Below are 230686 nucleotides of genomic sequence, written 5' to 3' on the forward strand. Positions count from 1 at the left end.
CCCGGAGGTGCTCATCGAGGAAGTCCGCGGGGGCGAAGGCCGCCTGGGAGTCCCGGACGCAAGGCTCGCGGGAGTCCGAGCAGGCGCCGAGCAGCGGCAGCAGCGCGAAGAAGGTGAGACGCAAGCGCACGCGATGATTCCGGGACATGACGACACTCCTCCTGGAGGACCAGGAGCCTCGAGAGGGAAGCAGGCCACCCGCCGGCCCGGGTGACGAGGGCACGGACTCTAGCTCAGGGGACGGAGTGCCCGCGCGCCCAGGTCACGAGCGCCGCGAGCCCTTCGTCCACGGACACGCGGGGGCGAAAGCCCGTCTCGCGCTCCAGGGCCGCGGGGTCCGCCCAGGTCGAGTCCATCTCCCCGGCCTGCGCGGGCAGGAGCCGCAGCACGGCCCGGGTCTCCAGGAGCCGCTCCAGCACGGCGACGAAGTCCCGCACGGAGACGGGCTCCCCGCGTCCCACGTTGAGCAGTCGATACGGAGGGCTCCCCACGGGAGGACGGTCCAGGACGCGCAGCACCGCCTCCGCCACGTCCTCCACGAAGGTGAAGTCGCGCAGCATGCGTCCCTCGCCGTACAGGTCGATGGGGCGCCCTGCTCCCAAGGCGCGCAGGAAGCGCAGCGGCGCCATGTCCGGGCGTCCCCAGGGTCCGTACACGGTGAAGAAGCGCAGGCCCGTGGTGGGCAGGCCGTGGAGGTGGCTGTACGTGTGGGCCAGCAGCTCTCCGGCGCGCTTGGTCGCGGAGTAGACATTGAGGGGATGGTCGGCGGAGGCGCTCTCGTGGAAGGGCGGCGGCGTGTCCGCGCCGTACACGGAGCTGGAGGACGCGTAGACCAGGTGCGAGACGCCCGCGGCGCGGCCCTGCTCCAGGAGCTGGAGCCAGCCCACGATGTTCGCGTCCACGTAGGACGAAGCGGAGGCTCCGGCCTCTCGCACGCCGACCCGCGCGGCCAGATGGACGATTCGCTCGGGGTGCTCCCGTTGGAAGATTCCCGCGAGCGCGGGAGCGTCGGTGATGTCCGCCTCGTGACAGGTGAAGTGCTCCGCGCCGGGAAGCGAGCGGAGTCGGGCCAGTCGGGCGCGCTTGAGGGCGACGTCTCCGGACGGGTCCAGGTTGTCCACGCCGATGACGGTGTCACCTCGGGCGAGCAGCTTCGCGCTGACGTGGTGACCGATGAAGCCCGCTGCGCCCGTGACGAGGACCCGCATGAAGCGTGAGGGTTTCATGCCCTCGGGTCGGAAGCCATGCTGGTGATGTGGCGATGAGGGGGCCTGGCGGGCACTGTCACACGACTTCCCGTGGCCCCCGCTTGGACGTAGGGTGGGAGGCATGGTGTCCGTGAACCAGCTCCGTCCCTTCGCCTCGGCCTCGCTGGAGGCCTTCCGCGCCGCGTCCGGTCCGGTGGCGCTCATCCAGCAGCCCGTGGATCCCGTCTTCCGGAACGTCGCCCAGCAGCTGACGGGCGCTCGCACGGTGGGCATGGCGCACCGCTCGCGCATGACGGAGCGGCTGCTCGCGATGCTCCGCGACTTCGACAACCTGGAGGTGCACTTCCTGAACCCCAAGGTGGATGGGGAGGAGCTCACCGTGGGGCGCTCGGACTGCGACCTGGTGGTGCCAGACCCGTCCGTGTCGCAGCACCACGCGACGCTGCGCTGGAACGCGACCACGGGTGGCTTCCAGGTGCGGGACGCGCAGTCGATGAACGGCACGTGGATCAACGGCGCGCCGCTGGGCTTCCGCGCGCAGGTGACGCTCAACGACGGGGACACGCTGGCGTTCGGCGACGCGCAGTTCCTCTACCTGCGCGCGGAGACGGTGCACGAGCACCTTCGGCTGGCGAGCCCCCAGCCGAAGCCCTGAGGGGGCTCAGGGCACTTCCTTGACGGCGTCGATGACGGCCTTGCGCAGGTAGGAGCTGTAGTCCGTCTGCGACTGGTACATGCTGATGGACGAGACGGTGCGGGAGTCCTTGCGCCACAGCAGGTCGCCGTTCGGCGACACGAGGCCCGCCTCCAGGAAGACCTCGGCGCGGCCCATGGCGCGGATGGAGGACACGTCCACCCAGTTGAGCACGACGATGACGGCGGCCTCGGCCTTGTTCTCGCGGATGAGGGCGACGACCTCGCCGGTGGAGGGGGATGGTGCGTCGGAGATGCGCGAGCCGACCACCTCGAAGCCGCGCTCACGCAGCACCGCTTGCGTCTGGCCGATGAGGACGGAGCGCGGGTTGCCCTCCCCCAGCATGTCCTCGCGATAGGTCGCCACGGGCAGCGAGTCCACGCGCGTGCCGATCACGACGACCACCTTGCGGATGGCCCCCGGAGGCCGGACCTGCGGCGCGGAACACGCGGTGGCGAGCAGCGACAGCAGGAGGAGTGAGAGGGCGCGCATGGTCACCATGCATAGCTCAGTCGAACAACCCCTGCAGGTAGAAGCGGCCGTCGCGCATGTCCTGGAACACCCAGGCGGGCCCCAGTCCCTCGAAGTGCACCCGGTAGTAATCGCGCTGGAAGGGCGTCTCGGCCCACCACTCGCCGCCCAATCGCTCGGGGCCCGTCACCGCTGTCACCCGGTGACGCCGTCCGCCGACTCGCGCGGCGAGCAACCGACCCGTGTCTCCCAGCTCCGCGTCCAGCCACGCGGGCTCCGCCAACAAACGTGACGGCCGCTCCCGCAGCCCACCGTCCCTCCGCTCCACCGGCGTCAGCGCCTCCCCCCACCCCTTGCGAGCCTCGGGGGGGCGGAACGCCCGTGTCCCCTGCGCGCCCTCCGGCCGATGCACCGACTCCAACCCCGCCGAGCACAGCGACTCCTCTCCCAACGTCGTCGCCAGCCGCGACAACACCACCTCCAGCGCCGCGTCCCCCTCCGGCGCGTCCCCCAACGAGAGCTGCTGCCCCCGGTCCTCGGAGAACTCGTCCACCCGCGCGGACACCTCCGCCACCGGGTTCTCCAACCGCAGCTCCTCCAGCCGGTGCCGCGCCAGGTCCAACAACAACTTCGCCGCCGCCGTGGGCCTCGCCAGCGACAACGTCACCCGCTGCTGCCCCGTGGGGTCCAGCTTCAACGTGAAGGTGATGCGCACCGCCGCCCGCCCCCGCCCCACCAGCCGCGCCCCCAACCGGTCCAGCAACGTCTTCAGCGCGAAGCCCAACGGCTCGAACGACTCCGCCGGCCACTCCAACACCCGCCGCTCCTCCAGCACCTCGTCCAGCACCTCCGCCACGAAGGGCGTCTCATCCCTCCCGCCGCACCACGCATGCGCCCGAGCCCCCATCACCCCACCCCGCGCCGCCACCGCCCCCGGCGGCAGCTGGGCCACCTCTCCCAACGTGCGCAGCCCCAACGCGGAGAACGGCGCGGACTCCCGCCCCTCCAGCGCCGCCAACGGCAACGGCGCCAGCGCCTGGGCCGACGCCCCCGGCGCCACCACCTCCACCCGCCGCGCTCCGAAGCGCGCCAGCGCTCGCGAGGTGAACGCCTCTGAGGCCACCACCACGTGCGCCCGGTACCCCAACCCCTCGCACAACGCCAACGCCCGAGAGCACAGCCCCGCTTCACCTCCCGACAGGTGCGCGGCCCCCGCGTCGAGCCACAGTCCATCTGGGGCGGAGAGCTGGAAGCCCGGCCCCAGGCTCAGCAGCGCCTCCCCCAGCGCCACCAGTGCCCGCTTCTCCTCCTCCAACCGGTAGGGGAAGTGCCGCAGCCCCGGCTCCAGCGCCGTCGCCGCGGTGAGCGTCACCCCGGGCCGCACGCCCGCCTTCAGCGCGGACGTGGACGCCGCCACCACCCGTCGCTGGCCGCGAGCCTCCTCCACCAGCACGAAGGGCCGGCCCGCCAGCTCCGGACACTCGATGACCTTGCGCTGCACCGGGAAGCGCGTGAAATGCAGATAGGCCCTGCGCATGGCTCCCTCAGTTGTGCGCCGCCGAGGCCACGTCCGACGCCACCCGCAACGAGGGCATCACCCCATCCCGCCCGGACCGCTGCCCCTGGTGCCCCAGCCCGTTGCGCGCCACCCACGGCGTCTCCCGCAGGAAGTCCGGCGTCGCGTCCGCGTCCACCGGCCCCACGTCCAGCACCCGCCCCCCCTCCTCGAGCCCCAGCTCCGGGTACAGCGCGCTCCACGGCAGCACCGCCCGCGTCCCCGTGCCGCCGCGCCTGCTGCGCACCACCTCCACCGCCCAGCCCTCCGCCCCCTGGGACTCCGTGCGCAGCCGCGTCACCCCATCCGCCGGAGCCTCCGGCGAGGTGAGCAGCAGCAGCAGCCCGCCGCCACGCTCCGCCGCGTCCGCCAGCTTCCGCGCCTCGGCCAGCCCCACCCGCGGCGGCCTCCCCGTCGCGCCCACCCCTCGCGTCAGGTCGAGCACCACGCACGCGAAGGCCCCACTCCGGGCCAGCTGAACCGCTGCCCACACCCGCTGCTCGGGCGCCTTGGGCCGCACGAGCAGCAGCCGCTCCAGGTCCACGCCCTGCGCCGCCGCCGCCGGGGCATACAGCTCGCGCGGTCCATCCACCCACGCGCACAGCCGCGCCTCCCTATGCGCGGACGCCACCGCGCTCAGCGCCAGGCTCGTCCTGCCGGAGGCCGCCTCACCACACAGCTCCACCGCCTGCCCCAGCGGGAAGCCGCCCGAGGGCAGCAGCGCGTCCACCGCCTCCATCCCCGTGCGCAGCACCGCCAGGTAGCTGCGCGGCGCCGCCTGCAACTGGCGGATGCGCTCGCGAAGCTGCTCGACCACCGCGCCGCCACTGCGCTGCTCCGCCACCGCGCTCATCTCGCCTCCTCGCCAGGACCCGACACACACCGAACGCACGCCTGCACGACGGTTCAGTATGCTCAAGGGTCTGACGTGCGCCCGCATAGGACGCACGGCGACGGGCCCGGCGATACGACGTGGTGGCTTGGATCCACCGGGGCGACGCCAGGGTTTTCGAGCCCCTGGGCGTCACCCCTCCGGCGGACCTAACCGGCGCAGATGACCTTCACCTCGACCTTCTGATCATCCGCGCGGCGCAGGCAGCTGCCGCCGAAGTAGATCCGCGCGGGGCGGTCCTCCCCGGACGGCTCGTAGCTCAGGTCCCCTGCCGCCACCGAGCAGCGCTCCACCGTGCCCCCGGCGCGGGTGATCTCCACCTGCGCCAGGCGCGGATCCGGCAGGTTCACCACGTCCAGGCTCTGCGCCACCGCCGCCAGCTCCGCGATGTGCAGCAGCGTGTCGCGGTAGCTCTCCCGACAGATGGAGTCCAGGTTGTCGAGCGCCGAGTCAAACTTCTCCGACATCGCCCGGTGCCGGTAGCCCGGCCCGTAGGACGTGGGGCAGTCCGCGTTGCGCACATACGTGCCCTGCGGCGTCGCGTCGGTGATCAGCTCCGCCCGCTTGTCGCTCAGCGCCACCGGACCCACCGTGGCCCACAGCACCTCCCGACGTCCGCCCTTGGAGTCGCGCAGGCTCTTGAAGGCCTCCGCGTACTCGTCCACCGACGTCAGCAGCGCCGCGCCCTCGTGGCACTTGTCCTCCGCGGTGTTGTCCGTGACGGTGACTGGCGGCGGCCGCGCGGTGGAGCTGCAGTCCTCCTCGTCCGTCACCACCACGACGAGCAGCCGCGCGCCGTCCCGCAGGAAGCCTCCGTTCCCTCCCTCGGCGATGGAGGTGGTGGTCAGGGGCTCGGAGACCGCCAGCCGGGCGGCCTCGAAGGGGGACTCCTGCCCGCTGCCACTCGTCCCCTGCTTCACCAGCAAGCGGAAGCGCTCCAGCAGGTCCGGATCCGAGCTCTCGACGAAGCGGTCCTCCGACGCGCTCCCGTCCTTCGTCGGCACCTGCTGCAGGAGGCCGGATTCCCTCGGATACTCCGAGTAGAACTCCCGGCCCTGGGTGAAGACGCGGCGGTACACGGAGGTGGTGATCACCCCCACGCGGAAGTCCTGGGTGACGCCGCCGCCCTCCCGCAGGCCCTGGATGAAGGCGGGCAACTCGGTGGCGATTCCGGCCTGCTCCTCGGCCATGGAGCCGGAGTTGTCGATGACGAAGAGGATGTCCGTCTTCTGCGGGGCCACCACCGGGGATTCGCTCTGACACTTGCCCGGCAGGGTGGATCCGGCCTCGTCGACGGGCGACGTGCAGGACGCCACCCAGAGGGCCGGCAACAGGAGCAGGGGGGCTCGGGTTCTGGATTTCATGGCGTCCTCCTGAGGGGGGAAGGCGGCGCACCCAGGCGGTGCGTCGCAGCGAGGCTGGGGGGGCGAGCATGCCCCACCCCCGGCCCGGACGCGAGACAAGGACGCAGCGTCTGGCATCCGACTTGAGCGTGGAAAATCGCACACGGCGTTTGCCACGGGCGTTTTGGTTGTTACGTTGGTTCATCTGCCGCAGAAAACCGACAGATGTTCACCGGTCCGGTCGCAGGGAGGGCCGGGCTTGAAGAAGGAAGAGGCCGAACTTCATGTCCGATGAGAAGAAGAAGGGCACCGCCGCGAGCGCAATGCCCACCGCGATGGCCCCTCCAGGGCTCATCAACAAGGAAGACATTCCCCAGGTGCTGCCGATCCTGCCCCTGCGGAACAGCGTCTTCTTTCCCGGCGGCGTGCTCCCGCTGGCCGTCGGCCGTCAGAAGACCATTGCCCTGATCAAGGACGCGGTGCGCGACGACCAGGTCATCGGTGTCGTCACGCAGCGCCGCGCCGAGGAAGAGGATCCGGGCGCCGCCGACCTCTACACCATGGGGACGGTGGCCCGTATCGTGAAGCTTCTGAAGATGGGCGAGGACAACTACTCGCTCGTCGTCCAGGGACTCGCCCGCTTCCGCGTCGTGGAGCTGGTGCAGGAGGCCCCGTACCTCAAGGCCCGCGTCGACGCGGTGGAGGACAAGACCTCCGCGGAGAACGTCGAGGTGGAGGCCCTGGGCATCAACCTCAAGAAGCTGGCGCGCGAGGTCATCGAGCTGATGCCCGAGCTGCCGGCCGCCGCCACGGAGCTGGTGGAGAGCATCACCCACCCCGGTCACCTGGCCGACCTGATCGCCGCCAACGTGGACGTGCCGATCGAGGAGAAGCAGGCCGTCCTGGAGACGGTGGACCTCAAGGCGCGGATGAAGCTCGTGCTCGAGCTGCTCAACCGCAAGCGTGAGATCCTCAAGCTCTCCAACAAGATCGACTCCGCCGTGAAGGGCGAGATGTCGAAGACCCAGCGCGAGTACTACCTGCGCCAGCAGCTCAAGGCGATCAAGGAAGAGCTCGGCGAGATGGGCGAGGAGGAGGAGGAGCTCGACGAGCTCCAGGAGCGCCTGAAGAAGGCCGCCCTGCCTCCCGAGGTGGAGAAGGTCGCGAACAAGGAGCTCAACCGCCTGAAGACGATTCCGGCGGCGTCGAGCGAGTACACCGTCGCGCGCACCTACCTGGATTGGATCGCCGACCTGCCGTGGTCGAAGCTGTCTGAGGACAACCTCGACATCGAGAACGCGCGCCAGCAACTCGACAAGGATCACTTCGGCATCAAGAAGGTGAAGAAGCGCATCCTGGAGTACCTGGCCGTCCGCAAGCTGAAGAACGACATGCGCGGGCCCATCCTGTGCCTCGTCGGTCCTCCGGGCGTCGGCAAGACGTCGCTGGGTCAGAGCGTGGCCAAGGCCACGGGCCGCAAGTTCGTGCGCCTGTCGCTGGGCGGCGTGCGTGACGAGGCGGAGATCCGCGGCCACCGGCGCACCTACGTCGGCGCGCTGCCCGGCCGCTTCATCCAGAGCATGAAGAAGGCCGGCACGAAGAACCCGGTCATGATGCTCGACGAGATCGACAAGCTCGGCGCCGACTTCCGTGGCGACCCGAGCGCGGCGCTCCTCGAGGTGCTGGACCCGGAGCAGAACAACACGTTCAGCGACCACTACCTCGACGTGCCGTTCGACCTGTCGAAGGTGATGTTCGTCGCCACGGCGAACCAGTTGGATCCCATCCCCGGGCCGCTCCGCGACCGCATGGAGATCATCGAGCTGTCGGGCTACACCTTCGAGGAGAAGCAGAGCATCGCGCGCATCCACCTGGTGCCCAAGCAGCTCAAGGAGCACGGGCTCAACCCGGACCACATCGAGATCACCGATGAGGCGCTGCTCACGCTGACCACCTCGTACACCCGCGAGGCGGGCGTGCGTAACCTGGAGCGGCGCATCGCGGACATCTGCCGCGCGGTGGCGGTGGAGGTCGCGGGTGGGAAGCTGGAGAAGCAGACCATCAACGCCGAGCGCGTGAAGGAGATCCTCGGGCCCGAGATGTTCTACTCGGAGGTCGCGGAGCGCACGGAGGTTCCGGGCGTGGCCACGGGTCTGGCCTGGACGGCGGCCGGCGGCGATCTGCTCTTCATCGAGGCGACGAAGATGGCGGGCAAGGGCGGCATGACGCTCACCGGCCAGCTCGGCGACGTGATGAAGGAGAGCGCGACGGCGGCGCTGAGCTACCTGCGCAGCAAGTCCGAGCAGCTGGGCATCAGCTCCAACTTCCTGGAGAAGACGGACATCCACCTGCACTTCCCGGCGGGCTCCATCCCCAAGGATGGTCCTTCCGCGGGCGTCACCATCCTGACGGCGCTCACCAGCCTGCTCACGGGCATCCGGGTGCGGCACGACACGGCGATGACGGGCGAGGCCACGCTGCGTGGCCTGGTGCTGCCGGTTGGCGGCATCAAGGAGAAGGTGCTGGCGGCCCACCGCGCGGGCATCAAGCGGGTCATCCTGCCCGAGCGTTGCCGCAAGGACCTGGTGGACGTGCCGGACCAGGCGAAGAACGAGCTGGAGTTCATCTTCGTCAGCCAGATGGACGAGGTCCTGAAGGCCGCGCTGGAGACGTCGCCGTTCAAGTCGTCGGCGGGGACTCCGGGTGGCGAGCCGGGCAAGGAGGCCTCGCTGCCTCCTGCGTCCACCGAGCCCGGGTCGCCCGAGGTCCGCGCGTAAAGCGCGGGCTTCAGCGACTCGAAGCCTGACGCGGGCAGGTTCCTCACCGAGGGACCTGCCCGTTGTCTTTGCGGGGCTCCCCTGCCCCGCTTCAGTGCCGCGTCCGGGGGACTTCCTCCTCGTCGGGGCCCCCAAGGCGCTGGGACAAGAGGCCAAGCAGCTCCTTCGTGGAGAGCCGCCCGGCGCCGTCCTTGCCCTCGAGCACGTCCGCGACGAGCGCGCGCTTGTGCTCGTGGAGCGACAGCATCTGCTCCTCGATGGTGCCTCGCGCCACCAGCCGGTAGACGGTGACGGGGCGCTCCTGGCCGATGCGATGCGCGCGGTCCGACGCCTGATCCTCCACGGCGGGGTTCCACCACGGGTCCAGGTGGATGACGGTGTTGGCGGCGGTGAGGTTGAGGCCGAAGCCGCCGGCCTTGAGCGAGATGAGGAACAGGGGCGCGCTGCCCTCCTGGAAGGAGCGCACGGCCTGCTCTCGGGCCTTGGGTGTGGAGGAGCCGTCCAGGTAGTCGTAGCGGATGCCCCGCGCGTCCAGCACCTCGCGCACCAGGGCCAGGTGCGAGGTGAACTGGCTGAAGACGAGCGCGCGGTGGCCCTCGGCGCGAAGCTCCTCGACCAGCTCCATGAAGCGCTCCAGCTTGGAGGACTCCACGCGGGACTCGGCGTCATAGAGGCGCGGGTGCGAGGCCAACAGGCGCAGCCGGGTGAGCGCGGCGAGCACCTCGAAGCGGCGCTCCAGCTCACGTGACTGCCGCTCGCGCATCACCTCCGGCGCGGACTCCAGCGCGGAGAGGGCCGCCAGCCGCGCGTCCTCGTACATGGTCCACTCCTGGGTGGAGAGGACGACGGGCACGCGGATGTCCGTGCGCGGCGGCAGCTGCGCCTCCACCTGGGCCTTGGTGCGGCGCAGGAGGAAAGGTTGCAGCACCCTGGCCAGGGCGGGCGCCGCGGTGGGGTCCACCCTGCGCTCGATGGGAATCGCGAAGCGGGTGCGGAAGGCGTCGTGGCTGCCGAGCAGCCCGGGGAAGACGAGCGAGAAGACGCTCCACAGCTCGCCCAGGTGGTTCTCCAAGGGTGTGCCGGAGAGGGCGAACTTGAAGTCCGCCTGCAGCGCGCGCGCGGCGCGGAAGCGGTGGGTGCCCGCGTTCTTCAGGGCCTGGGCCTCGTCGAAGACCAACGTGGCGAAGCGCAGCTCGGACAGCCGGCCGATGTCGCGCGTCAGGAGGCCATAGCTCAGCACGAGCACGTCGCGGGGACCCAGCCGTTCGAGCAGCCCGCCCCGGTCCGCGGCCTCGGAGAACAGCCGCATCTTCAGCGACGGCGCGAAGCGCTTCGCCTCGTCCATCCAGTTGAAGGCCACGGAGGTGGGCGCGAGCACCAGCGCGGGCCCCAGCTTCGAGCGCTCCAGCAACACGGCCAGCGCCTGCACCGTCTTGCCCAGCCCCATGTCGTCCGCGAGCACCGCGCCCGCGCCCCACGAGGCCAGCCGGGTGAGCCAGCGGAAGCCCTCGACCTGGTAGTCACGCAGGTCCGTCTTCAGCGTGGCGGGGACCTTCGGCTTCAGCTCCCGTGCGGCGAAGATGCGCTCGACGAGCCCCTTCCACGTCGCGTCCGCGTCCAGGGTCGCGCCCGCGCTGCCCAGGGCGGACAGCGACTCCGCCGCGGCCGGGCCCACCTCCAAGCCGTGGCGCGAAAGGTGGGCGTGGTCCGCCAGTCGCTCCAGGTGCTGGCGCAGCGCCTCCTCGACCTCCACGTAGGTCTGGTCCTTCACCTGGACGAAGCGCTCCTTGCGACGCGCGGCGTCCAACAGCCGCGCCATCTCCACGCGCTCGCCCTGCACCGCCAGCCCTCCGAGCACGCCGAACCAGTCGCGCTTGCGCTCCACCGTGATTCGCAGCGCGCTCGCCCCGCGAGAGCCCACGAGGCGAAGTGGAGAGCCACCCCACTCCAGCTCCGGCGGCGATTCCAGCGACTGACACGCGGACAAGAGACCGAGCGCGCCCTGGACGTTGGGGAACGAGAAGCTGAACGGCAGCGCCTGCGCCTCCGCGGTGGCCAGGGGCAGGCTCGCCTGGAGCGCGTGGACCACGGCGAGCTCCTTCACGAAGTCGCGCACCGTGTGCACGGGCTCCAGACCCCGACGCAGGTACACGTCCCGAGGACCCTCACCGGGGATGAAGCTGATGCTGTCCGGGAGCGCCCGCACGCGCAGCTCCACGCGCACCGCGCTGCCGGGCTCCAGCTCGAAGCGCAGCACCGGGAGCTGGAGCGAGGGCAGCTTCTCGCCCATGACACCGCGAGGCATGGCCACGGGCAGGCGCACCGAGAGCTTCGCCAGCTTCTCCAACAACGCGCCGTGGCTCTCGGGTGGGAAGACGTTGCCGTGGCGCTGGAGGACGGACACGAGCGCGCGGACCTCCGGGCCCGCGTCCAGCACGGTGAGCCTGCGCGAGCCCTCGTCCCAGAGGAAGAGGGCCTCCTCCGGCTTCGCGCGGCGCACGCGGTCCACCATGGACGCGGGCAGGCTCGCGCCGTCCACGCCCGCGGAGACGACGACAGCGCCGCCCCGCTCAGAGGCGACGATGCCCACCTTGGCGCGATCCACCTGGACCAGCAGGTCCTGCGTCCCCTCCTGATAGAGCCGGGGATGGTCCACCAGCTCCAGCAGCAGCGCGCGCGAGGCGGGTGCGTCGCCATCCGGCAGCAGCGACGCGAGGCGCGCGTCGAGCGAGGAGAGCTGCGAGCCATGCTCCTGGAGCAGCTTGCGGCGACTCACCTTGGCTCCGGTGGAGCGCTGGCCCTTCTTGTTGCGCCGGTGCACGTACGGGTGGACTTCCACGCCGTAGCCCTCGATGACGTCGACGCGCCAGGAGACCTCCACCGCCGCGCCGCTGCCCGTGCCCTCATCGAGCGCGCGCTCCAGCGCCCTCAACGTGCGGTCCCACCCCGGTCGCACCAGCTCGTCGAGCGTCTCGCCGAAGCGCTCCGTCCACGGCTGGTTCAGCCACAACAGCACCGTGTCGATGGCGGCGACCAGGTGGACACACGGCGGCGCGCCACAGGTGCAGTCGCCCTGCACCACGGAGGGCGTGAAGGTCAGCCGGGCCTCGGGGAGGATGAAGCCCATCTGCGCGCCGTAGGGCAGCTCCGAGCAGCGCGTCTCGCGGAAGCGGAAGCCAGGGAGCTCGGCGTCGTGCTGGAGCGACTCCAGCTGCAGCGCGTGCAAGGGCCGCGTGGCCACGGTGGCGGGCGCGCGGGAGCGCAGGTCCAGCAACAGGCCATGGACACGGTGGGTGCGCGGGTCCTCGGGCGGCGCCAGTCGCGCGGCGAGCGTGGCGCGGGTCTCCTCCGCCTGCTTGCGCTCCTCCTCGACGAAGCGCCACGCGAGCCGGGGCAGGAGGTCCTTCATCTTCGGCGACGGCAGGGACTCCTGCGTCCAGCGCGTACGGCCCTCCTCGCTGAGCATCTCCACCAGCCTGCGGCGGGCCATCGCGGGGCGGGACTGAGGCAGCAGCGCGGGGTCCACGAAGGGCGACAGCACCGTGAGGCTCAGGCGGGACAGGTGCTCGACGCCGTGCTCGCGCAGCCAGGCGCGCAGGGCTCCTTCCGTGGCGAAGAGTGGGACAGCGGAGGAATCGGGCTGCGGGCGCTCCACGGACATGGCTCCCCGCTTCTTCGCGATGCGCGACGGAAACGCAAGCGCGACGACAGGGCGTCCGGGCAGGCGGGCTCCCCGGGCCGGCTTCCGCTTCCCCGTCATTCCGGGCCACACTGCGGAACGACGCCCGCTCGACAGGCGTCGAACCTGACATGCCGACATCCGCCGCTGGAGTGTGGGGACTGGGAGTCTTGCTGCTCACGGGCACCGCCTGCGTGCGCGCCTCGAGCGAGGTGTCTCCTGATGCCTCGACACACCTGTCCCAGGCGGCGCGGCCGGGCTCGCTCCCCGTCGACCCGAGCGCCGTCCGTGGGTCCGTGGAAGGCACACGGGGCTCCCTTCCCCACAGGCCGATGCGCGCGGCGGAGACGGTCGTCGAGCCGCCTGTCGTGGCCAGGTGGCCCGCGCCGGGAGCCACGCTGACGCACGTCCCCGCGAACGTGCCCGAGGGCTTCGCGCGACGTCGGGTGTACCTGGACGCGGGACACGGCGCCGAGGGGAACACGGGCAACCGCTCCGTCACGTGCGAGGACGAGGAGGTCTTCACGTTGCGCGTGGCGCAGGACCTGGCGCGGCGGTTGGTGGCCACGGGGCACTTCGAGGTGCGCATCAGCCGTGAGCCGGGACAGCGGGTGCCGTATACGAGTCGGCTCGCCGATGCGGAGCGCTGGGGCGCGCACGTGTTCGTGAGCCTGCACTCGGACTCGCGAGGCACGTCGCAGCCGTGGGCGCCCGCGGAGGGACAGTCGTGCAACCGCCAGGACACGACGCCCGGCTTCAGCGTGCTCTGGTCCGAGGATGCGCCCGCCCCCCTCCAGGGTCGCCGCGCGGAGCTGGCGCGAGCGCTGGCGCGGAACCTGTCGCGCGGCGGGTTCCTCCACTACGACGGCGTGGACTACGTGGGCCTCTACGCCACCGACACCGCGCAGCCCGGCGTCTTCGTGTCCCGCGAGCCGTCACACCGGCAGATCTTCGTCCTGCGCAAGCCGACGATGCCCTCGGTCATCGTGGAGACGCACCACGCGCTCGACTTCGAGGAGGCCGCGCGCTGGCGCGAGGAGCGCACGCTGGAGGTCTTCGCCACCGCGATGACCCAGGGACTCGTGGAGGCCTTCGCGCCGCCTCCGCCCCCGCGCGTTTCGACGCAGCAGCCCTGAACCGCACAGCGAACGCTCGACGCGATTCGCGCTTGCCTTTCATTTAACCAGTTGGTTATTTTAACAAAAGGTTAATCAAGCCATGCCGAGCGACCCACTCAGCGCCACCTTTGCCGCACTCGCCGACCCGACCCGGCGCGCGATCCTCGCGCGGCTCTCGAAGGGGGAGACCTCCGTCACGGAGCTCGCCCAACCCTTCGACATGAGCCTCCCCGCCGTGACGAAGCACCTCAAGGTGCTCGAGCGCGCGGGGCTGATCACGCGGAGCCGCGAAGCCCAGTGGCGCCCATGCCGGCTGGCGCCGGAGCCGCTGAAGGACGCGACCGACTGGCTCGAGGACTATCGCGAGTTCTGGGAGGCCAGCCTCGACCGGCTCGAGGACTATCTCGCCGACGTCCAGGGGCAGAAGCGCCCGGCGCGCGGCCGCAAGATTCCAACCCCGAAGAAGAAGGACCGAGGAGCCCCCCCATGAACGCAGCGCTCGACCTCAACGAACTCGCGAAGCGTCAGCTGGAACTGTCGCGGCTCATCAGCGCCCCACGCGCGCTGGTCTTCCAGGCGTTCACCGACGCGGAGATGATCTCCCACTGGTGGGGGCCGAACGGCTTCCGCACGACCACGGTGAGCAAGGACGTGCGGCCGGGGGGCGCGTGGAAGTTCACCATGCACGGGCCCGATGGCACCGACTACGCGAACCACATCGTCTACACGAAGGTCGTCCCCAACGAGCGGCTCGAGTGGGATCACGGCACGAAGGAAGGCGAGGTGCTGTTCAAGGCCGTCGTCACCTTCCAGGACGAGGCGGGAAAGACGCGCGTCACGATGCAGCACACGCTGCCCACCGTCGAAGCGCGCGAGCAGGCGGCGAAGTACGCCATCGAAGGTGGCCAGCAGACGCTCGCGCGGCTCGACCAGCACCTCGCGACGCGGCAGTAGGCACTCGTCGCGCGAGTGCCCACGTCGGGGCGAGGCGCCGGGGAATCCTCAGGCGCCCTCGTTCCGTTCGTCGTCCTGCCGCAGGAAGGGCTCGGAGACGTGCTTCACGATTCGCGCGGCCAGGGCCTGGACGTGCGGAGCGTGCAGCAGGGTGTAGTGGGTGCCCGGGACGTCCTCGACCTCGAGTTGCTCCGGGTCCACGTAGCGAGACCATCCGTGGGTCGGCTCCACGGAGCGCTCCCGCTTCGCGTCCTTCGCGCGCAGCAGCAACACGGGGCCTCCGTAGGCACCTGGACGGAACGTGGACAGGACCCGCAGGTTCGCGCGGGTCACGTCGCGCCAGGCCCGGAGGTCCGAGTCCTGGACCTCGGGGGGAAGCCACCCGGACTCCCGTGCATACGCGATGACCCGAGCGAGCTGCTCATCTTCGGAGAGCCCCGCGAGAGACTCGGGCCGGAGCGTCGACTCGACTCCCGCGGTCCGCGCGAGGTCCATCGCCATCCCCGCGAGGAGCAGCGCGTCGTCGGGTCCTTGCGTGAGCAGCTCGTCCGTGGACGCGAAGCTGTCGAGGAGGATGAGCTGTTCGACGCGCTGTCCCTGACGCTCCAGCTCGCGAGCCATCTCGAAGGCCACGACGCCGCCCATGGACCAGCCCCCGAGCACATACGGGCCTTCGGGTCGTACGGCGCGCAGCGCGGCCACGTAACGCCGCACGAGCGCGTCCATGTGTTCGAGTGGAGGCTCCGCGCCGTCGAGCCCTGGCGACTGGAAGGCGTAGACCGGTCGGTCCGCTCCCATCCACCGTGAGAGCAGCCGATAGGGTCCCACCGCTCCGCCAACCGCGTGAACGAAGAACACCGGCGTGCCCGTGCCCTCGGCCTGCAACGTCACGCAGTCTCGGGCCGGGCTGTCACCACGGGACACTTCGAGCCACGACGCGAGCTGTTCGACCGAAGGGGCCTCGAAGAGGGCACGCAGTGGGAGGTCGATGCCGGTGAGTGCACGCACTCGCGCCACCACCTGCGTCGCCAGCAGCGAGTGCCCTCCGAGTTCGAAGAAGTCGTCCTTCCTCCCGACTCGCTTCGCTCCCAGCACCTCGCTGAACACCTCCGCCAGCTTCGCTTCCAGTCCCTCTCGCGGTGCTTCGTAGACGTCTTCCGGTGACGTCACCGCCTCCGGCTCCGGCAGCGCCCTGCGGTCCACCTTCCCGTTCGCCGTCAGCGGCAGCGCCTCCAGCACCACCACCACCGTCGGCACCAGGTACTCCGGCAGCCTCCTCCTCATCCCCTCCTTCACCGCCGCCCCCTCCACCTCTCCCACCACGTACCCCACCAGCCTCTTGTCCCCTCTCTCCTCCCTCACCACCGCCACTGCTTCCTTCACTCCTGCCTGCTGCTTCAGCCCCTCCTCCACCTCCCCCAACTCAATCCGGTACCCCCTCACCTTCACCTGCCCGTCACGCCGCCCCAGGAACTCCAGCGCTCCGTCGTCCCTCCAGCGGACCACGTCCCCTGTCCGGTACAGCCGCTCCCCGTCCCCAAACGGACTCGGCACGAAGCGCTCCGCCGTCAGCTCCGGCTTCCCCACGTACCCCCGCGCCAGCCCCTCGCCTCCCGCGTACAGCTCTCCCGGCACTCCCACCGCCACAGGACGCAGTCCCTCGTCCAGCACGTACACTTCCGTGCCTTCCACCGGACGCCCAATCGGCGCTCCTCTCTCTCCAACGTCCGACTCCTTCTGCATCCTCCACGTCGTCGTGAACGTCGTGTTCTCCGTCGGGCCGTACCCGTTGATGAGCGTGCCTCCCGCGCGCAGCCGCTCCTTCACCCGCTGCACCGGCAGCACGTCTCCTCCCGCCAGCACCTGCTTCACTCCCGCCAGTGCCTCCGGCTGGTACGCCTGCATCTGCTCGAAGAGCGCCGCTGTCAGCCACAGCGACGTCACCTGGTGCGCCTTCAGCGTGGCAGCCACTTCCTCCAGCGCCAGTTCCTTCGCCGGGTACACCACCAGCTTCGCTCCGTTCAGCAGCGCACCCCATACCTCCAGCGTCGATGCGTCGAAGCCCACGGGCGCCAACTGCAGCCACACCTCCTCCGCGCTGAAGCTCGCGTACGTGGCTCCCTTCACCAGTCTCGCCACTGCCTTCTGCGGCACCCCCACGCCCTTCGGCGTCCCCGTGCTTCCCGACGTGTACATGACGTACGCCAGACTGCTTCCATCTCCTCGGAGCGGCGGGTTGCTCTTTGGCTGACGTCCAATCAACGCCGCGTCCGCGTCGAGGCTCACCACCACGTCCGTGCTCTCCGCCACCTCCTCCACCAACTCCTCGCGGCCCACCACCACCGCCACCCCCGCCTCCCTCTTCATCCACCTCATTCGCTCCGCCGGGTTGCTCCCCTCCAGCGGCACGTACGCTCCTCCCGCCTTCACCACCCCCAGCACCGCCACCACCCACTCCAACGAGCGCTCCACTCTCAGCCCCACCCGCACTTCGGGGCCCACTCCCACGCTCCTCAAGTGGTGCGCCAGCTGGTTCGCTCTCTCGTTGAGCTGCCCGTACGTCAGTGACTCCCCGGCACTGTCGACCACCGCGACCGCGTCAGGTCCAGCGGCCACCGTCGCTTCGAACAGCGCAGCCAGGGTCTGCTCATGCAACGACCGCGGGCTCTGTCCGTGCTGGCGTCGCGCCTCCTGCTGTTCATTCTCACCAGGCTCTGCGCCAAGCCTCTCCGCGCGCGATGAGCCTCGGCCGCTCCACGCCACCACCCGCCGCCGCTCCTCCTCCGTCTCCAGCGGCAACTCCCTCACACGCTTCCCCCACCCCTCCACGCCTCCTTCCAGCACTCGCCTCACGTGCCTCATCAACCGCTCCGCTGTCCCTTCCTCGAACAGGTCGCTGTTGTAGTTCAGCACCACGGCCACACCGTCCGGGCCATCTCCCACGAGCAACGAGAAGTCGAACTTCGACGTCTTCGTGTCCGTCTCCAAGCCTCTCAGCACCAGCCCCTTCCCCAGCTTCACCTCCACCCCGGGCGTGTTCTGCAACGTCAGGCTCACCTGGAACAGCGGACTGCGGCTCAAATCCCGTTCCGGCAGCAGCTCCTCCACCAGCTTCTCGAACGGCACGTCCTGGTGCGCGTACGCACCCAACGTCACCTCCTTCGCCCTCCCCACCAGCTCCCCGAACGTCTCCCCCTCCTCCACTCGCCCCCTCAGCACCAGCGTGTTCGCGAAGTATCCGATCAGCCCTTCCGTCTCCGCGTGCGTTCGCCCTGCAATCGGGAAACCCACCACCACTTCCCGCTGCCCCGCGTGCCTCGACAGCACCACCTGGTACGCGCTCAGCAGCACCATGAAGGGTGTCACCCCTTCACGACGACTCACCTCCTCCACCTTCCTCCACAGCTCTTTCGGCCACTGCGTCTGGACGAAGCCACCCCGGAAGCTCTGCGCCGCCGGCCTCGGCCTGTCCGTCACCAGCTCCAACGCCCTCGGCGCCCCTTCCAACTGCTTGCGCCAGTACTCCACCTGCTGCTCCAGCACTTCCCCCTGCAACCACCCTCGCTGCCACTCCGCGTAGTCCCCGTATTGCACCGGCAGCTCGCCCAGCGGCGACGGCTTCCCCTCCGCATACGCCCCATAGAGCGCCGCCACTTCCCTCACCAACAGCCCCGTCGACCAGCCGTCCGACACGATGTGGTGCATCACCACCACCAACACGTGCTCCTCCTCGGAGAGCCTCACCAACGTCGCCCGCAGCAGCGGCCCTCGCGACAGATTGAACGGCCGCGCGACCTCCTCGCCGACGAGACGCAGCAACGTCGACTCTCGCTCCGTCTCCTCGTGCAGCTCGACTCGACGGAACTGGAACCGCGATGGTGGGGAGATCACCTGCACGGGCACACCGCCCTCATCAGGGAAGCTGGTGCGCAGGTTCTCGTGACGACGAATCACCTCGGAGAACGCTCGCTCCAGCGCCTCCACATCGAGAGCCCCCTCCAACCGGAGCGCCGACGGGACGTTGTACGTGACACTCCCAGGTTCGAGCTTGTCGAGGAACCACAGGCGCTGCTGCGCGAAGGACAACGGCAGTGCCCCCGGCCGCGCGGAGGGCCGCAACGCCGGTACCGAGACGGCTCGCGCGACCTGCTCCACCTTGCGCGCAAGTCCCTCCAGCGTGGGCGCCTCGAATAGCGCCCTCAGCGGCACCTCCACGCCCAGCGAGCCACGCAGCCGCGCCACCACCTGCGTCGCGATGAGCGAATGCCCACCCAGCGCGAAGAAGTCATCGTGACGACTCACGCGCTCGACTCGCAGGACCTCCTTCCAGATGGAGGCCAGCGACTCCTCCATCGGCGTCGCGGGCGGCACATGCACCGTGTCTGAAGCCAGAGCCCCCGCCTCCGGTTCGGGCAACGCCCGGCGATCCAGCTTGCCATTCGGCGTCAGCGGCAACGCCTCCAGCACCATGAAACCCGAGGGCACCATGTGCGCCGGCAAGCGCTCCTGGAGGAAGCCTCGCAACATCCCCAGGTCCACGACTCCCGAGGCGCTCGCGATGACATACGCGACCAGCCGCTTGTCACCAGCCGCGTCCTCGCGAGCCACCACCACCGCGTCACCCACCGAGGGATGCTCGCGCAGGACCGCCGCCACCTCTCCAGGCTCCACGCGGAAGCCTCGCACCTTCACCTGGAAGTCCGCGCGGCCCAGGAACTCCACCCTGCCATCCTCGAGCCACCGCACCCTGTCCCCCGTGCGGTACATCCGAGCTCCCGACACTGGGCTGAACGGGTCCGGACCGAAACGCTCCGCCGTCAGGTCAGGGCGCCCCAGATACCCACGCGCCACCTGCTCGCCGCCGATGAACAGCTCGCCGGGCACTCCGGTCGGCACCGGACGCAGCTCGGCATCCAGCACGTACACGCGCGCCTTCGCCAACGGCCGCCCCAGCGGCACGGCCGCCGCCCGGACCACCGCATCCACCGGTCCCGCGAGCACACCCACGGTCGTCTCCGTGGGGCCGTAGTGGTTGAACACCTCCAGCGTCGGAGCCAGGGCACGCACCTGCTCCACCAGCGCCCACGTCGAGGATTCACCACCCAGGACCAGTCGCTTGCGAGGCAGCACTCGCGCCGGCTCCGGCGCCGTCAACCAGGCGGAGAGGTGCGCGGGCACCATCTTCACGCAGTCCACCGGGTGACGCTGGAAGTACTCCGCCACGCCCATGGGATTGCCCAGGCGCTCAGACGAGAGGACATGCAGCACGCCTCCCGTGCACAGCGCCGGGAACAGCACCGTGTTGCCCAGGTCCGCGCCGAAGGTGGACACCAACGCGAAGCTCGCGCACTCACGCAGCCCGAGCCGCTCGGTCGCGGCCTGGACGTAGTTGACCAGCGCCCCGTGTGACACGGCCACGCCCTTGGGACGCCCCGTGCTGCCCGAGGTGAACAACACGTATGCGGTGTTCTCCGGCGCGACCAGCACGGCCGGCGCGGCTGCTGAATGCTCCGCTAGCAGCGCGGCGTCCCAGTCCATCAACACCCGACGCGCGGCGCAGGTCTCGAACGAAGCAGCGTGACGAGACTCCGTCACCACGACGGGCGCGGCGACCTCCTCCACGAGCACGCGCAGACGCGTCGCGGGCTGTGCTGGCTCCAGCGGCACGTAGGCGCCTCCGGCCTTCAGGACACCCAGCAGCGCCACCACCAACTCCACGCTCCGCTCCAGGCACAGCGCCACCGGGACATCCGGCCCGACGCCGAGCTCCCGCAGATGCATCGCGAGCTGATTGGCTCGTGCGTCGAGCTGCGCGTACGACAGCAGCACGTCCTCGTAGCGCACGGCGGGCGCCATGGGGGTTCGGGCCGCCTGTTGCTCGATGAGCACATGCAACGGCGCCGCGTTCGAGAAGTCCGCAGGGGTCGTGGACCACGAGCCCAGGACCTGTTGCCGCTCGGCTGGCGTCATCAGCGGCAGCGCGGAGAGGCGCTGGCCAGGGTTCGCGGTGATCGCCTCCAGCAGCACCTGAAGGTGCGCCACCATGCGCGCCGCCGTGGACTCGGAGAACAGGTCGGAGTTGAACAGCAGTGTCCCCGTGATTCCCTCCGAGGTCTCGCTCAGGTTCAGGGACAGCTCGAAGCGCGCGGCCTCCGTGCCCTCCGTCTCCAACGGCACGAGGGACAACGCGGGGAGCTCGAGCGCCTCCACCGGAGCGTTCTGCAGGACGAACAGGACCTGGAACAGCGCGGTGCGGCTCAAGTCGCGGGCGGGACGCAGCGCCTCCACCAGCTTCTCGAAGGGGAGGTCCTGGTGCTCGTAGGCCCCGAGCGTGGTCTCACGAACCTGGGCCAGCAGTTGGAGGAACGTCTCCGCGGGCTGCACCCGCGCGCGCAGGACCAACGTGTTGACGAAGAAGCCGATGAGGCCCTCCGTCTCCGCATACCGGCGGCCCGCGATGGGCGAGCCCACGCTGATGTCGTCCTGCCCCGAGTAGCGGGACAGCAACACCTGGAACGCCGAGAGCAACACCATGAAGGGGGTGGTTCCCGTCTCGCGGGCCAGCGCGCCCACCGCGTCTCGCAGCGCGCCCGGGAGCCGTACGGGGACGGTGGAGCCTCGCTGCGATTGGACCGCGGGGCGAGGCCCCTTGATGGGCAACTCCAGATGCGGGGGCGATCCGGCGAGCCGCTCCCTCCACCAGTCGAGCTGCGTCTCCAGTCGCGTTCCGCTCAGCCACTCGCGTTGCCAGAGCGCGTAGTCCGCGTACTGCACAGGGAGCGCGGGCAGCGGTGCCTGTTGTCCCTCGGAGAAGGCCACGTAGAGCGCGCCGAGTTCTCGCACCAGCACGCCCAGGGACCAGCCGTCCGAGACGATGTGGTGCATCACCAGCGACAGCACATGTTGCTCGGGAGCGAGTCGGAGCAGCGTGGCGCGCAGGAGCCTGGGCTGTCCGAGGTCGAACGGGCGCAGCGACTCCTCGACGGCACGGCGCCGCACCGCGCTCCGGCGGTCTACTTCGGACAACGCGCTCAGGTCCTCGAAGGGGAGCTGGAAGTCGTCGGGGGCGTGGATGACCTGGACTGGCTCCCCCTCGTGCAGGGCGAAGCTGGTGCGCAGGGATTCGTGACGCGCCACCAGTGCGGAGAACGCGCGCTCGAGCGCGTCGATTCGCAGCGCCCCATTCACCTGGAGGTGGATCGGTACGTTGTAGGCGGCGCTGCCAGGAGAGAGCTGTTCGAAGAACCACAGGCGCTGCTGCGCGAACGACAGCGGCGGTGGGCCAGAGCGAGGCCGAGGGACCAGCGGGAAGACGTCGGGCGTCGTGCTGTCCCCACGCGAGGAATCGAGACGTCTCGCGAGCGCTTCGAGGGTCGGTGCTTCGAAGAGAGTCCGCAGCGGGAGGTCGATGCCAGTGAGTGCGCGCACTCGCGCCACCACCTGCGTCGCCAGCAGCGAGTGTCCTCCGAGTTCGAAGAAGTCGTCCTTCCTCCCGACTCGCTTCGCTCCCAGCACTTCGCTGAACACCTCCGCCAGCTTCGCTTCCAACCCCTCTCGCGGCGCTTCGTAGGCGTCTTCCGGTGACGTCACCGCCTCCGGCGCCGGCAGCGCCCTGCGGTCCACCTTCCCGTTCGCCGTAAGCGGCAGCGCCTCCAGCACCACCACCACCGTCGGCACCAGGTACTCCGGCAGCCTCCTCCTCATCCCCTCCTTCACCGCCGCCCCCTCCACCTCTCCCACCACGTACCCCACCAGCCTCTTGTCCCCTCTCTCCTCCCTCACCACCGCCACTGCTTCCTTCACTCCTGCCTGCTGCTTCAGCCCCTCCTCCACCTCCCCCAACTCAATCCGGTACCCCCTCACCTTCACCTGCCCGTCTCGCCTCCCCAAAAACTCCAGCGCTCCGTCGTCCCTCCAGCGGACCACGTCTCCTGTCCGGTACAGCCTCTCGCCCTCTCCAAACGGGCTCGGCACGAAGCGCTCCGCCGTCAGCTCCGGCCTCCCCACGTACCCTCGCGCCAGCCCCTCGCCTCCGGCGTACAGCTCTCCCGGCACTCCCACCGCCACAGGACGCAGTCCCTCGTCCAGCACGTACACTTCCGTGCCTTCCACCGGGCGACCAATCGGCGCTCCTCTCTCTCCGACGTCCGACTCCTTCTGCATCCTCCACGTCGTCGTGAACGTCGTGTTCTCCGTCGGGCCGTACCCGTTGATGAGCGTGCCTCCCGCGCGCAGCCGCTCCTTCACCCGCTGCACCGGCAGCACGTCTCCTCCCGCCAGCACCTGCTTCACTCCCGCCAGTGCCTCCGGCTGGTACGCCTGCATCTGCTCGAAGAGCGCCGCCGTCAGCCACAGCGACGTCACTTCGTGCGCCTTCAGCGTCGCCGCCACTTCCTCCAGCGCAAGCTCCTTCGCCGGGTACACCACCAGCTTCGCTCCGTTCAGCAGCGCGCCCCATACCTCCAGCGTCGACGCGTCGAAGCCCACCGGCGCCAACTGCAACCACACCTCCTCCGCGCTGAAGCTCGCGTACGTGGCTCCCTTCACCAGTCTCGCCACTGCCTTCTGCGGCACCCCCACGCCCTTCGGCGTCCCCGTGCTTCCCGACGTGTACATGACGTACGCCAGACTGCTTCCATCTCCTCGGAGCGGCGGGTTGCTCTTTGGCTGACGTCCAATCAACGCCGCGTCCGCGTCGAGGCTCACCACCACGTCCGTACTCTCCGCCACCTCCTCCACCAACTCCTCGCGGCCCACCACCACCGCCACCCCCGCCTCCCTCTTCATCCACCTCATTCGCTCCGCCGGGTTGCTCCCCTCCAGCGGCACGTACGCTCCTCCCGCCTTCACCACCCCCAGCACCGCCACCACCCACTCCAACGAGCGCTCCACTCTCAGCCCCACCCGCACTTCGGGGCCCACTCCCACTCCCCTCAAGTGGTGCGCCAGCTGGTTCGCTCTCTCGTTGAGCTGCCCGTACGTCAGTGACTCCCCGGCACTGTCGACCACCGCGACCGCGTCAGGTCCAGCGGCCACCGTCGCTTCGAACAGCGCAGCCAGGGTCTGTTCACCTGTTGAAGGAGGACTTCCTCCTCGGTCGTTCCACGCCGCCATCGATTGGACATCAGACAGCGCAGCGCTCGTCACCGAGTGCGGAAGCTGGCCGTGCTCGCGGGACTTCGTCCCGGACACATGCTTACGCCCGCTCCACTCCACCACCACTCGCTGCCGCTCTGCCGCTGTCTCCAGCGACAGCTCCCGCACCTTCTTCCCCCACCCCTCCACGCCTCCTTCCAGCACTCGCCTCACGTGCCTCACCAACCGCTCCGCTGTCCCTTCCTCGAACAGGTCGCTGTTGTAGTTCAGCGCCACCACCACCCCGTCCGCGTCCTCGCCCACGGACAGCGAGAGGTCGAACTTCGACGTCTTCGTGTCCGTCTCCAGCCCCTTCAGCACCAGCCCCTTCCCCAGCTTCACCTCCACCCCGGGCGTGTTCTGCAACGTCAGGCTCACCTGGAACAGCGGACTGCGGCTCATGTCCCTCTGCGGTAGCAGCTCCTCCACCAGCTTCTCAAAAGGCACGTCCTGGTGCGCGTACGCCCCCAACGTCACCTCCTTCGCCCTCCCCACCAACTCTCCGAACGTCTCCCCCTCCTCCACTCGCCCCCTCAGCACCAGCGTGTTCGCGAAGTACCCGATCAGCCCTTCGGTCTCCGCGTGCGTGCGTCCTGCAATCGGGAAACCCACCACCACTTCCCGCTGCCCCGCGTGCCTCGCCAGCACCACCTGGTATGCGCTCAGCAACACCATGAAGGGTGTCACCCCTTCACGACGACTCACCTCCTCCACCTTCCTCCACAGTCCCTTCTCCCACCGCCGCTCCAACACCGCCCCACGGAAGCTCTGCGCCGCGGGCCTCGGCTTGTCCGTCACCAACTCCAGAGCCTTTGGCGCTCCCTCCAACTGCTTGCGCCAGTATTCCACCTGCTGCTCCAGCACTTCCCCCCGCAGCCACCCTCGCTGCCACTCCGCGTAGTCTCCGTACTGCACCGGCAGCTCGCCCAACGGCGACGGCTTCCCCTCCGCATACGCCCCATAGAGCGCCGCCACCTCCCTCACCAACAGCCCCGTCGACCAGCCGTCCGACACGATGTGGTGCAGCACCACCACCAACACGTGCTCCTCTTCAGACAGCCTCACCAACGTCGCCCGCAGCAGCGGCCCGCGCGACAGGTCGAACGGGAGCAACACCGCCTGCTCCACATGACGACGCGCCGCTGCCTCACGCGCGGACTCCGGGAGTCCATCCAACTGGACCACGCGCAGAGGCACCTCGACTTCGGCCGAGACCCTCTGCACGGCCACGCCGTTCTCACTCCGGAACGTGGTGCGCAGGGCTTCATGACGGCGGACAAGCTCCTGGAACGTCCTCGCCAAGGCCTCGGTGTCCAGCGGACCGCTCATCCGCACGGCACCCGGCATGTTGTACGAAGCGCTGCCGGGCTCCAGCTGGTCCAGGAACCACAGTCGCTGCTGCGCGAAGGAGAGCCGCGCCGGCTGCCCCTTGTCCTCGCGAGGCTTCAACGGCGGCACCGCCAACGACGCCCCCGCTCGAATCAACCGGTCCACGCGCACCGCGAGCGACGCCACGGTGGGCGAGACGAACAGCTCCCGCAGCGGGACCTCCAGGTTGAACGCGCTCCGAATCCGCGAGATGGCTCGCGTCGCCAGCAGCGAGTGTCCGCCCAGCTCGAAGAAGTGGCTGTGAATCCCCACCCTGTCGAGCCCCAGCACCTCCGCGAAGATCCCCGCCAGCAACTGCTCCGTCGCGGTCCCCGGCGCGACGAAGTCGCCTCCCGCCGCCGCCCCCAGCTCCACCGCAGGCAGGGCCCTGCGATTCACCTTGCCACTCGGCGTCAGTGGCAATGACTCCAACACCGTCAGCGCGGAGGGAACCATGTACTCAGGCAGCCGGCCCACCAGATGCGCACGGAGCTCCGTGGGGTCGGGCCGCTCGGGATGCTCACGCGAGAGCACCACGTACGCCACCAGCTTCGCGCCCGCGGAGCCCTCGTCACGCACCACCGCCACCGCATCCCCCACCGAGGGATGCGCGCGCAGCACGGACTCGATTTCCCCCAGCTCGATGCGGAAGCCACGCAGCTTCACCTGGAAGTCGAGGCGGCCGAGGAACGCGAGCTCACCGTCGGGGAGCCAGCGCGCCTTGTCTCCCGTGCGGTACATGCGCGCGCCTGGGACGGTGCTGAAGGGATTGGGAACGAACCGCTCCGCTGTCAGCGCTGGACGTTCCAGATAGCCACGCCCCACACCCTCGCCTGCCAGGAACAGCTCCCCGGGCACACCCACGGCGACAGGTTGGAGGTTCGCGTCCAGGACGTACGCCCGGACATTCGCCAGCGGGGCTCCAAGCGAAGGCCGCGCTGCTCCACGCACGGCACGCACCGTGGAGTCCACCGTGCACTCGGTGGGCCCATAGACGTTGAACGCGGTGATGCGCGGGTGGAGGGAGAGCTGCTCCCAGAGCGCCTCATCCACCGCTTCGCCGCCCACGAGGACTCGCAGCTCGCGACGAGACGCCAGCCCCTCACCGAGAAGCAGGCGCAGGTGGGACGGCGCACAGTCGAGCACGTCGACGCCGTGTCGCTCGACCCACGCCACCAACAAGGCCGCATCCTGGCGAGCAGCCTGAGGCACCACGCACAAGGTGTGTCCATCCGAGATTTGAACGAGCTGCTGGACGGACGCGTCGAAGGCCAGCGGCGCGCTGACACTGAAGCGCAGCGGACCGTTCAAACCCACGAGGGCCGTGGACGCGAGCGCCGCGCGCAGGTTCATCACCGACGCGTGCTGAATCATCACGCCCTTCGGTTGGCCCGTGCTCCCCGACGTGTAGATGACGTAGGCCAGGTGCTCCGGAAGCGAGACACGCGGCGGCGCGCTTTCCGACTCCGAGGCGAGCGCCTCCACCATGTCCGGCTCATCCAGAGGGATGACCTCGACGCCCTGTGCCTCCACTCGCTCGGACAGCGCACGCTGCGTGAGGACGAACGCGGCGCGCGCGTCCTGGAGCACGAAGGCCAGTCGCTCGCGAGGATGCGCCGGGTCCAGGGGGACGTACGCACCGCCCGACTTGAGGACACCCAGCACGGCGACGACCATGTCGACGCCGCGCTCCAGGCAGAGGGCCACGCGGGACTCGGGCCCGACGCCGCGAGCGCGCAGCCACCGGGCGAGCCTGTTCGCCCGATGGTCGAGCTGGCTGAACGTGAGCGACGTCTCGTCATCCAGGACCGCCAACGCCTCGGGCGTGCGCGCGACCTGCGCCTCGAAGCGCTCGTGCAGCGTCTGACCGGGTGACGAGAGCCCGCTCCGCCCGCTCCACTCCTCCAGCAGCCGCCGCCGCTCGTCCGCGCCCATCAGGTCGAGCGTCGACAAGGGCTGTTCGACCTTGCCGCGCAGCTCGGACAACAGGTGGCGCACCTGCTCGAGCATCCGCCGCACCGCGAGCGCGTCGAAGCGCGCGGCGTCATGGTTCAGCTTGAGCACCCACTCGTTCCCCGGCATGACCACCAGGGAGATGGGGTGGTGGTCCGCCTCCACCGCCATGGGGTTGCGCACCACGAGGTCCTCCGACGGCGTGGAGAGCCCTGCCTCCATCGGATAGTTCTCATAGGTGAACAGCGTCTCGAACAACGGCTCGCCCGAGGGCACCTCGCTCCAGCGACGCACGTCGACCAGCGGCGTCGACTCGTACTGACGGGCCTCCTGCATCCATCCCTGGAGCTCCCGCAGCCACGTGCCCACCCTCGCCTCGGAGGGCATGCGCACGCGCACGGGGATGGAGTTGATGAACAAGCCCACCATGCTCTCGAAGTCCGTCAGCTCCGCGGGACGTCCGGCGACGGTGGCGCCGAAGACCACGTCATCCCGACCGCTGTAGCGCCCCAGCACCACGGCCCACGCGCCCTGGACCAGGGTGCTCTGGGTGATGCCCTGCTGCCTCGCGAAGGCCACGAGGGCCGCGGTCTCCTCCGCTCCGAGCCGCAGCTCCTGTCCGCCTCGACCCGACAGGCCCCGCGCCGCCGCCGCGACGTCCACGCGCGTGGGCTCCGAGTACCCCACGAGCGCCTTGATCCAGAACTCCTTCGCGGCGCGCGGGTCCTGTCGCTCCAGCCAGGCGATGAAGTCTCGATACGGCCGGACCTCTCGTCGCGGCGGCGTCACACCGCGTCGAAGCGCCTCGTACCGGGTGAACACATCTTGCGTCACCAACTGCGTGGACCAGCCATCCAGCAAGAGGTGCGAGAAGCTGAACACCACGCGCCAGACCCGCTCGTCCGTCCGCAGCAGCCCCAGCCGGAACAGCGGCGCGACGGAGAGCTCCACGCCGCGGCGACGGTCCTCCTCCAGGAACGCCGACACCCGCGCCTCCACCTCGTCCCGAGGCACCGCGCGCCAGTCCTCGACCTGGACCGGGGGCTCCACGTCACGCATCACCGCTTGCAGCGGCGCGTCCAGCCCGTCCCAGTAGAACGCCGTCCGGAGGATGGAGAAGCGACGTGCCGCCTGTCGCCACGCCTCCGTCAGCGCCTTCACGTCGAGCGCGCCCTCCAGCTCGAACGCCATCTGGTTGAAGTAGGGCTGGGACGCTTCGTCCTGGAGGATGTGGAACAGGATGCCCTGCTGCAACGGAGACAGCGGATACAGGTCCTCCACGTCGCGCAGGCGCAGGCCCTTCGAGGCCATCCGGTCCGCGAGCCCCTCCAGCGCGCCCTGGCCCAGCTTCGCCAGCGGAAAGTCCGACGGTGACAGTCCGCGCGGGTCCTCCGACGTCGCATGCGCGATGAGCTCACGCAGCGCCGAGATCAACCCGCGAGCCAGCGTCTCCACCGTCCCGGTCCGATGAATCCCCGGGCCGTGGGTGAACATCAGCCGCATCCTGCCGCCGCTGACGATGCAGTCCACGTCGAGCAGGTGCTCGCGCATGCCCTCGGGCGCACGCGTGGGCCCCACCGAGCCTTCGGACATCCGCAGCGGCGCCGTGGCCGGCAGCACGTTGTCGAACTGTCCCAGGTAGTTGAACCCCACCTCCGGCGCGGGCAGCGCACGCAGGCGCTCACGCAGCGCCGGGTCCGGTGACAGGTAGCGCAGCACGCCGAAGCCCACGCCCTTGGACGGGATGCGCCGCATCGCCTCCTTCGCGGCGCGCACCCACGCTCCGGGCCCCTCCCCCGTCGCCTCCACCAACACCGGGAACATGCTGGTGAACCACCCCACCGTGCGCGAGAGGTCCACCTCGCCGAAGACGTTCTCGCGCCCGTGGCCCTCCATGTCCACCCGCACGCACGACGCCCCCGTCCACCGACGCAGCACGTGGGCGAGCGCCGCCAGCAACAGCTCGTCCGGCTTCGCGCGCAACGCCTTCGCCACGTCCTGGAGGAGCAACTGCGTCTCCGCGGGCTCCAGCGCCACCTCCACCACCTTCGACGCGCCCTCCGTGTTCGCGGGGCCGCCCTCCACCTCACGCGGCAACGCGCCCACCCGCTCCCATGGCAGCCCGAGCCAGAAGGTCGCCTCCGCCTGTGCGGCGGGGGTCCGCGCGTGCTCCACCAGACGTGACGCCCAGGACTGATAGGACACCGTCTTCGCGGGGAGCTTCACGGGCTCGTCCGCGCGGAGCCGCTGGTAGCTCGACAGCAGGTCCTCCACCAACACGCGCCAGGAGACGGCATCCACCGCGAGGTGATGGATGACGATCAACAATTCCTGCGGCACGTCCGGTCCCGACTCGAACAGCACCGCTCGCGCGACCTCTCCCGTGGAGAGCGTCAGGCTCGCCTGGACCCGCGCGGCGTGGGCCACCAACTCGGCCTCGCGCGCCTGGGACTTGCTGAGGTCCACCGTCTCCAGGGGCAGGACGCCGTCCAGGCCCAACAGCTCCTGCTGCCAGCGTCCCTCCGCGTCCTTCGTGAAGCGCAGCCGCAGGGCATCGTGGTGCTCGCGCACGAGCTGGAGGGCGCGGCCCAGGTGCTCCGGCACCATCCGCTCGCGCAGCGTGAGGCGCAAGGCCTGATTGAAGTGGTGCACTCCCGACCGCTCGTGCTCGAAGAACCCGTGCTGGATGGGCGTCAGCGCCACCGGCCCCGTCACGGGTCCCTGGGCGATGACCTCCCGGGGCGCCTCGGAGACCACCGCCGCGAGCCGCGCCACGGTCGGATTCTCGAAGAGCTGCTTCGCGCGCAGGTGCAACCCCGCCTGCGCGGCGCGGGAGATGACCTGGATGCCGAGGATGGAGTCTCCCCCCAGCTCGAAGAAGTCATCGTGCACGCTCACCCGGGGGCGTCCGAGCACCTGGGCCCAGATGGCGGCGAGCGTCTCCTCCTTCGCGTCGCGCGGCGCGACCTCGTCGGTGCGCTCCACCACCGATATCTCGGGCGCCGGCAGGTTGCGGCGATCCACCTTGCCGCTGCTCGTCCTGGGGAGTTCATCCATCGCGACGAAGGCCGCGGGCACCATGTACTCGGGCAACTGCTCCAGCAGGAACTCGCGCAGCACGGCGGGCTCGCGTCCCCGCTCGCCGGAGGACACCACGTACGCCACCAGCCTCGGCGCCGACCCCGCGTCCTCGCGCAGGAGGACCAGGGCGTCGCGAACCTCGGGGTGTCGGCAGAGCGTGGCTTCGATCTCCCCCAGCTCGATGCGGAAGCCACGCAGCTTCACCTGGAAGTCGATGCGCCCGAGGAACCGGAGCTCGCCATTCGGGAGCCAGTGCACCTTGTCTCCCGTGCGGTACATGCGGTCGCCCGGGACGGTGCTGAAGGGATTCGGGAGGAAGCGCTCCGCGGTCAGCGCGGGGCGGCCCAGATAGCCACGCCCCACGCCCTCGCCCGCGATGAACAGCTCGCCGGCGACACCCACGGGGGCGAGCTGGAGGTTCGCGTCCAGGACATACGCCCGCACGTTCGCCAGCGGTGGGCCGAGCGAGGGTCCCGACGTGCCGCGCACGAAGCGCACCGTCGCCTCCACCGTGCACTCGGTGGGCCCGTAGACGTTGACGGCGGTGATGTGCGGGTGCGCGGCGATGCGAGCCCAGAGCGTCTCGTCCGTCGCCTCGCCTCCGAAGAGGATGCGCAGCGGGCGATGCGCGCCCAGCCCCTCATCGAGCAGCACGCGCAGATGGGACGGCGTGCCGTCGAACACGTCGACGCGGTGTCGCTCCACCCACTCCACCAGGAGGGCCGCGTCCTGGCGGACGGTCTGCGACACCACGCACAAGGCATGGCCATCCGAGATGTGGACGAGCTGCTGGACGGACATGTCGAACGCCAGCGGCGAGTTGAGGCTGAAGCGCAGCGGGCCGCTCAGTCCGGCGAAGACCTTGGACGCGAGCGCCGCGCGCAGGTTCATCACCGACGCGTGCTGAATCATCACGCCCTTCGGCTGGCCCGTGCTGCCCGACGTGTAGATGATGTAGGCCAGGTGCGCCGGGAGCGAGACCCGCGGCGGCGCGGTGTCCGGCTCCGCGGCGAGCGCCTCCACCATGCCCGGGTCATCCAGGCAGATGACCTCGGTGCCCTGGCTCCGCGGTCGCTCGGCCAGCGAGCGCTGCGAGAGGACGAACGTGGCGCCCGCGTCCTGGACCACGAAGCCCAGTCGCTCCGGTGGATGGGCCGGGTCCAGGGGGACGTACGCACCGCCCGACTTGAGGACGCCGAAGAGGGCCACCACCATGTCGACGCCGCGCTCCAGGCAGAGCGCGACGCGGGACTCGGGCCCGACGCCGCGAGCACGCAGCCAATGGGCGAGCCTGTTGGCCCGACGGTCCAGCTGCCTGAACGAGAGTGACGTCTCGTCGTCGAGGACGGCCAGGGCCTCGGGCGTGCGCGCGGCCTGATCCTCCAAGCGCTCGTGCAGCGCGCCTTCCCACGGAAGCTCCCGGTCCGTGTCGTTCCAGCGCACCAGGAGCAGCTCCCGCTCCGCGGCGGACACCAGGGACAGCTCGCCCAGGCGACTCTCCGGCCGCGTCGCGAGGGTCTCCATCACGAGGACCATGCGGTCCAGCTGCGCCTGCGCGAACTCCCGCGTGAAGCGGCTCCGGTCGTAGCGGAAGTGCAGCGGGAGCCGCGCCTCCGGGGACGACGTCAGCGTGAGGCCGAAGTGGTCCTCCTCCTTCGACTGGACGCGGTGGACCTCCAGCGCTCGCGAGGCCGACGTGAGCGCGGAGTCCAGGGGGTAGTTCTCGAAGACGACCAGCGTGTCGAACAGCGCCGTCCCCGCGGGGACTTCGCTCCAGCGCTGCACCTTCACCAGGGGCGCGTGCTCGTGCTGGCGCGCGTCCACCTGCTGCTCCTGGATGCGGCGGAGCCAGGTGGCCCACGTGAGGTCCCCCGACCAGCGCACGCGCACCGGCTGGGTGTTGATGAACAGGCCGACCATCTCCTCCACGCCCGCCAGGTCCGGAGGACGACCGGAGACGGTGGTGCCGAACACGACGTCCTCAGAGCCCGACAGGCGCCCGAGCACCAGGGCCCATGCGGCCTGCACCACGGTGCTCAGGGTGACGCCGTGGCGACGCGTGAAGGCGTTGAGCGCGGCCGTGGTCTGCTCGGACAGGTGGCGGATGAGCGTGGCCCGGCCCTCGCCTTCGCCAACGCCCGCGCCCGTCGGAGTGGGCTCGTGGAACCCCGCCAGCTCCCGGCGCCAGAAGTCCTCCGAGGTCTTCAGGTCATGCTCGGCCAGCCACCCCAGGTAGTCACCGAAGGGACGCGGAGGCGCGAGCCTCGGAGCGCGGCCCGCGACCGTCCCCTCGTACAGCGTGAAGAAGTCCTTCACCACCAACGGCACGGACCAGCCATCCAGCACCAGGTGCGAGTGGCTGAAGACGAAGCGATACACCCGGTCCGCGGCGCGCAGGAGCGTCAGGCGGATCAGCGGCGCCTGCGACAAATCGAAGCCCTCCTGCCGGTCCTTTGCCAGGAAGGTCTCCAGCCGCGCCTCGAAGCCCTCCGGGGACAGGTCCCGCCAGTCCTCCTCGCGCAGGGGCAGGTCCACCTCGCGCAGCACGACCTGGACCGGCTCGTCCACGTCGTCCCAGACGAGCGCGGTGCGCAGCACGGGATGCGCCGCCACCACGCCACGCCACGCGGCGGCGAAGGCCTCCACGTCCAGCGCGCCTCGCAGCTCACAGACGAGCTGGTTGAAGTAGAGGCCCTTGCCGGGCTCGGAGATGGCGTGGAAGAGCATGCCGCCCTGGAGGGGCGACAGCGGGTACAGGTCCTCGATGTTGTCGCTCATCGCGTCTTCTTTCCGAACCGGGCCGCCAGCTTGTCGAGTTGCGACTGCTTCACCTTCGCGAGAGGGAAGTCGGACGGAGAATGCCCGCCCGCGTCCGGAGCGCTCGAGGCCTGGATCAAGGCCAGCAGCCGCGCCACGAAGTCCTCCGCCACTCGCACCACCGTCTCACGACGGTGCACCGCCTCACTGAAGGTCCACGTCACCTCCAGCCGGCCCTCTCGCACCACGCTCGTCACATCCAACAGGTACGGCCGACGCGAGCTCGCCGCGCGCTGCCGCAAGCCCTCGCTCTCCGGCGCGAGCGTGAAGGGCCCCTCCGCTCCGACGAGGCCGTCCACCTGTCCCAGGTGATTGAAGCCGACCTCCGCCCGGGGCAACTCCGCCAGCGCGGCGTCCCGCGCCACGTAGCGAAGGAGGCCCCAGCCCATGCCCTGCGTCGGCACCGCGCGCAGCGACTCCTTCACGCCGCGCAGCGCCTCACCGGGCCCGCGTGCCTCACGCACATCCAGCAGCGCCGGGAAGACGCGCGTGAACCAGCCCACCGTGCGCGACACGTCCACGCCCGGGAGCACCTCCTCGCGACCATGGCCCTCCACGTCGACCAGCGCGATGCCCCGCTCCGTCCACGCGGACAGCGCCTGCGCCAGGGCCGTCAGCAACGGGTCCTGGGGCTGCGTGTGCCAGGCCTTCGGCACGTCGTGCAGCAGCGCCTTCGTCCGCTCCGCATCCAGCGCCACTTGCACCGTGCGCGCCGTGGACTCGGTGTTGCCGCCCTCCTGGAAGTCCCGCGGCAGCCGCGCCACCTCGGACCATGGACGCTCGCGCCACCACGTGCGCTCGGCGCCCAGCTTCTCCGAGCCCGCCAGCGTCTCCAGTCCCCGCGCCCAGGCCTGGTACGAGGTCGTCTTCGGCGGCAGCCGCACCGGCGCACCCTCGGCGAGTCGCGCATACGCGGTGGACAGGTCCTCCACCAGGATGCGCCACGACACCGCGTCCACCGCGAGGTGGTGGACCGCCAGCACCAGTCGCACGGGCTCGCCATCCCCGGGCTCCAGCAGCGCGGCCCGAATCATGGCGCCGTCCAACGACAGCGACTGCTGCAGCGCCATCGCCCGCTGCTCCAGCGTGCTTGCCAGGGCCTCGCGCGGCACGTCGGACAGGTCCACGCGCTCCAGCGGGATGGGCGCCCCGGGAGCCTCGGACGTCTGATGCCAGCCGTCCGCCGTCCTGGCGTAGCGCAGGCGGAGCGAGTCGTGGTGCTCCACCACGTGCGCCAGGGCGCGCTCCAGCAGCGCCGCGTCCAACGGCGTGCGGGACTGGAACATCAGCGACATGTTCCAGTGGTCGGGGTCCTCCAGCTCCAGCTCGAAGAACCAGCGCTGGATGGGCGTGAGGGATACGGGGCCCACCACGGGCCCCTGCTCGGCCTGCACCGTGAGCCGCGTCCCCGCCACCGCGGCGAGCCTGGCCACCGTGGGGTTCTGGAAGAGCTGCTTCGGTGACAGCTCCAGCCCGGCGGCGCGCGCCCGCGTGACGATCTGCAAGCCGAGGATGGAGTCGCCTCCCAGCTCGAAGAAGTCATCGTGGATGCCGACGCGGTCCACGTTGAGCACCTCCTTCCACAGCGCCGCGAGCCGCTCCTCCACCTCGGTGCGCGGCCCCGTGCTCGACGCGCTCGTCGACTTCGTCACCTGGGACTCGGGCACGGGCAGCGCGCGCGTGTCCACCTTGCCGTGCCGCGTACGAGGCAGCGACGCGAGCGTCACGTACGTCGACGGCACCATGTAGGGCGGCAGCCGCGAGAGCAGCCAGGACTTCAGCGCGCCCGAGGACACGGCCTCCCCCGGCTCGACGGCCGAGGCCACCACGTAGGCCACCAGTCGCTTGGGCCCACCGTCCGCTCGCGCGACCACCGAGGCCTCGCGGACCTCCGGATTCGCGAGCAGCGCCGCTTCGACCTCACCGGGCTCGATGCGGAAGCCACGCACCTTCACCTGCGAGTCCGCGCGCCCCAGGAACTCCAGCGTCCCGTCCCGACGCCAGCGCGCCACGTCGCCGGTGCGGTACATGCGCGCTCCGGGACGCGCGTCGAACGGGTCCACGCCGAAGCGCTCGGCGGTGAGCTCGGGCTGACCGAGGTAGCCTCGCGCGACACCGCCGCCGCCGACGTACACCTCGCCCGGTGCACCGGGCAGCGCGAGCCCTCGCCGCGAGTCGAGCAGGTACACCCTCGCGCCCGGCACCGCGCGGCCGATGGGCACACTGCCCTGCTCGTCCTTCTGGACACGGTGCACCGTGCTCCAGATGGTCGCCTCGGTGGGACCATACTCATTGAACAGCGGAACCGTGGGCAGGGCCTCATGGTGCGCCTGCGCCAGCTCCACCGCGCACGCCTCGCCGCCCACGCTCACCGCGCGCAGGCCCGACAGTCCACCCGCGGGCGCCGCCGCGAGCACCTGCGCATAGAGCGCCGGCACGGAGATGAGGTGCGTGACGCGCGCCCTCGCCACCAGCTCCGCCAGCCTCCTGGGGTCCTCGCGCTCCTCCACGTCGGGATAGCGCAGCGTTCCGCCCTCGAAGAGCGACCAGAACAGGCCCGCCAGGGAGGCATCGAAGGTGAACGGCGCCAGGGACAACACGACGCCCGGAGCCCCGTAGACCGCCTGTCGGGCCCGCGTGGCGGACACCAGCTGGCGATGCTCGATGACCACGCCGCGCGGACGTCCCGTCGAACCCGACGTGTAGACGACGCACGCCGCGTGATGCGGCTCGGGCATCGGCGGCAGCGCTCCGACAGTCGTCGGCAGCGACTCCACCGTCACCACCGACAGGCCCTCACGCTCGGGCACCCGTGCACGCCAGGCGCCCGACGTCACCACCACGGAGGCCTTCGTGTCCTCGAGGATGCGCGCGAGCCGCTCCGCCGGGTGCTCCAGGTCCAGCACCACCACCGCCGCTCCGGCGCGCAGCACGCCGAGCATCGCGGCCACGACGTCCGTGGGCTGGGCCAACGCGAGCGCCACCACCGCGCCCTGCCCCGCCCCCAGCGCGCTCACCGCCGAGGCCAGTCGCGAGGAGAGCGACTCCACCTCCCGGTACGTGAGGCGGCGCGAGTCGTCCTCCACCGCCACGGCGTCCGGCACACTCGCGGCCCGCGCCGCGAAGCGCGACGACACCGTCTCCGCCGCCGTGGGCTCCGGCAGGGGCGTCGGTCCCCACTCCACGAGGAGCTGATGACGCTCCGCCTCGGACAGGAGGCTGAGCTGGGAGACCCGCTGTTCGGGACGCGCGGCCAGCTGCTCCAGCAGTCCCACCAGATGACCGGAGAGGCGGCGGATGGTCTCGGCGTCGAAGAGGTCGGTGTTGTACTCGATGCCTCCGGAGAGGCCGTCCTTGGACTCCACCAGCTCCAGCGTGAGGTCCAGCTTGGTGAAGCCGGTGTGGACCACCTGGCTCCCCAGACGCAGGCCCGCCATGGACAGCTCGATGGGCGGCGTGTTGTGCAGCACCAGCATCGTCTGGAAGATGGGCGTGTGGCTCAGGTCGCGCGCCACGTGCAGCGCGTCCACCAGCTTCTCGAACGGCACCTCCTGGTGCCCGAAGCCACCGAGCGCCGCGCGGCGCACCCGCCCGATGACCTCCGTCAGCGTGGGGTCCCCCGACAGGTCGGCGCGCAGGGCGATGGAGTTGATGAAGCAGCCGATGAGCGGCTCCACCTCCGGCCGGTTGCGGCCCGCCACCGGCGTGCCCACCGCGAAGTCGTCCTGCCCCGAGTACGCATGGAGCAGCGTCTGCCACGCGGCCATCAACACCATGAACGGCGTGGCGCCCTCACGTCGGCCCATGGACGTCAGGGACTCGGTGAGCGCGCGCGGGATGCGGATGGCGTGACGCGCCCCCGGGTACGTCTGCACGGGAGGACGGGGACGGTCCGTCGGCAGTCGCAGCACGGGCACGTCCGCGAGGACGTCACGCCACCAGGCCTGCTCGGCCGCGAGCTCGGGGCCCCGCATCCATTCGAGCTGCCAGGCCGCGTAGTCCGCGTACTGCACCGGCAGCGTGGGCAACGTGGCCTGCCGGCCCTCGATGTTCGCCGCGTACAGCGTGGCCAGCTCGTGGAACAACACGCCCGAGGACCAGCCGTCCGAGACGATGTGGTGCATCACGATGAGCAGCACGTGCTCCTGCTCGTGGACGCGCAGCAGCGACGTGCGGAACAGCGGTCCCTGCTCCAGGTCGAACGGCTTGCGCGCCTCGGCCCTGGCCCAGGCCTCCACCGACACATCCTCCTCGAGGGTGGAGAGCGGGAGTGGCAGCGGGCCCGGCGCGGTGATGTGCTGCACCGCGCCCGAGTCGGACATGGAGAAGGTGGTCCGGAGCGCCTCGTGGCGCCGCACGACCTCCTCCAGGGCCCGCTGGAGCGCGGCCGCGTCGACCGGGCCGCTCAGCGACAGCATCACCGAGTTGTTGTACGCGACGTTCCCCGGCTCCAGCCGGTCCAGGTACCAGAGGCGCTGCTGCGCGAACGAGAGCGCCAACGGCTGCTCGCGCGAGATGCGCGGGATGGGCGGAGGGCCCTCGCGCTTCGTCGGTGCCGAGGACTGCGGGGCGACGCGGGGTGGCTTCGGTCGACGTGAAGGCCCCCGGACGGGTGCCAACAATTCCACCGTTCCATCCAGGCGACGGCGCGCCCTGCGTCCCAGGGAGAAGCCCGTGACGGCGCCGGAGAGCGCGCGCAGCGCGGAGGTCGCGGGTGCATTCCAGAGCCCCCGAGGCGCGCGCTCCCCCGTGACGGCCAGCTCACCCACGACGCCCACCGGCACCGGGCGGCCCTGCGCATCGACCACCTCCCAGCCGGAGTCCTCCATCGCGCCCGCGCGAATCCAGGCGCCCACGCCGAGCAGCGGGTCACGCCGGGACACCTGGGCGGAGAGCACGTGCGCCAGCGCGGCGGTGACGTCCTCCTTCGCCTCCTCGACCAGGACATGACGGACCGGGCTCAGGGCCTCGGAGGCGTCCGGCAGCTCCGCCAGCGCTCGCGCCAGCGACGCCGTCACATGCAGGTGCGTCGCCTGCGTCTGCCGCACCAGCGACAGCAGCGACGCCGCGGCCCCAGGCCCCTCCTGGATGGCCATGCCCGGAATCGCGGCGGAGGGCCTCGGTGAATACCGACGCCGCAGCGTGTTCAGGTGCACGAGTCCTTCGAGCGTCGCCTCCACCTCGACGCCGAAGTCCACGAGGCACGCGAGCTCGTCCACGTCGAGCTTCCGCACCCGCTCCACCACCGGCCCGCACGTGTCCGGCGTACCGAACAGGCCGCCCTCCTCCACGTAGCGCGTGAGCCCGTGCTCCAGCAGGGCATCCACGTCCGCGTTCGTCAGCGTGCGCAGGTCCCCCTTCAAACCGAGGCTGGACGCGAAGGCCTGGAGGATGTCCACCGAGCTGCGGAAGTAATCGAGCAACGGCTTGCGCACGCGCCGACGGACCTCGGCCTCGTCCGTCCCCAGGTACGCATGCATCATGAGGCTCACATGGCCCCGGCCCGGGTGGCCGTGCTGCCGCCACGCCTCGCGGTAGAGCGCGACCTTCGAGGCCAGGTCCTCCAGGTTCTGCCCCATCAGGTTCGTGAGGACGTAGGCCCCCAGCTCGCCCGCCATGCGGAACGTGTCCGGGCTCCCCGCCGCCGTGAGCCAGAAGGGCAGCGCCTTCTGCACCGGCCGCGGGCGCAGGAACACCTCCACCTCGTCCCCCGCGCCGTTGCGTCGGAGCACCGAGCCGCCACGCCACAGCGTGCGCACCTCCTCGATGCCCTTGAACATGACCTCCTTGCGCTTCGCGTAGCGGTCCGGCGCGAAGACGAAGTCGTTCGCGTGCCAGCCCGAGGCGAAGGACACACCCACGCGGCCGTTGGACAGGTTGTCCAGGACGGACCACTCCTCGGCGACGAGGACGGGGTCATGCAGCGGCAACACCACGCTGCCCGCGCGGATGCCCAGCCGCTCCGTCACCGTGGCCACGCCCGCGCCCACCACCGCGGGTCTCGGGTACAGGCCGCCGAAGGAGTGGAAGTGCCGCTCCGGCGTCCACATCGCGGAGAAGCCGTGCGTGTCCGCGTACTTCGCGCCCTCCAGCAGCAGCCGGTACTTGCGCCCCCCCAGCGAGTCCTCGTCGTTCGCGAAGAAGGACAGGCTGAAGTCCGGACCGGGCCGCTCTCCCGCGGAGCGCGCCGAGGAGAACACCAGGCGCGCCCGCTCCGATGGCAGCACCACGCGCAGGCCCCGCGTCAGCGCCCACAACAACTCCAGGCCCGTCCCCGGTGAGCCCGTCTCCTCCGCGGCCAGCCATGTCCCCTCCCCGGCCACGCCGTCCCCATCGAGACGTCGGAACAGCGCGTCCACCGTCCGCACCGTGTGCACGGCGCGCAGCCGCTCACCCGAGGGCGCGACGAGCGTCTCCAGGCAGACCATCGTCTCCGGCGGCATCCGCGACGGCAGCACCGGGAAGAGCTTGAAGGCTCGCGGCATGTCGAGCTGCGAGGACAGCCGGACCCGGATGACGCGGTCCGGGTCCAACGGGACGCTCGTCTGCAACCGCTCGTGCGTCAGCAACACCGGCGGCAGGCTCCCCTCGGGCGCCAGCGCGGACAGCTCCTTGAGCTGCGGCGCGCCGAGGAGCACGTACGCGCCTCCCGCCTCCATCACCGCCCAGAGCGCCACCACGCGCTCCACCGACGGCTCCAGGCAGAGGGCCACCAGCACCTCGGGCTTCACGCCCTTCGCACGCAGCTCCGACGCCAGTCGCTTCGCCTCCGAGCGCAGCTCCCGCCACGTGACGTCCGCGCCACCTTCCACCGACAGGGCCACGCGGTCGAGCGCCTCCGAGGACCGGGCATCCAAGAGCGCCGCGAGCGTGCGCGGCTCCTCCCGCGCGGGCACGAGGGGCTTCGGGGCCACGTGCTCCAGCGGGAGCGAGGAGAGCCGCTGCTCGGGGTCCTCCACCGCCGCCGTCAGCAGCGACGTCCAGTGCGCGACGAGCCGCGCCATCGTCTCCGGCGCGAAGCGCTCCGACGCGTAGTCGAGCGTGCCGGTGAAGCCGCCCGCGTCCTCGCCCATCGACACCGACAGCGGCGACAGCACGTTGCCGAACTGCGCCGGCCCGTCCTCCACCTCGACGATGCGCATTCGCAGCCCGGGCAGCTCCAGGTTCGCATCGAAGCGGGGATGCAGGATGAAGAGCGTGTCGAAGACGCGCTCGCGTCCCGGGTTTCGCGTGGGCTCCACCTCGCGGATGAGGTGCTCGTAGGGCACGTCCGGCTGGGAGTACGCCTCCACCACCACGTCCCGCACCCGGCCGATGAGCTCACGGAACGTCGGGTCTCCCGACAGGTCCGTGCGCAGCGGCACCGCGTGCGCCACGTAGCCGATGAGCGGCTCGAGCTCCGGGCGACTCCGGTTGCCGATGGGTGTCCCCACCACGATGTCGTCACGCCCCGCCCAACGGGCCAGCAACACCTTCCACGAGGCGAGCAGCACCATGAACGAGGTGACGCCCTCACGCTTCGCCAGCGCATGCACCGCGCCCGTCAGCGCCTCGGGGAAGCCGACGTTCCTGCGCCGACCACTCAGCGCGGGCCCGTCGGTGGGAGGCAGGTCCACGGGCAGCTCCAGCGGCCCGGGCAGCTCCACCAGTCGCTCCCGCCACGCCTGCGTCTGCTCCGCGAACGCGCCCGACAGCAGCGCCTTCTGCTGCCAGGCCGCGTAGTCGATGTACTGGATGGACAGCGCGGGCAGCGGCGCGGGCTCACCCCGCTGGAACGCGCCGTAGAAGGCCCCCAGCTCGCCGCCAATCACCACCAGGGACCACGTGTCACACACCACGTGGTGGACCGAGACGACCAGGACGTACTCGCGCTCCTCCAGCTCGAGCAACAGGGCGCGCACCACCGGCCCCTGGGCCAGGTCGAACGGCCGGGCCATCTCCTCGTACACCCGCTCACGCCACTGCGTCTCGCGCGCCTCCGGGGAGAGCGCCTTCAACGAGTCCACGACGAGGGGGACGCGAGGCTCGGCGGAGACGCGCTGCACGGTGCGACCACCGATGATGGGATACGTCGTGCGCAGGGCCTCGTGCCGCTGCGCGATGGCCTCCAGGGAGCGCTTCAACAGCGCCACGTCGAGCACACCGGACAGTCGCAACGTCGCCGACATGTTCAGCGCGGGGTTGCCGGGGAGCGCCTGCTCCAGCGCGCAGACGCGCTCCTGCACCACCGACAGCGGCAGCTCGCCATCGCGAGGAATGGGGACGAGCGGAGGGAGCACGCCCGCCTTCCCCGCCGCGCTCTGCGTCCCCATCCGCGCCTGGATGCGCGCGGCCACGCCCGCGACGGTGGGCGCCTCGAACAAGTCACTCAGCGGGAGCTGGACCGGGAACGCCTCGCGCAGCCGCGTGAGCATCTGCGCCGCCATCAGCGAGTTGCCACCCAGCTCCAGGAAGTCGTCGTGGATGCCGAAGTCGGCGCGGCCCAGCCGCTCGCGCCAGATGGCGAGCACGCCTCGCTCCACCTCGGTGCGCGGCGCGGCCTTGTCGCCTGGCACCGCGACGTCCTCCCGAGGGGGCTCGACACGGACGGGCTCGGCGACGGGAACGGGCGCGACGGGCTGCGTGGCGACAGCGGCCACGGGCAGCCTGGGCGCCTCCAGGGCGAAGCGCTGCCGCTGGAAGGGGTACGTCGGCAGGGACACGCGGCGTCGCCGCTCGTGCGCGTAGAACTGCTTCCAGTCCAGCGCCAGCCCGGACTCCCACAGCGCGCCCACGGCCGCCATGAGCACGCCGTGCTCGGACACCTTCATGTTCAAGCGCGGCAACGAAGACACCACGCGTCCCGAGGGGCCCGTGAGCGCCAGTCTCGCCAGCGCGGTGAGCGCCTGGTCCGGTCCCACTTCGAGGAACACGGCCACGCCGTCCTGCTTCAGCGTCTCCATGCCATCGGCGAAGCGCACCGGCGCGCGCATCTGGCGGGCCCAGTAGGCAGGGTCCGTCGCCTCCTCCGGACGAATCCACGTGCCGGTCACGCTGGACACGTACGGCACCCGAGGCGCCGAGAGCCGCAGGCCCGACACGACCTTCTTCAGCTCGTCCATCAGCGGCTCGACGGCCACGGAGTGGAACGCGTGGCCCGCGGGCAGCCGCATCACGGCGATGCCGCGCACGAGCAACTCCTGCTCCAGGGCCTCCACCTCCGACGTCGGGCCCGAGACGACGCAGCGCTCCGCCGCGTTCACGGCCGCCAGGGACAGCGTCCCCGTGATGAGCGGACGGATGACCTCCTCCGCGCACCCCACCGCCGTCATGCTGCCCGGAGGCATGCGGGCCATCAGCCTCCCGCGCGTCACCACCAGCGTCAGCGCGTCCTCCAGCGGCAGGACACCCGCGAGGCACGCCGCCGTGTACTCACCGAAGCTGTGTCCCAACAGCGCGTGCGCCTGGACGCCCCACGACTCCCAGAGCTTCGCCAGCGCGTACTCCACGCAGAACAACGCGGGCAGCGACAGGCGGGGGTCCTTCAAGGCCTCTCGCGCGGCGGCCTCCTCGCCCGCGCCCGGCAGCAGGACGCCCCGCAGCTCCTTCTCCAGCGCGGGTCCCAGCTGCGTCAGGCACGCCTCCACCGTCTCGCGGAAGCGCGGCTCCGCGCCGTACAGCTCCCGCCCCATGCCGAGCGACTGCGCGCCCTGCCCCGGCAACAGGAAGGCCACGCGACGCTCGCGGGCCGCGGCCACGTCCTCCAGGACCCGCGGGGTGTTCTTGCCGCGCAGCTTCTTGATGAGCTCCGCGCGGTCCGTCGCCGTCACCGAGAGCCGGTGCTCGAAGGCGCCGCGCCCCCGGTTGCGCGTGAAGGCCACGTCCGCGAGGGACACGTCCGGCGACGCGGTCTCCAACCAGTCCGCCAGCTCGCGCAGGGACGCGGAGAGCGCCTGCTCGCTCCGGGCGGACAGGGTGACGACCTGTGAGGGCCGGGTGCTCGCGGCCGAGGGCTCGCGTCGAGGCGCCTCCTCCAGCACCGCGTGCGCGTTGGTGCCGCCGATGCCGAACGAGCTCACGCCCGCGCGCCGAGGCACCTCGCCCCGGGGCCAGGGCTTGCGCTCGGCGACGACGGTGAACGGGCTGTTCGCGAAGTCGATGGAGGGGTTGGGCGTCGTGAAGTGGAGCGTGGGCGGCAGCTCCTCCTCCGACAACACGAGGGCCGTCTTGATGAGGCCCACGAGCCCGGCCGCCGTGTCCAGGTGACCGACGTTCGTCTTCACCGAGCCCAGGCCACAGTAGCCCTTTCGGTCCGTGTCGCGACGGAACGCGCGGGTGAGCGCCGCCACCTCGATGGGGTCACCCAGCGCCGTGCCGGTGCCGTGCGCCTCGACGTAGCCGATGTCGTCCGCGGTGAGCCCCGCGTAGGCGAGCGCCTCGCCAATCGCATCCGCCTGGCCCTCGACGCTGGGCGCCGTGTAGCCGACCTTCAGGCCACCGTCGTTGTTCAGCGCGGAGCCTCGGATGACGGCATAGACGTGGTCCCCATCCCGGAGCGCGTCTTCCAGCGGCTTGAGCACCACCGCCGCCGCGCCATTGCCCGGAACCGTGCCGGCGGCCTTCGCGTCGAACGCGCGGCAGTGCCCGTCCGGGGAGAGGATCATCCCCTCCTGGAAGAGGTAGCCCGTGCGCTGCGGAAGCGAGACCCGCACCGCGCCCGCGAGCGCGATGTCGGACTGGCGCAGGAGCAGGCTCTGGCAGGCCATGTGGACGGCCACGAGGCCCGTGGAGCACGCCGTGTAGACCGCGAGGCTCTCGCCGCGCAGCCGCAGCTTGAACGAGGCCTTGGTGGCCAGGTTCTCGCCCGAGGTGCCCATCACCTCGTAGAGCGAGGCCGGGTCCAGCTGCCCCTGCCCCAACATGCCCATCGTGTGCAGCGACGGCCCCGCGCCCGCGTACAGGGAGATCTTCCCGGTGTAGCGCGCGGGGTCATAGGCCGCGTCCTCCAGGGCCGCGTGGGCGCACTCGAGGAACACGCGCTGCTGGGGATCCATCCACAGCGCCTCGCGAGGAGGCACATCGAAGAAGCCCGCGTCGAACGCGTCCGCGTCCTCCAGCACGCTGGCCATCGGCACGAAGTCCGGGTGACGCCGCAGGGACTCCGGCACCAACGGCGAGACCTCCAGCTCCTCGGGTTTCAGCAGGGAGATGGACTCCACGCCGTCGAGGAGGTTGCGCCAGAAGTCCCGCACGTTCGCGGCGCCGGGGAAGCGGCCCGCCATGCCGATGATCGCGATGTCGTTGCCGCTACCGCCCGTCTGGTCCTGGTCAGCCATGATCTCGGTTGTTCCTTCCGCCGCGACGCTGGAGGGCCTGACGACGGGCCTCCGCGCGCTCCTGGTGCTTCACGGCCTGCGTCCCGGGCTCCGACTCGGAGGACAGCCTCCGAGCCAAGTCCTGGACCGTGGGGTGTTCGAAGAAGTGGGTGATGGGGACATCACGACCGAGCGCCTCGCGCAGGCGGGCGCACGCGCGCACCGCCGACAGCGAGCTGCCGCCCAGGTCGTCGAAGAAGTGCGCGTGGATGCTGACCGCCGGGAAGCCGAGCGTCTCCGCCCAGGCCTTGGCCAGCGTCTCCTCCAGCGGCGTGCGCGGCGCGCCCTCCTGCGGCGTCGCGCGCGTCGGCGGTGGCAGGGCCCGCGTGTCCACCTTGCCGCTGGACAACACGGGCAGCGCCTCCAGGACGACGAAGTCCGCGGGGACCAGGTACTCCGGCAGGCGCGCCCGCAAGCTCGCGCGCACTTCGCCCGGCGGCGGCATCCCCGCCTCCGGAGGAACCACGTACGCCACCAGTCGAGGCTCACCACCCGACGGCGGGCTCCACACGCGCACGTGTGACTGGCGCATGCCAGCGAGCTCACGCAGGGCGCACTCCACTTCGCCCGGCTCGATGCGGAACCCACGCAGCTTCACCTGCGCGTCCACGCGGCCGAGCAGCTCCAGGTGACCGGAGGCGCGCCAGCGCGCCACGTCTCCCGTGCGATACAGCCGCGCCCCCGGCTCGTCGGCATAGGGGTCCGGAACGAAGCGCTCGGCCGTCAGCTCCGGGCGCCCCAGGTAGCCGCGGGCCACCAGGGGACCGCCCACGTACAGCTCGCCCGCGACGCCCGAGGGGACGGGCCGCAGGGCTTCGTCGAGGACATAGGCGTCGACATGAGGCAGCGGCCGACCGATGTCCGGCGCCCCCTCCCCGGCCCGACACGTGGCGCAGGTGGAGCACACCGTGGCCTCGGTGGGGCCGTACGCATTGACCATCTCCCGACCCGGCGCGAAGCGCGTCACCAGGTCCTCGGGACAGGGTTCTCCCGCGGAGATGAGCATCCGCAAATCGGGCAACGGAGTATCGGGCAACAGCGCGCAGGCCGACGGGGGCAGCGTCGCGTGGGTGATGCGTTGCTCACGGAGGATTCGGTGCAGGGCCTCTCCCGCGAGCACCTCACCAGATGGGGGCAGGTGCAGCGTCGAGCCCGTCGTGAGCGCCTGGAGGTACTCCGACACGGAGGCGTCGAAGACCGGCGAGGCGAACTGGAGCACCCGCGCGCCAGGCCCCAGGTTGAAGCGCTGGCCCATCGCCTCCGCGAGGTGCAGGGCCCCGCGATGCGGCACCAGCACCCCCTTGGGACGCCCCGTGCTCCCGGAGGTGTAGATGAGGTACGCCGCGCCCTCCAGCGTCGGCACGGAGGGGGTCCGCTCGGCGGAGGGTTCGGCCTGCGCGTCACGAGCGCCGTACTCCTCCCAACGCAGCGACATCACCCCCGCGGGGACCTCGAGCCTCCGCGCGAGTCGGTCCTGCGAGAGCAACCAACGTGCCCCCGAGTCCTGCAACAACCAGGAGATGCGCTCGGGAGGATGCGAGGGCTCGCACGGCATCACCACGCCGCCCGCCTTGAGCACCGCGAGGAACGCGATGACCGCCTCGGGTCCACCGCGCTCGAACAACGTCGCGACGCGCCCCTCCGGCCCGACACCCTGATGACGCAACCTGCTCGCGATCCGGTCCGCCCATTCGTTGACCTCGCGGTACGTCCAGTTCGTGGCGCCCGCGACCAGCGCCACGGCGTCGGGCGTCTTCACCGCCCAGGACTCGAAGGCCTCGTGCAGCCCTCGCGGCTCGGGGGGCCGGGGCGCCGCGGGCCTCCGCCCCAGCGCGAGCGTGGCGCGTCGCTCCTCCTCATCGAGCAACGGCAGGTCCAGCACCGGCGTCTCAGGCGCTCGCGACACCGCGTCCAACAGCCCGCGAAGGTGCCGGGCCATGCGCTCCGCGAGCTCGGTGTCGAAGAGGTCCGAGCAGTACTCCAGGCTGGCCTCGAAGCCGCCAGACGACTCGGCCATCGACAGCGTGAGGTCGAAGGCCGAGGCCTGGTTGCGCAGCGGCACCGACTCCAGCTCCAGCTCGCCGAGCCTCACGCGGGCCCCCGCGCCGCCGAGCGCGAACGGCGCGAGCGCCTCGCGCCCCGGACGTCCCGAGTGCAGCACGAACATCGTCTGGAAGACGGGTGGACGGGACGCATCACGTCTCGGCTGGAGCCGCTCGACGAGGCGCGCGAAGGGCAGCTCCTGGTGCTCCAGTGCCTCCAGCACCGTGCCTCGCACCTCCGCGAGCAAGCCGGAGAAGGACACCCCGCGTGCCACCCGCGCGCGCAGGGGCACCGGGTTGACGAAGTACCCCGCCTGTCGCGCCAGGTCCGCGCGCGACCTGCCCGCCGTGGGCGTGCCCACCACCAGGTCCTCCTGTCCCGTGTAGCGACGCAGGAACGCGAGGTAGCCCGCGAGCAGCACCATGAATGGCGTGGCGCCTTTCGCCTGTCCCAATGACACGAGCCGCGACGCCGTCTCCGCCTCCACACGGAAGGACACCGTCCCGCCACGGAACGACTGGAGCCGGGGCCGGGGACGCGAGGTGGGCAGCTCCAACACGGGCAGCTCGCCGCTCAGCCGCTCACGCCACCAGGACTGGAGCGCCTCGCCCCGGGCCCCCGTGTATCGGGCCTCCTCCGCCCGGAGGATGGGCCCCACCGCGGGAGCAGGCGCGGGGAGCAGAGGGGGCACCCCGCGTCTCCCCGCCGTGTAGAGCACGCCCAGCTCCTCGGCCAACACCTCCAGCGACCAGAAGTCGGTGACCAGGTGGTGGAGGACCATCAACAACACCGGCCCCCCTTCCACGTCCGTGAAGACACGCAGCCGCAGCAGCGGCCCACGCTCCAGGTCGAACGGCCGATGTGACTCCGACACCAGTCGCTCGTGGAGCACCTGCTCCGTCCAGCCTCGCGCGGACTCCTGCTCCAACACCGGCGCCGTCGCGGCGCGCCACACGGGCTCGCCCTTCTCCTCGGGGAACGCGCACGCGAGCACCGGGTGACGGGCGACGAGCGCGTTGAACGAACGCTCCAGGACGGCCAGGTCCACCCGCGGCGAGAGCCGCACGGCCCTCGTGATGTGGTACGCGGTGGCACCGGGCGCGAGTCGCTGGAGGAACCACAGCGCTCGCTGCCCGTCCGAGACGTGGGGCGTCGAGTCCTCGGCACCCGCGGTCGCGGACGACGCCTCCGCCGTGCCCCGCATGCGCTCCACCCACGCGGACACCTCGCGCAGGCTGGGCCCCTGCAGCAACAACGTGGGCGGCAGCGACACCTTCCACGCCTGCTGCACGGCGTGCATCACATCCAGCCCGCGCAACGAGTCGAGGCCGTAGCGTGTGAGCGGCTCGTCGGCATCCAGCCCACCCGGCGCGACACCGAGGCTGCGCGACAGCTCCTCCCGGAGCCACGCGAGCACGTCTCCATCCTGCGTCGTCGACACGGGCTCGCGCGGACCGGCGTCCGGCGCGTGCGCATCCACCCTCCCCTCCCGCCAGGCGTGCACCACCTCCAGCCCGTCCTCCAGGAACGTCTGCCGGGTGACGCGCCGCTGCACCTTGCCGCTCGAGGTCTTCGGCAGGCTGCCCGCGGCGATGAGCACCACCGCGAGCGCCGCCACGCCATGCTCCTCCGCCACCGAGGCCTGGATGCGCGCCACCGCCTCCTCGACGGCCCCGGCCTCCACCGCCTTGCCGGAGACCTCCTGGACGACGACGAGCCGCTCCTCGCCCTTCACGTCCACCGAGAACGCGACGCCACAGCCCGGGCGCAGGCCCGGGTGGCTGCGCTCCACCGTCAGCTCCACGTCCTGCGGGTAGAGGTTGCGGCCGCGCAGGATGAGCACGTCCTTCAGGCGCCCCGTGACGAAGACCTCGCCACCGTCGACGACGCCCAGGTCTCCGGTGCGCAGGAAGGGTCCTTCACCCGTGCCCGCGATGCGCGCGTGGAAGGTCCGCTCCGTCTCCTCGGGGCGCTGCCAGTAGCCCTCCGCCACGCTCGGCCCCTGCAACCACAGCTCGCCCACCTGCCCCGGGGCCTTCTGCTCCCCCGTCACCGGGTCCACCACGCGCAGCACCTGCGTGCCCAGCACCTCGCCGCTGCCCACCAGCGTCACACCCTCGGCGCCCGGCTCCGGACGGCGCGCCTCGCCGCGCTCCAGCGCCTCGCGCGAGAAGTCTCGCACCACCAGGTCCACGGGACGGGCCGCGACGCGCTTGCGCCCCGTGACGATGAGCGTCCCCTCCGCCAGGCCATAGCAGGCATAGAGCGCCTCACGCCGGAAGCCCGAGGGCGCGAAGGCCTGGACGAAGCGCTCCATCGTCTCCGCGCGCACCGGCTCCGCGCCGCAGAACGCCACCTCCCAACGGCTCAGGTCCAGGGCGGCCCGCTCCTCGGGTGTGCTCTTGCGCACGCAGAGGTCGAACGCGAAGTTGGGCCCGCCGCTCACCGTCCCTCCATGGCGGGAGAGGGTCTCCAGCCAGCGCATGGGGCGCTGGAGGAAGAACATCGGCGACATCAGCGACACATGCATGTCCCGGTACAGCGGCTGGAGGATGCCGCCGATGAGCCCCATGTCGTGATACGGCGGCAGCCACGAGACGACTCGCGGGTACGGGCTCGCGTCGAAGCCGTGCGCGATGAGCTCGCTGTTGTGCATCAACTGGCGATGCGCCAGCACCACGCCCTTCGGCGTGCCCGTGGAGCCGGACGTGTACTGGAGGAAGGCCACCGTCGCGTCGCTCAGCGCCGGCGCGCGCCAGCCGTCCGCCTCCGACAGCGGCACCGCGTCCGTCGACAACCAGCGCAGCGCGCGCAGGTCGTCCAGGCCCTCGGTGAGCGGCCCCACCAGCTCCGAGATGCCGGAGGTGGTGAGCGCCAGCTTCGCGCCGCAATCCGCCACCAGCGCCTGCAAGCGCGGCAGCGTGCGGCCCAGCCGCATCACGTCCGGCGGATACGCGGGCACCGCCACCACGCCCGCATACAGGCACGCGAGGAACCCCACCACGTACTCACGCCCCGGCGGATACATGAGGAGAGCGCGCTCTCCCGGAGCCAGCTCCCGTTGGAGCCGGGCCGCCACGGCCCGCACCTGCGCATCCAGCTGCGCGTAGGTGACGGTGTGCTCCCCCTCCTCATCGACGAATGTGTAGATGGGGTCCGTGGGCTGATCGAACGCTCGCATGCGACAGACATCCACGAGCGTGGCGGAACCTGGACGGACGAACGCGGAGGCGGGGGCAGCGCGAGTCGGCAGATACATGTCGATGTCCCGAGGGGGGATTTTTTCAGCAGGACACCAGCCGTTTCAGCTCGGCACACACGCGTCCCAGCGACCCGGGGGCGTTGTCTTGGCTGCACCGACTGGCGTCCCCTGGATGCGCCTATCTTTTAATGGATTCGGGGCATCCAGAAAAGGCGTGTCATCACGAATGACCCAGCACATCGGCGCTCGCAGGCTGCATATTCACGGCCCGCGTCACCGACGAGAGGAGCACTTCATGAAGTTCACACAGCTGGGCCGCACCGGCCTGCGTGTCTCCCGCCTCTGCCTGGGCTGCATGAGCTACGGCACGCCTTCCTGGCGACCCTGGGTCCTGAACGAGGAAGCCTCCCAGCCCTTCTTCCGCCGCGCGGTGGAGCTGGGCATCAACTTCTTCGACACCGCGGACATGTACTCGCTGGGAGTCAGTGAGGAAGTGACGGGTCGTGCGCTGCGACGGTATGCGCGCATGGAGGAGGTGGTGCTCGCCACCAAGGTGTACTTCCCCATGGGGGACGGGCCCAACATGCGGGGCCTGTCTCGCAAGCACATCGTCCAGGCGTGCGAGGCGAGCCTCAAGCGCCTGGGGGTGGAGACCATCGACCTGTATCAAATCCACCGGATGGACCCGCACACGCCGCTGGAGGAGACGCTGGCGGCGTTGGATCAGCTCGTGAACCAGGGCAAGGTGCGCTACCTGGGCGCGTCGTCCACGTTCGCGTGGCAGTTCGCCCGCGCGCTGGGCGTGGCGGACCTGCACGGCTGGTCGCGCTTCGTGTCCATGCAGGACCACTACAACCTGGTCTACCGCGAGGAGGAGCGGGAGATGCTGCCCCTGTGCGAGGCGGAGGGCATCGGCGTCATCCCGTGGTCTCCCCTGGCGCGCGGGCTGCTCGCGGGCTCCCGCAAGTCGCTCACGGACCGCAGCTCCACGACGCGCGCGAAGACGGATGCGTACGCGCCCGTGCTGTATGACCAGCCGGGTGACTGGGAGGTGGCGGAGGCCAACCGGAAGGTGGCCGAGGCGCGCAACGTGCCGCCCGCGCAGGTGGCCCTGGCGTGGCTCTTGTCACGGCCGGTGGTGACGGCGCCCATCATCGGCGCCACGAAGCCGGAGCACCTGGAGGACGCCGTGCGCGCCGTGGACCTCAAGCTCACGGCGGAGGAGCTTCAGCAGCTCGAGGCGCCCTACCAGCCCCACGCGCTGCGCGGCATGTGAGCCGCGCGAGGGCACCTCAGAGGTCCATCTGAGGTGCGGACCTGGGCGCCTCCATCGGGGTCATGGGGCCGTCCAGGAACGCGGCGCGCGGTCCGGCGCCGCCATAGGCCATCGCCTCGATGCGGTTGACGCCGGGAGAGGCCGGGTCCCTCGGGTAGCACTCCGCCTCCGTCTCCTGGAGCTTCAGCTCCGGGCGGTGCTCGCCCATCCGCTCGATGCGCGGGGGCACGTAGCTGACGGCGTCCTCGAAGGCGTAGCGCGTGAGCAGGCGCAGGGTCGCCACCGGCCCGCAGCGCACCTCCGGACGGCGCACCATGTTGCCGCCGATGGTGAGCTCTCCCGGGTGCGCGCCACCCACGTTGGACACGCGGACGGCCTGGGGAACCATGGTGACGGCCCACGTCTCCTGGCAGCTCACCACCACGTCCGGCACGGGACGGCTGACGAGCTTCAGCGGCGCGTACTCGCCCGCGGCCATCGCGGTGCGGATCAGCGGCCTCCACGGGGGGATGGTGCCCTCCGGCATCAGCTTCGTCCGGCACTCCATGGACGTGCCCGCGTCGTCCGCGACGAACACCACCTGCACGTTGCTGAGGTAGCGCGCGCCGGACGCCTCGGCCCGCTCCAGGAAGCGCAGCACCAGCGCGCTGCCATCCTGCGCGAGGCCGAAGGGCATGGAGATGGCCCAGGGCGAGTCACCGGACTCGAGCGCCAGCTCCGGTGGGACGACGGTGACGGGGGGGCCGCGGCGCGGCACCACCGACGAGGTCCGCGCGCACGCGGCGCACAACAGCAACAACAGGGTCAGGGCTGAACGACGCATGGCGTCCCCTCCGAGAAGCGCACCTGGGTCCGGTCGAGGCTATCACCGCGCTCACGCGCCCCTCTCCAGTGCCGTCCTGAGCGCAATCATCCAGGGGCCCCGTCGATATGGAGGGCGGCCTCGCGCGTTGTCGATGCCGCCCGCGTGCGTCCGCTCAGGAGCCCAGGGCCTCCGGGCTCTTCAGCCACTGCGCCGCGGCGCGCACGTCCGCCTCGAAGTGGATGCGGGCCTCCGCGCGCTCGCGAGGGTCCTGCCGACGCAGCACGTCCCACGGCGCGAAGGTGGCCAGCGCGCCGGGAGCCCATTCGGAGGGCACCAGCCGCCCCCGCCCCACGTCCAGCCGGAAGCCCGGCCCCAGCAGCACCTGCCCCGCGGCGCCGCCCAACGCGAGCAGCAGCCGGGGACGCACCCGCGCCGCCTCCGAGGCCAGCTCCTCCCGCAGGGCCCGGGTCTCCGGCCAGCTGAGCGCGCCCGAGCGACGCCCCGGCCAGCGGGCCCGGGACACCCGCAGGTCCGAGCTCCGCAGCCCCGCGCGCGCGAGGACCAGCTCCAGCAGCCTGCCCGAGGGCCCCACGAAGCACGCCGCGTCTCCCTCCTCCCGGGTGCCGGGCACGTCCCCCAGCAGCAACACCCGCGGCCGCGCGTGGACCGGGTCCGGCGACGCGGCGCGGGCCGGGGAGGGCCCAGGCTCCGGGAACACGAGCCCCGCGCCGAAGGACAGCCTCGCCCGGTCCCAATGCGCGCTGGCGTCCGGCGTGAAGAGGCTCCAGTGGAGCGAGGGGAAGCGCCCCACGAGGAAGGGCGCGGCCAGCCGGACGACGAGGTGCTCCGGCCGGTACCACGCGACATGGCGCGCCTCTCCATCCGAGGCGGCGCGATGGAACCGGACGCGAATCACCAGCTCCCGCAGGTCCCGCCGCACCGCGCGCTCCATGCGCCGCAGCCGCTGGACGTCCCGGTCCGCGTCCTTCTCCAGGAGGCGCCGCTCACCGTGCGTCAGCCGCCACAGCACGCGGTACAGCAGCGCGAAGCGCTCCGGATCCCGGTGACACACCACCTTCTCCGCCAGGGACAGGAAGTCCGCGGGCAGCGCCGGGACGGCCCGGGCGCCACCACCGGACAGGAGCGGGTCCACCCACTGCGTCCACGCCCCCTGCCCCTGTTCGAACTCCACCCGGTCCGGAGGCATGCCGCGCACCAACAACCCACGCGCCACCTCCCGGAACGACGACAGCTCCGGCGCCACGCTCACTCGCACCTGGACCTCCTGGTCGCTCGACCACCCGAGCGACGCAGGCTACCTTCCAGGTCTGACACCGCCAGCCCACCCAGGGCGTCGTCGCGCGCTACTCCTCCTTGGCGAGCGCGTCCACCTGCTCCTGGAGCCCGTCCAGGTCCTCGAAGAAGGACTCCACGGGCTGGGCCCGGGCCACCCGGAAGACGGGCGGCAGCAGCGTGCGGGAGAAGTCCAGCGACGTGCTGAAGGGCTCGTTGCCCAGCAAATCGTTCGCCCGCGACACGGCGCCGAAGGCCAGCGTCACCACGACGAGCACCCGCACCAGCCGCGCCGGCTCCCACCGCGCCACGTAGCGCAGGTGCCAGAAGAGCCCCCAGCCCATGAGGAGCAGGAACGTCGCGTGGTACACCCAAGAGAGGCTCGCGCCCAGGCCCAGGCTGAAGCCCAGCGCGGCCACCAGCAGCGGCAGCGCGACGGCGCCCAGCAGCACCAGCGCGCCGATGGTCGCGTGCGCGCGGTAGTGGAAGTGGCGACGGGAGATGCGGCTGGCCACCGCCCAGCCTCCGGCCCACAGGAGCGTGAGCGTCAGGGGCATCACCAGGGCCACCGTGAGCTCGCCCCAGTCCGTGCGCGCGTAGTTGCCCAGGTAGGACGCCAGCGCGCTGAACAGCAGCAGGGACAGCATCGCCACGGGGAAGGCGCGCGGGTGCTCGAACACGCGCTCGCGGGGCTCGCCGGACACGGTGCTCACCACCGTGGGCGGCACCGCGTGGTTGCGGGCCCGGAAGCGCAGCACCGTGTCCCCCACCGCCACGCGGGTGTCGGGCGCCAGCTCCAGCTCCGCCAGCTGCGTCCAGGGCTGCACGCGCCAGGTGCCGTTGTCGCTGCCGACGTCGCGCAGCACGAGCGCGCCGTCCTCGCGGCGGTCGATGCGCAGGTGCTCGGCGGAGACCTTCGGGTCATCCAGGATGACGTCGTTCGAGTACGCGCGGCCCACCGTGGCCGGGAAGCGATCCAGCCGGTGACGCGTGTGGACGGAGTCACCCTCCAACACCTCCAGGAAGATCACTTCGTCCACGACAGCCCCTCCAGGTAGCGGCGCGCCAGCTTGCGCGCGTTGTCCGCCGTGAAGCCGCCCAGCGTGAGGCTGGTGTCCACCCCGCTGGTGCTGGCGTTGAGCGCGGCGGCGCGCAGCACCAGGTCATAGAGCCCCGGGAAGCGCTTGTACGCGCGCAGGCACATGGCCGCGCGCACGGGCAGCCCGCCCACGTCCACGAACTCGGAGGTGCACCGGAAGTTGGTGACGTCCTCGCGCGAGGCCTCCACCGTGTCCGGGTCCTGCGAGAACAGCGCGGTGTAGAGCGCGGAGAAGCGCAGCGCGCCCAGCTCCTGGCTGGAGGCCTGCTGATGCAGGAAGGCCACCACGCCGGTGCGGTGCCGCGAGGACAGGTAGATGTCCTCCTCGGACGAGCACTGGTAGTTCGTCACGGTGTACGGCACCTCCGGGTCATGCGGCGTGTCGCCCCAGCACTTGAGGAAGGGGATCCAGCGGCCCGGGACGTGGTAGCTGCCCAGGGTCTGCTTCGGCAGCGAGGCCGCGAGCATCTGCTCGGTGAGCCGCTGCTGGTTCTCGATGAGCTGCGCGCGCACCGTCTCCAGCAGCGCGGGCGTCGCGTCCGGCGCCATCTTCAGCGCCCGGCCGAGCAGCGTCCTCGCGCGGTGCACCGGCACCAGGAAGCCCAGCTGGTTGCCCATGGTGGCCACGTTGACGCCCACCACGGTGCCCTGCCCCGTCAGCGTCGGGCCGCCGCTCATGCCCGGGTTGATGGCGCCGCTGAAGTGCAGGCGCTCGTAGAGCGAGTCCTGGATGAAGCCGTTGTACGTGCCCTCGACGATGGTGGTGCCCAGGTCATGGGGGTTGCCCATGGCGAACAGGCGCGCGCCCTGGGGCGGCTCGCGGTCCTCCAGGACGAAGTAGTCCTTCACCGGTTCATCCATGCGGATGACGGCCAGGTCGTGCACCACGTCCACGTCCACCAGGCGCGCGGGCACGGGCTCCCCGCCGGTGCGCAGCACGAGCTGCGCGGTGTAGTCCTCCGGGTGGAGCACCACGTCGGAGACCACGTGGTAGTTGGTGATGGCGTACCCGTCGGCCGAGACGAAGAAGGCGGAGCCGATGGAGGAGCGCGTGCCCGAGCGGCGCTCGATGATGCGCACCTGGGCGACGCGGTTCTGGATGCGCTGGAAGAGCTCGTGGGTGGCCGGGGGCAACACGGCCGGAGGCGGCTCGGGCGCGGGAGCGGGCACGACGTCGGGTTGGCTTCGGACGGCGGAGGGCGCGCCCGGTTCGGATGGGGCGACGGCCGGCGCCTGCCCCAGCACGGCGACGAGGAGGAAGACGAACATGGATGCGGCGCACGCTATCCCAGCGCCGCGCGCGCGGGGGTACCGAGTGGCGGGGCATGAGGCCTCCGGTGCGCTCGTCGACCCACCTGCCCTGTTGGCGACGCGCCGGGCAGCGGGTAGGGTCCGCCCCGCCCGAGGTGCCTCGTGGGGGTCCACGAGGTTTAGCAAGGGAATCCGGTGTGAATCCGGAGCTGCCCCGCAGCGGTCAGTGGGAACGAACGCCGTCGAACGCACTGGTCCTCGGCAGACGAGGGCTGGGAAGGGACGGCGCCTAGGACGCCAGCACGCGCCGCGATGAGGGGCGGGTGGTGGGAGGCCCACGGAGCCCGAAAACCTGCCTCGAGCCCATCTGGGACGCGGACAGCGCCCCGGGTGGCGCTTCGCCCCCGGCCTTCGCGGGAAGGTCAGGCCATCCCTCGCGGCCCACCGCCGCCCTCGGAGGTCTTCATGTCCGGGGAGGCCCGTGGGCCAGGAGTCCGTCCATGAGTCACATGCAGCCGTCCCTCCCCTCCTCCGCCACCGAGACGCGGATGGTGGACATGGTGTTCCCCGATCAGACCAACCACTACGGCACCCTCTTCGGAGGTCAGGCCCTGAGGTGGATGGACATGTCCGCGTTCATCACCGCCAGCCGCTACACGCGCCGCACCGTGGTCACCGCGTCCAGCGAGCGCGTGGACTTCCACATGCCCGTGCAGCAGGGGCAGCTCGTGGAGCTGGTCAGCCGCGTGACGGCGACGGGCCGCACCTCCGTCACCGTGGACGTGGAGATGTTCGCCGAGGACCTGCTCACGGGCGCGCGGGAGCTGTGCACGCGCGGGCGCTTCGTGCTCGTGGCGCTGGATGAGCACCGCAAGCCCACCGCCGTGCCCCCGCTCTTGCCCGAGCCGGGTGCGCAGTGACGTGAAGCCCTGAAACGCAATGCGCGCCGGGGCCGGCTCCTCGGGCTCCGGCGCGCACTCCAGCAGATGGCATCACGCGGGGACCCGCCCGCCTCCGAGGCGGCCCGCTCGCGGCGCCGCCCAGGGCGCCACCGGGGATTCATTCGTGCGCGAGCCGCGCGGTCGTCACGACTCGGAGGCCATCCGCCCCGCGCGCCCCCGGCGCCACGCCGCGTATGACGCCACCAGCGCACCGGCCAGCGCCCCCGCGAGCGCGCCCAACAAGCGCCGGGGAACCACGCCAGGCGTCGTCGTCGGCTCCAGGCGGAACGTCTCCAGCGAGGCTCGGACGCTCGGCGCCAGCACCTCCCAGCGCACCGCGGGCGCGCTGACGACGACCACCGCGTGCCGCCCCTCGGACGCGAGCCCCGCCACCAGCACCGTGCGCGTCTGCCCCGCGTCCCGCAGCGTCCCCAGCACCTCCACGCGCGGCGCATCGCCTCCAATCCGGTCCACGCGCTCCGGCGACAGCACCACCCCCAGCTCCCGCTGGAAGTGCTGCATCACCGCCGACGCGAAGTCGTCACGCTCGGACGGGCTCGCGGAGAAGCCGCGCTCCACCACCGACACCAACATCGTCGCGGCCTCCGGGCCCTCGCCATCCGCGAGCGCCGCGGACAAGGCCCTCGGCGTCTCCGCGTCCAACGTCACCGCCCCCGCCACCGAGCCCGTGTACGGCTCCCACCGCACCATGTGGAAGCCCTCGGGCGGACGCAGCACGTAGCCGTCGCGCCGCAGCTCGGTCCCGAGCGCGCCCGACAGCAACAACCACCCGCCTGCCACCCACGAGAGGCTCACACCGCGCAGCATAGGCCCCCCGAGCCCCGGACGCGGCCACTCACGCGCCAGGCCGCATGAACCCATGGATACCCAGAAGACACGGCTTCACGGGCATGAGGCCCACCGGCCCGGCTCACCGCGAAGTCAGGCCCGCGCGCCTTCGTTGTGACATCCCCGTCGGGCACGGGTAACCTCGCGCCGAGATGAATCCTGCAGCCCGGGTGGAGATGGAGGCTCGCGCCGACCGAGCGCTGCGCCGTGGAGAGCTGGTCGAGGCGCTCGACCTCTATGAGGCGCTCCTCCTGGCCTTCCCGGACGACGGCGCGCTCGCCGACAAGCTCGCCAACCTCCGCGAGTCCCTCCAGCCCCTGGAGCTCCAGAAGCTGGAGGCCTCCCGACCGCCCGAGGAGCCTGAGCTCCCGCTCGGCCCCTCCTCACCCGCCCAGGAGGGTGAGCGCCTGTTCGCCCTCGGGGACTACGTGGGAGCGGCCGCCGCCTACCGCCGCGCCGTCCAGGAGCGCCCCGACAACGAGCTCTTCAAGGAGCGGTTGATCGAGGTCTACCGGATGGCGAAGGAGATGCCCCTACAATCTCCGACAGACAAGGCGCTGCCCAAGGCGCCCCAGCCCCGTCTGCAGGCCCTGCTGGACCGCGTCGCCTCTCGTCGCCGCCTCAAGCGGGACTGATGGAAGCTCGCGTTTCCACTCGGAAATCCGATCCGTGAGGTGATTCGCGCGTTGCACCCCGGCGCGGGGGCCTCCTATCATCAGGTCCGACGTCGCTGTCATGGTGGGCACTCCTGCCTCTGACACCCGCGTCCGACCCCTATGGCCCGTTCACTGAGACTCGGAGTCCTCACCGGTGGCGGAGACTGCCCCGGGCTCAACGCGCTCATCCGCGGCCTCGTCAAGCGGGGCACGCACGAGTTCGGCCACGAGTTCGTCGGCATCGAGAACGGCTACATGGGCCTGGTGGAGCCCGACCTCACGCGTCCCCTCACCGAGGAGGACACGCGCGGCATCCTCCCCAAGGGCGGCACCATCCTGGGCACGTCCAACCGCGCCAACCCGTTCATCTACGCCTTCAGGGAGGGTGAACGTTGGGTGGAGCGCGATGTGTCCGACGCCGTGCTGCGCCGCTGCGAGGCGCTGAAGCTCGACGGAGTCATCGCGGTGGGCGGCGACGGCACGCTGTCCATCGGCCACCGGCTCAGTGAGAAGGGCCTCAAGGTGGTGGGCTGTCCGAAGACCATCGACAACGACCTGAGCGGGACGGACCAGACGTTCGGCTTCGACACCGCGCGGCTCATCGTGACGGAGGCGTTGGATCGGCTGCACTCCACGGCGGAGGCGCACGACCGGGTGATGCTGGTGGAGATCATGGGCCGGCACGCGGGCTTCCTCACGCTCGAGAGCGGGCTTGCTGGCGGAGCGGACGTCATCCTCATCCCGGAGATTCCCTACCGGGTGGAGTCCATCGTGGAGAAGCTGCGCCGCAGGGCCACGCGCCGCCGCAGCTTCTCCATCATCGCCATCTCCGAGGGCGCCTTCCCCGTGGGCGGCACGCTGGCCGTGCTGGACAAGGCCGAGGACGTGCCCGGACGCGGCGTGGTGCGGCTGGGCGGCTCCGGCAAGGTGTGCGCGGACCTGCTGGCGCAGCACGTGGAAGCGGAGATCCGCGTCAACGTGCTGGGCCACCTGCAGCGTGGCGGGAGCCCGAGCGCGGCGGACCGCGTGCTCGCCACGCGCTATGGTTGCAAGGTGCTGGACCTGGTGCGCGATGGACAGTGGGACCACATGGTGGCCCTGCGCGCCGGAGAGATTGTCGCGGTACCGCTGAGCGAGTCGCGCAAGGAGCGCCGGGTGGACCCTTCCGGCGAGCTGGTGCGCTTCGCGAAGAGCATGGGCATCAGCTTCGGGGACTGAGGGAGGGGGAAGGCACTTTCGCCGCACACGTCATGACGCTCGTCGGCCGCCATATCGGTCGCTATCGCATCCTCGAGCAGCTCGGCTCGGGGGGCATGAGCGTCGTGTACAAGGGGCTCGACACCGCCCTGGACCGTGAAGTGGCCGTGAAGGTGCTGCACCCCCACCTGGCGGGCAAGGACGAGTCGCGGCGGAGGCTCGCGCGCGAGGCCCGCGCGGTGGCCAAGCTGCACCACCCCAACATCCTCGAGGTGTTCGACTTCTCCGCCGCGGACGCGCAGGACGCGTTCATCGTCACCGAGTACATCCGCGGCCAGACGCTCAAGACGGTGCTCGACGAGGGGCCCATGGATCCGCCGGAGCTGGCGGCCATGGTCATCCACGAGCTGGCCGCGGCGCTCGCGCATGCGCATGAGGCGGGCGTCATCCATCGCGACCTGAAGCCCGAGAACGTCATGGTGCGCGAGGACGGCATCCTCAAGCTCATGGACTTCGGCATCGCGCGGCTGCTCGACATCGAGGAGCGGATGACGGTGACGGGCACGCTCGTGGGCTCGCCCGCGCACATGTCCCCCGAGATCATCGAGGGCCTGGAGGCCGGCCCCGAGGCGGACGTCTTCAGCGTGGGCATCATGTTCTACGCGGCCATGACGGGCCGGCTGCCCTTCTCCGCGCCCAACACCACGGCCACGCTCAAGCGCATCCTCGACGGCGACTACGAGGACCCGCGCCGCCGCGTCCCGTGTCTGTCGGATGAGCTGGCGGACATCTGCGCGCGCTGTCTCCAGAGGGACCCGAACCAGCGCTACCCTGACGCCGGCAAGCTGCGCGACGCGCTCGCGGACTACCTGGCGGGCCTGGGCTTCGCCCGCGTGGGCGAGGAGCTGGTGTCGTTCTTCGCCGACCCGCCGTCGTACCGGAAGCTCGCGCGCCAGCGCATCGTCGCGTCGCTGCTGGAGCGCGGTGAGCGACTGCTCGCGGAGAAGCGCACGCCGCGCGCGCTCGGCTGCCTCAACCAGGTGCTGGCGCTGGACGCGCAGAACGCGCGGGCGCTGGGGCTGCTCAAGGGCATCCAGCGGGCGCAGCGCGCGCGGAAGTGGCGACGGCGCGGCATCCGGCTCGCGGTGGGGCTCGCGTCCCTCACGGCCGTGAGCCTCGGCGGCTACAAGCTGTACCACGCGCCCGCCGACGCCGCGTTCCATCCGCCCGAGGCGAGCACGCCCTCCACGCCCCCGTCCATGACGTCCGGAGGCCGCGAGCCGAGCGGCCCCGAGGCGACGGCGCCCTCCTCCACCGACCCGACCGGGGCTGGGCCCGCCGCGCCCACGGGCACCGGCGTGGCCCCCGGCGCGCTGCCGCGAGCCCCCGAGGGTCCAGGCACACGCACGCCGTCGCCCCGGAGCGAGGGCTCGCGCGGCATGGCGTCGAAGAACTCGCCCACCGAGGCGCCGGGCCCCCGCGCCGACGCGCTGTCCCTGGTCCCGGGCGGGCCCTCCCCGCGCACGGGCGGTCCGCGCGCGGTGGGCAGCACACCTCGCGCCGCGGACGATGCGCGCGCGGCGGGAGGCCCTGGTGAGGAGCGCGTCGCCGGACGGCAGCCGGGGTCGAAGAAGGTCTTCGCCACCATCCTCGTGCGGCCCTTCGGGGTCATCCGCGTGGGCGACGGCGCGCCGAGCGCCCAGGCCCTGTCGAAGCACGACGTGGAGCTGTCCCCGGGGCGCCACACCGTCACCATCTCCTGCGACTACTGCCTGGACGTGAAGGAGGACATCGAGGTCCAGTCCGACGGCGAGAACCGCTTCCACCTGGGGGCCCAGCCCAAGCCGTCACCGCTCTCGCTCGAGTACACGCCCGCCGAGGCCACCGTGCGCGTGGGCGACCAGGTGCGCACCGCGCGCGACAGCGTCCAGCACCCGTTCGAGATTCGCGCGCCGCGCGGCCCCGCGGGCTTCCTCCACACCGTCGCGGTGGAGATCTCCCACCCCGGCTACAAGACGGAGCGCCGCGTGGTGCAGCTGCGCCCGGGAGAGCCGACGCTCGTGGCCGGGAGCCTGTCCCCCGAATGAACCGTGGGCTCGCGCTCATCTCGCTCTGGCTCGTGCTGTGGACGCCAGCCGCCTCGCTCGCGCAGGAGGACACCGGGGACCCGGAGGTGACGGCCCTGCGCGCCAGCTTCGAGTACGGCAAGTACGCCGAGGTCCTGGACCGCGCCGGCGCGCGCATCGACCGGGGCGGGCTGGGCGAGGACGAGCTGGTGGAGCTGCACAAGCTGGCGGGCCTGGCCGCGTTCAACCTGGGCCGCACCGAGGAGGCCTCGCGCCACCTGCGCGCCCTGCTCCGGTTGGACCCCGACTTCAGCCTGGACCCGTTCGTCGTCCCGCCCCCCGCGGTGGCCTTCCTGGAGGGCATCAAGGACGACATGACCAACGAGCTGGAGTTCCTGCGTCAGGAGCGCCGGCTGCGCCAGGAGCGCGAGAAGGCGGAGACCGAGCGCCGCGAGCGCGAGCGCGTGGAGGCGGAGGTGCTGCGCCGCCGCGCCGAGGAGCTGGCCAGCCAGGTCAACGTGCGCACCGTGGAGAAGCGCAACTTCCTGGTCAACTTCGTCCCCTTCGGCGCGGGCCAGTTCCAGCAGGGCCGCAACAGCCTGGGCATCGTCTTCGCCGCCACCGAGGGTGTGCTCGCGGTGACGAGCGTCATCTCCTACTTCGCCTACGAGTCGCTCTTCGAGGAGCGCACGCTCGAGCTGGACAACGTGCTCGATGACGACGGCAAGGCCTCCATCACCATCCGCTTCATCCCCACCAGCCGCGAGCGCCAGCGAGACACCTGGCAGTTGCTCAAGCTGGCCTCGGCCGCGGGCTTCTACACCATCTACGCCCTGGGCGTGGTGGACGCGCTGTACCACCATGAGGACCAGGTGGTGCGCACCACCGTGGAGACGCGCGAGCCTCCGGCGCGAACCACGCCGCGCACCGAGGTCCTGACTCCCCGCGCCACCCCGCCGCGCACCACCGCGCGCGTGGGCGTGTACCCCACCTCCGGCGGCGGCGGCGTCGCCCTGTCCCTCACCTTCTGAGCCCCTCAACCTCCAGGTATGTGAAGCCCTATGGCCAGCCTCACCGTCCGCAGTCCTGATGGCAAGGTCCGCGAGATCGCCCTGCACAAGCGCATCACCAGCATCGGCCGCAGCGCGGACAACGACATCGCGCTCGACGACCCCGGTGTCCCCGACAGCGCCCTGCACGTCACCTTCGACGGCACGCGCTACGAGGTGGGCACCCTGGGCGCCACCGTGCAGGTCAACGGCAAGAAGCGCGACACCCACGCGCTCGCCACCGGCGACGTGCTGCGCGTGGGCAACACGGAGCTGAAGTTCTCCCGCGAGGACGCCCCGCGCGCGCCCCCGCCCTCCACGCTCGCCCCGGCGCAGCGCGAGGCGCCGGCGACCAGGGACACGTCGGACTCACACACCACGGAGCTGCCCGGGGTACCCGGCCGCGAGCTGGCCATGCTGCGCCGGCTCACCGCCTTCAGCGAGCGGCTGCTGGCGCTCTACGACGTGGAGCGCATCCTCGAGAGCCTGATGGACGAGGCCATCGAGGTGACGCGCGCCGACAAGGGCTTCCTCATCCTGATGGAGAGCGGAGACCCGCGCGTGAAGGTGGCGCGCAACGTGGCGCGCGAGAACATCGAGGACGCGGTGGAGAAGCTGTCCGACTCCATCATCGCCAAGGTGGTCAAGGAGCAGCGGCCCCTCATCGTCGCGGACGCGGTGGACGCCCCCGAGTTCAAGGCCAGCGAGTCCGTGGTCAACCTGCGCGTGCACTCGGTCATGTGCGTTCCGCTGATGCACAAGGGCGACCTGTTCGGCGTCATCTACGTGGGCAACGACCGGCTGGTGAACCGGTTCGAGCCCAAGAGCGCGGACATGCTCACCATCTTCGCGGCGCAGGCGTCGCTCGTCCTGCAGAACGCGATGCTGGTCAACGACCTCAAGCTGGACAACACGGAGCTGCGCCGCAAGCTGGAGGACCAGCGCTACGGCGACATCGTGGGCGCCTGTCAGGGCATGCGCGACGTCTACAAGCGCATCGACAAGATCGCGCCCACGGACATCTCCGTGCTCATCACCGGCGAGACGGGCACGGGCAAGGAGCTCATCGCCCGGGAGATCCACCGCCGCTCGCCGCGCCTGAAGGGCCCGTTCATCACCATCAACTGCGGCGCCATCCCGGAGAACCTCCTGGAGAGCGAGCTGTTCGGCCACGTGAAGGGCGCCTTCACCGGCGCGGTGGCCACCAAGGCGGGCAAGTTCCAGGCGGCCATCGGCGGCACGCTCTTCCTGGACGAGATTGGCGAGATGCCGCTGCAGCTCCAGGTGAAGCTCTTGCGCGCGCTCCAGGAGAAGATCGTCTACAAGGTCGGCGACAACCGGGGCGAGCCGGTGGACATCCGCGTCGTCGCCGCGACCAATAAAATCCTCGAGGACGAGGTGAAGCGGAACACCTTCCGCGAGGACCTCTACTACCGCCTCAACGTCGTCACGCTGAAGCTGCCCCCGCTGCGCGAGCGCGGCGAGGACGTGGTGGTGCTGGGCCGGTTCTTCCTCCAGAAGTACTCGCGTGAGTTCAGCTCCCGGGCCAAGGGCTTCACCCCGTCCGCCGCGGTGGCCATGAAGAAGTACGGCTGGCCGGGCAACATCCGGGAGCTGGAGAACCGCATCAAGAAGGCCGTCGTGCTGTCCGACAAGCCGCTGCTGGGCCCGGACGACCTGGACCTCAAGCCGGAGAACCTGGACCCCATCATGCCGCTGCTCCAGGCCAAGGAAGAGTTCCAGAAGCGTTACATCAACGAAGTGCTGGCGCGAAACAACGGCAACCGGACCAAGACGGCCAAGGACCTGGGCGTGGACCCTCGCACCATCTTCCGGCACCTGGAGAAGCTGGAGGCGGAGAAGACCGGCCGGCCGCTGCCCCCCGAGGAGGGCGAGGAGCTGCTCTGACGGCGGCGCCCGACACACCGCGGATGGATTCGACGACGGCGCGAGCCCCCAGGGACAGGCCACCCGGCCAGGGACGGGCGATGTGTGTCCTGGCCTCGGCCCTGGGCCTGCTGCTCGTCGGCTGTCTGTTGCCCCAGGACGACACCCTGCTCGACGACGTGCCCCGGTTCATGAACCGCTCGCCGCGCATCATCGAGTCGCTGGTGCTGCCCGAGGAGCGCATCATCCGGGACTTCGGCGCCACGCGGTGCGAGCTGACGTTCGAGGTCGCCGTGGAGGACCCGGACGTCGATGACCGCATCAAGGTGCACTGGTTCATCGACTACAACCCGCAGGACCCGCGCGGGCCCTACCGGGAGATCGCCCTCACCAACAACGGCGAGGCGCGCCGGCCGGACCGGGGCACGCTGCGCATCAACCTGGCCTCCGCGAACTCGGAGCTGAGCGCGCCGGGCCAGCACCTGGTGGAGGCCCTGGTGAGCGACGCGGAGCTGACGGACCGGCAGCCCGAGTCGCGCGTGGTGAACCTGCCCGACGGCGGCACCATCATCGACCCGGGCTTCGTCATCAGCTACACCTGGGTGGTGAACACGGTGCAGGGAGACTGCCGATGACCCGCGCTCCCGCCCGGCTCCTGGCCGCGCTGGTGCTGCTGTCCGGCAACACCCGCTGCGCCCTGTTGGACGAGCCCCCGGCGGACTCGCTCCTCGTCTGCACCTCCGACGCGGACTGCTCCGCCAACGAGACCTGCTTCGTCGACGGCTGCGGAGACCCGGGCCAGGACATCGTGGTGGAGGTGACGCCCAACCCGGCGCTGGGCCTGTACGCCCAGGACTTCCCGGTGGGGCGCCTGCGCGCCGAGCAGAACCTGCAGCTCTTCGGCGAGGCGTCCGTGCGGGGCCTGGTGACGCGCGCCACGGTGACGCGCGCCACGGTGACGCCGCCCACGCCGTCGAGCAGCGCCACCCGCCCCTATTCGGATCCGCTCTTCGTGCGCGCCGTCGGCACCAGCGCCCTCATCCCGGGCGTGGCCCGCTACCACCAGGCGTTGCTCGTGCCCGACAACGGGCAGTGGACGCTCCCCGTCGCCAGCGGCCAGTACGCGGTGACGCTGCTGGCCGAGGACCCGGACGTGCCGCCCGTGACGAACACCGGCACCGTGTCCCCGGGCGAGACGCTCGCGATGCAGTGGCTGCTGCCCGCCTCCAACGCCGTCGTGCGGGTGCAGGGCCAGGTGGCGCTCCATGATGGCGCCCCCGTCCCCGCGGGGCTCGCGGTGGAGGCCCTGGACGCCCAGCTGCGTCCGCTGTCCCAGCGCATCCCGGTGACGGCCTCCACCGGGGCCTTCTCGCTGGCGCTGGCCCCGGAGGCCGCCAGCGCCAGCACCGTGCTCCTCCGGGTGACGGCGCTGCACGACGACGCGCTCATCCCCCAGCAGACCTTCCCCGTGGACCTCACGGCTCCGGTGGAGCTGGAGCTGGGAGACTTCGGCGCGCCGGTGCGCGTGACGGGCCGCGTGGTGGCGCTGGATGGCCGCCCCGTCGCCTCCGCCACCGTGTCGCTCCAGGGGCGCGTGAGCGGAGGCGGCACCTTCGCGAGCCCCCTGGCCACCACGGACCCGGAGGGCCGCTTCGAGCTGCGCTCACTGCCCAGCCCCGCCGAGGCGCCCCTGGAGCTGGTGGTGGTGCCGCCGCCCGGCGCCGCCTCCGGGCTCACCATCACCAACGCGGTGGTGCCGCGCACGGACACGGTGCTGCCGGACGTGGTCTGCGCCGAGCGACGCCTGGTGCGCGGCCTGCTGCGGCTGCCGGATGACACGACGCCCGCGGCCGGCGTGCGCCTGGTGGTGGAGCCCGTGGACACCGTCTCGGGGCGACGGCTGCCACCCGACCTGGCCACGGAGACGATCACGGACGGCAACGGCGAATACACGCTGCGGTTGGACCCCGCGCTGTACCGGCTGGACGCCGTGCCCGGGGAGAACCTGCCGCGCATCGCCCGCTTCGTCTCGGTGGTGCCCGGCAGCGACGGCGTCGAGCAGGCGGTGTCCACCTTCTCCCTCCAGCGCGGGCGCACGCTGCGCGGACGCGCGCTGTCCTTCGCTCGCGAGCCGGGCGTGCCCCCGGGCCTGGCCTTCGCGTCCATCCGCTTCTACCGGGTGGTGAACGTGGAGGGCCGTCCCACCTCGGTGCTGCTGGCCCAGTCCGTGACGGACACGCTGGGCCGCTACACGGCGCTGCTGCCCATCCGCTGAAGGCCGCTCAGGGCGCCGAGGACTTCGCCGCGGGGCTCGCGCTCGCCGCCTTGAAGGCCGCGTGGAACGAGTCCACCGTGCCGCCCACCTCGTCCGCGTACTGCACCGCGTGCGTGGTGTAGAGGTCCAGCACCGCCTCCAGCCGGCGGTACACGGTGCGCAGCGGGGCGCGCTCGCGCGTCTGCAGGTCACACTGGGACTCGCGCTCACGCAGCCGCGTCAGCCACTCGGTGCGAAAGCGCATCCATTCCTGGTCCACGTCGCGAGCGGGCGACACGCGCACCAGCTTCTCGCGGCCCAGCTCCAGCTCGTCCCACAGCGCGCGGGCGCCGGCCAGACACTCCGGGAAGCCGAGCGCCACGGAGGCGGGCGGCAGCTTCTCCGGCGTCATGGCCGCCACCGAGCGGCTCACGTTCACGATGATCCACACCGAGAACAGCGAGGTGAGCGCGATGTAGAGCCCATACGCGGCACCACGGTAGCGGCGGAAGCGAGGGTCTTTGCGGGGGTCGGGAGCGGACACGGGGTCCAGGTCTTACGACCGTGGACCCCGCGTGGCAACGCTTCCGTGGTCTCCCCACCCGGCTGAGCGGGCGGGGGTGCGGCCGGGACTACTGACCGGCGGGGCTCGCCACCTGCTGGGCGGGCGCCGCGGCGGGGGCCACCGGGGCGGGCCCCGCGGCCTCCGTGTTGCCGCTCATGGCGCGCTTCACCATGGCGATGCGGCTGCGGAACTGCTGCTGGTACTGGCTGTTGAGGTAGCTGCCCGCGGCGTCACGCGCCGTCTCCAGCGCCTTCTCCATCTGCCCGACCTCCTGGTACGACTGGGCCAGCAGCAGCATGGCGTAGTCGCGCGTCTTGGAGGTGCGGTCGCCCTCGACGAAGCGCGCCAGCAGCGGCACGGCCTTGTCGTGCTTGCGCAGCTGGTTGTAGGCGGTGCCCAGGAAGAAGGACGCGTCCAGCGCCTGCTCGTTCGGGGGATTCATGGCCAGGAAGCGCTCCATCTCCGCGACGACCTGGTCCATCTCGTTCTTGCGGAAGGCGATCTTCCCGCGCTCGAAGGCGACGTCGCCCGTCTCACGACGCAGGGACGAGGCCCGGTCGTTGAGCGCCTGACGCTCCAGCGAGCTGAGCCGGGAGGTGTCCAGCTTCATCAGCGCGTCGATGCCCTTGAGCCGCTCGTCGCCGGGCAGCGAGGTCATCATCTTGTAGACCTCCGCGGCGCCCCGCTGGGCCGTCTGGTGCGCGGACGTGTCCGCGCGCTGCTTCTCCAGCTGGCCCGTCAGGTCCGCCACCATCTTCTCCAGCCGCTCGCGCTCGTTCGTGGCACTGGAGGAGCGGGCGCTGGTGATCATCACCGCCGCGCCCACCGCGATGACGGCGAACAGCACATACGCCGCCGCGGAAGAAATCCACTGACGCTTCTGGAAGTCCTCGTGACGCTTGCCTACCGCCTTGACCTCCGCGTGGAGGTTCTTCAGCAGGTTGTCACTCTTGATGACGAGGTTGCGGGCCTCGACGACTTCGCGGCGGAGGTCCGCCAGTTCCTTATCAATCTCGGTCTTCGCCTGCTCTGGCATGGACATCTTCCTGGGCCCGGTAACGATCTCGGCCGACTCACGCATCGTAAGGAGTTCTCCCGGTCATACGGCGACAATTTCCGCAGCGGAACACCGCAATCGTTCCACCGCATTTCCGGAAGCGTTCAACCTGCTCGGCGCATGCCTGCTCGGGCTACAGGCCGCCCGTCAACGAGCGGGATGGCTCGGGCGGAAAAGTGTACGTCACGCCCAGGGACATCCAGCTGCCTCCGAGGCTGAACGAGGCGATGCGCTTGTCCTGGTCGTTCAGCGCCGGGCCCACGGGCCCGCGAAGGAACATGAATCGGTACTCGGCGGAAAGGCCCCAGCGGGGGGACAGCCGCCAGGTGGCCCCCAGCGAGCCCGCCCAGGCCTGGGTGGTCTTGTCCTCCAGCTTCTCTCCGGACAGCTTGGAGCTGGCGATGGCCGGCCCCGTGGCGAGCCCCGCGAAGGGCACCAGGCCATACGGGCCGATCTCCGGGAGCACCGTCTGGAAGCGCACGCCCACCAACGCGCCGTAGCCCAGCGTCTCCAGGCTGCGCTCGACGGGCGCGGCGCCCTCCAGGCCGGGGCTGTTGAGGTACAGCTTGGAGCCGGTGAAGAAGAGGTCGATGCCCAGCTCCACCAGGTCGGAGATGGAGTAGGCGAAGGTCGCCACGCCGAGCGGACCACCGTCCGTCTCGCGCGCCCGAGGCAGGCCCCTGTTCGCCTCGACGTCGTACCAGGTCTTGTAGAGCGTCTCGTTGGAGGTGACGCGCCAGCCCCCCTGCACGGTGATGCGCCCCACTCCCGCCAGCGACGTGGGGATGGGCTCCTCCTCGTCCTGGGCGACGGCGGGAGTGGCGAAGAGCAGGACGAGGGGCGGCAGGAGGCGACGGAGCATCGGACTCGGAGGCGAAGGTCAGGTGCGCTTGGAGCAGCGCACGGCGATTTCCAGGAAGGTCGTCCGCTGACGACACAGCGACGCGACCACGCAGCGGACGACACACAAGGCCCCGAACTCGCGGAGCACCACGCCCAGGTTGGACACCACGTCTCGCAGGGTGATGACACCGCGCATGTGGCCGCTCCCGTGTGCGTTGCCGTGAGGGGTGCTCGTCCTGGACGTCCGTGCCGGGGAACGCCCGGTGCTACAGGCGTGTGGCCCACCGTAGCAGTGACCTCCCACGGGTCAACTTTCCGGCCAGGTCAACGGGCGCGGCGCTCCAGCTCCAGCAGCGGCATCTCCAGCACCACCACCGTGCCGTGGCTGCACGGGGGATGGAAGTCGGCCCGGTCCAGCTCGCCCAGCAGCGCGCGCAGCTGCGCGTCCGTGAGCGGCACGGTGTTCGCCTTGCGCGCGGCGTGACAGGCCAGCACCCGCACCGCCTCCGCCAGCGTGACGGCGTCCAGCGTGGCGCCCCGAGGCGGCAGCGCGCGCGCCAGGGCCTCCAGCAGCGAGCGCGCATCGGCGCCCTCGAGTCCCGGCGGCACCGTCTTGAGCGCCACGGTGGTGCCACCGAAGGGCTCCACGTCGACGCCCAGCCGGCAGAGCGCCTCGCGGCCCTCGACGAGCGCCTTGGCCACCGCGACGGGGAACTCCAGCGTGGTGCCGAACAGCGACGGCGCCGGAGGGCCCTTCTCGTCCTCGAGCGCGCGCAGGTATGTCGTCAGCCGGGCCCGCTCCAGCGCCGCGTGCGGGTCCAGGACCACCAGCGTGCCGCCCGGTCCCTCGCAGATGTGGAAGCGGCCGCCCAGCATGCCCATGGGCCTGAGCGCGGCGAAGTAGCCCGGCGGCGGGGCCTCGTTGAGCTGGGGCTGGGCCTCGCCGAACGCGGGCGGGCGCATGCCGGTGTGGGCGAAGGGCAGCGGCGCGGGAATCCCGGCCATGGGGCCGGGGGCGCCGGACAGGGGCGCGGGGCCCGGACCGGGCGAGGCGGCGTCCAGCGTGGTGGGCAGCGGGCCGCCCCACGACGCCTCCTGCGCGCGGGTGAGGAAGCGCTCCACGGCGTGCGCGTAGTGCGCGGCGTCTCGCGGCGTGTTGCCCAGGGCGGCCTGGGCGTCGGCGCCGGTGCCCAGCCAGGGGGCCGCGCGCAGCATGCGGTTGAGCGCGGCGCTGATGGCCTCGTACACGCCGCGCGCATCGGAGAAGCGGACCTCCAGCTTCTGCGGGTGGACGTTGACGTCCACGGCGACGGGGTCCACGTCGATGTTCAGCACCACCACCGGCTGGCGTCCGGCGGCGAGGAAGTCCTGGTACGCGCGCTGGATGGTGCCGATGAGGCCGCGGTCCCTCACGAAGCGGCGGTTGACGAAGGTGTAGAGGCCGCGCGCGTTGGGGAAGGTGAACTCGGGCGAGGCCGCGTACCCGGTGACGCTGACGCCCAGCCGCCGCTCCTCGACGGGGAACAGGTGCGGGTGACAGGCGGGCCCCAGGGCCGCGGCGATGCGCTCGCGCGGGTCCTCGGGACAGGCCGCGCTGGAGAACAGCTCGTTGCCCTCGTGGGTGGCGAAGAAGCCCACGTCCGGGTTGGCCAGGGCCAGCCGGACGACGGCCTCCTCGGCGTGCTTGAGCTCGGTGTCGCCCCGGCGCAGGAACTTGCGGCGCGCGGGCACGTTGAAGAACAGGTCCTCCACGGTGATGATCGTGCCGGTGCGCGGCGGGGCGTCCTCCACCACCACGTCCACCCCACCCTCCAGCGTCACCCGCGTGCCCACGTCCGCGCCGACCTCCGCGGTGTGCAGGCTGAAGCGGGACACGGAGGCGATGGCGGGCACCGCCTCACCGCGGAACCCCATGGAGTCGATGTGGAACAGGTCGTCCAGCTCGCGCAGCTTGCTGGTGGCGTGGCGGTCCAGACAGAGCGTGGCGTCCTGGCGGCCCATGCCGTGTCCATCGTCGGACACGATGATGCGGTCCACGCCCCCACCCGACAGGTCCACGCGCACGGTGCTCGCCCCGGCATCGAGCGAGTTCTCCACCAGCTCCTTCACGACGGACGCGGGCCGCTCCACCACCTCGCCGGCGGCGATCTTGTTGATGAGGACGTCACTGAGACGGGCGATGCGTGCCATGGCAATCGTCCACCCTCCGCCACCCGGACGACGTTGTCCAGCAAGACAGAGCCGTGCAGGCTGACATTCGAGAGCGGCTGGGCTAACAGGAGACCTCGCGTATGGACGAGTCACGACCAGGCAAGGGACGGCTGCGTGTCGCGGTGACGGGAGCCAGCGGCGAGTACGGGAAGCTGTTGCTGCCCCGGCTCGAGCGCGATCCGGAGGTGGAGAGCATCGTCGTGCTGGACGTGAACCGTCCCGAGGGCGCCAAGGTGGAGTTCCACCGGGTGGACCTCACGCGGCACGACGCCGAGAGCGAGCTCACCGACGCGCTGACCGAGCGCCCCGTGGACGCGCTCTACCACCTGGCGTTCCTGTTCGGCCCCATCCGCAACGGCTCGCTGGCGCACGAGCTGGAGGTCATCGGCACGATGAACGTGCTGACCGCGGCGGGCCGCGCGCGCATCCCCCGGCTGGTGGTGCCGTCGATGACGGCCGTCTATGGAGCGCGGGGGAACAACCCGGCGCTCCTGCGCGAGGACTCGCCGCTGCAGGGCTGTCCGCACAGCCGCTTCGTCACCGACAAGGTGGAGGTGGAGGGACAGGTCCGCGCGTTCCGTGAGCGGCACCCCGAGATGAAGGTGCTCGTGCTGCGCTTCGCGCCGGTGCTGGGGGCCGCGTTCGAGAGCCCCGTCACGCGGCTGCTGACGCGCACCTCCGTGGTTCCCACCCTGCTGGGGTTCGACCCGCTGTGGCAGGGGCTGCACGAGGAGGACGCGGGGCGGGCGCTGCACCTGGCGCTGCGGGCGGAGGCGTCCGGGGAGTTCAACATCGTTGGCCAAGGCGTACTCCCGCTGTCCGGCCTCATCCGACAGGCGGGTGCCCGGCCGCTCCCCCTGCCCGGCCCATTGTTCCGTGGCGCACTCCACGCGCTGGATGTGGTTGGAGCGGACACGTTGCCCGTAGCCCTTCTCGACTACATCCATTACTCGTGGGTGGCCGACGGCGAGCGCGCGGAGACTGCCCTCGGCTTCATCCCCTTCCACCACGTCAGGGACGCCGCGGCGGCGCTCAAGAGGAGCTAGAGATGGCCAAGGGTGTCCTCGGGAACGATCCTTTCCAGCGCGGAGCCGCCTCCCGCGAGGGTGAGCGCACGAAACCCGGCACCCCTCCGCGGGACCGCCCGCCCTCCGAGCGCGAGGGCACGGCGACGCAGAAGGCCCACTCGAAGAACGGGGCCGATGCGAAGAAGCAGCCCGCTCGTGGAAAGCCCGCATCCGGGAAGGCGAAGTCCCGTGGTCCCGAGGCCCGGGGCTCGGAGCAGAACGGGCGCGTCCAGCCGAAGGACGCGAAGAAGTCCGCGCCTTCTTCCGCGCGCGACGCCGACAGCCGGAACGGCACGGCCGCGCGGAGTGCGGCTCGGAACAACAAGGGCGCGAAAGGTGAGTCGAATGGAGAGCAGCGCCCCGCCAACACGAGGCCTGCCTCGACGTCGCGAAACAACAAGGCCGCGCGCGGCGCCCCGGCCGGGGGGAAGCCGCCGTCCACCTCCACGCAGGGCTCGCCTTCACGAGGCTCCGCTGGCGAAAGGGATGGCCTGAAGCGGCCCCTCACCACCACAGCACGTGGCACGCCCTCTGAAACCAACAAGGGCGACTCCGATACGAGCGAGCGCGCGCTCCACGCGGGCGCCACAACGGGTGCGAGCAGGCCCCGTGGAGAAGCCACCACCGCTGCGGGCGACTCCCGTGGAACATCGACGCCTCCGCTCGACCCATCTCACGCGGCCAGCGCTCAGGCTCCGGTCGCCGCCAGCCACTCCTCGCGTGGTACCGGCACGTCCGCCAGCAGCCCGCCCGCCGCGACGGAGAACGAGGTGGAGCCGCTGCGCGAGCCCGCGGCGCCGGTGACGCCGCGAGCAGCCCCACCGTCTCGGCCCCCCGCGGTGCTCGAGGAGCGCGCCGCGGAGCGGACGCCCCAGCAGCGCAACGTGGACCACGCGCTCGCGGAGGCCCTGGCCGCCGAGGTGGCCGAGGTCACCGCGAAGCACGCCGTGGACGAAGCCATGGACCGACGCGCCGGCCGCGAGGAGGCCACGGACCGGCTGCTCGCCACGGAGATGGCCACCGGACTGGCGGAGGCCGCCGTGGAGGAGGTCCTCGACCACAGCCCCGTCACTCGCAAGCCGGAGCACGAGCGCGAGCTCGCCGCCACCGTCGCCGCGCAGGTCGCCGAGAGCGCCGCCGAGCTCGCCGTCGCCGAGGTGATGGTCCACCGCTCCGCCGAGCCGCCCTTCACCGACTCCTTCGAGGAGCGCGCCACGGTGGGCTTCCTCGACGAGCTGGCCGAGGACGAAGAGGTCTCCACGCTGGAGCTGCGCGAGGACCTGGCCATGGCCGGCGCCGTGCTGGAGCTCGAGGACCTCGACGAGACCCCCGAGGAGGTCGAGGACGGCTGGGAGCGGACCATCTCCAGGCCCGTGGTGGACAGCACCTTCCAGGCGCCCGAGGTGGAAATGCCAGACACGACGCGCGACGAGTTCCCCCCGGGTCGCCGAGGCCCGCTGTCCCTGGTGCCCCCCTCGCGAGACGACGCCTTTCACGGCGCCTCCTCCGAGCCCGCGCACGACGCCGGGTCCCCCCGTCCCCTCGCCCAGCGCGCCAGCGGCATGTTCGCCCTGGCCCGGGAGATCGCCGGACAGGCGCTGGCCAGCGAGGGACTGGGACGCGCGTGGGGCGCGATGAACGGCATGCTGGACGCGGTGCGCGCGGGCCTGGGAACGGGCGGCGGCGCGCACCTGGACGAGTACGGCAAGGACCCGTCCCTCGTCGAACGGCTGGAGCCGGTGCTCGAGTTCCTCTACGGCCAGTACTGGCGGGTCTCCGCGCAGGGGACGGACCACATCCCCGGCGGCGCCGTCATCCTGGTGGCGAACCACTCGGGTGCCCTGCCCTACGACGGCCTCGTGATGTCGCTCACGCTCGGTCGTGAGCGGCCGGACCTGCGCGAGTCACGCTGGCTCGTGGAGGACCAGGTCTTCCACGCGCCCATGCTGGGCACGCTCTTCAACCGCCTGGGCGCGGTGCGCGCGTGCCCGGAGAACGCGCTGCGGCTGCTCGACGAGCAGCGCCCCCTCGTCGTCTTCCCCGAGGGCTACCAGGGCCTCAGCAAGCCCTTCGGTGAGCGCTATCGCCTCAAGCGCTTCGGGCGCGGCGGCTTCGTGAAGCTCGCGCTGCGCACGGGCGCGCCCATCGTCCCGGTGGCCATCGTCGGCGCGGAGGAGACATCGCCGATGCTCGGCCGCATCCCCGCGAGCTTCCTCGGCCTGCCCTACCTGCCGCTGATGCCGGGTCCCCTGCCCCTGCCCGCCAAGTGGAGCATCCGCTTCGGCGAGCCCATCGCCATGGACGGGCTGCCCCCCGAGGCCGCGGACGACCTGGGCGAGGTGGGACGACTCACCGAGCGCACCCGCGAGGCCATCCAGGGCATGCTCCACTCCCTGCTGCGCGAGCGGCGCTCCGTCTTCGCGGGCTGAAGCGGGGGACCCCACCGGTTCGCGCGAAGCCTCCGCGCGGAGCCCTCAGCCGACGACGCGGTTGCGGCCCGTCGTCTTCGCCTCGAAGAGCTTCTCGTCCGCCGCGCGCACCAGGTCTCCGGGCTCGCGGTGGCGAGGCTCCAGCACCGCCACGCCCAGGGAGATGGTGACGGGGATGGCCTGACGGTCGAACTCGAAGCGCTGCTTCTCCACCAGCCGGCGCACCTTCTCCGCGAGCTGACGCGCGCCCGTCAGCGCGACTTCGGGCAACAGGACGGCGAACTCCTCACCGCCGTAGCGGGCGAAGACGTCCTCGCGGCGGATGCGCGTGCGCACCGTGGACGCCAGCTGCTTGAGCACCGAGTCCCCCGCGAGGTGGCCGAACTTGTCGTTCACCTTCTTGAAGTGGTCGATGTCGATCAACACCAGCGACAGCCCGCGCTCGTACCGGCGGCTGCGGGACAGCTCCCGGTCCAGCTGCTCGTCGAAATAGCGCCGGTTGTAGATCTGCGTCAGGCCGTCCATCGTGGTCAGCCGGTAGATCTCATCGTGGTACGCCGCCTCGATGTTGCCGCCGGCGATGTACTTGAAGATGGTGCGGCCGATCTTCACCAGGTCGCCGTTGCGCAGCTCGCGAACCCCCTCCACCAGCTCGTCGTTGATGAACGTGCCGTTGGTGGAGCCCGCGTCGCGGATCCGCACGCCCTCCCGGGTATTGGAGATGGCCGCGTGGTTGCGACTCACCGACTCCTGGTCGATCTGGATGTCCGACTTCGACGAGCGACCAATCAGGGTCTCCTCGCGCGTCAAATCGTGCTTCCGACCCAGGTCCAATCCGTAGATCACGACCAGCGCCGCGTCGAGGTTGACCGGCCGGTCGGAAATCTTGGAGATGACCGTGACGACCGTCTCGTTCTGCACCACTCCTCCAGCGAACGACCCTCGGGACGCTACCACCCTGCAAAACAAGAAAGCGAGTCAGAGCACGCGACTCCGGGTAGGGAATCCGCGCCTGACCTAGGGAATATCCACGCCTCGCAGGGCCGAGACCGCGGGCCGGAGCAGGCGACCTTCGGGGTCCTCCAGTGACGCGATGAGTGACACCCCCAGGCCGGAGCAGCTCGCCGGCAGCCGGAGCTCCACCTCGCCCGAGGTGGGAGATGAGGCCGTGTCACTCACGAGGACCTCCTCGCACCCCTTGGCGCCGCCCCTTACCACGATGCGCACGCGGCCGTCCGCCTCCGCGCTGGTCCCCAGGCGGAAACCGGTGACCCGCACCCGCACGGCGCTCCCCCGGGTGAGCCGCTGTCCCTCCAGCTCCGGATAGAGCCAGGCCACCTCGGGACGTCCCACGTCCAGGGACGACGCGGCCTGGGTCAGGTCCCCCACATGGTCGAGCCCGGGCCCATCGGCCGCGGCCAGTCGCGAGGGCCCCAGCTCATCCCGCGAGTCCCGCCCCGTCACCTGCAACACCTCCGTGCGCAAGAGCGAGCGCGAGCCCTGGTGGTCCCCGAAGAAGGTCCGGTCCTCGATGCCCATGGGCGCCCGGGGAACCCGGACCCCGTCCTCCAGGTCATCGGGAGAGACGAGCACCGTCCACCTGCGCCCGAGGCGGTTGGTGAAGACGACGCGGATCAACGTCGCGGGCCCGTCCACCTCGCCGCGCAGCTCACGCGGCCCCAGCCCCCGGGCCTCCGCCGCGCCATCGAAGTTGTAGCGGACGTCCTCGGGGATGGGCAGGAAGCCCGACCAGGTCTGCACCGGGTGCTCCCCCGACGGGTCGAACAGCGGCCCCGCCAGGTCCGCCACCACCAGGCTCGTCGCCACGCCGGCCGAGGCATCATCCCGCGCCGCCCGGGACGAGGCGCCCATGAGCAGGCGGTAGGGCTGCCCCTCCAGCCCGTGGTGCGCGGGGGCCATGCGCACGAACATCACGCCGGGCTGTCCCAGCCGCGAGTCCGCGTCCGTGTTCGGATCCGCCGGCGCGACATTGGCGGCGGCGCCCAGGCCCAGCGGCACGAGCCCTCGACCCGGCGCGGCCACGGTGCTCAGCACATAGGCCCGGTCCAGATACGCACCCCGGTAGCGAGGCAGCGCCGGGACGCGCACGGCGAACGGGAACGCCAGCCGCACGCCCTCGAAGTCGAGCGACACCCCCTCCGGATATGTCACCGCGTCCGGTCGGGGCCCGCCCTCGACGAGGCCCGGCGTGGGGACCAGGCGGAAGGACGCGTCGCGCACCACCGACGAGTGGAAGTCGGGCGACAGCACCAGCAGCCGACCCAGCATCAGCAGCGGATCCATGCCCAGGTCGAACGCGTTGAGGGGCAGCTCCGCCACCGGCAGGCCTCCCGTCACGGCCCACGCCGAGCGCGTGCCGCACGTGCCCATCGCGATGGACAGCTCCGGCTCCAACACGCCCGACAGCGACAAGTCACACACCCCCGCCACGCCCGGCGCGGACACCCGCGGCGCGACCCCTCCTTCCACCCACAACGCCGTGCCCGACGGCAGCGACAGCCTGCGCGTGCCGCCCGCATCCACCTCCACCTCGCGCTCGAACCCCAGCAACGTCTCCGTCGAGACCTCGGAGAAGAGTCCCGGCACCGACAGGCCCGTCAATCCCAGCCGCAGCCGCGACCGCGTCGTCAACGGAGGCGGCGTGACGACGCGCGGCTCGACGAAGTCGACCTGGAGTCCACCCGAGAGGTCCAACGGATTGCGCCGCAGCGCGAGTCGCAGGTCGCGCCCCTCCTCGACCTCATGGCGGGCCAGGGTGAGGTAGCCGAAGTCCGGGTGGAAGGCCGTCACGCCCACCGTCCCCGACGCGGGCACCCAGGTGGCGCCGTCCAGCCCCGTCAGCGCCGTGTCGAGCACCTCGCCCTTCTCATTGGAGATGGCGATGGTGGTGAGCGGCAGGGAGCGTCCCGTCAGCTCATCCACCACCAGCACGCGGAGCCCGCCGTCGGGGACCTCGGGGCTCAGCACGGTGACATTCGCGGAGCAGACCGCCGAGCCGACGCGGACGGTGACGGCCTCGCGATCCACACCGGGTTCGCCCAGCACGAGCGCGACCCGGGGCCCGGAGCCGCCCCCCTTCACCCTCGGCGCGCGCGCCTCCCACGCGATTCCGTCAAGGGGGACCACGGGCCTGCCCGCGGCGTCACGCACCCACACGTTGAAGACGACGGAGGTGCCTGGGCGCCCGATGACGACGTCCGGCGTCACCTGACACGAGGCCGCGAGCACGGGCGCTGGCGGCGCCACGCAGGCGCCATCGCGACAGACCTCGTCCACCTCGCAGTCCGCGTCCGCCGCGCACAGCGCCGCCATGCACCGGTTCATGTCGCACTCGCACCCCATTGGAGCGTCGCACATGGGCAGCGCGTACTCCTGACGCCGGGCCGAGCCACAGTCCGCGCGCGTGCGACACGCGGGCTCACAGCGGGACTGCGCGGTGTTGCAGAAGAAGAGCGCGGGGTCCGGGCAGTCCTGGTCCACCGCGCACGCCGTCGGCTTGGGCTTGGGCTCCGCGGGGATGCCAGGGGTCGAGTCGAACGCGTCACCACAGCCCGCCAGCATCCCCAGCACACACACGAGGGCCGACAGCAGGTAGGGACGAAGCGAGCGACTCATGCGATGCGGCTCCCGGGGGGCGGAACACCCTCGACCTTACAGGGACGACGACCGACGCGCGACGTCGTGGAGGCTCGACCTGCCTCCACTGGACTTCGTCGGACCCGGCCGCCCGCTCGCCCTTCCACCACGCAATGGAAGGTTGGCTTTCAGGGTCTCACGAATCATCATCGCGCGCGATGGCCCGCGGCGAGCCGAAGTCACTTGAAAGCCTTCTCCCCCGAGTCCTGGGTCGCCTCGCCGGTGAGTCCGGGCGCGGACATCCCCTGGCGCCGGTGTGGGCCTCGGTGGTGGGTGCGCACATTGCCCGCCATGCGACCCCTCGTGCCCTCGAGGGTGGCACCCTGCTCGTGTCGGTGACGAGCCCCGAGTGGGCGCGCACGCTGGAGCCCGAGGCCGCGTCGCTCTGCGCCCGCTTGAACGAGCGGCTGGGCGCGGACACGGTGAAGGCGCTCGCCTTCCGTTGGGAGGGGCGATGATCGCCGCGCTCGCCCTCTCCCTGTTGCTCACCGCCGCGCCCGCGCCACGTGGCCCGGCCGCGCCGCCCGCACAACAACAGGCGCCCCCGCCCAAGCCGAAGGTGCCGCTGACGCCCACCGAGGCCATGGAGCAGCAAGCCGCGCAGCACGTGGTGCGCGAGTTCGAGCGCGTGGGCCGCCGCGCCCCCGCCGAGGACGCCTCGCTCGTCGAAGCGGCCCGACGGCTGGCGCGCGAGGCGCTCAGCGGGGCCTTCACCGGCGCGCCGGACCTCTTCACGCTCACCGAGGCCATCAGCGACGCGGGCGCCGCGGACCCCGCGCCCCGGGCGCTCGTCATCCGAGCGTGGGCCCACCAGCACGCGCTCGAGTCCCTGCGCGCCCGGCCGGACCTGAACACGGAGCGGGCCACCCACTTCGGCGTGGGCGTCGCGTTCGTCGACAAGCGCGCCGCGCTGGTGACGCTGCTGTCGGACCGCAAGGCGGAGCTGCGCCCCTTCCCGCGCGTCATGCCCGGTGAGCGCGCGGTCCAGACGCTCTGCGGACGGCTGGGCCCCTCGCTGAGCCAGCCGGAGATCTACGTCACCCGTCCCGATGGCGAGGTCATCATCGTCCCGCTCACGCGGCGAGGCACCCAGGGCTCCGACTTCTGCTCGCGCCTGGACTTCCTCACCCCCGGCACCTACACGGTGGAGGTGGTGGCGCGAGGCGAAGCGGGACCGGAGGTCACCTCGCTGTTCCTCACGCAGATTGGCGAGGTGCGCCGACGCGGCCTGCGCGAGAGCAACGTGGAGCCCACCACCGTGGAGACCGCGCGCGTGGCGCTCCATGAGCGCATCAACGCCCTGCGCCGCGCGCATGGCCTGGTGGAGCTGACGCCGGACCCGCTGCTCGAGCGCGTGGCCCAGGCGTACAGCCAGCGCATGTCCGCCGAGGGCTTCTTCGCGCACGTGGCCCCGGATGGCAGCACCCTCACCCGTCGACTCCCGCCAGGGACCCGCTACGTGCGGGCGGGTGAGAACCTGGGTCAGGCCGCCGGGCCGCTTGCGGCGCACTTCGGCATCGAGCACAGCCCCGGCCACCGCCGCAACCTGCTGGACCCGGGCTTCCGGTTCATGGGCGTGGGCGTCACCTTCCAGAAGGTCGGCGGACGCAACGAGGCCATCGTCACCGAGGTCTTCACCGCCGCGTCCCCCGCGTCCGCGGACCCGGAGAATCCCAGGCAGGACGCCTACGACGCGCTGGCCCGCCACCGCACGGCGAAGAAGCTGCCGCCCATGGCGCGCAGCGAGGTGCTGGAGTCGCTCGCGCAGGCGCACGCCCGGCACGCGCTGGAGATGGACCAACCGGCCGCGCAGCCGGGCGAGGCCCCGCTGCACGAGCGCGTGTTCCAGGTGCTGCCCGACGCGGGCACGGCGTCGGTGGACTTCTTCGTGGTGTCGGACCCGGCCTCGCTCCCCGAGTCCCGCAGCGTCGCCGAGGCCACCAACAACCGGGTGGGCGTCGGGGTGGTGCGCGGGGATTCGAAGCGCTTCGGCGCGAAGCAATACTGGGTCGCCGTCATCTACGCCGCCGTGCAGTGACGACGGGCGGAACCTCCGTGTGGGGCGCCCCTCTCCATAACGGGGCATCCCCTCACACGGTGAAGCGACTCCGGTGCGGCATCAGACGGGGCGACGCTGGGTGGCGTACGCCTCGAGCCCCATCTGCGGGGGCGCGACGTGCTGGTACATCGGGCACTTCATGCAGGTGAAGGACTGCCACCCACGACGCACCGCCTCATCCAGGCAGTTGTCGTACTGATGGCAATTCAGATTGCGATGCGTCTCGACGCCGGCACGCTTCGGCCCGGCCTCGGGATTGATGGTTTGCGGCAGATCGGCTGGACACGGCTTCATGGAGCCCTCCCTCTGTGCTGTTTCCCCCCCGAGCGCTGTGAACGAGCAGTGTTACCGGACGACAGGTCCCGCCAGGCTTCGACGGACCGGGGTAGCGCGCAACGGCCGCGCAACGTAGTGATGCACCCCGGGTGACGCAATGGGTCCACTCGGCGGACCCAAGAGCACGTAATCGCCTGAACGCTTTCAGCGAATGCTGCGGATGAAGAACAGTTCGGACCGGCCCGATGGCGCGCGGATTTAGGACTTGTCGGGCCGGCTGTCAAACCACCCCCCTGGTGTGAGAGGGGAATGCCTGACGGATGCATCTCGTTGGCTGGTCGCAAAGCCGCGTCGTGAAAGGAAGAACCACATGAGCTGGATGGGGATGGTCGCGGGGTGTGCACTGGGGGTTTCCCTCGGACAATCCCCGACAACCCTGGAGGCCGTACGGCTTCACCAGGCGGACGCGACCTCCCTGGCCGAGCGGGAGTGGACCGAGTGCGCGGCGAAGCGCTGCGCGGATGCGGGACGGCTGGGCCTCCTGGCGGGCACGCTGGCCCTCTCCGAGGGACGCGCGGCCGAGGCCCGGGACATGCTGGCGGCCAACCCCGCCCCCGCCCTGCTGGAGCCCTACCGCGCCTTCTACCTGGGCCAGGCCCGCTTCTACGCCGGGGACGCACCGGACGCCGCGCTCGACTTCGCGCGCGTGCTGGAGTTCCCGGGGGCGCCGCTGGACTTGGTGACCCGCGCGCGGGCCCGGCTGGGGGAAGCCCTGCTCAAGGCGGGCAAGGCGAAGCAGGCGGTGGGGGTGCTCGAGTCGGCGGTGAAGGCCACGCCCACGCCGGAGCTGCTGTTCCAGCGGGCGCAGGCGCGGGGCGAGTCGGGCAACCGCGCGGGTCAGCAGGCGGACCTGCTGGAGGTCGCGCTGCGCTTTCCCACACACCCGTATGCCGATGACGCGTTGAAGGCGCTCTCCGAGCGTCGCCCCGCGGTGCGCCTGGGTTTCGCCGAGCGCACGCGACGGGCCGAGGGCTTCCTGTCGGGTGGCGCGTCACAGCGCGCGCTGGCGGAGCTGGACGCGCTCGCGGGTGAGAAGCTCAGCAAGGAACAGTCGGCGAAGGTGTCGCTCCTGAGGGCCAAGGGCCTGTTCGCGCAGAAGCGGGACGAGGAGGCGCACAAGGCGCTGGCGCTGGCGCGCAAGGGCTCTGCGGAAACGGCCGCGGAGGCGGAGCTGGTCGTCGCGCGGCGGGCCCTGCGGGCGGATGACAACGACAGGGCCCGGGAGCTGATGGCGGGCCTGGCCAAGAAGTACGCGGCGCAGTCAGCGGGTGAGGAAGGCGCCTTCTTCGCGGGCTGGTTGGATCTACAGGCGGGCCGTTTCGAGGAGGCCGCGAAGTCCTTCACCTCGCACGCGGACCGCTACACGCGCTCGCGCCGTCGGGACGAGGGCATGTGGTTCCGCGCGCTCGCGTATCTGCGGCTCGCGGACTACGCCAAGGCGCGCGAGGCGCTGGACGCGCTGGTGACGGCCTATCCCCGAGGAAGCCTCGCGCCCCAGGCCCGCTACTGGATGACGCGCAGCCAGGAACTGGGCGGCGCCACGGCGGACGTGGTGGGGCCGGAGTACGAGCGGCTCATCGCCTCGTCTCCGGCGTCGTTCTACGCGCTGCTCGCCTCGGAGCGGCTCCAGGAGTTGGGACGGCCGGCTCCGGCGCGCTTCCCCAAGCCGCCCCTGGCGCTGGAGCTGCCACGGCCTCCCGAGCTGGCGCTCGCGGTGGAGCTGACGCGCGCGGGGCTCTTCCGGGACGCGGCGGACGAGGTGGAGACCCACGTGGCGAGGCTGCGCTCGGCGGACCAGGCGCTGCCGTTCGCGCACGCGCTCTTGAGCCTGGGCGAGTTCGGCCACGCGCACACCGTGGCGGCGCGACACCTGTGGGGCCGGGCCTTCGGCTCGCGCGAGCCGGACGCGCTGGCGGCGTTCTACCCCCGCGCGTTCTCCAACGCCGTGGAGCAGGCGGCGACCACGCACAAGGTCGACCCGTTCCTCGTCTGGGCCATCATGCGCCGCGAGAGCGCGTTCAAGCCCGAGGTGATGAGCGCGGCGGACGCGCGCGGGCTGATGCAGATCATTCCGAAGACGGCGACGGAGATCGCGCAGAAGCTCGCCGAGCCGGCTCCCGCGCCGGCGGACCTCTTCTCGCCCGAACGCAACATCCGCTACGGGGCCTGGTATCTGTCACGGCTGATGGAGCGCTTCGCGCATCCGGTGCTCGCGGCCGCCGCCTACAACGCGGGCCCCACCGCCGCGGCGAAGTGGGCCCAGGAGCGCGGTGACCTGCCGTTGGACCTCTTCGTGGAGTCCATCCCGTTCCGCGAGACGCGCGGCTACGTGAAGCAGGTGGTGGCGGACCTGTTCCTCTACCACGGCTTCTACGGCGCCCAGGGAACCCAGCAGCCCCGGCTGTCGCTCGTGGTGCCCGCCCCCTCGAAGGAGGGCGTCACCTTCTAGAAGTCGAGCGGCGGCGGGCCCGTCGCTTTGGGCCCGTCCCCTACCCTCGCGCGGCCATGCGGCGGAGGATCTCCGCCTCCATGTTGTGGACGACCTCCGACAGCGGGAGGCTGCTGGAGTCCACGCGGACGGCGTCGTCCGCGGCCTTCAGCGGGGCCACCGCGCGCGCGGAGTCGTCCTTGTCGCGCTTGGTCTGGTCCGCGAGCACGTCGCCCAGGCTGCTCTCCACGCCCTTCTGGAACAGCTCCTCGAAGCGACGACGCGCGCGCACCTCGGGGCTGGCCTCCAGGAAGAACTTGGCGTCCGCGTCCGGGAACACCACCGTGCCGATGTCGCGCCCCTCCAGGATGGAGCCCTTGCTCGACTCGAGCGCGAGCCGCCGCTGCAGTTGAAGCAGCCCCGCGCGCACCACCGGGCGGCCCGACACCTGCGAGGCGGCCATGGAGATCTCCGGCGAGCGGATCTCCCCCGACACATCCTCGTCGCCGAGGAACACGCGGTTCTCCTCACCCACCACCTGGAAGTGGATGTGCACGCGGCCGAGCAGCTCGCCCAGGCGGGCATCGTCGTCGTAGGCGATGCGCTCACGCCGCGCGAGCAGCGCCACGCAGCGATAGATGGCGCCCGTGTCCACCAGGCTGAACCCGAGCCGGCGCGCCAGCAGCTTGGACACCGTGGACTTGCCCGCGCCCGCGGGACCATCGATGGCGACGATGAAGCAGCGAGCGCCCGTCACGCGAGCACCTCCTTCAGCGCGCGCACACAGCGCTCGTTCTCCGACGCGGTGCCCACCGAGATGCGCAGGCAGGTCGGGAAGCCGCCGCCCGCGAACGGCCGGACGATGACCCCCTTGCGCAACAGCAGCTCATACAGCTCCGTGGATGAGCGGCGGAAGTCGGCGAACACGAAGTTGGCGTGGCTCTTCGTGAGCGTGATTCCCAGCCTGGGCAGCTCCGCCTCGAAGTAGCGCAACCCTTCCCGGTTGTTCTCGCGCGTGCGCTTCACGTGCTCGGTGTCCTCGAGCGCCGCGAGCCCCGCCGCCTGCGCCACCACCGTGAGGTTGAAGGGCATGCGCGTGCGCTGCACGTACGTCGCCAGCTTCGCGTCCATCACCCCGTAGCCCAGCCGGATGCCGGCGAGCCCGTGGATCTTGCTGAACGTGCGCAGCGCGACCAGGTTCGGGTGGCGCCGGAACAGCTCCACCCCGCTGACGTACTCGGGCCAGTCGACGAACTCGAAGTAGGCCTCGTCGTAGGCCACCAGCACCTCGGACGGCACCGCCGCCAGGAACTTCTCCAGCGCCTCGCGGCCGAACGCCGTGCCCGTAGGGTTGTCCGGGTTGGCCAGGAAGATGAGCCGCGTGCGCGGCGTCACCGCGCGCGCCATGGCCTCCAAGTCGTACTGGTAGCCCTCGCGCATCGGCACCTCCACGAAGGGCCGCCCGTGGGCCTGCGCGGAGATGCGGTACGCGGCGAACGAGTTCTTGCACAGGAGGATCTCATCCTCCGGCGTGGTGAAGGTGCGGATGAGCAGCTCGATGAGCTCGTTGGAGCCGCTGCCCAGCACCACTTCCTGAGGCTGCACGCCCAGGGACGCGGCCAGCCGGCGCACCAGGTGGAACGACGTGGCATCCGGATACAGGTGCACCTGGGCGGACGCGTGCCGCATCGCCTCGAGCGCCCGCGGGGAGGGCCCCAGCGGGTTCTCGTTGGAGGCCAGCTTGATGACGCCGGAGAGCCCGAACTCGCGCTCGGTCTCCTCGATGGGCTTGCCCGGGACGTACGGCTTGAGCGTCTCGACGTAGGAAGGAACGAGAGGTCGCATGGGAGACGGGGCCCTGGAAGTGGTGGCTCGAATGAGCGGTGGCTGGCTCAGCGCCCGGAGAACACACCGAGCGCGCGGAACTTCGCGTAGCGGTCCTTGACCAGGCCGTCGGGCGTCAGCTCGGCCAGCTGGGTCAGGTGCTTGCGCAGCGTCTTGCCCAAGGCCTCCGCCATCTTCGCCGGATCGCGGTGGGCGCCACCCGCGGGCTCCTGCACGACCTCGTCGACGATCTTCATCTGGAGCAGGTCGCTCGCCGTCAGCTTCATCGCGTCCGCCGCCTTGTCCGCCTTGCTGGCGTCGCGGAAGAGGATGGAGGCGCAGCCCTCCGGCGAGATGACCGAGTAGACGCTGTTCTGGAGCATCAGCACGCGGTTGCCCACGCCGACCGCCAGCGCACCACCCGAGCCGCCCTCACCCACCACCGTGGAGATGATGGGCACGCGCAGTCGGCTCATCACCTCCAGGTTGACGGCGATGGCCTCGGCCTGTCCGCGCTCCTCCGCGCCGATGCCCGGGTACGCGCCCGGCGTGTCCACGAAGGTGAGGATGGGCTTCTCGAAGCGCTCCGCCAGCTCCATCAGCCGGCGCGCCTTGCGGTAGCCCTCCGGGCGCGGCATGCCGAAGTTGCGCGCCATGTTCTCCTTGGTGTTGCGGCCCTTCTGGTGCCCCATCACCATCACCGGCTTGCCGTCGAAGCGCGCGAAACCGCCGACGATGGACGGGTCCTCGCCGAAGTGCCGGTCTCCGCACAGCTCCACGAAGTCCGTGAAGAGGAAGCGGACGTAATCCAGGAAGTAGGGCCGCGCGGGGTGGCGGGACATCTGCACCACCTGCCACCGCGTCAGGTCGCTGAAGATCTCCGTCTGGAGCTTCTTCGCCTTCTTCTCGAGCTTCGAAATCTCCGAGGTGAAGTCCGCGGATCCACCCGTGGACAACGCCTTGAGCTCATCGATCTTCTTCTCCAGTTCGATGAGCGGGCGCTCGAAGTCGAGCGCGTAACTGATGCCGGTTGCCATGGCGCGGAACTAGCACCAGGGTATGGCACCTTTCAACGCGCAAGCACTTACGCACCGCACCGTGTCACGGTGCCGGACACCCCACGCCCCTCCGGACGCCATGCTTCATGCCCTGCCGCTGCTCGTCCTCGCGCTGAGCGCCGCCCCCGTCCCGGCCCCCGCAAGGGCCCTCAACACCGAGGGCTTCCGCCTGTACCAGGCCGGCCGCTATCCAGAGGCCCTGGAGAAGTTCCAGGCCGCCGTCCGAGCGGCCCCGGACTACGCCCTGCCCCGCTACAACACCGCCGCCACCCTGGGCGTGCTCCGCAAGCAGGGCCAGGTCTGCGAGTACGGTGCCCACCGGGACGTCATCGTCGAGCACCTCACCCAGGCCGTGAAGCGGGACGCCCGCCGGCTGACGCGCGCCCGCCAGGACGCGGACTTCGACGGCATCCGGGACACCCTCGGCTGGCAGCGCCTGCAGGGCCGCGTCCCGGAGAAGGAGGCCGACGTCCCCTTCCTCCTGCGCAACGTGAGCTGGTACGGCCCGGGCGTGGGTGTCCACGGCACCACCCGGGGCCTGCGCTTCCGCACCCAGGGCCGCGTGACGCTCTGGAATCGCGACGTGGACGCGGAGGGAAAGCCCCACCGCTCGGAGCTCTCCGGCACGTACTCCGTGAAGGGGCGCCAGGTGGAGTTGCGGCTGCGCGGCGAGGCGCCCGTGACGGGCACGCTGACCGAGACCGGTGCGCTGACGTTCCCCCAGTGGGGAACCTTCACCGACGCGCCGTCCGAGTGTGACGCCTGAGGCGGCCAGAGCCGCCCCAGTGGGACCTCAGGCGGCCTTGATCTTCGCGGCCGGCGGCGACAGCGCGTACCACGCCGTGCGGAACGCCTTCAGCTCGCGCAGGCCGGCCGGGTGACGACCGAGCGCCGGGGCCATGGTGACGGGCAGGCCCAGCTTCTTCTCGATGGCCTTCGCCGCGTTGAGCTCCAGCTTGCGGCGGTTCTCGCACTTCTCACACGTGGACTTGGGGCCCACGCGGTTGACGAGGATGCGCTCCACCGGGAGCTTCTTCTCCTTCAGGTACTCCACCACGCGCTCGGTGCGCGCCGCGGCCAGGTCCTCGCCGCGCGTCACCACCACGAAGCGCGCCTCCGACGGGGACGCCAGGGCCTCCTCGAAGCGCTTGGCGTGCTTGATCATCCCGGCGATGTCGTCCGCCAGCTCGCCCAGGCCCTTGGCGCGGTGCTTGTTGAGCACGGTGTGCAGCGCGCCCAGCCACGTCTTGGCCGTCTCCGCCAGCTCCACCACCCGCACCGAGTTCACCACCGGCGACGAGTCCACCACGATGCGCTTGAACCGCTCCTGCACCAGCGCGTCCGTCAGCACGCTCATCGCCGCCAGCTCGTCGATGCCCGGGGGCGCGCACTCCAGGAGATTTCGCAGGTACAGCAGATCCGCCGGGACCTCGCTGCCCGCCTTGGGCGCGCCCTCGAAGGCCTTCTCCGCCTTCTCCTTGAGCCGCTTGCGCAGGGCGTTGAACCAGCCCGCCATGTCCAGCTCGCGCGCGTACAGGCCCTTGGTGCCCTTCACCTGCGTCTCGGTGTCCGTCAGCCGGCTCTGCAGCACGTCCGACAGCGAGTGCGCGGGGTCCGTGGAGATGAGGAGCACCGGCCCCTCCTTCTCCGTCAGCGTCACGGCAGCCGCGGCCGCGCAGGAGCTCTTGCCCACGCCGCCCTGGCCCACGAAGAAGATGAGCCGCGTGGGAGGCAGCGGCGGCGCGGCGATGGGCGGCATGGACGGCGCGCGCACCAGGGCCGGAGGGCCCTCCGCGGCGGCGAACTCCAGCGCCTTCGTCTCCTTGCCACCCGCCCACGCCTTGGCGAACAGACCCACGCCGTCCAGCCCGCGCGGCGCCACCTCGCGGCGACCCAGCAGGTGGACCGGCACCGTCTTGTCCATCGCCTGGAACTTGCGCACGTGCGGCGCCTGCAGTCCCCGGCGGCCCTGACACGCGGGGCAACCCTCGCGGTCCTCCACCTGGTTGACGACGATCTCCGTCACCGGCAGCCCGCGCTCGCGCAGCTGCGTGAAGAGCATGCGCGTCTGCGCCTCGGGGACCGGCTCCGCCAGCGCCGTCAGGTGGAAGGCCGTGCGCGCGGGATCCTTCAAGAGCGCCAGCAGCTTCTCCGCCTTCTGTCCCAGCGCCTCCAGGTAACCCGGCTCCGCGGCCGCGGCCTCCTGCGCCTTCTTGCCCTTGCCCGTCGTCGCGGCTGGCTTCTCACCGGCGCGCACCAGGCCCAGGAACTTGCGCAGCCCCACCGGCAGATCGAACAGCCGCAGGGTGTGCGACGTGGGCGAGGCGTCCACGATGATCCGGTCGAAATCCTTGTCGTCGATCAGCGCCACGACATGGAAGAGCGCCACCAGCTCCTCCAGCCCGGGGATGGCCTGCTGGTACAGCGAGCCCAGCTCCTCCTCGGTGAAGTGCGTGCCCTTGACCGCGGCCTTCTTCAGCGCGGGCAGGTACTCCGCGAGGAAGGGCTTGAGCAGCGCGGCGGGCTCCAGCTCCAGGCCCCAGATGCCGCCCTCGCCCTTGCCGGCGACGAGCTTCGTCGGCTTCGCGCCGAGCTTCTTCTTGAGCAGATCCGACAGGGAGCGCACGGGGTCCAGCGAGACGAGCAACACCCGTTCCTTCGGGGCCTCCTCCGACAATCGCAACGCGTACGCCGCCGCGAGCGTGGTCTTGCCGACCCCGCCCTTGCCGCCGAAGAAGTGAAGAACTCGCGCGTCGCTCATTGCGTTGTGGCCTTCCTTGTGCCCCCCCGGCGGCACCCTGATGCACACTCCTGATTTGCCGAGTTGAAGGCTTCGGAGTCGCCCGGAGCGTCGACCTGTACGGCCGGGCCCTCCCTGTGGGTGGGAGGCGACCGCAGAATCCCTTGTCCAGAGGTCAAAAGTCAAGAATTGACGCGGGGTTTCGCGGAGGGTCGGCCCCTGCCGACCCCTCCTGCCGAGGCCCCCGTCGCACCGTCTCCGAGCCGCTCCAACAGCGCGGAATCCGGAGCGGATTTCCTACCCGTCAGGTCAGCGCGCCAGCAGGTTGCTGGCGCTCAGCGGACCATCGCTCCCCTGCCCGCCCAACGGCCCTCCAGGACCGGACTGCTGGGTGCGAGCCTCCGCCGCGTAGCGGTTGAGCTTGTTGTAGAGCGTCTTCTCGCTCACCCCGAGCACCTCCGCCGTGCGCGCCTTGTTGTTGCCATTGCGCTGGAGGCTGCCGAGGATGTACTCACGCTCCACCGCGTCCAGGCTCAACCCGAATGGCAACCGGAAGGTATGCCGCTCCGGGCCCTTGCCAGCCATGTCCGGCGGCAGGTGCTCGCGGGTGATGAGCTCCCCGTCGCACAGGATCACCGCGCGCTCCACCGCGTTGCGCAGCTCGCGGATGTTGCCCGGCCACTCGTAGTTCTTCAGGACCTCCATGGCCTCCGGGTGCACGCCGGACACGCGCTTGGCCGAGTCCCCCCGGAACTTGTCCACGAAGTGCTGGACCAGGATGGGCACGTCCTCGCGCCGCTCGCGCAGGGGCGGCAGGTGGATCTGGAACACGTTGAGGCGGAAGTAGAGGTCCTCGCGGAAGCGCTGGTTCTTGATCTCCTGCTTCAGGTCGCGGTTCGTGGCGCACAAGACGCGCACGTCCACCTCGATCTCCACCTTGCCACCCAGCCGGCGCAGGCGCCCCTCCTCCAGGACGCGCAAGAGCTTCGCCTGCAGGTCGATGGGGATCTCACCCAGCTCGTCCAGGAACAGCGTGCCGCCGTGGGCCAGCTCGAACACGCCCGGGCGGCGCTGATCCGCGCCGGTGAAGGCGCCGCGCTCGTGGCCGAAGATCTCCGACTCGATCAGCGTGGCGGGGATCGACGCGCAGTTGATGGCGATGAAGGGCTTGTCGCGGCGCAGGGACAGGTTGTGGACGGCGCGCGCCACCACCTCCTTGCCCGTGCCGGACTCACCGCTGATGGACACGCTGGCCTTGGACGGGGCCACCTTCTCCACCAGCTCGATGACCTTGCGCATGCCCGCCGACTGGGCGATGAGATCCGAGGAGCCCAGCTGCTTGAGCCGCCGGCGCAGCGTCTGCACCTCGCGCAGGGTCTCCTTCTTCTCCAGCGCCCGGTCGATGCAGACCTTCAGGCGGGCGGTGTCGAGCGGCTTGACGATGAAGTCATACGCGCCCTCGCGGATGGCCTCCACCGCCGCGTCGATGGTGCCGCGCCCCGTGAGGAACACCACCGGGCAGTCCGGCAGCTCCTCCTTGAGGTTGCGCAGCAACCACAGTCCATCCGTCTCGGGCATCGCCAGGTCCGACAGGACGACGTCCGGGCGGAACTCGCCGGCCTTGCGCAGGGCATCGTGCCCGTCGAAGGCCGTCTCGACCTTGTGCCCCCAGGTGCCGAGCATTTCTGCCAGCGCCTCGCACGTGTCGCGTTCGTCGTCCACGGCCAGGATTCGTGCGCTACCCAAGATGAAGACCTCCGGTACTGCGTCGTGACGCGGATTGGGGATGACTCTGAATGAGAAGCCCGCTGCTCGGTACAGCCCTCAAGCGCGAGGAAAGATGAGACGGCAGGAGCCGCCGCGGACATGGAGGTCCACACCCAGCTGCGAACAGCGCAGCCCCAGCGCGGCCACGGCGTCCGCCAGCTCCGGCGCGCCATCCCCTCCCGTGTCCTCGACCTCCAGCACCGCCACCGGGCCGTCCGCGCGCACCGTCACGCGCACCGAACCCCCACCTTCCGCCCGCCGGACTCCCCGCAGCAGCGCCTGGATGACGAAGAAACCGAGCTCCGAGGTGTCCGAGAGGCGCACCCGCACCCCTGCCTCCACGGCCACCTGCATCGTGGCGCGACGCTTGCGGCCCTCGTGCGCCACCACGCTCATCGCCCGCGTCGTCGCGTCCGACAGGTCCACCTCGCCCGCCGCGCCGCCCTTGGACACGATGAAGTCGGAGAACTGCCGCAGGATGCCGTCCACGCGCTGGATCTGCTCGCGCAGCGCCTTGAGGTTCTTCTCCTGCGACGGGGGCACCTGCCCCGTCTCCGCCTTCAGCTTCTCCGACAGCACCTCCAGATGGATGGCCATCGCGTTGAGCGGGTTGCGGACGTCGTGCAGCAGGCTGTCCATCAGCGTCTGCACGGCGCCGTAGCGGGCAGCGCCCACCACCGGATCCGTCGACTCCTGGACACGCACCATGCTGCTGGACACAGCCGTCGAGCTAACCAACGGAAACTCCTCGGGTTTTTCGTCTCCCTCCCCCGCCGCCACCCAACCGCGGGCAAGAGTTAGGGACCGTGTTCCACAACGTCAACCCTGGGTCGGTAATTCTTGCCGGAACCGGCAAATTCCCGTGTAGCGACGCCTACTTGCGCAGGCTCCCGAGTGTTCTCCGGGCGACGTTTCCCGTGGCGCTTCCGTCCGCGTGAGTCGGGGGCTTCCCGCTCAGGTCGACGACGCGGGCGGGCGCGAGGCCTCGCCCAGACCCACCAGCTCCAGGTTGAGCCGGGTGGCGACCTCGAAGATGCGGGGGTCCCGGTAGAACTCCCCGAAGACGATGCGCACCAGCCCCGCGTTGGCGATCAGCTTGAAGCACGGCCAGCAGGGACTGGCGGTGGTGTAGATGGTCGCCCCGTCGATGCCCACGCCGTTGGTGGCCGCCTGGATGATGGCGTTGGCCTCCGCGTGCACCGTGGCCACGCAGTGTCCGTTCTCCATCATGTGCCCCACGTCGTCGCAGTGGGGCAGCCCGCGGATGGAACCGTTGTAACCGGTGGACAGGATGGTGCGGCCCCGGACGATGACGGCGCCCACGTGCTTGCGATCACACGTGGCCCGGGTGGCCACCTGCTTCGCGATGTCCATGAAGTACTGATCCCACGAAACCCGTCCGGACATGCGCTCGCCTCCTGGTGACGCGAAAAAGAGCGGGACGGATGTAGCGCGGACGGGGCGCCTGTCGACAAAAAGGCGGGTCAGCGACCCGCGGCGTGAGCGACGCCTCCCTCACCAGGCAGGCTGCGCTCGAGCAGCCGGCCAAAGCCCTGGGCCTTGAGGAACTGGCGCACCTTGGTGCTCGGCGCGGCGAACGTCTCTCCGGGCATGGGCACATCGAAGCTGAAGCTCTCCTGCTGCACCTCGAAGCCCACCTGCGCGGTGCGGTAGCCCTCCACGATGGCGAGCAGCCGGCCCGTCTCCAGGCTGAAGATGCCACCGCCCGACGCCCCGTAGCCGATGGGCGCGTCGGTCTTCACCAGCTTCGGCCGCCGCGACTCCCGGTCCCACTCCACCTGGGACAACATGCCGCCGGACAGCGACAGCGCGCGGCCGAACGGAGACGCCGCCACGACGACGTCCTCGCCGAGCTCCAGCTCGGCCTCCTCCGCCAGCTCCACCGCGGGCAGCCCCAGCCCCGGCACGCGAAGCAGCGCCAGGTCCATCTCCGGCACCTTGCCGCGCGCCACCACCTGCCCCACGTGCGTCTCCACGTCCCCGCGCCGGTCCACCAGCACGCGCAGCTCCGGGGCCTTCAGGTCCTCCATCACCACCGCGTGCGCGTTGGTCACCACCCACGCCACCACGCCGTCCTCGCCCCGCTCCGAGCCCACCACCACGCCGGACGCCGTGCGACGCACGCTGTCCCCCTCGGCGATCTGCAGCCGCACGTTGTGCGGGAGGATGCGGCGCACCATCTCCTTGCGCGTCGGCCGCGCGGGCTCGGGCATCGCCACCACGCGCACGAACTCGGCAGGGGCCTTGGGCGCGGGGGCGCTCGCGTGGGGCGACGAGGCGCCGGCACACGACGCGAGGGCGAGCAGGGCGACGGGGGCGCCCAGGAGGAAGCGGGTCATCGACTCTCCGGGAGGAAGGAAGCGCGTAGGACTGCGAACTCGCTCGACGCCCCCATCTTCCCGAGCCCGCTTACCAATGGAAAGCAGGCGCCCGAGCAGGCCCCGTCAGCCCGCTCGCCCGCTTCTCATGCGTAGCGCTTCTTCATCAGGAACAGGATGGCGTCCTTCGCGCAGTGCTCGCAGTAGCCGTAGCGCTCCGCCATCGTCTTGAGCGTGCTCTGCACCTGCGTCTGCTCGCGCGACGTCAGCTGCGCCCGGTCCTCGGAGAGGTACTTGAGGACGTTCTCCTTGTTCTTGCGCAGGACGCGCTTGCGCTCCTCGAAGTAGTGATCTCTCAGGCGCTTGAACATGTCCGGGAACACGCGCGCGTAGTCCATCACCACGTCCGGGTTGTCCAGCCGGTGGGCGCCGATGGAGGCGATGAGCCCGCGACGGAAGTCCGCCACCTCCTCGCCCCGGGGCATGACGATGGCCTCCACCTCCTGCATGCGCTGCTCGTCCGGCTTCTCCATCTCGCCCGTGACGCGGTTGCGCATCTTCTCGCCGCGCACCCAGTGGCTCACGCTCTGGATGTAGCGCTCCACCAGCTCCCGGTATTGGCCCTCGGACACCAGGCCCATGGACTCGCGCACCTCGGTGTCCACGCGGTCCAGGTACTCGGCCTCCGCCACGCGCACGAAGGCCTCGTGGTCGTGGTAGCCGTCCACCACCTCCTGGAGCAGGAACTCGTAGACGCTCTTGTCCTTGCAGATGGCCTCCAGCTCCTCCAGCACCGCGAGCGCGTTGAGGCACTTGTAGTCGGGGTTCTGCGCGGCGTTGAACAGCGCCGTCTTGATCTCCCGCGCGCTCGCGCCCATGCGCCCCTCGTAGTTGGGGTACGCGTCCGACTCGGTGAAGAGCTCCTCGCGCAGCTTGCGCAGCTCCTTGGTGTTGGCCAGGCTGAGCCGGTCCGGCGGCGCGCCCTCCTCGTACAGGTGCAGCTTCTCCACCGGCGTGACGTGGTCGATGAGCTCCTTCACGTCGCCGGGGTAGCGGTCCGGGATCGGCTTCTTGAGCCGCGTGAGCACCGCCCACATCGCGGCCACCGCCGTCGCGTGCGGCGCCACGTGCTTGCCCACCGTCGTCGCGGACACCTGCGCGTCGTAGATCTGCTGCTCGGTACGGTAGCGGCGCAGGTACGGCACGCGCACCAGCTCGATGCGGCCCTTGAACGACGCGAAGTCCGGCAGCTCCTTGAACGCGCCCAGGTGCTTCTCGTTCGAGGACGCGATGAGCACCTCGTCCAACTGGAGGACGAACGGCTCGAGCGGCACCTCGCTCGTCTCGCTGAAGCCCAGGAGGTACTTGAAGGCCTCCAGCGGCCGCTTGAGCAGGTCCGCGTACTCGATGAGCCCGCGGTTGGCGTGCACCAGCGGGCCGTGCGGCTCGAAGAGCACCGTGCTGTGCAGGGGCGCGGGCACGTTGAGCTGGGTGCGGTCCGCGGTGAGCTGCTGCACCACCGCGTCCACGCTCATCTGCGGCTCCACCGTCACCGTGGCCACCTGGTAGCGCCGCGACACGTAGAAGCGCTCCACCTGGACGTGGCGCATCACCTTCAGCCAGTCGCCGTTGTACGAGTTGAGCAGCGCCGTGTAGATGCGCCGGCACTTGGAGCACAGCTCGCCGTCGCGCACGTAGTCGGAGAGGATGAAGTCCCCCGTCTCCCCGTCCCCGTTGCCCAGCCCCTTCTTCTTGAGCGCCGTCTCCAGCACCTTGCGCCGGTCCACCGCGGGCATGGCGAAGAGCGGATGGTCCCTGAGCTCGCAGGGCATGCGCAGGTCGATGGACTCCGCGTCCAGGTGCGCGAAGGTCGTCAGCTCCCCGTCCCCGGTGCTCGCCCGCTCCCCGAAGCCGATGGAGCCCTTGATGAGCTTCTCCGAGGGGAACACCCAGGCGATGCGGTACAGCGCCCCCTGCGGCAGCCGCGAGTACGTCTCCATCCCGGACTTGAGCGCGTTGACCAGCGAGGACTTGGCGCTGCCGTTGGGGCCGTGCAGGAAGATGAGCTTGTTGATGCGGCCGGCGCGCACGAAGTTGCCGAGCACCCGGTAGATGGCGTTCTGCACCTCCTCCTGCCCCGCCACCCGCCCGTCGCGCTCGTTGTGCTGCGCATCGAACACCTTGAAGCGCCGGATGCTCCCCGTCGGGTGCGGCACCGTCTCCGTCCCGAAGTGGTCCATCACGTCCCGCAGGTACTGCGCCGCGTTGCGCGCCTGGGCCTTGGGGTCGTTCAGGAAGAGCGACAGGTACTCCTCGAAGGACAGGATCGAACGGTTCTTGACGAAGTCGGCGTTCACCTGCGAGCCCACTTCCTGCAGATACCCCTTCGCGTCCACGTGGCTCTCCTCGTCGTCGTCCAGGTCCGTTGATCTAGCCACGCCACCGGCGGGCCGCAGGCCGTCCCCTGCGCTCCTCGACCTTTCCCGCCCACCCTCCGGAATGTCCAGGGCCCTTTGGCGCCGTGTCGTCCACCCCACGTGCTCGGGCCGTCGGCTGTCCTCCAGGGGGGAGAGTAGCCCAGGTGCACTTTTCGCCCGACATGGTGCGGGGTTGCAGGGCTTTGTCGCAGGTGGGTGTCAGCTTACTCGCGTGGTGGGCCGGGGTGCGCTACGGTCCAGCCTTTCTCTTCGGTGGCCACCCGGAGCCCAGACACGATGCACAAGGAGCCCATCATCGGCATCGACCTCGGCACGACCAACTCGTGCGCGGCGATTGTCGAGGACAGCGGGAACGTCAAGCTCATCCCCTACAAGGGCGGTGAGTACACCATCCCCTCCATCTTCGCGATTGATGACAAGGGGAACGAGCTCATCGGCTACGAGGCCAAGCGCCAGTGGCAGCTCAACCCGCGCAACACCGTCTACGGCGCCAAGCGTCTGGTGGGCCGTCCTTTCGGCAGCGACGTCGTCGAGACGATGAAGAAGGTCGTGGCGTACAACATGCGCCCCGGCAAGAAGAACGACGTCACGCTGGACGTCGGCAAGCGTGAGTTCACGCTCCAGGAAGTGAGCGCGAAGATCCTCGGCAAGATTCGCGAGGTCGCGTCCAACTACCTGAAGATGCCCATCAAGCGGGCGGTGGTGACGGTGCCCGCCTACTTCAACGACCGGCAGCGCCAGTCGGTGAAGGACGCGGGCAAGCTCATCGACCTGGAGGTCGTGCGCATCATCAACGAGCCCACCGCGGCGGCGCTCGCGTACGGCGTGGGCAAGGGCCTCAAGGAGAAGGTCGTCATCTACGACCTGGGCGGCGGCACCTTCGACGTCTCCATCATCGAGATCCGCGAGCGCGTCTTCGAGGTGAAGTCCACCGGCGGCGACGTGTTCCTGGGCGGCATCGACTTCGACAACGCCATCATCCACCACGTCCTCAAGGACTTCGCGGCCAAGACGGGCATCGACCTGGCCACGGACCCGGTGGCCATGCAGCGCATCAAGGACCTGGCCGAGCGCACCAAGATCGACTTGTCCGCGCGCGACGAGGTGCCCTTCAACATCCCCTTCATCACGATGACGTCCCAGGGCCAGCCCCTGAACATCGAGATGAAGTTCACGCGCAAGATGCTGGAGCAGCTCACCAACCACCTCGTCGACCGCACCCTGCAGATGGTGGCGCGCGTGCTGGTGGACTCGGGCCTGTCCACCAAGGACGTGGACCAGGTGATGCTGGTCGGCGGCCAGACGCGCATGCCCATCGTCCAGGACCGCCTGACGAAGTTCTTCGGCAAGGCGCCCAGCAAGGCCGTGCACCCGGACGAGGCGGTCGCCATCGGCGCGGCGCTCTACGCACACTCGCTCCAGGACGACACCAACCTGCGCATCCAGCTCTTGGACGTGATTCCCATGGCCATCGGCCTGGAGAAGGCCGGCGGCGCGTTCCACGTCGTCTTCCCGCGCAACGCGCCCATCCCCAACGCCAAGCAGCTGCTCGCCACCACCAGCATGGACAACCAGACCGAGCTGGCCATGCGCATCTTCCAGGGCGACCACGAGATGGTGGCGCGCAACGACATGCTCGGTGAGTTCACCTTCTCCGGCATCCAGCAGGCCCGCGCCGGCGGAGTGCAGGTGGAGATCACCTTCGACGTGAACATCGAAGGCATCCTCACCATGCGCGCCCGGGATCCGGCCACCGGCCGGGAGATGAACACCACGGTGCGCGTCACCCAGAGCAGCTGAAGCGCCGCGCGCCGTCCCCGCTCATCGGGACGGCTGCGCCACCAGCCCCGCCGCCTCGTGCGAGCCCTCCCCGGGCTCCTCGTGGCCCCCCGAAGAGGGCATGTACGGCGTCGAGTCCTCCGACACCGGCGTGCGTGCCCCCTCCGCCCGGAGCAGCTCGTACACCAGCAGCTCCACCGAGGCCCCTGGAGGCACCTGGGGTCCCAGCGCCGCGTAGTCGAAGGGCTCCTGCGCGCGCTCCTTGGTCCGCTCGCTGAGCAGCACCTGCCCGCGCCGCGCCAGGGTGGACAGCCGGGCCGCGGTGTTCACCACGTCCCCCAGCACCGTGTAGTCGAGCCGCCCGGACGCCTTCGCGCCGATGCTGCCGGACACCACGTCCCCGGAGTCCAGCCCCATGCAGACCCCATGGGCATACGGGGCGCCCTCGCCTCCCCTCGTGGCCAGCACCTCGAGCTGCTGTCGGATGGACAGACACGCCTCCAGCGCATGGTCCACGTGGCCGGGGCCGCGGAAGACGGCCATCACCGCGTCGCCCACGAACTTGTCCACCGTGCCGCCGCGCGAGAGCACCTCCGGGACGATGGCCTCGAAGATGGCGTTGAGCCGCCGCAGCGACTCCGGGGGCGCCTCGTCCTTGAGCACCGGGGTGAAGCCGTGCACGTCGACGAAGACGACGGTGCCCTCCACCCACTCGCCCGCCATGGCCTCCGTGCCTTGCATCATCGGCGGCAGCCGCTCCAGCACGCCGCCCGGGACGAACATGCGCAAGAGGCCGTTCTCCTCGGTGTAGCGCACCGTGCGCCGCAGCTCGCGCACGTGCTTGAGCGTCTTGACGAGCGTGGCCTCCAGGTCCGGGAAGTCGATGGGCTTGGTGATGAAGTCGAACGCGCCGCGGTTCATCGCCGTGCGCAGGTTGCTCATGTCCCCGTACGCCGAGACGATGACCACGCGCGTGAGCGTCGTCACCTCGCCGATGCGCGACAGGAACGTGAGCCCGTCCATCCTCGGCATGTTGATGTCGCAGAGGACCACCTCGGTGTCCGGGTGCTGGCGCAGCTCCTCCAGCGCCTCCTCGCCATCCGCCGCGAACAGGAACTGGTAGACGTTGCGGCGGACCTGCTTGCGGAACACCTGCTCCATCAGCACCGCGACATCCGGCTCGTCGTCCACCACCAGCACCTTGGCCGGACGCGCGGGCCGCCCCGCCTCCACCCTCGCGCTGAAGGCCGAGGACAGCTCGTGCGCGGACTGGAAGCGCTTCGAGGGGTCCACGTCCAGCGCCCGCGCGAAGAACGCGTCCACCTCCGTGCCCAGCTCGGGCGCCAGCGACGACGGCGCCACCGGCGGCGGCGGCACGTTGCCCAGGCGGAACTGGCGCAGCGACTCCAACGGGAACGGGTGCTGTCCGGTGAGCGCCCGGTACGCCACCACCGACAGCGCCCACAGGTCGCAGCGGTGGTCCAACCTCGGCGACAGCCCCCGGAGCTGCTCGGGGCTCATGTAGCGCGGCGTCCCCGCCATCTCCTCCTCGGGGTGCGGATGCGCCGTGCCACCCTGGGTCAACAGGGCAAGCCCGAAGTCCAGCACCTTCACGACCTCTCCGGACGCGCTCCGGGAAAGGAAGATGTTCGCGGGCTTCAGGTCTCTGTGGATGACACCGGCGGCGTGGGCGGCCGTGAGGGCGCGGGAGGTCTGGGTGAGCAGCCGCTCCACCATGGCGAGCGACAGGCGGCCGCGCCGGTTGAGCAGGGCCTCCAGGTCCTCGCCCTCGAGCAGCTCCATGACGATGTAGGGGGTGTCTCCCTCCAGATGGCAGTCGTGGATCTGGATGACGTGCGGGCTCTGGAAGCGGGCGATGGCCTGGGCTTCCCACTCGAACTGGCGCAAGGCGTGCGGGGTGGGCGCGCAGTGGGTGGCCATGAGCTTGAGGGCCACGCGGCGTTGGAGCTTGGGATCCGTCGCCACCCACACCGTGCCCATCCCACCGCCCGCGAGCACCCGCTCGAGGACGTATCGCCCGCCGATGATGCGCGGCTCAGACATGTCGTGTTGGTTCATGGTTGGTCGCACCGGGCGTCGCGATGATGGCACATCGGGTCCACACGCCGGAACACCATCCCGCCCCCTCCCTCCCCTGGCGGACGTGCCACCTCGTGCGAGTCGCGGACGTCGCACGTGTTACCGTGCTGGCCCCGTTCCCCGACCTGTTCCGCAGCTCCCTACCCGTGGAGGAGTCATGCCTGATGTGACTCGAAGCGCCGTGTCTCCCCTTCCTTCCCCCTCGGCGGAGGATGTGCCGCCGCCCGCGCCGCCCCATCTGCCGGATGGGACGACGTACCCTGGTGTCGCCGTCCCGCCGGGTCTCAGACCCGGGATGCCGCGCAACGCGATGACATCCAACCGGGAGCGCTTCACGCGCGAGCCGCTGCACGTGCTCGCCGGCAAGCTTCCCCCGGACCTGCACGGCCACGTCTTCGTCGCCGGCCCCAGCGTGTCCGAGGGCTCACCGGCGCTGGCCTCCGACGGGCTCGTGCTGCGGCTCGACTTCGACGGGGCCCACGCGACGTTCAGCTCCTCCATCATGGAGACGCCGTCGTACGTGGCGCGCGAGCCGGTCAACGCGGGCAAGACGTCGCGCGGGCCGCTCACGCGCTACCTCAACGAATTCCGGGAGACGACGCTGTCGGACGTGTCCATCGCCCTGGGCGCGCAGGAGGCCCCCAACACGGCGCCCTTCCTGGTGCAGGGCGAGAACATGATGCTGGTGACGACGGACGCGGGCCGTCCGTGGGCCATCCATCCGATGACGCTGGAGGCGTACACGCCGCTGGGCTACCTGCGCGAGTGGAAGCCGGCCATCGGCACGCCGTGGACGTTCCCGCTGCTGCAGAGCACCGCGCACCCCGCCTTCGCGTTCGAGCACCCGGTGGCCATCTCCGAGGCGCCGGGCGCCGGGCAGAAGCCGCGCCTGTTCCTGACGAATCACGCGCCCAAGTGGCCGCTCGGGGAGGGCTGGACGCACCTGGTGAGCTGGGACACGTGGGAGAACCGGCTGCACCACTGGTCGCTCATCGACGCGGCCACGGGCAAGCCGGTGGTGACGCAGTCGCTGCATCAGATCGCCGTCACGCGCGACTACGTCGTCCTGCTGGACAGCAACTTCCCGGTCAACTTCTGGAGCATCGCGGTGCAGTCCGCGCTGCCGGGCATGACGCGGCTGCAGCGGCTGGTGAGCCGGTTGACCTCCGAGCCCTCCTATCCCCAGGCGGTGTTCTGGGTCGTGAAGCGCTCGGACCTGCGTCCCTCGCCCGGCACGCTGTTGCCCGATGACCCGCCGAGGATCCCCGCGTACCGCTTCCAGTCCGGCGGTGGCGGTCTGCACTTCGCGGCGCGCTACGAGAACCCGGACGACGTCATCACGATTGTCGTGGGGCACTCTCCCACCGAGGACCTCTCCCACACCATCCAGGAGGGAGATTTGCTCATCAACGGCAACCGGGCCCAGGCGTACCAGCAGGGCATGCCCACGGCGGTGCCGGTGACGCGCAGCTCGCTGGGCGTGCACCACATCGACATGCGCCGGCGGACCATCGAGTCGAAGCTGCACTCGCACGATGACTACACGTGGGGGCTCACCGTCTTCTCGAACACGGGCCTCATCAACGGCGAGCTCGAGACCAATCTGAAGCTGTACCTCGACGAGGTCCCCCGCGAGCCGCCTCCTGGCGGTGAGCCCCCCGGCGGCATCAACTGGGGCATTCCGGAGGACGAGCTGGCCATCTACTTCAACTCGGATGGCTTCACGGCGGACATGGTCCCCGAGTTCATCTACCAGATGTACAAGCCCATCGTCGGAGACCGGGAGGGCATGCCCATCCGCGAGGGCCGGGCCGCGAGCTTCTTCAAGTTCTTCGTCAACTCCGGCCGCTTCGAGGGCTACGTGCTGCCCACCGGCTGGTTCGGCTTCGCGCCGCAGTTCGTGCCGAGCATCAAGCTGCCGATGGTCCCGTACTGGAAGGGCTACGTCGTGGCGCTGGTGGTGTCGGACCCCACGCCGAACCTGCCGCCGGACTCGACGGGGGACGAGGTGTGGATCTTCGACTCGGAGGACATCGCCAAGGGACCCATCTGCCGGCTGGGCAGCAAGAACTTCGACATCGGGATGACGCTGCACACGACGTATCTGCCGCCGGGCCTGGGGGACATCCTCGATGGCCACGTGCCGAACGACCCGCCCTACTGCGTGGACGTTCGCGAGGACTACGACGTGAGCGCGATGCAGAAGGCCTACGAGAACTGGCTGCCGGGCCTGTTCCCCCGCGTGCCGCGCGCGCTCTTCGCTCCGTGGCGGATGGGCGTGCGCTGGGTGCTCAACTTCCCGAAGCTGCGCGAGGTGTTCGAGAACGACGTGTACCCGCGCTTCACGATGAGAGCGCCTCGGAAGAAGTAGCGGCATGACGGCGGTGGTGCCTCGGAGGATGAATGGGTTCTCCGAGGCATGGGCTCGCGCGACTCAGTCACCCGCCATGACCGCGCGGGTCGCCTCCTCGAAGCAGGCATCCGGCACGGAGGCTAGGACCTCGTCCTTCCCTCCTTGAATCCAGGTCCACCTCGCGCCCAGCTTCGTCACCAGTCCGAGCTTCCCGCCGCGAAGCCTCGCGATGAAGTGCCTCGCGGTCCCCTTGCCGCCGTCAGCGCGCCACAGGACAGCCTCGAGGTCCGGAGGCGCGCTCCCCGCGAGCAGCGGTGCGATGGCTGCGTGGCACTCCAGTCGGAGGATGCGCGCATCCAGCTCCGTGAGGAGCCCTTGCACGCTCAGCCCCGCGCGGCCGGGCTCCTCGTCGAGGTACTTCACGACACGGGCCACCGCGGCGGTGAGGTGCACGAAGGTGTCCTTGCCGCGACACAGCGCCGCCGCAGCACCTGCCGTCCGCCGGACCACCGCGAGCGCCTCCGACTCGTCAGCCTCGGAGCGCGAGTCCGCGATGAGCGCGTGATAGGCGCGGCCCGCCTTGCTCGTCAGCTTCTTGTCGTGCCCCAGCGAGAGTGACTCCTGGGGCGTGAGGCGCAGGGGCTTCGACAGGAAGTCCCGCACGCGCTCGACGATGCGGTGCGCGACGGCCTCCTCGAAGCGGTCCGCGAGGAACGGCGACACGAGCGAGGAGAACCACAACCCCAGCTCCACCTGCCCCGCCGCCGGGCACACGGGACGCGGGCCGCCCAGCGCCCAACGAATCGCGGGCCGGTCCTCGGGCTTCGCCGCGAGTATCGCGGCCTTGAGGATGACGTGACAGCGCTCAAGTCCCGTGACCTCAGCCATGTCCATTCACCTCCGCGCGGCATGAGCAATGTCACACCTCGCCCCGGCGCTCATGCAGCCCACGCTCGCCATGCACGACAGAGCGTGACACCTCCGGCGTTCTGGCGCGCGCCGTTCTTCGTCGCGAGCCCGCGCCCGAGGCCCCCCTTCACGCCCCCGCCATCACCGTGTCGACGATCTTCGCCGAGCACAGCACCGCGGGCAGGCCCGCGCCGGGATGGGTCCCCGCGCCCACCAGATACAACCGGTCCACGTCCTCGCTCTTCGCCTGCGCCCTCAAGAACGTCGTCTGCAACAGCGTGGGCGCGAAGCTGAACGCCGCGCCCCGGAACGAGCGCAAATCATCCCGGAAGTCCTCGGGCGTGAACACCCTCGACGTCATCAACTCCGACTCCAGCCCGGGCAATACCGTGCGCGACAGTCGCTCCGCCAGCATGCGACGGAACGTCTCCGCCCTCGCCTTCCAGTTCGAGCCCTCGCTCAGATGCGGCACCGGCGCGAGGACATAGAACGCGTCATGTCCCGGCGGCGCCAGGCCCGAGTCCGTCGCGGTGGGACGGTGCAGGTACAGCAGCGGGTCCTGCGACGGCTGACCCGAGCCCGACAGGCCCGAGAACATGCCTCGGAAATCCCGACCGAACAGCAGCGTGTGGTGCGCGACCTCGGGGTACTGGCGCCGTGTGCCGAAGTACCAGAGGAACACGCTCATCGAGTATCGCGCCTGCTGGATGCGGTCATCCGTCCAGTGGCTGCGCACGTGACGCGGCAGCAGGTACCGGTACGTCCACGCCGCGTCCGCGTTGGACACCACCGCCTCCGCGGGGAGCCACTCCCCGGAGCCCAAACGGACCCCCGTGGCCTTGCGCCCCTCCACGGTGATCTCCGACACCTCGCTGTCGTAGCGGACCTGACCGCCCAGCGACTCCAGCAGCGACACGAGGCCCCGCACCAGCGCGCCCGTCCCTCCCACGGGAAAGAACCCGCCCCAGCGCCGCTCGACGAACTGGATGGACGTGTACACGGCGCTCGCGGCTGAGAACGGACTGCCGCCGATGAGCAGCGGATGGAAGCTCAGCGCCTGCCGGAGCCGCTCGTCCTTCACGTGACGCGACACCAGGCCATACATCGTCCGGAAGGCCTCGTCGCGAACCAGCGCCGCGGTGAAGGGCGCAAGACTCAGCACGTGCGGCACGGGCGCGCTCATCAAGGGGCCGATTCCCGCCTCGTACATCCGCTCCACCCGGGCGGACAGCGCCAGGTAGCCCGCCTCGTCCCCGGGGGAGACGCGGCGCACGGCCTCGAGCATCCGCTCCCGGTCCGTGTGGTAGTCGAACGTGAAGCCATCCGGGAAACGCATCCGGTAGAGCGGCGTCACCGGCCGCAGCTCGACGTGCTCCGAGAGCTTCCGCCCCGCCAGGGCCCAGAGCTCCTCGAGCAGGTGCGGACAGGTGATGACCGTGGGTCCCGCGTCGAACGTGAAGCCGTCCTGCTGGAAGGCATGGGCACGTCCCCCCGGGACGGCGCGACGCTCCAGGACGGTGACTCGCCAGCCTCGCGCGGCCAGACGCACCGCCGCCGCGAGCCCTCCGAAACCACTGCCGATGACGAGGACGCGCCTGCCGTCCCGCCGTGTGTCCTGTTCCACCCTGGCCGTCGCTCTCATCACCGTGGAGGTTGCATGGCACACCCGGCCCCAGACCACCACTCCGGTGAGCAGGCAGCCGCCCCGTGAAGCGGGCCCGGTTCGGTTGCGAGTCGCGGGCGGGCACAGCTAGCCTGCCGGCCCCAAGGGGGGTGCCGCGCCCCTGCGCGCACGGGTCGAGCAATGATTGATGTCCCTGGCTACCGAAGCGACAGAGCGCTCTGCAGCTCCGGCTCCTTCCAACTCGTTCGCGCCACCCGCGCCAACGATGGAGCCACCGTCAACCTCAAGCTCGCGGAGCCCTCGCGCACCGGAGCCCTCACGCAGCGGCTCCGTCACGAATTCGAGCTGACCCATCCCCTGCGCCTCGACGGCGTCCTCCACCCGCTGGCCCTGGAGGAGTCCCGTCCCGGCATGTCCGTGCTCGTGCTCGAGGGCTTCGGCGAGACGACGCTCGCCCAGCGCCTGGCCGTGGGCCGGATGGAGGTCCTCGCCGGCTGCCGGCTCGCCGTCTCGCTCGCGCGCGCCGTGGGCCAGCTCCACGCCGCCGGCATCCTGCACCGGGACCTGCAGCCCGCGTCCGTGCTCGTGGGAGCGGACGGCGTGTCCGTGAAGCTGACCGGGCTCACCCTCGCCACGCGGCGCGCCCGCGCGGAGGTGGCCCCCGTCGCTCCGGACCGGCTCGAGGGCACGCTCGAATACCTGTCCCCCGAGGCCACCGGCCGCACGCATCGCAGCGTCGACTCCCGCAGCGACTTCTATTCGCTGGGCGTCATGCTGTTCGAGCTGTTCACCGGCCGCCGTCCCTTCGCGGACACCGATGCGCTGGGGCTCGTCCACGCGCACGTCGCGCTGCCGCCGCCGCCCCCCCAGTCGCTGGTGCCCGAGCTGCCGCGCACGCTGTCGGCGCTCATCCTCAAGCTGCTCGCCAAGTCCCCCGAGGACCGCTACCAGAGCGCCTACGGGCTGGTGGCCGACCTGCAGCGCTGCCTCGATGGCCTGGAGACGGGCAATGGCGTGCCCGACTTCGAGCTGGGCACCAAGGACGTCCCCGAGCGCTTCGCCGTCCCCGAGCGGCTCTATGGTCGGGCCCCCCAGCAGGCCGCGCTGCGCGACGCCTTCGAGCGGGCCGCCACCGGTCGCTCCGGCTTCGTGCTCGTCACCGGCGCGGCCGGCATGGGCAAGTCCGCGCTCACCGGCACGCTCAAGCGTCCCGTGTCGGAGAAGCACGGCCTGTTCGTGCGCGGCAAGTACGACCAGCTCCTGCGCGACACGCCCTACTCCGGCATCTTCGAGGCGTTCCGCGAGGTCGCCCGAAGCCTGCTCGGCGAAGAGCGCCTGGACCTGTGGCGGCAGCGCCTGCTGGAGGCGCTGGGCGGGATGGGCCAGCTCGTCGTGGACGCGGTGCCGCGCCTGGGGCTGGTGCTGGGAGAGCAGCCGCCCGTGGCCGAGCTGGACCCGGCGGAGTCGGAGCTGCGCTTCCAGTTGGTGCTGCGCAAGCTGGTGGGCGTCCTCGCCACGCCCGAGCATCCGCTCGTCATCGTGCTGGATGACCTGCAGTGGGCGGACAGCGCGAGCCTCCAGCTCCTGCGCCAGCTCCTGACGGACCGGGAGCTGGGCAACCTGCTCGTGGTCGCCGCGTGCCGCACCGAAGTCCTCGACGCCGAGCACCCCGTCGAGGGGCTCACCCAGGCCCTGCGCGAGGCGGGCACCCCCGTGCAGCGCATCGACCTGGAGCCCCTGTCCCTCGAGCAGCTGTCACGCCTGGTCGCGGATGTCTTCCCCGCGGCGGCGGGACAGCCCGACACGCAGCTCGACGCGGTGGTCCTGTCGCTGACGGAGGGCAACCCCTTCTTCGCGGTGCAGTTGCTGCGCGCCTTCTATGAACGCGGGCTCGTGCGCTTCGACGCGGAGGGTGGAGGCTTCCGCTGGGACGGCGGCGCCCTGCGAGGTCAGGACTTCAGCGACGGCGTGGTGGCGCTGCTCACCGCGCGAATCCGGGAGCTGAGCCCGGGCGCCCAGGCGCTGCTGCCCGTGGCCGCCGCGCTCGGTCATGCCTTCACCCTGCGCAACCTCTCCACGGTGCTGGAGCAGACGCCCGAGCAGACGGCGGAGGTGCTGGACGAGGTGCTCCACGCGGCCCTGGTCGCGCCCGTGGGCGAGCGGCTCACGGACACCGAGCCCTCCGACAGCTTCCAGTTCGCGCATGACCGCGTCCAGCAGGCCGCGTTGGAGCTGACGCCCCCGGAGAAACGCCCGGAGGTCCATGCGCGCATCGGCCGCTTGCTGCTGCGGCACACGCCGCCCGAGCTGATGGACGAGCAGCTCGCGGACATCGTCAGCCACTTCCACCTGGCCCTTCCCGTGCTGAAGGACGCGCAGGAGCGGCACCGGGTGGCGGCCCTGGACCTGCGCGCGGGTCGCGGCGCCAAGTCACGCGGCGCGTGGTCCGCGGCGCTGCGCCTGTTGACGACAGGCCGTCAGTTGCTCGGGGACGACGGCTGGAGCGCCAACCGCGCCCTCGCGTTCGACCTGCACGTCGAGGCCGCCGAGGCCGCGTATCTCGCGGCGGACTTCGAGCAGATGGAGCGGCTGGCCACCGCGGCCCTGGACCACGCCCAGGACCGGCTGGAGCAGGTGCGCGTGCACCTGGTGCGCATCCAGTGCCACTCCCACCGCGGCGAGCACGAGCGCGCCGTGGACCTGGGCCTGGAGGTGCTCGGAATGCTGGGCCAGCACCTACCCGCGCGCCCCATCCAGGCGCACGTGCTGGCGGGCGTCGCGAAGACGAAGGTGCTGCTGGGCCTGCGCAAGCCGGAGGACCTGGAGTCGCTCCCCGAGCTGAGGGACCCGCTGCTCGTCGCGACGCTGCGGGTGATGATGAAGCTGGCCACGGCCGCGTTCATGGCCCGCCCCCTGCTCTTCCCGCTCGTGGTGCTGCGCAACCTCCAGCTCACCATCCGCCACGGCGCCACGGGCACGGCCGCCTTCGGCTACGTGGGCTACGGGTTGATGCTCAGCGTCCACCTGGGCAACCCCGAGGAGGGCTATCGCTACGGGCGGCTCGCGCTGAAGACGTTGGACCGCTTCGGCGCGGAGAGCCTGCGCTCGATGGTGCACTTCGTCTTCAACCTCTTCATCCGCCACTGGAAGGAGCCGCTGGGCACGTGCCTGGACGACTTCTTCGCCGGCGCGAGCAAGGGCCAGGAGACGGGCGACATCGAGTACTTCGCCTACAACGCGAGCGCCGGCTGCGCCGTGTCCCTCATCGGCCGGGACGGGCTCCTGGAGCACGGCCCCCGCGTCGACCGCTTCCGCGACGCGCTCGCGAGCCACCGGCACACGAACGTGCCGTTCCTCCAGTACACGCGGCACACCCTCGACGTGCTCACCGGCGCGTTCACCGGCGACGTGGAGGCCCGGGAGCGGGACATCGTCGCGCCGTACCACCAGGCCGGCTACTCCAACGGCATCGCCACCTGCGAGGTCATGCGCACCATGCGCCGCTGGCTGTGGCGCGACGCGAAGGGCGCCCTGGAGAGCGCGGCCGCGGTGGATGCCCGCGCGGAGCTCATCACCGGGCAGATCTACCTGCCCTGGTACAAGTTCTTCCAGGGCCTGGCCCTGCTCGAGCTGCACACGTCGCGAGGGCCGCTGGAGCGCCTGCGCGCGTCCCGCACCATCGACGCGCTCCGCAAGCAGATGCGCGGCTGGGCCCGCATCGCCCCCATGAACTACGCCGCGCGCGCGGAGCTGCTCGACGCGGAGCGGGCCCGGGTGGACGGCAAGCCCGCCGAGGCCGCGGATGGCTATGACCGGGCCATCCGGCTCGCGAGGGAGCACGGCCTGTCGCTCGACGAGGCGGTCGGCTGCGAGCTGGCGGCGAGGTTCCACCTGGACCAGCGCCGCGAGCGCGTGGCCCATGGCTACCTGGCCGACTCCCGCGCCGCCTATGTGCGCTGGGGCGCGCGCGCGGTGGCCTCGCGACTGGAGCGCGAGTACCCGCACCTGCTCCCCACCACTCCCGAGCCCGTGCGGGCCGAGGAGTCCGCGGGCACGCCGCTGGCCTCGCTGGACCTGGAGTCGGTGCTCAAGACGGCGCGCGCGCTGTCCGGCGAAATCGTCCTGGACAAGCTCCTGCGCAAGCTGATGACGCTGCTCATCGAGAACGCGGGCGCGCGGCGCGGCTTCCTCATCCTCATGCGGCCCGAGGGGCTCTACATCGAGGCCGAGGGCTCGGTGGACGGCGCGAGGGTGCTGCTGGACCAGGGCGTGCCGGTGGAGTCCTCCACCGCGCTGCCGGCCTCCATCGTCCACTACGTGGTGCGCACCGGCGAGACGGTCATCCTGGACGACGCGGCGACGGAGGAGCCCTTCTCCGAGGACCCGTACGTGCGCACCGCGCATCCCAAGTCCGTGCTGTGCAGCCCGCTGCTCAAGCAGGGCTCGCTCACGGGCGTGCTCTACCTGGAGAACGACGCCACGCGCGGGGCCTTCACGCCCGAGCGACTGGAGGTCCTGCGCCTGTTGTCCTTCCAGGCCGCCATCTCCCTGGAGAACGCGGGGCTGTACGCGAGCCTGGAGGAGTACAGCCACACGCTGGAGCGCCGCGTGGACGAGCGCACCGCGGAGCTGCAGAGCAAGAACGTGGAGCTGGCCGAGACGCTCACCCGCATCCAGGAGATGCAGCGCCAGCTGGTCGCCCAGGAGAAGCTCGCGTCGCTGGGCGCCCTCACGGCGGGCATCGCGCACGAGCTGCAGAACCCGCTCAACTTCGTGAACAACTTCTCGGAGCTCTCCACGCGGCTGGCCGCGGAGCTGGACACCACGCTGCGCGCCCAGACGGGGAAGCTGGAGTCCACCACCGCCGAGGACATCCTCGAGACGCTGGAGGACCTGAAGCAGAACGCCCGCCGCATCCAGACCCACGGGCGGCGTGCCTCGGACATCATCAAGACGATGCTGCGGCACTCGCGCCGCTCCGAGGGCTCGCGCACCCGCGTGGACCTGAACATGCTGATTCGCGACAGCGTCAACCTGGCCGTCCAGGGCCTGCGCGTGCGCGAGGGCGCGACCCTGGTGGAGACGGACACGGAGCTGGACCCGCGCGTGGGCACCGTCGAGGTGGTGGCCGGGGACATCAGCCGGCTCATCATCAACATCCTCGACAACGCCTTCTACGCGACGCTGGCCAAGCGCCGCGGCGAGGGCGAGGCCTTCACGCCCCGCATCCTGGTCTCCACCCGGCGGCTCGCCGCGCGCGTGGAGCTGCGGGTGCGCGACAACGGGCCGGGCATCCCCCTGGAGATTCGCGAGAAGCTCTTCGACCCGTTCTTCACCACCAAGCCCGCGGGCTCCGGCACGGGCCTGGGCCTGTCCCTGGTCCACGACATCGTCCAGGAGCACCAGGGCGAGATTCGCGTGGAGAGCGTCATGGGTGAGTACTCCGAGTTCGTCATCTCCCTGCCGTCGCTGTTGCCCACGACGGCCGCCGCGTAACGGGCGCCGGACATGACTCGGCCCCTGCCTCCCGTGAGGGAAGGAGGGGCCGAGGAGAACGGCACGGAGCAAAAGGGCCGCTAGGCCGTCTTCTTCTCCTTCTCCATCACGAGCTGCGGCGGCTCATGGCGGGTGATGACCGTCTCGGTGATCTTGCACTCCTTGACGCCCTCGCGGAACGGCACGTCGTACATGATCTCCAGCATGGCGTCCTCGAGGATGGCGCGCAGGCCGCGCGCTCCGGAGTGACGGCGCATCGCCTCGCGGGCGATGGCGCGCAGCGCCTCCTTCGTGAAGGTGAGCTTCACCTTCTCCATCTCGAAGAGCTTCTGGTACTGCTTCACCAGCGCGTTCTTCGGCTGGGCGAGGATGGTGACCAGGTCCTCTTCCTTGAGGTCGTTCAGCGTGGCGATCATCGGCAGACGACCGATGAACTCGGGAATCATCCCGAACTTCATCAGGTCCTCGGGCTCCGTCAGCGCGAGCAGCTCGCCCACGCTGCGCTCCTCGCGGTGGGTGATCTTCGCGCCGAAGCCCAGGCCCTTCTCGCCCACGCGGCGCTTGATGACGCCGTCGATGCCGTGGAACGCGCCGCCGCAGATGAACAGGATGTTCGTCGTGTCGACCTGGACGTACTCCTGCTGGTTGTACTTCTTGCCACCCCGCGGGGTGACGTTGGCGCGCGTGCCCTCGATGATCTTCAACAGCGCCTGCTGCACGCCCTCGCCGCCGACGTCGCGGGTGGCGCTGGGCATGTCACCCTTGCGGGCGATCTTGTCGATCTCGTCGATGTAGACGATGCCGCGCGCCGCCTTCTCCACGTCGTAGTCGGCGTTGTGGAGCAGGTTCTGGATGATGTTCTCGACGTCCTCACCCACGTAGCCGGCCTCGGTGAGGCTGGTGGCATCCGCGATGGTGAACGGCACGTTGAGGAAGCGCGCCAGCGACTGGGCGAGCAGCGTCTTGCCCGAGCCCGTGGGGCCGATGAGCAGGATGTTGCTCTTGCTCAGCTCCACCTCCTCGCCCGACGGACTCTTCACGCCGGGGCGCGGTCGGGACGTGGGCTTCTTCTGGTAGATGCGCTTGTAGTGGTTGTAGACCGCGACCGACAGGACCTTCTTCGCCTGGTCCTGACCGATGACGTAGTCGTCGAGGAACGCCTTGATCTCCGAAGGCGTCGGCAAGCTGACCTGGGGCTTGCCCTCCTCTCGCTCGTTCTCGTCCGCGATGATGTCGTTACACAGCTTGATGCACTCATCGCAGATGTAGACCGTCGGTCCCGCGATGAGCTTGCGGACCTCGCGCTGCGATTTTCCGCAGAACGAGCAGGACAGGTTGACGTGGTGCTCCTTCTTCACTGCCGCCTCCGAGTTCGCCGACCCCAGACTTGCCGGAGCCACTTCGCCGTCCACCGCTCCCCTACCCACACGGCCTGCCCACGTCTCGAACAGCCGTCAGGCCCACCTACACCGGGGCCCTGAACCACTATAGGGCCCTGTCACCTGGGCAGGAAGCCCAACGGTGCGGGCCCGTTACGGACCGTACAGCGGCCGCAACGGGTGAGCGTTCAGTAACAGCGGCTCAGGCGTCCGTCACGCCCGAGGCGAGCTCCTCCACGTCGTCCGCCAGGGCGGCTGCCCGCTCGGCGACAGCGTTCGGAATCTTGCGGCACCCCGCCAGCTCGCTGGCGAGCTTCCGGGCCATGGACGCCAGCTTGCGCACCTGGAGGCTCTCGGGGGGAGGCTCGGGCGGCGGCCGGGGGAAGCGCTCCGTGAACTCCTTCTTGAGCTCCGTCGGGTTCTTCTCCGGGCTCCAGATGCTGTCACGTAGGGATTTGTATTCAGTGGGAGACAACTGGCCACGCTCCTCGGCGTCGGCCAGCACTTCGATGACCTCGAAGGCGGGCGCCTTCTCCGGGAACTCCTGGGCCCGCAGCTCCTCCTCGGGCTCGTGCTTGGCCAGGAAGCTGAAGGAGCGGGTGAGCTTCAGGGCGGTCTGCTTCTTGATGTGCAGTTCCTTGAGGCAGTAGGCCTCGAAGGTGGGATAGCCCCACTCCTCGAACTTCGCCTCGTCCCGGACGGTGACGAGCAGCTTGCCCAGCTCGGCCCAGGTGGACTTGAAGCGTTTGGCGGCGACCAGCACGGTGTGACGGAAGGTCCCCGGCGGCACGCTCAGCGCCTTCTTCGCGATTTCGGTCTCGGCAACGGATGCGGCGGACATGGCCCCGGTATGGGGCATGCCCGGGAGGTGGGCAAGAAAGTGGCCCTAGCCCCGCTTGCCGATGTTGAAGGACAGGCCGACGGTCGCCCGCTCCCCCTCGTAGGCCCGGAACGGCCACTTCTGCAGCTCCGTCAGCAGGCACTCGTAGAGCGGGCCCTTCTTGAACTGGGGGTTGTCCACCCAGAGCTTGTTGACCTTGCCGTCGTTGCCGATGACGAACTCGAGCGGAATCTTCGCCGCGAGCCCCGGACTGCGCTCGGCCTCTTCCTTGAAGCACTTGAAGAGCGTGGACTTGTTGCCGGCCACGACGCGGTTGATGGCGGACTGGTCGAACTGCTGCGCCACCTCCATGCCGTCCGGGTCCGTGCCCACGCTGCCCGCGGGGCGCGGCGGCCGGCGGTCATCGGTCCGGGACGCGGAGGCCACGGCGGTGGGCTTGCTGGTGGAAGCGCCCGTGGGCTTGGTGCCCGCGGGAGTACCGGGCTTCACGGCGCCCTGCGTCGGGTAGTCGAAGAGCTCCTCGTCGTCCTGCCGGGCCTGGGCCACGCGGATGACGGGGGCCTCCATCTCGATGCCCTCGAACTCGTCCTCGCCGAACCAGCCGTGCACCGCGGCGTTGCGCGCCACGTAGATGCCGACGGTGCCGAGCACCAGCGCCAGGCCCGCGGCCACGCCGCCGAGCACCAGCACGCGCTTGTGGTTCTTCTCCCGCTCCACCAGGACGGCCGCGTCCACGCGGGCGCGCGCCTCCGAGAGCGCCACGTGGACCTTGAAGGGCTCCACCTCGCGCATCGGATGGAAGTCCCGCTCGCCGGCCAGGGCCAGCGGGGACTCGGGGGTCAGCTCTCCTGTCTTGAGCTTCTCCACGATGACCGAGCCGCTGACAGGTCCGAGGACCAGGTCACCATGTCGGAAGAGCCACTGCCCATCCACGTCCGCCGCGAGTTCTTGTCCAGCCGCCATTTCGCGCGCGATTATCCCGTGTAACCCCGCGACCTCGCAACGCCGTGCTCACTTCGACCTCCAAGCGGATTCCCGTCGCACTGTGGATCTGGTACCGCGGCGGAAACTTCCGCGGCTTCCAGCGTCAGACGGAGGGCCCCACCGTCCAGGAGGCGCTCGAGACGGCGCTGCGGGCGGTGGGCGTCCCGGCCTCGGTGATGCCCTCGGGGCGGACGGACCGGGGCGTCCATGCCCGCATGCAGGTGGTGAGCGTCCGGCTGGAGGCCGGGGATTCGCCCGAGTCGCTGGCCAAAAGGCTCCCGGAGCACCTGCCGCCGGGGCTCGGGCTGTGCCTGGTCCGCCGGCCCCAGGGATTCCATGCCCAGTGGAGCGCCAGCGGCAAGGTGTACCGGTACCGGCTGCGGCTGGGGGGGGCCCAGACGGAGGACTGGGCACCCTACTCGCTCGACGTTCCGGGCGAGCCAGGGTTGTTGGGACGAGGCGGCGCCGTGACGCCCGAGCGGGTGGAGGCGCTGCTCGCCAGGGCCCAGGGGACGCGGGACTTCATCGCCTTCCATGAGAAGTCCAGTCCCCAGAAGCCGCGCACGCTGGAGTCCGCCACCCTGCACGAGCGGGGCGGAGGGCTGTACGAGGTGCGGCTGGTCGGGGACGGCTTTGCTCGCTACCAGGTGCGCTATCTGGTGGGGGGCGCGCTCAAGGTGGCGGCGGGGCTGTTGCCGGAGGAGGCATGGCACGCGGCCCTGGAGACGGGGGCGGCCATGGAGGGCTTCAAGGCGCCCGCGCACGGCCTGATGCTCTGGGAGGTCCACTACCCTCCGAAGGTGGATCCCTTCACGGCCCCAGAGCGTCTCCACCCTCCGGGGTTGCCGCCGGAGTCACCCTTTTCGGAGTGACACGGGGCTGGATCCACGAGCAGCCGTCAATCGACGAGCCGCTCCTCGTACTTCGCCAGCAGATCCGAGATGGCTTCCCGGAGGTACTCGCTCTGGCGGATGCGCGTGGAGCGCGACAGCTCCTTCAGGGCGTCGAGCTTCTCGCGGTTCAGCCGGAAGACCACCGAGGTGAGGCGGGGATTCAGTTCCAAGTGCGCAACCTCCTACAGATGCGCACACCATCTCACAGCCCTTTCTGATCGCAAGATTTTCACTCGGATCCGCTGACCGGGAAGATCCACTGCACCCCGGTGAAGCCCTCGGCGTCGGCGCGCAGTCCGGATCCGAACCCGAGCGTGAGCCCGAGTCCCCCGTACACCGCGATCCGCTCCGAGAAGGTGTGTCGCAAACCGAAAGCTACGCGAGGCCCCACCCACGGCCCAGAAAACGGCCGCACGACAGCGCCGAGATCCACGAAGGACTGCCACGCCTCCATTCCGAAGACGCTCCGGAAGCCCCCCACCACGGAGAGATCCGGCCCGCGGAGGCTCCCTCGGATCAACACGAAGACCTCGTCCCCCCCGTGCCCCACCGAGAGGCTGGCCCCCAGATCCAGCTGGGCATCCAGCCCCTTCACCACGTCCGCGTCCGACTCGCCGATCAGCTCCGTGTAGGACAACCCCGGTCCGAGGATCAGAGAGAAGGAGCGCCGGTCCCGGTACGGCGAGTCCACGTACTCGGCGGCGTGGGACGTTTCAGGGGTGAGCCCCCCGAGCACCAAGCCCGCGGCGCCCATCAGCCAGGAGGACCGCTCGCGCCGCGAAGACTGCTCGACCGTCATGATCTGCTCCGGAGTCCCAGCGGCCTTGCGCGCCGGGCGGAGAAGGGAGTCCGGGATCAGCTCACCACGGGCAGCGCGAAGCTCGGCGTCGCGGGCTTCGTCACGCCGGCGGCCTCGTTCATCCGGCCCGAGCGGAACGGCTCCAGATCCAACGCCACGAACTTGAACCCCAGCGCCAGGAACGCGGTGTTGATCCTCTGGCGCACGTCGGCCGCGAGGAAGCGCTCGTACTCCTCGGCCGCCACCTCCAGCCGCGCCACCTCGCCGTGGTAGCGCACGCGGAACTGCCGGAAGCCCAGCTTGCGCAGCTCCGACTCGGCCGAGGCGATCTGCAACAGCCGCTCGCGCGTCACCGATGTCCCATACGGGATTCGCGACGCCAGGCACGCCATCTGCGGCTTGTCCCACGTGGGCAGCCCCAGCGCCTGGCTCCACGCGCGGATCTCCTCCTTCGTCAGGCCCGCCGCGGCGAGCGGAGACTCGACGGCGTGCTCCCGCGCCGCCTTGTGCCCCGGACGGTGATCCTTGAAGTCGTCCGCATTGAAGCCATCCAGCACCACCGCCAGCCCCAGCTCCTGGCGCCGCGCCTCGCAGAGGTCGTACAGCTCCGTCTTGCAGAAGTAGCACCGGTTGGTGGGGTTGGCCGCGTACGAGGGGTTCGCCAGCTCGTTGCTGCTCACCACCACGTGCCGGGCGCCCAGCTTCGACGCCAGCGCCCTCGCCTCCTCCGCCTCCTCGGGCGCCACGGACGCCGACAGCGCCGTCAGCGCCAGGGCCCTCTCGCCCAGCTCCTCCACGGCGATCTTCAGGACGAAGGTGGAGTCGACGCCGCCCGAGAACGCCACCAGCGCGCTGCCGTGGGTGCGCAGCGCGGCCCGCATGGCCTCCAGCTTGGGGCGCGACGACTCACACAGGGCTTGGATTCGCTCGGGGCTCAGCATGCTGGACTCCTAAAACGGAAGGGCCCCGGATTGCACGCGCATCGCGCGGCAACCTGGAGCCCTTGTCATGGACACTGACGGGGCCGGGTGCCGGCCCCCTTGCTCAGCGAGCCTTGCTCTTCGCCGCCGGCTTCTTCGCGGGGCTGGCGGGCTTGGCCACCCGGGCCGCGCGCGTGGCGGGACGGGACTTGGCGCCCTTGTCCGCCTTCGCGGGCTTGGCCTTCGTCGCGACGGCCGGCTTCGGCTCCTCCGCGCGACGCGCCTTCACGCCGCCGTTCTTCTCCGGCTTCTCGGCCTTCTCGCCCTTGGCCGGCAGCGGGTTGGCCTTCATCTTCTTGCCGGTGATGATCTTCAGCTCCTCGGTGGACATGTAGCCAAGGTCCAGGAGCGACTGGAAGATCTTCGCGGCGCCGTCCTCCACCGACTCGACGTCCGAGTGGATGGTGACCTCCGGCGACGTGGGCGGCTCGTACGGCTCCGTGATCCCGATGAAGTTGGGGATCTCCCCGTTGAGCGCCTTCTTGTAGCGGCCCGTGCTGTCACGCTCGATCAGCTTCTCGGTGGGGCAGTCGACGTAGACCTCCACGTAGCGGCCGATGGCGCGGCGGTTCTCCTCGCGCTTCGCCTTGTACGGGCTCACGCAGGGCACCAGCGCCGCGACGCCGTTGCGCGTCAGCACGTTCGCCACGAAGCCGAGCCGGCCCGCGATGACATTGCGCTCGTCCTTCGAGTCGCCCAGCCCCGCCCACAGCTCATCGGCGAGCTCACCCTCGTCGAGAATCTCCACGTGACGGCCCACCTGACGGAGCCGCGCCGCGATGTACGCGGCAGTGGTGGTCTTCCCCGTACCGGACATGCCGGTCAGCCAAAGGGTGAATCCAGTGTTGGAGGCCATAAGGATTTTCAACTCCCTGCGTCCGGAGCGCTTCTTGCACGCCGCGTTGGGACGCCGCAGATCCAGAAGATGCGCGTGGTTATAGACGAAAACCCACGCACTTGACAATTCACGCGCACCTTTCCGCAGGTAGGGGTAACGGGCAGCCAAGTGCCTGCACCTCCTCGGCTTTTTCGTTCTTGCAATGCGGGATTCAAACCTGTCGCGTTCGAAATTCTCCCCCGCTCCACTCGTACTCACACACGCAGGTGACACAGCCTCGGTGTACGGATGCGATGAGGTAGGAAACTCCCGGCAGCAGCGGATGCCCTGTCGGGGCCGCCCAGGCCCGATCTTCCGGGGAAAAGGTGGGAGGGCTGTCGACATGTGAGTGGAAGACGGCGATGATCCGCTCGCCACTCGACTCCGCTTCGAGGCACACCTTCAACCACTCGTGGGGCTCGAAGGCGTACGCCACGGAGGGCCTGGGAGACACGTTTCGCAGGGGCAGGACGCGAGCGGCGCTGGACGACGCCAGGATCACGCCACAGCCCTCCAGGGGATAGGACGCCTCCAGGTGACGGAGCAACTGCGTGCGCACCGGCTCCGGCCAGCGCGGATCCACCCAGGGGTTCACGGCTCGGCGCGAGCGGCGCAGCGCGAGCAGCGACGCAGCGCCATCTCCTCCAGGCCCCCCGGAGGCACCAGCCAACGCCCTCCCAGCGGGGGGGCCAGGCCCAGGCGGAGGTTCTGGAAGATCATCGCGCCCAGGGCTCCGAGCGCCACGCCCAGCGCGCCATCCGGCGGCGAGCCCAGGTGCCGCACCGTCTCGCCGAAGCACCACACACAGCCTTCGCTTCCTCGGAACACGACGCCGGCCCTCGCGCCGTCGCCGCAGAGGGCCACCCAGGGGGCCTCGCCGCTCCAGGCCGTGGGCAGCTCGGCCAGGAGGCCTCCCCGACGCTCGGGGTTCGCGGCGTCCGGGTTCAGCGCGGGGACCTCGCGGGCCAGGGTCTCCGGGACGGGCTGTCCCACGTCCCCGGCCGACACCAGGAAGCCGGGAGCCCACGGGCCCAGGGTCAGCGAGCCCACGCCCGCGACCGGGGTTCCTCCTCCCGCCAGGTACGCCGTCGCCGTCATCCCCGAGGCGCCCGTGGCATCCACGCGCGCGGGGCCCGTCAGGAGCGCTTCCTGACCTCGACCGCCGACATCGCGCAGGAGGATCTGCCGCGAGTAGCGCTGGATCTGATCTTCACGCAGAGCCATGCGCCCTCACCCTCCCGCCATCGCGGGGATGAGCGTGAGCCGGTCCGCGTCCTTCACGGGCGTGTCCAGCTCGCGAAGCGCGCGGATGTCGTCCTCGTTGAGGAAGACGTTGACGTAGCGCCGCACGGCGCCGCGCTCGTCGAGCAGCTTCGCGCCGATACCGGGGTAGCTCGCATCCAGGTTCGCGAGCACCTCGCGCACGGTGGTGCCCGGGACCACCACGTCCGCCTGGTTGCGCGTCAGCGTGCGCATCGTCGAGGGAATCCGAATCGTCGCCATGAACCACTCACCTTCCCTGCTTGCGCAGCACCAGCCGATGCGTCCCGTCGTCGCGAGCCTCGAGTGACACCACCTCGTGCCCCTCTTCCCGCGCGCTGCGGGGGACGTTCTTCAGCGGCTCGGCGCCTCGGAGGAGGACCTCCAGCAGCGCGCCCGGCTCGAGGGACTCCAGCCGCAGCTTCGTGCGCACGTAGGTCATCGGACAGACCTCGCGCGTGATGTCCAGCGTCGCCGTCGTGTCACCCATGCGAGTGCCCCGACTCCGTGAGGGCACGAGCGCCAGCGCCTTCCCGCGGCGTCGACGCGTCACCGGCTGCACGAGGGTGCAGGGAACGTCGCCTCGAGCAGCCGTTCACTCGGGGCCAGGAACGAAACACCGTCGCTCCACCGCGACGCGTGTCCTGGTCCGACCACCTCCCAGCCAGCCGCGAACGAGTCCTCTCCCGCGCACCTTTCGCGTACGCCAGGCTCGGACACGCCTTCACCCTCGCCTCGAATCCAACCACGCGCCCCATCGCCCCCGCCCCGCACCGACTCATCGCGCGCATGCCGAGGCCTCGTCCGGGAAGCTCGGAACGGCGGTGACCTGACAGCCCGGGCACTCCTCCGCGCGAGTCACCCGCGTCACGCGCCCCAGCATCGTCCGCCCGTCCAGCACATGCAGCGCCGTCTCACCCGGTACCCGCCGCGCCGCGCCCGCCAGCTGCTCCAGCACGAGCAGCGCCTGCACCGAGCCCACCAGCCCCGCCAGCGAGCCGAGCACCCCCGCCTGCGCACACGTGGGCACCGAGTCCGGCGGAGGCGGAGCCTCGTAGAGACAGCGCAGGCACGGGCCTCCCGGCTCCACGCGCATCGCCTGCCCCTGCATCCGCAGCACGCCGCCGTACACGAGCGGCACGCCGGTCAGCACCGCCACGTCCGAGAGGAAGAACTTCGTCGCCACGCCATCGGTCGCGTCGATGACCGCGTCGTGCGAGCGGAACAGGCCCTCCGCGTTGTCCGCGTCCACGCGCTCGGGCAGCACCTCCGTGCTCAGCCCGGGAAACGCCCGGGAGAGCCCCGCCGCGGCGGACTCCGCCTTGTTGCGGCCCACGTCCTCGGCGCGGTGCCACAGCTGTCGGGGCAGGTTCGTCACGTCCACGCGGTCCGGATCCGCCAGCGTCAGGTGGCCGACACCGGCCTGGGCGAGCGCCAGGGAGACGGGACAGCCGAGCCCGCCTGCTCCCACGACGAGCACCCTCGCGCGCTCAATCCGGGACGCGTGGGGAATGCGGGGATGGTGGTGTTCTTCTGGGCCGTGCATCGAATGCTGCTCCGCGAAGGCGGATGCGAATAACGTGCGGACCCCTGCGTCGCATCAGGCGACCGTTGGGCGCAGGCGCCCCTACCAGCTGCCACACATATGAAAAACCTGACCGGCGTGCTCGTCTTTTCCACCACCCTGTTACTCATGCTCGGGTGCCACAAGAACACCGGCGAGACCGCCGGCCCCGCGGATGCGGCGACCCAGCCCTCCGCCGAGGCCACGGCCCCCGCCGAGGCGACGAAGCTCGTCGACAGCGGCTCCACCCTCGAGGCCCCCGTCGCGGGCGCCGAGAAGACCGGGACGGACTCCGGCACGCTCGTCGCCGGGTCCCCCGACGCCTCCACCCCGGCCGAGGGGACGAACCTCAAGGACGCGGGGGCTCCCGAGTCCCGCCGCGCCGCGCTCGAGGCGTGCGTGGACCGCTGGCTGAAGAAGCAGAACCTGGACCCGTACGGCAACAAGGAGGGCACGATGTACGCGGGCGGCACGCCCCTCTTCGACGAGCGCACCGGCGAGTCCACGGACCGGCTGGAGTTCATCTTCCGGAGCAGGCCCGAGGCCCGCAAGGTCTGCATGCAGCCATCCTCCCGATGACGGAGGCGCGCGGGGACACCCGTCCGCCTTCTCGCTCGCCGAGAAGGTGAACGGACCACCCCAGGGATTCCCGCACACCCGGCGGCTCTCGTAAGCTGCCGGCCCAATGGATTCGAATCTCGCCCTGGGCGAGGAGACCCCGGCCAATGACCTGCGCGCGCGCGTGCGCGAGGTCCTCTCGCGCCGCAAGCTGACGGACAGCGTCTCCACGGAGCAGGCCACCGCGTCCTGGGAGCAGGACCGGTTCGTCGCCCGGGCCCGCGCCCTCTTCTACGCCCGCATGATGTTCCTCACGCTGGGACTGCTCATCCTGGCGGTGCCCACGTGGAGCGGCTACTTCGGCCTCACCGGCGCGCTCTCCTTCCTGGGCTACTTCACGATGCTGCTCTACAGCGTCGCGAACCTGCTGGTCATCGACCACCCCAAGGCCGGCCGCTGGGTGACGTACACCACGCTGTGCCTGGACCTGGTCATCCTCGTGGTGCTCATCGCCAAGCCCCAGGTGGGCGGCGGTCTGCAGAGCCCGCTGCTCGCCACCCAGCTGCTCTTCACCACGCTGTTCTCCATCCTCTACCCCAAGCCGCTCGCCATCCTCCCGCCGCTGCTCGCGCTGCCGATCACGACGCGGCTGGACCTGCTGCTCAACCGCAACGTGACGGCGGTGGAGCTGCTCACGCTGCTCTGGTACCTGGCGCTCAACTTCATCATCGTCTACGTGCTCGTATACCTGAACGAGCGCGAGGCCGCGGCCCACCGCGAAGTCGTCGCGCTCCAGGGGGACCTCAAGGAGCTGGCCGTCGTCGAGGAGCGCAACCGCCTGGCGCGGGAGATCCACGACGGCCTGGGCGCGTCGCTCTCCTCGATGATCATCCAGGCGGAGTACATCCTGAACCTCGCGCGCGAGGACGGGCTGCGCGAGGAGATCCGCGAGCTGAAGGCCACCGCGGAGGAGTCCATCGACGAGCTGCGGCGCAACCTGCGGATGATGCGCGAGGACTTCGAGCTGTCGCAGGGCCTGGAGGACTACGCCAAGACGTTCCAGGAGCGCACGGGCCTGCCCATCCGCTTCGAGCGCACGGGCGCGCAGCGCAAGCTGTCCCCCGACGTGCAGCTGGCCCTCTTCCGCATCCTGCAGGAGTGCCTCTCCAACGCGGTGAAGCACGCCGAGCCGAAGCTCGTGCAGGTGAAGCTCGACTACGGCGAGGACCGCGTGCACCTCATCGTCCAGGATGACGGCAAGGGCTTCGACCCGAAGCACACGCCGCGGGGCCACTACGGCCTGCTCAACATGCGCGAGCGCGCCATGAAGCTCGGTGGTCAGCTCATCGTCGATTCGTCACCCGGCTCGGGCGCCCAGGTGGCCTTCTCCCTTCCCTGCCCCCCGACATGACCGGAGCCCCCGTGGACGCCCCGCAGCCTCCCTCCACTCCCGCGCAGCCGCCCATCCGCGTGTTCGTCGTCGAGGACCAGACCAAGATCCTCAAGAACCAGCTGCGCCTTTTCGAGGGCCACCCGGAGATCGACATCGTCGGCACCGCGCTGTCCGGCGAGGCCGCGCTGGAGGACGTGCCCCGGCTGATGCCGGACGTGCTGCTGCTCGACCTCGGCCTGCCGCGCATGAGCGGCATCGACGTCACGCGGGAGATCAAGGCCGTCTACCCGAAGATGGAGATCCTCATCTTCACCATCTTCGACGAGGAGGACAAAGTGCTGGAGGCCGTGAAGGCGGGCGCCTCCGGCTACATGCTCAAGGGCTCTCCGGTCGACAAGATCATCGAGGCCATCAAGGAGGTCCGCGCGGGAGGCACCGTCATCCAGCCCAACCTGGCCCGCAGGCTCCTGCGGCACTTCCGCGTGGAGCCGGACGCCACGCCCGTCCCCTCCGAGCCGCTGGCCGCCGCCCCCGCCGCCCCGCGTCCGGAGGCCCCCGCGCCCACGCCCGCCGAGAGCGCCTCCGCCGAGGAGCCGCTGCTCAAGCCCCTGTCGGACCGCGAGCGCGAGATCCTCCAGCTCATCGCCAAGGGCGTCTCCAACAGCGAGGCCGCCCGGCTCCTCAACCTCAGCAAGGCCACCATCCGCACGCACCTGGAGCACATCTACCGGAAGCTCGAGGTGACCAACCGCGTCGAGGCCGTCACCGAGGGCATCCGCAAGGGCCTCATCTCCGTCTGAGCCGTCGCGAATCCACCGTGGCCCGGAGTGGCGCGAAGCGCGCCGCGCCGGGCCTTCGTGCGTCAGGGCCTCGTCGAACCCGCGGCCTCGATGACCAGGTCCGCGTAGCGGTTCACCGGGTCATCGGGCGAGGTGCCGTCGCGGAAGTAGAAGGTGTGGTCATCCCACGCGTCGGGTCGGGCGTCGTTGGCGAACATCCACAGCGCGCCGCCGCCCACGCCCACGCCGCGCATGCACTCCAGCCAGCCGCGATACAGCGCGCGACGCTGGGACAAATCCAGATCCCCCGCGTTGCGCAGGCCCAGTTCCCCCACCAGCAGCGGCTTGCCCAGGCCGTGCGCGATGGCCGCGTGCTCGCGAATCCACCGGGCCCCCGCCTCCGCCGTGCCCGCGCCATCCAGCCCCCACGACTCCGGATAGAAGTGCACCGACGCGAAGTCGATGTACGGCGACGCCGTGTTGCGCGTGAAGCTGGAGCCCGGCGTGCGCAGCATCGTCGTCCCCACGCGGGACCAGTAGGCGCCGTCGTACCCTTCCGACGAGGGCTCGAAGCCCTCCTCGCCCGTGCCCACCAGGTGCCCCGGGGCTCGCGACTTCACCTCGCGCGCCATCTCGTCGACCCACGCGCGCAGCTTCTCGCCGCGCGCATCCAGCCCCCGCCCCCGAGGCTCGTTGAGCAGCTCCCACGCCAGCACCGCCGGATGGTCGCCGTAGCGGATGCCGTCCTCGGTGTTCACCCGCTCCAACGTCCGCGCCAGGTGCTCCTTGTAGAGCGCCCGGACGACGGGCTCGGTGAAGAAGCGCGGGTCCCCCTGCACCGGGTTCGGCAGCCCCGCCCAGCTCACGTACTGGCGCGTGCCGCCATAGGCATCCCAGTAGTTGCCCAGCGTGAGCACCAGCCGGACCCCATGCACCCGGGCCCGGGCGAGCACGCGGTCCAGCCCTCGCAGGGCGACCTCGTCGTACTGGAGCGGCGCGACCTGGATGGTGCTGTCCCCCACCTTCTCCGGCGCCTCGTTGTGCCCGTTGGTCCGGAGCGCCACGACGCCCATCGCGGCGGCCTTGGCGAACACCTCCTCGACGATGGGTGAGTCGGACAGGCCCCGGCGCACATCGCGCGCGGCCTCCTCCTGGAGGAAGTAGGCGTTGAGCACCATGCTCGTCGCGGGCAGCCGCCCCAGCCGCTGCGGTGGAGCGCTCCCACAGTCGGCCGCCGCGGCCTCGAGCATCACGGGCTCTCCCTCGCCACACGCGCACAGCAGGAAGAGGGGCGTGAGACACAGGAGCCAGCGCCGTGAAGACATGGAGCCCATGGTAACGGATGGGCTAGGTTGATGCCCGACATGGAGCTCCGACTCGAAGGCGTGTCCAAGACGTACCCCAACGGTACGCGTGCGTTGAACGACGTCACCCTCACCATCCCGCGCGGGATGTTCGGGCTGCTGGGGCCCAACGGCGCTGGAAAGTCGACGCTCATGCGCTCCATCGCCACGCTGCAGGACGTGGACGGTGGGACGATGACCTTCGACGGCATCGACGTGCGACGTGACAAGGACCGGCTGCGCGACGTGCTCGGCTTCCTGCCGCAGGACTTCGGCGTATACCCGAAGGTGACGGCCTGGGACATGCTGGACCACCTGGCGCAGCTCAAGGGCCTGGCCCAGCGGCGCGCGCGCCACGACGCGGTGAAGGCGCTGCTCACCAAGGTGAACCTGTGGGAGCACCGCGACCGCAGGCTCGGCGGCTTCTCCGGCGGCATGAAGCAGCGCTTCGGCATCGCCCAGGCGCTGCTCGGAGACCCCAAGCTGCTCATCGTCGACGAGCCCACCGCGGGCCTGGACCCCGCCGAGCGCTTCCGCTTCCACAACCTGCTGGCGGAGATCAGCTCGGACGTGGTGGTGCTGCTGTCCACGCACATCGTGTCGGACGTGGCGGACCTCTGTCAGGACATGGCCGTGCTGGCGCAGGGCCGCGTGGTGGCGAGCGGCCACCCGCTGAAGCTGGTGGACCAGCTGCGAGGCCGGGTGTGGAAGCGCTTCGTCACGAGCCAGGAGGAGCTCGACGCGCTGTCGAAGCAGCTGGAGGTCATCGCCGTGCGGCGCGTGGCGGGACAGCGACTGGTGCACGTACACGCCCCGAGCGCGCCCGAGGGCTTCGAGGCGGCGAGCCCCGACCTGGAGGACGTCTACTTCCACGCGCTGTCCGGCGCGTCGAAGGCGGCGTGACATGTTCAGCGCACTCGTGACCTTCGAGCTGCGTCGCCGGGTCAAGATGATCTCGACCTGGGTGTACGCGGCGGTGCTCGCCGGCGCCGGCCTGTTGTTGATGCTGGCGACCGGCGGCGTCTTCAAGAACATCAGCGCCAGCTCCGGCGCCGAGCGCGTGCTGGCCAACAGCCCGTACACGCTCTTCAACTTCATCACCGTGCTGGGCCTGTTCGCCCTCCTCATGGTGGCGGCCGTCTTCGGCCAGGCCGCATACCAGGACTTCGGCCACGGCACGTGGATGCTCATCTTCACGAAGAACGTGAAGAAGGTGCCGTACCTGCTGGGCCGCTTCCTCGGCGCGTTCGTCTTCAGCGCGGTGCTGATGTTGTCCATCATCCCGGGCCTGCTGGTGGGCGCCGGCGTCGTGTGGCTCATCGACAAGACCCAGCTGGCGCCCCACCAGTCCCTCGCCTACCTGTGGCCGTACGTGGTGGGCGTGTGGCCCACGCTGTTCTTCGCGGGCACGGTGTTCTTCTCACTGGCCGCGCTCACGCGCCGCATGGCCCCCGTGTACGTGGGCGTCGTCGTGCTGGTGCTGGGCTACCTGGCGCTCAGCTCCGCCATGTCGGACGTGGCCAACCGGCCGCTGGGCTCCATCCTGGACCCGTTCGGGTTCATCACCGTCGACAACGTGACGCGCTACTGGACCCCCGCCGAGCGCAACCGCGACCTGATTCCGTTCAGCGGGGTGCTGCTCGTCAACCGGCTGTTGTGGTCCACCGTGGGCGCGCTGCTGTTGGGCCTCACGGTGCTGCGCTTCCGGCCCGAGGTGGAGGAGCACCGCGGTGGCCGCGCGACGAAGGCGGAGGAGGCGCCCCAGGCGCCCGTGGGCATCCCCACCACTCGGGCCGCGCCGACCTTTGGCAGCTGGGCGCGCACGGCCGCGGCGTCCGCGTGGCTGGCCTTCCGGGACGTGCTGCGCTCGCCGGTGTACTGGTCCTTCGTGGTGGCGGGGCTCATCTTCGTCACGCTGGGCGCGCTGGTGTCCAAGCAGCTCTACGGCACCTCGACGTGGCCCGTGACGTGGCAGGCGCTGGAGGTGGCGACGGGCACCTTCAAGCCCTTCGTGCTCATCACCCTCACCTTCTACGCCGGTGAGCTGGTGTGGAAGGAGCGCGACGCGGGCCTGGGCGACATCGTGGACGCGACGCGGGCCCCGACGTGGGTGGGCTATGCGTCCAAGCTCGGCGCGCTGCTGCTCGTGGTGCTCTCGCTCAAGGTGGTGGTCGCGCTCGCGGTGCTCATCACGCAGGTGAGCCGGAGCTTCTTCCAGATTGAATGGGGCCTGTACTTCACGGACATCGTCCTGGTGGACTTCACGCACGAGGTGCTCCTGTGCGTGCTGGCCTTCTTCGCGCAGGTGCTCATCCACCAGAAGTACCTGGCGTACCTGGTCATGGTCATCCACTTCGCCTCGCAGGCCGCGCTGGGCCTGTTCGGCGTGGAGGACCGGCTGGTGCGCTACGGCTCGGACACGGGCGTGCTGTACTCGGACATGAACGGCTACGGCCACTTCGTGTCCAACCTCGTGTGGTTCCGCCTGTACTGGTACGCGCTCGCGGTGCTGCTCGTCGCGGTGGGCTACCTGCTCATCGTGCGGGGACGCACCACGCGGTGGAAGGAGCGGCTGCGCGAGGCGCGGGCCCGACAGAGCTGGGCGTGGACGGCCGGCGCCAGCGTGGCGCTGCTGGCGTTCCTGGGGCTGGGCGGCTTCATCACGTACCAGACCCGCGTGGTCAACCCGTTCGTCACCGAGAAGGACATGGAGCGCGCGCGGGCCCGCTATGAGAAGGAGTACAAGTCCTTCCTCGCCCTGCCCCACCCGCGCGTGACGGACGTGGACGTGACGTTCCACATCCATCCGGAGGAGCAGCGGCTGGAGGCGCTCGGCACCTACCGGCTGCGCAACAAGACGCAGGAGCCCATCGCCAAGGTGCTGCTCGACATGCCCACCGACGTGCGCGTGCGCAAGCTGAGCCTCGCGGGCGCCGAGCGCACGGAGCCCACGGACCGGGAGCTGGGCCTGTTCGTCCTGGAGCTGCCCACGCCGCTGGCCCCGGGCGCGGAGGCCGAGCTGGTCTTCGACCTGGAGTTCCACGCGAAGCGCCTGAAGCACGGGGCAGCGCGCACGGACATCGTGAGCAACGGCACCTTCTTCAACAGCGGCAACCTGCCGACGCTCGGCTACCAGGAGGACTCGGAGCTGTCCGAGGACAAGGACCGCAAGGAGTACGGGCTCGCGCCCAAGGAGCGGCTGCCGGACCGGGATGACCCGAAGGCGCTGGCGAACAACTACATCACGCCCGACGCGGACTTCGTCTCCTTCCAGGCCACGGTGAGCACGTCGCCGGACCAGATCGCCATCGCCCCGGGCTACCTGGAGAAGGAGTGGACCGTGGGGGACCGGCGCTTCTTCCGCTACAAGATGGACCAGCCCATCCTGAAGTTCTACTCGGTGCTGTCCGCGCGCTACGAGGTGATGCGCGACACGTGGAAGGGCGTGGCGCTGGAGATCTACCACCACCCCACGCACACGTACGTGCTGGACCGGATGATGCGCGGCATGAAGGACGCGCTGGCGTACTGCTCGGAGAACTTCGGGCCGTACCAGCACCGCCAGGCGCGCATCCTGGAGTTCCCCCGCTACGGGAGCTTCGCGCAGTCGTTCCCCAACACGATTCCGTACTCGGAGGCGGTGGGCTTCATCGCCCGCGTGCGCGACGGAAGCCCGGACGACGTCGACTACCCGTACTACATCACCGCGCATGAGATCGCCCATCAGTGGTGGGCGCACCAGGTGGTGGGCGGGCGCGCGCAGGGCGCCACGATGACGTCGGAGACGATGTCGCAGTACGCCGCGCTGATGGTGATGAAGCACCGCTTCGGCGCGTCGAAGATGAAGCGCTTCCTCAAGTTCGAGCTGGACAGCTACCTGATGGGCCGCGCGATGGAGCGCAAGAAGGAGGTGCCCCTGTCGCGGGTGGAGAACCAGCCGTACATCCACTACCAGAAGGGCAGCCTCGCCATGTACGCGCTGCAGGACTTCATCGGCGAGGAGCGCGTCAACCGCGCGTTGAAGCGCTACGTGGAGAAGGTCCGCTTCCAGGGGCCTCCGTACACGGGCTCCGCGGAGCTCATCGGCTTCCTGCGCGAGGAGACGCCGCCGGAGTACCAGTACCTGCTCGAGGACCTCTTCGAGACCATCACCCTGTACGACAACCGGGCGGTGTCCGCGACGATGCGGCAGAACGCGCAGGGCGCCTGGGACGTCACGCTCAAGGTCATCGCGAAGAAGTACCGCAGCGACGACAAGGGCGAGCAGACGGAGCTGAAGTTCTCCGACTGGATGGACGTGGGCGCGCTCGACGAGGACGGCAACGCGGTGTTCCTGGAGAAGCGCGAGGTGAGCCAGGGTGAATCCGAGCTGAGCTTCACGGTGCCGGTGAAGCCCGTGGAGGTCGGTATCGATCCGCTCAACAAGCTCATCGACCGCACGTCACAGGACAACGTGACGGAGCCCACGGAGGGCGCAGCCGTGGCGCTGGGCACACCCCAGCCTTGAGCCCGGAGTGCCCCGGGGGCTTCACCAGCGAAGACGCAGGTCGAAGCCCTCGGTGCCCTCGTAGCGCTCCACCTCCACGGTGGCCGTGGAGGCGCCCGCCTGCTTCAGCGCGACCTCACACGTGCCCGCGGCGGCCTCGGCGGGGAAGACGTAGCCGCGGAACTTCGCGCGCCAGACCTGCGGACCCAGGTTCTCCACCGTGATGTCCACCGGCTCCATCACCGAGCTGAAGCTGAGCGCCACGCGCTTCATCGCCCGCTCGGGTCCCGCCACCTTCAGCGCCATGCCCACCACCCGGCCCACCAGCGTGTCGAAGTACTTGCGGACCAGGTCTCGCCCCAGCTCCCGCTGAGCGGCCTTCGGCGCGAGCCCCGCGTACGTCGTGCGCAGCGCCACGGCCTGACACGCGGCGAAAACGGACGCGGGATAGGTGGCGCGGGGCTTCTCCACGTCGTAGCCCGCCGCGAGGAGCTCGGCGCGCTGGGCCGAGTCGGGGTTCATGCAGCGAATCAGCGACTCGAACAACGTGGACTGGACTTTGACTTCGGTCGGCATTCGGGCCGTCACCCTAGGGGCAATCGCATCATCCGGTCATGACGCGTTGGTTCAAGCACTAGGAGTCAACGCGCTCCTGGACCTCGAAATGCCCCGCCTTGACGACATGCTGTTTCACCACGAGCTTCGCGGTGCGCAGGGTGCCCCGGACCTCGAGCGCGTAGTCGTTGTTCCTCGCCTCGACGAGGGAGGCGTCCAGGTCGCCGCCGATGATGACGGGCCCCTCGGTGTGGAAGGCCTCGCACTGGAAGGAGCCCCCGACGAACAGCGAGGCTCCGACAGGGTTGGCGGCCTTGCCCTTCACCGTCAGGTTGCCCGTCACCAGCAGCGACTTCACGGTGAGCGGACCGTTGAGCTCCAGGTCTCCGTGGTGGGCATGGGAGTCCTTGGAGAGCTTCTTCACCGACTTGTTCTTGGGCGCCTCGGCGCTGACGGCCTGGATGAGGCCGATGGCGGCGAAGACCAGGTCGGGGTTCATGGAGGAGCGGGACTCGATGCCCTCGTAGAGCTCGGCCAACGAGACGGCGTGGGCCTCCACGAAGACGGCGTCCATGATGCCGCGGAGCATCTCCCAGGACGCTGCGCTGACACCCGCGGGCGGCTCGCTGGAGAGGTACTTCATCACCTTCTCCTCGGAGAGACCCTTGAGCTTCTTGGGGGGCGGCGGACGCTGGTCCTTGGTGGGCAGCAGCAGTTGCACCAGCATGGCCGGGACACCGCGGCTGTGACGCGAGCTCCGGGCGATGCGCAGCGCGCTGCTGCCGAACGGTGAAGGGGTCCGCGGGTCCACGCCCTGGTCGATGATGAAGCGCACGACGCGGTCCGCGCCGAACTCCGCCGCGCGGTGCAGCGGCATCTCGTTGCCATGGGCCACGCGAATGTCCGCGCCGTGGGCCATGAGCAGTTGGATGAGCGCCACGTTGTTCTGCGTGACGGCGGTCAGGAGCGGCGTGTGGTGGTTCTGGTCCGCGAAGTCCAGGCTCAGCCCCGAGGCGAGCACCTGACGGATCTCCTCGAGCGTGACCTCGTTCTCCGCCTGCTCCTTCGCCAGTCGCTGCTCGTAGTCAGCCGGGTCCCAGGGCCGGATGTGGTCTTCGATGAAGTTGTGGCTTCGGACCTTCCTGATGAGGTTCAGGAACTCGTACTGTTGCTGCGTCATGGCGTGCGCACCCGGTGGATCGTCCGGGTCAGCCTTCTCGCGCCTCGCGGGTGAAAGCAACCCCTGTCCGCCCGGCGTCCCACCGGCCCATGACTCCCGGCTTGTTGACACCCCGGCGGCCGGGGCGATGCCAACAAGGCCCTCCCCCGCTCGCCGCCATTGAACGGGCGCGTTTTTGCGCCTATGGGACGGGGACGGCCGCCCTGTCATCGGCCACATCCCCCGCGAGGACACAGCATGTCGCAGGTGCCTCTTCACATCGCCGCCGAGTTTCCGGCCCGCACTCTCGAGGAGTGGCGCCGGCTGGTGGACAAGGACCTGAAGGGCAAGCCCTTCACGGTGCTCCAGTCGCCGCTGGAAGGTGGACTGGCGCTCCAGCCCCTCTACGCGCAGGCGGACACGGCCGCGCCACAGCCGCCGGGCGTCGCCCCCTACGTCCGGGGCACCCAGCCCCTGGGCCACACCGAGGGCGGCTGGCTGCTGTGCCAGGAGTACTCCGAGCCGGACGTCACCCTCGCCGCCGAGGCCCTCCGCACGGACCTGGAGCGAGGCACCCAGGGTGTCTGGCTCTGCCTGGGCGAGGCCCATGGCATCCCGGTGAAGGACGAGGCCACGCTGGCCCGACTGCTGGCCCACGTGCCGCTGGACCGGACTCCCGTGCACCTGGAGCCGGACTCGGCGCCGCTCGCCACGGCGTCCCTGCTGCTGGCCGTGGCCGACAAGGCGGGCGTCAAGCCGAGCGGCTCGCTGGGCATCGACCCCTTGGGCATCCTCGCTCGCACCGGCGCGCTGCCGGAGGGCGTGGCGGCGGTGCTCGCGGAGGCCGCGCCGCTCGTCACGTCGCGGGCCCAGAGCGCGCCGGAGCTGCGGGTGCTGCTGGTGTCGACGCGGGCCTACGCGGACGCGGGGGCCACGTCGGTGCACGAGCTGGCGTGGGCCATGGCCACGGGTGTGGAGTACCTGCGCGGAATGGAGCGCGCGGGCGTGGCGGTGGACGTGGCGGCGCGCTCGGTGCAGTTCGCGCTGTCCGTCGGCGGCCAGTTCTTCCCGGAGATCGCCAAGCTGCGCGCCGCGCGGCTGTTGTGGGCCAAGGTCGTGGCCGCTTCGGGTGGCTCGCCCGAGGCGCAGGCGATGCGGCTGCACGCGCGCACCGCCCTCGGCACGAAGACGCAGAGAGACCCGTGGGTGAACATCCTGCGCGCCACGGCCGAGTCCTTCGCCGCCGTGGTCGCGGGCGCGGACAGTGTCAGCACCTCCCCGTTCGACGAGCCGCTCGGCACGGCGGACGAGGGCGCGCGCAGGCTCGCGCGCAACACGCAGCTCATCCTGCGCGACGAGTCGAGCCTCAACCGCGTCGCGGACCCCGCGGGCGGCAGCTACTACCTGGAGCAGCTCACCTCGGAGCTGGCGCGCGCGGCGTGGACGGAGCTGCAGCGCATCGAATCGCTCGGCGGCCTGGAGAAGGCGCTGGCCCAGGGCGACATCGCGAAGGTGCTCGCGGAGACGCGGGCCGCGCGTGAGAAGGCCGTGCGCAGCCGCAAGCAGCCCATCGTGGGCGTGAGCGAGTTCCCTTTCCTGGGCGAGGCGCCCGTGCGCCGCGAGGCCCGGACGCGGAGCACCGTCGCGAGCAGCGAGGGACTGAAGCCCACGCGCATCGCGGAGCCCTTCGAGTCCTTGCGTGACGCGAGCGACCGGTACGTCGCGGCCCACGGACAGCGGCCCACCGCGTTCCTGGCGAGCCTGGGCACGGTGGCCGAGCACACGGCGCGCTCCACGTGGGTGGTCAACGCGCTGGCGGCCGGCGGCATCGAGTCGAAGGAGAAGCACGGCTTCGCGGACCCGGCGGCGGTGGTGACGGCCTTCGCCGAGTCGGGCGCGACGCTCGCGGTCATCTCCGGTCCGGACGCGATGTATCCCGAGTGGGTGCCCGCGCTGACGGCGGCGCTGAAGGCGAAGGGCGCGCGCACGGTGGCGGTGGCGGGACGCCCTGGTGAGCACGAAGCCGCCTTCCGCGCGGCCGGCGTGGACCTGTTCATCTTCGCGGGAGCGGACCTGTTCGCGCTCCTGAACTCGCTGCACGCGCAGCTCGGAGTGGCCTGATGAGTCCCCACGTCCCGAACTTCTCCGGCATCGCCTTCGATGCGCCGGAGACCCAGCCGACCGCCGCCGCGCTCGAGGCGCAGCGCGAGAAGGCCCGCGCCACGCTGAAGGACGCCGAGCACTGGGACACGCCCGAGGGCATCCCCGTCAAGGCGGTGTACACGCCCGAGGACCTGGCGGACGTCGAGCACCTGGGCTCGCTGCCGGGCCTGCCGCCCTTCGTGCGCGGCCCCTACTCCACCATGTACGTGCAGCAGCCGTGGACGGTGCGCCAGTACGCGGGCTTCTCCACGGCCGAGGCGTCCAACGCCTTCTACCGCCGCAACCTCGCGGCCGGTCAGAAGGGTTTGTCCATCGCCTTCGACCTGGCCACGCACCGGGGCTACGACAGCGACCATCCGCGCGTCGCCGGTGACGTGGGCATGGCGGGCGTGGCCATCGACTCCATCAAGGACATGCGCATCCTGTTCGACCGCATCCCGCTCGACCAGATGAGCGTGTCGATGACGATGAACGGCGCGGTGCTGCCCATCCTGGCGCTCTATGTGGTGGCGGCCGAGGAGCAGGGCGTCAAGCCGGAGCAGCTCAGCGGGACCATCCAGAACGACATCCTCAAGGAGTTCATGGTCCGCAACACGTACATCTACCCGCCGGGCCCGTCGATGCGCATCATCGGCGACATCTTCCGCTTCACCGCGGAGAAGATGCCGCGATTCAACAGCATCAGCATCAGCGGCTACCACATGCAGGAGGCCGGAGCGACGCAGGACCTGGAGCTCGGCTACACCCTGGCGGACGGTGTGGAGTACGTGCGCGCGGGGCTCGCGGCGGGACTGGGCGTGGACGCGTTCGCGCCGCGCCTGTCGTTCTTCTGGGCCATCGGCATGAACTTCTTCATGGAGGTGGCGAAGATGCGCGCGGCCCGGATGATCTGGGCCCGGCTCATCAAGGGCTTCAGCCCCAAGAGCGACAAGAGCCTGGCGCTGCGCACCCACTCGCAGACCTCCGGCTGGAGCCTCACCGCGCAGGACGTGTTCAACAACGTGGTGCGCACGTGCGTGGAGGCCATGGCCGCGACGCAGGGCCACACGCAGAGCCTGCACACCAACTCGCTCGACGAGGCCATCGCCCTCCCCACGGACTTCAGCGCGCGCATCGCCCGCAACACGCAGCTGTATCTCCAGCTGGAGAGCGGCACCACGCGCGTCATCGACCCGTGGGGCGGCAGCTACTACGTGGAGCGGCTCACGCACGAGCTGGCGCAGAAGGCGTGGGGACACATCCAGGAGGTCGAGGCGCTGGGCGGCATGACGAAGGCCATCGAGGCGGGGCTGCCCAAGCTGCGCATCGAGGAGGCCGCGGCCCGCACGCAGGCGCGCATCGACTCCGGCCGTCAGGCCATCATCGGCGTGAACAAGTACCCGCCCGAGCGTCCCGACAACATCGAGATCCTCAAGGTGGACAACTCCGCGGTGCGCGAGGCGCAGATCGCCCGGCTCAAGGAACTGCGCGCGGAGCGCAACGCGGACGACGTTCGCCGCAAGCTGGAGGCGCTCACCGAGGCGGGCCGGCGCAACGAGGGGAATCTCCTGGCGCTCGCCATCGACGCGGCGCGCGCGAAGGCGACGGTGGGAGAGATCAGCGACGCGCTCGAGAAGGTCTTCGGGCGCTACGAAGCCACGGTGAGGAGTGTGTCCGGCGTGTACTCGAGCGAAGCGGGCAAGGACGCCCAGGGCATCACCGAGGCCCGCGCCGCGGCGGACGCGTTCCTCGCGCGCTTCGGCCGCCGGCCTCGCATCCTCATCGCCAAGATGGGCCAGGACGGGCATGACCGAGGACAGAAGGTCATCGCCACCGCGTTCGCGGACCTGGGCTTCGACGTGGACATCGGCCCGCTGTTCCAGACGCCCGAGGAGTCCGCGCGCCAGGCCGTGGAGAACGACGTGCACGTGGTGGGCGCCAGCTCGCTGGCGGCGGGACACCTGACGCTGGTGCCGCAGCTCAAGCGCGCGCTGAGCGAGCTGGGCCGCGAGGACATCATGGTCGTCGTGGGCGGCGTCATCCCCGCGCAGGACTACGACGAGCTGCGCGCCGCGGGCGCCGCCGCCATCTTCGGCCCCGGCACGGTCATCTCGAAGGCGGCCCTGGAGCTGCTGGAGAAGCTGACGGCGGCGCAGGAGGAGGCGTGAAGCAGCTGACGGTGGACGCCTACGTGGACGGCGTCCGCTCGGCGGATCGCTCCGTGCTCGCGCGCGCCATCACCCTGGTGGAGAGCGGACATCCGCGCCACCAGGCGCTCGCGCAGGAGGTCCTCACCCGGCTGCTCCCCTTCACGGGCGGCAGCCGGCGCATCGGTATCAGCGGTGTTCCCGGCGTGGGCAAGAGCACCTTCATCGACGCGCTGGGGATGCACCTGGTGGGCGCGGGACGGCGCGTGGCGGTGCTCGCCATCGACCCGTCGAGCACCATCTCCGGCGGCAGCATCCTGGGCGACAAGACGCGCATGGCCCGGCTGTCGCGCGAGGCGGCCGCGTACATCCGCCCCAGTCCGTCCAGCGGCACGCTGGGCGGGGTCGCGCGCAAGACGCGGGAGACGCTGCTGTTGTGCGAGGCGGCGGGCTTCGACGTGGTGCTGGTGGAGACGGTGGGCGTGGGCCAGTCGGAGACGGTGGTCGCCGACATGGTGGACTTCTACCTGGTGCTGATGCTCGCGGGCGCGGGCGACGAGCTGCAGGGCATCAAGCGCGGCATCCTCGAGGTGGCGGACATGCTCGCCATCAACAAGGCGGACGGCGACAACCTGCCGAGGGCCGAGCGGGCCCGCGCCGAGCTGCGCGCCGCGCTCCACCTGATGCGTCCGGGCAACGAGCCCGTGGTCACCACGTGCAGCGCGCTGGAGGGCCAGGGCATCGGCAAGCTGTGGGAAGCGCTGGAGGCGCAGGTGGGCAAGCGCGTGGCCTCCGGGACACTGGAGCAGCGACGGCGCGCGCAGCAGGTGGGCTGGATGTGGTCCATGGTGCAGGACGGTCTGCGAGCGGCCCTGCATGCGAACCCCACGGTGGCCGCCCTGGTGCCGGTGCTGGAGGCGGAGGTCCGCGAGGGACGCGCCACGCCGACGTCCGCCGCACTGCGGGTGCTGGAATCCTTCCTCCCGACATCGAGGGCTTGACAGTCCGCGTCGAGCCCCGGCGGGCCCCGCTTCAATCGCTTGCCCGACATCCACCGCGCTCCTACTGTACGCGCCGTGCGAAACGTCCAGTTGACCCCGGTCCCCGGGCCCTACAAGCCGCGATTCCACGTGCGAATCGTGACGGCCGCCTCCCTGTTCGACGGGCACGACGCGGCCATCAACGTCATGCGCCGCCTGATGCAGGCCTCGGGCGCCGAAATCATCCACCTGGGACACAACCGCTCGGTCGCGGAGATCGTCGACTGCGCCATCCAGGAGGACGCGCAGGGCATCGCGATCACCTCGTACCAGGGCGGTCACGTCGAGTTCTTCAAGTACATGATCGACCTGCTGAAGCAGCGCGGGGCGAACATCAAGGTCTTCGGCGGTGGCGGTGGCACCATCCTGCCAACGGAGATCGAGGAGCTCCACGCGTACGGTGTCACGCGCATCTACTCCCCGGATGACGGGCGGGCCATGGGCCTGCAGGGGATGATCGACCACCTCATCCAGGAGTGTGACTTCGAGAAGCGCCCGGCGGACTTCGCGCCGACGGCGGCGGCGATGCCGGTGCGCGAGCCGATGAAGATCGCCTCGCTCATCACCATCGCGGAGAACTTCGCGTCGGTGGGAGACCAGCTCCGCGACGCGATGACGAAGCTCAGCTCGAAGCAGCCGCGCGTGCCCGTGCTGGGCATCACCGGCACTGGCGGCGCGGGCAAGTCCAGCCTCGTCGACGAGCTGGTGCGGCGCTTCCTGGCGGACTTCCCGGACAAGACGCTGGCGGTGCTGTCGGTGGACCCGTCGAAGCGCAAGTCGGGCGGCGCGCTGCTCGGCGACCGCATCCGGATGAACGCCATCGACAACCCGCGCGTGTACATGCGCTCCATGGCGACGCGGCAGAGCAACCTCGCGCTGTCCAAGCACGTGGGCGACTCCATCGAGGTGTGCAAGGCCGCGGGCTTCGACCTCATCGTGGTGGAGACCTCCGGCATCGGTCAGTCCGACACCGAAATCACCGAGCACTCGGACGTGTCGCTCTACGTGATGACGGCCGAGTACGGCGCGGCGACGCAGCTCGAGAAGATCGACATGCTCGACTTCGCGGACGTCATCGCCATCAACAAGTTCGACAAGCGCGGCTCGCTGGACGCGCTGCGCGACGTGCGCAAGCAGTGGAAGCGCAACCACAACGCCTTCACCACGGCGGATGACGCGGTGCCCGTGCACGGCACCATCGCGTCGCAGTTCAACGACCCGGGGATGAACCAGCTCTACCGCGCCATCATGGACGCGGTGGTGAAGAAGACGGGCGCCCCGCTCCAGTCGCACCTGGCCCAGACGCCGGGCATGAGCGAGAAGAAGTGGATCATCCCGCCCGAGCGCACCCGCTACCTCGCGGAGATCGTCGAGACGTGTGAGGCGTACGATGCCTTCGCCCGCGCGCAGGCGGCCATCGCCCGGCGGATGTACCAGCTCCACGGCACCATCGAGGCGCTGCGGCAGAACGTCGGCAAGAAGCGGCTGGAGATCGTCGAGCCGAAGGACGCGTCCGACGTGGTGCACGTCACCGAGCGCGTCGAGGGCGAGCCCGCGTACCTGAGCGAGCTGGTGGAGCTGTACAAGGACCTGGAGTCGCGGCTGGACCCGGATTGCCGCCGGCTCCTGAGCGAGTGGCCCGCGACGAAGCGGCGCTACGCGGCGTCCAAGTACCAGTACCAGGTGCGCGACAAGGTCATCGAGCTGGACCTGTTCACCGAGTCGCTGTCACACCTGCGCATCCCGAAGATCGCCCTGCCCCGCTACGAGGACTGGGGTGACATCCTGATGTGGCTCCTGCGCGAGAACGCGCCCGGTGCGTTCCCGTTCACCGCAGGCGTCTTCCCGCTCAAGCGCGAGGGCGAGGACCCGGCGCGCATGTTCGCCGGCGAGGGCGGCCCGGAGCGCACCAACAAGCGCTTCCACTACGTTTCGCGCGGACTGCCGGCCAAGCGCCTGTCCACGGCGTTCGACTCGGTGACCCTGTACGGCGAGGACCCGGACCACCGGCCGGACATCTACGGCAAGGTCGGCAACTCGGGCGTGTCCATCGCCAACGTCGACGACGCGAAGAAGCTCTACTCGGGCTTCGACCTGGCGGACCCGACGACGTCGGTGTCGATGACCATCAACGGCCCCGCGCCGATGCTGCTCGGGTTCTTCCTGAACGCGGCGGTGGACCAGCAGTGCGAGAAGTGGATCCGCGCCAACAACAAGGTGGAGGAGGTCGAGCAGAAGATCGACGCGCTCTACCAGAAGCGTGGCGTGCCGCGTCCGCGCTACCAGGGTGAGCTGCCGCAGGGAAATGACGGGCTGGGGCTCTTGCTGCTCGGCGTGTCTGGCGACGAGGTGCTGCCGCGCGAGGTGTACGAGAAGATCCGCGCGTCCACGCTCCAGCAGGTGCGTGGCACGGTGCAGGCGGACATCCTGAAGGAGGACCAGGCGCAGAACACCTGCATCTTCTCCACGGAGTTCGCGCTGCGGCTGATGGGCGACATCCAGCAGTACTTCACCGACAAGAAGGTGCGGAACTTCTACTCGGTGTCCATCTCCGGCTACCACATCGCGGAGGCCGGGGCGAACCCCATCTCCCAGCTGGCCTTCACGCTGGCCAATGGCTTCACCTTCGTCGAGTACTACCTGTCGCGCGGGATGGACATCGACGACTTCGCGCCCAACCTCTCGTTCTTCTTCTCGAACGGGATGGACCCCGAGTACACGGTGCTCGGCCGCGTGGCGCGTCGCATCTGGGCCAAGGCCATCCGCGACAAGTACGGCGGCAATGATCGCTCGCAGAAGCTGAAGTACCACATCCAGACGTCGGGCCGTTCCCTGCACGCGCAGGAGATCGCCTTCAACGACATCCGCACCACGCTGCAGGCGCTGCTGGCGTTGAACGACAACTGCAACTCGCTGCACACCAACGCCTACGACGAGGCCATCACCACGCCCACCGAGGAGAGCGTGCGGCGCGCGCTGGCCATCCAGCTCATCATCAACAAGGAGTTCGGCCTGTCGAAGAACGAGAACCCCAACCAGGGCTCGTTCATCGTCGAGGAGCTGACGGACCTGGTGGAGGCCGCGGTGCTCACCGAGTTCCGCGCCATCTCCGAGCGCGGCGGCGTGCTGGGCGCGATGGAGCGCATGTACCAGCGCTCGAAGATTCAAGAGGAGTCGCTGTACTACGAGACGCTGAAGCACGACGGCTCGCTGCCCATCATCGGGGTGAACACATTCCTGGACCCGAAGGGCTCGCCCACCGTGACGCCGCCGGAGGTGATTCGCGCGACGAAGGAGGAGAAGGACTACTCCATCACCTCGCGCGACGCGTTCTGGAAGCGCAACGCGGACGTGGCTCCGGCCGCGCTGGAGGCCGTGAAGCGCGCGGCGCTCGACAACGGCAACATCTTCGCCGCGCTGATGGACGCCTGTAAGGTCTGCACGCTGGGGCAGATCTCCCGCGCCCTGTACGAGGTCGGCGGGCAGTACCGGCGGAACATGTAGTCTGTCAGCGCGCTGAGCGCCCCACGTCTCCTCGAGGAACTTCTCGAGGAGACGTGACATGGGATGGATGACGGACGCACTTCAGGCGCTGACACAAGGCAAGGACATCACCGTACGCCCCAGGGGTGGCTCGATGCGCGGAGTCATCGAGGACAACCAGCCCGTGACGCTGGCTCCGGTGAATCCGTTGGAGGTGCGCGCGGGAGATGTCGTCTTCGTGCGCTGGAAGGGCGGCGCGCTGCTCCACCTGGTCAAGGACGCCACGCCCGAGCGCGTCTTGATTGGCAACGCGCTGGGGAGGATCAACGGGTGGGCACGGCGCTCCGATGTGCTCGGACGGGTGGCACGGATTCATCCGCGGACCTCCGGGCCTTGAGGCTCGGAGCCGCGTGACTCAAGGTCGTCGCGGTGTCGCCCCACCCTTCCGTGCGCTCGTGGGGCGCTTTTCGACGGACTGCCAGGCCGCACGGGCCAGGACGGGTATCGCGGTGCGCGGGTCGGTCTTCGTCCTGCCAGCGAGCCACTCCCGGAGCATCTCCTGCGCCGGTCCCCGGAGGATGGCGAGGAAGAGCTCGAAGGGCATCTCGTCGAACGTGCCGTCGCGGACGTGGCCCTGCCACCAGTCCTTGAGCTGACGGAAGAAGCCCTTGTTCTGTTCGCGGATGCGCGTCTCCGCCGCGGTGACGGCGGCCCCACTTCGAGCCTCCACCAGGAAGCGGGCGGCGTCGGGACGCGACAGGGACCAGTCCAGGTGGTGGCGCACCAGCGCCTCGATGCCCTCGCGCGCGCCGGGATGCTGCTCCAGTTCCTTCAAGAGGCCCGTCTGGTACTCGCCGAGCACCTCCAAGTAGAGGGCGGCCGCGATGGCCTCCTTGCTCTCGAACAGGTGGTAGATGCTCCCCGTGCTGGCCCCGGAGCGCTCTCGGATGGCCGCCATCGTCGTGCCCTCCACGCCTCGCTCCAGGAAGCACTCGAGCGCCGCCTTGAGGACCTCTTCTCTCCGGTGACCCGGGTTGCGCATGGCCGCACCCTACATTAGAACATCATTCTAGAACGATGTTCTAGTCAGCCCGGGAGGGCACCGTGGACTCACTCATGGAGATTGGGCAGCAGCTCCTCGCCAGGCAGGGCTTCAGCAACCTGATGGGGACCCGGCTGACGCGGTTGACGAAGGGCGAGGTGGAGCTCGAACTGCCCATGCGCCCGGAGCTGCGCCAGCAGTATGGCTTCGCGCACGGCGGCGTCCTGAGCTACCTGGCCGACAACGCGCTCACGTTCGCCGGTGGCACCGCGATGCTCGACGTGCCCATCATCACGTCGGAGTTCAAGATCAACTACGTGCGGCCGGCGCTCGGCCATCAGCTCGTCGCCAGGGCTCGCGCGGTGCACACGGGACGACGACAGTCGGTGTGCCAGTGCGAGATCTTCGCGGTCGACGACCAGGGGGAGACGCTGGTCGCCGTGGCGCAGGGCACCATCGTCGTGATGGGGAGCAGCAAGGAGTCATGAGCGCCCTGGCACCTGCTGACCTCGGCACCACCCTGCCCCGGGATATCGGGGAGCAGTGGACGCGAACGCGCCAGCTGTTCTCGCGGGCCTTCGCCAGCTCGCTCCACTTCTCCATCGCCACCGTCGACGAGGATGGAGCACCCCATGTCACGCCCATCGGCTCCGTGCTGTTGGGTGAACCTGGCCGTGGGGTGTTCTTCGAGGTCTTCACCCGACGGCTCTCGAGGAATCTCGCACGCGATGCGCGGCTGAGCATCCTCGCCGTGGACAGCGGCAGGGGGTTCTGGCTCCGCTCGCTGTTCAGGGGACACTTCGCGCGGGTGCCCGCCGTGCGACTCGTCGGCCGCGTCCTCGGGTCGCCCCGTCGCGCCACGAACGAGGAGCAGCAGCGCTTCGCGAGACGGGTGAGCGCGGTCCGCTGGATGAAGGGGCATGACCTGCTGTGGGGCCGACTCGAGTTCGTCCGCGACTTCGCGGTCGAACGAATCGAGCCCGTTCACCTCGGCGGGATGACGGCCCACCTCGAGTAGGCAGGTCCGGCCCGAACCCGACAACCGCCGAGCCCTGCGCGCGGACTCAAGCGTGAGTCCGTGCCGCACCCAGGCTCAGCGTCGAGGCTCGAAGGCGATAGCGCCACGAGCGCTCGCACCGTTGCACGAGGAGGCGCCTCCAGCGCGATGACGCGGGAGGCGACTTTCCACGCGGCACCCGTCACCCCTCAGGAAGGAGTCACGGATGCCACGGAGCCACTACCTCACAGCCACTTTGGCGCTTCGCGACGCGCGGGAGGCGCGTCAGCGGGCTTCGACGGCCCCGCGGAGGCCGCGGGCCTGGGCGAGGAGCCACCCGGTCCACGCGGCGCCTGCGCATTGCCACGGTTCGGACCCGAGCCACCCGGACGCGCCGAGCGATTGCCGCCCTCGGACCGACCCTGGCCACCGCCGCCACCGCGGCCACCCCGACGACGACGCGAGGCACCACCGGGCGCGTTGCCACCCCGGCCACCACCGCCGCCCTGCCCGCCTCGCGCCTGCGCGCCAGGATTCGGACCGCGCGACACCGGCGCCTCCACCGTGGCCGAGGCCCCGGGACGCGGCGGCGCCATGCCCGAGCGGTACGGATGGTCCTCCACCACCGGCACGCTGCGCCGGATGGTCCGCTCGATGTCGCGCAGGTACGCGCGCTCCTCACCGTCGCAGAAGGACACCGCGGTGCCCGTCGCACCCGCCCGGCCCGTGCGGCCGATGCGGTGCACGTACTGCTCCGGCACGTTCGGCAGGTCGTAGTTGACGACGAAGCTCAGCCCGTCGATGTCGATGCCGCGCGCCGCGATGTCCGTGGCCACCAACACGCGCAGCGTCCCGGAGCGGAACTCGTCCAGCGCGCGCTCACGCGCGTTCTGGCTCTTGTTGCCGTGAATCGCCGCGGCCGTCACACCCGAGCCCTCGAGCTGCTTGGCCACGCGGTTCGCGCCGTGCTTGGTGCGCGTGAAGACCAGCGCCCGCGAGATCTTTCCGTCCTTCAGCAGGTGCGTCAGCAGGCCGCGCTTCTGCTCGCGCTCCACGAAGTACACCTGCTGCGCCACCGTCTCCGCGGTGCTGGAGACAGGCGTCACCTCCACGCGCACCGGGTCCGTCAGCAGGTTGCGCGACAGGTCCACGATCTCAGGCGGCATCGTCGCGCTGAAGAACAGCGTCTGACGCTTCGCCGGCAGCGCCTTGATGACCTTGCGCACGTCGTGGATGAACCCCATGTCCAGCATGCGGTCCGCCTCGTCGAGCACGAACACCTCGAGCGAGCGCAGGGACACGTAGCCCTGGTCCATCAAATCCAACAGACGGCCCGGCGTCGCCACCAGCACGTCCAGGCCCCGCTGGAGCGACTGCACCTGCGCCGCCTGCCCCACGCCGCCGAAGATGACCGCGTGCTTGAGCGGCAGGTTCTTGCCGTACGTCATGAAGCTCTCGCCCACCTGACCGGCGAGCTCGCGCGTCGGGGTGAGCACCAGGCAACGAATCGGTCGGTGCCCGCCCGCGGGCGCCTTCGCGGACAGCCGCTGGAGGATGGGCAGCGCGAACGCCGCCGTCTTCCCCGTGCCCGTCTGCGCCACGCCGAGGACGTCCTTGCCCAGCAACGCGTGGGGAATCGCCTTCGCCTGGATGGGCGTGGGGGTGGTGTAGCCCTCCGCCTTGACCGCGCGCAGGAGGGTGTCGTGAAGCTGCAGTTCGTCGAAAGTCATGTCTTCCTGGGAAACAGTGAGCTCACCGCCTTGCGGTGGTGAGCAAGCCCGCGCAGCGCGCTCTTCCGACCCATGCCGGAGGCGCCTGGCGGTGCGCGGCCGGACCTCACTGGGTCCGGACCACTCGGGGAACGTCAGGGAACAGGGAGGCTGACCCACCCATTCCGACGTCTTGGCGCGAGACCCTGCCCGCTCCCCGGGCCAAAGTCCCGCGGAATCAACGGCGGGGTGTACGTTTTGCGCCACTCCCCTCGGGGGCGCCAGGACGCCCGCCTGGTCTCCTGTCTGACGAGAAGGCTCGCGGCTTGTACCCACGTACAAGCAAGAGAAATCGCTCGCGCTCGAAAACAACGAGACCCCGGGCCGATACGAGCCCCGGGGCCTCCTGCATCATGCGTGAGTCACGGCCAAGGACGGCTGGAGCGCGTCCGGCAGAGGCTCGTACTCACCCAGGCGCATGCTCGCCTGGGCCCTGCCTTGAGTCCGACCACGCAGGCTCGTCACGTAGCCGAAGAGGCTGGCCATGGGGACGCGCGCAGAGACGACTCGCGCGTTGCCCCGCTCCTCCATCCCCAACACCCTGCCCCGCCGCGCGGCGAGGTCACCCAGCACGTCGCCCAGGTACGCCTCGGGCGTCGTCACCTCCACCGCCATCACGGGCTCGAGCACCCGCACGCCAGCGGCCCTCACCGCCTCCTGCAGCGCCAGGGAGCCGGCCGTGGAGAACGCCTGGGGCGTGGAGTCGCGCACGTGCGTGTCTCCATCCACCAGCCGGACCTCCACGTCCACGAGCGCCACGCCGTCGCGCACGCCCTTCTCCATGGCCCCCGCCACGCCCTTCTGGATGGCCGGCACCAGCTCCCTCGGGATGGAGCCGCCCTTGGTGTCGTCCACGAACACGAGCCCCGCGCCGCGCGCCGCCGGAGCCACGTCCAGCACCACGTACGCATACTGACCGGGCCCGCCCGATTGACGGACGTGGCGGTACTCCTGGCGCACCGCGCGCTGGAGCGTGTCGCGGTAGGCCACCTTGGGCTGTCCCACGCGCGCCTCCACGCCGTACTCCGTCCTCAAGCGGTCCACGACGACCTCCAGGTGAAGCTCACCCATTCCGGACAGCAGCACCTGGCCACTCTCCGGGTCCACGCCCACGCGCAGCGACGGATCCTCCGCCGCCAGACGATGCAGGCCCTCCTCCAGCTTCGGCAGTTCCGCCGGTGACTTCGCCTCCACGGCCAGGTGAACCACGGGCTCCGGGAAGCCGAGCGACTCGAGCACCACGGGGGCCTCCAGGTCGCTCAGCGTGTCTCCGGTGCGCACGCCCTTCAGGCCGAGCGCCGCGGCGATGTCTCCCGCATGGACCTCCTCCACCTCCTCCCGGCGATTGGCATGCATGAACATCAGCCGGCCCACCCGTTCCCGCTTGCCGGTGGCGGAGTTGAGCAGGACGGTGCCCGCGCGCAGCGTGCCCGAGTACACGCGCAGGAAGACGATGTTCCCCACGTTCTTGTCACTCATCATCTTGAACGCCAGCGCGGCCGGAGGACTGTCGTCCGCGGGCTCACGCGTGGTCCGCTGCTCCGTGCCGTACACGGAGCCCTCCACCGCCGGCAGGTCCGACGGCGCGGGCAGGTAGTCGACGACGGCGTCCAGCAGCATCTGCACTCCCTTCTTCTTGAACGCCGCACCGGCGAGCACCGGCACCAGCACGCGCGACAGCGTCCCCGCGCGCAACGCACGCACGAGCTCCGCCTCGCCAATCTCCTCCAGCCGTCCGTCCACGAACTTCTCCATCACCGCGTCGTCCAGGTCCGCCGCGGCCTCGATGAGCCGCAGCCGCCAGCGCTCCACCTCCGCGCGCGCCTCCTCGGGAATGGGGAGGCCGTCGCGGTACTCACCGCCGTCGCCGTCGAAGAGGACCGTCTTCATCCGGACCAGGTCCACCAGCCCCTGGAACTCAGCGCCCGCGCCCATGAGCGGCCACTGCACCGCCACCGGGCGAGCGCCCAGCCGCTCCCGGATGGACTCCAGGCTCATGACGAAGTCCGCGCCCACCTTGTCCATCTTGTTGATGAACGCGATGCGCGGGACGCCGTAGCGGTCCGCCTGACGCCACACGGCCTCGGACTGGGGCTCCACGCCCTGGCTCGCGTCGAACACGGCCACCGCGCCGTCCAGCACGCGCAGGGAGCGCTCCACCTCGATGGTGAAGTCCACGTGTCCCGGCGTGTCCAGGATGTTGATGCGGTGGGGCAAACCCGCCGAGGGCCCCGTGCGAGGAGACCAGAACGCGGTGGTGGCCGCGGAGGTGATGGTGATGCCGCGCTGCTTCTCCTGCGGCAGCCAGTCCATCTCCGTGGAGCCGTCGTGCACCTCGCCCGTGGAGTGGATGCGACCGGTGAAGAACAGGACGCGCTCGGTGAGCGTCGTCTTGCCCGCGTCGATGTGCGCCATGATGCCGATGTTGCGATACCGCTCGATGCGAGTGCTGCGAGGCATGAAGGACTCCCGTTCCCGTCGGGCAGCGAGGCCCGCGGGGGGTGATGAAGTGAGGAGCCGGTTGGTGAGGGACGACGGACGAGGCGCCGTCGAGGTGCCCGTCCACGCGCGACGCGCCGGAGGGGCGTGAGAGCCCGCTCAGGGACGCATGGAACGAAGGCACACGACGGCCCTCATCGAGCCAGGGCGGAACCGGACTTCACGACACACGGGAACCAGCAAACCCGCGCGCCGGAAGGACTCCGGCCCGCCTGCTCAAATGTCGAGCAGAACCTCGTGACGGGGGGCAAGGCACACGTCCGCCGCCGGCGCGGGGACGCGCATCAGCAGGGCTGTGAAGGAGACGGGCCTCATGATGGGATTGAGATAAAGCAGACGACTGTGATTGTCAATTCGCCCCAGGGCACGCGCGTCCAGGCGGGCACGCGCAACGTCCCAGGGCGCAAGGCATCGCGAGCCTGCGCCGTCAGGTGCTGAGGGCCCGCACGCGCGCGGCGAGGTTCTGCGTGAACAGCCGGAAGATGCGCAGCGCGGCGCCCTCGTGCGTGTCCAGGTAGTGCTGGAAGCCCGCCCGGGTGATGCGCAGCGCGCGCACCGACGTGCGCGCCTTCACCCGCGCCGATACGGGCGCGTCCTGGACCAGGGAGATCTCCCCCAGGTAGGCCCCCGGCCCCAGCGTGTTGAGCCGGCGCGCGTCGTCCTCCGTGCCGGTGTAGACGTCCACGGTGCCCTCCAGCAGCACGAAGAGGCCCACGCCCGCCGCGCCCTTCTCCAGCATGACGGCGCCCGCCGGGATGAGGACCTGACGCGCCACGCGGTAGAGGTCCTTCATGTCCTCCAGCGACAGCTCGCCGAAGATGGGGATGGCCTTGAGGTAGTTGTACCCATTGGCCTCCGGCGACGAGCTCTGCGCGGGGAGCCGGGCGATGACGGCCTCTGCCTCCGCGTCCATGCCCATGCGGCGCAGCAGCCGCGCCTTCTCCGCGGCCAGCGCCGGGTCTCCACGCGCCGTCTCCGAGGCGCGCAGCGTGTCCGCGAGCAGCGCCAGCGCCCGACGCGTGAAGCCCTCCGCGTCCAGCAGCATGCACATGCGCAGCACCGACTCGATGTGGCGCGCGTCCCCCGCGGGCACGCACCCCAGCGCCTCCACCTCCGCGTGGGGCTGGCCCAGCTCGCGATACAGGAGCGCGCCCTCGTGCGGACGCCCCAGGCGGACCAGGCAGTGCGCCACCTGCTCGCGCGAGCCGAGCCCCCGGTACACCTCCAGGGCCCGCTCCAGCGCGCCACCCCGCTCGAAGGCCGCGGCCGCGCGCTCCGGCTCACCCGCGCGCAGGAAGGCCTCCGCCGCGTCCACGTACTGTCCGCCCTGGACGTAGAGCGCCGCCATCCGCGACTCCTCGCCACAGCCCTGCAACAGCCGCGCGGCGCCCGCGAAGTCACGCGCCCACGACAGGACCTCCGACAGTTGCTGGCGCTCTCGCGCGGGGGCCAGCGCCGCGTCCCGCAGCAGCCGCTCGCGCTGGGCCGCGCTCAGCTCTTCATAGAGCCGGGCGGCCGTCGCGGCGGACTCCAGCCCCATCAGGGCCTGCAGCGCCTGGAGCGTTCCCTCCGCCCCGGCCCTCTCCCCATTCCCCTCGACCACTTCCGACTCGGAACCCGACATTGCGTCCCCCTCGCCGGAGGATGAAACCCCCAAGTCGGGACTCCTCCTCGGACGACCCGACTCCCCGGCAGACGTGGGGCGGCTATATCACCCCTTGTTTCACCGAGGAGCCTCCGGGGCGCCCGTCAAGTGGACGCGAGGACGAGGCGCGGCCTTCAGCGGACCGAGACGAGCTCCGTGTCGAAGATGAGCACCGCGTAGGGGGGAATCCTCGGCGGGTTGCCCTCCGCGCCGTAGGCCAGGTCATACGGGAGGATGAGGCGGCGCTTGCCCCCCACGCGCATGCCCACGATGCCCTGATCCCACCCCTTGATGACGTACCCCGCCCCCAGGTCGAAGGCCAGCGCGGGCCCGCCCTCGGAGGTCGTGAAGCGCGTGCCGTCCGGAAACCAGCCCGTGTAGTGCACCTGGACGCGCCTGCCCGCGACGGCCTCGGGGCCCGTGCCCACCTCCTGGTCCAGGAGGAAGAGGCCGCTGTCCAGGCGCGTCATCGCCGCCAGGTCCACGTTCAGGCTCGCCGCGTACGTCACCTTCGTCGGATCACCATCGTCCGGGTTGCCCACCGGCGTGGGCTCCTTGGGGTCATCTCCACACCCCACCAGCGGGAGCACCAGGGCACAGAGCAGCACGAAGCGACGAAGCATTGGAGGTCCTCGGAAAGGAGCGCGGGCCGCGAGGCCCGCGATGAACAGTCCCAAGCCTGCCCCGATGCGTCCGTTCGCGAAAGCGGAAGTGCGACCGCCTGCCTGCCGCCAGGGGCGTCTGGAGCCACTGGAGAGACCGCTGGCGAAATGCACGGGCACGGGCCGAGGGCTTCCGCTATTCAGGAGCGCGATGCCCCGCTGGCTCAGCCTCCTCCTGTTCTTCGTCCCCGTGCTCGCGCTGATGGCGGGCGCCCATGTCTACCTCTACCGCCGGCTGGTGAGGGACCTCATCCCGCGCCAGGCGCCGCGGCGCGCCGCACAGGTGCTCTTCTCGCTCGGCTTCCTCGGCGCGGTGGGCTTCCGCTTCCTGGGGAGCCTGTTCCCCTCGGACCTGACGCGCGCGGTGGGCATCGGCCTGCTCGCGTGGATGGGGCTGGTGATGTACCTGCTCTTCTTCACGCTGGGGGCGGAGCTGCTCGAGCGTGGCAGGCGCAGGCTCGCGCGCCGTGCCGCACCGCCCACCGAGCAGCCCGCCTCGGGTCCGCCCTCTCCCGAGCGCCGCGCCATCATCACCGGTGGCCTGGCCTTGGGCGCGGGCCTGGCGGGCGTGGCGACGACCTCGTTCGGCGCCTGGCGGGCCTTCCATCCGCCCGACGTACGCGACACCCCGGTGCGCCTGCCCCGGCTGCCTCGGGCGCTGGACGGCTTCACCCTGGTGCAGCTCACCGACATCCACGTGGGGGACGTGCTCCAGCGCCACTTCGTGGACGAGCTGGTGGCGCGCACCAACGCGCTGAAGCCGGACGTCATCGCCATCACCGGGGACCTGGTCGACGGCACCGTGGCGGACCTGGGGGCCTACGTGGCCGGCTTCGGCGCCCTGCGCGCGCGACATGGGGTGTACTTCGTCACCGGAAACCATGACTACTATTCGGGCGCATCGTCATGGGTCGCCTACCTGGAGCGTCTGGGCATCAACGTGTTGCGCAATCGCGCCGTGTCCATCGGCGACGCGAGCGCATCGTTCATGCTCGCGGGCGTGGACGACTGGAGCGCGGACCGGATGGGTCTGCCCGGATACGACCTGGACGCGGCGCTGCGCGAGGTGAGCCCGGACCAGGCCTCGGTGCTGCTGGCGCACCAGCCCTCCAACTTCGACGAAGTCGCCCGGCGAGGCGTGGGGCTCCAGGTCTCCGGCCACACCCACGGTGGCCAGATGTTCCCGGGCAACGTGGTGGGAGACCTCATCTGGCGGGAGCGCAACGCGGGGCTCAGCCGCACGGGCGACTCGCAGATCTACGTCAGCCGCGGCTGCGGCTTCGTGGGCCCGCCGATGCGCGTGGGGGCCCCGCCCGAGATCGCCCGCCTGGTGCTGATGCCCGGATAGGCCCTGGCGGGCTGGCGCGCCGCCTCGTCGGGCATCCCTGCATCGGGTGCCCGACACAGGCTCTCCGAGGGGCCTGGGGGACTCCGGAAACACATTTCAGGGTGGGCCGTCCATGAGCCGGGTGATGGGGAGTCCCTCGGACGAAGAGCTCATGGAACGGTTCTGCGCTGGTGCACAAGACGCCTTCGAGGCCCTCTTCGCCCGTCACTCGGGGCGGGTGCAGGGCTTCCTGACGCGGATGGTGCGCGACGGCTCGCTCGCCGAGGACCTCTTGCAGACCACCTTCCTGTCCGTCGTCCGGGCCCGCGGCCGCTATGAGCGCGGCACCCGCTTCTCCCCCTGGTTGATGACCATCGCCGCCAACGCCGCGCGCGATGCACTGCGCCACCGTCAGCACGTGGACGCCTACTCCTCCGGAGAGGGCACAGGCGCTCCTACATCCGCGCCCCCACCCTCCGGGGACCCGTCGCTGCGCCGGCACCTGCTGGACGCGTTACAACAGCTTCCTCCCGACCACCGCGAGGCGGTGGTGCTGAGCAAGGTGGAGGGCTGGTCGTTCGAGGAGATTGCCGCGCTCCGGGGCATCAGCGCCGGCGCCGCGCGGCTGCGGGCGCATCGGGGATACGAGAAGCTCCGGGAGCTGCTCGGAGGGCTGGGAGAGGCGCGATGAAGACGCCCATGGACATCGACGCCCTGCTCCAGGAGGAGCCCCGCCCGCCGGACACCGCGGCGCTGGAGCGCGCCCTCGCGAGCGCCCGGAGCGAGCTGGCGCTGCGCAAGCCCGTGCGGAGCTGGCGCACCCTGGCCACGTGGATGATGGCGTCCTCGGGAGGCATCGCGCTGCTGGCCGCCGGGGTGATGCTGGCGGTGGGCGCGGTCAGCGCGGCGGCCCTGTGGACGCGCGCGCCGCTGTTGCTCCTGTTGCTCGTGACGAGCGGCGTGTGTGCCTGGGGCGCGCTGTCTCCGCGCGGACGGGATTTGCGTCGGGCCGCCGTGGGACTGGCCATGGCCTGCGCGGCGACGCTCGTGCTCGCGCGTGGCTCTCCGACGACGCCTCCATCCCTGCCCGGCTGGGTGTGCACCGCGAGCCACCTGGCCGTGGGCATCATCCCCCTGGTGATGGCCGTGGTGGTGCTGCGCGGGGCCGCGTTCCAGCCGCTGCGCGCCCTGTGCGCTGGGCTGTCCGTCGGCACGACGGGCGCCTTCGTCGGTGAGCTGGCCTGCGAGCAGGACTGGCGCCACGTCGCGGGCTACCACCTGTTCGCCTGGGGGCTCATCTGTGTGGTGGCCCTCGTCGTTTCACGCACCCTCAAGCCCCGCTCCTACGCCCCATGAACGACCCCTCCCTCATCGTGAGCACGAACGTGGACGGCGCGCCGGTGAGGATTGGCGAGCGCGTGAAGGTCGTCGCCCACTCGTCCGACGGCACCATCAGCGCCGGCTTCCTGGGCCACACCGGCGTCGTCGTGGCGCTCGTATACGACGACCCCGTGGCCCAGTACCCCGCGGACCCGCTCATCCAGGTGCGCGTCGACGGCCTGGGCGAGGACCTGTTCTTCATGGACGAGCTCGTCCCGGAGTGGGCCTCCGCGCCCCTGCCGCGCCCGCCTCGCGAGAAGAAGGCCGAGCGGCCCCGCCCCACCGTGTGGCGCGTGCAGTGAGCGCCCGACACGGCGCACCGGAGCAGGGCATGATTCCGGGGTGGTGACACCGCCCGACGCTCCGCTCCGCCCGCTGGGTCGCAAGGCCTACGGCTCGATTCCCCACCTGCCCGGCTCGCGCACGGGTCCCGCCGACCACCACCTGAGCACCGCGCTGGCCCGCGTCTGCACCGAGCGCCTTCGCGACGAGAAGGACCGCGTCATCGTCCTGGAGAAGCTGGACGGCTCGTGTGTCGCCGCCGCGAGGCTCGGGGATGAAGTCGTCGCGCTCGGTCGCGAGGGGCGCCTCGCCGCGAGCTCCCCCAACGAGGCCCGTAGGATGTGGGCGGACTGGGTCTCCCTCCATGCCGAGCGCTTCAGGGCCGTGCTCCAACCCGGCGAGTGGATGGTCGGCGAGTGGCTCGCGCTCGCCCATGGCACCCGCTACGCGCTGCCGCACGAGCCGTTCGTCGTGTTCGACCTGATGCACCAGGGACAGCGCCTGCCGTGGGAGCAGCTCACCGCCCGAGTCGGTGCGGGCGGCTTCGTCACGCCAGGGCTCATCCACGAGGGCGGCCCGCTCGACATCGAGTCCGCCCTGGGCCGCCTCGCGTCGGGAGGCTTCCATGGGGCGGAGGACCCCGTGGAGGGCGCGGTGTGGCGCCTGGAGCGACAGGTCGGCAAGGGTGTCAGGGTGGAGCTGCTGACCAAGTATGTCCGTCGCGACAAGGTGGACGGGAGCCTCCTGCCCGAGAACACCGGGCGACCCGCCCACTGGAACTGGCGCCCGTCGGCGCCCTCTGCGCGGGAAGTGCTTCCATGAGCCGGGCCCTCTTCGTCACCGGGAACCGCTACAAGGCCGACGAGGTCGGCCGACTGCTGGCGGGACTCGACGTCTCGCCCAGGAAGCTCGCGCTGCCCGGCCTCTCCGACGCGGAGCTCCAGGGCCCGGGCCCGTTGGACCTCGCGAGCATCGCGAAGCGCAAGGTGCTGGCGGCCTCCGCCGTGCTGGGCGCGCCATGCTTCGTGGAGACCACCGCCCTGGAGCTGGATGACGGCACCTGCTTCACCGGCGCGCGCTTCAAGAAGGAGCTGCTCGAGCGGGGCATGCAGGACTTCCTCTCCGAGCACGGTGGCCGTCGTGGGCGCACGCGCGTGGCCGTGGCCTTCAGCGAGGACGGGCATCCGGACCACGTCCGCATCTTCGAGGACGCCATCGAGGGCATGCTGCTCACCGAGCCGCGTGGCAGCGGCGGCTTCGGCTGGGACAACGCGTGGCTGCCGGATGGCTACCAGCGCACGCTCGCGGAGATGGAGCGCAACAAGTTCTTCCTCAACATGCGCCACCGGCCCTACCTGGAGCTGGCCGACCTGCTGCGCCCCGCGTCCCCGGGCGGCGCCTACGAGGCCCACCTCACCGTCTCCGCCCGCTCGGAGGAGGACCTGCGGCGCTTCCGCGCGTTCTGCGACGCGGCTTCCGTGAAGTGCATCTTCATCGAGCTGGGCCGAGGCGCCGAGCCGTTCCAACCCATGACGGCCTCGTACCACCACGGCACGCTCCGCCATGCGCTGGAGGAGGTCAGGGACATGGCGCGCGCTCTCGCCAGCGACGGCTTCGACGTGACGCGAATGAAGCTGGAGGCCCTGGGCAAGAACCGCGACATGCCGGAGGACGACGCCGCGGCGCTCGCCCAGCCGTCCAACTACTTCGAGTTCCACGTGAAGGTCCTGCTCCCCGCGCACGGCGCGGACCTGGAGGCCCTGCAGGCCCGCTGCGCGAGCCATGGTGCCCACCTGTCCCGCAACGCGCGCAAGGTGCGCGAGGACGGCGCCTCCGAGCGCTTCGTCACGCTCCGCGTCCACGGCCTGGGCAAGGTGAAGGCGGATGCGCGCTTCGACGCGCTCTTGGAGGACCTCTCGGGGCTGGGTCTGCCGCTGACGCAGCGGCTGCGCGAGTACACCGTCTACGACTCCAACCACGCGCTGGACCGGGGCTGGCTGGAGACCTCGACATGAGCCCCCTGCCCTTCCCGCTCCGCGCCAGCGCCGCCGCGCTCCGTCGGCTCGCGCGCACGTCCCAGGCCCCTCACCTCATCCTGCGGGGCGGGCTGATGATGCGACTGTGGAGCGGCCCCGTCCCGCGCCCGGTGGAGGACCTGGACTTCCTCGCGGCCTTCCCCTTCCACGAGGGCGACACGGTGGACCGGTTCGTGGACGTGCTGGGCGTGGACGTCGGAGATGGCTTCGTCTTCGGCGCCCTGCGCTCGGAGGTCATCTGGGCGGAGACACCATTCCCCGGCGTGCGCATCCACGTGGAGACGTGGCTGCCCGGCGAAGAGTCCCCTCAGCTGCTGCGCATCGACACCGGCTTCGGCGACCCGATGAATCCGCCGCCCGCCTGGTTGGACTACGCGACGGACGACGGCACCACCGCGCGCGTGCTCGCGTGTCGTCCCGAGACGTTGCTCGCGTGGAAGCTCCACGGCCTCTTCGAGCGAGGCAAGGGACGCTTCCGCCCCAAGGACCTGTTCGACGTGTACCTGCTCACGCGTCACGCGCCGCTGGAGTCCGCGCTGTTGCCCGCGGCGCTGCGGCTCGCGTTCGACTCGCGCGGAGACTCGCTGGACGTGATGGAGCGGCTGGTGTCCGGCGAGCTGGGCCAGAGTCCGTGGAGCCTGGAGAAGTGGGCGCGCTATCGGGCCAGTCAGGCCGAGGGACGCCCCGAGCGACTCTCGGAGGTGGTGACGGCGGTCTCCGTCGCCATCCGTCCGGTGTGGGCCGCGGCGCGAGCGCTTCCATCCTCGCGCCCGTGATCCGCTCGGTCGTCAATACGACGCCGTGAGTCCCCAGTGGATGCTGGAGTACGTGTCCTCGGCCACGCCTCCGTTGTCCCAGCCGATGCGCGCGCCCGGGCCACTGAAGGTATCCTTGTAATGCGACAGCTTGAAGCGCAGCTGGTAGCCGAACGGGCCCCACAGCTCGCCGGCGACGCCCAGCTCCGCCTCCCAGCCGAACGTCGACACTGACGTACCGTAGTCACTCACCTCCAGGTCCAGCGCGCCGCCCTCGTCATCGAACCCCTGGCCGGGCTTCGGGCTGATGAAGAGCTGCCCCGCGGCCTCCAGCCGCACCTGACGAAGCAGCGGCACGGAGACCTCCAGGCCCACCGCCGGGTACAAGCGATGCGTGCTGGACAGCGGACTGTCCGCGTCCTCCTCCACGTCGAACGCGCGCGTGAGCAGGCCCGCCTTCACCCCGGCGTAGCCCAGCAGCTGGCGCGACGAGCCGAAGCCGAAGAAGTAGCGGTACATCGCCTGCGCGGTGAGCACCGAGTCGGTGGCCACCACCTCACGCGTGGCGGACTGGCCCACGTCGTTGAACAGCGTCACGTTGGTGGAGGCATACCCGCGCCGGTAGCCCAGCACCGCGCCCAGGCCGCGCAACGCGGAGGGACGGCGCGCGAAGGGCAACAGCTCCAGCTCCGCGGAGATGCCCAGGTACGGCACGGAGGACTCGTAGTCGGCGCGATCTCCGACCTGCTCCTCCTCGGGCTTGCGGTCGAACTCGCCGCAGGACTTCACGCCCGGACGCGTGCAGTACTTCCGCCACGTCGTCGTGCCGCCCAGCGTGAGCCGGGCCAGCGGCGGACGCGGCGGCTCCTCGCCCACGGTGCCACCCGAGCCCGTGTCCAGCTCCACCTCGAGGAACGGGTCCGTCGTCGTGTGCGACTCGGGCTCCTCGTCCATCGGCGGAGGTCCGTCCTTCGGCTGGGGGCCGATGGCCACCATGTCGGGCGCCTTCGGAGCGGGCTTCGGGCGCTCGGGCTCCAGCGGCTTCGGGCTCTCCACGGGACGCTCGGCCACGGGCTCCAGCGGCTTCGGCGTCTCCATCGGCTTCTCGGACGGAGGCGTCGGCGTCCGGGGCGCCTCGGCGACGGGCGTCGGAGGCGTCACGGGCTCGACGGGAGCGAGCGGCTCGGACGGGGTGACGGGCTCCTCGAACGGACGCGTCGCGCCACTCAGCGCCTCGACCACCGCGGCCACCGCCAGCTTCACGTCCGCGGGCGCGAGCCTGCCCCGCGTCAGCTTCACGTCCTGCTCCCCCAGCACGGTGCCGCTCGCGTCCAGCACGCGCACCGTCAGGCTCGAGCCGCTCACGGTGCCAGTGACGGCCGCGTCCAGCTTCATCCTCGGCGCCACCCGGGCCAGGGGCGCGTCGGTGAACAGGGTGTTGCCCTTCAGGCCTTCCTTCTTGCCGAGGGTGGCGTACTGCTTCAGCGACGCCACCTTCACCGGCTTCGCGCGGCGCAGGGCCGACTCGAGCTGTGCCCGGACCTTCCCGCCGCGATCTCCCTCCACCGTCAACACGACGAGCTGCTTGGGGGCCTCCCTGGGCGTGGCCGTCTTCCTGGACTTCGCCTCCCGCGCCTTGGCCGGCTTCGCCTTCGCCTTGGGCGCCACCACCTGGGCGGGCACCACGCGCTTCTTCTTGACGACCTGCGCCAGCGCTCCCGGGGAGGCCAGCGTCACCGCCGTGAAGAGCACCAGGCCCCAGCGGACCATCGCGTGTTGGGAGTTCATCATTCGGGACTGGAAGGTTCACCCAGCCCGCACGCGATGTCCAGGCTTGCCCGGCGGTCCGCTCTCAGGCGTTGAGGTGCGCCGGGGCTCCCACCACCGAGGGAGCGGACACGGGCCGCCCCTCCGACTCAGGCTCGCTCCCCTCCTCGTCGGTGGACTCCCGCGCCGACCCGGTGGACTCCGCCACGTAGGCCGCGCGGCCGATGCCCAGGAAGTCGCGACGGTAGATGCGCACCATCGCCATGAAGATGGACGCGATGAGCGGCCCCACCAGGAGCCCCATCATCCCGAACACGGCCAGACCGCCGAACATGGACAGGAAGACGAGCAGCGGGTGCAGTGCCATGCGCGAGCCGCACAGCCGGGGGCGGATGACGTTGTCGATGGTCCCCACCAGGAAGGTGCCCCACGCGAGCAGGAAGACGCCCTCGCTCACCTTGCCCATGGCGATGAACACCACGCCGATGGGGCCCCACACCAGCGCCGTGCCGCCCACGGGCACCAGCGCCACCAGCACCATGGCCGCGCCCCACACCCCCGCGTGCGGCACCCCGGCGATGAGCAACCCCACGAAGCCCACCGCGCCCTGGATGAGCGCCGTGACGGTGTTGCCGTAGACGATGGCGTACGCGACGTCGGTGAACTCGCGCGAGAAGGCCTCGAAGTAGCGGCGGTCCAACGGAATCAGCCGCGTCACCTCCGCGACGAGCCGGCGACCGTCGAGGAAGAAGTAGTACATGGCCACCGTCATCAGGAACATGTTGATGACCAGCTCCGTGCCCGCACCCACCAGGTCCTTGAGCAGGGCCGCGCCGCCCGTCACCGCCGCCATCAGCGAGCGCTCCGTCTGCGCGCTCTCCAGGTCGAACCGGATGTAGCGGCTCAGGCCGCGGGGCAGGCTGGAGGCGAACTGGTGACGCAGGTCCACCCGCTCGAGCAGGTCCTGCGCCTGGCCGACGAACTGGAACACCTCACGCGCCACCATCCACCCGACGAGGGCCAGCGGCGCGAGGATGAGGAGGAATACCGTGAGGGTGGACAACCCGGCGCACAAGGGCTTGCGGCCCCGCAGCTTCTGACACAGGTAGTCCTGCACCGGCATGAACAGGACGACCAGGAAGCCGCCCAGCAACACCGGCATCAGGAACGGCAACAGAATCCTGGAGAAGAGAATCAACGCCAGCGCAAACAGCGCCGCGAACACGTAGTTCGACCACCGCCGCGAATCAGCCACCGCCCCACCCCACCCCGCCCGACGAGCCCACTGCCCGCTTCCAACCTAGGAATCGCGCTTCCCGCCGGGAAGTCCGACATCCCCCACATGAGGACACCACCCATGACTACTGGACGTTTGACGCTGACGGGCCTCGCGGTACTGGCCACTGCCCTGGGACTCGGCGCCCCGGGCTGCGGAGACTCCGCCGCGCCGTGCACTGACTGTCCGGCGATGGAGGGCCGCTATCGCATGGCCTTCGGCGACGCGGGGGTGCCCGCCGAATGCCTCAACCTGGGTGTGGAGCTGCCGCGCAACAGGCCCCTGGACGTCACCCGCTCGGCAGACCGACTCATCGGGAACCTGGAAGGCGTGGGACTGTTGGGGACCATCTCCGCCGAGGGCTCCTTCTCCATGGCCGGCACGGGCCCGGGACAGGACGGCGGGAGGATGGACACGCTGAGCCTCGCCGGTCGCTACACGTCCCCCGAGGGGGACGGCGGCACGGCGCGACTCGACGGGACGTTCACGGGGAACTTCTCGCGCCCGGGCGTGGAGCCGCCCCAGCGGTGCAGCTTCGTCACCCCGTTCTCGGCGACCCGGGAATAGCGCCACGGGCCGCCAACGGGGCGGACCTGCCTACTTCTTCTTCTCGGCGGCGGCCTTGGCCTCCGCCTTGTTCTTCTTGGCCCGCTTCTTCCAGGCCTGCTTGATCTTCATCTGCACGCGGCGGTGCTTGCTCTTGCTGCGGGCCATCGTTGACTCCTGTGCTCCATGACGGAGACGTGAAAAGAGGCGCTTAACTATCAGAACCTGAAGGGCTCCCGGAAGAGGAACCCTCCGGAGGGGGTCCGGAGGCCGTTTCGGGGCCTGGGGCCGCCCCCTCGGCCACCTCGGGAGCGGGGCGCGTCGGGTAGGGAATGCCCTCCGCCCCCCGGACCTGGGTGGGTCTGGCGGCGGACACCGTCACCTCCCCCTCCCGGTCCTCGTCGGTGGGCTTCTCCCGGGAGGCGGGGGCGCTGCTCTGCTGGGGGCGCTTCTTGACCGAGGCGAAGATGGGCTTGAACGCGTCCAGGAAGCGGCGGACCTCGTCCAGGGGGAGCGCCGGGCAGTGGTTGCCGTTGGCGCCCGTCATGGAGGTGGCCATGCACATGGCGTTGAGGATGGCCTCCTCGGTGGCCTCCATCACCGCCTCGTAGAGGGGGTCCAGGCGCTGATCCAGCAGCAGCTTCAGCTTGTAGACCATCTTCTGCGTGCGGCGCGGGATGATGTTCGCGGTGGAGAAGCCCACCACGATTTCGCCCGAGCCGTGCGCCGCGTAGCTGCCCACCCGGCCGATGCCCAGGCCCACGCGCTTGCACAGGCGGTTGATCTGATGGCTGAGCAGCGGCGCGTCGGTGGCGACCACCGCGATGATGGAGCCGTAGGTGGTGCCGCGCTTGGGGGCGCCCTTGAACTTCTCCGCCAGCACCTCGCCCATGGGCAGGCCGCCCACGCGCAGGTTGTGCATCTTCCCGAAGTTGGACATCACCAGCACGCCCAGCGTGTAGCCGCCCAGCACCTCCGGCAGCTTGCGGGACGACGTGCCGATGCCGCCCTTGAAGTCGCACGTCACCATGCCGGTGCCGCCGCCCACGTTGCCCTCGGCCACCGGGCCGGACGCCGCGTTGCGGATGGCCTCGAAGACGTGCTCCTCGCGCACGTGCCGGCCGGAGATGTCGTTGAGCCACGAGTCGTCGCACTCTCCGACGACGGGGATGATGACGTCGTGCTCGTCGCCGATGCCCGGGTAGCGCTCCACCAGGTGGCGGGCCACGCCGTCCGACACCGCGCCCACCGCCATGGTGTTGGTGAGCAGGATGGGCGTCTCGATGAGGCCCCACTCCATGAGCTGCGTCATGCCGGAGACCTCGCCCGCGCCGTTGAGCACGAAGCCGCCTCCCGTCATCCGCTCCATGAAGATGTTGCCCTTGTTGGGCATGATGGCCGTCACGCCCGTGCGCACCGGGCCGTGCCCCGGCCTCAGCGGGCCGTCGCCCTGGATGAGCGTGCAGTGGCCGACGAGCACGCCCTCCACGTCGGTGATGGCGTTGTATTTGCCGGGCTTGAACCGGCCCAACGGAAGTCCCAGCTCGCGGGCGCGAACCCGCGGTCCCATGTACTCGGGGATGTGCACCATGCCGGCCACACTAGCGGACCATCACCCACCGTCAACCACTCCGACCGCGTAATATCTTCAGGCGCTCGAAAGGCCCTCCTCGGAGGGCCCCGAGAGGCCGAGCATCACGCCTTGGCTTCGATGCGCGGCACGCCGTCCGTCGACGCGGGCGCGGTGCTGGCATCATTCACGGGAGTGTTCGAGCCATTCGGCGCAGCGCTGCTCCCGGGCGCGACCGGAGCCGAGGTGGCGACAGGCGCGGCGTGCTCGTCGAGCGCGGGGCCCTTGTGCAGCCCTGGCTGCACGACGGGATGCGGGTGCTCGCTGGCGGCGCGGCGCGACGCGCGCTCCTTGTAGCGGCGGATGGCGGGGGCCATGATCTCACCGATGAGCGCGCGGTAGTCCATGCCCGCGCCTTGCGCGATGAGCACCAGGTCGCTCCACCCGGGCGTGAGGCCGGGCAGCGGGTTGCACTCGATGAAGTAGATGCGCCCCTTGTCGTCCATGCGGAAGTCGATGCGCGCGACGTCGCGGCATCCCAGCGCCATGAACGAGCTGCGCGCGGCCGTGCGCAGCTTCTCCAGCAGCGCGGGCTCCAGCTTGGCCGGCGCGTCGTAGCGGATGCGGTCCGTCCAATCCAGCTTGTGCTGGAAGCTGTACACGGGGTTCTTCTCCCCCTTGTCCAGGAAGACGATTTCCATGGGCGGCAGCACGCGCGGGCGCCGCTCGCCGAGCAGGCCCACCGTGAACTCACGCCCACCGATGTACTCCTCGATGAGCGCCGGCTGCTGGTACTTGCTGGCGATCTCGCGCACCACCTCGCGCAGCTCCGCCTCGCTGTGGCAGACGCTCTTGGTGACGACGCCCTTGGAGCTGCCCTCCGCCACCGGCTTCACGATGAGCGGGAAGGTGGTGAACTCCTTGTTGAGCCGCTCCTTGCCCGTGGCCATCAGCTGGAAGTTGGGCGTGAGGATGCCCGCCTGACGGACGATCTTCTTCGCCAGCGCCTTGTCCAAGGCGATGGAGAGCGTCGCCGGATCGCTGCCCGTGTACGGGATGTCCAGGAGCTCCAGCATGGCCGGCACCTGGCTCTCGCGGTTGCGGCCCTTGAAGCCCTCGGCGATGTTGAAGACGATGTCCAGCGGCGTGCTCGACAGCACCGTGGGCAGCTCCGCGGTGGCCTCCAGGTCGATGACCTCGTGACCCCAGGACGCAATCGCCTCGCGGATGGCCTGCAGCGTGTTGGGCGAGTCGTACTCCGCCTCGCTGTCCTCCACCGCCTCGCCGTGGGCGCTCGGCTTGACGCGCTTGACGTTGTACGTGAAGCCGACGCGCAAGGGCCCCGTCTTGCGCGCGGGCTTGCCCTGGCGCCGGGAGGAGTCCTTGATCTTGTAGCGCTTGGCCGCGCTCTGGATGATGGAGTTGATGACCCCGTCCAGGTGCAGACCGTCCAGCTCCGCGGAGGCGTAGATGCCCGCGCCCGGCTCCAGGCTGGGCAGCGCGTTGATCTCCAGGAAGTACGGCACGCCCGCGTCGCTCAGGCGGAAGTCGATGCGGCCCAGATCCCTGCAGTCGAGCGCCTGGTAGATCTTCTGCGCCATCTTCCGCACGTCCTCGGCGGTGCGCGCCGGGATGCGCGCGGGCGCGAGCACCGAGACGGCGCTCTCCTTCTTCGTCTTCAGCTCGTAGTCGTAGATGGCGTAGCGCCGGCCCGCCGTCACCGCCGGGTCCACCACGTACTCCACGGGCGTGAGCACGCCGTCGTAGTCGTTGTCCACCGCGGCCAGGAACGGCACCGTCAGGTCGCGCCCCGGGATGTACTCCTCCACCAGCACGCCGGCGGGGTACTTCTCCAGCGCGGCGGACACCTTGGCGCGCACCTCGTCCAGCGTCTCCGCGATGGAGTCCTGGGTGATGCCCTTGGAGGAGCCCTCGAAGTTGGGCTTCACGATGACGGGGAAGCGCAGGTTCTCCGCGGTCAGCTCGCTGAGCTTCTCCACGTACTGCCAGCCCGGGGTGCGGATGCCCTGCTTGGACAACACGAGCTTGGTGAGCTGCTTGTCCAGCGTCACCGCCAGCGCGTACGCGTCCGAGCCCGTGTACGGGAAGCCCAGCTCGTCGAAGAGCGCGGGATAGAACGCCTCGCGGAAGCGGCCGCGGCGGCCCTCGGCGGTGTTGAAGATGAGGTCGGGGCTGTACGCCTCCAGCCGCGCCACGGTGCGCGAGGCGGGGCCGCTGACCTCGAAGCGCTCCAGCCGGTGGCCCAGCCGCTCGATGGCCGCCGCCAGCGCGTTGACCGTCTCCTGGGTGTCGAACTCCGCTTCTTCTTCCGAATCAGACAACCTGAGATTGTGGGTCAGCGCGATGCGCACGGTAGCCCCCTTCTCTTCTTGAGCGAGCGACCGCGGCGCACCTTCGCCGCGGACATGAGTCTGCCCGGCGCGCGCTGATGCGCCACCGGGTCGCGGGCTGCAACGGTTGCGCCCGCCACAACCTTCCCGTCCACCACCTGCGTCTGCGCCCAGGTGTCGCCGAGCCGCCAGCCGAGCGGATCCCTCACCACGCGCCACGCCTCGATGCCGCCGATGACGACCAGCCCCGCCACCGCGGCCACCGGCCCCAGCGGCTCCGGCATCATCCCCAACAAGACGATGAGCGACAGCGGCGCGTTGCGCAGCGTGCTGTCGCGGTGTCGCGCCGCCGAGCGCGTGGGCAGGTGCATCACCTTCACGCCGAAGATGCGCTTGCCCACGCTCTGGCCCTGGATCATCCCGTCCGCGAGCAGGAGGAACAGCAGCGCGACGACGGAGCCCGCGCGGCCGCACACGACATACAGGCCCCACGCCACCGCCACGTCCACCGCGCGCGCGCCAAGGCGCAGCCACAAGGACGCCTTCGGGTACGGCGAGCCCGGCTCACTGTCCTCGACGACGAGCCTCAACGCGCGGCCACCGCCACGGCTGGCCGCCATCAGGATGCGCTCTGGGGGCGCGCTCACTCCTCGGGCTCCAACGTGAGACCCTCCTCGGGTGGCTCCGGCTCGTCCAACCCCGCCAGCCGCGCCAGCCGCTCATGCGCGCTCAAGGGATGGAACGGAGGATGGGAACCCTCGCCCGGCGTCCACGCATTCCCCGCCGACGTCGGCCCCGACTCGGACAGGCGCAAGAGCTTCGCCCGCGCGGCGTCCTCGTCCGGCGCCGCCGCCACGCCTTCCCGGGTGAAGAAGATGAACGCCATGGCCGGCCGCTTGGAGGACTCGCGCATCGCGAACTGCACGCCGTCCAGGTTCCAGCCCTTCGCCGTCCACTCGTTCAGGGTGCGCTCCAGCGCCCCCTCGTCCACCGTGGACAGCTCGACCACTTTGTACTGCAACGAAGCCCCGGTACGAATCACGGGGGCGCGCCGGGTGCCGGAGCGCTTCGGCTTCGCCGGACCGCGCCGACGTTGGGGCGGGGGCTTCTCCGACTTGCGTCTGGGACGCTTCTTCTTGGTGGGCATCGTGCGCCGGCTATTTGGACGCAACGCCCGCGGCGGATCAAGCGCAACCCGCGCGCGGGCCCTGGTGGTGTTGGCTACAGGAGCTTCGCGGCTTCCAGCGCGTGGTAGGTGATGATGAGGTCGGCGCCCGCGCGCTTGATGCCGGTGAGCGTCTCCAGCATCACCCGTTCGTAGTCAATCCAACCATTCTGGCCGGCGGCCTTGAGCATGGCGTACTCGCCGGAGACGTTGTAGGCGGCCAGCGGCAGGTCGAAGCGCTCGCGCACGGCGCGGATGACGTCCAGGTAGGCCAGGGCGGGCTTCACCATCAGCATGTCGGCGCCCTCCTCCACGTCCAGCGCGGCCTCCTTGAGCGCCTCGCGCACGTTGCCCGGGTCCATCTGGTAGCCGCGGCGGTCTCCAGACTTGGGCGTGCTCTGGGCGGCCTCGCGGAAGGGGCCGTAGTAGCCGGAGGCGTACTTCACCGCGTAGGACATGATGGGGACGTCGATGAGGCGCACCTCGTCCAGCGCCTTGCGGATGGCGCCCACGCGGCCGTCCATCATGTCCGAGGGGGCGATGATGTCCGCGCCCGCCTGGGCGCAGGTGACGGCCATCTGCGCGAGCAGCGGCAGTGTGGCGTCGTTGACCACGTGGCCGTCCTCCAGCACCCCGCAGTGGCCGTGGTCCGTGTACTCGCACAGGCACACGTCCGCGATGACCTGGAGGTCGGGCTCGGCCGCCTTGATTTCACGAATGGCGCGCTGGACGATTCCGTCGCGCGCGTAGCCCTGGGTGCCCTGCCCGTCCTTGTGGTCGGGGATGCCGAAGAGGATGACCGAGGGGACGCCCAGGGACTTCGCCAGGCGGGCCTCGGCCACGGCGTGCTCGAGCGAGAGGTTGAAGATGCCCGGCATGGAGGCGATGGGACGGCGCACGTCCCGGCCCTCCACGACGAAGAGGGGGTAGATGAAGTTCCCCGGGGCGAGGCGCGTCTCGCGCACCATCTCGCGCAGGACGGGCGAACGACGGAGGCGGCGGGGGCGGTGGACGGGATGGGCCATGGTGCTCGCCGGTATAAACCGGCGCGCCCACGCCTTCATCGTTTCCGTCCGGGCGCCCGCCCGCTCACCCTGCGACGAGCCTCCAGCTGTGCTGATGACGCCGGCCTTCCCGGGCGTGGCGCTGGGCGCGGGCCTCCGCGAGGTCCGCCTCGTGCAGCGCCCGGGCGTAGCGCACGCGCGCCGCCTCCCCGCCGGACGCCAGCTCCTGCTCGGCGGCCGCCAGCTCCCGACGGGCCTCTTCACGCTGCTGCTCGACGCGTTCCGCGTACGTCATCCACTTCCTCCTGCCTTGGGGTGTGCCGGCGGGGATTGCACGGGACGGACCAGCGGAGGGCCACATCGCAAGGGGGCGAAACGACGAGGTGTCGCGGCGCGGCAGCGACCTCGGGCGTGCGAAACCGATTTCCCAGGGCCGCGAAAACGAGGTCGCGGGGATTCGAAGCGGGTGCACGGCCGCACGCCCCTCCCCCGGAGGACCGACACAGGCAATCGCCGCACGGCTGGCTCGTCTACAGTTTCGACCGTGACATCCCAGACGCCCGCCATCGAAGTAACGAACCTGCGCAAGACGTACCAGCGCGCCTTCCGCAGGACGGGGAACATCGCCCTGCGGGGCATGGACCTGTCGGTTCCCCAAGGAAGTGCCTTCGGCCTCATCGGCCCCAACGGCGCGGGGAAGACGACGTTCATCAAGAGCCTGCTCGGCATCGTCCAGCCCACCGAGGGCACCGTGCGCGTCCTGGGCGGCACGCCCGAGGATGCCCGCATCCGCGCGCGCATCGGCTACCTGCCCGAGCGCCTGCACCTGCCCGGCTCGTGGACGCCCACCGCGTTCCTCGCGACGGTGCGCCAGCTCAAGGGCCTGAAGCCGGACGCGCCGGGCCACCTGAAGCTGCTCGAGCGCGTGGGCCTCTCGGACGCCGTGGGCCGGAAGATTGGTGGGTACTCCAAGGGCATGCGTCAGCGCTTGGGGCTGGCGGCGGCGCTCGTGGGGGAGCCGGAGCTGCTCATCCTGGACGAGCCCACGGACGGCATCGACCCGATGGGGCGCATGGAGGTGCGGCGCATCCTCCAGGAGGAGGTCCGGCGCGGCACGACGCTCTTCCTGAACTCGCACCTCTTGGCGGAGACGGAGCGCGTGTGCGATCGCGTGGCCATCCTCGCGGACGGCCGCGTGGTGCGCGAGGGGCGGCTGGAGGAGCTGGTGCGCGGCGGCTCGCGGTGGGTGGTGCGCTTCGCGCCGGGCACGAGCGCCGAGGCGCTGGCCGTCGCGGGCTTCACCCAGGCGCGGGCGGACGGCGTGTACCACGTGGAGGCCGAGGACCCGGCGGCGCTCAACGGCGCGCTGGACCGGGCGCGGGCCACCGGGGCGTTGCTGGTCGAGCTGCGGCGGGACGGGATGGATCTGGAGTCGGTGCTGCTGGGGACGATGGGCGCCGGCGCGGGGCGGGCGGAGGTGGCGGCATGAGGCCGGTGGTGGGAATCGCGGGTTACGTGCTGCGCGAGGCGGTGTCGCGCAAGTTCATCCTCGCCTTCATGGTGGGCATCACCCTGGTGCTGGCGGTGGTGGCGCTGAGCCTGAGGCTGGAGGTCATCGACGGGGCGCTGGCGGCGTCGCGGCTGTTCGGTCAGGACATCCGCGCGAACATCCAGTCCGTCGACGTGGCGTTGCGGCCGGTGTACCAGGCGGCGGCGTTCATCGTGTTCTACGGCGGCATCCTGTTCGGCATCGTCGCGTGCTCGGACTTCGCGCCCAGCCTGATGTCGCCGGGGCGCATCGAGCACCTGCTCGCGCTGCCCATCCAGCGCTGGCACCTGCTCGCGGGGACGTTCCTGGGGGTGATGACGCTGGCGCTGGGCGGGACGCTGTATGGCACCACGGGGCTGGTGCTCATCTTCGGGGTGAAGGCGGGGTACTGGACGGTGGGGCCGCTCGTCGCGGGGTTGATGGCGTGCGTGGGCTTCGCGGCGGTGTACGCGGTGATGTTGACCACGGCGACGCTGGTGCGCAGCGCGGCCTTGTGCGCGGCGGCGGGCTTCGCCTTCATGGTGGGCGGCATCATCGCGGGCAACCGGCAGCAGATCGCCCGGTTCTTCGAGGAGGGGCTGAGCCGCGACGCGTTCCTGGGGGTGACGCTGCTGCTCCCCCGGCTGTCCGCGCTGGCGGAGGCCGCCGGGGACCTGGCCGCGTCGCTGCCCCTGGAGGTGCGCTCGCTGGGGACGCTGCTGCTGGGCGTCTTCGTCTTCGGGATGGCGGCGCTGGTGGTGGGATTCTGGCGGTTCGAGGGAAAGGACTACTGAGATGGAGAGGCGCCAGAAGCGAGGGGCGTGGTTGGCGATGGCGGCGCTGCTGTTCGTGGCCGCGGCGGTGTTGATGTTCCTGGGTCAGGGCGACAAGACCGAGACCGAGGAGCCCAAGGTGGAGTTCCCCCGACGGATGCGCGCGCCGGAGCGTGAGCGCGCGGAGCGGCGCAGGACGCAGCCGACGCCCGTCGCGCCGGACGCGGGCGAGCAGGCCGCGGTGCCCGCGAAGCCGAGGGATCCACTGCTCGCGGCGCTGCCCCGGGGTCCGGGCAAGACGGCGGTGGTCATCGAGGCCAACGCGCTGAGGCACTCGCCCATCGGCGCGCTGCTGCTGGACTGCATGATGCGCGACGGCGGCAAGCAGCTGGAGCAGTTCCGCCAGAAGAGCGGCGTGGATCCGCTCCAGGACCTGGACCGGCTGGTCATCACCGACGAGGGGATGATGCTGTCGGGCAACTTCAGCAACGCGCGCTACCAGGAGCTGTTGGGCGACCGCGTGTCCGCGGACTACGGCCAGGGCGCGCGCGTGTACGAGCCGGGCGAGTCCACCGACACGCTGAAGGACGGCACCACCGTCACGCGACGGGGTGGGCCCTCCATCGGGACGTGGAACAACCAGCTGCTCGTCATGGGCAGGTCCCCCGACGAGGTGAAGGCCGCCATCGACCGCGTCGAGGGGCGCGGGCCGGACGAGCCGCCCGCCATCTCCGAGAACAGCACGTACGGAGAGATGTACGGTGTGCTGTCCGTGGAGCACATCGCCCGGCTGCTGCCGAAGGAGCAGGCGGCGCTAGCGCAGCGGCTGCGTGACGTGGCCCAGAACGTGGAGCTGCACCTGGACGCCAGCTCGGACGTGGCGCTGGTGGCGGAGATCCAGGGCGCCAACGCGGACGACGTGACGGACCTGGGCAAGTCCCTGGGCGCCGCGCTGTCACTGGCGCGCATCAAGGCCCAGGCGGGCGAGGACAAGGACCTGGCCCAGCTGCTCGACTTCGCCAAGGTGAAGCCGGATGGCAACTCCTTCACCCTGGAGATGGCCGTCCCCCTGGCCGTCATCCAGGAGCGGCTGGCCTTCTGCAAGGAGGAGCGCCGCGCCGCCGAGGCCGCTGTCCCCACCGGGAGCGAGGCCAAGGTGGGGGTCGAGCAGGCCCCAGCGCCCTGATCCACGGCCGGACGCCCGGTGGGCGCATGCTCTCCGAGCGTCCGGAGGACCGAGCGCCATGGCCAAGTCGCGGGGATCTCTGCGACACTCTCGCGCCGTAAGGCCTGTCTCACCCCCCTCGAGACAGTCCCCCGACGAGAGAACCGATTGATGATTTCACGTGTGTCGAGGGTCGCCCCGTTGCTGTTCGGCTCGGGGCTCTGCGCCCTTGTCTACCAGACGGTGTGGCTGCGGGAGTTCCGTCTCATCTTCGGCGCCAGCACCGCGGCGTCGGCGGCCGTGCTGGCCATCTTCATGGCGGGGCTGGGACTGGGCGGTGTGCTCCTCGGCGCGCGCGCGGACCGGAACCCACGCCCGCTGAACTACTACGCCAACCTGGAGCTGCTCATCGCGGCCAGCGCGGGCTTGAGCCCGTTCCTGGTGGAGCTGGCGCGCGCGGCCTACATCGGCGTCGGCGGCACGCCCAGCCTGGGGCTCTTCGGCGGCAGCGTGGCGCGGCTGGTGCTCTCCACGCTCGTGCTCGCCGTGCCGACGGTGCTGATGGGCGGCACGCTGCCGGCCGCCGCGCGCGCGGTGCAGTCGGATGAGGACCCCGCGCGTCGACACCTCGCCATCCTCTACGGCGTCAACACGCTGGGCGCCGTCACCGGCGCGACGCTGTCCACCTTCTTCATGCTGGAGGTGTACGGCAACCGCACCACGCTGTGGATCGCCTGCCTCCTCAACGCGGCCGTCGCCATCTGCGCGCGCAGCGTGAGCCGCTCCATGGAGCCGGAGGCCGCGACGGCGAAGCCCCAGGCCGCGTCCGAGCCCTCCGCCGGCGCGCAGGAGCCCGCGGCTCCGCTCGCGACGCCGTCCGCCCAGGCCACGCCCACCTCCCGCTTCGCCCTGGTGGCGGCGTTGCTCGTGGGCTTCGCGTTCCTGCTGATGGAGCTCGTGTGGTACCGGATGCTGGGCCCCATCCTGGGTGGCAGCACCTTCACCTTCGGCCTCATCCTCGCCATGGCCCTGCTGGGCATCGGCCTGGGTGGCGCGGCCTACTCGTTCTTCTTCCGCCACCGGCCGGCCACGTTGTCGGGCTTCGCCCTGACGTGCGCCGCGGAGGCCGCGTTCATCGCCCTGCCCTTCGCGCTCGGAGACCGGCTCGCCGTCTTCGCCGCGCTGCTGCGCCCGCTGGGCGGAGTCGGCTTCGGCGGGATGATGCTGGCCTGGGCCCTGGTGGCCTCGGTGGTCATCCTGCCCGCGGCGTTCATCTCCGGCGTCCAGTTCCCGCTGCTGCTCGCGCTCGTGGGCAAGGGCAGCAAGGACGTGGGCAAGCAGGTGGGCCAGATCTACGCCTGGAACACGGTGGGCTCCATCGTGGGCTCGCTGGCGGGTGGCTTCGGGGTGATTCCGCTGATGACGGCGCCCGTCACCTGGCAGCTCGTCGCGGGGCTGCTCGCCGTGCTGGGGCTCGCGTCGGCCGCGCTGTCGATGAAGGTGGAGCAGCGGGTGTCCGCGCTGTTCGTGCCGGCTTCCGTCGGAGCGCTCGCGCTGGTGCTGCTGTCGGCCCAGGGCCCCTCAGCGGTGTGGCGACACGGCGGCGTGGGCGCCGGACGCGACATGCTCAACCAGTCGAGCATCAACCACATCGAGGCCTGGGAGCGGAACCGCGCCCGCGGCATGGTCTGGGAGAAGGACGGCGTGGAGAGCAGCGTCGCGCTCAACTCGAGCGTCGGCCTGTCCTTCATCGTCAACGGAAAGACGGACGGCAACACCATCGGCGACGCGCCGACCCAGGTGATGAGCGGCCTGCTCGGCGCGCTGCTCCACGAGGACCCCAAGAACTCGCTCGTCATCGGCCTGGGCACCGGCAGCACGGCGGGCTGGCTGGGCGCCATTCCCGGCATGGAGCGGGTGGACGTGGTGGAGATCGAATCCGCCATCCTGGAGGTCGCCCGGCAGTGCTCCGCCGTCAACCAGAACGTGATGGACAACCCGAAGGTCCACACCTTCGTCGCCGACGCGCGCGAGGTGCTGCTGACCACGCGGCAGCGCTACGACATCATCTTCTCCGAGCCCTCCAACCCGTACCGCGCGGGCATCGCCAGCCTCTTCACGCGCGACTTCTACCAGGCCGTGAAGCAGCGGATGGCGGATGGCGGCATCTTCGTGCAGTGGCTGCAGGCTTACGAGGTCGACGCGCTCACCGTGCAGAGCGCCTTCGCCACGCTCGCCTCGGAGTTCGAGTCCGTGGAGACGTGGCAGGTCCACACCGGAGACCTGTTGCTCGTAGCGACGCACAAGCCCCTGGTCCATGACGTGGACAAGCTGCGGGCGCGCATCGCCGAGGTGCCCTACCGCGACGCGCTGCGCACCACCTGGCGCACGGACGAGGTGGAGGGCGTGCTCGCGCGCTTCGTGGCGGGCCCCGACTTCACCGCGAAGGTGGCGGAGCAGAGCCAGGAGTTCATCAACACGGATGACGTGTCGTTCATGGAGTTCGCCTTCGCCCGCAGCCTGGGACGCGACACCGGCTTCTCCATCCAGACGCTGCGGGAAGTCGCGAACGCGCTCGGCATGGGCCGCCCCGCCATCCGGGGGCAGGTGGACTGGAACCGGGTGACGCTCAACCGCGCGTGGAGCGCGATTCCGCTCTCGAACGAGGAGCGGCTCGGCGCCCCCGTGCAGGCAGTGGCCCCGACCATCGACGCCTACTACCGCAAGCAGTGGCCCGCCATCCGCGCACGCTGGCAGAAGGAGCCCTGGGAGCCTCGTGGCCCCCGAGAGCAGCTCGCGCTCACCCACGCTCTCGCGAACCAGGGCGATGACGCGGCCCTCAAGTACCTGGAGCCACTGCGCGCGACGCTGCCGGTGGAGGCGGACCTGCTGGAGGGGCTGCTGCGACTGCGCCAGCGCAAGATTCCGGAGGCCGCCGCGCTGTTCGAGCGAGGCTTCATCGCCCACCGGACGAATCCCTGGCCCGACCGCGACGTGGTCTCCGCCATCCTTCCCCAACTGCACATCATCGCCCGCGCGGACAAGGCGCTCGGCCGCAGGCTGGTGGACGTCCTCGCCCAGCCGTTCGCCTCCCACGCGCTGACGATGGCGCGCGAGGAGACGCGCATCGAGCTGGCCCACGTGGTGGACTGGCTGGGCCTGTGCGTCTCCGTCCTGGAGCCGGTGGAGCCCAACACCGTCTGGGACAGCAAGCAGTTGGATGACCGCCGGCGCTGCTACGAACACCACAGGCATGCCCTGGCGGAGCGGGCCAGCACCGAGTTGGAGCGCCTGCTCGCCAACGCTCCCTCCGTGTTCATGGCGGAGACGGTCGAATCGCTCCCGACCGCGCGCCCGACCGCCCCCGCCATGGCCACCGAGACGGCGCCGTAGCACGGACGCACCGAGGGCGGCCCACACCGGGCCGCCCTCACACCACCATGGCGCGCACCTCGTCCGTGAAGGCATGCTCGTCCTCGGTGTGCACCACCAACGGTGGCAGGACGGTCAGCTCCGCGGGTCCCCCCTTCACTGCGTGCAGCAGCACCAGCTTCGCGGGCCGGTCCGCGCGCGGATGGACCCACCGCACCACGCGCGGCTCCAGCCCGAAGACGCGCAGCACCGTCACCAGCTCCGCGAAGCGTGACGCCGGGTACACCATGCACAGCCCTCCCCGGGGTTCGAGCAGGTGCGCAGCGGCCCTCGACACGTCCGACAGCTCGCACGCGAGCTCATGCCTCGCCAGCGCCTTCTCCGTGGACAGGCTGGTGTGCCCCGTCGCCCGCGCGCGGTAGGGCGGATTGCACAGCACCTGCGCGAAGCCGCCCGCCGGGAACTGCTCGTCCACGCGCCGCAAATCCCCCAACACCAGCGACACCTCGCGCTCGCAGTGGTTGAGCAGCACGTTGCGTCGCGCCAGGGAGAACAGGCCCGGCTGCAGCTCGAGCCCGAGGAGGTCCTTGCCGCGCCACCGACAGGCGAGCACCAGCGGGATGATGCCGCAGCCCGTGCCCAGGTCCATCAGCCGCCGGCGCCCCGCGCCGCCCACCGACACCGCGAAGTGCACCAGCAACAGCGGGTCCAACGTGAAGCGATAGCCCAGCCGGCGCTGGAGCACCCGCACCGCTCCGCCACAGATGGCATCCAACGTCTCGCCGGGCCCCGCCTGGAGCTCCGGCGCCGAGCGCCCCGACTCGTCCGGCGCGCTGTGCGTCAGCCCCCTCACGCGGGCGGACTACGCTTCCGTGTCGAGGAACAGCAGGCCCGCCGGAGGCAACGGCTCCACCCGGAGTGTCCTCGGCGGCAGCGTGGCCTGCGCCTCCATCACCGCGCGCACCTCCCAGATGGGCGGCGGATTGAGCGCGAAGCCGACCTGGAACGTGCCCGACTCCACCCCCTTCACCAGCGTCTCCAGCCCCTGCACCGGGAACACCTGGGGATGTCCCGCCGCCTCGGGCTCGCGGATGCCCAGCACCGTCCTCAGCACCAGCGCGTTGAGCAGCGCCAGGTCCAGGCTGCGCAGCGTCGGGTTGCGCGGCGCGCCCTTCAGGTGCGCCAGGTCCAACCCCTGTCGGAAGCGCAGGATGCGCCCCCTGCCGCCCGGCAACACCAGCAGCACCGCGTGGTGCCCGGTGATGAGCGTCGCCAGCCGCTCCCGCGCGGCGACGAGCCCTCGAGGTGTGTCGAGCGGCTCGTCCAGTTCGTACACCCGCGCGTACGCGGTGACGAGGGTGAGGAAGGTCTCCTCCTTGAACGTCTCCACGCCCTTGAGCGCGCGGTGGATGGGGAGCACCTCCAGCCCCGGGTCCGACAGGGGCACCACCGCGGCCAGCGTGGGCCCGCCTTCCGCCAGCGCGCTGAGCGGGCGCATGGGGGCCTCGTCCAGCACGGCCTGGATGCGCTTGGAGACGGGCGAAGGTTCGATGCGGCGCAGCGACAGCGGGTGGCCGTCGTAGTCCCCCTCCCACACCAGGGTGGAGCGCTCGCTCGCCTCGGCCAGCAGGCCCCGGAAGACACCATGGTCGTCCGCGGTCAGCGTGACGGCGGGCTCGGCCTCCCACGCACGGGGCCGGTACGGGTCATCCTCCAGCGGGGTGCCCGCGTCCGGCCGCAGCGAGCACAGCAGGTAGCGGACCGGTGGGCCGCCCAGCTTGCCCGCCGGGCTGTGGACCTCCACCACGTAGAGCGCGGGCCGGGCGTCGCGCAGCAACGTGCCCGACTCCCGCTGGCGTCGCAGCTCCGCCGAGGGGTTGGCGGCCTCCAGCAGGGGCCGGACGTGGGAAGGCTGGGGCACCGCGTTGCTGCGCGGCACGTAGCCGCTGGGCTCGAGGGTCCGAGCCAGCGGGGTCAGCAGGGCCGTGAAGGGATGGACGCGCGCCATGTCGCGAGGAAAGGTGGTGTCTGCCTCCCCTCGGTGCCACGACGCATGCTCGCCCGCCCCCCGGGCCGTCTACCACCAGACGTTGCGGTAGGGCCGGTCCTTGGCGGACTTCAGCGCGGAGCGGTCCACGCTCTCCTCCCACAGCAGGCTCACCGTGGTGATGGCGCCCGCGGAGCCGAGGAAGGACAGCACGTACGGCGTCGACTGGTCGAAGCCGCCCAGCACCAGGCCGGAGATGAGCAGCACCGCCGCGCCCACGCCCGCGCCGAACAGGTCCGCGCGCAGAATCTGCGAGGGCGTCGGGTTGTAGCGCATGGTGGCCAGCGCCAGCGCGCCCGCGCCGATGCCCGGCGCGAGCAGCAGCGTGTCCCGCCACGTCTTCGAGGAGATGTCCGTTCCGGAGAAGTGGATGACGGCCAGCAGCAGCGCCGCGTAGGCCGCGCCCCACCCCGCGCCGGAGGAGATCAACAGGCCGTCGTTCAGCGGGAGCTGCCCGCCGCCGAGCCCCGCCGTCAGCCACGCGCCCAGCTCCGCGCCCAGGAACGCGGACCAGGTGAGCACCCCCGCGTCCTGGGTGAAGAGGTCCATGAAGCCGGCCATGAAGGCGCCGCCCACGCCCGAGTTGATGATGGTGAAGGACGCCATGGGCTTGTCCACCCAGTTGTTGAATTGCCACCAGGAGGACGCGCCGAAGCCCAGGCCCGCGCCAATCAACGTGCCGGCCAGCATCGCCTCGCGCGAGCTCTGGTCGAAGTCGAAGTCATTGGCGAACGCCTGCGTGAAGAAGCCACCCAGCGCGCCCAGCGCGGTGTGATGCGCGATGAAGCGGAAGCTGCCCGGCCCCGACAGGAAGGGCCCCAGGCGCTGACGCCCATCCAGGATGGCGCCGCTGTCCACATACGGCGGCGGCGTGGCCGAGGCCGACGGCGTCAGCGACGCGGGCGTGCCGTCCTGCGTCAGCGGTGACTGGCGCAGGTCCGGCGCGTCCGCGCGCGGCACGTCTGACGTTTGTGGAGGGTTGTCCACGCGAGGCATCGTCGCCGGGTCCGGAGGAGTGGCCGGCACGGTGTTCGACGGCGGCGGCTCGGCCATCCGAGGGTCGGCGTACGGGTCCACGGGCGGCAGCGGCGACGGCTCCGGCGGAGTCGAGGGCGCGGGATCCTGCGGAGGATACGCGGGCTGCGCCGGAGCCGGCTCCGACGGGTACGACGAGCCCACCTGGGCGCGCGCGCCTTCGGGCGTCGCGAGCAGCAGCGTGAAGACGGAGCAGAGACAGAGCCAGTTTCGCAGAGGTGACACGCAAGGACTCCTTGGGTCCAAACGACACAAGACCACAACCCAGGCCCGGGTGGTGTTTTTTGCGCGCACCTGGGCGGGTGGAAGTGTGTCTCGGTGGCTCGAAGCGTCACGGGCACGGCATTCGTGCACGGCTGCTTCAATTCCCTCGCGACCCGGAGCGACCTCGGGCATCCGTGCGCATCATGCCCAACGGGTTCTCGTGGTCCGAGCTCGATGTCGACTCCGCTCGTGTGGTCGTCATCAAGGATGTCCCCCTGCCCTCCTCACGTCGGGACTTCGTCCTGTACTGGTGCATGGTCAACCATCGCGCCGAGGAGAACCACGCGCTCGATGCGGCCATCGCGCTGGGCAACCACCTGGGGTTGCCCGTCGTCGTGTATCAAGCGCTGCGTCCGGACTACCCCCATGCATCGGACCGGCTCCACGCGTGGGCGCTGGAGGGCATGGCGGACCTCGCGTCGGCCTTCGCGTCGCGCGGCCTGCCCTACTGGCTGGAGCTGCCGCGCACGACGAAGCAGCATCGCCCCCGACTGGCGGAGCTGGGACGGCGCGCGGCGGCGGTGGTGTCCGACCTCTTCCCCACGTACATCATCCCCGGCCACTTGCGAGGCGCGGCCAAGGCCCTGGATGTGCCGCTGTTCGCGGTGGACGCCTCGTGCGTGGTGCCCATGCAGCGCATCCCCACGGTGCAGGCCGGCGCGTACACGCTGCGCCCCAAGCTCCAGAAGCTGTGGCCCGAGTACCTTGGACGGACGTTGCGCGCGCGTCCGGTGAAGGCCGCGGCCGCGGGGCGCGCCCTGGAGCCGGACTTCGAGCTGGCCGACGCGAAGCAGGCCCGGCAGGAGCTGTCCGCCTTCCACATCGACCACAAGGTGGCGGCGCTCGAGGAGCGCGGTGGACGCAAGGCGGCGCTCAAGACGCTGGAGGCCTTCCTCCACGGCAAGCTCGACGGCTACGACACCGAGCGCAATGACCCCGGCCGCGCGCACCAGTCCGGCCTGTCCCCCTTCTTCCACTGGGGCAACCTCTTCGCGGGCGAGGCGGCCCGGGCGGCCATCCGCGCGCGCGGCACGGACCACCCCGCGGTGAGGAGCTTCCTCGAGGAGCTGCTGGTGCGGCGCGAGCTGGGCTTCAACTTCTGCTTCCACACGCCCGAGGACAAGCAGCTCTCCGTGGAGTCCCTGCCGGGCTGGGCGCGCGAGACGCTGTCCACCCACCAGAAGGACCCGCGCGAGCACCTGTACTCCCTGGAGCAGTTGGAGCACGCGCGCACGGCGGACGGCCTGTGGAACGCGGCGCAGCGCGAGCTCCTGGAGCGCGGCCGCATCCACAACTACCTGCGCATGCTGTGGGGCAAGAAGATCCTCGAGTGGAGCGCCACGCCCGACGAGGGCCTGAAGCGCATCGCCCACCTCAATGACAAGTACGCGGTGGACGGCAGGGACCCCGCGAGCGTGGCCAACTTCATGTGGGTCCTGGGGCTGCACGACAGGCCGTTCCAGGAGCGCAAGGTGCTGGGCAAGGTGCGGCCGATGAGCTCGCCGCGCACGGCGGAGAAGTTCAACCTGGCGCCTTACATGACGCGCTGGGGCCGGCCGGGAGATCCGCCGGTGAAGCTCAAGCGCTCACGCCGCGTCCAGGAGTGATGCGCCGGGCCGTTGACATTCGTGCGCTCAAGGGTGACTCGGCGGTTCCCTTCTCGGCCCGGCGTCGATAAACGAATGGCCAGGACACTGAAATCAGGAGCCGTGCCATGGGCATGCTGAAGTTCGATATCCCCCACTCCCTGCCGAAGGACCAGGTGAAGCAGCGCGTCGAGGAGCTCCTCCGGTACTGGGGTGGCAAGTACGGAGTGAAGGCCGACTGGCAGGGCGAGGGCGCCAAGATTGTCGGCAAGGTGATGGGCATCCAGCTGGACGCCTCGTTCGTCATCACCGACAAGGCCGTCGAGGGCGAGGGCACGGACCCGGGCATGCTCCTGCGCGGGCAGGCCAAGTCCTACCTCCAGAAGAAGTTCGGCGCCGTGCTGGACCCCAGCAAGTCGCTGGACCAGGTGAAGTCCTCGCTGGACTGAGGGCCCTCGGCCTCCGCGCGACACTCAGTGCGGAGGCTGCTCCTCCAGCGCGGCGAGCGCATAGCGCGCCGCGCGGGAGATGGCCTCGGCCGAGTCCAGCATCTCCGGGTAGTGCCCCGCCAGCGTGCGCTGGGGGAAGCGCAGCTGCGCAATCGCGTTGCGGTAGCTGCGACGGGCCGCCTCGGAGTCGTGGCTGCGCTCCTGCACCTGTGCCAGCAGGTAGTGGCCGATGGCGAGCGTGGGCTCCAGGAAGAGCGCCTTGCCCAGCTCCGAGCGCGCCTCCCGCAGCTCCCCGGCCTGCAGCGCGGCCACGCCGCCGAACACGCGCGCCTCCACGCACAGCGGCTCGCGCTGGATGGCCTGGGCGAACGCCTCCCGCGCCTCGGTGATGCGGCCGGTGAGCGAGTAGAGATTGCCCAGCGTGAGCAGCGCGTCGAGATCACTCGGCTCGTCCACCAGCAGGCGCTGCACGCCCTGGATGGCGGCGGGGAAATCCCCCTGCGTCATCTTCCGCACCGCCATGGCCAGCCGCTCCGCGGGAGGCAGCAGCTTGGGCCACGCGGTGGCGGCGGGAAGCTCACCGGTGACGGTGCGCGCGGGCGCGGACACCGCCGGCAGCTCCACGGTGGGACGCGTGCGGACCGCGTCCGCGGCGCTCACCGCCGGCAGCTCCACGGTGACGCGGGGACGGCCCAGGTCGTTGGTCTTCGTCGTCGCGGGCGGCTGCGTGCCGGAGGCCTGCGTCGTGGACGCGGCGGGCAGCGGGCGCACGGCCGGGAAGGCACCGGAGAGCGCGCCGGGACCTCGGGTGGACGCGGTGTCCGGGGTGCTCGCGCGAGGACGGGCGCCCTGGGCCAGCTCGACCGCGGGGCGGGCGTAGACGGCCGGGGAGAAGGGCTCGGGCTCCGGCGCGCGGGCCGGCGGCTCGGTGGAGACGGGGTACGGGTGGATGCGCAGCGGCGGCGGACGGTAGCCCTTGTCGCTGGGCGGGCGCCGGTACACGAAGGCGCCGTCGACCTCGATCATCTCGAAGCGGTCATAGACCTTGAAGAGGCTCTCCGAGTACCCGAGGAACAAGAGCCCCCCGGGCCGGAGCGCGCTCAGGAAGCGGTCCATCAGCCCGCGGATGGTGGGCAGGTCGAAGTAGATGATGACGTTGCGGCAGAGGATGAGGTCCAGCGAGTTCAGCGCGACCTTGTCGAAGACGGGGACCGCCAGGTTCTGTCCATCGAAGCGGATGTACTCACGCAGCGCGGGCAGCGCCTCGTGGCCATCCTCGACGGGGCGGAAGAAGCGGGCCAGCCGCTCCGGATGGATGCTGATGCTCCGGCGCGTGGAGAACCTCCCCTGCCGGGCGGCCTCCACCGCGGCCAGGTTCAGGTCGGTGGCCCACAGGTCCACCTCCGCGGACAGCGCCCCCAGCTCCGCCAGCACCATGGCCATGCTGTAGGGCTCCTCGCCCGTCGCACAGCCCGCGGACCAGATGGACACCTTGCGCATCTCCCGCCGCGCGCGGGCGAGCAGGTCCGGCAGCACGCTCTTCTCCAGCGCGCGGAACTGCTTGGCGTCGCGGAAGAACTCCGTGTGCCCCACCGTCACCAGGGGCAACAGCGAGCGCAGCTCCTCCTCGCCCCCCACGCCCGTCAGCCTCTGGAGGTAGCGCTCCGGCTCCTCGATGCCGAGCACGGGCATCCGGGTGGACAGGGCCAGCCGCAGGCTGTGGAACCCATCCGGGGTGATCTTCAGCCCCGCGCGCTCCAGGAGGAGCGCGGCCAGTTGCTGAAGCACTTTGTTGCTCACGTTCAGCACGCTTCCACCCACTGCACCAACGTGGGGCCGATGCGCTCCAGCGGCAGCACCTCCTGCGCCGCCCCGAGCAACACCGCCTCGCGAGGCATGCCCCACACCGCGGACGTGCTCTCATCCTGGGCGATGGTCCGCCCTCCCCGCTCCCGGATCTCCTTCATCCCCCGAGCCCCATCCCGCCCCATTCCCGTCAGGATGACTCCGACACAGCGCGAGCCGAAGGACTCCCCGGCCGAAGTGAGCAGCATGTCACACGAGGGCCGGAATCCACGGAGCGCGGGCCCCGAGTCCAGCTCCAACCTGCCCTCCGGTCGCACCAACAGGTGACTGCCCGACGGGGCGATGTACACCGTCCCGGGAACCATCACCATGCCGTGCTCCGCCTCCGTCACTCCCAGCGCCGTCTCCATCGTCAGCCAGTGCGCGAGGCCCTCCGTGAAGCCCTCGCTGATGTGCTGGCAGTAGGCGATGGGCGCGGGAAAGTCTCGTGGAATCTTCCGCAGTACCTGTGCGACCGCCTTGGGGCCCCCCAGGGAGGCGGCTATGGCCACCAGGGGATAGGGCGGCGCGGGCAGGTCCTCCTTGGGCAGCTTCGCCGAGGGGCGCGTCTGGGTCTGCCGCACGGCCTTCACCTGGGCCAGCATCACCAGCTTGCGCGACACGTGGGCCCAGAACTCCGGGCCGGGAATCGCCGGGCGCTCCATCACGTCCAGCGCGCCCAGGGCCATGGCCTGGAAGGCCTCCTGGCCGGTGAGGGCCCCGGGGTGGAGCGCCAGCACGGGCACGGGCCGCCCTGCCATCACCTGCTCGATGGCCTCCAGCGCCTCCAGGCCGGTGAGGTCCACCAGCGCCACGTCCGGGAAGTGGCGCTGCACGGCGACGAGCGCGCCGGGGAAGTCGACCTCGGCGGGCCCCACCGGGACGAGCGACTCGCCGTCGAACAGGCCCCGGGCCGCGAGCGCGCGCAGCCCCTTGCCCACCATGAGCACCCTGAACGCCATCGCCGCCGCGACCGGTCCGCCCAAACGCCGCTCCTCAGGTCAGCCGATCGATGGCCTGGGCGAGCACTTCCACGCCCAGCTCTCCCTTGACGAGGTACGCGTCCGCGCCCGCATCCAGGCCGCGCCGCTTGTCCTCGGGCGAGGCGAGCGACGACAGGATGATGACGGGGATGCGTGCCACGGCGGGGGTCGACTTCAGCCTGCGCGCGAGCGAGAAGCCGTCCATCTTCGGCATCTGCACGTCGGTGAGGATGAGGTCGTAGGTGTTGTTCTGCACCTTGCCGTACGCCTCCTCGCCGTCCTGCGCCTCCTCCACCATGTGCCCCAGCGCCTTGACGAGCGCGCCCTCGGTGGCGCGGGCAATGGGCGAGTCGTCCACCAGCAAGACCCGCAGACGCTTGGCGGCCGGAGCCTGGGTGACGGGCCGCGCCATGCGGCGCACCTCCGTCATGATGTCTGGGACGTGCAGCAGCACGGCGATGCGACCGTCCTCCAGCGCGGCGGTGCCCGCGATGAAGGGCGCGCCCTTGAGGAACTCCCCGCCGCACGGCTTCACCGCCACCTCGCGCTCGTCCACGAAGCCGTCGACGACCAGCGCCGCGTGGTCCTCGCCGTGGCGCACGACGACGGCCGGCGGCTTGTCGAAGCGGTTGCCGCCGTTGAGGCCGAGCAGCGGCCCCAGCGCGACGAGCGCCGTGGGCTTGCCCCGGTGGCGCACCGCGAGGGTGCCGAAGATTTCCAGCCGGTCCTCCGGCTTGACGCGCATCACGGCCTCGACGTCCGCGGCGGGCATGCCGTAGACGTCGTCGCCCAGGCGCACCAGCAGCACCTTCATCAACGCGAGCGACTGGGGCAGCCGCAGGGTGATGGTGGTGCCACGGCCGATGCGGCTGTTGACGCCGACGGAGCCGCCGAGCGTCTCCACCTTGCGCTTCACCACGTCCATGCCCACGCCGCGGCCGGACAGCTCGCTGACCTGCTCGCGGGTGGAGAAACCCGGACGGAAGATGAGCTCGATGGCCTCGCGCTCCGACAGCGAGGCGGCCTGCACCGCGGTGATGAGGCGCTTGTTGATGGCCACCTGGCGCAGGCGCTCCGGGTCGATGCCGCGCCCGTCGTCCTCCACCTCGATGTGCAGCATGTCGCCGTCCACGCGCACGCGGATGCGGATGCGGCCCGTCTGCGGCTTGCCCAGCGCCTGGCGCGTGTCCGGGGACTCCAGGCCGTGGTCCACCGAGTTGCGCAAGAGGTGCACCAGCGCGTCGCGCACGTCGCCCAGCATGGACCGGTCCACGCCGATGTCGGCGTTCTCGATGAGCAGGTCCACTTCCTTCGTCTGCGTGCGCGCCATGTCTCGCACCGCGCGCGGGAAGGCGTCGAACACCGTGGACAGCGGCACCAGCCGGGCCTCGGCCACGTGGTCCGCCATCTTCGACAGGTTGCCGTGCAGCGTGTTGATGCCGTCGTCGTTGCGCCGCACGAAGCGGAACGCATCGTCGCGCAGCATGTGCAGGTCGCTCTCGACGCGGTCCAGCTGCGCGCGCACCTCCAGCGGGATGTCCAGCGCCTCCGCCAGGCGCAGGAACCGGTCGCCCATGCGGCTGAAGCGCTCGAACAGCTCCTCCGTCTCGGAGCTGCGCAGCCGCCCCCGGGCGCTCTCCACCAGCAGGTCGCCGGCGAGCAGGCCCAGCGAGTCCAGCACCTCCACGTTGACGCGGATGGTGCGGTCGGCGATGGCCGACTTGGCGGCGCTCGGGGCCTCCTCCTCCGCGCGGCCCGACGCGGGCGCGGGAGCATGCGCCACGGGCGCCGCGGCGACGGGCGCCTCCACCACCGGAGCCCGGACCACGGGCGCCTGCACCGGCGCGGCCACCACGGGGGCGGGCGCGGGCGGCGGGGGCTTCGCGCCGGGGATGGCGGGCGCGGCCTGACCGGAGACCTCCGCCAGCGCGCGGACCATGTCCTCGCTGGCGGGCGTGCCGGTGTTGGCACCGGACAGGTCCTCGATGAGGTCCGACAGGACGTCGCAGGCACGGAGCATGACGTCCGTGGCGATCTCCGTGGCCGTGCGTCCCTCGCGCTCGGCGCGCAGGACGTCCTCCGCCGCGTGGGCGAGCTGACCGATGGCGGCGAGGCCCAGCATGCGGGCCTCTCCCTTCATCGTGTGCAGCTCGCGCGCGACGTCGTCCGCGGCCTGGTCCGCGGTTTCCTTCTCCAGGTCCAACACGCCCAGCTGAATCTTCTGGAGGCGGTCGGCCGTGACCTCCTGGAACTTCTTCAGGAGGGATTTCTTGAGAGCCTCGGTGTCCATGGGCGGTGAGTGCTGCGCACCCTCCCCTTCCCGGAAGAGCTAGTCGGCCTTGAAGCGCTTGATGAGCTCCGCGAGACGAGCGGCCAGCTGCGTGAGCTCCGCGGCCGCGCCCGTCGCCTGCTTCGACGCCTGCGTCGTCTGACGCGTCACGTCCTCGATCTCCGCCATGGACGCCACCACCTGCTCGGTGGCCGTGCGCTGCTGCTGCGTGGCGAGGTTGATGACGCGAGCGGCGTCGCTCGTCTCCTGCACGCCGGCGAGGATGCCCTCGACGGCCTGCGCGGCGACGGCGCCCAGCTTCTCACCCGACTCGGTGGCGGACTTGGACGCCTCGGCGGCGCCCGCGGCCGCGGCGGTGGCCTCACGGATCTCCGTGATGAGGTTCTTGATCTCCTTGGTGGAGTCCAGGACGTTCTCCGCCAGGCGGCGCATCTCCGCCGCGACGATGGAGAAGCCCTTGCCCGCCTCACCGGCGCGGCTGCCCTCGAGCGCCGCGTTCAGCGCGAGCAGGTCCGAGCGGTCGGCGATCTCGTCGATGACCTCCACCACGGTGCCGATGCGCTCCACGCGCTTGGACAGCTTGGCGATGGAGTCCGCCACCGCGACGCCGTCGCTGCGGATCTGCTGCATCGCCTGGATGAACTCACCGATGGCGCCCCGGCCCGCGCGCGCCGCGCCCAGCGTCTCCTCGGCCACGCGCGCCACGCTGCCCGCGTTCTCGGCGATCTGCGCGGAGGCGTGCTTGAGCTCCTCCATGGTCGCCGTCGTCTCGTGGATGGCGGCGGCCTGCTCCGTGGAGGACGTCTCGTGCTGCGTGGACGCCGCGAGCACCTGGTTGGCGGACGAGGACAGCCTCAGCGCCGCCTCGTTGATCTCCCGCACGAACGTGCGCAGCGTCTCGATGACCTTGCCGAAGCCCTCGAGCAGCGGTCCCAGCTGGGGGTCCTCGGTGGTGGTGTTCCACCGGGACAAATCGCCCTCGCGCACCAGGCTGATGAGCGCGTCCAGTGCCTGGTCGATCTCCTGCGCCGCCACGTGCTTGCGGTGCTCGGAGCTGGCGAAGTTGTCCAGCACCTGGTTGAGCAGGTGGGCCAGCTCCTCGCCGCCCTCGCCCACCAGCTCCTTGGGGACGCGGGCCTGGAGGTTGCCGGCGAGCACCGTCAACAGCGTGTCGGTGAAGGCCTTGTGGGGGATGGGGGCCGCGGGCGCGGCGGCACCGGCCGCCTTGGAGGCAGGGGCCTTCCGGGCGGAACGGGCCTTGGACGTGGGCTTCTCGTTGGGGGTGTCCAGGGACATTGCGGTCAGTGCCTTCCTTGAGTTCCTCGGGTCCTGGCGGTCTCCACCAGGTCAATCAGCAACACGGTGCGGGCTTCTTCCAGGCACACACCGACGGCATAAGCGGCCGCGCCCGCCGTGGGGGGCATGCGGCGAAGTTGAGTCACGGGGATGGGGCGCACGCCCCGGACGGCGTCCACCTTCAGGTGGCCCTCGCCCTCCGGCGTGTCGAACACCAGCGCGCGGTTGCCCCGGTGCAACAGGCCCAGCTCCGGCAGGGTGATGTCCTCCGGCAACGAGCGATCGATCCGCAGCACCTGCGACGCGTCCGTGCCGAACACGCCCCCGCCGATCTCGAAGAAGAGGATGTCCACCTCCTCCACCTTCTCCTCCAGGTCGAGCGACTCGTCGTTCATCGGGCCACCGCGCGCTGCCTGGCCGTCTGCAAGAGCTTGGAGAAGTTGAGCAGGTTGATGCTGTCCTGCGGCGTGGCGCCCGGCACCACGCCCATCAGGTGCTCGGCCGCCGCGTCACCGCCCAGCGGCGGTGGGAGGATGTCCGCCACGGGGATGCGGCGCAGGCCCAGCACCGTGTCGGCGACGACCCCGGCGACGATGCTCCCGGTGATGCCGATGAACAGGCGCGTGCGGGGACCGATGCGCGCCTCGCCCTTGGAGAGGAAGCGCAGGAGGTCCACCACGGGCAGCACCTCGCCGCGGTGGCCCGTGACGCCCATGATGAAGGAGGGCGTCCTCGGCAGGGGGGTGAGCAGGCCGGCGCGGAACACCTCGAGGACGTTCTCGCTGGGCACGCCGAGCCGCAGGTCTCCCACCCGGAAGCAGAAGAACTCCTGCTCCGGTCGGGCTTGGACGGCCACGGCGCGGTCCGGAGCCATCCGGAGTGCTCGCTGGAGGGGAGTCGAGGTCGTGGTCAAGGCGTCCGAGTATCCGGAGGGGACGAAAACCGGTCAAGTGTCGGCATCAAGCTGGCCGGCTGCTCGCCGTTTCGATGGTCCGCGCTGAACCAAAGGTGTAGGGTTCCACCCCGAATCCTTTGAGGAGGACGATGTCGCGCGTACTGGTCATTGATGACAGCCCGATGCTGGTGGAGCTCACCGTCCGGGCCCTCACCGCCGCCGGCTATCAGGTGAGCGGGGCCCAGGACCTGACGAGCCTCAACCAGAAGCTCTCCGAGGGGCCGTTCGCGCTCATCCTCATGGACGTGAACATGCCGGAGATGTTCGGCGACGACGTCGTCGAGTACCTCCGGAGCCAGAAGAAGGTCACCTCCAAGCTGGTGCTCTACTCCGACATCTCGGAGGCGGAGCTGGCCGGCAAGACGAAGGCCTCCGGCGCGGACGGCTACATCCTCAAGAGCGGCGGCCTGGAGGCCGTCATCAGCGGCGTGATGAACCTCATCGGCGCCCCCGCCCTGGGTGTCCCCGCCGCCGTCCCCGCTCCCGCCGCGCCCGCCCCCACGGAGGCCCCCCAGGCGGCCCCCGCCGCGCCCGCGCCCATCGCCTCCACGGGCCTCAAGGCCGCGCCCAGCACGGGCGGCCGCAAGCCGCGCATCCTCATCGTCGACGACAGTGAGATGACCGCGCGGATCATCGAGGCGGACCTGGTCGCCAAGGGCTTCGAGGTCCACGTCGCGGACACCGCGGACAAGGCCACGAAGATCATCCTCAAGAAGCAGACGCGTCCGGACCTGGTGCTGCTGGACGTGCGCATGCCCAACGTGAACGGCGAGCAGTTCTGCCGCTTCATCAAGAGCAACAGCCTCTTCAAGGGCATCAAGGTGCTCTTGTGCTCCGGCGAGAATGTCGAGGAGCTCCAGCGCATCTGCCGCGAGGCTGGCGCCGACGGCTACATCCCCAAGGACGCCGTGATGGGCAACCTGGTGGCCAAGGAGCTGATGCCCCCCGGCGGCGAGTAGCCCTCCGCCCACGTCGTCCCGTCCTGGATGAAGGGCTCTCCTCACCGGGCCCCATCCTCCCGAGTCGAGCGCCCTACCCGCGCCCCGCGGCGTTCTCGCGCTCCTCGAGTCCCCGCGCGAAGTTGCCGATGATGATGCCGGGCCGCGCCGCCTTCAGTCGCTGCAGCAGCGTGCGCACGCCCACCGGCTCTCCGCCCGCGCCCACGTCGCGCGCGGCCTCCAGGTACTGGAGCGGGTCGATGGCCAGCGAGCGCGTCTGCACCTGGTCCACGCGGTACTTCTTCACCAGCCGCTCGAGCGCCTTCACCTCGCCCTCGCGGTCCGTGACGCCGGGGAACAGGAGCAGGTTGAGCGCCAGGTACGCGCCGCGCTCGCGCGCGAGGGCGATGGACGCCTCCACGTCCTCCCAGCCGTACTTCACCGGCTTGTAGTACGCCTCGTAGAGGCCCTTGGTCGCCGCGTTGAGCGACACGCGCACGGCGTCCAGGCCCGCGTCGAGCAGCGCCTCCAGGCCCTGGGTGAGGCTGGCGTTGGTGTTGATGTTGATGGAGCCCTTCTGCGTGCGCGCGCGCATGTAGCGGATGGACTCCGCGATGAACTTCCAGCGCGTGAGCGGCTCGCCCTCGCAGCCCTGGCCGAAGCTCACCATGGTGCGGCCCTGCGCGTTCTCCAGATGGAACAGGCCGATGGCGCCCATCTCCTCCGCGGTGGGCCCGTCATCCATGCGCTCGTGCGACGCGGGAGGACCGTCCGCCGGCTGGTCGGAGATGCAGCCCACGCAGCGCGCGTTGCACATCACCGACGCGGGGATGGCCGCCTCGTCGCGGACATAGAACGTGTTCTGCGACGTGAAGCACCGGTACAACAGCGCGCACGTCTTGAGCTGCTTGAGCACGCGGTTGTCCGGGAAGCGCTTCAGGTGCGCGTCCACGAGCGCCTTCATGTCCGGCGTGGAGTAGCGCTCCGGATCCCAATGCGAGCGGCGGTCCGTGTGGATGGCCCACGCCACCGGCCCATCCTTCCCCCACGCCGCCGCCGTGTACGCCCACTGCGGCAGCACCGGCCCGTCTCCCTTCACCTCTCCCGGAAGGAACGTGCGCGTGTAGCCCGGGGGCAGCAGCGCGCCCACCGCGTTGGGGACGAACGACTTGCCGCCCACGTTCATCTGCCGCACCAGCTCCAGCTCCCCCGTGTCGGGGTGCAGGCCGACGGGCAGCCTGCCCGGCAGGTGCACCAGCCTGCCTGCGGACGGCAGCGGGATGGGCTTGTCCTGGGGAGGAACGAGCTCTTCTCCGCTGCGCAGCGTGGCCAGCAGGTAGGGATGCTCCATCACCCGGCCCTTGGGGTCGGCGAACAGCAGCTTCGGCGCGGACGTCATGGGGACGCTAACTACCACCGGCCCCCCTCCTGTTTCGATGGCGAACCGTCATCGGACGCACTGCATTCAACGCCGCGCGTCATCCCTCCGAGGTAACAAAGGCTCACCGGTGACATGTGCACCGCTTGGGCGGACGCCTTGATTCCCTCTAGGGGCCCCGTTAGGGTCCGCGCGCTTTTTCAGTCCCCCTCTCGGAGGCAAGTCGTGATCGTCGGAGTTCCCAAGGAGATCAAAACCCGTGAGTACCGCGTCGGCATGGTGCCTGCGGGCGTGCGCGCGCTCACGAGCGCGGGCCACACGGTGTTGGTCGAGACGAACGCCGGCGTCGGCTCTGGCATCCCCGACTCGGAGTACCAGCGCGTGGGCGCGACGCTCGTCGCCAGCGCGGACGAGGTCTGGAAGCGCGCGGAGATGATCGTCAAGGTGAAGGAGCCCATCGCGCCGGAGTACGAGCGCATCCAGCCCGGGCAGATCATCTACACGTACTTCCATCTGGCCGGCGTGGACCCGGAGCTGACGAAGACGCTCGTGAAGAAGAAGGCGGCGGCCGTCGCCTACGAGACGCTGCAGCTGGATGACGGCAGCCTGCCCCTGCTCAAGCCCATGTCCGAGGTGGCCGGGAAGATGGCCATCCAGGTGGGCGCCGCGTGCCTGGAGAAGGCGCACGGTGGCAAGGGCATCCTGCTGGGCGGCGTGCCCGGCGTGCGCCGCGGCCGCGTCACCGTCATCGGTGGCGGCGTCGTCGGCCTGTGCGCCGCGAAGGTCGCCGTGGGCATGGGCGCCGAGGTCACCATCCTCGACGTCAACCTGGAGCGCCTGACCTACCTGGACGACGTGTTCCTCGGCCGCGTCAGCGTGCTCGCCTCCGACACGGAGAGCATCGCCGCCTCCGTGCGCGAGGCCGACCTGGTCGTGGGCGCGGTGCTCATCCCCGGCGGCAAGGCCCCCAAGCTCGTCTCCGAGTCGCTCATCTCCGAGATGACCCCGGGCTCCGTCGTCGTCGACGTCGCGGTGGACCAGGGCGGCTGCATCGAGACCTGCAAGCCCACCACGCACGACAACCCGACGTTCGAGGTGCACGGCGTCGTCCACTACTGCGTCGCCAACATGCCCGGCGCCGTCCCCCAGACGTCCACGTACGCCCTCACCAACACCACCCGTCCCTACTCGCGGAAGATCGCCGACATGGGCCTGGTGGAGGCCGTGAAGTCGGACCGCGCCCTGGCCCGTGCGATGAACACCTACAACGGCCACGTCACCTACGAGGCCGTCGCCAAGGACCTGGGGTACGAGTACCTCTCCATCTCCGAGGCGCTCGCGCGCAAGTAGCCCGCCCAGCAGCCTGACAGGCAGGGCACTTCCCGAGGGGGAGGCGTGGATGGCGACATCCCGTCTCCCCTTCGTTAATGAAAATGGGGAATAAAGTTCCCCGTCGGGAGTCTGGCGTACCCGAAGCGACCGGACGGGCGGGTGTGACTGGGAAGCCGTTGTTGCCAGTTCTGTTCCCGTGCATACATTGATGGGCAGGCGACAACTCATTCCCCAATTGTTTCGGGCCTCTGGAAGGCGGGACATGTTGGATTTCAGACAACCCAACCGGACGAAGCAGGAATTCGAGGAACTGGCGCTGGCCCACCTGGACCCGCTCTATTCGGCGGCCCTGCGCCTGACGAAGAACGAGCGCGATGCCGAGGACCTGGTGCAGGACACCTGCATGAGGGCCTACCGCTTCTTCGACAAGTTCGAGCGGGGCACCAACATCAAGGCCTGGCTCTTCAAGATCCTCACCAACACGTTCATCAACCGCTACCGGCGCAAGGTGAAGGAGCGCACGGTGGTGGAGGGCGTCGAGCGCGAGGCGGTGCACGAGCGCTTCGTGAGCCGGGACGCGACGGACTTCGCGGCCAACCCGGAGCAGTACTTCTTCGACCGGCTCCTGTCGGACGACGTGCTGCGCGCCATCGACTCCTTGCCCATCGACTTCAGGCTGGTGGTCATCCTCGCGGACCTGCAGGAGTTCTCCTACAAGGAGATCGCCGAGATCCTCGAGTGCCCTGTCGGCACCGTGATGAGCCGCCTGTTCCGAGGCCGCAAGCTCCTGCAGAAGACGCTGCGCGAGTACGCGGTGGGCCAGGGTGTCTTCCGCCACGAGGGAGAGGGCGCGGAGACCCCGGCGAACCTCGAAGAGTATCGTCAAAGGAAGAAGACGGGGTAGAAACAGGTTCCTACCGCGCGCCCATGACCTGCCAGGAACTCGAACGGCTTCTGTATCCGTACCTCGACGGCGAATTCCAGCCGGAGGAGCGGGTCGACCTCGAATCCCACCTCTCCGCGTGCGCTGGATGTCAGCGCCGCGTGGAGGAAGAGCGGAACATGCAGCTCGCCCTGCGGCGGGCCGCCAGACACTCCGTGCAGCGGATGCAGGCCCCGGCCTCGCTCCGCGCAGGCATCGCCCAGGGGCTCCACCAGGAGCACCGCCGCGCGCAATATGGGGTCTGGCTGCGCGCGGGCGCCGTCGCCCTGGTGGTGGTGACGGTGACGAGCGGCTGGTCCGCGTATCAGGCGGGCAAGCGCGAGCGGCTGGCGAAGGAAGAGCTGGTCCTGCGCTTCAAGCGTCCGCTGCCGTACGAAGTCACCGCGTCCAACTCCGAGCAGCTGGAGACGTGGTTCAAGGGCACGGTGGACCCTCGCGTCGCGCTGCCACAGCTGCCTCGCGCCAAGCCGCTGGGCGGCCGCATCTCCATCCTCAACGGCCGCGAAGTGGCGTACATCAGCTACGAGACGCTCCCCGACGAGGGTGGCCCCAGCCGGCGGCTCGGCGTGTTCGTGGTGCCGGACGAGTCGAGCCCCCGTCCCCAGGCGCTGCCCGCGGTGGAGGTCGACTCCGCGCAGGGCTTCAACATCGTGACCTGGCGGGATCACGAGGTCGTCTACGAGATGGTCACCGACATGGACGAGCGTGACATCCTGCGCATGCTCGAGGAGCGCGAGCACGGCGCCGCGTTGGCCAGCACGCCCCGGGCGATGGAGTCCGCGGACGGGAATTACTCGTACCAGACACTCCCGATGCCCGCGCGCTCGCGCCCCGCCGTCTCCGTCGAGCCCGCGTCGTTTCCCTGAAGCGTGCTGTGGCGCCTGCCCGACTGCCCTGCGGGCGGAGTTTCGTACGGCCCGAACATTTGACGGTCCCTGACATGGCCGATAGCCTCGACGGCGCTTCTTTCCTCGCGCGCCACCGTCACCCGTGGCGCCCGCGCGCGCCGCACCCAGGTCGGGCCGTTCCTACATGTCCAAGAAAATCCTGATCGTCGAAAAGAGCGACACCGCCCTCGCAGCCACCCTGAGGCCCGTCCTGGAGGGACGGGGCTTCACCGTGGAGGACACCGCGGACGGCAAGGGCAGCGTGGAGCAGATTCGCCGCGACAGGCCCGACCTCGTCGTGCTGGCGGTGGAGCTGTCCGCCGGACAGAACGGCTACCTCATCTGCGGCAAGCTGAAGAAGGACGACGACCTCAAGAACGTCCCCATCGTCATCGTCGGCAACCCGGATGGCTTCGCGCAGCACCGCAAGCTGAAGGCGCACGCGGACGAGTACGTGCCCATGCCGGTGGACGCCAACCTGCTCACCGAGCGCGTGGGCGCCATCATCGGCTTCCCCGAAGTGGCCGTCTCCGAGGATGTGGTCGACGAGAGCCTCACGCTGGACGCGCTCGGCGACGAGCCGATGACGGCGGACTTCGGTGAGGAGATCTCCGTCGACACCGGCGAGGACGAGGAGCCCGCGGTCGCCGGCGAGGAGCTGGACCTGGACGCGGCGTTCAGCGACATGTCGTCGCCGGAGCCCGAGCCCGCCGCCATCGTCGAGGAGCCCGTGGAGGCCCCGCCCGACGCCGTCGTCGAGGGCGTGGAGGAGGACTTCTCCGGCCTGGACGCGCTCGGCTCGGACGCGGACGACGCGCTGGACTCGCTGGACGACTCGGAGAAGACGGTGGTGGGCTTCATGCCCGTCGCCACCGCGCCGGTGGCGCCCGCCCCGCTGAAGGTCATCGAGCCGCCCAAGGCCACCACCCCGCCCCCCGCGCGCACGCCGACGCCGCCCGCGCGCACGCCCGCGGTGGCCACCAGCGCGCCCGTGGCCGCGGCGCCTGTCACCTCCGCCGCGGACGCCGCCGAGCTGCGCAGCCTGCGCGCGAAGGTGGCCGAGCTGCAGGCCGCGCTGGAGGACTCGCGCGGCACGGCCTCCCAGGCCGAGGACCGGGTGCGTGAGCTGGAGGCCGAGCTGGAGGGCAAGGCCACCGAGCTGGAGACGGCCCGCGCCGCCACCGGCAAGAACGACAAGGACACCTTCGCGCTGCGCGACGCCGTCAACAAGCGCGACAAGGAGATCCTCCGCCTCAAGACGGAGCTGAACCAGAAGGACCAGGAGATCGTCGAGCTCAAGGACCAGCACCTGGAGCTCGAGCAGGCGTCCAGCACGACCGAGTCGGAGATGGCCCGGCGCGACGCGCAGATCAAGACGCTCACCACCCGCGTGGACACGCTGACGGCGGAGCGCAAGCGCGTGGACCAGCAGCTCGCCACCTCCAAGGAGGAGGCGCGTGGCGCCGCCGCCCAGGTGACGACGCTCCAGGAGGAGCTGGATCAGCAGGCCGCGCAGACGGCGGGCCTCAACGCGGAGCTGGAGGAGCTGCGCAACCGCACCGGTCAGCTCGAGGTCGACGTGCAGACGGCGCGCGAGGAGGCCGACACCCTGCGCGGCCAGGTGGAGAGCGCCCAGCGCGAGGCCGAGGAGCTGCGCTCCCAGCTGGAGCAGACGCAGACGGAGCTGTCCGAGCAGGGCACCCGCGCGGCCGAGGAGGCCGACGAGCTGCGCCGCCGCATCGCCGAGCTGGAGGCCACCGCCGTGCGCAACGAGGAGCGGGTCACCAAGCTCTACGCGCGCATCAAGAACGACGAGAAGCTGCGCGAGAAGACGAAGAAGGCGCTCGCCATCGCCCAGCAGCTGCTCGAGGAGAACGCCTCCTCCGTGGCCGACGACGCCGACGAAGCGGCGGCCTGAGGCAGCCTCCACGCCGCTCCCGCCACTGGCTCGACGCGAGGCGCTGGAGCGGCGGTGGAACCCGGGGTCGAAGCCCTCTTTGAAAGAGGGCTCCCCCACCCCGCCCCGCCTACTTGTCGTCGGTCTTCTTGGGGGCGGTCTTCTTCTCCAGCAGCTTCTTGGCGAACGTCTGCACCGCGGCCGGCACGTTCTTGTCGCGGCTCAGGTCCTTGAGCTCGCCGTCGCGCAGGGCGTTGAGGAACTTCATCGTGACGGTGAGCGGCACCTTGGGGTTCTTCACCAGGGCCAGCTTCACCTTCATGTTCTTGGTCCACTCGCGGTTGTTGTAGATGACGCGCAGCACGTCATCCATCATCGCGCGGTTGGAGGCGCACGCGAGCACCTCGCCGTCCGTGATTCGCGGGCTGCGGATGACGGCCACGGCGACCAGCTTGTTCGTCTCGCGGATGAGCGCGCCGCGGGCCTCCTTGTTGCCCAGCGTGGCCAGCTTGATCTTCTCCGCGATGGACATCTTCATCAGCCGCTGGGCCAGCGTCAGGCGCTTGCCCTCCTCCATGGGCGCGGCGTTCTCGTCCGCCACCTCGCCGCCCATCTCCTGGAGCACCTCCTGCGCGGTGGGGCCCGGGTCCGGCGGGGCCTCGGCGGCCTCGGGGCCGAACAGACGCACGCGCGCGGCCTTCATCTGCGGCACGTCCGTCAACTGCAGGCCGCTGCGCACCGCGAAGTCACAGACGCTGTCGATGAGGGACACCGGCGCCTGGGCGTTGGCGCACAGGCCGCGCAGGATGTCCTCGTAGCGCAACAGGCGCAGCTGGTTCTGCCCGATGATCTCCGCCAGCTTCGGTCCACACTCGCGCGCCACCTGGGCCACGGCCTCGTCGGGCGTGTTCGAGTTGAGGACGAGCATCTCCGCGTAGGCGTCCTTGTCCTTGAGCAGCCCGAGGAAGTAGCCCAGCACCTGGGGCTGCACCTCCTCGTCGCGCAGCGCGGAGCCGAGGATCTTCTCGGGCAGGCCCGCGGACGTCTTCGCCGCCGTCTCGCGCACGCCCGCGTCCGGGTCGTACGTCAGCATGTACAGCGCGCCCAGCATGTCGGACGGGCTGAGCGGCACGAGCGACTTGGCGGCCATCATCCGCAGCGGCACCGGCGCGGCCGGGTCCACGTGCTTGCGCAGGTTGGGCGGGAGGAACTCCGCGTTGAAGGGGCAGCCCGGGGGAGGCGCCGGGACGTTGCTGGGGGCGGCGGTGGTCATGTCGCGTGGTTCCTTCCGTAGATGATGCGCAGGCCCTCGAGCGTGAGGAACTCGTCCACTTCGTGGATGGCCTTGGATTCACTGGCCACCAGCGGCGCGAGCCCTCCGGTGGCGACGACCCTCACGGGGTGGCCCAGGTCGGCCTGCATGCGCGCGCAGATGCCGTCCACCATCCCGACGTAGCCGTACACGAGCCCCGACTGCATCGAGTGCACCGTGTTGCGGCCGATGACATGCGGCGGCCGCGCGAACTCCACGCGCGGCAGCTTGGAGGCGTTCTGGAACAAGGCCTCCATGGAGATGTTGATGCCCGGGCAGATGCAGCCGCCCAGGTACTCGCCCCGCGCGGACACCGCGTCGAACGTGGTGGCAGTGCCGAAGTCCACGACGATGAGCGCCGAGCGGTGCTTCTCGTACGCGGACACCGCGTTGACGATGCGGTCCGCGCCCACCTCGCGAGGGTTGTCGTAGAGGATGGGCATGCCCGTCTTCACGCCAGGCCCCACGAACATGGGCCGCATGCGGAAGTAGCGCTCGCTCATCTTCTCCAGGCTGAACTGGAGCGGCGGCACCACGCTGGACACCGCCACCGCGCCCACCTTCGCCGCGTCGATGCCGCTGTGCGAGAAGAGCTGGCGCACCAGGATGCCGTACTCATCCGAGGTGCGCCGGGTGCTCGTCTCCACGCGCCAGTGGTCGAGCAGCCGTCGGCCCTCGAACACCCCGAGGGCGGTGTTGGTGTTGCCAACGTCGATGGCCAGGAGCATCACCCCGCGCACTCTACTCCGAAGGCGCCGCTCAGCGGGGCGTCTGGCGCGAGCGCGGCGACTGCCTGGGGCGCAGCTGCTCCACGTCTCCGGCCAGCACGCGCTCCAACTGTCCGCCCTCCGTGCGCACCAGCAGCGCGCCGGACGGGTCGATGTCCTCGGCCAGGCCCCGCAGCTCGCTGCGGTCCGTGCGCACCAGCACGTCCTGCCCCAGGGTGGACGACAGCTCCTTCCACCGGGCGCGCACCGCGTCGAAGCCCGTCTCCAGGTACAGGTCCAGCCACTCCTCCATGCGCGTCCACAGGGAGGCGGCGAACCGGGCGCGGTGCACCTTCTCGCCCCGGGCCAGCGACAGCGAGGTGGCCACCCCGCGCAGCTCCTCGGGGAAGTGCTCGTCCTGGCAGTTGAGGTTGACCCCCACTCCGACGATGACGAAGTGCACCCGCTCCGGCTCGGCCGACAGCTCCGTGAGGATGCCCGCCACCTTGCGCCCGTCGATGTGCACGTCGTTGGGCCACTTGATGGCGGCGTCCACCCCGCACTCGCGCAGCGTCTCCGCCAGCGCGACGGCGGCCACCAGCGTCAGCTCCGGCGCGCGCTGGGGCGGCAGCTCCGGGCGGAGGATGGCGGAGAAGTACAGGTTCAGCCCCGGCGGCGACACCCAGGCGCGGCCCCGGCGGCCCTTGCCGGAGGTCTGCTGCTCGGCCACCACCACCTCGCCGTGCTCGGCGCCGTCCTGCGCCAGCCGGAACGCCACCTCGTTGGTGGAGCCCAGCACCGCGTGATGGTGGATGGTCCGGCCCAGGTCATGGGTCTCCAGCAGCGGCGCGACCTCCAGCGCGGTGAGGCGGTCCGGGACCTCCACCAGCCGGTAGCCCCGGGCGGGGATGGCCTCGATGCGATAGCCCTTGGTGCGCAGGGCCTCCACCCGCTTCCAGACCGCCGTGCGGGACAGCCCCAGCTTGCCCGACAGGGCCTCCCCGGAGGTGTAGTCCTCACCACTCTCGGAGAGGAACCCGAGGATGAGTTCCTCCTGCGTCTGCTCGGTTGATTCCAGGGCCACGGCGACACCTCACGAGAGCGCAAGGGTACGGAGCGGAGGCCGGGCTTTCAACTCGCCGGGCCGGGGCCCTCGGCGGCCCCTCCTCGCCCTCCGTCCCGGCCTTCAGCCGGCCGGTGGGGTGCTCGCCCCGGGGGCACGACTCCCACCCACCTCGTAGGCGGTGAGCTCCAGGTGCGTCTGGGGGATGCGCTGCTGGCTCGCCGTCTCCAGGAAGATCTCCATGCGCACCATGCCGACGCCCGGCGCGAACGTCATCGCGTTGACGAGCGTGGCCTGGGCATCCACCCGGTTGCGCCCCTCCACCTGCACGCAGGACGGGAAGGTGCCCGCGGGGGTGTCACACGCGCTGCCCGCCTGGACGATGCGATAGCGCTCGGTGGACGACACCGACACCACGTTCGTCCACGCGTGCCCGGTCTCCAGGGGGCCCCGCAGCAGGTAGCGCTTGGGGTCCCTCAGCCCGTAGGCATCCACGGCGAGTTGGCCGCCCTGGTTGTCGTGGAAGAAGCCCTCCTCCTGCTTGAGGATCTCCACCGTGACGAGCTTGTCGGCGCGGCCGTTCTGCCGGTACGTCCAGCTGTTGCCCACCGCGAGCGGGTAGTAGTCCGCCACGCTCCCGGCCACGGCCGACGTCTGCGACTCCGACTCCACGCGCTTGGAGCAGCCGCTCCCCAGCATCATCGTGGCCAGCAGGGCGGCGGCGCCCACTCCGAACGAACGGTTCATCTCGATGTCAGTCCGCGTGGTCCCGGCCACGCGCCTCCGCGGTGATGTGCTTGCGTGAAGCGTAGAGCGTCTCCAGGGCCTGCTGCGCCGCGGCCTGCACGGCGGGCGCGTCATGCCCCTGGGCCACCGTATACAGGTACGCCTCCGCCTCCGGGCCACCAATCTCGCCCACCGCGAAGACGAGCTCCTGCACGAAGCCGTTGTCCTTGCCGCGCGCCAGGTCGATGAGCGCCGGCACGGCCACGCGCGCCTTCATCTCCACCAGCGCGCCAATCGTCTTGCGCAGCACGTCCCCGTCCGAGGACTCCTTGAGCCGCTCGATGAGCAGCGGCGCCGCGGCGGGGTGCTGGCGCTCGGCCAGCGTGCGCAGCGCGAACTCACGCAGCCGCGCATCGTCCGCGCGCAGCTCCTGCACCAGCACGTCGTCCGTGCGCTCCAGCGCGTTGAGCTGCATCACCGCGGAGTCCGTCACCTGCTTGAGCACGGCGTCCAGCGCGGCGCGCATGGCGGCCTGCCGGCCCGCGGGCGAGTCCTCCATCACCGGCGCCTCGCCCAGTCCCACCACCTCGTAGTGCTGGGGCAGCTCCCCTCCGAAGCGCTCCAGCACGAGGTTGGCGCCCACCTCGGCGAAGCTGCGCGGATCCCCATCCTTCAGGACCTCGCGCGTGAAGGGCACGTCCAACGTCAGGCGCCAGGGCCGGACGTCCTTCGTCACCTCGTCGCCCTTCAGCTCGAAGCGGCCGGAGGACTTCAGGGACTGGGTGAACAACGTCGCCACGCCCTCGGGCGCCAGGCCCAGGAGGGCGTTGTCCTTCACCGTCGCTCCGGAGACATCCACCGGAGAGACGGGGTAGCGCGGCGCCTGCGAGCGGCAGGCGCCGAGGAGGACGGCGCAGAAGGCGAGAATCAGGGCCGGCTTCATCGCCCCCTCAGGGTAACACCCGAAGCGGGCCCGCGCCGGCCATTCCCACCCTCCGCGCCAGACGGTGTCAGCCCTCTCCCCCTTCGGACGGGCTCTTCGCGGGACGGTGCGCATCCTCTCGCACCTCGTGCGACTCCGCTTCCGGACCGGACACGGACGGGACGACCGCCTCCGGCTGGACCTGCGCCTCGCGGACCGGCGCCTCGGGCTCGGTGATGCCCTCCGTCCGGGTGCTGGCCTCCAGCGCCTCGGCCAGGGAACCCGCCACGGGGACGGCCTCCGGGCTCGGCGCGGTGGCCTCGCTCACGTTGACCTCGGGCGCGGCCGCCAGGTCCTGGTGCTTCGCGATGCCCGCCTCACCGTCGGGAGAGGGGGTGCCCTCCGCCTGGGGCTGGGGCGCGGCGATGCTCGCCTCACCCTCGGGAGCGGGAGCGCCCTCCGCCTGCGCCTGGGGCGCGCTCGCGGCCTCGCCCGTGGGAGCGGCGCCGCTCGCGGCCTCCGCCGGAGTGCCACCCGCCGGAGTGGCGCCAGCCTCGGCGCCCCGGTTCCCACGACCCCGACGTCCACGACGGCGACGGCGGCGGCGCTTGCGGTCTCCCTGGCCGGGCTCGCCGTTCGCTTCGGCGCCCTCTGGACGGGCCCCCACGAAGGCGCTCGCGGCCTCCAGGTCGTCGTCATCACCCTCGTCGTCGTCCTCGCCCTCCTCGTCCTCGGAGCCCGTGTTCTGGGGCGCGGGCGCGGACACGGCGGGAGCGGCCTCGACCGCGACGTCGCCCTGGGCGCGAGCCTCACCGCCCTCGGAGGAGACCTCCACCTCGTCGGACGAAGGCGAAGCGGACGCGCGCTTCTCGCCACGCTCGCGGCGACGCTTCTCGCGCGGGCGCTCCGACGACGCGGCGACCTCGGGGGACTCGTCCTCGCGGGACTGCTTCTCGCGCTGACGCTCCTCGCGGCGCTTCTGGGCCTCCTCGGCGTCCAGCTTGGCGGCCTCGAAGAAGCGCTCGTCGATCTCGTACAGCTCCACCCGGGTGACGGTGACGGCCGTCTCGGCCTCCAGGAACTTCTCACCCAGCGCGTCGCCGCACCACAGCATCACCAGCGAGCCGCTGGCCTGCGCCTCGGTGCGCGCGTCGCCGCGCACGTCGCCCGCGCTCACCAGCAGGCCCACCTGCGCCGAGTAGTGGCTCAGGTCGCGCCGCAGCTCCTGCACGCACTTGCGGTCGATGCCGGGCGTGCCCTTGAGCATCCGCACCGCGTAGCGCAGCTCCACGCTGCCCTCGCGCTTGCGCGCGGTGAGCAGGGGGCCTTCCTTGGAGCGCTTGGCCACCTTCAGCTCGCGGAAGCCCAGCCCGTGCATCATCTTCACGACGGACTTCTCGAACGTGCCCACGTCCGCGTCGCCCAGGCGCTTGCGCAGCCCTCGCGCCACCGCGCGGCGCGCGTCCTTGAGCGACGTGCGCAGCGTGGTGAGCAGCGCCGCGTCCACCACCGGCTCGCCCGCGACCGCCGCGGCCGAGGAGCGCGCCAGCACCGGCCGGCCCGCCTCCAGCGGAATCCCCAGCGCCTGCGCGAACGCGGCCTGCAGCTCCAGCGACGGCGCCTCGCTCGGCGAGCCCGCGCGCTCCAGCGTCACCTCGCCGGAGTCCTTGTTGAACGCGTACTGCGGCCGGCGACCCGCGTCGATGCGACGCTGGTTGTCCTCCAGGAGCGCCGTGAGCACCGCCTCCACCGTGAGGTCCTCGGCGCACAGCTCCTTGCTCCGGGCGCGCTCGATGATGGCCTCCGTGCGCAGCCCACCGTCGGCGTCGCTGAGGATCTCGAACACCACCTCCGGCAGCGGCGGGAAGCGCTTGCGCTTTCCACCCCGCTCCTCGTCCTCGTCCCGGCGGCGCTTGCGCTCACTGCCCCGGCCCGCCGCTCGCACGTTGTCCGTGCGCGGCTCCGGGTGGCGCTCCGCCGGCCTGAGCGGCGGCAGGTCCTCTTCCGGATTCGGCTCGATTACGCCTGTCTGCGCCAGCGCCTCCACGTCCTCGGGAATCGACCAGTCCACCAGGGCGAAGGTGTCCTTCGCCGTCACAATCACCTTGCGATCCCTCGTGCGACGCGCCATGGCGGCCAGGCGCGAGAGCATCGTCACCTCGGGCGTCTTGCCGACGTGGGAGAGCAGGCTTTGTTGGATGGACTTCTCGGTGATTTCAAGGAAGTGGAGGGGACGTCCTTCGCTCTCCAGGATGCGGAGCGCGGCCTCGTAAAATGTCATCGAGTATTCCCCAAGAATTCCGAACGGTTACAAAAATGTAGGTCCGTATGGGCGGCGGATGCTAGCCATCGCTAAACTGGCTTGTCAACGAACGGAAGATGACCCGCATACGCATCGGACAGCGCTGGAAACGCGAACCCTCGGCCTCCCCGCTGGATTCCATCGCACTGGAACTGGACGGCGTGGACCTGCTGTCCGGAGCGGTGGAGGAGTCCTTAGCAGAAGTGGTGCCCGCTTTGGTGCGCGCAGTGGCCTCTCTTCGCACGGGGGGCCGGCCCATGGCCCAGGTCTCCCTGGCGGAGGCCCACCTGGAGCTGGTCCTGAGACGGGTGGGCGCCGAGGTGGAGCTGCTCGTGGTGAGCCTGGCCCGCCCCGCCCGGCTGATGCGGCCCCCCGTCAGGGTGGACGCCGAGGAGCTGACCGAGGCCGTGAAGGCCACCGGCGCGCGCTTCCTCGCGGACGTCACCCAGGTGGCGCCCAAGGGTGTCTCCGCCCCCCTCGCCCAGGCGCTGGCGGAGCCGCTCAAGCAGCTCGCGAGGCCTTCCCGTCCCCCGGATGAGGAGCCCGCCCGCCCCTCGGTGAAGCGCGTGGAGCCGCCCCAGACGCCCGGCTTCGGCTTCGAGCTCCGGGACGCCGGCGCCCGGGGGCATCGCTCCGGAGGCAAGCGGAGCCCGTCCGGGACGCTGGCCCCCCTGCTGGGCCCAGGCGAGGTGTGGCTCGCCCTGCCCGGCAAGCCGGAGGCGTGGAAGGTCCAGGCGCCGCCGTTCCTCACGGTGCTGGAGCTGTCGCGCCAGGCGGTGGAGCTGGCTCGGGCGGTGGAGCTCAAGGAGCCCCGGTTCCAGTTGGAGCCCGCGGGCACCCGCTCCCCGCTGCTGCTCGACCTGGAGGCCGGCAAGGCCCGGGTGGGCCGCGCGGGCGTGCCCTTCCCGCTCACCGGCATGCAGCTCGCGGCCAGCCTCTTCCACCTGGGCGAGGCGCTCGCGGCCACCTTCGCGGAGGAGGACCGGACGCAGGTGGGCAACCCCTACCTGGTGGAGCTGGCGGAGCGCTGCCGGGAGGGCCTCTCCCATCTGCGCGGCCCCGTGGAGCCCCCCGAGCAGTCCGGCGCGGCGAGGGAGAAGCGCACCCGGACGACGGAGAGCGCCTCCAAGCCGCTCAAGGTCCCCGGCCGGCTGCGACGGCTGCGCTTCGAGCGGCTGTGGGAGCAGCGCGGGCTCGAGGACGCGGAGGAGTCGCGGCTGCTGCTCGGACGTCACGGGCCGGTGTGCTGCTCGCCTCAAGCGGCGGTGGCCTTCTCGCGCAAGGACGGGTCTCGGCTGTGGCGCCGCGCCGCGGCGCTGGGCGTGGCGGCCTCGGCGGACGGCCACGCGGTGGCGGCGGACCTCTCCCGCGTGTACGGCTTCACGGGCCGGGGCGCGGGGGCGCGCTGGCTGCATGACCACGACGGCATCCCCCTGGGGCCGCTGCTCCTGCGCAAGGACGGGCTCTTGCTCACGCTGTCCGAGGACCGCACCGTGGTGGCCTTCGCGGAGGCCACCGGGCGCGAGGTGTGGCGGCTGGCCCCTCCGCGCACGCAGCGAAGCTGGCTGACGACGCAGGGCCACCGCGCCCTCGTCACCACGGACTCCGGCTATGTCTACGGGCTCGACCTGGAGGATGGACAGGTGCGCTACCGGATGCGCGCGCCCCTGCCCTTCCACGGCGCTCCGGTGCCGTGGGGTCGTCGGTTCCTCGCGCTGCTCGGTCGGGGTTCGCACTGGGCGCTGCTGCTCGCGGACGCGCACACGGGCGAGGCGGCGTGGACGCACGAGCCGGACCTCACCCACCCGTCGGCGCCGCTGCCGGTGGGCTCGCGCGTCTTCATCGCCGGGGAGCGCGAGCGCGAAGGCATGCTCTTGTGCCTGGACGCCAAGGGCCAGCGCGTGTGGGAGCGGCCACTGAACCTGGGGCCGGGGCCGTACGCGCTCTCGCCCCTGCCTCGCGCGGTGGTGGTGACCAGCGCGTCGGGGGCCGCGGCGCGCGTGGCCTCGTCGGGCACCGTGGACTGGCGCGTGGGCGCCGCGGGGGAGCCGCTCATCGGCGCGCTGCCGGCACGCACCGCGCGCGGGGTGACGCTGGTCCCGGGTGAGCGGGTGCGCGCGGTGGACCCTCGAGGAGGCCAGGTGCTGGCCGAGGTGCGCGCGGGGGCGGGGCTCGTCGCGCTCCAGGCCGACGTGCGCCTCAACCTCTACTTCCTGGACGACACCGGCGCGCTGTCCGCGTACCGGCTGGGCTCCCACTTCACCGTGGTGGAGTGAGGGCGAACCCCCGCTTCGCCCTCCCCCACCCGACACACCGCTAGTTCGCGGCGGCCTTCTTCGCCGGGTCGATCTCCTCCTCGGGACGCTCCTCCTGCGTGGCGCCCTCCCACGTCTCACCCGCGCCCAGCTTCCACTCCGAGGGCACGTCCAGCTTCCACACGTACGTGGCCGTGGCGTCCCCGCCCGAGGGCGAGCGCGACGAGACGGTGATGGTCATGTCCAGCTTCGCCACCTCGTTGGGCATCAGGTCCAGGTCGTAGTGGCCCAACACCAGCTGCGGCGGGAACTCCGCGATGAAGCGCTCCGGGTGGTCGATCTTCATCGACGGATCCCCACCGCGCATCTCGCCCAGGAGCTTCCCCTTCGCGTCGGTGAGCTTCCACACCGTGTCGAACGTGGCGCTGGTCAGCATCTTGAGGACCTTGCCCTCGTCCTTGAGCTGCCGCTGCGCGCCCCACAGCGCGAGCTGCAGCCGGATCTGCGGCTTGCCCATCACCATGATGGTGTCCGAGGACACCACGTCCAGGCGCATGCCCTTGTCCGTCGCCGTCCACACCGGGCGGTAGCGACCCTCGCGCAGGCTGTCGAACACCTTGCGCGTGTAGTCGTAGAACGCCTTGCGGTCCCCGGCGCGCTCGTCCTTCTCCGCCCGCTTCTCCAGCTCCTGGAGATAGCCGTCGAAGTTCTTGTTCCCGTTGAACGCCTTGAGGTGGTCATCCACCTGCTCGAAGTACGTCTTGAAGAACGGCTTGAGCTCCTCGCGATACGCGTTCTCGTCCGGATTGACCCGGAGCCAGGCCACGCGCTCCAGATAGTCGGCGCGGATGCGCTGGACGTCTGCCTCGCGCTGCGCCTCCTTGGTGCGGGCACTGGCGCTGCGGTAGCTCATGATGGCGCCCAGCAGCACACCAGCGACGAGGACAATGACTCCGAAATAGCGCTTCAAGCGGCAGTCTCCTGTGCGGTGGAGCAGGCAGTGATATGAAAATTCCCCAACGTGATCCAGGCCACCGGCACCCACCTGTTCACCTCCCTGCTCCCTCTGGAGGAAGGCGAGCTGCTGCGCAACCCCCAGGTGGCGTGGGAGGCGTACGGAGAACCGTGCGACGGCAAAGCGGTGGTGCTGCTGCACGACCTGTCGCATTCGCACCGGGCGGTGGGGCCGGCGGAGGACTCCGCGTATCAGCCGTCGGGTTGGGCGCGTGAGCTGGTGGGGCCGGGGCTGCCGTTGGACCCGGACATCATGCCGGTCATCGTCCCGGGGCTTTTGGGCAGTCCGTTCGGCAGCACCTCGAACGCGTCGATGGACCGGGAGACGGGCGAGCGACTGGGTCTGAGCCTGCCTCCCCTCACGGTGCTCGACATGGCGCGCGGGGTGTCCGCGCTGCTGCGAGCCCGGGGGCTGAACCACGTGCGCGCGCTGGTGGGCGTGGGCCTTGGAGCCCAGGTGGCGCTGCGGCTGGCGGCGCTGTTCCCGGAGCTGTCGGACTCGGTGGTGGCCATCGGCTCGGCGCGCGCGCTGCCGGAGGGCGTGCGCGAGAAGCTGGGCCTGGCGTGGCAGCTGTTGCGCGCGGACCCGGACTTCCGCGAGGGCCTCTATGCGCCGGACGCGCAGCCTCGCAAGACGATGCGGCGGCTGAGGCTGGACTTCCAGAAGCTGCTCTACGGCCGCGAGTACCTGTCGCAGCGCTTCGCCGACGCCGAGGCGGCGAGGCTCGCGCTGGACGCGGAGGCGGACGCCTTCTCCGAGTCGTTCGACGCGTCGTCATGGGCGACGCTGTGCTCGGCCTACTCGGGCTGTGACGTGGCGGACTGCTTCGCGCAGATCCGGGCGCGGGTGCTGCTGGTGGCGGGGAGCTCGGACGTGCTCGCGCCGGTGAACCGGGTGCGGGACACCTACCACCTGCTGTCCGCCGCGGGCGTGAGCGCCCGGCTGGTGGAGCTGCCCGGCCCGGGGGACCATGGCGCGCTCCTGACGGAGACCGAGCGGCTGCGCGCGCCACTCGGAGACTTCCTGCGGCGCGTGGGCTGAGGCGCTGGGGCTACTCGCGCGGCTGCGGAGCGGAGAGCTTCCCGCGCAGCGCGCCCACCAGCATGCTGATGGCGATCTCGTTGTTGCCGCCGTGCGGGATGATGATGTCCGCGAAGTGCTTGGACGGCTCGACGAAGCCCATGTGCATGGGGCGCACGTGGCGCAGGTACTGGCTGACGACGTGGTCGAAGTCGCGGCCGCGGTCCTTGATGTCGCGGGTGAGGCGACGAAGGATGCGCAGGTCGTCATCCGCGTCGACGTAGATCTTCACGTCCATCAGCTCGCGCACTTCCTTCATGTGCAGGACGAGGATGCCCTCGATGAGGATGATGTCCCCCGGGTCCACGCCCATGGTGCGGGGCTGACGCGACGAGGTGACGAAGTCGTAGACGGGCTTCTGGATGGGCCGTCCGGCCTTCAGCTCCCGGAGGTGGCTCACCAGCAACTCGGTGTCGAACGCGTCGGGATGGTCGAAGTTCACCTCCCGGCGGTCCGCGATGGGGAGGTCCTTCAGGTCCCGGTAGTACGAGTCCTGATCGATGAAGGCCACGCGGCAGTCGGCAAGCGCCTCACGAACCTTTCGGGCGACGGTGGTCTTGCCGGACGCGGTGCCACCCGCGATGCCGATAACGAGGGGTGACGACGTCATTGCGGCGCGACCTACCCTACCGGACGCACAGGCGCAAGGGTTCGGTCCAACCCGGAAGCATCCCCCAGGCGGATCATCCGGTGATTCAGCCCCTCCGCCAGCACCTCCGGGGGCACCGACTCCACCGGCACGGGCCTGGAGCCCAGCTCCCGGAGCAGCACGGCCAGCCCTCGTGACACGCCCGACACCTCGAATCCCGGGGCCTTGCGTCGCACGGCGAAGCTCCAGGGGGTCCCCCCCGGCCGCCGAGCCACCTGCGCCAGCGCCTCCAGCCCGGACAGCTCCAGCGCCCCACATGCCCACGCACGGGCGGTGAGGTGGCGCCGGACGGCGCGCGCGGCGAAGACGAGCTCGGACAGGTCCACGGGGAAGCTGCCGGGCCGGACGTCCTCCGCGAGCCCCACCTGGCGGGGGCCCGGAGCCGGGGCGGCCTTGAGGAAGGTGGTGGGCGCGAGCATCTCCAGGCTCAGCGCGGCGGAGGCGCCCTCGTCGGGCTGCTCCCGGAGCCGACGCATCGCCCAGGAGGAGAAGACCTGCGGCAGCGAGCGCCCTCCCCCGCCGAAGAGGTTGCGGTACTCGCGCGAGCGGGTGAAGTCGAGCAGCGCCTCGCGCGTGCCAGCCAGGAGCAGGCGCGTCAGCGGCCAGTCCTTGTCCAGCGCCTCGGCGACCACCGCGAGGCGGAAGTCCTGGTCGGCGGCGGTGCCCTCCGGGTCCTCGCTCGCGTCCGGGGCCGACACGCCGTGGCCCGCGTCGAACAGCTCCCACGGACGGCTGTCGCCCGAGAGCACCGGAGGCGCGCTCACATCCGGCGCGCGAAGGGTCAACGGCTCGCGAGGGCCCTGGGGGATGAGCGTGCGCAGCCGCCGCAGGGAGAGCCGGGCCACCTCGGGGGGATGACCGTCACCCTCGAAGGTGACGGCGCGCAGGGACGGACAACGCGGTAGCAAGGACTCCAACAGATTGAACAGCTCCTCGCGCACCGGCTGCGTGTGGTCGTCCACGTAGAACCGGCGCGAGCCCCGACGCGTCACCACGCCGCCCGCGATGTGGATCTCCACGACCTGCTCCAGCGGGAAGCCGTCCAGGCCCGTTTCGAGCGGCAGGCCGGCGGAGAGCTGGTGGCTGAAAAGGTGCCCCAGGTCCAGGAGCAGCGGCAGGCCCGTGCGCTGGTGCAGCTTCGCGAGGAAGTCGAGCGCGTGCAGCTCGCCGCGACGCGCCAGCACGGCGGGGTTCTCCAGCACGAGCGGCATGGAGAGGTGTGACTGGACATGGAGCGCGTGCGCGGCGCAGTCGGCGAGCCCGGCCTCGTTGAACGGGGGCGTGATGTAGAGATAGCCGGGGAACGGCTGGCCCTGCACGTGCCACCATCCCACGTCATTGCCCACCCACGGGCTGCCCACGGCGCGCGCGTGCGCGTCCAGGGCCTTCAGCGTGGCGGCGGGCTCCAGCTCCGGGCCCCACAGGTTGAGGTGCACGGGGTGGAAGAGCACGGGCACGTCGGCGCGGCGGCGCCACATCTCCGGGAACAGCGAGGCCTGGGCGCGCGCCTCCTCCAGGTCCAAGGGGGCGCTGTACTCGACGAAGTCGAAGAGTCCCGGCGACGCGTCCAACAGCCGGTACGGCTGCGGCACATCCGCGGTGCTCAGGTTGCTGCTCAGCCCCAGACCCCGCCAGGGCAACGTCCATGCGTCCGAAACGGCCTGCGTCATGCGGGCAACCTAGTCCACCGTCCACGTCTTGTGCTCGGAGATGCGGGCGGCCGGGCAGGCCCGCAGGAGGCCCCGCACATTCGTCGTGTCATTCGCAGAACAACATTCACATGACACCAAGAATGCAAGCCATTACCCAAGATCCCATATCGAGCGGCCCCTCGATGAATCCCCTGATGACAATCCAGAACTGAGCTCACAGGAGCTTCGAACATGGCACGTGCCAAGGAAACAGACTTCCTTGAAGCCAACCTGGCTCCCCTGCTTGAACGCATCCACCCGGAGCCGCATCGCCTCGGAGACGAACCGCTCCCCCAGTTCAGCGAGTCCGTTCACGACGTGCTCCACGCCAGGGGGGCCATCGCAGGGTCGCCCTTCGCGGACCACGTCGCTCGGCTGAGAAAACACCTGTACGGAGGGCCGTCCACGCAGGAGCTGCCTCCGTGGAGCTACGAGCCACAGCTGGCCCGACAGGTCATCCGCGAAGACCCACGGGTCCATGGAGAACAATTCGAGGACAGGACTCGTGAGTGCAGTGAAATCATCGAAAACGGCTGCGCCCTCCTCGACCACATCACGCAGGCCCGCCTGCAGGGCACTCCGGAGGGACCTCCGTCGAGGGATGAGCTGGCCTGGATGGTGACCGTCTCAGGCGAGGATGGCCTCGTCCGGGAGATCCTCCAGCGCGCGAGAGCAGGCGCCAACCGGGGCCGGAGCACCAAATCACCGGAGGTCTCGGGCTGCACGCACCCGCTATGGCAGCAGACGCTCAGCGACCATGGCCTGAGGGGCACGGCGAGCTATCCCACGATCTCCGGAGCGCTGCTCGCCGGGCTCAGCTCGGGTGAGTTCGGGGATTGGCGGCAGGACTACCTGGCCACCCTCATCTTCGCGTTCTACCTGGAATACAACGTGGATGCGTCGGACACTCGCCACAACCACTTCGTCAGAGACCTGCTGTTCCTCTGGGACGTCCCGGACCTTCCATCCGAACTCCTCGCGAGGAGGACCCACCAGTTGGCGGACCTGGCGTTCATCGACGGGAAGAGAAAGAGCGAAGCCGCGCTCCGCTCCGTTCCCACGAGCGGCATGAAGGCCTGGATCTTCGGGGACCGCGACCTCTGGCGTGACTTCAAGGCCTGTGACTCGGCCATGTTCGGCCACTACCTGTCATCTGTCCCAGGAACCATCGGTCGCGATGAACTGATGCTGACGGGGCTGGTCCAGGACTGGGTCGACCTAGGCCCGGACCTTCGAAACGATGAATGCGCACAGAGCGTGCTGACCCTCACGCGCGGCTCGGTCTCCACCACCTCGCTCGTGGAATGTTACGAGCGCACCCTCTGGCAATTGAACGCCGCGCTCACTCGCGATGGGGGGCTGAAGCCCGAGCGCTTCCCGCTCATGGTCGTCATGATGGACGTCGGCGTCTGGCATGTCACCAACCACAGGCATGATATCTGGCGCTACTTCGCGCTCGCCCACGGCACAGGCGCCCTGTTGCAGGACCGGGACCTCTACAAAGCCTGTCAGCTCGCCGACTGCTACTCCCCGCGGTTCGAGCCAACGCTCCCGTCGGACCCGGCACGGGTGAACGTCCCCCGACGCCCCTTCCGCTACGATGTGACCGTCGCCGGAAGACGCCACTCTGGCTCCCTGGAGTTGCATGTCACGCTCGTGGACGCCGTCGAGAATGGCTTGATGCCCACGGAGTCCGTGGAGCACTTCCTCGTCATCCCGAGACTGCTCGTCCAGCGGGCCATCAGCCCAGGGGAGTTCCTCGCGCACATGGACCAGCATGCCTGTGAGCAACACGCCCTCATCGTGCGCGCTGGGTATCGCTGTCACTTCAGCAGGCAGTTCACCACGGCACGCATCCTCCTCGTGATGGAGCAGTGGTGGTCCGGCATCATCTTCGCGGTCGGCCTCGGCAGCCTGATCGAAGCCCAGCCCGGAAGGATGGCTCAAGACCGGCTGCATCACGACGGATGACACACGCCGGCACGGGGCCGAACACCACCCTGCCCGCGTCGACATTCACTCAGAGAGAACCTATACTCACTCCCCCAAAAAAGGAGTGACACCTCATGGGAGTCTCCTCGTGCTGGCGTGGAATCATCTCCGTGGTCTCCGTCTCGGTACTCCTGGGTTGTGAAGCCGCACCCGTCAACGAGCCCACCCCGGTGGTCGTGAGCACTCCGGCGCCGCTCGTCGCGCAGGAGGCCCCGGTCGTCGCTCGGGCGGGGGTGCTCGTCTTCAAAGACAGACAGGCACTCCAGGCGACGCTCGACCAATTGATACACCTGGATACCCGGGGGCTCCGGACCTGGAACCGACGCCTGGGGTTCACTTCGTTGCGAGAGGTGTTCGAGGATGTCGTGGAGCAGGAGGCGCTGATTGATGACCGCTACGAGCGGCTCCTCCAGGGTGGCCCTGAAGCAGCGCGCCTCGTGCCCCGGGAGCCCATCCACTCCGATGCCTATCTGCAAGCGGTGCGACAAGGCCACCTGAAGGTCATCCGCGAGGAGGCCGGTGAGTACTTCGACTACAACCTCCAGCAGAGATACCTCGCGCCCGTGCTCGACCCCGACGGGCGGGTGGCCATCGGCGGCGTGCTCATGCAGTACCTGCCCGAGGGCGTGAAGCAGGTGTCATACAAGAGCCTCGACGACCTCGAGGGGGCCAAGGCCGCCCTCGCCCGGACGTCCGTCACCGCCCCCACCGCGCCTGACACCGGGCTCGCCGTCATCCCCACCAAGGCCGCATGCCGCTCCTACTCGGCCGTCGGCAACGCCTGGACCTATGACGGCCGGCGGCGGTTCAGGGCTTGGGTCGAGCTGAAGTCGTATACCCAGTGGAACCACACCGAGCTCTACGTCTCGAACTTCCTCACCATCCAGGCGATGTACAGGAACTGGCTCGGGAACTGGAACTACGCGAACTACACGGCGGACCTGAACTGGGGATGGTTCTGGTCGTACTACCTCAACGGCTACCTCCAGCATTCCCTGCCGTATCCGTCATCGGACTGGGATTCGCCGTGGGTCTACACGCTCACCGTCAACAACTACGCGTACACCATCGCGCCGCACATCGACGGTTATTACTCGGTCCCCGAGCCGAACATCATCGAGCCCGTGACGCTCGATGTCGTTGACGGAACCATCACCATCTACGGCAGCAAGCCCAACGTGCTCGCGATGGGGACGGACTTCTACTGCGACGTCAACTAGCCACGTCAGCGCTCCGGGCAAGCCACTCGGTCCACCCGAGTGGCGCGCCCCCGGGATTCTCGCGCGCGTACGCGTGGAAGCGCTCGATGAAGGTCCGCCGCTCCGTGATGAAGGGCGCCTTGCGGCTGGAGGGGTCCGCCGGCTCGCGCAGGTCGTAGGCCCCGAGCCGCGCCTGTCGGTCCAGCACGGTGTCGAGCGGGAGCCGGTGTGCGTTGCGCAGCAGGTCCAGCAAGCACATGAACGTGGCGGTCCGCCCCTTGCCGCCCCGGCAGTGCAGATGCAGATGCGCATCGTCTGGGAGCCCGCGCACCCAGTCGAGGAAGCGCTGCACCGTGGCGTCCTGGGGACGGGTGTGGTCCGTGACGGGGAGCCGGACGTACTGCCCCTCTGGCAACCCGAAGGCCCGCGCCTCGTCCGACACCGAGCGCCGCTCCCAATCGGTGAAGGCCACGGGCGCCTTGCCCTTCACGGCCTCCACGTTGCCCACGCGCACGCGAGGCGACAGGCCCAGCAGCCGCAGACGACCGGCCTCGAGCGCCAGGACCTCCTCGTCCGACAGCCCCACCGCGCCCCAGTTGGACTCCGCGTACCAGCTCACCGCCGCGCCGTTCAGGAAGCCGTGCGACTCCTGACGCAGATCCACGACGTAGAGAGCCTCGGGACGCACGCCGTCGAGCTGTCGCAGCACGTCCCGGAAGCCCTCGCTGGACGGCTGCGCGCTTCCCGAGCAGCGCAGCTCGGCGAGCCCCGTCACATCGAGTCCCGCCATCTCCCCCAGACGCGTCGTCGTCCGGAAGCGCCGCGCCCGGGCACCGTCATCGTCGAGCACGAGCGTGGCGCACGTCGCATCGGGTGCCAGCGGGGGGATGAGCATGGACGCTAGAGATAATCACCAATCAGGCCGGCGATCTTGTCCAGGTCACTCATCGTCGGCTTGCCGGGCGAAGGAGTGGCCGCGGCGGCGCTGCTCGCGGCGGGGAGCCCCGACGACGAGCTGCTCGCATCAGGAGGCGGCATGAAGGTCTCGACGAGAAACTTCCAGACCTCCTCCTCACGGAAGGCATCCAGGTTCTGGTTGTCGTCCCACACGGCGACAGCGCTCCCCGTCGCGTCCGCGTTCTCCGTCCTGCTCCACCGAGGGATGACCGATCCGGGGCAGGCCTTGGTCACGAAGGTGCGCGCCTTGGAGAGCTCGATCTTCAACTGCCTCGGGAGGAACGGGCCCGGACTGGTGAAGCTATTGACGCAGGTATTCCAGAAGCCTCTCACGTCGATCTTCCCCGTGGGCGCGCTGGCCAGGACGATGTTCCAGAGGATGTCCCCGTCGATCGGGGCGACGGCCCTCAGGTCCCGCACGGTCGCGTCCGCGTGCGACCCCTGGATGGCCTCGAACAAGGTATGGAAGCTCGTCGTCCGCTTGTCGTAATACAGACGCCAGAGGACCGAATACCCCACGGAGATGACCACGCCGATCGGGACCGCAGCCAGGCCCTGATACCGCTGGGCGAACTGCGTCCACGCACTGATGCGTCCCTGGGTGTGTCCCGAGGTGCCCGCGTACAGCGGCGCCAGCAGGAGCCGGGATGACACCACGTTCGGGCAGAACTCATGGCGCGTCCAGCCCGCCGCATGGGGAAAGTCTCTGCCTGGATCATGGGGCGTCGGCTCCGCATGGGCCTCCATCGTCGCGCCCCACGCGCCGAACCCCGCCAGCGATGGCAGCCCCGCGAGACGGTCCTGCGCGAACTCGAAGCGCTGATGGCGGCCATTGCTCCCCCGCCAGGGGAACATCCGCGCCAGGTCGCTGAGCACGACCTGACACCTCACGACGGGAGGCAACAACTGCCAGCGATTGAACTCCTTGCCCCCGTCCAGGGCGCGGAAGGCTGCGAGTGCCTGCGCGGAGGCGAGCGCCTGCGTGGCGGGGGACTCCGACAGACAATGATGGATGGCGCCCAGGACACGGGGTTGTGCCGTGCCCGCGTCGGTGTCCTCACCTGGCTTCCCTCGCAGATAGTACGGCAGGTACTCCCACATCTTGTAGTCCAACTGGAGGGGGCCTTGAGCCTGGGTCATCGCGCGAACCACCGCGGCGAGCATCGCCCGTTGCTGGTTCGCCAACCCCGGGCTGCCCAGGAGGTACAACATCGAGATCTTCTCGATGTTGCGTGACGGCCAGGACGTCACCTCGCCGATGAGCGCACGGGCCGCTTCCGTCACGTTCCGGTAGAACTGGATGCGATCCCTGCGGCCCCCGACCTTCAGCGTCTGGAAGAAGGGCAAGGCGGCCACGGCATCCAGGTCCTTCTTCTTGAGCCCGTAGCCCTGCCACATCCGGACGAACTGCTCATCCACCGTGGGGCGATGCGCATCCCGGTGCCCCAGGTTTCCCGACAGCGGGCTCAGCCATATCTGGAGCTGCTTCAGATAGTGCTTCTGGACGTTCGCCGCGCGGAAGGCCCCGGCATGAAGGCTGAAGTCCATGCCCCAGACCTGCCCGGCCCGTTCGAGGAGCGCGCGACACACCGGGTCACCCGCCGCCACCTGGAGGAGCATCTGACCGAACTTCTCGGGATCCGGCTGGAGCTCGTACCAGGGCACGATGACGCGGACCCCGCGAGCCAACTGCGCGTACTTCGCGGTGGCCCTCGCGACCACGATGCCCCCGGCAGGCGTCGTGATGACACTGTTCGCCTCGGCACTGGACCGCAGGAAGAGAATCAAGGTGTCCTGACCTCGCGAGAGAGATGCGCTCCGTTCGCAAGGCGCATGCCACTCCGTGCTCCCGGGGCGGACGATGTCCCTCCCGTTGAACGGCCCCCTCCTGGCGTCCTGGTGTGACGCCCTCGCGTCCCACGGGAACGCCAGCGCGAGTCATCTGGTGAGCCCGCGGAACCTTTCCCACGGACCTGCTGTCGGAGCACCGGCGAATCCAGGAACAGGGAGGCTGTGAATGAGGCGGAACCTCGTGGCCGTCACGGGTGTCGTGTGTGCGCTCGCGATGAGCGGAATGATGTTCTCGTGCCGGTCAGCGGACGTGGACACGAAAGGCCAGGCGCCTGGTGACGCGCACGCGGGACAGATGGCCTCCAAGGCCCCATCGCCCCAGGGGGACACAGCCCTGGTGCCCGCGGCCACGACCACGGGCCCTGAATCGGCGCCCCCCGTCGCCTCCGCTCGCGTCGACGCCGCCCCCGCACCGAGCGCGGTGGCCCCACCCTCCGGGAACCCCGAGCGCCTGCGCTCGGCGATGGGCAACATGTTCGGCGCGTCCGGCTCGGCCCATGGCCACGGCAAGAGCGGACTGGGCCTCCGGGGGAGCGGCTTCGGGGGCGGCGGTGTCGAGGTACTGGGTGGCAAACGCAACGAGCTCGCGGGTGTCGGCACCCTGTGGCGCGGCAGCGGACGCCTCGCGGGCTCCTCCCGGGCTCCCGACTCGGACACCGCCTCCAACAGGGAGGGCTACCGCGACCACGGCGTGAATCCCTTCGTCTCCACGGCGCAGGACCGCCTCTCCACCTTCGCGGCGGATGTCGACACGGCCTCGTACACGCTGGCGCGGCGCAAGCTCAAGGAAGGTGCCCTGCCGCCGCGTGAAGCCGTGCGCGTGGAGGAGATGCTCAACTACTTCCGCTACACGTACCCCGCGCCCGCACCGGACGAGGGCCCCTTCGCCGTGCACCTCGACGCCGCGCCCTCCCCCTTCACGCCCGGACGACACCTGCTGCGCGTCGGCGTGCAGGGCAAGCGTCTGAGCGTCTCCGAGCGCAAGCCCGCCCACCTCACCTTCCTCGTGGACATCTCCGGGTCGATGCAGTCGCCGGACCGCCTGCCGCTCGCGAAACGCGCCCTGCGGATGCTCGTGGACCAGCTCCGCGACGGCGACACCGTGGCGCTCGTCACCTACGCGAGCGCGGTGCGCCGCGTCCTGCCGCCCACGGGCATGGAGCACAAGGCCCGGATCCACGCCGCCATCGAGGACCTGACCGCGGGCGGGAGCACTGCGATGGGCTCCGGCATCCAGTTGGCCTACCAGGAGGCGATGAAGACGCTGGATGGCGAGTCGGTGTCACGCGTCGTCATCCTGTCCGACGGCGACGCGAACGTGGGCAGCACCTCCCATGAGGAGATCCTGAAGACCATCCGGGGACACGTGAAGGAAGGCATCACCGTCACCACGGTGGGCTTCGGGATGGGCAACTACCAGGACACGATGATGGAGCAGCTCGCGGACCAGGGGAACGGCAACCACCATTACGTGGACTCGCTGATGGCCGCGCGGCGCATCTTCGTGGAGCAGCTCGGAGGCACGCTGGAGGTCATCGCGAAGGACGTGAAGCTCCAGGTGGAGTTCGACCCGAAGCAGGTGTCCCGCTATCGCCTCGTCGGCTACGAGAACCGCGACATCGCGGACGCGGACTTCCGCAATGACCGCGTGGACGCGGGAGAGCTGGGCTCGGGCCACTCCGTCACCGCCTTGTACGAACTGGAGCTCATGCCCGGCGCGGGCGAGGGGCTCGCCACGGTGCGCGTGCGCGCCAAGCACCCTCGTGGCGAGAGTGCCTCCGAGCGCGTCTTCCCCTTCGCCGCCAGCGCGCTCTCACCCACGTTCAAGCAGGCCCCTTCGGACCTGCGCTTCGCGACCGCGGTGATGGGCGCGGCGGAGCTCTTGCGGCGCAGCCCTCACGCGGAGAAGTGGAGCCTGGACCAGGTGCGGGAGATCGCGCGCTCCGCGACACCGGCGGGCAACGAGGAGCGTGAGGAGTTCCTCGCGCTGCTGAGCGAGGCGCATCACCTGCTGCGCGACGTGGCCGCTCGTTGAGTCAGGAACAGAGTGTTCCAGTGGCCCCGCGCGTCCACGCGGAGCACATGGGGTACCATCGCTCCTTCCCCTTCACCCCTGGAGCCCTCCATGCACTCCGCGACGCAGGCCGAGATCGACGAGTCCCATGCGCAATTCCGAGGCGCCTGGCGGAAGATGGCCCTGGGCGGCAGAGCGGGCGAGGTGGTGGAGCGCCCCGAGGTCTTCATCGCGTCGAGCCATGTCTCCTGGGCGATGATGAACGCGGCCTTCCTGCGCGCGCCCGCCACGACGGAGCAGGCCCTCTCCGCCGCCGTCGCGTCCGCGGCGCGCTACTTTTCCACGGGCCGCCACCCGTGGACGTTCGTCATCTCCGACGACTGGCTCGCGCCCCAGGTGCGCGAGCGCGCCGGGTCCATCCTCGCCTGGTACAAGCTGCGCCCGCTCACCACCGTCACCGGCATGGTGTGCGAGCGGCTCGCGGAGCCCGTGCGCGCCCTGCCCCCGCTCGACGTGCGCCCCGTGCAGGACACCTGGGGACGCCAGGCCGTGGCCGACATCAACTCGCTCGCCTACGACGTGAGCCGCGAGTCGGGACGCGAGGCCCTGGACGCGGAGTCCCTCTACAACGAGCATTCCCGGGGCTTCGTCGCCTGCCGCGAGGACGCACCCGCGAGCAGCACCGTGGTGCTGCGGGTGGACGGCCTCGCGTACATCGCGCTCGTCGCCACGTCCCCCAGTCACCGGCGAATCGGCGCGGCGGAGCTCGTCATGCGGCACGCGCTGCGCGAGGCTCGCGACGCGTGGGGCATCGAGCGCTCCGTGCTCCACGCCACCGACGCCGGCGCGCCCGTGTATCAACGCATGGGCTATCGCCCCGTGACGCGCTTCCGCTTGTACGAGGCCCCCGCGCCCGGGAGCACCTGAGACAGGCGTGACTCGAGTCCCATCGCGACACGGAGGGCGCTCTCGCCCCTCCCTCGCGAACGAGGGCTCTGCACGAAATCCCACCCTCCCCGCGCCGGCGCCCGATCGCCCGGCGTCATCGATGCCAGGTGCACCTCGCGCGACTCGGAAGCATGGAGGGCGCCAAGGACCCATGGGCTCGCGACACCATCATTCTCGCGGTACCAATCCAGCAATGCGCGACAGCCCTGCGAAGAATCGCGACACCACGAGAACACGGGCACCTTTTTCTGCCGGGCTTGAAAGCGCACCGCCGCCTGGGGATGAGAGAGCGAGAGGCGGCGACGGAAGCGGTGACCCAGGCTCGTGAAACCGCGTGGCTGTGGCAGACTTGGTCTCCAGGGGGATCGCCGGAGACAAGAGGCGCCGCAGCACACGGGAGTCCGCGAATGGCGACGTGGAATGACCTCATCCTGGCCACACCTCGACAGGTGAACGGCAAGCATCAGGAAGAGGGGCCGGTGGCGCTGCAGGAGGCGCTGCTGGGAACGGAGGGAGAGCAGTTGGTCCTGCTGGGCCATCTGCATCGGGAGCCGCACCTGCTGCGCGAGGGCGCCTTCCACGCGGGGCGCGCGCACCTGGAGGCTTCCACCCGGCCCACGTGTACGCGCGACGAGCGGCTGGAGCAGATCCGCGCCGCCGGTCACCGCTTCACGGAGGCGCTGGGTGCCGAGCGCGACACGGCCCGCGTCTCGCTCATCTCCCTGCACCTGGGCCTGTGCCGCCTGCTGCTGGGCAGCCCGAAGGACGCGCGCGAGTGGCTGGGGATGGCCAACCAGTCCGCAGTGGAGACGCTCAAGGATATCCTCACCGAGGCGACGGGCGAGCAGGGCTTCACGCGCAACCGTCTGCTCGGGGGGATGCTCAACTTCGTGATGTTCTTCACCAGCTCCGCCACGCTCGGCGCGGGCTATCTGGTGTGGGACCGGGTCATGAGCAAGCGCTCGGACAAGGTGCTGCGGCGCGCGCTCGCGAGAATGGAGCCGCTCGCGGGCTACATCGACGCCCTGCGGGAGATGCGCCTGCGCCTGGGTGAGCCCGCCTCCAGCGTGCCGCGCTACGTGGTGACGCACACCGTGGACGACAGCCAGTGCCTGTCTCGCATCACCATCCGCACGCTGGTGGGTGAAGGCGAAGCCGTGGACTTCAACGGCCGGGAGACCCGCCGAGTCTCGCGGACCGGCTCCGAGCGAACCACCCCGCTGATCCGCTGACGGCATCCGCCGCCTCCCATCCTCGGAAGGAGGCGGCGAGGTGAGTGTCGCCCCGGCGCGGCGGAATCGAAGCCAACGCCTGCCACCTCACCGGTGGGTGCCTGGGCTCACGGCGCGGGCGTGGAGACGACGCACAGCTTCACCGAGCCGGAGCGGACGCCGCCGCGGCTGTCGCGCGCCGTCATGGTGACGCTGCAGTTGTTGCACGCGCCCGAGGGGACGGCCGTCGGCGTGAAGTTCGAGGACTGCCCGGTCGGCGTGCTGAACGTGCCGGGGCAGGTCGCGGTCCACTGGTAGGTCACCGCGTCGCGCTCCTGGTCGAACACGTTCGCGATGACGGCCGTGCTCTGTCCGAGCACCACCCGGCCCTCGCTCGCGTGGACGTAGAGCACCAGCGGCGGTCGGTTGAAGGTGACGCTGACCGTGGCGCTCCCACCCGGCACCGTCGCCGCGACGACCTCCACCGTGAGGCGCGCCGTGCTGACGCCATTGCGCTGGTCGCGCACCGTCAGCGTGAGCGTCACCGTCTGTGGCGACATCGGCGCCGTCCAGGTGGGGTTCGCCACCGTCGTGCTGCTCAACTGCCCCGCCGTGGCGCTCCACGAGTACGACAGCAGGTCATTCGGCACCGGGTCATGCGCCGTGGCGCCCAGCGTGAGCTGCTCGCCGGCCACCGCCGTGTTCGACGACACCGACACCGAGTCGATGATGGGCACGTCGTTGTCCTCGTAGTGGCCGAACGTCATGTCATGCAGCGTGACGGCCACCAGCGCCGTCTCCCCGCCGACGATGGTGACACCCGTCGCCTGCCCCTGGTACTCGAGCCCGTTGTTCGCCGCGTAGGCCGACACCGTGAGCGTCCTGCCGGTCCCCGCGGGAATCCCGTCGATGGTGCCGCCCCAGGCCGAGCCTGTCTTCACCAGGTCCTGCTGGATGTCCGCGAAGTCCGGGCCGGAGACGACCACCTGGATGCGGACGACGCTCGCCTCCGTCGCCGCCGCTTCCTGCTCGCCAATCACCAACTGCACGGCACCCGACTGCGTACCGGAGCCACAGCCCGCCACCATCGCCAGCAGGAAGCCGACGACGCAGACACTCTTCGACATGCGCATGGATGTTCCCCTTCTCGCACGCAGACGCAGATCGCCTGACCGTGCGCGAGGCGTCAGCCTGCATCAAATGACAGACACACCGATAGAGGATTCAGACGCAATCACAGCCGGGGCCAGGACGACACCCGCGCGCAAATCATGCGCCGGTTTCGGACCGCCTCCCCCACCCCACGTCCCAGGGAGGGCTGGGTCATTCCGGATGCCTCGGCACCTCCCCCGCGTCACGAGACGATGTTTCACGGACCCGACAACTCCCAGGGAAAGAAGGAGTGAACAGACATACAGGGAGTTCACGAGAACCCACCCTCGTGATAGAGACGCGCGCCGAACCAATCACCAGGGAGTCTCTTCATGACCTCGGCTGTCCGAAAGCTCTGCGCCCTCGCGCTGTTCCTCGCGTCCTCGTCGTCCTTCGCCATCGAGCACTGGGCGGATGGCCGCGCGTCGCTCCACTCCTGTCTGTACGCCAGCTCCTACGAGGCGGAGATCCGGATGTCGTACCGGAACCTCTCGCTGCCGTGGGGCACGTCGGTGGAGCTCATCCACGGCTGGGGCGGGCTGGACAACTGGGTCGCGTTCGACTGGGACAACACGCAGACGGTCGCCGCGCCCGCCTCCGCGCCGTGGACCTGGACGGTGACGGTGCGCAGCTTCATCTCCCACCGCACGTCCCCCAAGTGGTACGACAGCTTCAACTTCGTCTGGAAGGTCACCCTGCCCGGCGGCAGCGTGTTCTACGAGAAGGGCAACGGCTCCACCTACGGCTTCTACTCGGCCAACCTGGGTGACATCGCCGAGCGGCCCTGCACCAACAACTCGAGCTTCTCCGGCCCTCCGTTCGCGCTGACCATCACCTCCATCGAGCGGTGGTAGTCCCGCGACGTCTCCTCCGGGCGGGGCTGCTCCTCGGGGCCGCCCTGCCCTGCTGTAGGGCTACTGGTCCGAGCCACCGTGCCGGCGCTCGCGATGGGGGGACACGCGCTCGGCCCTGCCCCTCGCCGCCGAGTCCATGCTCCTTCACCCACGACACCGCCGATGCGGAGCGGAGGGAGCTGGCTTCGGCCCCACCACGTTCTACGGAAAGCCACCCACCGCGAATGACAGACATCCGGCGGTGGGCTCCGGTGAGACCCGCTGAAACCCGAGTCGAGCCGGAACGTCGGCCGACACCCGGTTTTCACTTGTATTGCAAGGACACGCACACAACAATCGTGACCCTTCCTGGAGGTCCAAACATGCTTGCGCAGACGTTTCGTGCGTTCGTGGTGCTCTCCGCGCTGATGCTCGCGCCCGCCGCGCGTGCCGCCCCGGTGTACATCTGCTCGATGGACACCTCCATCTGGGAGACGCTCCAGTTGTGCATCGATGCCTGCTACGCGGAGGAGTGGGTCTCGGACCCCTCGCATCCGAGCGGTGGGTACGTCCGCCAGGTGCGCTGGGGATGCAGCGAGCAGCAGCCCAATCCTCCAGGGAGCGGCCCATGGTCAGGCCCCTGGCACGAGGGCCAGTGCACCTATGACGAGACGTGCCCGGGCGCCAACAGTTGTCTGTGCGGCAACACCGGTGGTGAGGAGTCCGACTGAGCCTCGACTTCCGTGAGGGAGCGGCGCCATCACGACGGCGCCCTCCCGCCTGACGTTGCTCCCAGATGCGGCCGTCCCCCGTCCCCAGCCTCCTGGCGCTCGCAACGGCGTATGGCGCCGCGCTCATCGTCACGCGGCTGGATGTCTTCAGCATCGACGTCGCGGGGCACCTCGCCAGCGGCATGGCGGTGCGTCGGGGGGCCTTCCACCCGGTCAACGACAGCGCCTTCCTCGGGTACGTCCAGAACCTGTTCTACCCGCCGCTCGAGGACCTGCTCCTCGGCGCGCTGTTGTGGCTGCTGCCGCTCGAACGCGTCGATGTCTTCAAGCTGTTCCTGTCGCTGCTCGTCGCGGGCTGCTTCGCGGGCGTGGGCCTGCTGGCGTGGCGCTTCGAGCACCCCTGGGTGCGCTGGCTCTTCGTCCTCGCGTCCATCACCCTGTTCTACGCGCACAAGGCGGAGGGCTGGGTGCTGCTCGCGCTGCTCGCCGTCGTCGCTCCGGCCTGCGAGCCCTCACCCGCGACGCCTATCGGCGAGGCGCGCGGACGCGCCACACGCTCGCCACCGCGCATGAGCGTTGACGGCGCAATCCCAATCACGAGCACGAGGTCGCCCCAGACCCACGCCATTCATTGCCCTCTGAGATAGGCTGCTCCCGCATCCTTCAGCCGAATCGCTCGCGGAGGTATCCATGGAGACGAAGCGCATGGTGGCGGTGGCAGTCGGAGTTGGGACCTTTCTGATGGCCTGTGGCGGCCCGCTCGAGGACACGACCACGTCGGAGGAGGCACTGGGCGAGCAGAGCTCGGGGCTCACGGCCTCGCTCTCCTGCTCGCAGGGCTTGAGTCGGGTGTCCTGCGATGCGGTCGTCACCGAGGGCATCGCGCCGTTCACCTATACGTGGACCCAGCGGATCTACCTCGAGGCGACGGGCAGGTACTACACGTCCGGCCCCACTTCGGGAGGTGCGAGCCGCAGTTTCACGTGTTTGAACCCTGACGAAACCGGGACCTACTTCTCCTCCATCCGCATCAGCGCCACCGTCTCCGACGCCACCGGCGCCGTGGTGCGCACCACCTCCGGCGACTTCTCCTGCGGCTGAGCCGGAGCGTCACACCTCCCCCGACACCGGGAGTCCGGGGTATTTCAGGTTTTCCGGAGAAGGACGTCAGACCCCCTCGCCATAGTGCAGGGAGGAGGGAGACGGTGACGGCTCAAACGTTGTTGGTGTTCGTTCCGGTGGTGTTGATGCTCGCGGCGGCGGTGGCCATCCGTCGCCCGCGACGGCGCTCGCGGCGACTGAAGGTTCGCGAAGCCCACTGACAGGCTGAGCCGGGGCGCAGGCAGCCGCCCCGGCTCGAACCGGACGAGCCCCTCCCCCGAGGTCGCTCGTCCTTCCGTCAATCAAGTGGCGCTGACTTCCCCCGAAGCCAGACGACCGCATTCCTTGGGGTTATCGGCCCTGCCCGCACCGGGTTGCGTCCGACCCGAATAAAAAATGGAAAGGTGACTGTACGCCCAGGTCCGGGCGTGTCGGAGGTAGACTCCACGCCCTCCCCAACCCGAGTGCCGCGTGGCTGAACGTCCCACCGTCCTGGTCGTCGATGATGATCCGCACCTGCGGGACATCGTCCGTTTCGCGCTGGAGCAAGGCGGCTTCCGCGTGGAGGAAGCCTCGGAGGGGCGAGCGGCGCTGGCCCACGTCCAGCGCTCGCCCCCCGCGCTCATCGTCCTGGACATCATGATGCCGGAGATGGACGGGCTCACGGTGTGCCGCGAGGTGCGGCGCACGCACGAACTGCCCATCGTCTTCCTCTCCTCGCGGGACGACGAGGTGGACCGCATCCTCGGCCTGGAGCTGGGCGGCGACGACTACCTCACCAAGCCCTTCAGCCCGCGTGAGCTGGTGGCGCGCGTGAAGGCGGTGCTGCGTCGCGCGCGGCCCGCGCCCGAGAACCCGGCCTCCGCGGCGTCGAAGCCGTTGATGCGCGGCCCCTTGAAGCTGGACGAGGAGCGCTTCCGAGCCTGGTGGGGCGAGCGGGAGGTGGTGCTCACCGTGACGGAGTTCCACCTGCTCGCGGCGCTGTTGCGTGTGCCGGGCAAGGTCTTCACCCGGGACGAGGTCATGACGCGCGTCTACGACGACGGCGTGGTGAGTGATCGCACCATCGACAGCCACGTGCGTCGGGTGCGGCAGAAGTTCGCCGGCGTCGGCGGCGAAGTCATCGAGACGGTGCATGGCCTCGGCTATCGGCTCGCCATCCCGTAGCCGCCGCCCCCAGCCCCGGCTGTGGATGGTCTTCGCGGCCGTGGGGCTCGCCGGCTTCGTGCTCACGCTGGGTGGGCTCGCCTTCGTGCGCGTCTATGACAACCAGCTCATCCGCCAAACGGAGATGGAGCTGCTCACGCAGGGCGCGGTGGTGGTGGAGCTCTATCGCGCCACGCTGGCCGAGCGCGTCGGCGAAGGCGACTACGGACGGACTCGCACCGCGAAGTGGCCCTTCCCCATCCCCGATGACAAGCGGCTGCGGCCCATCCTCCCCTCGCTCAAGGCCTCGGACGAGCCGCTCCCCGCGGACGAGGAGCCGCCGCGCGCGCTCGTGCCCGGCGAGCCGTGGGCCCTGGAGACGGGCCTGAAGCTCAACCCGCTCCTGGAGAACGTGCGCGCCGCCACGCTCGCGGGCATCCGGGTGGTCGACACCAGCGGCGTGGTGGTGGCCAGCAGCAGCCCGGCCGTGCTGGGCACGACGCTGGCCGACCGACCCGAGGTGCAACAGGCCCTGCGAGGAGAGCCCGCGAGCGTGCTGCGCCGTCGTCACTCCGAGGCCGAGGACACGCCCCTGGCCTCGCTCAGTCGAGACACCGGCATCCGCGTCTCGGTGGCGCTGCCCATCCTTCAAGGCGAGCGCGTCTGGGGCGTGGTGGTGCTGGCGCGCACGCCGATGACCTTCGCCAAGGCCACGTACGCGGACCGCTGGAACCTGACGGCCACGGGCCTGGTGCTGCTCGGCGCGCTCGGGTTGATGTCGCTGGCCGCGGCCGCGTTGCTGGGCCGCCCGGTGCGAGCGCTGGTGAAGCAGACGCGCGCCATCGCCGCCAGCGCGCCGGAGGGCTACGAGCCCCTGGCCCGCCCCGTCGTCGCGGAGCTCGCCGAGCTGTCCGAGTCGCTCGCCGGCATGGCCACCGCGCTGAGAGACCGCAACCAGTACATCCGCTCCTTCGCGGCCAACGTGTCGCACGAGTTCAAGACCCCGCTGGCCTCCATCCAGGGCGCGGTGGAGCTGTTGCGCGACAGCGCGGACGCGATGACGCCCGAGCAGCGCACGCGCTTCCTCTCCAACATCGACGCCGACGCTCGCCGCCTCACGAGGCTGGTGCAGCGCCTGCTGGAGCTGGCCCGCGCCGACTCCATCACCGCCACGCCGGCGCAGGTGGAGCTGGCCCCGCTGCTGAAGGCCGTCACCGCGAGAGCCCACGCCGAAGGGCTGGAGCGCGTGGACGTGGGCCCCGTTCCCGCCGGCCTCACCGTGGCCCTGCCCTCCGAGGTGATGGAGGACGTGCTCTGGCAGCTCGTCACCAACGCTCGCCAGCACGGTGGCGAGGACGTGCGCGTGTCGCTCGCCGTGGAGACGCAGGCGGACGGCGTCGTGCGCGTCGTGGTGCGGGACGACGGGCGAGGCATCTCCGAGTCGAACCGCGCCCGCATCTTCGACGCCTTCTTCACCACGGCGCGCGAGCGCGGAGGCACGGGCCTGGGTCTCACCATCTCCCAGTCCATGCTGCGCGCGTTCGGCTCCACCCTGGAACTCCTGCCCGCGAGCCCGGAGACGAAGGGCTCCGCCTTCGCCGTCGCCGTGCATCAGCGGAAGTAGCTGTTGGAGATGTCCACCGAGTAGCCCAGCTCGAGCGTGGGCGAGGACGCGGCCACCAGGTATTGACGGAAGTGCAGCACCTTGCCCGGCAACGTCGCGCCCTGGCTCGCGGCCTCGGCCGCCTCGAACTGCTCCAGGCTGCCGCCCTCCCGCCGGTAGTTGAACACCGCGGGGAAGTGCGCGCGGGCCCGCAGCTCCGCCACCGGCCACGAGACGCGCGGCAGCGCCAGCTTCAACCGACCGGACAGGTGGAACACGCCCAGCTCCCGCGTCATCACCACCTCGAGCGCACCCGACGTCTCGCCCAGTCGCGCGGGCGCCACCTTCAGTCGCAGCACCCCATCCGTCACCGCCTCCACCGGCACCGGGATGGCGTTGAGCGTGACGCGCTCCAATGCGTGGCCCTCCGGAATGCTCAGCTCCAGCGCCTGCTCGCGGTCCAGGCTCAACGTGTAGCCGACGCGGAGCGTGGCCCGGCCCTCCAGCGTGGACACCCACGTCGCGGTGGCCTCGGAGATGCGCGGCTCCAGCGGAGGGCGCACCTGCGGCTTCGTCGCCTGGGCCACCTGGGACGCCGCCTTCCAGCCGACGCGCAGCGCGCCCTGCACGGGATAGAGCGCGTAGCCCTCACCCGAGGACGGCAGTGACTCCAGCAGCGTGAACACGGACGTGTCCGCCTCCAGCGCCAGCGGCACCGGCGAGACGTGCGGGCCGAAGCGGAGCTGCGCGCGACGCTCCGGCCCCGTGCCCGACGAGCGCACGGTGAGGCTCACGTCGAAGCTCTGACGCCCCGCCTTGCGCGTGAGCAGGCACAGGAAGCCATCCACCACGCCCACCGTGGCGCCCTCCAGCGTGGGCAGGGCCGTGGGGTACGTGTCCGCGTCGAGTTGCAGCAAGCGCACCTGCGTCCAGCGTCCATCCGCGAGCACCTCCACCTCGAAGCTCGCCTCCACTTGCAGCGCGTCCGCGGACAACCGTCCGCTCAGCTCGGTCTTCACCAGCGCCTCGGTGGGGGGCGCGGGAGGTGGTGTCTGTCGCTGCGAATACAGCGGGATGAGCTGCTCCAGCGGCACGGTGGCGGTGCCGGCGGGAGCCGGAGTGGACTCGGGCGCGCCCAGGGCCTCGGGAGCGAGCAGCAGGATTCCGACGACGAGGGAAAAGGTCCGCATGATGGGCTCAGCTCGCTTCCGGGGTGACAGGGGTGGACACGGGGGCCGCGCTCGGGGCCGCGCCGGGCTGGGACAGGTCCGACAGGAACGCGCGCACGCTCGCGCGGGTGGAGAGCACCATCAGCCCGAGCAGGCCGGCGAGGATCTCCAGCGTGTAGATGAGGCCCGTGTAGCCCTCCAGGATGACGGCGCCGGTGGGCACCAGCAGCGCCGCGGCCCACAGCCCCGCGAGCACCGACGTGCGCTCCTTCGGGAACAGCCACCGGGCATACGCCACCACCGCCGCGCCCAGGCCCAGCGCGCTCACCGCATAGGCCACGTAGAAGTTCATGAAGGCCGCCAGGTACGCGAGCAGCACGAAGAAGAAGCCGTACACGGCGGCGAGCAGATACGACTCATGCAGCGCGAGCTGCCGCTTGTGCCTCAAGCCCAGCGCCGCGAGCAGCGCCACCAGCACCAGGAACGGCACCCACGCGCGCCCCGCCATGCGCGACACCATCGAGTCGAACGTCTTCTCCGACGGGAGGATGACGCCCAGGTTGACGCCGGACTCGAGCGACTGGAACGCCCAGTCCAGCGTGACGGTGTCGCTGCCCGCCTGCACGGACGACGCGGACAGCACGCCCGCCGGATAGTCGTAGTTGTCCCCGCCCTCGACGGCCAGGTGCACGCGCACGTCGCGCGCGGAGAGCGCCGGATCCAACTTGTAGATGAACGAGTCGAGCCCTCGCGCGCGGTAGCGGATGACGAAGCGGGCCGTGGCCCCCTTGGCGATGCGGCCCGTCCAGACGAGCCGGTTGCCGGACTCGCCCAGGTCCAGGCTGGCTTCCTTGCCGTCCACCAGGAACTGGAGCTCCGACAGGAGCACCTGAGACTTGTCCATCTCCATGGGGAAGATGAACGCCACGTCGATGTCGTGGCCCTCGCGGTTGACCACCGCGTACTCCGCGCCCAGGTTGAAGTCGAAGCCGGAGAAATAGCGCAGGCCGCGCTTGCGGTAGTTCATCTTCGCCAGCACCTCCACGTGCTGACGGTCGAACGCCAACGGCTTGAGCTCCGTGAAGATGGTGCCGCTGTGCACGTAGCGCAGCGACGGCGCGGGCTGCACCACGGGCGCGCCCCACCGGTCCTCCACCCCGGCCGCCAGCTCCGAGTTCGCGAAGTCCGTCCGCCCCGCCACCTGACCGGCAATCACCGCGGTGGCGAAGACGACGATGAAGAGACTGCCGAAGACGTGGTGCGCGACGAGCCACCGGAACGCCCCGCGGATGGGGCCATCGGACGTCCTCGGAGCACGAGGCGGGAAGGCAGGAGGATTCATGCGCCCAGACTCGTCCCGCGCGGTGCAACGCGGATGGCGCACCCGTGCGCTTCCCGAGGAATGTTCGTGCGGATTTCGTGCAAGCCCTCGTCACAGGCCCCGGAGGTGAGTGCGCGTCGACCCGCACGCGTCGAACGCGGCTGAGCACACCTCGCGACGGAGTCCTCTCGGACCACACCGGCCGCCCCGACTGTGACTTTCCGCGCCCGTCGCGCGCACCGCGCCCGTCGCTGTCACAAAGTTGTCAGCCGCCCCAGGAAGGGGCTCAAATCCAGGAAATGGAGAGAGTCGAGGAGATCTACCAGGGCTTCGTGGTCGATCATCAGCTCGAGCGCGCGGGCCTCTTCGAGGTGCTCCGCGAGCGTTACGTGGCGGTGGACACGGTGCTGTACCCGGGGTGCTTCGTGCACATCACCCCGTCGTTCTTCTTCCAGCACGTGGTCTACGTGGACCGCAACGATCTGGCGCAGGGCTTCTTCGCGAACAAGGACGGCGTGCTGCGGAAGATCAGCTCGCGGCAGCAGTACGCGCAGAAGGCCTACGTGCGCTTCGTCGCGCAGGACTTCACGCAGCCCATCCCCATCCTGGACGAGAGCTTCGACCTGGTGCTCTCGCTCTACGCCGGAGGCATCGCCCGCGCGTGCGGGAAGTACCTGAAGGTGGGCGGCCTGCTGGTGACGAACGACCACCACGGCGACGCGGCCGACGCCGCGGCCGAGGAGAACCTGGCGCTCGTCGCGGTGGTGAAGGAGCTGCGCGCCAAGTTCACCTTCAGCGACCAGGAACTCGACACGTACCTGGTCCCCCGGCAGGCCACGCGGGGGCCTCGCGCGTCACGCTCCGAGGGCCGCCCCGAGTGGACGCGCCACGCGGACTACTACGTGTTCCGCAAGACACACCCGGGCCCCTCGACCCAGGAGCCCGGGCGATTCTCCGCCCCCCACTGAGCGCGCGGACGTGCGCTACCGCGGCTCCAGTCGGAACTGCTGGCAGTCGTTGTTGGACCAGGTCCACTGCTGCAGCACGGTGCCGTTGGTGCTCGAGCCACAGTTCGTCACGTCGAGCACCTTGCCGCTGTGCCGCGCCTCGATGCGGACGTAGCCGCCGGACGTCGCCACCGCGCGGAACTGCTGGTTGGCGCCGCCGCCATAACCCCACTGCTGGATTCCCGCGCCGTCCGCGGTGCTCACGTCCCGCACGTCCAGCGCCTTGCCGCTGTGCAGGGAGACGAAGCGCGAGTAGCCGCTGTCGGTGGGCTCCACCCCCCAGATCTGGCTCGCGCCGGTATGGCAATCCCACTGGTGGATGGTGGCGCCGTCCGCCGTGCTGGGCCCGTCGATGTCCAGGCACCGCCCGGTGCTCTTGTTGACGATGCGGTAGCGCTGCGTCGGGCTGCCTTGCGCCGCGTTGTAGATGGCGAGCAGCAGCGACGTGTCGTTGCGCGTGTCCTGGCTCAGCTCCCAGATCATCACCCCGCCGCCCTGCTGCAACGCCAGCCGCGTCTTCGCCTGGATGGTGGCGATGCCGTTGTAGAAGACGTCGCCCACGTTGTCCTTGTACGGCGCCTGCGCGTCGCGAGCGACCAGGTCCGCGTAGCCGACATACGACGACGGCGAGCGCCCGTAGAACGGCACGCCCAGCACCGCCTTGGACGCGGGCAGCCCCCGCCCCTTCCAGTAGTTCAGCGACTGCACCGCGTAGTCGTACGTCGAATGCGGCTGGCCGCCGTCGTACGCCATGATGTTGAGGAAGTCGAAGTCGGTGAACGTCGACGCGGGGACGCCGTCACCGTAGTAGCCGTTGGCCACCACCGCCGCGGTGAGCAGCTTGCCGCGAGCGCGCATCGCCACGCCGAGCTCACGGATGAGCGCCGCGAAGTTCTGCGCGGACGCGCCCGGGTCCGGGTACTCCCAGTCGATGTCCACCCCGTCCAGACCCGCCGTGGTGACGTAGCTCACCAGCGTGTTGACGAACGTGGTCCGCGTGCCCGCGCTCGCCGCGAGCTGCTCGAAGGCGCTGTCGTCGCCGTTGTTCCACCCGCCCACCGCGATGAGCACCTTCACGCCACGCGCGTGCGCCGCGGTGACGAGCGAGCGCAGCCGCGCATCCGTCGCCCCAGGGCCCGTCAGCCCACCCCACGCCGTGGGCACCACGAACGCGTAGTTGATGTGCGTGAGCCGCTCGTAGGGAATCGCGTTGACGTCCCCCGCCCACGTCGGGAAGTAGCCGACCACGCGCGTCGCGAGCGCCGCGTCCTCCCGTCGCTCCAGCGATGCGTCCCTCGGCGCCGCCTCGTCCGGCGGCCCCGAACACGCCATCAGCACCACCGCCAACACCGCTTCGAGGACCAAGGCCCTGGATGTGAATCCCGTGCGCGACATGCGGACTCCCTCGTGAGCCCCCGCCCCGACGCGGGACGGATGGGTCGCGCACCTGTAGCGCCGCCGCAAACCCGCAACAACGGTTTTTCCAGAAACCAAAGAAAGACTATCCAGTCCTGCCGGACGTTTGGCGAGGGCCTGGAGCCTCTTGCGGGGACGTCCGTATTTTCGGCGGGGACTGCACGGCGGGCGTCAGCGGGCGTCGGTGGGGAGCGGCTTCACATGGAGCTGCTTGGACGCGAGGAACTCCGCGTTGAAGACCTTGGATGCGTAGCGGCTGCCGTGATCACACAGGAAGGTGACGATGCGCAGGCCCTTCCCCGCGTGGTGCCGCGCGATTTCATACGCGGCGCGCACGTTGAGCGCCGCGGAGGTGCCCACCACCAGCGCGTCCTCGCGGGCCAGGTGGTAGAGCATGTCGAGCATCTCGCCGTCGCCCAGCCGCATCGCCTCGTCCACGCGAGCGGCCTGGAAGTTGGCGGTGAGTCGCATGATGCCGATGCCCTCGGTGATGGAGGAACCCGACGACTCCAGCTTCCCCTCGCGCACGTAGCAGTAGAGCCCCGAGCCCGCCGGGTCCACGAGCACCACGCGCACGGCGGGGTTCTTCTCCTTGAGGAAGCGACTGACGCCGGACATCGTCCCGCCGCTGCCCACGGAGACGACGAGCACGTCCACGTGCCCCTCGCACTGCTCCCAGATTTCGGGCCCGGTCGTCTCGTAGTGGAAGTCGCCGTTGGCCGTGTTCTCGAACTGGTTGGCCCAGAACCAGCCATGCGCCTCCGACAGCGCGCGGGCCTGGTGGAAGAAGTGGGCCGGGTTGGCGAAGGGCACGGGCGGCACCTTGCGGACCTCCACGCCCATGGCCTCCAGGTACTCGTACTTCTCGCGCGCCTGGTTGTCCGGCATCGTCACCACGACGCGGTAGCCACGCTCGCGGCCGAGCAGCCCCAGGCCGATGCCCGTGTTGCCCGCGGTGCCCTCGACGATGGTGCCGCCGGGCTTCAAGAGCCCCTGCTCCTCCGCGCGGCGGATCATCCCCTTGGCGGCGCGGTCCTTGATGCTGCCGCCCGGGTTCATGAACTCCGCCTTGCCCAGGATGTCGCAGCCGGTGACGCGGCTGAGCGAGCCGATGCGAAGCAGCGGGGTGTTGCCGACCGAGTCCCACAGCGAGCCGATGCGAGGCGCCATGCCCCCTCCCCTAATGGAGTCCGGGGAGGGAGGCAACCGGCCAGGTCCGCTTGCGGCTACTCGTTGCGCATCGCCTCGACGGGGTCCAGCTTCGCGGCGCGGGCGGCCGGGTAGATTCCGAACAACAGGCCCACCCCGCAGCTCATCGACAGCGCCAGGGCCACGGCCCACGGCGGCACGGACATGGGGAAGCCCACCATCCAGTCGCCCAGGAACACCAGGCCGAAGCCCAGGCCCACCCCCATGGCGCCGCCCAAGAGCGCCAGCAGCACCGCCTCCGTGGCGAACTGCCCCAGGATGCGCCGCCGCTTCGCGCCCAGCGCCTTGCGCACGCCAATCTCCCGCGTGCGCTCCATCACCGACACCAACATGATGTTCAGGATGCCGATGCCGCCCACCACCAGCGACAGCAGGCACACGCCCACGCCGGCGATGGTGATGACCTGCGAGAGCTGGTTGAACGACGCCGTCACCGACTCGTTGGTGTGCAGCTCGAAGTCGTTGGCCTCGTCGGGCGCCAGGTTGTGCCGGCGGCGCATCAGCGTGGCCACCTCGTCCTGCGCCTTGCGGAACAGGCCGGGGTCCTTCGCCTGGATGTCGATGTCCAGCGAGCGCTCCTTGCCATAGAGCTGCTGGAACACGCGCAGCGGGATCATGGCCTGGTTGTCCAGGCTCACCATGCCCAGGAAGCTGCCGCGCCGCTGGAGCACGCCAATCACCCGGAACGGCCGGCCCTTCAGGCGGACCTCGAAGCCCACCGGGTCGATGCCGGGGAACAGCTCGTCCGCCACGTCCACGCCCAGGATGATGACGTTGCGGCCGTCCAGCCCCTCCACCTCGTTGAAGAAGCGGCCGGACTGCACGGACACCCCGCTCACCGCCGGGTACGTCGTGGACGCGCCCATGATGAGCACCGCGGGACGCGTCTCCTTGCTCACCGTGGACACCTTCTGCCCGCCCTGGTCGTCCGAGGGCGCCACCAGCCCCACCGACGGACAGAACTGCTCCAGGGCGCGCACGTCCTCCAGGGTCATGTCCGGACGCTTGGCGAACTTGGCCCAGTTGAAGCGGCCGAAGCCGCCCGCGGGCCACTTGGTGAGCTGGAAGGTGTGCGCGCCCAGGCGGCCCAGGTCGCGGTTCACCTTGGTGCGCAGGCCCTCGATGAGCCCCATCATGGTGATGACCGTGGCCACGCCGATGACGATGCCCAGCAGCGTGAGCAGCGAGCGCAGCGGGTTGCCCAGGAACGTGCCCAGCGCCAGCCGGAGGTTGTCGAAGAAGGCTCGCATCGGCTCACTCGTACCGGAGGGCTTCCACCGGGTCCAGGTTCGCCGCGCGCGCCGCCGGCCAGATGCCGAACAAGAGGCCCACCAGCGCCGCGAAGAACACCCCGCCCAGGATGGTGCCCGTCTGCACGTCCGCCGCCAGGGGCGTTATCAGCGACACCACCTTGGCCGTCCCCAGCCCCACTGTCGTCCCCAGCAGGCCGCCCACCGCGGACACGCTGGCGGCTTCCATCAGGAACTGCACCACGATGGTGCGCTTGCGCGCCCCCAGCGCGCGCCGCACGCCGATCTCCCGCGTCCGCTCGCGCACCGACACCAGCATGATGTTCATGATGCCGATGCCGCCCACCAGCAGCGTGATGAGGCCCACGCCCACCGCGACGCCATACAGCGCGCCCGTGAGCTGCGCGTACGTCTGCGCCATGGCCTCCGGCTTGTTGATGTTGAAGTCGTCCGGCTCACCCGGCGTCGTGCCGCGGATGCGCCGGAGGATGCCGATGAGCTGGTCCTCGGCCGCGCGCACCTGGCCCGCGTCCGCCACCGCCATGGCGATCTCGAACGGGCGCCCCTTGCCGAAGCTGCTGTAGAAGGTCTTGAAGGGGATGATGACGAGCAGGTCCATGCTCTGGTTCACCACCTTGCCCTTGCGGCTGAGCGTGCCCACCACCTGGAAGGAGCGGTTGTCCACGCGGATGGTGCGCCCCACCGGGCTGATGCCGGGGAAGAGCCGGTCCGCCACGTCCGCGCCCAGCACCGCCACCGGCCGCGTCACCTCTTCGTCCGCCTCCGTGAGGAAGCGCCCGCTGGTGATGTCGAACCCGGAGATGCTCAGGTACTCGTGGTTGACGCCCTGGATGCGCACCGTGGACATCTGCTCGCTGGCGTACGACACGTCCGCCAGCCGCGACACCGACGGCGACATCGCGCTGATGAAGGGCGCCATGGAGCGCAGCCGCTGCACCTGGTCGAGCGTGAAGTTCTTGCGCCCGCGGTACTTCCACCAGTCGCCCTTGATGATCATCGGGTACTTGCTCACGTAGAGCGTGTTCGCCCCGAAGCTCGCGAGCTGCCGGTGGAAGGACGTGTTGAGCCCCTGGATGATGCCGACGATGGCCAGCAGCGTGGCCACGCCGATGCCGATGCCCATCGTCGTCAGCACGGTGCGCAGGCGGTTGGCGCGCAGCGAGAACAGGGCGATGCGCGCGCCCTCCAGGATGTCCACCCGAAAACCCGCCCAGTGCTTCATGCGCCCCCCGCAGCCATCGCCGCGGCGTTGCCCAGCGCCACCTCGCGCCCCGGCCCGTCGGCGACGATCTCACCGTCGCTCAGGCGGATGGCCCTCGGACACCGGGCCGCCAGCTTCGGCTCGTGCGTGACGAGCACCAGCGTGTGGCCGGCCTGGTGCAACTGCTCGAACAGCCGGACGATCTCCTCGCCCGTGGCCGAGTCCAGGTTGCCCGTGGGCTCGTCCGCCAGCAGCATGGACGGCTCGGACACCAGCGCGCGGGCAATCGCCACGCGCTGACGCTGACCGCCCGACAGCTCGTTGGGCCGGTGGTGCATGCGGTGCGTGAGCTGCACCTTGTCCAGCGCCGCCTTCGCCCGCTCCCGCCGCTCCTTGGCGGGCATGCCGCGGTACACCAGCGGCAGCTCCACGTTGGCCAGCGCCGTCTCCTTCGGCAGCAGCTGGAACGTCTGGAAGATGAAGCCGATCTCCACGTTGCGGATGACGGCCAGCTCGTCGTCGCTCATGCGCGACACGTCCTTGCCGTTGAGCATGTAGCGGCCGCTGGAGGGCGTATCCAGGCAGCCCAGCACGTTCATCATCGTGCTCTTGCCGGAGCCGGACTGACCGATGATGGCCACCCATTCGCCCCGGCCCACGCCGAAGGTGACGCCTCGCAGCGCCCGCACCTCCTCGCCACCGACGTGGAAGACGCGGGTGATGTTGTCCACCTGGATGAGCCGGCCATCGCCGGCGCCGCTGCCGTGGCTCACGACTTCCGCCCGCCCTTCATTCCGCCCGGACCGCCGCCCTGCTCGGGCTCCTGCACGTTGTCCCCGTGGTTGAGCTCCTTCGACAGCGTGCGGTAGGGGCCCTCCACCACGCGGTCTCCATCGTTCAGCCCGGAGAGGATCTCCAGCTCCGTGTCGGACGCGATGCCCGTCTGCACCCGCCGCACCTGCGCCTTGTTCGCCGCGTCCACCACGAACACCACCTTGGCCAGCGACTCGGTGCGCCGCGCCTTGAGCGCGCCGCCCTCGATGGGCTCCTTGTAATCGGGCAGCGTGCGCTCCGCACGCACCGTGACCGCCTGGATGGGCACCAGGACGACGTCGTTGCGCGTCTCCGCGGAGATACGGGCCTCCGCGCTCATGCCCGGCAGCACGCCCGGCGGGCGCATGTCCAGCGCCACCGTGACGGGGAAGCTGGTCACCTCGGCCTCCGTGCCCTCGTTCTTGATGAGCGCCTTCTGGGCGATCTCCACCACGGAGCCCGCGAAGGTCTGCCCCTCCAGCGCGTCCAGCGTCACGTCCGCGGGCTGGCCCGGCTTGAGGTGCACCACCTCGTGCTCACCCACCTCGAACTTCACCTCCATGGCGGACAGCGCCGCGATGGTCATCACCACGTCCTCGGCCAGCTCCGAGCCACGCACGCGCTCACCCACCTCGCGCGACAGCTCGATGACGTTGCCGTCGATGGGCGAGAACATCGTCGTGCGCGACAGGTCCGTCTGCGCCTGCTCCACGACGGCGACGTTGCGCGCGAGCAGCTGCCTGGCGGACGCGAGCCGGGCCTCCGCCGTGTTCTTGCTCGCCTTGGCGACGTCCAGCTCCGCCCCGGACGCCAGGCCCTTGGTCACCAGGCCCTCCACGCGTCCGAGCTCCTGCGTGGTGCGGCTGACCTCCACCTCCGCCACCTGGGCGTCGGCGCGCGCCGCGTTCTGCGAGGCCATCGCCTGCTTCAGCGCCGCCTCGTAGACGCGCCGGTCGATGCGGGCCAGCACCTGGCCCTTCTTCACCGCGTCGCCATCCTTGACCAGCAGCTCCACCAGGTCTCCAGAGAGGCTGGAGGAGATCTTCACCGTCGTGGCCGCCTGCACCTTGCCCGCGCCGGTGATGGTGCGGGTGATGGTGCCCTTGCGAGCCTTGGCGATCTGCACCTCCTGGGACGGCGGGGGACGCTCCTTCAGGCCTCCCGCCGTGATGGCCGCGGCACCGAGGAACAGCGCACCGGCGATCACACCCTTCCACCACTTCATTTCGTCTCTCCCGGGCTCATCAGGGCGCCCATGGCCCGCATCAAGGTGAAGCGGGCGATTTCGACATCGATTCTGTTTTCCAACAAGCTCAGCTCCGCCTGCGTGAGGCTGAGCTGCGCGTCACGGACCTCCAGCGTGGAGCCCGCACCGGCCTTGAAGCGCTCCTCGGCCAGGTTGAGTCCCTGGACGGCGGCCTCGCGGTTCTCCGCGGCCAGCCGGGCGGCGACGATCTGCGCCTCCAGCGACTGGTGCGCGGTGCGCACCTCGGCCTCGATCTCCCGCGCGGACTGCGCCAGCTGCAGCTGGGCCTTGCGGATGTTGGCCTCGGCCCGCTTGGTCTGCGCGGGGGTGATGAAGCCGTTGAAGATGTTCCAGTCCAGGTTGAGGCGGGCGATGACGTTGTTCTGCAGCCGCGGCTCGGTGAAGACCTGGCCGGCGTCCGGGCCCTGGCGGGTGTAGAGGCCCTGGGCCGACAGCTTCGGGATGTAGTCCGCGCGGGCGATGGCGCGCTCCAGCTCCGCCGCGCTCACCCGCGCCTCGAGCGCCTTGA

164 protein-coding genes and 1 riboswitch (2 of these 165 cut by a window edge) are annotated in these 230686 nt (G+C 70.4%); of the genes, 69 read left to right on the top strand and 95 right to left on the bottom strand.

From position 1 onward, the window contains the following. Nucleotides 1-148 carry the 5' end (the start) of a hypothetical protein gene (locus OWM54_RS00425; RefSeq protein WP_267696307.1) on the bottom strand. It extends 1274 nt beyond the left edge of the window, so only the first 148 of its 1422 coding nucleotides appear in the window; it begins with the start codon at nucleotides 146-148; its stop codon lies off the left edge, out of view. A gap of 85 nt (nucleotides 149-233) precedes the next feature. Beyond that, nucleotides 234-1208 (bottom strand): NAD-dependent epimerase/dehydratase family protein, encoded by a 975-nt coding sequence (locus tag OWM54_RS00430; protein WP_267701073.1) that lies wholly within the window; start codon nucleotides 1206-1208, stop codon nucleotides 234-236. A gap of 121 nt (nucleotides 1209-1329) precedes the next feature. Between OWM54_RS00430 and OWM54_RS00435 the strand changes: the two genes are divergently transcribed. Further along, the gene (locus tag OWM54_RS00435; protein ID WP_046713622.1) at nucleotides 1330-1863 is read left to right on the top strand and encodes an FHA domain-containing protein; all 534 of its coding nucleotides are present in this window, start codon (nucleotides 1330-1332) and stop codon (nucleotides 1861-1863) included. Nucleotides 1864-1869: 6 nt separating this feature from the next. Here OWM54_RS00435 and OWM54_RS00440 read toward each other — a convergent pair whose 3' ends face one another. The 4 genes from OWM54_RS00440 to OWM54_RS00455 form a co-directional block, all read right to left on the bottom strand. Then, nucleotides 1870-2403, bottom strand: coding sequence for a hypothetical protein (locus tag OWM54_RS00440; protein WP_267696308.1), 534 nt, complete (start codon nucleotides 2401-2403; stop codon nucleotides 1870-1872). Nucleotides 2404-2410: 7 nt separating this feature from the next. Next, nucleotides 2411-3910, bottom strand: coding sequence for a Y-family DNA polymerase (locus OWM54_RS00445; RefSeq protein WP_267696309.1), 1500 nt, complete (start codon nucleotides 3908-3910; stop codon nucleotides 2411-2413). Between the two features lie 7 nt (nucleotides 3911-3917). Then, on the bottom strand, nucleotides 3918-4781 hold the full coding sequence (locus OWM54_RS00450) for an ImuA family protein (protein ID WP_267696310.1): 864 nt from the start codon (nucleotides 4779-4781) through the stop codon (nucleotides 3918-3920). 188 nt (nucleotides 4782-4969) lie between these two features. Further along, nucleotides 4970-6184: a VWA domain-containing protein gene (locus tag OWM54_RS00455; RefSeq protein ID WP_267696311.1), complete on the bottom strand. Its 1215-nt coding sequence runs from the start codon at nucleotides 6182-6184 to the stop codon at nucleotides 4970-4972. Between the two features lie 263 nt (nucleotides 6185-6447). Between OWM54_RS00455 and lon the strand changes: the two genes are divergently transcribed. Beyond that, nucleotides 6448-8940 carry an endopeptidase La gene (gene lon / locus OWM54_RS00460; RefSeq protein WP_141332086.1) on the top strand — a complete coding sequence of 831 codons (2493 nt, stop codon included), beginning with the start codon at nucleotides 6448-6450 and terminating at the stop codon, nucleotides 8938-8940. A 91-nt stretch (nucleotides 8941-9031) separates the two neighbouring features. On the opposite strand, the gene OWM54_RS00465 is transcribed toward lon, so the two are convergent. After that, nucleotides 9032-12601 carry a DEAD/DEAH box helicase gene (locus tag OWM54_RS00465; RefSeq protein WP_267696312.1) on the bottom strand — a complete coding sequence of 1190 codons (3570 nt, stop codon included), beginning with the start codon at nucleotides 12599-12601 and terminating at the stop codon, nucleotides 9032-9034. 386 nt (nucleotides 12602-12987) lie between these two features. Between OWM54_RS00465 and OWM54_RS00470 the strand changes: the two genes are divergently transcribed. The 3 genes from OWM54_RS00470 to OWM54_RS00480 all read left to right on the top strand — a co-directional run bounded on the left by OWM54_RS00470 (nucleotide 12988) and on the right by OWM54_RS00480 (nucleotide 14691). Then, nucleotides 12988-13755, top strand: a complete 768-nt coding sequence (locus tag OWM54_RS00470) for an N-acetylmuramoyl-L-alanine amidase family protein (RefSeq protein ID WP_223748776.1) — start codon at nucleotides 12988-12990, stop codon at nucleotides 13753-13755. A gap of 82 nt (nucleotides 13756-13837) precedes the next feature. Then, nucleotides 13838-14227, top strand: coding sequence for an ArsR/SmtB family transcription factor (locus tag OWM54_RS00475; protein ID WP_223748777.1), 390 nt, complete (start codon nucleotides 13838-13840; stop codon nucleotides 14225-14227). Beyond that, entirely contained in the window at nucleotides 14224-14691 is a 468-nt protein-coding gene (locus OWM54_RS00480) for an SRPBCC family protein (RefSeq protein ID WP_046713612.1), read from the top strand. Before OWM54_RS00475 ends, OWM54_RS00480 begins: the two co-directional genes overlap by 4 nt. Nucleotides 14692-14739: 48 nt before the next feature. On the opposite strand, the gene OWM54_RS00485 is transcribed toward OWM54_RS00480, so the two are convergent. From OWM54_RS00485 to OWM54_RS00495, 3 genes are read right to left on the bottom strand one after another with little or no spacing between them, the layout of a single operon-like run. Next, nucleotides 14740-33006, bottom strand: a complete 18267-nt coding sequence (locus OWM54_RS00485) for a non-ribosomal peptide synthase/polyketide synthase (protein WP_267696313.1) — start codon at nucleotides 33004-33006, stop codon at nucleotides 14740-14742. Next, complete coding sequence (locus OWM54_RS00490) at nucleotides 33003-44360, bottom strand: type I polyketide synthase (RefSeq protein ID WP_267696314.1); 11358 nt, start codon at nucleotides 44358-44360, stop codon at nucleotides 33003-33005. The genes OWM54_RS00485 and OWM54_RS00490 overlap by 4 nt, the downstream gene beginning before the upstream one ends. Continuing rightward, a complete protein-coding gene (locus tag OWM54_RS00495) occupies nucleotides 44353-49623 on the bottom strand; it encodes a non-ribosomal peptide synthetase (RefSeq protein WP_267696315.1) in 5271 nt (1756 codons plus the stop codon). Before OWM54_RS00495 ends, OWM54_RS00490 begins: the two co-directional genes overlap by 8 nt. 316 nt (nucleotides 49624-49939) lie before the next feature. On the opposite strand from OWM54_RS00495, the gene OWM54_RS00500 reads away from it, so the two are divergent. Continuing rightward, nucleotides 49940-50920: an aldo/keto reductase gene (locus OWM54_RS00500; protein WP_223749893.1), complete on the top strand. Its 981-nt coding sequence runs from the start codon at nucleotides 49940-49942 to the stop codon at nucleotides 50918-50920. Nucleotides 50921-50936: 16 nt separating this feature from the next. Here the strand turns inward: OWM54_RS00500 and OWM54_RS00505 are convergent, their stop codons facing one another. The 4 genes from OWM54_RS00505 to OWM54_RS00520 form a co-directional block, all read right to left on the bottom strand. Then, entirely contained in the window at nucleotides 50937-51743 is an 807-nt protein-coding gene (locus OWM54_RS00505; protein ID WP_267696316.1) for a hypothetical protein, read from the bottom strand. A 154-nt stretch (nucleotides 51744-51897) separates the two neighbouring features. Beyond that, entirely contained in the window at nucleotides 51898-53001 is a 1104-nt protein-coding gene (locus tag OWM54_RS00510; RefSeq protein WP_267696317.1) for a DUF4130 domain-containing protein, read from the bottom strand. An 88-nt stretch (nucleotides 53002-53089) separates the two neighbouring features. Continuing rightward, a complete protein-coding gene (locus tag OWM54_RS00515) occupies nucleotides 53090-54058 on the bottom strand; it encodes an FHA domain-containing protein (RefSeq protein ID WP_223749896.1) in 969 nt (322 codons plus the stop codon). After that, nucleotides 54046-55386 carry a S1C family serine protease gene (locus tag OWM54_RS00520; protein WP_267696318.1) on the bottom strand — a complete coding sequence of 447 codons (1341 nt, stop codon included), beginning with the start codon at nucleotides 55384-55386 and terminating at the stop codon, nucleotides 54046-54048. The genes OWM54_RS00515 and OWM54_RS00520 overlap by 13 nt, the downstream gene beginning before the upstream one ends. Nucleotides 55387-55504: 118 nt before the next feature. Then, a riboswitch (cobalamin riboswitch) is annotated at nucleotides 55505-55743 on the top strand. Nucleotides 55744-55868: 125 nt separating this feature from the next. Here OWM54_RS00520 and OWM54_RS00525 point away from each other — a divergent pair. Next, the gene (locus tag OWM54_RS00525) at nucleotides 55869-56288 is read left to right on the top strand and encodes an acyl-CoA thioesterase (protein WP_223749898.1); all 420 of its coding nucleotides are present in this window, start codon (nucleotides 55869-55871) and stop codon (nucleotides 56286-56288) included. A 165-nt stretch (nucleotides 56289-56453) separates the two neighbouring features. Here the strand turns inward: OWM54_RS00525 and OWM54_RS00530 are convergent, their stop codons facing one another. Then, complete coding sequence (locus OWM54_RS00530) at nucleotides 56454-57137, bottom strand: hypothetical protein (protein ID WP_420715304.1); 684 nt, start codon at nucleotides 57135-57137, stop codon at nucleotides 56454-56456. A gap of 173 nt (nucleotides 57138-57310) precedes the next feature. Here OWM54_RS00530 and OWM54_RS00535 point away from each other — a divergent pair, with 173 nt between their 5' ends. The 7 genes from OWM54_RS00535 (at nucleotide 57311) to OWM54_RS00565 (ending at nucleotide 66288) form a co-directional block, all read left to right on the top strand. Next, nucleotides 57311-57793 (top strand): hypothetical protein, encoded by a 483-nt coding sequence (locus tag OWM54_RS00535; protein WP_141330997.1) that lies wholly within the window; start codon nucleotides 57311-57313, stop codon nucleotides 57791-57793. Nucleotides 57794-57934: 141 nt separating this feature from the next. Then, on the top strand, nucleotides 57935-59032 hold the full coding sequence (locus OWM54_RS00540; protein ID WP_223749899.1) for a 6-phosphofructokinase: 1098 nt from the start codon (nucleotides 57935-57937) through the stop codon (nucleotides 59030-59032). A gap of 32 nt (nucleotides 59033-59064) precedes the next feature. Next, nucleotides 59065-61098, top strand: coding sequence for a serine/threonine-protein kinase (locus OWM54_RS00545; RefSeq protein ID WP_267696319.1), 2034 nt, complete (start codon nucleotides 59065-59067; stop codon nucleotides 61096-61098). After that, nucleotides 61095-62108, top strand: a complete 1014-nt coding sequence (locus tag OWM54_RS00550) for a tetratricopeptide repeat protein (protein ID WP_223784450.1) — start codon at nucleotides 61095-61097, stop codon at nucleotides 62106-62108. The genes OWM54_RS00545 and OWM54_RS00550 overlap by 4 nt, the downstream gene beginning before the upstream one ends. Before the next feature lie 30 nt (nucleotides 62109-62138). Beyond that, entirely contained in the window at nucleotides 62139-64034 is a 1896-nt protein-coding gene (locus OWM54_RS00555; RefSeq protein ID WP_141330990.1) for a sigma 54-interacting transcriptional regulator, read from the top strand. A gap of 80 nt (nucleotides 64035-64114) precedes the next feature. Further along, complete coding sequence (locus OWM54_RS00560; protein ID WP_141331004.1) at nucleotides 64115-64648, top strand: hypothetical protein; 534 nt, start codon at nucleotides 64115-64117, stop codon at nucleotides 64646-64648. Continuing rightward, a complete protein-coding gene (locus tag OWM54_RS00565) occupies nucleotides 64645-66288 on the top strand; it encodes a carboxypeptidase-like regulatory domain-containing protein (RefSeq protein ID WP_267696320.1) in 1644 nt (547 codons plus the stop codon). Before OWM54_RS00560 ends, OWM54_RS00565 begins: the two co-directional genes overlap by 4 nt. 7 nt (nucleotides 66289-66295) lie before the next feature. Here the strand turns inward: OWM54_RS00565 and OWM54_RS00570 are convergent, their stop codons facing one another. From OWM54_RS00570 to mutL, 5 genes are all read right to left on the bottom strand, one after another. Further along, entirely contained in the window at nucleotides 66296-66811 is a 516-nt protein-coding gene (locus OWM54_RS00570; RefSeq protein ID WP_267696321.1) for a hypothetical protein, read from the bottom strand. Nucleotides 66812-66899: 88 nt separating this feature from the next. After that, nucleotides 66900-67868, bottom strand: a complete 969-nt coding sequence (locus OWM54_RS00575; RefSeq protein WP_370640404.1) for a tetratricopeptide repeat protein — start codon at nucleotides 67866-67868, stop codon at nucleotides 66900-66902. 154 nt (nucleotides 67869-68022) lie between these two features. Further along, entirely contained in the window at nucleotides 68023-68751 is a 729-nt protein-coding gene (locus OWM54_RS00580; RefSeq protein ID WP_223749906.1) for an outer membrane protein, read from the bottom strand. An 18-nt stretch (nucleotides 68752-68769) separates the two neighbouring features. Then, nucleotides 68770-68928, bottom strand: a complete 159-nt coding sequence (locus OWM54_RS00585; RefSeq protein WP_170300476.1) for a hypothetical protein — start codon at nucleotides 68926-68928, stop codon at nucleotides 68770-68772. A 128-nt stretch (nucleotides 68929-69056) separates the two neighbouring features. Next, entirely contained in the window at nucleotides 69057-70922 is a 1866-nt protein-coding gene (mutL, locus tag OWM54_RS00590; RefSeq protein WP_223749907.1) for a DNA mismatch repair endonuclease MutL, read from the bottom strand. 101 nt (nucleotides 70923-71023) lie between these two features. Here mutL and OWM54_RS00595 point away from each other — a divergent pair, with 101 nt between their 5' ends. Further along, nucleotides 71024-71989, top strand: a complete 966-nt coding sequence (locus tag OWM54_RS00595; protein WP_223749908.1) for an SDR family oxidoreductase — start codon at nucleotides 71024-71026, stop codon at nucleotides 71987-71989. A 791-nt stretch (nucleotides 71990-72780) separates the two neighbouring features. Continuing rightward, a complete protein-coding gene (locus OWM54_RS00600; protein ID WP_223749909.1) occupies nucleotides 72781-74439 on the top strand; it encodes a lysophospholipid acyltransferase family protein in 1659 nt (552 codons plus the stop codon). A gap of 45 nt (nucleotides 74440-74484) precedes the next feature. Here the strand turns inward: OWM54_RS00600 and OWM54_RS00605 are convergent, their stop codons facing one another. Then, nucleotides 74485-75360 (bottom strand): GGDEF domain-containing protein, encoded by an 876-nt coding sequence (locus OWM54_RS00605; RefSeq protein ID WP_046717966.1) that lies wholly within the window; start codon nucleotides 75358-75360, stop codon nucleotides 74485-74487. Between the two features lie 96 nt (nucleotides 75361-75456). After that, entirely contained in the window at nucleotides 75457-78075 is a 2619-nt protein-coding gene (locus tag OWM54_RS00610; RefSeq protein WP_223784446.1) for a carboxypeptidase regulatory-like domain-containing protein, read from the bottom strand. 179 nt (nucleotides 78076-78254) lie between these two features. Here OWM54_RS00610 and OWM54_RS00615 point away from each other — a divergent pair, with 179 nt between their 5' ends. Both OWM54_RS00615 and OWM54_RS00620 read left to right on the top strand, forming a co-directional pair. Beyond that, a complete protein-coding gene (locus tag OWM54_RS00615; protein ID WP_223749911.1) occupies nucleotides 78255-78554 on the top strand; it encodes a DciA family protein in 300 nt (99 codons plus the stop codon). Then, a complete protein-coding gene (locus OWM54_RS00620) occupies nucleotides 78551-80134 on the top strand; it encodes a CAP domain-containing protein (RefSeq protein WP_223749912.1) in 1584 nt (527 codons plus the stop codon). The genes OWM54_RS00615 and OWM54_RS00620 overlap by 4 nt, the downstream gene beginning before the upstream one ends. 81 nt (nucleotides 80135-80215) lie before the next feature. Here the strand turns inward: OWM54_RS00620 and OWM54_RS00625 are convergent, their stop codons facing one another. Next, complete coding sequence (locus OWM54_RS00625; protein WP_046713590.1) at nucleotides 80216-80449, bottom strand: hypothetical protein; 234 nt, start codon at nucleotides 80447-80449, stop codon at nucleotides 80216-80218. Nucleotides 80450-80801: 352 nt separating this feature from the next. Between OWM54_RS00625 and OWM54_RS00630 the strand changes: the two genes are divergently transcribed. Next, nucleotides 80802-82940 (top strand): transglycosylase SLT domain-containing protein, encoded by a 2139-nt coding sequence (locus OWM54_RS00630; RefSeq protein ID WP_267696322.1) that lies wholly within the window; start codon nucleotides 80802-80804, stop codon nucleotides 82938-82940. A 40-nt stretch (nucleotides 82941-82980) separates the two neighbouring features. Here OWM54_RS00630 and cmk read toward each other — a convergent pair whose 3' ends face one another. Genes cmk through OWM54_RS00645 form a run of 3 tightly spaced genes read right to left on the bottom strand, consistent with a single transcriptional unit; the run spans nucleotide 82981 to nucleotide 85780 of the window. Continuing rightward, nucleotides 82981-83676: a (d)CMP kinase gene (gene cmk / locus OWM54_RS00635; protein ID WP_223784443.1), complete on the bottom strand. Its 696-nt coding sequence runs from the start codon at nucleotides 83674-83676 to the stop codon at nucleotides 82981-82983. Beyond that, nucleotides 83673-84764 (bottom strand): histidinol-phosphate transaminase, encoded by a 1092-nt coding sequence (gene hisC / locus OWM54_RS00640; RefSeq protein ID WP_267696323.1) that lies wholly within the window; start codon nucleotides 84762-84764, stop codon nucleotides 83673-83675. Before hisC ends, cmk begins: the two co-directional genes overlap by 4 nt. A gap of 47 nt (nucleotides 84765-84811) precedes the next feature. Continuing rightward, the gene (locus tag OWM54_RS00645; RefSeq protein ID WP_141323911.1) at nucleotides 84812-85780 is read right to left on the bottom strand and encodes an acetyl-CoA carboxylase carboxyltransferase subunit alpha; all 969 of its coding nucleotides are present in this window, start codon (nucleotides 85778-85780) and stop codon (nucleotides 84812-84814) included. A gap of 100 nt (nucleotides 85781-85880) precedes the next feature. Here OWM54_RS00645 and OWM54_RS00650 point away from each other — a divergent pair, with 100 nt between their 5' ends. Next, complete coding sequence (locus OWM54_RS00650; protein ID WP_370640405.1) at nucleotides 85881-86567, top strand: tetratricopeptide repeat protein; 687 nt, start codon at nucleotides 85881-85883, stop codon at nucleotides 86565-86567. 27 nt (nucleotides 86568-86594) lie between these two features. Here OWM54_RS00650 and OWM54_RS00655 read toward each other — a convergent pair whose 3' ends face one another. From OWM54_RS00655 to OWM54_RS00680, 6 genes are all read right to left on the bottom strand, one after another. Further along, the gene (locus OWM54_RS00655) at nucleotides 86595-88562 is read right to left on the bottom strand and encodes an ArsA family ATPase (protein ID WP_267696324.1); all 1968 of its coding nucleotides are present in this window, start codon (nucleotides 88560-88562) and stop codon (nucleotides 86595-86597) included. Between the two features lie 288 nt (nucleotides 88563-88850). Further along, nucleotides 88851-90287, bottom strand: coding sequence for an enhancer binding protein Nla6 (gene nla6, locus OWM54_RS00660; protein WP_267696325.1), 1437 nt, complete (start codon nucleotides 90285-90287; stop codon nucleotides 88851-88853). A gap of 78 nt (nucleotides 90288-90365) precedes the next feature. Beyond that, complete coding sequence (locus tag OWM54_RS00665) at nucleotides 90366-91016, bottom strand: sensor histidine kinase (RefSeq protein WP_083560397.1); 651 nt, start codon at nucleotides 91014-91016, stop codon at nucleotides 90366-90368. 246 nt (nucleotides 91017-91262) lie between these two features. Next, nucleotides 91263-91715 carry a deoxycytidylate deaminase gene (locus OWM54_RS00670; protein WP_046713582.1) on the bottom strand — a complete coding sequence of 151 codons (453 nt, stop codon included), beginning with the start codon at nucleotides 91713-91715 and terminating at the stop codon, nucleotides 91263-91265. Nucleotides 91716-91792: 77 nt separating this feature from the next. Continuing rightward, nucleotides 91793-92668 carry a S1 family peptidase gene (locus OWM54_RS00675; protein WP_267696326.1) on the bottom strand — a complete coding sequence of 292 codons (876 nt, stop codon included), beginning with the start codon at nucleotides 92666-92668 and terminating at the stop codon, nucleotides 91793-91795. A 125-nt stretch (nucleotides 92669-92793) separates the two neighbouring features. Next, nucleotides 92794-95043 carry a PrkA family serine protein kinase gene (locus OWM54_RS00680; RefSeq protein ID WP_223750033.1) on the bottom strand — a complete coding sequence of 750 codons (2250 nt, stop codon included), beginning with the start codon at nucleotides 95041-95043 and terminating at the stop codon, nucleotides 92794-92796. 318 nt (nucleotides 95044-95361) lie between these two features. On the opposite strand from OWM54_RS00680, the gene OWM54_RS00685 reads away from it, so the two are divergent. Continuing rightward, the gene (locus OWM54_RS00685; protein WP_141323915.1) at nucleotides 95362-96885 is read left to right on the top strand and encodes an Hsp70 family protein; all 1524 of its coding nucleotides are present in this window, start codon (nucleotides 95362-95364) and stop codon (nucleotides 96883-96885) included. A gap of 21 nt (nucleotides 96886-96906) precedes the next feature. Here OWM54_RS00685 and OWM54_RS00690 read toward each other — a convergent pair whose 3' ends face one another. Continuing rightward, nucleotides 96907-98928, bottom strand: a complete 2022-nt coding sequence (locus OWM54_RS00690) for a protein kinase domain-containing protein (protein ID WP_223749919.1) — start codon at nucleotides 98926-98928, stop codon at nucleotides 96907-96909. A gap of 217 nt (nucleotides 98929-99145) precedes the next feature. Here OWM54_RS00690 and OWM54_RS00695 point away from each other — a divergent pair, with 217 nt between their 5' ends. Further along, on the top strand, nucleotides 99146-101335 hold the full coding sequence (locus OWM54_RS00695) for a carotenoid oxygenase family protein (RefSeq protein WP_267696327.1): 2190 nt from the start codon (nucleotides 99146-99148) through the stop codon (nucleotides 101333-101335). 63 nt (nucleotides 101336-101398) lie between these two features. On the opposite strand, the gene OWM54_RS00700 is transcribed toward OWM54_RS00695, so the two are convergent. Both OWM54_RS00700 and crtI read right to left on the bottom strand, forming a co-directional pair. Next, nucleotides 101399-102205 (bottom strand): hypothetical protein, encoded by an 807-nt coding sequence (locus OWM54_RS00700; RefSeq protein WP_267696328.1) that lies wholly within the window; start codon nucleotides 102203-102205, stop codon nucleotides 101399-101401. Nucleotides 102206-102353: 148 nt separating this feature from the next. After that, nucleotides 102354-103850 (bottom strand): phytoene desaturase family protein, encoded by a 1497-nt coding sequence (gene crtI / locus OWM54_RS00705; protein WP_324289036.1) that lies wholly within the window; start codon nucleotides 103848-103850, stop codon nucleotides 102354-102356. Nucleotides 103851-104030: 180 nt separating this feature from the next. Between crtI and OWM54_RS00710 the strand changes: the two genes are divergently transcribed. Next, nucleotides 104031-109346 (top strand): trifunctional serine/threonine-protein kinase/ATP-binding protein/sensor histidine kinase, encoded by a 5316-nt coding sequence (locus OWM54_RS00710; protein ID WP_267696330.1) that lies wholly within the window; start codon nucleotides 104031-104033, stop codon nucleotides 109344-109346. Nucleotides 109347-109426: 80 nt separating this feature from the next. On the opposite strand, the gene clpX is transcribed toward OWM54_RS00710, so the two are convergent. The 3 genes from clpX to OWM54_RS00725 all read right to left on the bottom strand — a co-directional run bounded on the left by clpX (nucleotide 109427) and on the right by OWM54_RS00725 (nucleotide 112529). Continuing rightward, nucleotides 109427-110704, bottom strand: coding sequence for an ATP-dependent Clp protease ATP-binding subunit ClpX (clpX, locus tag OWM54_RS00715; protein ID WP_141323921.1), 1278 nt, complete (start codon nucleotides 110702-110704; stop codon nucleotides 109427-109429). Between the two features lie 223 nt (nucleotides 110705-110927). After that, nucleotides 110928-111584 (bottom strand): hypothetical protein, encoded by a 657-nt coding sequence (locus OWM54_RS00720; RefSeq protein WP_223784435.1) that lies wholly within the window; start codon nucleotides 111582-111584, stop codon nucleotides 110928-110930. 27 nt (nucleotides 111585-111611) lie between these two features. Then, nucleotides 111612-112529 (bottom strand): AgmX/PglI C-terminal domain-containing protein, encoded by a 918-nt coding sequence (locus OWM54_RS00725; protein WP_267696331.1) that lies wholly within the window; start codon nucleotides 112527-112529, stop codon nucleotides 111612-111614. A 44-nt stretch (nucleotides 112530-112573) separates the two neighbouring features. On the opposite strand from OWM54_RS00725, the gene OWM54_RS00730 reads away from it, so the two are divergent. After that, complete coding sequence (locus OWM54_RS00730) at nucleotides 112574-113422, top strand: tRNA pseudouridine synthase A (RefSeq protein ID WP_267696332.1); 849 nt, start codon at nucleotides 112574-112576, stop codon at nucleotides 113420-113422. Between the two features lie 26 nt (nucleotides 113423-113448). On the opposite strand, the gene OWM54_RS00735 is transcribed toward OWM54_RS00730, so the two are convergent. The 9 genes from OWM54_RS00735 to OWM54_RS00775 form a co-directional block, all read right to left on the bottom strand. Beyond that, nucleotides 113449-113613 (bottom strand): ribbon-helix-helix domain-containing protein, encoded by a 165-nt coding sequence (locus OWM54_RS00735; protein WP_074956984.1) that lies wholly within the window; start codon nucleotides 113611-113613, stop codon nucleotides 113449-113451. 59 nt (nucleotides 113614-113672) lie between these two features. Beyond that, nucleotides 113673-114197 carry a hypothetical protein gene (locus OWM54_RS00740; protein ID WP_267701075.1) on the bottom strand — a complete coding sequence of 175 codons (525 nt, stop codon included), beginning with the start codon at nucleotides 114195-114197 and terminating at the stop codon, nucleotides 113673-113675. 101 nt (nucleotides 114198-114298) lie between these two features. After that, nucleotides 114299-115183, bottom strand: coding sequence for an ATP-dependent sacrificial sulfur transferase LarE (gene larE / locus OWM54_RS00745; protein ID WP_267696333.1), 885 nt, complete (start codon nucleotides 115181-115183; stop codon nucleotides 114299-114301). 103 nt (nucleotides 115184-115286) lie between these two features. After that, nucleotides 115287-116078, bottom strand: coding sequence for an adenylyl-sulfate kinase (cysC, locus tag OWM54_RS00750; protein WP_267696334.1), 792 nt, complete (start codon nucleotides 116076-116078; stop codon nucleotides 115287-115289). Between the two features lie 193 nt (nucleotides 116079-116271). Beyond that, nucleotides 116272-116694: a M67 family metallopeptidase gene (locus OWM54_RS00755; RefSeq protein ID WP_324289038.1), complete on the bottom strand. Its 423-nt coding sequence runs from the start codon at nucleotides 116692-116694 to the stop codon at nucleotides 116272-116274. Continuing rightward, nucleotides 116691-117323, bottom strand: a complete 633-nt coding sequence (locus tag OWM54_RS00760) for a HesA/MoeB/ThiF family protein (protein WP_248545635.1) — start codon at nucleotides 117321-117323, stop codon at nucleotides 116691-116693. Before OWM54_RS00760 ends, OWM54_RS00755 begins: the two co-directional genes overlap by 4 nt. Before the next feature lie 6 nt (nucleotides 117324-117329). Then, complete coding sequence (locus tag OWM54_RS00765; RefSeq protein ID WP_223749929.1) at nucleotides 117330-117602, bottom strand: MoaD/ThiS family protein; 273 nt, start codon at nucleotides 117600-117602, stop codon at nucleotides 117330-117332. Between the two features lie 7 nt (nucleotides 117603-117609). Next, nucleotides 117610-117849: a sulfurtransferase TusA family protein gene (locus OWM54_RS00770; protein WP_223749930.1), complete on the bottom strand. Its 240-nt coding sequence runs from the start codon at nucleotides 117847-117849 to the stop codon at nucleotides 117610-117612. Between the two features lie 288 nt (nucleotides 117850-118137). Continuing rightward, nucleotides 118138-118905, bottom strand: coding sequence for a HesA/MoeB/ThiF family protein (locus OWM54_RS00775; RefSeq protein ID WP_267696336.1), 768 nt, complete (start codon nucleotides 118903-118905; stop codon nucleotides 118138-118140). Between the two features lie 99 nt (nucleotides 118906-119004). Here OWM54_RS00775 and OWM54_RS00780 point away from each other — a divergent pair, with 99 nt between their 5' ends. The 3 genes from OWM54_RS00780 to OWM54_RS00790 all read left to right on the top strand — a co-directional run bounded on the left by OWM54_RS00780 (nucleotide 119005) and on the right by OWM54_RS00790 (nucleotide 121674). After that, a complete protein-coding gene (locus OWM54_RS00780) occupies nucleotides 119005-119502 on the top strand; it encodes a hypothetical protein (protein WP_267696337.1) in 498 nt (165 codons plus the stop codon). A 106-nt stretch (nucleotides 119503-119608) separates the two neighbouring features. Further along, a complete protein-coding gene (locus OWM54_RS00785; protein ID WP_046713561.1) occupies nucleotides 119609-120892 on the top strand; it encodes a sensor histidine kinase in 1284 nt (427 codons plus the stop codon). Further along, a complete protein-coding gene (locus OWM54_RS00790) occupies nucleotides 120889-121674 on the top strand; it encodes a response regulator (RefSeq protein WP_223749933.1) in 786 nt (261 codons plus the stop codon). The genes OWM54_RS00785 and OWM54_RS00790 overlap by 4 nt, the downstream gene beginning before the upstream one ends. 62 nt (nucleotides 121675-121736) lie before the next feature. Here OWM54_RS00790 and OWM54_RS00795 read toward each other — a convergent pair whose 3' ends face one another. Then, nucleotides 121737-122978, bottom strand: coding sequence for a glycoside hydrolase 5 family protein (locus OWM54_RS00795; protein WP_267696338.1), 1242 nt, complete (start codon nucleotides 122976-122978; stop codon nucleotides 121737-121739). Between the two features lie 39 nt (nucleotides 122979-123017). Here OWM54_RS00795 and OWM54_RS00800 point away from each other — a divergent pair, with 39 nt between their 5' ends. Together OWM54_RS00800 and OWM54_RS00805 are read left to right on the top strand one after the other, a co-directional pair. Then, entirely contained in the window at nucleotides 123018-123899 is an 882-nt protein-coding gene (locus tag OWM54_RS00800; RefSeq protein ID WP_267696339.1) for an ABC transporter ATP-binding protein, read from the top strand. Between the two features lies 1 nt (nucleotide 123900). Continuing rightward, on the top strand, nucleotides 123901-127503 hold the full coding sequence (locus OWM54_RS00805) for an ABC transporter permease/M1 family aminopeptidase (RefSeq protein WP_267696340.1): 3603 nt from the start codon (nucleotides 123901-123903) through the stop codon (nucleotides 127501-127503). 21 nt (nucleotides 127504-127524) lie between these two features. Here the strand turns inward: OWM54_RS00805 and OWM54_RS00810 are convergent, their stop codons facing one another. Then, nucleotides 127525-128058 carry a DUF2378 family protein gene (locus OWM54_RS00810; protein WP_223749937.1) on the bottom strand — a complete coding sequence of 178 codons (534 nt, stop codon included), beginning with the start codon at nucleotides 128056-128058 and terminating at the stop codon, nucleotides 127525-127527. 58 nt (nucleotides 128059-128116) lie between these two features. Beyond that, a complete protein-coding gene (locus tag OWM54_RS00815) occupies nucleotides 128117-129217 on the bottom strand; it encodes an ankyrin repeat domain-containing protein (protein ID WP_267696341.1) in 1101 nt (366 codons plus the stop codon). A gap of 237 nt (nucleotides 129218-129454) precedes the next feature. Here OWM54_RS00815 and OWM54_RS00820 point away from each other — a divergent pair, with 237 nt between their 5' ends. From OWM54_RS00820 to OWM54_RS00840, 5 genes are all read left to right on the top strand, one after another. Further along, nucleotides 129455-131317, top strand: a complete 1863-nt coding sequence (locus tag OWM54_RS00820) for a methylmalonyl-CoA mutase family protein (protein ID WP_267696342.1) — start codon at nucleotides 129455-129457, stop codon at nucleotides 131315-131317. Next, nucleotides 131317-133506 (top strand): methylmalonyl-CoA mutase, encoded by a 2190-nt coding sequence (gene scpA / locus OWM54_RS00825; protein ID WP_223784422.1) that lies wholly within the window; start codon nucleotides 131317-131319, stop codon nucleotides 133504-133506. Before OWM54_RS00820 ends, scpA begins: the two co-directional genes overlap by 1 nt. After that, a complete protein-coding gene (meaB, locus tag OWM54_RS00830; protein ID WP_267696343.1) occupies nucleotides 133503-134486 on the top strand; it encodes a methylmalonyl Co-A mutase-associated GTPase MeaB in 984 nt (327 codons plus the stop codon). The genes scpA and meaB overlap by 4 nt, the downstream gene beginning before the upstream one ends. 75 nt (nucleotides 134487-134561) lie before the next feature. Continuing rightward, nucleotides 134562-138029 (top strand): methylmalonyl-CoA mutase family protein, encoded by a 3468-nt coding sequence (locus tag OWM54_RS00835; RefSeq protein WP_141325055.1) that lies wholly within the window; start codon nucleotides 134562-134564, stop codon nucleotides 138027-138029. Between the two features lie 58 nt (nucleotides 138030-138087). Beyond that, the gene (locus tag OWM54_RS00840) at nucleotides 138088-138405 is read left to right on the top strand and encodes a hypothetical protein (RefSeq protein ID WP_046713547.1); all 318 of its coding nucleotides are present in this window, start codon (nucleotides 138088-138090) and stop codon (nucleotides 138403-138405) included. An 18-nt stretch (nucleotides 138406-138423) separates the two neighbouring features. On the opposite strand, the gene OWM54_RS00845 is transcribed toward OWM54_RS00840, so the two are convergent. Beyond that, nucleotides 138424-139050 (bottom strand): TetR/AcrR family transcriptional regulator, encoded by a 627-nt coding sequence (locus OWM54_RS00845; RefSeq protein ID WP_223749942.1) that lies wholly within the window; start codon nucleotides 139048-139050, stop codon nucleotides 138424-138426. A 62-nt stretch (nucleotides 139051-139112) separates the two neighbouring features. Between OWM54_RS00845 and OWM54_RS00850 the strand changes: the two genes are divergently transcribed. After that, complete coding sequence (locus OWM54_RS00850) at nucleotides 139113-139538, top strand: PaaI family thioesterase (RefSeq protein WP_223749943.1); 426 nt, start codon at nucleotides 139113-139115, stop codon at nucleotides 139536-139538. After that, the gene (locus tag OWM54_RS00855) at nucleotides 139535-140068 is read left to right on the top strand and encodes a pyridoxamine 5'-phosphate oxidase family protein (RefSeq protein WP_267696344.1); all 534 of its coding nucleotides are present in this window, start codon (nucleotides 139535-139537) and stop codon (nucleotides 140066-140068) included. The genes OWM54_RS00850 and OWM54_RS00855 overlap by 4 nt, the downstream gene beginning before the upstream one ends. A 224-nt stretch (nucleotides 140069-140292) precedes the next feature. Here OWM54_RS00855 and OWM54_RS00860 read toward each other — a convergent pair whose 3' ends face one another. The 4 genes from OWM54_RS00860 to OWM54_RS00875 all read right to left on the bottom strand — a co-directional run bounded on the left by OWM54_RS00860 (nucleotide 140293) and on the right by OWM54_RS00875 (nucleotide 146583). Beyond that, nucleotides 140293-141777, bottom strand: a complete 1485-nt coding sequence (locus tag OWM54_RS00860; protein ID WP_267696345.1) for a DEAD/DEAH box helicase — start codon at nucleotides 141775-141777, stop codon at nucleotides 140293-140295. 390 nt (nucleotides 141778-142167) lie between these two features. Continuing rightward, nucleotides 142168-144276, bottom strand: coding sequence for an elongation factor G (gene fusA, locus OWM54_RS00865; RefSeq protein ID WP_267696346.1), 2109 nt, complete (start codon nucleotides 144274-144276; stop codon nucleotides 142168-142170). A 466-nt stretch (nucleotides 144277-144742) separates the two neighbouring features. Further along, nucleotides 144743-145939 carry a cyclic nucleotide-binding domain-containing protein gene (locus tag OWM54_RS00870; protein WP_267696347.1) on the bottom strand — a complete coding sequence of 399 codons (1197 nt, stop codon included), beginning with the start codon at nucleotides 145937-145939 and terminating at the stop codon, nucleotides 144743-144745. A gap of 155 nt (nucleotides 145940-146094) precedes the next feature. Beyond that, a complete protein-coding gene (locus OWM54_RS00875) occupies nucleotides 146095-146583 on the bottom strand; it encodes an FKBP-type peptidyl-prolyl cis-trans isomerase (RefSeq protein ID WP_248545650.1) in 489 nt (162 codons plus the stop codon). Between the two features lie 190 nt (nucleotides 146584-146773). Between OWM54_RS00875 and OWM54_RS00880 the strand changes: the two genes are divergently transcribed. The 7 genes from OWM54_RS00880 (at nucleotide 146774) to OWM54_RS00910 (ending at nucleotide 152423) form a co-directional block, all read left to right on the top strand. Beyond that, on the top strand, nucleotides 146774-147970 hold the full coding sequence (locus OWM54_RS00880; protein WP_267696348.1) for a metallophosphoesterase: 1197 nt from the start codon (nucleotides 146774-146776) through the stop codon (nucleotides 147968-147970). Nucleotides 147971-148094: 124 nt separating this feature from the next. After that, complete coding sequence (locus OWM54_RS00885) at nucleotides 148095-148640, top strand: RNA polymerase sigma factor (RefSeq protein WP_223750037.1); 546 nt, start codon at nucleotides 148095-148097, stop codon at nucleotides 148638-148640. Then, nucleotides 148637-149305 carry a DUF1109 domain-containing protein gene (locus OWM54_RS00890; protein ID WP_141325045.1) on the top strand — a complete coding sequence of 223 codons (669 nt, stop codon included), beginning with the start codon at nucleotides 148637-148639 and terminating at the stop codon, nucleotides 149303-149305. Before OWM54_RS00885 ends, OWM54_RS00890 begins: the two co-directional genes overlap by 4 nt. After that, complete coding sequence (locus OWM54_RS00895; protein WP_223749951.1) at nucleotides 149302-149631, top strand: Carotenogenesis protein CarS; 330 nt, start codon at nucleotides 149302-149304, stop codon at nucleotides 149629-149631. Before OWM54_RS00890 ends, OWM54_RS00895 begins: the two co-directional genes overlap by 4 nt. Before the next feature lie 43 nt (nucleotides 149632-149674). Further along, entirely contained in the window at nucleotides 149675-150433 is a 759-nt protein-coding gene (locus OWM54_RS00900) for an RNA ligase family protein (protein ID WP_267696349.1), read from the top strand. Further along, nucleotides 150430-151626: a non-canonical purine NTP pyrophosphatase gene (locus tag OWM54_RS00905; protein WP_267696350.1), complete on the top strand. Its 1197-nt coding sequence runs from the start codon at nucleotides 150430-150432 to the stop codon at nucleotides 151624-151626. The genes OWM54_RS00900 and OWM54_RS00905 overlap by 4 nt, the downstream gene beginning before the upstream one ends. Further along, complete coding sequence (locus tag OWM54_RS00910; RefSeq protein WP_223749954.1) at nucleotides 151623-152423, top strand: nucleotidyl transferase AbiEii/AbiGii toxin family protein; 801 nt, start codon at nucleotides 151623-151625, stop codon at nucleotides 152421-152423. The genes OWM54_RS00905 and OWM54_RS00910 overlap by 4 nt, the downstream gene beginning before the upstream one ends. Nucleotides 152424-152435: 12 nt before the next feature. Here OWM54_RS00910 and OWM54_RS00915 read toward each other — a convergent pair whose 3' ends face one another. Then, the gene (locus OWM54_RS00915; RefSeq protein ID WP_267696351.1) at nucleotides 152436-154193 is read right to left on the bottom strand and encodes a hypothetical protein; all 1758 of its coding nucleotides are present in this window, start codon (nucleotides 154191-154193) and stop codon (nucleotides 152436-152438) included. A gap of 61 nt (nucleotides 154194-154254) precedes the next feature. After that, nucleotides 154255-155424, bottom strand: a complete 1170-nt coding sequence (locus OWM54_RS00920) for an AI-2E family transporter (protein WP_267696352.1) — start codon at nucleotides 155422-155424, stop codon at nucleotides 154255-154257. 102 nt (nucleotides 155425-155526) lie between these two features. Between OWM54_RS00920 and OWM54_RS00925 the strand changes: the two genes are divergently transcribed. Continuing rightward, nucleotides 155527-156012 carry a hypothetical protein gene (locus tag OWM54_RS00925; RefSeq protein ID WP_223749957.1) on the top strand — a complete coding sequence of 162 codons (486 nt, stop codon included), beginning with the start codon at nucleotides 155527-155529 and terminating at the stop codon, nucleotides 156010-156012. A 30-nt stretch (nucleotides 156013-156042) separates the two neighbouring features. Here OWM54_RS00925 and OWM54_RS00930 read toward each other — a convergent pair whose 3' ends face one another. The 7 genes from OWM54_RS00930 to OWM54_RS00960 form a co-directional block, all read right to left on the bottom strand. Continuing rightward, complete coding sequence (locus tag OWM54_RS00930) at nucleotides 156043-156159, bottom strand: hypothetical protein (protein ID WP_046713536.1); 117 nt, start codon at nucleotides 156157-156159, stop codon at nucleotides 156043-156045. 43 nt (nucleotides 156160-156202) lie between these two features. Next, the gene (locus tag OWM54_RS00935; RefSeq protein ID WP_223749958.1) at nucleotides 156203-157582 is read right to left on the bottom strand and encodes a P1 family peptidase; all 1380 of its coding nucleotides are present in this window, start codon (nucleotides 157580-157582) and stop codon (nucleotides 156203-156205) included. Nucleotides 157583-157686: 104 nt separating this feature from the next. After that, nucleotides 157687-159933 carry a D-alanine--D-alanine ligase family protein gene (locus OWM54_RS00940; RefSeq protein WP_223784414.1) on the bottom strand — a complete coding sequence of 749 codons (2247 nt, stop codon included), beginning with the start codon at nucleotides 159931-159933 and terminating at the stop codon, nucleotides 157687-157689. Continuing rightward, on the bottom strand, nucleotides 159918-160532 hold the full coding sequence (locus tag OWM54_RS00945; protein WP_223750038.1) for an RDD family protein: 615 nt from the start codon (nucleotides 160530-160532) through the stop codon (nucleotides 159918-159920). The genes OWM54_RS00940 and OWM54_RS00945 overlap by 16 nt, the downstream gene beginning before the upstream one ends. Before the next feature lie 23 nt (nucleotides 160533-160555). Beyond that, entirely contained in the window at nucleotides 160556-161059 is a 504-nt protein-coding gene (locus OWM54_RS00950) for a hypothetical protein (protein ID WP_267696353.1), read from the bottom strand. A 74-nt stretch (nucleotides 161060-161133) separates the two neighbouring features. Then, a complete protein-coding gene (gene hemB, locus OWM54_RS00955; protein ID WP_267696354.1) occupies nucleotides 161134-162102 on the bottom strand; it encodes a porphobilinogen synthase in 969 nt (322 codons plus the stop codon). Between the two features lie 64 nt (nucleotides 162103-162166). Next, nucleotides 162167-162376: a hypothetical protein gene (locus OWM54_RS00960; RefSeq protein ID WP_141331311.1), complete on the bottom strand. Its 210-nt coding sequence runs from the start codon at nucleotides 162374-162376 to the stop codon at nucleotides 162167-162169. Between the two features lie 249 nt (nucleotides 162377-162625). Between OWM54_RS00960 and OWM54_RS00965 the strand changes: the two genes are divergently transcribed. From OWM54_RS00965 to OWM54_RS00980, 4 genes are all read left to right on the top strand, one after another. Continuing rightward, nucleotides 162626-163570: an ABC transporter ATP-binding protein gene (locus OWM54_RS00965; protein WP_223749962.1), complete on the top strand. Its 945-nt coding sequence runs from the start codon at nucleotides 162626-162628 to the stop codon at nucleotides 163568-163570. After that, a complete protein-coding gene (locus tag OWM54_RS00970; protein WP_267696355.1) occupies nucleotides 163567-164403 on the top strand; it encodes a hypothetical protein in 837 nt (278 codons plus the stop codon). Before OWM54_RS00965 ends, OWM54_RS00970 begins: the two co-directional genes overlap by 4 nt. A gap of 1 nt (nucleotide 164404) precedes the next feature. Beyond that, a complete protein-coding gene (locus OWM54_RS00975) occupies nucleotides 164405-165568 on the top strand; it encodes a hypothetical protein (protein WP_223784410.1) in 1164 nt (387 codons plus the stop codon). 150 nt (nucleotides 165569-165718) lie between these two features. Beyond that, nucleotides 165719-168940, top strand: coding sequence for a fused MFS/spermidine synthase (locus OWM54_RS00980; RefSeq protein WP_267696356.1), 3222 nt, complete (start codon nucleotides 165719-165721; stop codon nucleotides 168938-168940). A 37-nt stretch (nucleotides 168941-168977) separates the two neighbouring features. Here OWM54_RS00980 and OWM54_RS00985 read toward each other — a convergent pair whose 3' ends face one another. From OWM54_RS00985 to OWM54_RS00995, 3 genes are all read right to left on the bottom strand, one after another. Further along, on the bottom strand, nucleotides 168978-169772 hold the full coding sequence (locus OWM54_RS00985; RefSeq protein WP_267696357.1) for a tRNA1(Val) (adenine(37)-N6)-methyltransferase: 795 nt from the start codon (nucleotides 169770-169772) through the stop codon (nucleotides 168978-168980). Nucleotides 169773-169781: 9 nt separating this feature from the next. Next, a complete protein-coding gene (locus OWM54_RS00990) occupies nucleotides 169782-170927 on the bottom strand; it encodes a DUF1015 family protein (protein ID WP_267696358.1) in 1146 nt (381 codons plus the stop codon). Nucleotides 170928-170996: 69 nt separating this feature from the next. Next, complete coding sequence (locus tag OWM54_RS00995; RefSeq protein ID WP_267696359.1) at nucleotides 170997-172226, bottom strand: hypothetical protein; 1230 nt, start codon at nucleotides 172224-172226, stop codon at nucleotides 170997-170999. Nucleotides 172227-172408: 182 nt separating this feature from the next. On the opposite strand from OWM54_RS00995, the gene OWM54_RS01000 reads away from it, so the two are divergent. Next, entirely contained in the window at nucleotides 172409-173872 is a 1464-nt protein-coding gene (locus tag OWM54_RS01000; protein ID WP_223750039.1) for a deoxyribodipyrimidine photo-lyase, read from the top strand. Nucleotides 173873-173979: 107 nt separating this feature from the next. After that, nucleotides 173980-174300 (top strand): polyhydroxyalkanoic acid system family protein, encoded by a 321-nt coding sequence (locus OWM54_RS01005; RefSeq protein WP_046713526.1) that lies wholly within the window; start codon nucleotides 173980-173982, stop codon nucleotides 174298-174300. Nucleotides 174301-174324: 24 nt separating this feature from the next. Here OWM54_RS01005 and OWM54_RS01010 read toward each other — a convergent pair whose 3' ends face one another. Genes OWM54_RS01010 through OWM54_RS01035 form a run of 6 tightly spaced genes read right to left on the bottom strand, consistent with a single transcriptional unit; the run spans nucleotide 174325 to nucleotide 181588 of the window. Next, on the bottom strand, nucleotides 174325-176109 hold the full coding sequence (locus tag OWM54_RS01010) for a CheR family methyltransferase (protein ID WP_267696360.1): 1785 nt from the start codon (nucleotides 176107-176109) through the stop codon (nucleotides 174325-174327). Further along, entirely contained in the window at nucleotides 176103-177107 is a 1005-nt protein-coding gene (locus OWM54_RS01015) for a chemotaxis protein CheB (RefSeq protein WP_223750040.1), read from the bottom strand. Before OWM54_RS01015 ends, OWM54_RS01010 begins: the two co-directional genes overlap by 7 nt. 34 nt (nucleotides 177108-177141) lie before the next feature. Then, on the bottom strand, nucleotides 177142-179418 hold the full coding sequence (locus tag OWM54_RS01020; RefSeq protein WP_267696361.1) for a hybrid sensor histidine kinase/response regulator: 2277 nt from the start codon (nucleotides 179416-179418) through the stop codon (nucleotides 177142-177144). 39 nt (nucleotides 179419-179457) lie between these two features. After that, on the bottom strand, nucleotides 179458-180714 hold the full coding sequence (locus OWM54_RS01025) for a methyl-accepting chemotaxis protein (protein ID WP_223784405.1): 1257 nt from the start codon (nucleotides 180712-180714) through the stop codon (nucleotides 179458-179460). 5 nt (nucleotides 180715-180719) lie between these two features. Next, nucleotides 180720-181109 carry a Frizzy aggregation protein FrzB gene (locus tag OWM54_RS01030; RefSeq protein ID WP_223749971.1) on the bottom strand — a complete coding sequence of 130 codons (390 nt, stop codon included), beginning with the start codon at nucleotides 181107-181109 and terminating at the stop codon, nucleotides 180720-180722. Beyond that, nucleotides 181106-181588 carry a chemotaxis protein CheW gene (locus tag OWM54_RS01035; RefSeq protein WP_141332955.1) on the bottom strand — a complete coding sequence of 161 codons (483 nt, stop codon included), beginning with the start codon at nucleotides 181586-181588 and terminating at the stop codon, nucleotides 181106-181108. The genes OWM54_RS01030 and OWM54_RS01035 overlap by 4 nt, the downstream gene beginning before the upstream one ends. 170 nt (nucleotides 181589-181758) lie before the next feature. Here OWM54_RS01035 and OWM54_RS01040 point away from each other — a divergent pair, with 170 nt between their 5' ends. Next, nucleotides 181759-182628, top strand: coding sequence for a response regulator (locus tag OWM54_RS01040; RefSeq protein WP_223749972.1), 870 nt, complete (start codon nucleotides 181759-181761; stop codon nucleotides 182626-182628). Nucleotides 182629-182701: 73 nt separating this feature from the next. Here OWM54_RS01040 and OWM54_RS01045 read toward each other — a convergent pair whose 3' ends face one another. After that, entirely contained in the window at nucleotides 182702-184006 is a 1305-nt protein-coding gene (locus OWM54_RS01045) for a radical SAM protein (protein WP_267701076.1), read from the bottom strand. Nucleotides 184007-184210: 204 nt separating this feature from the next. On the opposite strand from OWM54_RS01045, the gene ald reads away from it, so the two are divergent. The 4 genes from ald to OWM54_RS01065 all read left to right on the top strand — a co-directional run bounded on the left by ald (nucleotide 184211) and on the right by OWM54_RS01065 (nucleotide 189065). Beyond that, nucleotides 184211-185335 carry an alanine dehydrogenase gene (gene ald / locus OWM54_RS01050; RefSeq protein ID WP_223749974.1) on the top strand — a complete coding sequence of 375 codons (1125 nt, stop codon included), beginning with the start codon at nucleotides 184211-184213 and terminating at the stop codon, nucleotides 185333-185335. Nucleotides 185336-185579: 244 nt separating this feature from the next. Then, nucleotides 185580-186221: a sigma-70 family RNA polymerase sigma factor gene (locus OWM54_RS01055; RefSeq protein ID WP_141331222.1), complete on the top strand. Its 642-nt coding sequence runs from the start codon at nucleotides 185580-185582 to the stop codon at nucleotides 186219-186221. A 23-nt stretch (nucleotides 186222-186244) separates the two neighbouring features. Continuing rightward, nucleotides 186245-187126, top strand: coding sequence for an anti-sigma factor family protein (locus OWM54_RS01060; RefSeq protein ID WP_223784402.1), 882 nt, complete (start codon nucleotides 186245-186247; stop codon nucleotides 187124-187126). A gap of 166 nt (nucleotides 187127-187292) precedes the next feature. After that, nucleotides 187293-189065: a response regulator gene (locus tag OWM54_RS01065; RefSeq protein ID WP_223784401.1), complete on the top strand. Its 1773-nt coding sequence runs from the start codon at nucleotides 187293-187295 to the stop codon at nucleotides 189063-189065. A 109-nt stretch (nucleotides 189066-189174) separates the two neighbouring features. On the opposite strand, the gene OWM54_RS01070 is transcribed toward OWM54_RS01065, so the two are convergent. The 6 genes from OWM54_RS01070 to OWM54_RS01095 all read right to left on the bottom strand — a co-directional run bounded on the left by OWM54_RS01070 (nucleotide 189175) and on the right by OWM54_RS01095 (nucleotide 196055). Then, nucleotides 189175-190317, bottom strand: coding sequence for a hypothetical protein (locus OWM54_RS01070; protein WP_141331228.1), 1143 nt, complete (start codon nucleotides 190315-190317; stop codon nucleotides 189175-189177). Then, nucleotides 190314-191084, bottom strand: coding sequence for a type III pantothenate kinase (locus OWM54_RS01075; RefSeq protein WP_223749977.1), 771 nt, complete (start codon nucleotides 191082-191084; stop codon nucleotides 190314-190316). Before OWM54_RS01075 ends, OWM54_RS01070 begins: the two co-directional genes overlap by 4 nt. A 31-nt stretch (nucleotides 191085-191115) precedes the next feature. After that, complete coding sequence (locus OWM54_RS01080; protein WP_267696364.1) at nucleotides 191116-192147, bottom strand: biotin--[acetyl-CoA-carboxylase] ligase; 1032 nt, start codon at nucleotides 192145-192147, stop codon at nucleotides 191116-191118. Between the two features lie 102 nt (nucleotides 192148-192249). Beyond that, nucleotides 192250-192903 carry a hypothetical protein gene (locus tag OWM54_RS01085; protein ID WP_223784399.1) on the bottom strand — a complete coding sequence of 218 codons (654 nt, stop codon included), beginning with the start codon at nucleotides 192901-192903 and terminating at the stop codon, nucleotides 192250-192252. Next, a complete protein-coding gene (locus OWM54_RS01090) occupies nucleotides 192881-193795 on the bottom strand; it encodes a HEAT repeat domain-containing protein (RefSeq protein ID WP_223749980.1) in 915 nt (304 codons plus the stop codon). Before OWM54_RS01090 ends, OWM54_RS01085 begins: the two co-directional genes overlap by 23 nt. 67 nt (nucleotides 193796-193862) lie before the next feature. Then, complete coding sequence (locus OWM54_RS01095) at nucleotides 193863-196055, bottom strand: HTH domain-containing protein (protein WP_267696365.1); 2193 nt, start codon at nucleotides 196053-196055, stop codon at nucleotides 193863-193865. A 98-nt stretch (nucleotides 196056-196153) separates the two neighbouring features. On the opposite strand from OWM54_RS01095, the gene OWM54_RS01100 reads away from it, so the two are divergent. Continuing rightward, nucleotides 196154-198352, top strand: a complete 2199-nt coding sequence (locus tag OWM54_RS01100) for a PQQ-binding-like beta-propeller repeat protein (protein WP_267696366.1) — start codon at nucleotides 196154-196156, stop codon at nucleotides 198350-198352. 40 nt (nucleotides 198353-198392) lie between these two features. Here OWM54_RS01100 and OWM54_RS01105 read toward each other — a convergent pair whose 3' ends face one another. Continuing rightward, nucleotides 198393-199301 (bottom strand): hypothetical protein, encoded by a 909-nt coding sequence (locus OWM54_RS01105; protein ID WP_223784396.1) that lies wholly within the window; start codon nucleotides 199299-199301, stop codon nucleotides 198393-198395. Nucleotides 199302-199352: 51 nt separating this feature from the next. Between OWM54_RS01105 and OWM54_RS01110 the strand changes: the two genes are divergently transcribed. After that, the gene (locus tag OWM54_RS01110; protein WP_267696367.1) at nucleotides 199353-200387 is read left to right on the top strand and encodes an alpha/beta fold hydrolase; all 1035 of its coding nucleotides are present in this window, start codon (nucleotides 199353-199355) and stop codon (nucleotides 200385-200387) included. 10 nt (nucleotides 200388-200397) lie between these two features. On the opposite strand, the gene udk is transcribed toward OWM54_RS01110, so the two are convergent. Beyond that, nucleotides 200398-201036 carry a uridine kinase gene (udk, locus tag OWM54_RS01115; protein WP_074956956.1) on the bottom strand — a complete coding sequence of 213 codons (639 nt, stop codon included), beginning with the start codon at nucleotides 201034-201036 and terminating at the stop codon, nucleotides 200398-200400. A gap of 11 nt (nucleotides 201037-201047) precedes the next feature. Continuing rightward, nucleotides 201048-202745, bottom strand: coding sequence for a DUF692 domain-containing protein (locus OWM54_RS01120; protein WP_267696368.1), 1698 nt, complete (start codon nucleotides 202743-202745; stop codon nucleotides 201048-201050). Nucleotides 202746-202958: 213 nt separating this feature from the next. Between OWM54_RS01120 and OWM54_RS01125 the strand changes: the two genes are divergently transcribed. Together OWM54_RS01125 and OWM54_RS01130 are read left to right on the top strand one after the other, a co-directional pair. Continuing rightward, nucleotides 202959-204737: a hypothetical protein gene (locus tag OWM54_RS01125; RefSeq protein WP_267696369.1), complete on the top strand. Its 1779-nt coding sequence runs from the start codon at nucleotides 202959-202961 to the stop codon at nucleotides 204735-204737. 95 nt (nucleotides 204738-204832) lie between these two features. After that, complete coding sequence (locus OWM54_RS01130) at nucleotides 204833-205978, top strand: hypothetical protein (RefSeq protein ID WP_267696370.1); 1146 nt, start codon at nucleotides 204833-204835, stop codon at nucleotides 205976-205978. Here OWM54_RS01130 and OWM54_RS01135 read toward each other — a convergent pair. Beyond that, the gene (locus tag OWM54_RS01135; protein ID WP_267696371.1) at nucleotides 205971-206852 is read right to left on the bottom strand and encodes a protein tyrosine phosphatase; all 882 of its coding nucleotides are present in this window, start codon (nucleotides 206850-206852) and stop codon (nucleotides 205971-205973) included. The genes OWM54_RS01130 and OWM54_RS01135 overlap by 8 nt on opposite strands. Nucleotides 206853-206857: 5 nt before the next feature. Further along, nucleotides 206858-208702: a hypothetical protein gene (locus OWM54_RS01140; RefSeq protein WP_267696372.1), complete on the bottom strand. Its 1845-nt coding sequence runs from the start codon at nucleotides 208700-208702 to the stop codon at nucleotides 206858-206860. Between the two features lie 229 nt (nucleotides 208703-208931). On the opposite strand from OWM54_RS01140, the gene OWM54_RS01145 reads away from it, so the two are divergent. From OWM54_RS01145 to OWM54_RS01155, 3 genes are all read left to right on the top strand, one after another. Then, the gene (locus tag OWM54_RS01145) at nucleotides 208932-210800 is read left to right on the top strand and encodes a vWA domain-containing protein (protein ID WP_267696373.1); all 1869 of its coding nucleotides are present in this window, start codon (nucleotides 208932-208934) and stop codon (nucleotides 210798-210800) included. A gap of 90 nt (nucleotides 210801-210890) precedes the next feature. After that, complete coding sequence (locus tag OWM54_RS01150) at nucleotides 210891-211706, top strand: GNAT family N-acetyltransferase (protein ID WP_267696374.1); 816 nt, start codon at nucleotides 210891-210893, stop codon at nucleotides 211704-211706. Nucleotides 211707-212134: 428 nt separating this feature from the next. Next, nucleotides 212135-212959 (top strand): hypothetical protein, encoded by an 825-nt coding sequence (locus OWM54_RS01155; protein WP_074956946.1) that lies wholly within the window; start codon nucleotides 212135-212137, stop codon nucleotides 212957-212959. Nucleotides 212960-213066: 107 nt separating this feature from the next. Here OWM54_RS01155 and OWM54_RS01160 read toward each other — a convergent pair whose 3' ends face one another. After that, nucleotides 213067-214071 (bottom strand): PKD domain-containing protein, encoded by a 1005-nt coding sequence (locus OWM54_RS01160; protein WP_267696375.1) that lies wholly within the window; start codon nucleotides 214069-214071, stop codon nucleotides 213067-213069. 351 nt (nucleotides 214072-214422) lie between these two features. Here OWM54_RS01160 and OWM54_RS01165 point away from each other — a divergent pair, with 351 nt between their 5' ends. From OWM54_RS01165 to OWM54_RS01190, 6 genes are all read left to right on the top strand, one after another. Then, on the top strand, nucleotides 214423-214944 hold the full coding sequence (locus OWM54_RS01165) for a hypothetical protein (protein WP_254042880.1): 522 nt from the start codon (nucleotides 214423-214425) through the stop codon (nucleotides 214942-214944). A 362-nt stretch (nucleotides 214945-215306) separates the two neighbouring features. Next, nucleotides 215307-215654 (top strand): hypothetical protein, encoded by a 348-nt coding sequence (locus OWM54_RS01170; RefSeq protein ID WP_267696376.1) that lies wholly within the window; start codon nucleotides 215307-215309, stop codon nucleotides 215652-215654. A gap of 65 nt (nucleotides 215655-215719) precedes the next feature. Next, the gene (locus tag OWM54_RS01175; protein WP_267696377.1) at nucleotides 215720-216301 is read left to right on the top strand and encodes a hypothetical protein; all 582 of its coding nucleotides are present in this window, start codon (nucleotides 215720-215722) and stop codon (nucleotides 216299-216301) included. Nucleotides 216302-216344: 43 nt separating this feature from the next. Continuing rightward, nucleotides 216345-216755: a hypothetical protein gene (locus OWM54_RS01180; RefSeq protein WP_267696378.1), complete on the top strand. Its 411-nt coding sequence runs from the start codon at nucleotides 216345-216347 to the stop codon at nucleotides 216753-216755. A gap of 471 nt (nucleotides 216756-217226) precedes the next feature. Continuing rightward, the gene (locus OWM54_RS01185; protein WP_267696379.1) at nucleotides 217227-217922 is read left to right on the top strand and encodes a response regulator transcription factor; all 696 of its coding nucleotides are present in this window, start codon (nucleotides 217227-217229) and stop codon (nucleotides 217920-217922) included. After that, the gene (locus OWM54_RS01190) at nucleotides 217891-219525 is read left to right on the top strand and encodes a sensor histidine kinase (RefSeq protein WP_267696380.1); all 1635 of its coding nucleotides are present in this window, start codon (nucleotides 217891-217893) and stop codon (nucleotides 219523-219525) included. The genes OWM54_RS01185 and OWM54_RS01190 overlap by 32 nt, the downstream gene beginning before the upstream one ends. On the opposite strand, the gene OWM54_RS01195 is transcribed toward OWM54_RS01190, so the two are convergent. Both OWM54_RS01195 and OWM54_RS01200 read right to left on the bottom strand, forming a co-directional pair. Next, complete coding sequence (locus tag OWM54_RS01195) at nucleotides 219513-220694, bottom strand: hypothetical protein (protein WP_267696381.1); 1182 nt, start codon at nucleotides 220692-220694, stop codon at nucleotides 219513-219515. The genes OWM54_RS01190 and OWM54_RS01195 overlap by 13 nt on opposite strands. A gap of 7 nt (nucleotides 220695-220701) precedes the next feature. After that, complete coding sequence (locus OWM54_RS01200) at nucleotides 220702-222015, bottom strand: hypothetical protein (protein WP_267696382.1); 1314 nt, start codon at nucleotides 222013-222015, stop codon at nucleotides 220702-220704. 278 nt (nucleotides 222016-222293) lie between these two features. Between OWM54_RS01200 and OWM54_RS01205 the strand changes: the two genes are divergently transcribed. Further along, complete coding sequence (locus OWM54_RS01205; protein WP_267696383.1) at nucleotides 222294-222962, top strand: class I SAM-dependent methyltransferase; 669 nt, start codon at nucleotides 222294-222296, stop codon at nucleotides 222960-222962. A 15-nt stretch (nucleotides 222963-222977) separates the two neighbouring features. Here OWM54_RS01205 and OWM54_RS01210 read toward each other — a convergent pair whose 3' ends face one another. The 7 genes from OWM54_RS01210 to OWM54_RS01240 form a co-directional block, all read right to left on the bottom strand. Next, a complete protein-coding gene (locus OWM54_RS01210; RefSeq protein WP_267696384.1) occupies nucleotides 222978-224396 on the bottom strand; it encodes an RICIN domain-containing protein in 1419 nt (472 codons plus the stop codon). Nucleotides 224397-224588: 192 nt separating this feature from the next. After that, nucleotides 224589-225587, bottom strand: a complete 999-nt coding sequence (locus OWM54_RS01215; RefSeq protein ID WP_267696385.1) for a cysteine synthase A — start codon at nucleotides 225585-225587, stop codon at nucleotides 224589-224591. Between the two features lie 56 nt (nucleotides 225588-225643). Then, the gene (locus OWM54_RS01220; RefSeq protein WP_223749999.1) at nucleotides 225644-226876 is read right to left on the bottom strand and encodes an ABC transporter permease; all 1233 of its coding nucleotides are present in this window, start codon (nucleotides 226874-226876) and stop codon (nucleotides 225644-225646) included. 4 nt (nucleotides 226877-226880) lie between these two features. Next, nucleotides 226881-228119, bottom strand: a complete 1239-nt coding sequence (locus OWM54_RS01225) for an ABC transporter permease (protein ID WP_223750000.1) — start codon at nucleotides 228117-228119, stop codon at nucleotides 226881-226883. Further along, entirely contained in the window at nucleotides 228116-228871 is a 756-nt protein-coding gene (locus OWM54_RS01230) for an ABC transporter ATP-binding protein (protein WP_141328993.1), read from the bottom strand. Before OWM54_RS01230 ends, OWM54_RS01225 begins: the two co-directional genes overlap by 4 nt. After that, entirely contained in the window at nucleotides 228868-230136 is a 1269-nt protein-coding gene (locus tag OWM54_RS01235) for an efflux RND transporter periplasmic adaptor subunit (protein WP_223784386.1), read from the bottom strand. The genes OWM54_RS01230 and OWM54_RS01235 overlap by 4 nt, the downstream gene beginning before the upstream one ends. Beyond that, a protein-coding gene (locus tag OWM54_RS01240) for a TolC family protein (RefSeq protein ID WP_223750002.1) crosses the window boundary here: on the bottom strand, nucleotides 230133-230686 show its end. The gene runs 790 nt beyond the window's last position; only the last 554 of its 1344 coding nucleotides appear in the window; its start codon lies beyond the right edge, outside the window; the stop codon is at nucleotides 230133-230135. Before OWM54_RS01240 ends, OWM54_RS01235 begins: the two co-directional genes overlap by 4 nt.

This window comes from Myxococcus sp. MISCRS1 (assembly GCF_026626605.1).
Classification (GTDB): domain Bacteria; phylum Myxococcota; class Myxococcia; order Myxococcales; family Myxococcaceae; genus Myxococcus; species Myxococcus fulvus.

Bases quoted from the DNA above. Each gene is read 5' to 3' on its own strand.
- OWM54_RS00430 (WP_267701073.1), bottom strand. From the start codon at position 1,208: ATGCGGGTCCTCGTCACGGGCGCAGCGGGCTTCATCGGTCACCACGTC.
- OWM54_RS00435 (WP_046713622.1), top strand. From the start codon at position 1,330: ATGGTGTCCGTGAACCAGCTCCGTCCCTTCGCCTCGGCCTCGCTGGAG.
- OWM54_RS00440 (WP_267696308.1), bottom strand. From the start codon at position 2,403: ATGGTGACCATGCGCGCCCTCTCACTCCTCCTGCTGTCGCTGCTCGCC.
- OWM54_RS00445 (WP_267696309.1), bottom strand. From the start codon at position 3,910: ATGCGCAGGGCCTATCTGCATTTCACGCGCTTCCCGGTGCAGCGCAAG.
- OWM54_RS00450 (WP_267696310.1), bottom strand. From the start codon at position 4,781: ATGAGCGCGGTGGCGGAGCAGCGCAGTGGCGGCGCGGTGGTCGAGCAG.
- OWM54_RS00455 (WP_267696311.1), bottom strand. From the start codon at position 6,184: ATGAAATCCAGAACCCGAGCCCCCCTGCTCCTGTTGCCGGCCCTCTGG.
- lon (WP_141332086.1), top strand. From the start codon at position 6,448: ATGTCCGATGAGAAGAAGAAGGGCACCGCCGCGAGCGCAATGCCCACC.
- OWM54_RS00465 (WP_267696312.1), bottom strand. From the start codon at position 12,601: ATGTCCGTGGAGCGCCCGCAGCCCGATTCCTCCGCTGTCCCACTCTTC.
- OWM54_RS00475 (WP_223748777.1), top strand. From the start codon at position 13,838: ATGCCGAGCGACCCACTCAGCGCCACCTTTGCCGCACTCGCCGACCCG.
- OWM54_RS00480 (WP_046713612.1), top strand. From the start codon at position 14,224: ATGAACGCAGCGCTCGACCTCAACGAACTCGCGAAGCGTCAGCTGGAA.
- OWM54_RS00485 (WP_267696313.1), bottom strand. From the start codon at position 33,006: ATGAGCGACAACATCGAGGACCTGTACCCGCTGTCGCCCCTCCAGGGC.
- OWM54_RS00490 (WP_267696314.1), bottom strand. From the start codon at position 44,360: ATGGCTGACCAGGACCAGACGGGCGGTAGCGGCAACGACATCGCGATC.
- OWM54_RS00495 (WP_267696315.1), bottom strand. From the start codon at position 49,623: ATGCGAGCGTTCGATCAGCCCACGGACCCCATCTACACATTCGTCGAT.
- OWM54_RS00500 (WP_223749893.1), top strand. From the start codon at position 49,940: ATGAAGTTCACACAGCTGGGCCGCACCGGCCTGCGTGTCTCCCGCCTC.
- OWM54_RS00505 (WP_267696316.1), bottom strand. From the start codon at position 51,743: ATGCGTCGTTCAGCCCTGACCCTGTTGTTGCTGTTGTGCGCCGCGTGC.
- OWM54_RS00520 (WP_267696318.1), bottom strand. From the start codon at position 55,386: ATGTTCGTCTTCCTCCTCGTCGCCGTGCTGGGGCAGGCGCCGGCCGTC.
- OWM54_RS00525 (WP_223749898.1), top strand. From the start codon at position 55,869: ATGAGTCACATGCAGCCGTCCCTCCCCTCCTCCGCCACCGAGACGCGG.
- OWM54_RS00530 (WP_420715304.1), bottom strand. From the start codon at position 57,137: ATGCTGCGCGGTGTGAGCCTCTCGTGGGTGGCAGGCGGGTGGTTGTTG.
- OWM54_RS00535 (WP_141330997.1), top strand. From the start codon at position 57,311: ATGAATCCTGCAGCCCGGGTGGAGATGGAGGCTCGCGCCGACCGAGCG.
- OWM54_RS00540 (WP_223749899.1), top strand. From the start codon at position 57,935: ATGGCCCGTTCACTGAGACTCGGAGTCCTCACCGGTGGCGGAGACTGC.
- OWM54_RS00545 (WP_267696319.1), top strand. From the start codon at position 59,065: ATGACGCTCGTCGGCCGCCATATCGGTCGCTATCGCATCCTCGAGCAG.
- OWM54_RS00550 (WP_223784450.1), top strand. From the start codon at position 61,095: ATGAACCGTGGGCTCGCGCTCATCTCGCTCTGGCTCGTGCTGTGGACG.
- OWM54_RS00555 (WP_141330990.1), top strand. From the start codon at position 62,139: ATGGCCAGCCTCACCGTCCGCAGTCCTGATGGCAAGGTCCGCGAGATC.
- OWM54_RS00560 (WP_141331004.1), top strand. From the start codon at position 64,115: ATGTGTGTCCTGGCCTCGGCCCTGGGCCTGCTGCTCGTCGGCTGTCTG.
- OWM54_RS00565 (WP_267696320.1), top strand. From the start codon at position 64,645: ATGACCCGCGCTCCCGCCCGGCTCCTGGCCGCGCTGGTGCTGCTGTCC.
- OWM54_RS00575 (WP_370640404.1), bottom strand. From the start codon at position 67,868: ATGCCAGAGCAGGCGAAGACCGAGATTGATAAGGAACTGGCGGACCTC.
- OWM54_RS00580 (WP_223749906.1), bottom strand. From the start codon at position 68,751: ATGCTCCGTCGCCTCCTGCCGCCCCTCGTCCTGCTCTTCGCCACTCCC.
- OWM54_RS00585 (WP_170300476.1), bottom strand. From the start codon at position 68,928: ATGCGCGGTGTCATCACCCTGCGAGACGTGGTGTCCAACCTGGGCGTG.
- mutL (WP_223749907.1), bottom strand. From the start codon at position 70,922: ATGGCACGCATCGCCCGTCTCAGTGACGTCCTCATCAACAAGATCGCC.
- OWM54_RS00595 (WP_223749908.1), top strand. From the start codon at position 71,024: ATGGACGAGTCACGACCAGGCAAGGGACGGCTGCGTGTCGCGGTGACG.
- OWM54_RS00610 (WP_223784446.1), bottom strand. From the start codon at position 78,075: ATGAGTCGCTCGCTTCGTCCCTACCTGCTGTCGGCCCTCGTGTGTGTG.
- OWM54_RS00615 (WP_223749911.1), top strand. From the start codon at position 78,255: ATGGCCCGCGGCGAGCCGAAGTCACTTGAAAGCCTTCTCCCCCGAGTC.
- OWM54_RS00620 (WP_223749912.1), top strand. From the start codon at position 78,551: ATGATCGCCGCGCTCGCCCTCTCCCTGTTGCTCACCGCCGCGCCCGCG.
- OWM54_RS00625 (WP_046713590.1), bottom strand. From the start codon at position 80,449: ATGAAGCCGTGTCCAGCCGATCTGCCGCAAACCATCAATCCCGAGGCC.
- OWM54_RS00630 (WP_267696322.1), top strand. From the start codon at position 80,802: ATGAGCTGGATGGGGATGGTCGCGGGGTGTGCACTGGGGGTTTCCCTC.
- hisC (WP_267696323.1), bottom strand. From the start codon at position 84,764: ATGCGACCTCTCGTTCCTTCCTACGTCGAGACGCTCAAGCCGTACGTC.
- OWM54_RS00645 (WP_141323911.1), bottom strand. From the start codon at position 85,780: ATGGCAACCGGCATCAGTTACGCGCTCGACTTCGAGCGCCCGCTCATC.
- OWM54_RS00650 (WP_370640405.1), top strand. From the start codon at position 85,881: ATGCTTCATGCCCTGCCGCTGCTCGTCCTCGCGCTGAGCGCCGCCCCC.
- OWM54_RS00655 (WP_267696324.1), bottom strand. From the start codon at position 88,562: ATGAGCGACGCGCGAGTTCTTCACTTCTTCGGCGGCAAGGGCGGGGTC.
- OWM54_RS00665 (WP_083560397.1), bottom strand. From the start codon at position 91,016: ATGGTGCGTGTCCAGGAGTCGACGGATCCGGTGGTGGGCGCTGCCCGC.
- OWM54_RS00670 (WP_046713582.1), bottom strand. From the start codon at position 91,715: ATGTCCGGACGGGTTTCGTGGGATCAGTACTTCATGGACATCGCGAAG.
- OWM54_RS00675 (WP_267696326.1), bottom strand. From the start codon at position 92,668: ATGACCCGCTTCCTCCTGGGCGCCCCCGTCGCCCTGCTCGCCCTCGCG.
- OWM54_RS00685 (WP_141323915.1), top strand. From the start codon at position 95,362: ATGCACAAGGAGCCCATCATCGGCATCGACCTCGGCACGACCAACTCG.
- OWM54_RS00690 (WP_223749919.1), bottom strand. From the start codon at position 98,928: ATGTCTGAGCCGCGCATCATCGGCGGGCGATACGTCCTCGAGCGGGTG.
- OWM54_RS00700 (WP_267696328.1), bottom strand. From the start codon at position 102,205: ATGGCTGAGGTCACGGGACTTGAGCGCTGTCACGTCATCCTCAAGGCC.
- OWM54_RS00710 (WP_267696330.1), top strand. From the start codon at position 104,031: ATGATTGATGTCCCTGGCTACCGAAGCGACAGAGCGCTCTGCAGCTCC.
- OWM54_RS00720 (WP_223784435.1), bottom strand. From the start codon at position 111,584: ATGCCCCATACCGGGGCCATGTCCGCCGCATCCGTTGCCGAGACCGAA.
- OWM54_RS00725 (WP_267696331.1), bottom strand. From the start codon at position 112,529: ATGGCGGCTGGACAAGAACTCGCGGCGGACGTGGATGGGCAGTGGCTC.
- OWM54_RS00740 (WP_267701075.1), bottom strand. From the start codon at position 114,197: ATGGGCGCCGCGGGCTTGGTGCTCGGGGGGCTCACCCCTGAAACGTCC.
- larE (WP_267696333.1), bottom strand. From the start codon at position 115,183: ATGCTGAGCCCCGAGCGAATCCAAGCCCTGTGTGAGTCGTCGCGCCCC.
- cysC (WP_267696334.1), bottom strand. From the start codon at position 116,078: ATGGCCTCCAACACTGGATTCACCCTTTGGCTGACCGGCATGTCCGGT.
- OWM54_RS00760 (WP_248545635.1), bottom strand. From the start codon at position 117,323: ATGGCTCTGCGTGAAGATCAGATCCAGCGCTACTCGCGGCAGATCCTC.
- OWM54_RS00765 (WP_223749929.1), bottom strand. From the start codon at position 117,602: ATGGCGACGATTCGGATTCCCTCGACGATGCGCACGCTGACGCGCAAC.
- OWM54_RS00770 (WP_223749930.1), bottom strand. From the start codon at position 117,849: ATGGGTGACACGACGGCGACGCTGGACATCACGCGCGAGGTCTGTCCG.
- OWM54_RS00775 (WP_267696336.1), bottom strand. From the start codon at position 118,905: ATGCACGGCCCAGAAGAACACCACCATCCCCGCATTCCCCACGCGTCC.
- OWM54_RS00780 (WP_267696337.1), top strand. From the start codon at position 119,005: ATGAAAAACCTGACCGGCGTGCTCGTCTTTTCCACCACCCTGTTACTC.
- OWM54_RS00785 (WP_046713561.1), top strand. From the start codon at position 119,609: ATGGATTCGAATCTCGCCCTGGGCGAGGAGACCCCGGCCAATGACCTG.
- OWM54_RS00790 (WP_223749933.1), top strand. From the start codon at position 120,889: ATGACCGGAGCCCCCGTGGACGCCCCGCAGCCTCCCTCCACTCCCGCG.
- OWM54_RS00795 (WP_267696338.1), bottom strand. From the start codon at position 122,978: ATGTCTTCACGGCGCTGGCTCCTGTGTCTCACGCCCCTCTTCCTGCTG.
- OWM54_RS00800 (WP_267696339.1), top strand. From the start codon at position 123,018: ATGGAGCTCCGACTCGAAGGCGTGTCCAAGACGTACCCCAACGGTACG.
- OWM54_RS00805 (WP_267696340.1), top strand. From the start codon at position 123,901: ATGTTCAGCGCACTCGTGACCTTCGAGCTGCGTCGCCGGGTCAAGATG.
- OWM54_RS00810 (WP_223749937.1), bottom strand. From the start codon at position 128,058: ATGCCGACCGAAGTCAAAGTCCAGTCCACGTTGTTCGAGTCGCTGATT.
- OWM54_RS00815 (WP_267696341.1), bottom strand. From the start codon at position 129,217: ATGACGCAGCAACAGTACGAGTTCCTGAACCTCATCAGGAAGGTCCGA.
- OWM54_RS00820 (WP_267696342.1), top strand. From the start codon at position 129,455: ATGTCGCAGGTGCCTCTTCACATCGCCGCCGAGTTTCCGGCCCGCACT.
- scpA (WP_223784422.1), top strand. From the start codon at position 131,317: ATGAGTCCCCACGTCCCGAACTTCTCCGGCATCGCCTTCGATGCGCCG.
- OWM54_RS00840 (WP_046713547.1), top strand. From the start codon at position 138,088: ATGGGATGGATGACGGACGCACTTCAGGCGCTGACACAAGGCAAGGAC.
- OWM54_RS00845 (WP_223749942.1), bottom strand. From the start codon at position 139,050: ATGCGCAACCCGGGTCACCGGAGAGAAGAGGTCCTCAAGGCGGCGCTC.
- OWM54_RS00855 (WP_267696344.1), top strand. From the start codon at position 139,535: ATGAGCGCCCTGGCACCTGCTGACCTCGGCACCACCCTGCCCCGGGAT.
- OWM54_RS00860 (WP_267696345.1), bottom strand. From the start codon at position 141,777: ATGACTTTCGACGAACTGCAGCTTCACGACACCCTCCTGCGCGCGGTC.
- fusA (WP_267696346.1), bottom strand. From the start codon at position 144,276: ATGCCTCGCAGCACTCGCATCGAGCGGTATCGCAACATCGGCATCATG.
- OWM54_RS00870 (WP_267696347.1), bottom strand. From the start codon at position 145,939: ATGTCGGGTTCCGAGTCGGAAGTGGTCGAGGGGAATGGGGAGAGGGCC.
- OWM54_RS00875 (WP_248545650.1), bottom strand. From the start codon at position 146,583: ATGCTTCGTCGCTTCGTGCTGCTCTGTGCCCTGGTGCTCCCGCTGGTG.
- OWM54_RS00880 (WP_267696348.1), top strand. From the start codon at position 146,774: ATGCCCCGCTGGCTCAGCCTCCTCCTGTTCTTCGTCCCCGTGCTCGCG.
- OWM54_RS00885 (WP_223750037.1), top strand. From the start codon at position 148,095: ATGGGGAGTCCCTCGGACGAAGAGCTCATGGAACGGTTCTGCGCTGGT.
- OWM54_RS00890 (WP_141325045.1), top strand. From the start codon at position 148,637: ATGAAGACGCCCATGGACATCGACGCCCTGCTCCAGGAGGAGCCCCGC.
- OWM54_RS00895 (WP_223749951.1), top strand. From the start codon at position 149,302: ATGAACGACCCCTCCCTCATCGTGAGCACGAACGTGGACGGCGCGCCG.
- OWM54_RS00905 (WP_267696350.1), top strand. From the start codon at position 150,430: ATGAGCCGGGCCCTCTTCGTCACCGGGAACCGCTACAAGGCCGACGAG.
- OWM54_RS00910 (WP_223749954.1), top strand. From the start codon at position 151,623: ATGAGCCCCCTGCCCTTCCCGCTCCGCGCCAGCGCCGCCGCGCTCCGT.
- OWM54_RS00915 (WP_267696351.1), bottom strand. From the start codon at position 154,193: ATGATGAACTCCCAACACGCGATGGTCCGCTGGGGCCTGGTGCTCTTC.
- OWM54_RS00925 (WP_223749957.1), top strand. From the start codon at position 155,527: ATGACTACTGGACGTTTGACGCTGACGGGCCTCGCGGTACTGGCCACT.
- OWM54_RS00930 (WP_046713536.1), bottom strand. From the start codon at position 156,159: ATGGCCCGCAGCAAGAGCAAGCACCGCCGCGTGCAGATGAAGATCAAG.
- OWM54_RS00935 (WP_223749958.1), bottom strand. From the start codon at position 157,582: ATGGTGCACATCCCCGAGTACATGGGACCGCGGGTTCGCGCCCGCGAG.
- OWM54_RS00945 (WP_223750038.1), bottom strand. From the start codon at position 160,532: ATGGCGGCCAGCCGTGGCGGTGGCCGCGCGTTGAGGCTCGTCGTCGAG.
- OWM54_RS00950 (WP_267696353.1), bottom strand. From the start codon at position 161,059: ATGCCCACCAAGAAGAAGCGTCCCAGACGCAAGTCGGAGAAGCCCCCG.
- hemB (WP_267696354.1), bottom strand. From the start codon at position 162,102: ATGGCCCATCCCGTCCACCGCCCCCGCCGCCTCCGTCGTTCGCCCGTC.
- OWM54_RS00960 (WP_141331311.1), bottom strand. From the start codon at position 162,376: ATGACGTACGCGGAACGCGTCGAGCAGCAGCGTGAAGAGGCCCGTCGG.
- OWM54_RS00970 (WP_267696355.1), top strand. From the start codon at position 163,567: ATGAGGCCGGTGGTGGGAATCGCGGGTTACGTGCTGCGCGAGGCGGTG.
- OWM54_RS00975 (WP_223784410.1), top strand. From the start codon at position 164,405: ATGGAGAGGCGCCAGAAGCGAGGGGCGTGGTTGGCGATGGCGGCGCTG.
- OWM54_RS00980 (WP_267696356.1), top strand. From the start codon at position 165,719: ATGATTTCACGTGTGTCGAGGGTCGCCCCGTTGCTGTTCGGCTCGGGG.
- OWM54_RS00990 (WP_267696358.1), bottom strand. From the start codon at position 170,927: ATGGCGCGCGTCCATCCCTTCACGGCCCTGCTGACCCCGCTGGCTCGG.
- OWM54_RS01000 (WP_223750039.1), top strand. From the start codon at position 172,409: ATGCCCAACGGGTTCTCGTGGTCCGAGCTCGATGTCGACTCCGCTCGT.
- OWM54_RS01005 (WP_046713526.1), top strand. From the start codon at position 173,980: ATGGGCATGCTGAAGTTCGATATCCCCCACTCCCTGCCGAAGGACCAG.
- OWM54_RS01015 (WP_223750040.1), bottom strand. From the start codon at position 177,107: ATGGCGTTCAGGGTGCTCATGGTGGGCAAGGGGCTGCGCGCGCTCGCG.
- OWM54_RS01020 (WP_267696361.1), bottom strand. From the start codon at position 179,418: ATGGACACCGAGGCTCTCAAGAAATCCCTCCTGAAGAAGTTCCAGGAG.
- OWM54_RS01025 (WP_223784405.1), bottom strand. From the start codon at position 180,714: ATGTCCCTGGACACCCCCAACGAGAAGCCCACGTCCAAGGCCCGTTCC.
- OWM54_RS01030 (WP_223749971.1), bottom strand. From the start codon at position 181,109: ATGAACGACGAGTCGCTCGACCTGGAGGAGAAGGTGGAGGAGGTGGAC.
- OWM54_RS01035 (WP_141332955.1), bottom strand. From the start codon at position 181,588: ATGGCTCCGGACCGCGCCGTGGCCGTCCAAGCCCGACCGGAGCAGGAG.
- OWM54_RS01040 (WP_223749972.1), top strand. From the start codon at position 181,759: ATGTCGCGCGTACTGGTCATTGATGACAGCCCGATGCTGGTGGAGCTC.
- OWM54_RS01045 (WP_267701076.1), bottom strand. From the start codon at position 184,006: ATGACGTCCGCGCCGAAGCTGCTGTTCGCCGACCCCAAGGGCCGGGTG.
- OWM54_RS01055 (WP_141331222.1), top strand. From the start codon at position 185,580: ATGTTGGATTTCAGACAACCCAACCGGACGAAGCAGGAATTCGAGGAA.
- OWM54_RS01060 (WP_223784402.1), top strand. From the start codon at position 186,245: ATGACCTGCCAGGAACTCGAACGGCTTCTGTATCCGTACCTCGACGGC.
- OWM54_RS01065 (WP_223784401.1), top strand. From the start codon at position 187,293: ATGTCCAAGAAAATCCTGATCGTCGAAAAGAGCGACACCGCCCTCGCA.
- OWM54_RS01070 (WP_141331228.1), bottom strand. From the start codon at position 190,317: ATGACCACCGCCGCCCCCAGCAACGTCCCGGCGCCTCCCCCGGGCTGC.
- OWM54_RS01075 (WP_223749977.1), bottom strand. From the start codon at position 191,084: ATGCTCCTGGCCATCGACGTTGGCAACACCAACACCGCCCTCGGGGTG.
- OWM54_RS01090 (WP_223749980.1), bottom strand. From the start codon at position 193,795: ATGAAGCCGGCCCTGATTCTCGCCTTCTGCGCCGTCCTCCTCGGCGCC.
- OWM54_RS01095 (WP_267696365.1), bottom strand. From the start codon at position 196,055: ATGACATTTTACGAGGCCGCGCTCCGCATCCTGGAGAGCGAAGGACGT.
- OWM54_RS01100 (WP_267696366.1), top strand. From the start codon at position 196,154: ATGACCCGCATACGCATCGGACAGCGCTGGAAACGCGAACCCTCGGCC.
- udk (WP_074956956.1), bottom strand. From the start codon at position 201,036: ATGACGTCGTCACCCCTCGTTATCGGCATCGCGGGTGGCACCGCGTCC.
- OWM54_RS01120 (WP_267696368.1), bottom strand. From the start codon at position 202,745: ATGACGCAGGCCGTTTCGGACGCATGGACGTTGCCCTGGCGGGGTCTG.
- OWM54_RS01125 (WP_267696369.1), top strand. From the start codon at position 202,959: ATGGCACGTGCCAAGGAAACAGACTTCCTTGAAGCCAACCTGGCTCCC.
- OWM54_RS01130 (WP_267696370.1), top strand. From the start codon at position 204,833: ATGGGAGTCTCCTCGTGCTGGCGTGGAATCATCTCCGTGGTCTCCGTC.
- OWM54_RS01135 (WP_267696371.1), bottom strand. From the start codon at position 206,852: ATGCTCATCCCCCCGCTGGCACCCGATGCGACGTGCGCCACGCTCGTG.
- OWM54_RS01145 (WP_267696373.1), top strand. From the start codon at position 208,932: ATGAGGCGGAACCTCGTGGCCGTCACGGGTGTCGTGTGTGCGCTCGCG.
- OWM54_RS01150 (WP_267696374.1), top strand. From the start codon at position 210,891: ATGCACTCCGCGACGCAGGCCGAGATCGACGAGTCCCATGCGCAATTC.
- OWM54_RS01155 (WP_074956946.1), top strand. From the start codon at position 212,135: ATGGCGACGTGGAATGACCTCATCCTGGCCACACCTCGACAGGTGAAC.
- OWM54_RS01160 (WP_267696375.1), bottom strand. From the start codon at position 214,071: ATGCGCATGTCGAAGAGTGTCTGCGTCGTCGGCTTCCTGCTGGCGATG.
- OWM54_RS01165 (WP_254042880.1), top strand. From the start codon at position 214,423: ATGACCTCGGCTGTCCGAAAGCTCTGCGCCCTCGCGCTGTTCCTCGCG.
- OWM54_RS01170 (WP_267696376.1), top strand. From the start codon at position 215,307: ATGCTTGCGCAGACGTTTCGTGCGTTCGTGGTGCTCTCCGCGCTGATG.
- OWM54_RS01175 (WP_267696377.1), top strand. From the start codon at position 215,720: ATGCGGCCGTCCCCCGTCCCCAGCCTCCTGGCGCTCGCAACGGCGTAT.
- OWM54_RS01180 (WP_267696378.1), top strand. From the start codon at position 216,345: ATGGAGACGAAGCGCATGGTGGCGGTGGCAGTCGGAGTTGGGACCTTT.
- OWM54_RS01190 (WP_267696380.1), top strand. From the start codon at position 217,891: ATGGCCTCGGCTATCGGCTCGCCATCCCGTAGCCGCCGCCCCCAGCCC.
- OWM54_RS01195 (WP_267696381.1), bottom strand. From the start codon at position 220,694: ATGCGGACCTTTTCCCTCGTCGTCGGAATCCTGCTGCTCGCTCCCGAG.
- OWM54_RS01200 (WP_267696382.1), bottom strand. From the start codon at position 222,015: ATGAATCCTCCTGCCTTCCCGCCTCGTGCTCCGAGGACGTCCGATGGC.
- OWM54_RS01205 (WP_267696383.1), top strand. From the start codon at position 222,294: ATGGAGAGAGTCGAGGAGATCTACCAGGGCTTCGTGGTCGATCATCAG.
- OWM54_RS01210 (WP_267696384.1), bottom strand. From the start codon at position 224,396: ATGTCGCGCACGGGATTCACATCCAGGGCCTTGGTCCTCGAAGCGGTG.
- OWM54_RS01215 (WP_267696385.1), bottom strand. From the start codon at position 225,587: ATGGCGCCTCGCATCGGCTCGCTGTGGGACTCGGTCGGCAACACCCCG.
- OWM54_RS01220 (WP_223749999.1), bottom strand. From the start codon at position 226,876: ATGCGAGCCTTCTTCGACAACCTCCGGCTGGCGCTGGGCACGTTCCTG.
- OWM54_RS01225 (WP_223750000.1), bottom strand. From the start codon at position 228,119: ATGAAGCACTGGGCGGGTTTTCGGGTGGACATCCTGGAGGGCGCGCGC.
- OWM54_RS01235 (WP_223784386.1), bottom strand. From the start codon at position 230,136: ATGAAGTGGTGGAAGGGTGTGATCGCCGGTGCGCTGTTCCTCGGTGCC.